Raw genomic sequence first — 169,400 nt, 5'->3', positions numbered from 1 at the left:
TGCCGGGGCATAGCCCGAGCCAACTGGCGAAGTGCCCGGCGGTTTTGAAGCGCGTCATGTCGGTCCCGGTCTCGCTGATGACGGCCAGGGCCGTGCTCATGTCGACGCCGTCGATCCGGGTCAGGTCCACGCCGCAGACTTGGAACAGTTGTTTGCGAAGGTCGAACTTCGGTGCGTTGCGAGCCCGGCCGCGCTTCTTGCCTTTGGTCGGTTCGCCCGTGCAGGTCTGCAGGATTTGCAATTGCGCTTCGATCTCAATGTCGCATTCGGCGAGCTGGGTACCGACGAAGTCGAAGGCGCCCATGGCCTGCTTGAGCGCGAACAGGTGTTCGGCCCGCCAGTTGCCTTGCAGGCTGGCGGCGATCTCGTCGGCGCTGGCGTGGATGCGCGAGTTCTTCAGGGCTGCCAGCACCTGGCCATCGCGCTCGCCGGCCACGATGGCACGCAGGATCTTCTGGCCGGCCTCGCCGACCACGTCAGCGATGACGTTGGCGAGCTGGACGTTCATCTGCGTGAGCGCCTTTTGCATGTGCTGGACGTGGCGGCCTTGGCTGCGCAGCAGCATGGCGCGTTGACGGCTGAGCGAGTGCAGCACGCAGACCCAAGGCTTTGGGGTCACGGCTTTGGGGTCAGGTCTCGAATCTATAGGCAAGACCTGACCCCGATCCGGGCTCGAACTACCGAACTTCGCAGTGGGTGGATATAGATTTAAGACCCGACCCCGGCTCACGCGCGACCCCGGCTCACGTACATGGGCGAGCGCGGCAACGCCAGAAACAGGACAGGGGCTATGGCTGCGCATCCCAACCTGGGTGGGCAGGGGCGGGCCTGAGGCTTGTTCATACCGTGCCAGCAGCCGCCCTGGCCTGCAATTGGCCCATAACCCCTATCGAGTCGCCGGCTCGGCTCGCTAACATCACAAAATAATCAAACACAAAGCCGGATGAAGACAATCAAACAAATCCTCGCCCTCGCCGCTGCCAGCGCAATTTCTATGAGCGCGTTCAGCGCCGAAGCCAATTCAAGCGAGGCCCAGTTGTTCACGCGGCTGTCAGCGCTGGCGGCATCCGGCGGCAATGCCGAGGTCAAATACAACCTGGGCATGTTCTTGAACAATGGCATTGGCACGGCCCGTGACAACGCGGCCGCGTTCAGGATGTTCAAGGAAGCGGCCGAGGCCGGCCACAAGTTGGCGGCCTACAAGCTGGGCTGCTATCTGGCCGGGCAATTCCCGGGCACTGTGCCCGTCGATCAAGAAGAGGCCTTGAAGTACAAGCTGCGCGCTGCAGAGGCGGGTTATGAGCTGGCTCAGTTTGATGTGGGCATGCTTTACGCACAGAAGCGGGACATCGAAACAGCCCTGCTGTGGTGGGAGCGTGCCTCACGCCAGGGTCACTTTCCGGCCACCGCCTATCTGGCGAGTTACTTGTCTCGCGAGGATTCGACCGAGCTCGTCAAAGCCCTGGCGGTATTGCGGGTGGCCCGGGACCTGGCGCCCAAGACCTCGGCCGAGTTGCTGGGGCGCCTGGCCAAGCTAGAGGAAAAGCTGGGCGCTGCAGACAAGGCGGCGGCGCAGGCCCTGTACGCAGGCTGGCTTGGCGACAAGACCGCCCTGACCCAGCAAGCCAAGCTGGGCATCAGCGCCCTGCCCGCCTTGCTCGATGCGCTGGAGCGGTGAAGGCTTAGCGCACATCGACGCAGGGCCGTGCGGCGCCCGCATCGGCCGCAGGCATGGCCTTGAGCACCGAGCCCCGCTCTACCCCTAGCTGTTCAAACGCAATCTGCTGCAAGGCCCGGGCCTGGTCGGGGCTGAGGCCCAGATCATGGGCCGCGCATTCATGTGCACCCAGGCTGCGCGGGTCGCGGCCGGTGACGGCGCCAAACACCACCAGGCCCTCCAGATAGGCGCCGAACACGCTGGCGTGATGCTGGTCATCGGCCCAGAGATCGAACTGGCCTGCGGCCAGGGGGCGATAGGGGTCGCGCGTGGCCAGGCCTTGCTGGATGGCACGCTGCCAGGCCTCGCCCACGGGCACGAGGGCTTGCACAAACTCGGCGCCCGGCTGCTTCTTCAACTCTGCATGGGCTTGCTCATAGCCCTTGCGCAGGTCCTGCGTCATGGCCTCCACGCTGCGCCCCCACCAGGCACTGCCGGGCCGATGGAGCTGGTCGGCGCGCGCCCAGGTGGCCATCAGGTGGATGGCGATCTCGGGGTTGCGGCGGCGCAGCAGCGCGGCCATCTCCTGGCTGCTGCGCAGCAGTGCATCGGGCCGGCCCGGGTGGCTGCGGTCGAGCAGGCTATGGGTTTGCATCAGCACCCGGTCCCAGCGCCCGGCGGACAGCAGCTCGCGGCGCTGGGCCAGATGCCAGTCCAGATCGGCGCCGCCCCGAGCTTCGATCGAGACCTCGTAAGCCAGGCCCGCCTGGGCGCTGAAGGCCTTGAACAGGGCGGGTACGCCGCTCATGCCGGTCTGGTTGAGGTCGGTGACCGTGTCGGCTCGGTAGCTCTCCAACGGCGAGCCCCGGCCGTAGGTGAAGCTATTGCCGATGAAGAGAACGCGCTCGGCCTGGGCCGCAGCGGCTGCGCCCCACAGCGCCAGGAGCAGGAGGGCAGCGAGGGCTTTGTGCAAGGCCAGCCTCATGTCTGGGGCGGCCAGTTATGGGTCTCTGCCTGGCAGGACTTGCACCAGGCGTACAGCGCGTCATACACCACCATGCCGTGTTGCAGCATCTCGTGGTCATCGCTGAACCGTGCGGACAGGCCCAGCGAGATGGCATAGAGCCCGGCCGATTGCGGCGTCAGGTCCAGCCGCGAGGTGTCGGCACCACGCACGATCAAGGCCAGTTGCTGCAGCGCCGGATCAGCCAGCTTGTACTTGGCCAGGAAGGCGTCGAAGCTGCACAACTCGCCCCTGTGCGTCATCTCGACACCGGGGATGTCATAGGGCACGGCCCCCAGCTTCTCGGCCATCTCCAGCACCTGGCCGGCCGCCACGTAGAGGAACTCGGGCGCCTTGTCGATGAAACGCGCAATCAGCCAGGGGCAGGCGATGCGGTCGATCTTGGGGCGTTCACGGGTGATCCATTTCATGACGGACTCCTGTTGATGTGCGCTGCACCGGCAGCGGCGCGGCCAAGGCCACGGGAGAGCTTGGCTGCATGGGCTTGCTCCGCTGAAGACTTCAAGCGGCCTGCATCATGGGATGCACAAGCCAGCCGATCAGCGCGGCGATCAGCACGATGAGAGGTTCTGGAAACTGCTTGAATCGCCACAGCACGGCGACCGTGGCCAGGGCCAGCGCCGCCGTGACCCAGTCGCTGATCGAGCGCTCACCGATGACGATGACGGCCCCCGTGATGGCACCGATGGCCGCCGCCGTTACGCCATCGACGAAGGCCTTGATGCCGGGCCGCTTGCCATGCTTCTTGAAGTAAGGCGCCGGCAGGATGGTGAACAGATAGCAGGGTACAAAAGTGGCCAGCGCCGCCACGACCGCACCCCAGAAACCAGCGATCAGATAACCGATAAAGCCCGTGGTGATGACCACCGGGCCCGGCGTGATCATGGCCACCGCCACGGCGTCGACGAACTGCCGGTCATTGAGCCAGTGGTGCTCCTGCACCACCCCGCTGTAGAGAAAGGGCACGATGGCCAGACCGCTGCCGAAAACAAAGCTGCCGGCATAGGCGAAGAAGGCGCCGATCTCGACCAGCTGCGGCCAGTCCACGCTGCCCAGCAGGGCGGCGCCGACCACGGGGGCGGAAACCGCCATGCCGTGCAGCCGGCCGGTGAATTTCGGCGGCGCACGCAGCAGCCAGACCAGCAGACCGGCACCGAGGAATAGCCAGACCACCTCCGACTTGGTGATCACCGTGACGGCCGCGCTGGCCAGGAAGATCGCCCACAGCAGCTTGTCACGGCCGATGTTTTTGCTGCTCAGCTTGTAGGCGCTCATCGCGATGATGCCGATGACGGCCGCGCCGACGCCGTAGAACACGGCCTGCATCCAGCCGATGCCGCCGAAAGCCACATACACGGCACCCAGCGCCACCACCATGAAGAAGGAAGGCAGCACAAAGGCCAGGCCGGCCAGCGTGGCTCCGAGTATGCGGAAGTGCACATAGCCGAGATAGATGGCCAGTTGCGCCGCCAGCGGCCCCGGCATCAGCTGGGCCAGGGCCATGCCCTCTTTGTAGTCGGCCTCGGAAATCCATTGCCGGCGCTCGACCAGGTCGCGGTACATAAAGCCCACCTGGGCCACCGGCCCGCCGAAGCCCCAAGTGCCCAGGCCCAACATATAGGCGAACAATTGCCACAGCGTGTAGCGGGGCGCCAGCTCCGCGCCGGCCTGCTGCGGCTCGCTCATGCTGGCCCCGCCTTGGCTTGCAAGGGCTTGCCCGCAGCGGCCCAGGCGTCGATGCCACCGGGCAGATAGCTGGCCTTGATGCCTGTTGCGCGCAGCTTCATGGCGGTCGAGCGGCCGACCTCGTGGCCGTAGATGCAATAGACCAGCACCTCGCGGTCTCGGGGCAATTCATCGGCCCAGTCGCTCACCGTGGCCGGATCGCGCCAGCATGCACCGGGCAGCATGGTCTGCGCCTGCTCGAACATGGCCTCACGCCGCACATCGACGACCACCTGCTGACTCAGGTCCAGCTGTGCCAGATCGGCGGCCCAGGCCTCGCTGCTGGCGTGGACGGCCTGCTGGTAGCGCGCGTAGACCTTGCCCCAGTCGATATGGGCCATGAAGGCATCGACATAGGCGCCGGCGGCGGCGCCGTGGTCCAGGTGATAGGCATGCTCGTACATGTCCAGCGCCAGGAGGGCCGTGCCACCGGCCAGCGCATGCGTGTGATCGGCGGCCCATTGGTTGACCAGCGTGCCCTCGCGCGGCTGGAAGCTCAGCAGCACCCAGCCCGATCCGCCACCCAGGGCCTTGCCCATGGCGACGAACTCCTCGCGCCAGCGTTCGACGCTGCCAAAGCTGCCGGCCAGCGCCAGGGCCATGGCCGGCGCCATGGCCTGGGGGGAAGCGGCCAGGCTGTCGAAGTACAGCTCATGCAGCAGCATCGAGTTGGTGGCGATCAGCTCTTCGCGCTTCAGTCCGTTCAGCTCGAAGCCGGGCATGGCGCCGGGCTGGCGCTGCCGCAACTCGGCGCGAATCGCGTGGAGGCGCTTGAGCGCGCCGCCGTAGTTGTTCTGGTGGTGGCTGCGCAGCAACTTCTCGGACAGGCCTTGAAGCCCGCTGGGATCAAAGGGCAGATCTTTGGGCACGATGTTCATGGCTTGTCCTGTGAATGTTGAAAGGCGGTCAGCAGGCCTTCGAAGACAGCCGCCGCCACGAGTAGCAGCTGGTCGTCGTCGCTGATGGCTTCGCGCATGCCGGCGAGCACGCTCTCCACACCGGCGGCTTCGAGCGGCTGGACGCCGCCGACGTCCAGGCTGTGCACCAGCAAGCCCAGGCGCAGCAGCGCCGGGGTTTCCAGCCCGAAGCTGGCCAGCAGGGTCTCGAAGGTCACGCGTAGGCCCACATGGCTGAAGGTGGCGCCGTCGAAATCAAAGCCCAGCGCCTGCCCGGGGCAATCGGCCGGCGCCTTGAGCCAGAGAAAGCGGGCGTCGGGGTCGATGAAGCGGCGGATCAGCCAGGCGCTGGCGAGTCGGTCCACCCAGGGCCGGCTGCGGGTCGCCCAGATGCGGCCGCGATAGTCCTCGATATTGAGGCGCGCAATGCCCCGCTCCGTGGCCTGGGGCTCGTTCGGTGAGAGCAGGCGGTTGGCGTCCAGCTCCAGCGCTTGCAAAGCGCCTGCCGCCTGCCGCTGGGCCTCGCCCGGGAAGAAATCGATGGCCATCAACTGCTCCAGGCTTTTGCGCAGCTTGCGGCATTGCTTGAGCACGTCGAGCACGCTGTCCTCCCGCAGCTCGGCCCGGCAGGCGGCAATCAGCCCGAAGAGTTCGCCGAACTCGGCCGTGCGGTCAAACAGCGTCTTGAACTCTGGCGCATCGCTTTGCGTCGGCAATAGATAGGCCGTGCCGGCGTTGCTGCGCAGGTCTTCGGCGATGGCCGCCAAGGTGCTCGCGTTGCCGCCCTGATCGGGCAGCAGATAGACCCCGTCGCGCAGCACGGCCGCGCCGCAAGCCTTCAGCGCGCGCCAGCAGCGCATGCGAGCGCTGGCGTTCTCTGTGGGCAGCGAGAGAATAAGTAGCAAGCATTTCATTTTGTAGATATTACTACTTCACACAAAAGTCTCAACTTAAATATTGACAAGCCAGGACCGGGTCTTGAACTGTCAGGACTCACCCATATAATTCGTTTGCTAGCACTCAAGCACCACGAGTGCTAACGATCCAAAAATCCTTGCCGGACAAGCATTTGGCGGGGTTGGCGGGTCAGCAAATCTTTCCCCCGGCGGAGTTGGCTGGGTCTGTCACGACAGGCCGAACCGCTCTTTGCCTTGCTCAAAAGTCCCGACCTACACCTAGGAGATGTGATGAAACTGCGTCCTCTGCACGATCGCGTGATCGTTAAGCGCCTCGAACAAGAAACCAAGACCGCTTCGGGCATCGTCATCCCCGACGCCGCCGCTGAAAAGCCGGATCAAGGCGAAGTGCTGGCCGTCGGCGCCGGCAAGCGCAATGACAAGGGCGACCTGATCGCCCTGAACGTCAAGGTCGGCGACCGCGTGCTGTTCGGCAAGTACTCGGGCCAGACCGTCAAGGTCGATGGCGATGAGCTGCTGGTCATGCGCGAAGAGGATTTGTTTGCAGTCGTTGAGAAGTAATTCTTCTCTAGCCCCGCAACAAGTTCTGACCCTTTTTTAAGAATTCGGAGAAATACACATGGCAGCAAAAGACGTTGTGTTTGGCGGCGAAGCTCGCGCCCGCATGGTTGAAGGCGTGAACATCCTGGCCAATGCGGTCAAGGTGACCCTGGGCCCCAAGGGCCGTAACGTGGTGCTGGAGCGTTCCTACGGCGCCCCCACCGTGACCAAGGACGGCGTGTCCGTGGCCAAGGAAGTCGAGCTGAAGGACAAGCTCCAGAATATGGGCGCCCAGATGGTCAAGGAAGTCGCTTCCAAGACCTCGGACAACGCCGGTGACGGCACCACCACCGCCACCGTGCTGGCCCAGGCCATCGTGCGCGAAGGCATGAAGTATGTGGCCGCCGGCATGAACCCGATGGATCTGAAGCGCGGCATCGACAAGGCGGTTGCCGCCCTGGTCGTCGAGCTGAAGAAGGCTTCCAAGGCCACCACCACCTCCAAGGAAATCGCCCAAGTTGGCTCCATCTCGGCCAATAGCGACGAGTCCATCGGCAAGATCATTGCCGACGCCATGGACAAGGTCGGCAAGGAAGGCGTCATCACCGTCGAAGACGGCAAGTCGCTGGACAACGAGCTGGACGTGGTCGAAGGCATGCAGTTCGACCGCGGCTACCTGTCGCCCTACTTCATCAACAACCCGGAAAAGCAAGCCGCGCTGTTGGACAACCCCTTCGTGCTGCTGTACGACAAGAAGATCAGCAATATCCGTGACCTGCTGCCCACGCTGGAGCAAGTCGCCAAGTCGGGCCGTCCCCTGCTGATCATTGCCGAAGACGTCGAAGGCGAAGCCCTGGCGACCCTGGTGGTCAACACCATCCGCGGCATCCTGAAGGTCGTGGCCGTCAAGGCTCCTGGCTTCGGCGACCGCCGCAAGGCCATGCTGGAAGACATCGCCATCCTGACCGGCGGCAAGGTCATCGCCGAAGAAGTCGGCCTGACGCTGGAGAAGGTCACCCTGGCCGATCTGGGCCAAGCCAAGCGCGCCGAAATCGGCAAGGAAAACACCACCATCATCGATGGCCTGGGTGCTGCCGCCGACATCGAAGCCCGCGTCAAGCAAGTGCGCATCCAGATCGAGGAAGCCACCAGCGACTACGACCGCGAGAAGCTGCAAGAGCGCGTGGCCAAGCTGGCCGGCGGTGTGGCCCTGATCAAGGTCGGCGCTGCCACCGAAGTCGAGATGAAGGAAAAGAAGGCCCGCGTTGAAGACGCCCTGCACGCCACCCGCGCTGCGGTGGAAGAAGGCATCGTGGCCGGTGGTGGCGTGGCCCTGCTGCGCGCCAAGCAAGCCGCTGGTGCCATCGTCGGCGCCAATGCCGACCAGGACGCCGGCATCAAGCTGGTGTTGAAGGCCATCGAAGCGCCCCTGCGCGAGATCGTTTACAACGCCGGCGGCGAGCCCAGCGTGGTGATCAACGCCGTGTTGGGCGGTTCGGGCAACTACGGCTTCAACGCCGCCAACGACAGCTACGGCGACATGATCGAGATGGGCATCCTGGACCCCACCAAGGTGACCCGCACGGCGCTGCAAAACGCGGCTTCCGTCGCCTCGCTGATGCTGACGACCGAGTGCATGATTGCCGAGTCGCCCAAGGAAGACGCACCTGCCGGCGGCATGCCCGGCGGCATGGGCGGCATGGGTGGTATGGGCGATATGGGCATGTAATTGCTGCCCGCCGGGAAGCCCTGTGCTTCCCAGCCACTGCCAAATCAAAAGGGCCGCTTCACAGCGGCCCTTTTTTCATGCGCAAGACTCAGGCAGAGCGACGCCTGTGTGCGGCCAGTCCTGCGCTCGCCAAGGCAGCCAGCACCAAGGCCAGGGAGGCCGGCTCCGGCACCTGCGAGCTGCTGTCCAGCGTGGCCTTGAGCTGGCCACGGGACAGATAGCCGGGCATATCGAAATTCCTGCTCCAGGCCTGATCGGCGCCCAGGCCGCGCACATGGAAGGACTGGCCCCACAGCGAGGGAGAACGCAGCGTGCTAGTATCCAGCACCAGCGCTTCCACCCCATCAACACCCAGCGTAGCGCTGAAATTCAGCAGATTGGCGAGCCCGAAGTTCAGCACGTCGGTGCGTCCGTCGTATTTGAAAGTCAGCACAAAGCTGAAGTCCGCCAGATCCTCGAGCGCGATCGCGCTGCCCTGAGTCCCCGATTTGCTCGTGAAGAAGCCCGTACCCGTGGCCGCGGAGGACTTGCCAAAAATATTGCCCGTGCCGGCATAAGCCAAGGACACCGGTGCGGCCTGGGCGGCCGCGAAGCCCAGCGCCAGCGCCGTTCCCAGCAAGGCCTGCTTAGAACTTATCCGCAAATAGCCGGGGTCGGCTGGCGGACGCTTTGAACGCATGGCTGCGTTACAAATCCTCGCGATACCGCCGGGTATCGCTGTGGTTTGCGCCTTGCCCTGCGCCCAAATCGCCTCGCCATCCTCAACCCTGCTATTTACGGACAAGTTCTTAAATTGCTGCTTGATCGTCATCTCTGTTCTCCCTGTCTATGGACCCTGGGCGCGCTCCAAACGCCAAAAATCAGCGGCGGCCGGATCACGAGGCGCGATTCTGCTGACCCTCTTGCGGGGCTACACCCCGCATTCGCGGGTTCACAGCGAGCGGAAATTGGCGCAGCCCTGGCCGGGCGGCCATGATGTCTGGGCAAGACCTGTCACCCGAGCAGGGCCGGGCACAGAAAAAGCCCGCAATTCCCACCCACCCCGTCCGAGGGAAACTTGGCCGAAGGGGCAAAATCCAGCCTAGCGTCCCGCCATAATGCGCGATCCTTGGATCCCTCCAATTCATGCCCGCTCCGACCCAGAATTCCCTGTTGGATGAAGCACGCAAGCAGCTGCCCATCCTCAGCCGCGCCCTGCTGAATGCCATCCAGGACGAACTCGAGGCCAAAGCCCAGCATTTCCCGCTGCAAGATGCCTGGCGCCGCCTGCGCGGCAGCTTCGCTTTCGACTTCGAATGCGCGGTCCTGCCCCTGATCGAAGCGGCGGCGCGCGGTGAAGATCCCATCCAGAAACGCCGAGGCAGCCTGGATACGCTCAGCCTGGTCGACGAGCGCCAGGCCTTGCAGGACGTGGCCATCGCGCATGTGATCCATGTGGTGGAAGAGCAATGCAGGCCCGAACTGCATCAGCTGGGCAACTTCTTTGCCGCGCTGCGCGGCACGGCGCGCGCGCGCAAGAATGAAAACCCGCTGCGGCCGGGCCTGTTCGCCCAGGCCTTGCTGACCGCCTTCTCCGGCATCCCGCTCGAGCCCGAGCGCCGCTACGGCCTGATGCAGGTGGCGGCCACGCCCATGTCGCAAGGCCTGTTGCGGCTTTACTCGGCTTTGTGCGCCGAGCTGCGTGCCGCTGAGCTGAGTGGTTTGGTCGCCAGCCACGCCGCCAGGCTGCAGGACAAGGGAGCCGATCTGCGCCAGTTTGAAGGGCAGCGCTTGAACGAACCCGCCACCCTGGACGGATTGAATCGCCGGGTCGAGAAGAGGAATTCGCGCCTGCAAGACCTGGCGAATTCGGGGTTGCCAGGCCAGGAGCCCGTCTTCATCAAGGCCACCGGCCCCGATATGCTCAACCGCCTGTACGAGCAAATCCTCTCGGACCCGCGCCTGCTGCCGCCCATCAAGGGCTTGCTGGGCCGCCTGCAGGTGGCCGTGCTGCGCCTGGCCCGCGACGACACCAGCTTGCTGCACCGCCAGGATCACCCGACCTGGCGCTTGCTCAATCGCGTGGCCGCTCACGGCATGGCGTTTGACAGCACCGAGGACGAGCAGCTGAAGGAGTTCCTGCGCTTTATGGAGGGCGAGCTGCCCCTGCTGATCGACAGCGCCACGCCCAGCGCCGTCTTGTTCCAGAAGGTGCTCGGCCGGGTGGAAGCACATCTGAGCGCCCAGGCCCAGCAGCGCAGCCAGGGCAGCGCCGAGGCCCTAGCGAGCCTGGAGCGCAAGGAGCTGCGCCCGCAATGGCTGGAACTGCTGCGCGAGCAGATCAAGGCCCAGACCGCCGGTGCGCCGCTGGCGCCCAAGATGAGCGAGTTCCTGCACAACACCTGGACGCAAATCATCGTGCAAGCCATGGTCTGGCATGGCCGCGACGCGCCCGAGGTCGCCCAGTTGGCCGACTGGGTGGACCTGCTGATCGACAGCTTGCACGAGCTGCCCGAAGAGGCGGACCGCCAGGGCTTGCGCCAGAAGCTGCCCCTGCTGCTCGCCCGCTTCAACGCCGGCTGCGACTCCATCAAGTTGCCCGAGGCCAAGCGCGAGCCGGTGCTGCGCGAGCTGATGGAGCAGCACGGTCGCCTGCTGCGCGGCCTCAGCGCCCTGCCGCAAAGCTTGCGGGCCCAGGCACTGGCCAGCGCCACGCCGGCCGAACCCCTGCCCTCGCCCGAGGCCCAGCTCAGCCGCCTGCTGGAGGAACGCGAGTCCCGCCAGCCCGACCACTGGAGCAATACCAAGATCGACCGCGGCCATCTGCCCACGGTGCCGGTACAGCTCTACGACCAGATGACTTCGCTGGAATCCCAGACCGCCATCAACCAATGGATGAACGGCCTGCAGGTGGGCAACTGGTACCACCTGTTTGTGCAGAGCGAATGGCTGACCGCCCAGGTGGCCTGGGTCAGCGAGAGCCGGCAGTTCTTCCTCTTCGTCGGCCAGGACCCGGATGAGCGCCACTCCATGACGCGCGGCGCGATCGAGAAGCTGCTGGCCAATGGCCTGATCACCGCCCTGGACGAAACCGATGTGCTGCAACGCGCGGTCAACACCTTGATGCAGAACCTGAGCCATGGCGTTTGAGCAGGCCGGCAGGCGCCCAAGCTGGTTGCAACTGTGCTGCTGTGCGCTGAGCCTGGCCGCCAGCACCGCCCTGGCCCAGGGCCAGCCCGATATGCGGCCGGCCCCGGCGGCCGAAACCGGCCGCGCCAAGATCGGCCTGGTGCTGTCGGGCGGGGGCGCGCGCGGCCTGGCCCATGTGGGCGTGCTGAAGGTGCTGGAGCGGGAGCGCATCCCGGCCGATGTGATCACCGGCACCTCCATGGGCGCCATCATCGGCGGCCTCTACGCCAGCGGCATGACGGCCCAAGACCTGGAGCGCGAGCTGCTCAGAGTGGTCTGGAGCAATGTCTTTGCCGGCCGGGTGGATCGCCAGCTGCTCTCGCAACGACGCAAGGAAGAAGACTTTGAATTCTCGGCGGCGGTCGAGCTGGGCATGCGCGACGGCGAGATCCGCCTGCCGCAAGGCACCCTGTCCAGCCGCGGCCTGGAGATTCTGCTGCGCCGCTTCACCATGCCGGTGCGGCATATCCAGTCATTCGACCAGTTGCCCACGCCCTTCCGTGCCATCGCCACCGATATGGAGACCGGCGCCCAGGTGGTGCTGGCCGATGGCGATCTGGCCCTGGCCATGCGCTCCAGCATGAGCGTGCCGGCCGTGTTCTCGCCGACCGAGGTGCATGAGCGCGTGCTGGGCGATGGCGGTCTGGTCAACAATCTGCCGGTGGATGTGGCCCGCAGACTGGGTGCGCAACGCCTGATCGCCGTCAATGTGGGCACACCCTTGTCCGGCCGCGCCTCGCTGAGCTCCCTGGTCGGCCTGACCGGGCAGATGATCAATATCCTGACCGAGCAGAATGTGCAGCGCAGCCTGGCCACGCTGTGGAACGACGATGTGCTGATCACCCCGCAGCTGCAAAACCTCAGCTCGGGCGATTTTGAGCGCACCCAGGAATTCATCGCCGCCGGCGAGGCCGCGGCCGAAGCCTTGATCCCCCAGCTGCGCGCCCTGGCCCTGAATGCCGAGGACTACGCGGCCTGGCATCTGGCGCGGGTGCAGTCCAAACTGCCCAGCCCCAAGATCCAGAGCATCGAATTCGCCGGCACCACGCTGACCCACCCGGCCCGCTTCCAGGCCCAGCTGGAGTCCGCCCCGGGCCAGCAGTTCGACACCGAAAGAGCCGAACGCGACGCGCGCTTCCTGGCCTCCTCGGGCGACTACGAGCGGGTGGATTACCACGTGGAAGAACGGCCCGGCGGCGCCGCCCTGCTGTTCACCATGGACGATAAGTACTGGGGCCCCAACTACTTCCGCGTCGGCCTGGACCTGAGCACCGACTTCGATGGCGAGAGCGCCTTCAATCTGCGCATCTCCCACAACCGCCACTGGCTCAGCGCCATCGGCACCGAGTGGCGCAACCAGGTCTCGATCGGCCAGACGCCGCGCCTGTTCAGCGAGATCTACCAGCCGCTGAGCTTCAAGATCGGGCGCTCCAACGACTGGTTCCTGTCCGCCTGGGGCGAGGCCGAGAGGCGCAACTTCACGCTCTACAACAACAACTCCGACATCGCGGCCGCCCGCTTGCAGCGCCAGGCTGGCACCCTGGGTTTTGACCTCGGCCAGCCCTGGAGCAGCCTGGGCGAGGTGCGCCTGGGCCTGGTACACCAGACCTGGCGCAATGTGGCCAAGCTGATGACGGTGGATCTGGTCGATCCGCGCCTGGACAGCACCTGGCACGAGACCGGCCTGCGCCTGCGGGCCGTGGTCGATCAGCTGGACTTTGCCAACTTCCCGCAGCGCGGCTACCGCGTGCTGTTCGAGGCCATCGGCGGCAAGCAGTCCGGCGGCCCGGTGCGCAGCGCCGACTTCCAGCGCGGCGAGCTGCAAGCCACGCTGGCCAAGAGCTGGGGCGCCCACACCCTCAATCTGCATCTGCGCGGCCTGCTGGCGCGCCAGCCCGAGGAATCGGCCCAAGGGCCGTACAGCCTGGGCGGCTTTCAGCAGCTCTCGGGCTACCAGGCCGGCCAACTGATCGGCGACACCCTGGTGTTCGGCCGCGCCAGCTACTATCTGCGCCTGCGCGACAACCCGGTGCTGACCCGCGGATTCTTCGTCGGCGGCTCGCTGGAGCTGGGCAATGCCTGGATGCGCAAGGACAAACTCTCGGCCACCGATCTGCGCAGCGCCGCCAGCGCCTTCATCGGCGCCGACACCGGCTTAGGGCCGCTCTATCTGGGCCTGGGCTACGCCCCCAAGGGCGGCACCCTGCTCTACCTCTTCATCGGCCGGCCCTGAGGGTCTTGACTCAGACCGCTGGCGCCACAGGGGCTGCCAGCTCGGCGACGGGCGGCCGCACATGCACCCACTCGTGCAGGATGGCGGCCACATCGGCCACGCCCTGCTTCTTCAGCGCCGAGAACAGCGTCACCCACACATCCGATTCGGCGGTGGCGATGGTGTTCAGATGAGCCAGGGTGGAATAGAGGGCCGCATCGGCTTCCTTGCGGTTGAGCTTGTCCGACTTGGTCAGCAGCACCAGCAGCTTGATCTCACCATTACGCACCCGCGGCGTGACGAACTCCAGCAATTGCTTGTCCAGATCGGTCAGACCCAGGCGCGAATCCACCATCAACACGACGCCGGAGAGGCTGCGGCGCACACCCAGATAGTCGGCCATCACCTTTTGCCAGCGCAGCTTGGCGGTGCGCGCCACCGCGGCATAGCCATAGCCGGGCAGGTCGGCGAACCAGGCGTTCGCCGCATCCTTGGGCCCCACCTCAAACAGATTGATGTGCTGGGTGCGGCCCGGCGTCTTGGAGGCAAAAGCCAGGCGCTTTTGCTGGGCCAGGGTGTTGATGGCGGTGGACTTGCCGGCGTTGGAGCGGCCGACGAAGGCAATCTCGGGCAATTCACTGGCGGGCAGATGGATCAGCTCGCTGGCGGTGGTCAGGAAACGGGCGGTGTGGGTCCAACCCAACACCATTTTGTCTTCCGCCGAATCCTCAAGGCCGCGGCTAACCGTGGTTTTCCCTGCACGGCGAGAGACAAGACGGGTGTACCCCCGCGTCGAAGCGGGCGTTTCAGCCGGTGTGTGTTGCGGCGCAGATGAGGTGTTGGTCATGATTTATTAAGCCTTGTAGATTGCCATTGTAAAATCCTCGGCTTACGCCTACCGAATCAATCCATTCATGAAGAAGACTGCTGCTTTTCTGTTGTCGGGCTTTTTGTTGACTTCTGCCGCGTTGAACGCAGTGGCGAATGACACCAAAGCCCCTGCAAAGCCTGACTTGCTCAAGGGCCAGGCCACCGCTACCCAAGTCTGCGCGGCCTGCCACACGGCAGACGGCTCGCGCGGCACGCCGGCCAACCCCATTCTTCAGGGCCAGCATGCCGAGTACCTGGCCAAGCAATTGACCGAATTCAAATCGGGTGTGCGCAACAACGCCATCATGAAGGGCATGGCCGCGACGCTGTCCGACGAGGACATCAAGAACGTCGCCGCCTTCTACGCCTCCAAGCAGGCCAAGCCCGGCTTCGCCAAGAACAAGGACACCGTCCATCTGGGCGAAAAGATCTACCGCGGCGGCATTGCCGACCGTTCCATCCCCGCCTGCGCCAGCTGCCACAGCCCCAACGGCGCCGGCCTGCCGGTGCAGTACCCACGCCTGGCGGGCCAGCATGCGGACTACACCGAAGCCCAGCTGAACGCCTTCCGCGCCGGTACTCGCACCAACAACGCCCAGATGACCGGCGTTGCGGCCAAAATGAATGATCGCGAGATCAAGGCCGTGTCCGACTACATTGCCGGTCTGCGCTAAGCGCTCACCCGCAATCTCCCGGCCTTGGCCGGGCCAGCAATGGCCGGCGGGGTCCGAGCGAAGCTTCGAAGGCCGGTGAGTTTCACCGGCCTTTTTTCTTGACCTATCTCGCCCTCGCCTGGCCTGCAGTCCCGCGACAATCCGTCCATGAGTGATTCTTTCGACACCCAGCCCATGGCTTTACCGCCCTCGCGCCGCCGCAGCCCCGGCCGCGAATTGCTGGACCTGCTGGCCTCCATGCGTTTTGCGGTGTCCCTGCTGACGGTGATCTGCATCGCCTCCATCATCGGCACCGTGGTCAAGCAGCGCGAGCCACTGAACAATTACGTCAACCAGTTCGGCCCCTTCTGGGCCGAGGTGTTCGGCAAGCTGGACCTCTACACCGTCTACGGCGCCTGGTGGTTTCTGCTGATCCTGGCCTTTTTGGTGCTGTCCACCAGCCTGTGTATCGCCCGCAACACGCCCAAGATCCTGCAAGACCTGCGCAACTACAAAGAGAATGTGCGCGAGCAATCGCTGCAGGCCTTCCACCACAAGGCCCTGGGCCATATGCAGGGCAGCCCCGAGGCGGTGCTGGCCCGCGTCTCCAGCTATCTGGGCCAGGCCGGCTGGAAGGCCAAGATCCAGGTGCGTGATCGCGGCGTGATGGTGGCGGCCCGCAAGGGTTCGGCCAATAAGATCGGCTATATCGCGGCCCACTCGGCCATCGTGCTGGTCTGCCTGGGCGGTTTGCTGGACGGCGACCTGCTGGTGCGCGGCCTGATGTGGGCCCAGGGCAAGACCGTGTACGAGGGCGGCGGCCTGATCAGCGCCGTCGCACCCGAACACCGCCTGCCGCCCGGCAACCCCAGCTTCCGCGGCAATCTGATGGTGCCCGAGGGCGCGCGCGCCGCCACCGCCGTGCTGTCCATGCCCAATGGCGTGGTGCTGCAGGACCTGCCCTTCGATGTGGAGCTGAAGAAGTTCGTCGTCGAGTACTACGAAACCGGCATGCCCAAGCTCTTCGCCAGCGACGTTGTGATCCGCGACCACGACACGGGCAAGACCAGCGAGGCCAAGATCAAGGTCAACGAACCCTTGATTCACCGCGGCATCGCCCTCTATCAAAGCAGTTTTGAAGACGGCGGCTCCGAGCTCAAGCTGACGGCCCAGGCCATGCAGGGCGGCAAGCCTTTTGCGCTGGAGGGCCGGGTCGGTGCCAGCACCACGCTCAAGGGCGACAAGGAGGCGCTGACGCTGGAGTTCACCGGTCTGCGCGTCATCAATGTCGAGAATATGAGCAATGCGCCCGCCGCCGGCACGGATGTGCGGCGTGTCGACCTGGTGGGCTCGCTGAACAAGCATCTGGGCAGCGGCGCACGCACCAAGACCGAAAAAGACCTGCGCAATATCGGCCCCTCCTTCAGCTACAAGCTGGTGGACGCGGCCGGTCAGCGGCGCGAGTTCAACAACTATATGGTGCCGGTGGAGCTGGACGGCCAGCGCGTCTTCCTGGCCGGTGTGCGCGAGAACCTGAACGAGAGCTTCCGCTATCTGCGCATCCCCGCGGACCCGCAGGGCAGCATGCAGGCATGGCTGGGCCTGCGCGCCGCCCTGCTCAACCCGCAGCTGCGCGACAAGGCCACGCGCCGTTATGCCGAGGCCGCCACCCCCAGCGACAAGCCCCAGATGCTGCCGCAGCTGCAGGCCACGGCCAGGCGGGCCCTGAGCCTGTTCGCCGGTGCCGAGCCGGACAAGAGCGAGGGCAAAGCGGCCCTGCCGCTGGGCGGCCTGCCCGCCCTGTCCAACTTCATCGAGACCGAGGTGCCCGTGGGCGAGCGCCAGAAGGTCAGCGAGGTGCTGCTGCGCATTCTCAACGGCAGCTTGTTCGAGCTCTACAAGCTGAGCCGCGAGCAGGCCGGCCTGGACGCACCGGCGACCGACGCCCAGACCCAAGGCTTTATGACGCAGGCGGTGCTGGCCTTGTCGGACAGCATGTTCTACCCCGCCCCCGTGCTGCTGCAGCTGGATGACTTCAAGCAGGTGCAGGCCAGCGTGTTCCAGGTCACCCGCGCGCCGGGCCAGAAACTGGTCTACTTGGGCGCCGTGCTGCTCATCATCGGCGTGTTCGCCATGCTCTATATCAAGGAGCGCAGGCTGTGGGTCTGGCTGGAGTCCGCCCCCGGCCAGCCGGAGCTGACCCGTGTGCGCATGGCCCTGTCCTGCACCCGCGAGTCCCCCGACACCGCACATGAATTCGATCGGCTCAAGCTGGATCTGTTGAAGGAAGGCGTATGAATACTCCCAACACCACCCTGGAATCGGGCATGACGGTCGGCCTGACCCAGAGCGCGCTGATAGGCAAACGCGCTTACTTCTCCGGCCGCACATGGCTGGACTGGGGTTTTGCCGCCCTGGTGCTGCTGGGCGGCCTGTTTGCCTTCTCGCGCTACGGCGCTTCGATGGACGGCTACGAAGAAGGCATCCTGCTCTTCACCCTGCCCAGCGTGATCGCCCTGGGCTGGTTCTGGCGGCCGCTGCGCTTGCTGATCCTGGCCGTCGGCGCCACCAGCTTGCTGACCATCCATTTGTACGGCCAGCACAGCGACGGCTTTGGCGCCGACCTGGCCGCCGCCGAGCAGGTGTTCTGGCTCAAATACATGCTGTCCAGCCAGAGTGCCATTCTGTGGATGAGCGTGCTCTTCTTTATGAGCACCTTGTTCTACTGGGCCGGCTTCTTCACCAGAAAAGGCAGCGACAGCGCGGCCGAGGCGATTGGCTCGCGCCTAAGCTGGGCGGCCGTCTTCATGGCCTTGCTGGGCACCATGGTGCGCTGGTTCGAAAGCCATCAGATCGCGCCCGATATCGGCCACATCCCGGTCAGCAATCTCTACGAAGTCTTCGTGCTGTTCTGCTGGATGACGGCCCTGTTCTACCTCTACTACGAAGCCCGCTTCAAGACCCGCGCCCTGGGCGCCTACGTCTTGCTGGTGATCAGCGCGGCCGTGTCTTTTTTGCTCTGGTACACGGTGGCGCGTGATGCGCACGAGATCCAGCCCCTGGTGCCGGCCCTGCAAAGCTGGTGGATGAAGATCCATGTGCCCGCCAATTTCGTCGGTTACGGCACCTTCGCCCTGGCCGCCATGGTGGGCCTGGCCTATCTGCTCAAGACCGCCAGCCAGCGCTCCTTGCTGATCGGCCTGGTGGGACTGCCGGCCGCCATCATCCTGGCGATCCTGGCGGCCCGCTTTGGCGCCGGCCTCGCACCCGATGTGATCGAAGGCCTGGACAGCTGGATGAGAAAGCTGGGCGGCCTGCTGCTCTTCTTCGGCCTGTGCATCGCCCTGCGCCGGCCCCTGACGGCCCGCCTGCCCGAGCTGGTGACGCTGGACGACCTGATGTACAAGGCCATCGCCCTGGGCTTTGCCTTCTTCACCATCGCCACCATCCTGGGCGCCTTCTGGGCCGCCGAGGCCTGGGGCGGCTACTGGAGCTGGGACCCCAAGGAGACCTGGGCCCTGATCGTCTGGCTTAACTACGCGGCCTGGCTGCATATGCGCTTGATGAAGGGTCTGCGCGGCACCGTGTCCGCCTGGTGGGCCCTGGGCGGCCTCTTGGTCACCACCTTCGCCTTCCTGGGCGTCAATATGTTCCTGTCGGGCCTGCATTCCTACGGCACGCTTTGAGCCCATCGCCCGGGGGCATCACCGCCCCTGCGGCAGAAATTTCCTTCATGGCGTAAGCTTTTGCGGCCCGGCACGACAGATGCCCAACCCCATCCGCAAAGGCCGCCATGAAGCACCCCTCTCTCGATCTGATTCCCGCCTCGGACATCACCCCCAAGGCAGTGTTTGAAGCGCGCCGCGACTGGCTGCGCCTGATGGCCGGCGGGGCCGCCGGCGTGGCCATGGCGGGCTGGGCAGGGCGTGAGGCGCAGGCGCAGAGTCCGGGCAAATTGGCCAAGCTGCCCGGCGCGCGCGGCAGCGTGCCCGGCGCCATGACGCTGGACAAGCTAACGAGCTACCAGGACGCCAGCACTTACAACAACTTCTACGAATTCGGCACCGACAAGGCCGACCCGGCCCGCACGGCCGGCAGCTTGCGTCCCCGGCCCTGGACGGTGACGGTGGAAGGCGAGGTCGGCAAGCCCGGCGTCTTCGATCTGGACAGCCTGCTCAAGCTCAGCCCCATGGAGGAGCGCATCTACCGCCTGCGCTGCGTGGAGGGCTGGTCCATGGTGATCCCCTGGGTGGGTTACTCCTTGGCCGAGCTGATCAAACGAGTCGAGCCTACGTCCAAGGCCAAGTTCGTCGAGTTCACCAGCCTGGCCGACAAGGCCCAGATGCCGGGCCTGCGCTCCGGCGTGCTGGACTGGCCTTATGTCGAGGGCTTGCGCATCGACGAAGCCATGCACCCGCTGACCCTGCTGAGCTTTGGCATGTATGGCGAGGTCTTGCCGAATCAGAACGGTGCGCCGCTGCGCCTGGTCCTGCCCTGGAAGTACGGCTTCAAATCGGCCAAGTCCATCGTCAAGATCCGTTTCGTCGAGAAGCAGCCGGTGAGCAGTTGGACCCGCGCGGCCGCACAGGAATACGGTTTCTATTCCAACGTCAATCCGCAGGTCGATCACCCGCGCTGGAGCCAGGCCAGCGAGCGTCGCATCGGCGAGGGCGGCCTGTTTGCCAAAAAGCGCCCAACGCTGATGTTCAACGGCTACGAGGCGCAGGTGGGCCAGCTCTACGCCGGCATGGATCTGAAGAAGAATTTCTGAGCCCGGCATGCAAAAGAACCGCTCGCCCTGGCTGCATCCCGCCGCCAAGCCCCTGCTGTTTGCGCTTTGCGCCCTGCCCCTGGCCTGGCTGGTCTGGGCCGCGGCAACGGACCGGCTGGGCGCCAATCCGGCCGAGGCCTTGATCCGTTCCCTGGGCGACTGGAGCTTGCGGGCCCTCTGCCTGACCCTGGCCATCACGCCGCTGCGCACGCTGGCGAACCTTCCCGCGCTGGCCCGCTTCCGGCGCATGCTGGGCTTGTTCGCCTTCTTTTACGTCAGCCTGCATCTGCTGGCCTATGGCTGGCTGGATATGGGGCTGGACTTGGGCGACATCGCCCACGACATCGCCAAACGCCCCTTCATCCTGATGGGCTTCACGGCCTGGGTCTTGCTGCTCCCCCTGGCAGCCACCTCCTTCAACCGCGCCATCAAGGCCCTAGGGGCCAGGCGCTGGCAGTGGCTGCACAAGCTGGTCTACCCCATCAGCCTGCTTGGCCTGGCCCACTTCATCTGGATGCGGGCCGGCAAAAACAATTTCGCCGAACCCGCCATCTATGGCGCGGTCTTGGCCGTCTTACTGGGCTGGCGCCTACTGCGGCGCTACAGCAGCCGCGGCGCCGCTCGTCTGGCCTGAGCTCAGGCTGGCCGGGCCAATGTGCTTGTCCAGGAACTTGAGCATGGTGGTGTAGAGCTCCACCCGGTTTTCCTGTTTGCCGTAGCCATGGCCTTCCTCGGGCTTGATCATCACGATCTCGGGCGGACGGCCGGCAGCCGTCAAGGCATTGACCATGGCCTTGGTCTGCTCCAAGGGGGTGCGCCTATCGTCCGCACCGGCGTAAATCATCAAGGGCACTTTGGAACGTCCGGCGTGCAAGGCAGGCGAGACCTCCTGGGCCACTTGCCAGTTGTCATCCTTCACCCCGATCAAGCGCTTCCAAAAGGCCACGCCCGACTTGCTGCCCGAAAAATCGGTGGCATTCGAAGTCAGCTGCAATTTCAGATCGCTGACCACCATGCCCGCCACCGCGCACTTGAACATATCGGCCGAGCGTATCGTGGCCCACAAGCTGGCATAGCCGCCATAACTGGCACCGCTGATGCACACCCGCTGCGGGTCGGTGAATCCCTGCGCGATGGCCCACAGCACGGCATCCTCATGGTCGTCCGACATCTTGCGGCCCAACTCGCCGAAACCGGCTTGGTAGACCTTGTGCCCCAGCTCCGGCGTGATGCGGAAATTGGGCAGGATGACGGCATAGCCACGTGAGGCCAGCAACTGCGCCTCCATGACACCAAAGCTGTTCAAAGCCCCCCAGCGATCGGCCCGCACATGGGGGCCGCCATGCACATGCAGCACGGTGGGCAGCCGCTGCCCAGCTTGATAGCCGGCAGGCAGGAAGTAGTAGGACGGAATCTCCAAGCCATCCCGCGTCTTCAGCAAAAAGGGCCGCATCTGGACCAGGTGTTTTTCCTCCACCTCGTCGCTGGATCGCAAAGCCTCCTCCAGCGTCTTCTTCTCGATGTCGTGGATGTAAAAGGTCGGCACCGAGCGGTCACTCGACACCATCACCAGATTGCGCGGGCCTTCGGTACTTTGAAAGCTCACCACCATGCCGGGAAACAAGGCCTCGAAGCCGGCCTGCAAGCGCGCATAAGACTCGTCGAAATAGGCGGTCTGCTGGCGTTCGTCGGCAAATACCAAGCCCACCACCTTGCGGGTCTTGGGGTCTATCTTGAGGCCGTCCTCGAGGTCGTAGCGCGGATGCGCGGCCACCGTCTCGCCAAACTTACCCTCATTCACCAGGTAACGATACAAACCGACGGTATCGCTACCGCGCCGCGCAGCCACGATCAGATCCTGATTGTTCTCCGCAAAGGCCTTGACGGACCAGCGCTCTCGGCTGCCGGGCTCAAAGCGAGCCACCTGCTTCCATGCGTCCGTCATTGAGGCACGGATCATCACCCGCGCGCCAGGGAACTCCTGCGGATCGTCCTCCTTGTCGGCCACCAGGGCCACACGCGGCACGCCTTGCTGATCGAGGATCCACTTCTGCACCAAGCCCGGTTGATCAAAGGTCAGCAGGTTTTTTTGCCCGGTGTCCAAGTTGACCCGGTAGATGTCGTTGGCCTTGGCTGAGCGGAAATTGCTCGCCACCAAGATCTCGTCAACGCTGTCGGGGGGCACCGCCAGAAACTCCATAAAACGGAGCTGAAAATTGCCTCGCCCGATCTGTTCGCGAATGGTGGGCTGCAATTTCCGAAAGCCCGTGCCATCTCGCTTGACGGTAAACAGGCCGCCGCCGTCGCCCGACTCCGGACCGGTGGGCGCATCCAGGCGCCCCAGGCTGAACACCAGGCGATCCGAGCCCACCCAGCGGAAGCTCACCACGTCAAAGTCGCTCATGCCGGTCAGCGCCGTGCCGGCCCGCGTCTTGAGGTCGATCACCATCAGATTGCGCTTGCCCTTCATGGGGGCCAACACAGCCAGGCGTTGACCGTCGGGGGAAAGGCTGGGCTGCGAAAAGCGGGGCGAAGCGACATAGGCCGACACGGGCAGCAAAGACTTGGCAGCCGCAGTCGTCGGCTGCTCCTGCTGCGCCCGCGCGGCTCCGGCCAAGGCCAGTCCGCTCAAGAACAAGGTTTGTGCCAAATTGCCGGCCAGCCGGCTCCATCGCTTCTTCGTCATTGCCTCTCCTCTGCGGTCATGTGTTTGCGTCTTCTCGGCCAGTCCCGGCGCGCAGCCAAGCGGCATATTCTGCCCCTGGCACCCTGCTGCGAAGCAAACGACTCTGCGGCAAGATACGGTGTCCGCACCCCACTAGTTGGAGTGGCTAACAAAAACTCAGTGCAGCGATCCTGGCAAGACGGTGTAACGACGTCAGCAGAGTTTTGTGAGCCGCCCTTAGCCCTGAACGAACCAGCCATGGAATCACCTCCCTCCCGCCTCGCCAAGCTGGCCGTTGCCGCCTTCTGTGCACTCTCCTGGCTGGGCGGCTGGCTGGTGGTGCATGGCGGCGGCTTCACGGCCTCGCTGGGCAAGCGTTCCAACTCGAATGTGTTTGTCGATGGCCCGGAGGCCGTTGTCATGGCCCTGCTGCAGCTGAGCGCCGCCGCCCTGGCCCTCACCTGGCTGCTGCGTTTGCGCCTGCCGCCGGTCCTGGCCATGGCCCTGGCCTTGAGCCTGGTGTTCCTGCCGCCGCTGCTATATATCTACGGCTGAGAGTTGGGGTCAGGCCGGCAACCGCGCTTCAACCGACCAGGGCCAGCCGGCATAGACCGCGGCGCTGATCAGGATGGAGCCTAGGCTTCATCCAGCAACTGGCCCGCCTGGACCTGGAGTGCGTGCGCTGCGTGAGACTGATCAGCGCCTGCTCCCACCACCTGCGTTTCTCGCCCTGGCCGGTGACCGTCAAGCACCACCTCAAGGCCATCTTCGCCAAGCTGACCGCGCACAGGCGGGCACGGAGGCCTTGAAGCAAGACAGCGGCCGAGCGGGGATAATCGCCACTTCCCCAGCCCCCGCCTCACCATGCCTCAGTCCGCCCCATCTTCAGCCTCCGTCGACCTCGCCATCATCGGCGGCGGCCCTGCCGGCTGCAGCGCGGCCTCCTGGCTGACGCAGCTGGGCCTCAGCGTCGCCCTGATCGAGCGCGAGCCCGAGCTTTGCGCCTCGCTGCAACGCCTGCAGTTCCCGCAAGACTGGCTGCTGGGCGCACCCGGCGAAACCCTGGCCACCCTGGGGCAGCGCTATGCGGATCAAACCCTGAACCTGCACGGCCTGCAACTCTTTTTGCAGCGCAGCCTCGACCATATGGACTGGCAACCCGGCCAGGGCTGGCGCCTGCGCCTGGACGATGGCCGCACACTGCAGGCCCGCGCCCTGCTGCTGGCCACCGGTTTGCGACCGCTGCGGCCCGAGCTCTTCTTCGCTGCGCACCAGGCACAAGCGCGTGTGATGGACGCCATTGCCCTGACCGCGCAACGCGAAACCCTCCCGCCGGGCCGCTGCCTGCTGCTGGGTGGCGGCGACAACGCGGTGGAAAACGCCCTCTACCTGCAGGCCCGCGGCCACCAGGTGACGCTCTGGTCGCGCAGCGACTGGCGCGCGCAGCAAGCCTTGCTGGATCGCCTGAACCCGCTGAGCCAGCACATCACCCTGCGCCCGCGCACCCCGCTGCCCTTCCGCCTCGATGCCGCCGAAGACCATGTGCAGCTGGAGTCGCGTGCCCATGGCCTGGAGAGCTTCGACCATGTGGCCGTGCTGCTGGGTTACGAGGCCGAGCCCGCAGCCTGGCTGCAGGTGGGCGACGCCCTGCAGCGCGCCGGCGTCACCGCGCCCTCCCACCCCTTCCGCGACGAGCCGCGCTTCGCGCCCCTGGGCCTCTTCGTGGCCGGCGACGCCAGCGGCCGCCAGCACCCCTGTGTGCAGACGGCGCTGGGCGATGGCGTGGTGGCGGCCAAGGCGATCGAAGCCTTTTTGCGCCCCTTGCAAGAAGGCCAACCCAGCCCGGCCCTGCGCCGCAACAACCGTCAGATCATCCATATCAGCGGCCTGCGCTTTGGCGCCAATCTGGGCGTGCTGGACTTCGAGCGCGAGGGCCCGCAACCCATTCTGGTCGATGCCGAGGTGAATCTGGGGGCGCAGACCATCGTCTCGCGCGACGCCGACATCGGCCATGTGCTGGACTACCGCCGCGTGCGCCAGATCATCATCGACGAATGCACGGCCGAACACACCGATCTGCTGGAAGCCTTGCTGGGCAAGCTCTGCACCCGCTTGATGAAGCTGGCCGGCGTGGTGGGCGTGCGCATCAAGGTGACCAAACTCGAAATTTTTCCCGACTGCCAGGTCGCAATCAGTGCCGAATGCGGCCAGTGGTGAAGCCCCTATGACTACCGAAACACTTCAGCAGACTCCCGATCAAGCCCAGGACAAGAAAATGTCCGTCGAGATCAACAAGCTCTCCAAGCGCCTGCACCGTCAGGTCGGCCAGGCCATCACCGACTACAACATGATCGAGGAGGGCGACAAGGTCATGGTCTGCCTATCCGGCGGCAAGGACAGTTATGCCATGCTGGACATCTTGCTGAATATGCAGCAGCGCGCGCCCATCAATTTCGAACTCGTGGCCGTCAATCTGGACCAGAAACAGCCCGGCTTCCCCGAGCATGTGCTGCCCGAATACCTGAAGTCGCGCGGCGTGCCCTTCCACATCGAGGAGCAGGACACCTACTCCATCGTCAAGCGCCTGGTGCCCGAGGGCAAGACCACCTGCAGCCTGTGCTCGCGCCTGCGCCGCGGCAATCTCTACCGCGTGGCCAGCGAGCTGGGTGCCACCAAGATCGCCCTGGGCCACCACCGCGACGACATCGTCGTCACCCTGTTGCTGAATATGTTCTTCGGCGCCCGCATGAAGGGCATGCCGCCCAAGCTGGTCAGCGACACCGGCTCCCATGTGGTGATACGCCCGCTGGCCTATGTGGCCGAACCCGATCTGGTGCGCTGGGCAGCGCACCGCGAGTTCCCCATCATTCCCTGCAATCTCTGCGGCAGCCAGGAGAACCTGCAGCGCGTGCAGGTCAAGGCCATGATCAACGAGTGGGAAAAGAAATACCCCGGCCGGGTGGAAAACATGTTCACCGCCATGAGCAAGGTCGTGCCCTCGCACATGATGGACCGCGAGCTCTTCCCCTTCCAAACCATCAAAGCCACCGGCGTACCCGACCCGCAAGGCGATATCGCTTTTGACGAGGACGAGGCCTGCGGCACACCGGCCAGCCAAACAGTTAGCGCCGTGATACCGCTGCAGCGCGAGCCCGGCTGAGCTTTGTTCGCTCGGCAACCAAACAGATACAAACGGCTTGCAAAATCGGCCGACAATCCCGGGGTCGAGAAGATCCTTTGAGGAGATCGCCATGAACCGTCGCCGTTTGTTTTCCCTGGGTCTGGGCCTGATTGCCGCCGCGACCCTGGCCGCTTGCAGCGGGCCGTATACGGTCAGCAGCGAGGTGGCCACCTACGGCAGCTGGGCCGAGGCCCGCAAGCCCGGCAGCTTTGCCTTTGACCGCCTACCCTCGCAGCAGGAAAACGGCCAGGTCTCGGCGCTGCAAGCGCGGATGGAGGACAGCGCCCGCGCCGCCCTGCAAAAGGCGGGCTTCACCGAAGCGCCCGAGCCCAAGTCGGCCGACTATCTGGTCTCGCTGGGCGCACGCATCCAAGCGCAGGACCGCGCCCCCTGGGACGACCCCTTGTGGTGGCGCTGGCATGGCAGCTACAGCTCCTGGCGTTTTGGCTATGGACCCGGCGCCTGGCCCTACCGGTCCGGCTTTGGCCTCGGCTTTGCCTACCCCGTCGATGTCATGGATCGCCGCTTCGACCGCTCGGTCGCCGTACTGATCCGTGACCGCCAGAGCGCCGAACCGCTGTTCGAGGCCCGCGCCAGCAACGAGGGCGCCACCCAGGGCGACGCCGGCCTGCTCGGCGCCATGTTCAGCGCCGCACTGAGCGAGTTCCCCAAGGTGGATCCCAAGCCCCGCCGCGTGTCGGTGCAGGCCATGCGCTGAGGCAAACTCGGCCGATTCCCCCTCTTGAGGGGCCGCAACAAGCCCGTCAAGCGAGCCAGCCATAATCGCGGCTTCATCCTAGAAGTCGCGATTTTTCTTATGGCGCTGAATATTGTCATCATGGCTGCGGGCAAAGGCACCCGCATGAAGTCCGCCCTGCCCAAGGTCTTGCACAAGCTGGCCGGACGTTCGCTGCTGCAACATGTGCTGAACATGACCTCAGGCCTGGCGGCCCAGCGCAGCGTGGTGATCACCGGCCATGGCGCGGATGAGGTCGAGGCCGCCGTTGCGGCGCCGCAGCTGAGCTTTGTGCGCCAAATGCCCCAGCTCGGCACCGGCCACGCCATCCAGCAGGCCGTGCCGGCGCTGGAAGGCGAAGGCACGACGCTGATCCTCAACGGCGATGTACCCCTGATCAAGCAAGCCACCGCCCAGCGCCTCATCGACGCCTGCGAGGGCCGCGCCCTGGTGCTGCTGACCATCCATCTGCAAGACCCGACGGGCTATGGCCGCATCCTGCGCGATGCCGAGGGCGCGGTGCTGGGCATCAAGGAACACAAGGACGCCACGCCCGCAGAGCGTGCCATCCGCGAAGGCTATACCGGCATGATGGCCGCCCCCACCGGCGCGCTCAAGCGCTGGGTTGGCCAGCTGAACAACAACAATGCTCAGGGCGAGTACTACCTGACCGATATCGTCGCCATGGCCGTGGCCGAGGGCGTGCCGGTGCTGGGCGTCGCCGCACCCAATGAGACCGAGGTGCTGGGCGTCAACAGCCCCGTGCAATTGGCGGACCTGGAGCGCCGCTTCCAGCGCGAACAAGCCCATGAGCTGATGGAGGCCGGTGTGCGCCTGGCCGACCCGGCGCGCTTTGATCTGCGCGGCCAGCTGCAATGTGGCCAGGACGTGGAGATCGACGTCAACTGCGTGTTCGAAGGCGAGGTCAGCCTGGGCGACAACGTTCGCATCGGCGCCCACTGCGTGATCCGCAATGCCAGCATCGCGGCCGGCGCGCGCATCCATGAGTTCACCCATATCGACGGCGAAAAGGCCGGTGTCAAAGTGGGCACGGGCGCCCTGATCGGCCCCTTCGCCCGCCTGCGCCCAGGCGCTGATTTGGGGGCCGAGGTGCATATCGGCAACTTCGTCGAGGTCAAGAACTCCAGCCTGGCCAAGGGCGCCAAGGCCAATCACCTGGCCTATCTGGGCGACGCCACGGTGGGCGAGCGCGTCAACTACGGTGCTGGCTCCATTACCGCCAATTACGACGGCGCCAACAAGCACCGCACCGAAATCGGCGCCGACGTGCATGTGGGCTCCAACTGCGTGCTGGTGGCCCCCATCACCATCGGTGCCGGTGCCACCATAGGCGGCGGCTCCACCATCACCAAGCCCGTGGGCGCGGGCGAGTTGAGTGTGGCGCGAGGCAAACAAGTCAGCATTGCCGGCTGGAGCCGCCCGCTCAAGAAGCGCTGACAAAGCCGGCTGCCGCGTGATAATTGCACGGCAGCCATGCCTGAACTCAGCGCCACCCCTCGCCCGGGGGGCGCGCCGCCCAGGCCCAGCTTGCTAGCATCCAGAATCAGGCCGTAGCTGGTAGTAGAGGCAAATCATGGCGCGCAAACCGACGACACCGACCTCCGGGTCACCGCTGGCAACAGAGCCCAGCTCTGGCAATGCCTTTGCCGACGTCGCGGCCCTGCCCCCCGCCTTTGCCGATCTGGACGCTCAAGTCGCCCAACAAGAGCAACGCGCCCGCAGCATTGCCCTGGAAGCCCAGGCCCTCTATCACGCCCAATGCGATAACGCCGCCCAGGCCTGCTGGTATCTCTGCCGCAGCCTGGGCCAGGCCCGGCAGCTGGAAACCGAGGGCGAGCCCACGCTGGAACTGCTGTTCCAACTGCTGGGAGCCCTGGCCGACCTGCCGGCCGAAGTGTGCAGCACCCCCATGCCCGAGCAAGTCGGTGCCGACAATCTGGGTGTGTTTGAACTCTGTGAACAACTCGCCGCCGCGCGCGCCTTGAGCGAAGAAGCCTGGGTAGACGCCGAACTGGCCGCCCCCAAGCAGGCGCTCACTCACTGAGCCGAAACAGCTCAGATTCCGTCCGAAAAGCAGGCTTCGGGCGATTGGCGGCGGCTGATTTAACGCGCTTTCCACACTGCACAAATTTGCGGCAATGCGTTGAAGCACTTGTCATATCAATGACTTATTGCCACTGTGTTCAGCTTACCCACGCACTTGTCCACAGCGGGCGGGGATAGGCGGAAACAAGCCCACAGGCGCAAAACTTGTCCACAGCTTATGCAAGCAAGCTGAGCTCACACCCCCTGCTTGCGCTCATAGCTTGCGACGATGCGGCTAACGCGGGAAACCGACAGATCCATGGCCCGCGCCATGGCGCTCATGGCCAGGCCGCCCTCGGTATGGGCACGGTAAAGAGCTTGCTCGCGTGAGTCGCTTTGCAGCAGCCAGTCCTGCAGGGACAGTGCCCGCCCCAGCTTGCCGGCGCGCGTGGGCCTGGCCAGGCCTTCGGCCCGGGTCGCCTGAGCCAGGCAGGCGCGGGCAAAAGCCTCGTCGCCCAGAAAAATCTGCTGCCTCAAACGGCCGGCCCACAGATCAAAACCCGGGTCGGAGGCCAGCAACCGAGCGTAAGCTTGCATGGCCCGGCGACGGTCGGCCAGGCCATGTAATTCACGTCCCAACACATAACGCCACAAACCATCTGATTCAAGCCAAACGGGCGTGGGCACCGAGCCGGTATGCGCGGCAAAGCTGGACCAGGGCCATTGCGCCGGAGATCGACACAAGCCCTGCCGCAGCGGCGCCAGCTCGACATAGCGGCAGGCGTCCAGCAGATGCCGCTCCCGATCCACCAGCACGGCCCTGAAGCGCCCGTGGAACAAGGCGCCCTGGCTGCCATGGCGGCGGTTGTGATGCTGGGTGTAGACCCCGCCCAGATGGCGCATCAGGCGCGAGAGATTCGCGCGGCGCGTGAAGACGAGGATTTCATACTGATCGCCCAAGAGGCTGTAGGCCAGCAGCTGCGCGTCGAAACGCTGCATGCTTTGGGCGATCAGCTCGACCAGGACGGCGCGGTCCTGATCATCGGCAAAGGCCAGAGTTCCTGGTTCGCACCGGGAGCTGACGTGATACGCGGCGCCAGGGAATTCAATGCGAGGAGGACGTGCCATGGGGCGAAAGGTAGTCCACCCCGCAGCAAAAGGCAAGATCTGACCCCGAAGCCAGCGCTTGCCTGCGATTTACCGTCTGTTTTGAGGGTCAGGGCTTGCCATGCAAGCCTTCCAGGACTTTGAGCACCGCCTCGTCGCCCATATTGCGGGCATCGGCCAGCTCGCCGCCATTGCTGGCGCGCAGCACCTCGCCATCGCTCTTCAGCACGGCCACGGCGGGAATGCCTTTCTTCAAAGACACACCCATCTGGGCGGCCAGATCGGTATTGCGGTTGAAACGGCCCACATCGACCTTGAGCACCAGCAAGCGCTTGGTCACATGGGCGGCCAACTGGCCTTCGCTCATCTTGCGGTCCAGGGCGCGGCAGTCACCGCACCAGTTGGCGCCAAACACCACCAGCACATTCTTGTGTTGGGCATTGGCGACGCTGAGGGCCTGATTGAGATCGGCGCGCGCATCGGCCTGCTCGTTGTAGACAGGTTTGAGCACGGGGGCCGAAGCGGCAGCGACGGGCGTTTGAGCCCGCGCAGCCGAGGGAGCAAGATGCAGGGCGAGCAGGGCCAAGACGGCCCAACTCGCAACAGGGTTCAGCGATTTTTTCATGCAGAGGCCTCCTCGGTGAGAATGCGCGGCAGTTTGCCACGCACGCCGACAGCCCGGCGCAGCACTTTTCATTGAAGCTTTGTTGAAAGAAAACATCCCATGGCGGCCTCCAGCCTCTTGCTCCTGATCGACGACATCGCCACCATCATGGACGACGTCGCCACCCTGTCCAAACTCGCCGCCAAGCAGACCTCGGGCGTGCTGGGCGACGACCTGGCCCTGAACGCCCAGCAAGTCAGCGGTGTGGCCGCCGAGCGCGAATTGCCGGTGGTCTGGGCCGTGGCCAAGGGCTCGTTCAAGAACAAGGCCATCCTGGTGCCGGCCGCCCTGGCCATCAGCGCCTGGGCGCCCTGGGCCGTCACGCCACTGCTGATGGTGGGCGGCGCCTTCCTCTGCTTCGAGGGCTTCGAGAAGATCGCCCACAAATACCTGCACAGCGCCGAGGAACTGAGCCAGCAGCACGCCGCCCTGAAGGCCGCGGCCCTCGACCCGCAGCAAGACCTGCTGGCCTTTGAGGCCGACAAGGTGCGCGGCGCCGTGCGCACCGACTTCATCCTCTCGGCCGAAATCATCGCCATCACCCTGGGCACCGTGGCCGCCTCCAGCTTCACGACCCAGGTGCTGGTGCTCAGCGGCATCGCCATCGTGATGACGGTGGGCGTTTACGGTCTGGTGGCCGGCATCGTCAAGCTGGACGATGCCGGGCTCTACCTGAGCCGCCGCCCGGGCCAGGCCTCGCAAGCCATCGGCCGCATGCTGCTGGCGGCCGCGCCCTGGTTGATGAAGGCCTTGGCCATTGCCGGCACGGCCGCCATGTTCCTGGTGGGCGGCGGCATCCTGGCCCATGGCCTGCCCTTTTTGCACGGGCTGCCCGCCCTGCTGGGCGCCGCCCTCGGGCCTCTGCAGTGGCTGGGCGAGTTGCTCAGCAACGGCCTGATCGGCGTCGTCGCCGGCGCCCTGACCCTGGCCGGCGTCAGCGGGGTGCAGCGATTGCGGCGTGGCTTTGGCGGCGGCAAAGCGGCATAGTTGCCCTATCCCGGCGTCGGCATCGAGGCCCTGGCTAGCGACAAAAGGTAGGATTGCGCCATGAAAGTTCACACTATCGAAATCCAGAAGTTCAAGGCCGCCAGCAACAATGTGCACGGTCAGATGATCTTCAAGGTCGACGCCATCGTCACGCCCAAGGCCCCGATCGAAGGCATAGAACCTAGCACCCTGATCACGCTGACCGAGGCCAATGCCCGTGTGTTGATGGCCTTGCTGAAGACCCAGCTGGCCGAGTTTGACAGCAAAAAAGCCCGCAGCCGATTCTGAATCACGACGATCCCAAGATGGAATACCCGCAATACGATCCCCAGTCCGAGCACCTGCCGCTCAGCGACGAAGAGCTGTCCACCCTGGACGATATGCTGGGCCGCCTGCCCAATGAAGACGCGATGAATATCGAGGCGCTGGACGGCTACCTCGCCGGCCTGCTGCTGAGCCCCCAGCCGCTGCAAACCCTGGCCGGCGCGACCTGGCTGCCCCCGGTCTGGGGCGGCGACGGCGCGGGCGAGGGCGAGCACCACCCCTTTGTCAGCGGCAAGCAGAAGAAGCGCGTGCAACTGCTGGTGCTGCGCCATCTGCGTGCCATCGCCTGGCAGTGGCAGGCCAAGCCCGAACTGTGGGAACCCATCTTCAGCATCGCCGAGCAGGACGAAGGCGAAGAAGACCTGGTGGACGCCGAGGTCTGGGCCCTGGGCTTTATGGCCGCCGTCGAGCTGGCGCCCGCCGCCTGGGCAGCCCTGTTTGCCGACGCCCAGACCGGCCCCCTGCTGGCCCCCATCGCCCAGTTGGGCAGCGAGGGCGACAAGCTCAGCGACGGCGAGCGCGACGAACTCAGCCGCGCCGTGCTCGACAAGGTCCTGCAACTCTGGGCCCTGCGCTCGAGCACATGAAGGCACAGCTAAGCGCCCTGGCCCTGGCCGCCCTGCTAGCGGCCTGCGGCAGCACCATGGTCAACCCGGTGACGGGCCAGGCCGAACGCACGGTGATGGACGAGGCCAGCGAAATCGCCGAGGGCGCCAAGGCCCACCAGCAGGTGCTGCAGGAATACACAGCCCTGGCCGACCCCAAGCTGCAAGCCTATGTCAACGAGCTGGGCCAGCGCCTGGCCAAGCAGTCGCACCGCGCCCACCTGACTTGGCATTTCACCGTGCTGGACAGCCCCGAGGTGAACGCCTTCGCCCTGCCCGGCGGCTATGTCTACGTAACGCGCGGCATCATGGCCTATCTGGACAGCGAGGCCGATTTGGCCGGCGTCATCGGCCATGAGATCGGCCACGTCACCGCCCGCCACGGCGCGCAACGCGCCACCCGCCAGCAGACCGCCGGCATCGGCGTGCTGGCCGCCAGCGTGCTGGGCGTGGTGCTGGAATCGCAAGGTGTGGGCGGCGCCACCGAGTTGCTGGGCCAGGCCTCGCAAACGGCGGCCGCCGGTTACATCGCCAGTTATGGCCGCGACCAGGAGTTGCAGGCCGATCAACTGGGAGCCGAATACCTGTCGCGCAGCCATTACCGCCCGCAGAATATGGTGGATGTGATCGGCGTGCTCAAGCAGCAAGAGCGCTTTGCCGCCGACCAGGCCAAGGCCGAGGGCCGCCAGGCCGCCAGCCAGAACAGCTGGCTGGCCTCCCACCCCAGCAACGACCAGCGCCTGGCGCAGATCCGCGAGATCGCCAGCCAGTACAAGGCCGTCGATGCCAACTACCAGGACGACGGCGCGGAACGCTATCTCAAGGCCATCGAAGGCATGCCCTTCGGTGAAAGCGCCGAACAAGGCCTGAGCCGGGGCAGCAACTTCTATCACACCGGTTTGGGGCTGGCCATCAGCGCGCCCATGGGCTGGAAAATCAATAACAGCGCCGAGGCCCTGAGCCTGCTCAGCCCGCAAGGCGATGCCGCCCTGGTGTTGCGGCCCATCCCGCCCAAGGCCGGTGGCTCGCATGAAGACATCCTGCGCCGCCTGCTCAAGCCCGAGCAAGGCCAGATCGACAAGCTCAGCCTCAACGGCCTGCCCGCCAGCCATTTCAGCGGCGTGGTGCGTAACGCCCAAGGTCAGCGGCAAACGGTGGAACTGACCCTGGTCGACGGCCCCAAGCAGCAGCAATACGCCTTGCAATACCTGGGCCGCGACGCCGGCGCGCTCTACCGCGCCAAGCCGCAGATGCGCGAGGCCGAAGCCAGCTTCCGCGCCCTGACCCCCGCCGACCGCAAGGCCGCCCAGCCCTGGATGCTGCGCACCCAAGCCTTCCCCGCCGGCGGCTTTGCGCAACTGGCCAAGGCCTCACCGCTGGGCGAGCGGGCCGAGGCGCAGCTGCGTTTGCTGAATGGGGCGCTGGATAGCGAGCCCAAGCTGGGGACCAAGGTGAAGGTGGTGACGACAAGGCCGTGAGTTGCTGAGACCTGCTAGGCAAGAACGATTCTCATGAAAGCTTTAAGCCTGTCTGTACGGAAGCGTCTGCAACTTGTGCTGCTCGGCCTCATGGCGGCATCCACAGCCACCGCCGATTGGCGGCCGCCAGGACCACCCATTCACGAGCAAATGATCCTCGCACTGCTGCGAGGTGAGGTTCCCGCCGTCGCCACTCAGTTCCCCGTCAAACCCACGGGTAGCTACGGAGACGCCAGGACTGTCATTGCCAGCCTCAATGCGATGCTTGCCGAGCTGGGCTCGCTGTCCCAGGTACAAAGCGTGGAGGCCCTACCCACGGTGAATTTCGCAACGCTGCGCATTCAGGCCCTCGGCAAAAGGGTCGAGCGGTTACGGAGAGTCAGTCTGGTAGGCGTGCACTCTCAACGATTCGGTAAGGTGTACTTCCGACTTGCAGAACCCATGGACTACGGTGCGGTAAAACTTGAGTGGATGGAGCTCCTGATCCCAGCACAAAGTCCCGGCTCTGCCGAGCAAGCCCGCTTGCTCATTGCTGCCGCAAGTCAAGCGCAAGCGGCTGCAATGGCCCACCCATCATTTGAGCTTGCTGACATCAAAAGCAAGCGTCCATAGAGCCAATCAGCGACTTGAAACAAGCGCGCCTAGCCCGGTAACTCAAGGAGAGATCACCACGCCGCATTCACGCCGACGGATACAAAAAGGCGAGTCTCCCGACTCGCCTTTTTCACATCTGCACCTCACAAACCAGGCGCAATCAATCTCCAGCCCTTACTTGGCAGCCTTGCCCTGCACCGTGCCCAGATGCTGCAACCAGAACTGCTCATACTTGCGGTGCCAACCCACGGCCTTGACGGCGCCGCCCATGCCGTGCTCGCCGTCCGGGTCCAGATACAGATCGACCAGGCCGTCCTTGCCCGATTCCAGCAAGGCGCGGTAGACGTTCACCGTGTCCTGGTACAGGACGTTAGGGTCCATCATGCCGTGCACCAGCAGCAAAGGCTTGCGCAAGCCCTTGGCCATGGGCAGCAAGGAGTATTTACGCAGATTGGGCTTGCTTCGGTCCACCTTGCCGATGGTGCGGCCGCTGTACCAGCTGTTGTAGTTCTCCCATTCGGTCGGGCCGGCGCCGGCGATGCCGGCGGCGAACAGATCGGGTTTGCTGAACATGGTGTACTGGGTCTGGAAGCCGCCAAAGCTCCAGCCGTTCAGGCCCACACGCGCCGGGTCCACGCCGAAGTTGGCCACGGCATGCTTGTAAGCGTCTTCCAGGTCCTCGGTCTGCGGCAGGCCGGCCTGCTCCCAGTTGGCGTCGGAGAAGCGGCGGCCGTAGTTGGAGTGGCCGCGGGTGTCCACCGCCACCGTCACATAGCCATGCTTGGCGGCCATATACATGCCGAAGACATAGGCCGTGGGCTGGAAGCTGTCGGCCTCCACCGTGTGGCGGTCGTTCAAGGGGCCGCCGTAGACATACATCACGGCCGGGCGGCGGTCGCTCGCCTGCCAGCCCTTGGGCTTGAAGACAAAGGCCGAGATCTCATCGCCATGGCGGTTCTTGAAACTGAAGCGCTCGGGGCGCAGCACATCGACCTTGGCCCAGGCCTTGTCGTGGCTGTCGGTCAGCACCTTGGCGGCTTCGGGCTGGGCCTTGTCAGCCTTCAGCAGCTTGAGCTCGGGCCGGGCCGACCACTGGCCGGCATTGGCCGCCGCCCATTGGCCGTCGCGCGAGACCACGGCGCCGCGGTGGTAATCGCCCGCCTGGCCCAGGGCCTGCATGCCGCCATCCGCCAGATTGACGCGGTAGACATTCATGGCCGCGAAATCGCCCTTGTTGGCGGTGACGAAGAGGCTCTTGCTGTCGGGCGTGAAGCCGAGCACGTTGTGAGCCTCGAAATTGCCCTTCAGCAGGGGGCGCAGCGAGCGGGCCGCGATGTCCCAGGCATAGGGTTGACGGTAGCCGGCATCGTCCAGCGCCAGCACGATCTGCTTGCCGTCGGGGGTGAACTCGGGGTCCATCACATTGACGACCTCGTGGCCCAGATCGCCACGGCGCTCCAGCACGATTTCGGGCTTGGCGGACTCGTCGGCACGGCCCACATAGAGGCGGAACAGCTCCTTCTCGCGCTCCCAGGTGGCAAAGGCGTAGCGGCTGCCATCGCGCGCCCAGGCCACGGGGCTGATCTCAAACCAGCCGTCGCCACCGGCCTGGGTGAACACGGGCTCCGCCTGTTTGCGCGGCGCGGCATCGCCGGCGGGCACCTGGCGGATATAGATTGCCAGCGGCTTTTGCTTGCGCTTGTCGTCGGAGACCTCGCGGTCCACCTTCTTGGCCTTGGCCCAGCGCTCGGCGTAATCCATGATTTCGACCTTGCGGCCCTCGGCCTCGGGCAGGGGCTTGCCCTCGGGATCAAGCAGAGGGGCGCGCGCCACCAAGGCCATCCAGCGGCCGTCTTCGCTCAGCGTCGTGGCGTCGATGCGGTACTTCTTCTCGGCGTCGTCGGCGTGGATCAGTTCGCGGTTCAGCACCTGCACACCGGCTTGCGCCAGCTTGGCACGCAGCACGCGCTTGTCGTCCATGAAGACATAGCCCTGGTCATCGGGTGTGTAGGCGACGATGCGCAGATCACGCTGGGTGGCCAGCAGGGGCTGCAGCTTGGCATTGGCGTCTGCAGCGTTGTAGCGGAACAGGCTGCCGCGGTATTGCAGGATCAGCTCGTCCTTCTGGTTTGCCCAGACGATTTGCGTCACGCCGGGGTAGAGGTCACCGGGCTTGAGCTTGTTCTTGGCCAGGCTCTTCTTCAGCTCGTCACGCAGCTCCCACAGCTCCTTGTCCTTCTCGGGCTTGGTCTCGGCCTTGGCGGCGGCAGAGGCCGCGGCGGCCGCAGGCACAGGCTTGCCGGCACGCCGGGCTTCCAGCGCGGCCATGGCGGCCTTCTCGGCTTCCGCCTCGGCCTTGTCCTTGGCCTTCTGGGCTTCGTCCTTGGCCTTTTTCTCGGCCAATTCCTTCTTCACCCGCTCCAGGGCGGCGGCTTCCCACTGGCCCAGGTCCACATTCTTGCCCTGCAGATAGGCGGCTTGCGCCTCTTCCTTGGCCTGGCGCTCGGCCAGCTCCGCGCGCTTTTGCGCCAGCTTTTTGTCAAAGCGCTCCAGATCCTCGGGGGCGTCGAAGGCGCCCATCAGGGCGCGCGAGGTCACGCGCTGGGTCTTGCCCGTCTTGGTGTCATGCACATAGAGGTCGGTACCGGGCTCGCCGAAGGGGTTCCACAGATATGCCAGGTAGCGGCCGCTGCGGCTGAACTTGGGCTCCTTGGCGTTCTCGCCCCGGTAAGACTCGGCGCGGAACAACTGCTCCAGGCTCAGGTCCTGGCCTGCCACCGCGCTCGTTGTGGCTTGCGTGGGCGTGCCCTGCTGGGCCACCGAGGCCATGGCAAAGGCGCCGAGCAGCGCTGCCGTCAGGCAGCTGAGCGCCAGCTTGCTGGTCTTGTTGATTCCGTTCTTTGCTTGGTAAGCCAATTCACTCGCTCCTATTGCTTCACCCCGATCAGGGAAGCGCGCATTTTAAGAATAGACGGCCGCCTGGCCGTTAGTCATGAATGACGGCCCAGCGGGCTTGTCCTAAACTCCAGCTTCTATGCCAGCCACCTATACCTTTGGCCATCTGCTCGCCGCCCTGACCCTGCTGGTGTGCCTGGGGATGGCCCTGCACATGCTGCTGAGCCCCGCCAAGCAAAGACGCGTCAACACGGCCTTGCGCCAGTTGCTGCAGCGCCTGCGCCATGGCGCACAGGATGCCCGGCAATGGCGCCGCCGCAAGCAGGTGGAGAAGTCGGCCGCCGAAGAGGCCGCCGCCGCCATCCGCCGGGCCAAGAGCAAGCCCGAGGGCAGCTGGGACGGCAATGTCTACCGGCCCAAAAACTTCCAGCAGCCGCCGGACGGCAAGAAAGACAAAGGCCGCCTTCATTGATTGAGGCTCCAGGTCTGCGGGCAGATCTTGCTGCCCGCGCGATTGCGTGAGCAAAGGTAAGTGCGGTCGGCCAAGAGCTTCGCTGCGGCGTTAGGCTGTCAGACCAAAGTTCTTGCCCCCCTCCCTGGAGACCTCTGATGAAGCATTCAAACACCAAACAATGGCTGGCCGGCCTGGCCCTGGGCCTGTTAGGCGCCCAGGCCATGGCGGCCGATGTGGGCGTGTCCGTGACCGTGGGCCAGCCCGGCTTTTACGGCCGCATCGATATCGGCGCCCCGCCACCCCCCGCGGCCTTTATCTACGCCCAGCCCGTCATCGTCCAGCAGGTGCGCGGCCCCGCCTACGCCCCGCTCTATCTGCGCGTGCCGCCCGGCCACGAGAAGCACTGGGACAAGCATTGCCGCCGCTACGATGCCTGCGGCCGCCCGGTCTATTTTGTGCGCGACGACTGGTACCAGCGCAACTACGGTGAGCGCCGCGAGGGCCGCCGCGATGATTGGGACGATGACCGAGGCCACGGCCATGGCAAGGGTCATGGCCATGGTCGGGGACACGACCGGGACTAAACCCGGTTCAGCACCGGCCGCAAGGCCAGGCCGGTGTGCGAGCCGGCGGCCACCACGGCCTCGGGCGTGCCCTGCACCACCACGGCGCCACCCGCCGTGCCGCCCTCGGGCCCCAGGTCTATGACCCAGTCGGCCTCGGCGATGACGTCGAGGTCGTGCTCGATCACCACCACCGAATGCCCGCCCGCCACCAGGCGGTGCAGCACGCGGATCAGGCGCTCCACATCGGCCATATGCAGGCCCACCGTGGGCTCGTCCAGCACGTAGAGCGTGTGCGGCGCCTTCTGGCCACGGCGGCCGACCTCGTCACGCACCTTGACCAGCTCGGACACCAGCTTGATGCGCTGGGCCTCGCCGCCCGACAGCGTGGGCGAGGGCTGGCCCAGGGTCAGATAGCCCAGGCCCACATCCTGCAAGAGCTTGATGGGGTGGTGGATGGCCGGCATGGCGGCGAAGAACTCGACCGCCTCGTCCACCTCCATGGCCAGCACATCGCCTATGCTTTTGCCGCGCCAGCTGACGCCCAGGGTCTCGGGGTTGAAACGCTGGCCATGGCATTGCTCGCACAAGACCTTCACATCGGGCAGAAAACTCATCGCGATGGTGCGCATGCCCTGGCCCTCGCAGCCCGGGCAGCGGCCCTCGCCGGTGTTGAAGCTGAAGCGCGCCGGCGCATAGCCGCGCGCCTTGGACTCCAGGGTCTCGGCAAACAGCTTGCGGATGGCATCCCAAAAGCCGATATAGGTGGCGGGGCAGGAGCGCGGCGTCTTGCCGATGGGGGTCTGGTCCACCTCCAGCACGCGGTCCACCAATTCATGACCCTCGATGCCGGCACAGCCCTTCCAGGGATTGGGCGCTTTGCGCAGCGGCACGGCCTGGGCCATATTGCCCAACAGCACATCGCGGGCCAGCGTGCTCTTGCCGCTGCCCGACACGCCGGTGATGGCCACCAGGCGGTGCAGGGGCACGTCCACCGTGACCTGGCGCAGATTGTGCAGCGTCGCCTCCAGCACCCGCAGACGGGGCGCATCGGCCAGCATCTCGCGGCGCGCCTGCAGGGGGTGGATCAGGGGCTGAGCCAGGAAGCGGCCGGTGACCGAATCCGCCACCAAGGCCAGCTCGGCCGCCGAGCCCTGGGCCACCACCTGGCCACCGCGCTTGCCGGCGCCGGGGCCGATGTCGATGATGTGGTCGGCGCGGCGTATCGTGTCCTCGTCATGCTCCACCACGACCAGGGTATTGCCCTTGTCGCTGAGGGTGGACAAGGCCTTCAACAGAATCTGGTTGTCGCGCGGATGCAGGCCGATGGTGGGCTCGTCCAGGATGTAGCAGACCCCTTGCAGATTGCTGCCCAACTGCGCGGCCAGGCGTATGCGCTGGGCCTCGCCACCCGACAAGGTGGGTGCGGCGCGGTCCAGGGTCAGATAGCCCAGGCCGACTTCTTCCAGAAACTCCAGCCGGCCGCGGATCTCGCTGAGCACATCGCGGGCGATGTCGGCATCGCGCCCCTGCAGCTGCAGGCTCTGCACCCAGGCCCGCGCCTCGGCCACGCTCCAGCCGGCCACCGTGCTGATGGCTTGCGCTTCAAAAGTAACGGCACGGGCGGCCGGATTCAGGCGCGCGCCCTGGCAGTCCGGGCAGGCCTGGTCCAGCAGGCCTTCGACCTCGGCCTCCTCGCCCGCAAAGCTCTGCTCCCTGCCCTTGTTGTCCTTGTCGGGGGCGGAGTCATCCAAGGCCTTGCGCTGCTCGCGCGTCAGGGCCAAGCCCGTGCCCACGCAGCTGGTGCACCAGCCATGCTTGGAGTTGTAGCTGAACATGCGCGGGTCCAGCTCGCCATAGCTGGTGCCGCAAGTCGGACAGGCCCGCTTGGTGGAGAAGACCTTGACCGTGCCCAACCCTGCCGTGCTCTGGCCCGCCGCCTGCGCGGCCTTCAGGCCGTCCAGCGGCGCCAGCAGGTGCAGCACGCCCTTGCCCAGGTCCAGGGCACGGGCCAGCAGCTCGCGCAGCTCGGCCTCCTTGTCCAGCGAAATCAGCAGATCACCCACCGGCAGCTCCAGCGTGTGCTCCTTGAAGCGGTCCAGGCGCGGCCAGGGGGCGGTGGGCAGGAATTCGCCATCCACCCGCAGATGGGTGTAGCCGCGCGCCTTGGCCCATTTGGCCAGGTCGGTGTAGAGGCCCTTGCGGTTGACGACGAGCGGCGCCAGCAGGCCCACATGCTGGCCCTTGTGATCCCGCATCAGCTGGGCGGCGATGGACTCCACGCTTTGCGGCCGCACCGGCGTGCCGTCGTGCATGCAGTGCTGCACGCCTAACTTCACATACAGCAGGCGCAGAAAGTGCCAGACCTCGGTGGTCGTGGCCACCGTGCTCTTGCGCCCGCCACGGCTGAGCCGCTGCTCGATCGCCACCGTGGGCGGTATGCCCCAGACGGCGTCCACCTCGGGCCGGCCCGCCGGCTGCACGATGGAGCGGGCATAGGCGTTGAGCGACTCCAGATAACGGCGCTGACCCTCGTTGAACAAGATGTCAAAGGCCAGCGTGGACTTGCCCGAGCCCGAAACCCCGGTGATCACATTGAACTTGCCGCGCGGGATGCTGACATCCACGGACTTCAGGTTATGTTCGCGCGCATTGACGATGCGGATGTTCTCCTCGGCCTGGCGGCGCGCCCGCAGCAGGCTCTGCAGCGGCCGACCTTCCTCCACCTTCAACGCCGGCCTGTCCATCTGCTCGGAATACTCGCGCAAGGCCAGGGCCGTGTGCGAGCGGGCATGCTCCTTCACCTGCTCGGGCGTGCCCTGGCAGACGATCTCGCCACCCTGCTCGCCGCCCTCGGGGCCGAGGTCGATCAACCAGTCCGCCGCCCGTATCACATCGAGGTTATGTTCGATGACGATCAGTGAGTGGCCGGCGCCCAGCAGCTTGCGCAGGGCGCGCATCAGCTTGGCGATGTCGTCGAAGTGCAGGCCGGTGGTGGGCTCGTCGAAGAGGAAGAGCGTGCCCTTTTTGGCCAGGGCCTGGCGTGGCTTGCTGGCGGCCTCGGCCAAAAAGCCGGCCAGCTTGAGGCGCTGCGCCTCGCCGCCGGACAGCGTGGGCACCGGCTGGCCCAACTTCAGATACTCCAGGCCCACATCGACGATGGGTTGCAGCTTGGACACGACCTCGCGCTGCTCCTTGAACAAGGCCACGGCCTCGCTGACCGTCAACTCCAGGATGTCGGCCACGCTCAGCTCGCGGCCGCCCAGGTTCAGCTTGACGTCCAGCATCTCGGCGCGGAAGCGCCGGCCATCGCAGTCCGGGCAGCGCAGATAGACGTCGGAGAGGAATTGCATCTCCACATGCTCGAAGCCCGAGCCGCCGCAGGTCGGGCAGCGGCCGTCGCCGGCATTGAAGGAGAAATGCCCGGCGGTGTAGCTGCGCTCGGCCGCCAGCGGCGCGGCGGCCAGCAGCTTGCGGATCTCGTCGAAGGCGCCCACATAGCTGGCCGGGTTGGAGCGCGCTGTTTTACCGATCGGCGATTGATCGACAAACACCGCGTCGGCCAACCAGTCGGCGCCCAGCAGGCCCTCATGCTGGCCGGGCGCCTCGCTGGCCGCGCCGAAATGGCGGGCCAGGGCCGGGTACAGAACGTCCTGCATCAGCGTGCTCTTGCCCGAGCCCGAGACGCCCGTCACCACCACCATGCGCTGCAGCGGGAACTCCACCGTGACATTGCGCAGATTGTGTTCGCGCACGCCCGCCAGGATGAGCTTGGGCGTGCTGCCGTCGACCGGCCGCTTCAAGCCCATGCCCACATGCTTGCGCGCGCCCAGATAGGCACCGGTCAAGGTGTCGGCCGCGCGGATCGCCTCGGGCCTGCCGTCGAAGACGATCTGGCCGCCACGCTCGCCCGGGCCGGGGCCCATATCGATCAGGCGGTCGGCCGCCAGCATCACGGCCGGGTCGTGCTCCACCACCACCAGGGTGTTGCCGGCATCGCGCAGGCGCTGCATGGCCTCGACGATGCGCTGCATATCGCGCGGGTGCAGGCCTATGCTGGGCTCATCCAGCACGAACAAGGTGTTGACCAGGGAGGTGCCCAGGGCCGTGGTCAGGTTGATGCGCTGCACCTCGCCGCCGCTCAGCGTGCGGCTCTGGCGGTCCAGGGTCAGGTAGGCGATGCCCACATCGCAGAGGTATTTGAGGCGCTTGCGGATCTCGTCCAGCAAGAGCTTGAGCGCCTCGTCCAGCAGGCCGCTGGGCAGTTGCAGCTCGTCGACAAAGCGGCGCAGGCGGTGCAGGGGCAGTTGCATCAAATCGTGCAGGGCCAGGCCGGGCAAGGCCTGCAGCTGGGCCGGCGTCCAGTCCACGCCCATGGGCATGCAGCGCTGCTCGGGCGGCAGCACGGCATCGGCCAGGGCCTTGGAGCCCACCCGCCACAGCAAGGCCTCGGTCTTCAACCGCGCACCGCCACAGGCGCTGCAGGGGGTGTAGCTGCGGTATTTGGACAAGAGCACGCGGATGTGCATCTTGTAGGCCTTGCTCTCCAAGTATTCGAAGAAGCGTTTGATGCCGTACCACTGCTTGTTCCAGTTGCCGGTCCAGTTGGGCGAGCCATTGATGACCCAGTCGCGCTGGGCCTGGGAGAGCTGGTTCCAGGCGGTGTCGCGCGGGATGCCGGCATCGCCCGCATAACGCAGCAAGTCCTCGAAGCTGTCCTTCCAGGCCGGGGTGCTGAGGGTCTTGACGGCGCCGTTGCGCAAGGTCTTGCGCTCGTCCGGGATCACCAGGCCCAGGTCCACCCCGATGACGCGGCCAAAACCCCGGCAGGTTTCGCAAGCGCCCAGGCTGGAGTTGAAGGAGAACAGCGGCGGCTGCGGGTCCTGGTAGCGCAGATCGCTTTCCGGGCAATGCAGGCCGGTGGAGTAGCGCCACATGGCCGGCTCACCCCCCTCTTCATGGTCCAAGACGTAAACATTGAAGCGCCCGCCGCCGCGCTTGAGGCATAACTCGATGGCCTCCATCACCCGCTGCTTGTCGGCGCCCTGCAGGCGCAATCGATCAGCGACGACATCCAGAAGCTTGTGCGGCCCGCTGGGCGTGGCCACTTCGCGCTGGGCTTGAATCCGGGTAAACCCGGAAGCCGACAGCCACTGCTCCACCTGCTCGGCCGAGGTGTTGCCGGGCAGCTCGACCGGGAAGGTCAGGGCCAGGCGAGGGTTGGCGGCGGCCGTGCGGGCCAGCAGCTCGGCGTAAATGCTTTGCGCCGTGTCGTGGCGCACCGGGGCGGCGGTCTTGCGGTCGAACAGCTCGGCGGCGCGGGCGTAGAGCAGCTTGAGGTGGTCGTTCAGCTCCGTCATCGTGCCCACGGTGGAGCGCGAGGTGCGCACCGGATTGGTCTGGTCGATGGCGATGGCGGGCGGGACGCCCTCCACCTTGTCCACGGCCGGCCTGTCCATGCGGTCCAGGAACTGGCGGGCATAGGCGGAGAAGGTCTCCACATAGCGGCGCTGGCCCTCGGCGTACAAGGTGTCGAACACCAGACTGGACTTGCCCGAGCCGCTGGGGCCGGTGACCACGGTCAACTCGCCCGTGTGCAGATCCAGATCAAGGTTCTTGAGATTGTGTTGGCGGGCACCGCGGATGCGGATCAGACCTTCGGACATGGGAGCTACCTGCTGACGCTGGGAGCAGGCATTCTAGAGAGGGAAGTGACCCAAAGATGTCAGGAGCCCAGCCGGGCGGCGCCGCGCCGGACGGCAAGCCGCCAGGCCCCGGCCCGGGGGCGGCGACGATCTTTTTGTTACCTCTTGCCGAGGGGTGCGCATTGCGAATCTCCGGGCGCACAGCAACAATGGCCGGGTCCGGCAGCTATTTCGTATCAGCCCAGCGCAAGAGAGCCCACGGTTTTTTTACCCGGAGGCAGTGTTCAGCGGCAAGATAGACTGACCGTGACAGGGAGGGCTATGGTTTGCGCTGCACGATGCGACCCGACGGCCCAACAAAAGGTGCGTTCGTCGAGTTTCAGTGGGTGGAGCAGTCCAGATGACTCAAATCGTTTTCAATCGCGCGGCCATCGCAGCCGCGCAGCTAGGGGCCATGGCCGCGGTGCAAAGGCAGGCAACGCCAAACGCACTGGCCTACAGCCCGCCCGGTCATCATCCGTCGAGAGCCAGCGCCACAGGGCTGGAGGCCAAAGGAAGTATGACTATGCTGCCCACTAAGGCGTCCACCCCCGAGGTGCTGCTGGTGGAAGACAACCCCATCAACCAGGTGGTGGCGCTGGAATTCCTCGCCTTGATGGGTCTGCAGACCCGCCTGGCCAATAACGGCCTGGAAGCCTTGAGTGCCTGCGGCCTGGCCGCCCCCGACCTGGTCTTGATGGACATCCAGATGCCCGGCATGGACGGCCTGGAATGCACCCGCCGCCTGCGCGAGCTGCAGGCCGCCGGCACGCTGGCCCCCTTCCCCATCCTGGCCCTGACCGCCCATGCCCTGGACAGCGATGTGCAGGCCAGCATGGAGGCCGGCATGGACGAGCACCTGACCAAGCCGCTGGACTTCAAGTCCCTGCGCACGCATCTGAGCCGCTGGGTCAAGCTGCCCGAATAGTCAGGCCCCTCCGTTCAAGAACCTCTCCACCAAGCCCAGCTGTTCCGGCACATTGAGGGCCGGCGCGTGGCCGCAGCCGGCGATCGTGACCACCGCCGCACAAGGCCCGCGCTGGCGCATGGCCTCGGCGGTCTCGGGCAGCAGCAGGTCGGAGGACTCGCCGCGCAAGCACAGCACGGGCAGGCTGAGGCTGTCCCAGGCCGCCCATAAATCGTAGTCCTGCGGGTAGTTGACGAACTGCTGCACCATGGCCGGGTCGTAATGCGGCGTCACCCGCCCGTCGGGCAGGCGGCGCAGCGAGCTCTCGGTCAGGCGCCGCCACTGCGCATCCGACAGCCAGCCATAGGGCAGGTAGACCTGGCGGAAATACTGTTCCAGCTCGCCGACGGTGGCAAAAGCCGCCGGGCTGCCCGCATAGCTGCGTATACGGTCTATGGCGGCCGGGGCCAGCTGGGGGCCGTTGTCGTTCAGGACCAGGCGGCGTATGCGCCCGCGCAGCGGCCCGGCCGCCGCCAGTGTGCCTATGGCCCCGCCCATCGAGGTGCCGACCCAGTGGAACTGGTCCAGGCCCAGCTGATCGACCAGGGCCTGGGCCTGGCGGACGTAGAAGTCCAGGCAGTACTCGCTCGCGGGCGCCGGGCTCCATTGCGAGAGCCCGCGGCCCAGGGTGTCCGGGCAGATCACGCGGTAGCGGCCGGCGAGATGCCGGGCCAGCTCGTCCATATCGCGCCCGGTGCGGGCCAGGCCATGCCAGGCAATCACGAGCTCCGAGTGGGCGCTGCCCCACTCGGTGTAGTGCAGCTCACGGCCCAGGCAGTGGATGTAGTGGGAGCTGTGGTCCATTTCGGTTCAGTCCGGGATGCGCAGTGTCGATCCACTCATGGTGATCAGGTCGCCGCTGGCCGGCGTGGCCGCAATCGGCGGCACATGGGCCGCCGTGATGGCGGGGGCCGCACCGGCCACACCGCCGCGCGGCTGGGTGCGCACGACCTGGCTGGGCGGCAAGGCCTTGCCGCTGCGCAGCTTGTCGTAAACGGCGTCCAGCGCCCGGTTCAGATAGACATGCAGAGGGATGAAGCGCGTGTCATAGCCGGGCAGATAGGGGTTGTCGATGAAGGTGTCGAAATGCTGGGCATTGGTCACCTCGATATAGCTGAGCTGGCTGGCCGTCCCCTCCACCTGCTTGTTGAGCGCGGTATAGGGCCGCGAGGTGTGGTTGACCGGCAGCAAGGCGTCGTTGCGGCCATGCACGATGAGGGCCGGGCGGCCGCGCAGATTGCCGTTGCGGCGGGTCTCGTCGATGCCGGCCTGCACGGCCCGGGCGCTGGCGTCGCTGCCGGTCAGCAGCTTGCGCAGGCAGTCAGCGCCATCGGCATTGATGTCGGTGGCCCCGCTGCTGGGCGAGACCGAGAACACATTGCGCACAGGCGTGCCCACGCTCAGCTCATTGATCAGGTTGACGCCGGCCGAGGGCGGCACGCCATTGCCCTTGGCAAACATATCGGCCAGGGCCGCGGGTGAAACGACGGTGGGCACGCCGAGAGCCGTCGTGGCCGCGAAGCCATAGCCGCAGAGCTTGTCCTTCACGCTGGCGCGCGCATAGGCATTGGCATAGGTAACGGCCACGGCCGCCGGCACCTCGTAATCGCCATGCGAGGCGTGCAGCAGATCGGACTCGGCCTCCCAGCCGCTGTCGCGCAGTTTTTGCAAGGCATCATTGGCCTGCTCCAGCGTGGTGGCGCCGCTGATCAGGCCCTTGTCGGCCAGGCTCTGGCAGCGCTTGGCCTTGTAGCTGGCGTAAAAGGCCACGGCGCCGGGCGAGTCCGCCGCGGCCGTGGCCAGGGAGGCGCAGTTCTGCAGCAGATTGGCCTGGGTGATGTAGTCGTACAGCGGCTTGCCAAAAGACTTGGGCGTGCTGCTGCCGCGCTGCAGCGACACGCTCAGATTGGCCGGCAGGGCCACGGCCGGCTCGGACACGGCCAGGCCGTCGATCAAGCCCTTGCTGTCCTGCTCCAGCGCCGCCACCGCGGCGCCGCCGCCATTGGACAGGCTGGAGGCGATCACCAAGGTGTTCTCGGGCTTGAGGGTGATCCATTTGCGGCCGTCGCCCACGTCCTGGCCATAGCGCTCGTTCAGCACATAAAACGCCAGCTGCACCGCCTGCAAGGTGTAGAGGCCCCAGTCCTTCTCGGGGTTGCGCTGCGAGTGTGCATGCTTGAAGGCGAGGCGGTTGGGCGTGCTGGCGTTGAAGCTGGACAGCTCGGCCGCCGTCAGCGGCGCCTTGAAACCAGCGCCGGTGCCCGCTGCCGCGGCCGTGCTGCGCGTGCCGTCCAGCAGGGGCACGGTGTCGCTGGCCAGATCATGGCCGGCGGCATGCGTGCCCTTGTCGGTATAGGCCACGGCACAGCCTTTTTTCAGGCCCCATTCACCGGTGGAAATGGCGCCGTAAATGCTGCGCGAGCCCGAGGAGGTGGCGGTGATGATGCAGGGCTCGGAAGGGTTGAAGTTGGCGGGCACCTGCACCATCAGGCTGACATTGCGCGTGCCCGTGCCGTCGTCGCTGAAGGCCAGGTATTCGGTGCCGGCGATCTTGCCCTCGCCCGTGCCCACCGTGCCGTCGGCCGCCACATTGGGGCCGTAAAGCGTGCCGTAACCGCCGTTGGCCGCCACGTCGACGATGGCACGATAGTTGTTGTAGATGGCGGCGCGGCGCAGCTCGGCCGCCGTGGGCTTGAGCGCATCGGCGTAAGCGGGGAAGCTGGCGCTGGCCAGGCCGCTCTTGCCCAGGCCGGCGCTCAGCAAGTCGTCGCTCAGGCCGTCGTAGCTGGTGGTCTTGAGACCGACGACGAAATCGGGCTTGGTGTTGATCGCCAAGGGCTCTTTGACGTCCTCGCCGCCGCAGGCGCCGAGCCCAAGTGCGGTCGCCAGCAAACTCAGTTTCAAAGTCAGGGTCTTCATTCTTCAGAACTCCTATTCGTGCTTTGAGGGAGATGTGGCCAAGCCGGCGCGCAAGCGCCCGACAATGCCACTGGGGAAGTGATAGACGGCCAGCACAAAGAGCAGGCCCAGCCATAGCAGCCAGCGCTCCGGGGCGATCAATTGCGAGAGCAGGGGCACGCCGTCCAGCGCGGCCGCGCCCAGCTTCATCAGGTCCTGCAGATAGCTCTGCGCCAGCACGAACAGCACGCTGCCGACCACGGCGCCGTAAATCGTGCCCATGCCGCCAATCACCAGGATCAGCAGCAGGTCCAGCATGATCTCCAGGGACAGTGAGGTGTCCGGCCCGTTGTAGCGCAGCCAGAGTGCCAGCAGGGCGCCGGCCAGGGTGGCGAACAGGGCGGCCAGCACATTCGAGAGGCTGCGGTAGACCACGCAGCGATAGCCTATGGCCTCGGCGCGGAAGTCGTTCTCGCGTATGGCCTGCAGCACACGGCCGAAGGGCGAGTTGACGATGCGCAGCAGCAGCAGCACCAGGACCACGGTGGCGGCGAACAGCAGGTAGTAGCTGAGCAAGCGGCCGTCGAACATGACGCCGAGAAAAGGCTGCTCCAGATACTCGGTGCTGGGCTGCAAGGCCGCGGGCAGCTTGAAGCTCAGGCCGTCCTCGCCGCCGGTGAATTCAGACAGCTGGGAGGCCAGGGTCAGAAAGGCCGAGGCCACGGCCAGCGTGATCATGGCGTAGAAGATGGCCTTGACCCGCAGGCTGAACAAGCCGATGGCCAGGGACAGCAGCAAGGAAACGACGAGGGCCGCGCCCAGGCCCACACCGACCGCCGCCCAGCCCGGCTCCATGCGCGTACTGGCAATCGCGATGCCATAAGCCCCGATGCCGAAGAACATGGTGTGGGCAAAACTGACGATGCCGGTATAGCCCAGCAGCAAGTCATAGCTGGCCACCAGCACGATGAAGATCAGCATCTTGGCCGCCACATTGAGGGCGCGGGTGCTGGGGAAGATGAAGGGCGTCAGCGCCAGGCCGATCACGATGAGGATGAGCAGGGCCGCCAGCAGGCGGCTGCGCGGCAGGTCATGGGACAGCAGGGACTTGATGAGCATGGCGGCAGGCCTCCATCAACGATTCGTGACCGGATACAGGCCTTGCGGCCGCCACAGCAGCACGGCCACCATCAGGGCGATATTGCTGAACAGCGCCAGCTTCGGCGCCAGAAAGCCGCAGTAATTGGCCAGCAGGCCCACGGCCAGGGCGCCGACAAAACAGCCCAGCGTGGAGCCCAGGCCGCCGATGATGATGACGATGAAGATCAGCGTGTTGACCTGTGCGCCGATCTGCGGCGTCACGCTTTGCTGGTACATGCCCCACATCACCCCGCCCAGACCGGCCAGGGCCGAACCGCCGACGAAGACGCCGACGAAGAGCCGGCGGATGCGGTAGCCCAGGCTTTCCACCATCTCGCGGTCCTGCACGCCGGCGCGTATCAGCAGGCCCAGCTTGGTCCGGTTCAGGAGCCAAAGCAGCAGGGCGAACACCGCCAGCCCCGCCAGGCAGGCCAGGATGCGGAAGCGCTCCACCGCCACGTCCCCGAACAACAGGGCGCCGCGCAAGGCCTCGGGCAGGGGCAACGGGATCATCTGCGCGCCCCAGACCAGCTTGATCAACTCCTCGCCGATGATCATGCCGCCCATGGTGATCAGGATCTGCTTCAGATGCATGCCGTAGACCGGCCGTACCAGCACCCGCTCGAACAACAGGCCCACGGCCGCCGCCACGCCCATGCCGACCAGGCAGGCCACGGCCACCGCGAGCAGATTGCTGAGCAGGCTCGCGCTGGCCGTGTAGCCACTCATCGCGCCCAGCACCGTCGTGGCCATGAAGGCGCCCAGGGCGATGAAGACGCCGTGGCCGAAGTTCAAGACATCCATCAGGCCGAAGACCAGGGTCAGGCCGGAGGCGATGATGAAGATGATCAGGCCCATGGCCAGGCCCGCCACCGTCAGCGTGGCCCAGGTGCTGGGGCTGCCGATCAGGGGCAAGGCCAGCAAGGCCAGGCCGGCGATCAAGAGCAGGGGAATGAGGTCGAAGCGGGCCTGGGGGATGGCGTCGGCCTTGCTGGTTATGGTTTTGCTGATCACTGATGCGCTCCCAGGCTTGAACCTAGATTCGGCAGTTGGACGCGCCCGAAGGGCTCGCCAGGCGGTGTGCTGGCAAGGCGCGCCGACGCGGTGGGCTGATGCCCACAAGGAGAAGCAACGCAGCCAGCGCACCGTTTGGCGAGCCAGGCGGGCGTGTAGCGCTGTCACCCAGAGGGTGATCGCTGTTAACAGGCGAGAACACAGTAAACATCGATGTTTCCAGGTCAGAGCGAGCGGTCAACTGCCGAATCTAGGTTTAAACCCAGCAGGCGCTGCTGCAAGCGCTCATCGGCCACCAGTTCGGCCATGGCGCCGGCGTGGACGACGCGGCCGTCGTCCATCACCGCCACCCGGTCGCCCAAGGCCTTGGCCACCGCAAAGTTCTGCTCCACCAGCAAGATGGTGGTCTGGGTGGACTTCAGCTCCTGCAGCGCCGCCACCAGATTGCGCACCATGGCAGGCGCCAGGCCCTTGCTGGGCTCGTCGATCAGCAGCAGGCGGCGCGGCTCCAGCATGGCGCGGGCAATCGCCAGCATCTGCTTTTGCCCGCCGCTGAGCTTGCCGGCCGGGTAGAGCCAGAACTTCTTCAGCGCCGGAAAGAGGCCGAACAACCACTCCAGGCGCGGCGTGTCCAGCTCCTTCAAGCTGCGCGCGCGGCGGGCCGCCAGCAAAAGGTTCTCGGCCACACTGAGCTCGCTGAAGATGCCCATGCTTTCGGGCACATAGGCCACCTCCTGCTGGGCGATCTCGGGCGTGCTCAGTGCCGCGCAGCCGGGCCCGGCGATCTGCCGGCCGTCCAGCAAGACCTGACCCCGGCTGGCCTGCCAAAGCCCCATGATGGTCCGCAAGGTCGTGGTCTTGCCCGCGCCATTGCGGCCCAGCAACATGGTCAGTTGGCCGGCCGGTACCTCCATGTCCACGCCGTGCAGGATGTGATAAGCCCCGATATGGGTGTGGACGCCGCGCAGGCTCAGCATGGCTGCAAAGCCTCCTCTTCATCCAGCCCCAGGCCCAGATAGGCTTGCTGCACCACGGGCGAGGCGATCACCGCAGCGGGCTCGCCGTCGGCCACCAACTGCCCCATGTGCAGGACGATGATGCGGTCGGCCAGCTCGCGCACGATGTCCATCTTGTGCTCGACCAGCAGGATCAGATGCTGGCGGCTGGCCTTGAGCTCGCGTATCAGGTCCAGGATCACCGGCACCTCGTCCACGCTCATGCCGGCCGTGGGTTCGTCAAACATATAGACCCGGGGTTGCAGCGCCATCAGCATGGCCACCTCCAGCTTGCGCTGATCGCCATGCGGCAGGCTGGCGGCGGGGCTGTGTGCACGCGCCTGCAGATGGACGCGCTCGACGATGTTCATGGCCTCGTCCGTCAACTCGCGATGCTGCAGCCAGACCGAGAGCATGCGCAAGCCCTTGCCGGCCCGCGCCTGCACGGCCAGGCGGACGTTCTCCAGCACCGACAGATTGGCAAAGAGCTGGGTCAGCTGAAAGGCCCGACCCAGGCCTTGACGGGTACGCAGCGGCGCGGACAAGGCGCTCAGGTCCTGGCCATTCAGCAAGACCTGGCCGGCCGTGGCGCGCAGCTGGCCGGAGATCAGATTGAAGTAAGTCGTCTTGCCCGCGCCGTTGGGGCCGACGATGGCGGTCAGCGTGCCGGGCTCGAAGGTGCAAGACACCGCGTCCACCGCCGTATGGCCGCCGAATTTGATGCTTAGGTTTCTGGTTTCCAGCACGGCCTGGCTCAGCGCTTGTTGCGGATGGGCACGGCCATTTCCTCGGGCTTGATCTCCCGCACCAGCTCCGGCACCCCCCAGGCAAACGCCGGGTCCACCTTGATCCTGAAGTGATACATGCTCTGCATGGCCTGATGGTCTTCGGGGCGGAAAGTCATCTTGCCCTTGGGCGTCTCGAAGCTCATGCCCTCCATCGCCTTGATCAGCTTGTTCGTGCCGGTGTCGCCGGCCGTCTTCTTCAAGGCCTCGACCACCGCGATGGCCGCGCTCATGCCGCCGGCCGTGAAGAAATCGGGCGGCGTCTTGTGCTGCTTGTAGTGGTTGGCCACCAGCCATTCATTGACCGGGTTCTTGGGCATGCCGAAGTAGTAGTAACTGGCTCCCTCCATGCCCGGGAACTGCTTGTAGGCCGTCATGGCCGGCAGGATATTGCCGCCGGTGGCGATCTCGATGCCGTAGCGTTTCAGGTCCAGGTCGGCGATCTTGAAGGGGTTGCCCGCGCCGGCCCAGATCACAAAGATGATCTTGCGGCCGGGCTGATCCTTGAGCTTGTCGATCAGGCGCTGGGCACCGGCGGTGAAGTCGGTGGTGGTCGTGGGCAGATACTCCTCGTGCACGAGCTTGGCCTTTTTGATCGCGTCCTTGAAGGCTTTGACGCCGTCGCGGCCGAAGGCGTAGTCCTGCGCCAGCGTGGCGATGCTGGTGCCGGCCTTGTCCAGGGCCACGGCATTGGCGATGGCGTCCTGGCTGGAGTTGCGGCCGCTGCGGAAGATGTATTTATTCCATTTATCGCCGGTGATGGAGTCGGCCACGGCGGGCTCCACCAGCAAGATCTTTTTGTACTCCTCGGCCACCGGCAGCAGGGCCAGGGCGACGCCGGAGGAAGACGGCCCGACGGCCAGGTCGGCCTTGTCATCGCCGTAGGCGGTGGCCAGCAGGCTCTTGCCCACATCGGGCTTGCCCTGGTCGTCTTTTTCGATCACGACGATTTTCTTGCCTGCCACCGTGAAGGTGCCGCCGGTGGCGTAGTCCAGGCCCATCATGAAGCCGGTCTGGGTCTGCTTGCCGTAGGCCTCCAGCGGGCCGGTCTTGGAGTAGACATGGGCGATGCGGATCTCGGCCTTGCTGCCCTGGGCCAGCGCGGGCAGCGCCATCAGGCCCAGGCTGCACAGCAGGATCACACGGCGGCGGGTATTGCCTTGGCTCATACAAAGTCTCCAGCGTTTTTTTCGTCTCTGACCGGAGAACTTTTGCAAACCCTGTGCCCGAAACGCCGGCCCCGGTGTAAACACCGAGGGCGGCCCCATGGTGGGAGGAAGTTAGCGCCCAGGCAAGGTCTTGCTCGCCCGGGGCTTGCATGAAAAGTGGACGGTTAGCGGCAGGGGGTCGTCCAGATTCAAGACGGCGTCCGAAATTTGGACGGTTCTTGGTACAGAGCAATGGTGGCTTTACCTGCTGCATCACCCTTTGCCAAGGCCCAGCCGGAAGTTCGCCCAAGCGCCTGCAGCGATAGCTGCGGCGCAATCGAGGCGACGCGCAGCGAGCCGTGTGGTTTTCGCATGTCCCGTGTTGCCTGGGCTGCGGTGCTTGGCTTTGGCGGGCGTCGCGAAGCGACTTCGTGAACTGACTCGCGCCCCTTGTTTGAACGGAGCGTAGCGCAGTGAGTTGGGCGCGGCCCGCCAAAGCCAAGTGCCGCAGCGGACCCCGCAGGGGCCAGGCATTCGGGTCGCCTTTTTTGCCTACTTTTTTGGCGAAGCAAAAAAGTAGGGCGCCTGCGGGGGCGAATTCCCCGCTGGGCCTTCCAACAAGAAACCAGTCACCGGCGCTACGCGCCGCTTAGCAGCCCTACAGCAATAACCCCAAAGCTCAACGCCTGGTCTTGAACACCGCCACCGTATCGTTCAGCCCCTGCGCCTGCTGCTTCAGCGACTCCGCCGCAGCGGCCGTCTGTTCGACCAAGGCGGCGTTCTGCTGGGTCATGCCGTCCAGCTGGGTCAGGGCATGGTTGATCTGGTGGATGCCGTCGGACTGGCCGCTGCTGGCTTGGCTGATCTCGCCCACCGTGCTGCTGACCCGCTGCACCGCACCCAGGATCTCGCCCATGGAACTGCCCGCACGGTTGACCTGGGCCGTGCCGGCGTTGACACGCTCGACCGAATCCATGATCAGACTCTTGATCTCCCGGGCCGCCTGGGCCGAGCGCTGGGCCAGGCTGCGCACCTCGGCCGCCACCACGGCAAAACCACGGCCCTGCTCACCCGCCCGGGCCGCCTCCACGGCCGCGTTCAGGGCCAGGATATTGGTCTGGAAGGCCACACCGTCGATGACGGCGATGATGTCGGAGATCTTGCGGCTGGCACTGGAGATGCCCTCCATGGTGCTGACCACCTCGTCCATCACCACCGCGCCATCGCGGGCTCGGTCGGCGGCGCTGCCGGCCAGCTGATGGGTTTGCACGGCCGCCTCGGCGCTCAGCTTGACCTGCTGGGTCAGGTCTTGCAGCGAGGCCGCCGTCTGCTGCAGATTGGCCGCCGCCTGCTCGGTGCGCATGGACAGGTCCTGGCTGCCCACGGCCACCTCGCTGGAGGCATGGCCGATGGACTCGGTGGCGCTGCGTATGGCCAGCACCAGCTCGGTCAGCCGCTCCTGCATGGCGGCCACCTGGGTCATCACCTGGCCCACCTCGTCTTGCTGGCCGATCTCGACCTTGGCGCGCAGATCGCCTTCGGCCACGGCCTGCATCAAGGTCTTCATGCTGGCCAGACGCTGGCGCAGGCTGCGCAGCACCAGCTCGACGGCCAACATCGCCAGGCCACCGCCCAGCAGCACCAGGATCAGGGCCAGGCGGGCGTCCTTGTGAGCGATGCTCTCGACATCATCGGTATAGATTCCCGAGCCCAGCACCCAGGACCAAGCGGCAAAACCCTTGACATAGGAACGCTTGGGCACGGGCTCGGTGGCACCGGGGCGGGGCCAGAGGTAGTCGACATAGCCCTCGCCGGCAGCCTTGACCACGTTCACGAATTCCACGAACAGGAATTTGCCGGCCTGGTCCTTGTTGCCGCCCAGGTCCTTGCCGTTCAGCTCGGGCTTGATGGGGTGCATGACCATGCGAGGCTGCATATCGTTGATCCAGATGTACTCGTTGCCGGAGTAGCGCAGCTTGCCGATCTCGGCCGCGGCGGCGGCCTTGGCCTCGGCCTCCGGCATGGCGCCGGACTTGGCCTTGGCCAGGTACTCGTCCGCGATCTTCTCGGCCCGCTTGACCTGCTCCACCGTGGTCAGCATCTTGACCTCCATCAAACTGGCGGCCGAGCGCTGCGCCAGCCCCATGACCAGGGCTACGAACAGCAACACACAGACCAGCACCGTCAGCCGCAAACGCGTGGCCAGCATCATTTTTTTCATCCGAGTCTCCGCCCTGGCGCAGGCCGCCGGGATCGGATGGCTCTGCTGCTTGGGTCTCCCGACTATGACAAGCCGCCGACTAAGCAGTTACTTGATGAGTTGGCGAAATTCAGCCCAGATCCGGCCAACGCGCCAGGCGCTCGTACAGGCTGGCGCGCGAAATCTGCAGCAGGCGGGCGGCCGCCATGCGGTTGCCGGCGGTCAGACTCAGGGCCTGGGCGATGGCATCGCGCTCGACCCGCTCTATCACCTCGGGCAGGGGGCGCAGGCCGGCGGGAGCTGGCGCCTGCGGGGCCGGAACGGGCGCCGGCCGGGGCGGCGCGGCGAGTGCGCGGGCGCGGGCCGCAAAGCTGCTGCAGGCCTCGAAGCAGGCCGGCGTCAGCACCGCCTCCTCACTCATCAGGCTGGCCTGCTCCAGCACATTGCGCAGCTCGCGGATATTGCCGGGCCAGCCCTGGGCGGCCAGCCATTCCAGCGCCTCGGTGCTCAAGGGTTTGTGCGGCATGCCGGAGCGGCGCGCGATGTCCTCCAGCAAGGTCTCGACCAGGGCCTCCAGATCGGCCATGCGCTCGCGCAGCGGCGGCACACGCAGGGGCAGGACGTTGAGGCGGTAGTAAAGGTCGGCACGGAACTCGCCGCGCGCCACCATGGCCGCCAGATCACGGCTGGTGGCCGCCACCACCCGCAGGTCCACGGCCAGCACCTGGTTGCTCCCCAGGGGCTCGAACTCCTGCTCCTGCAGCACGCGCAGCAGCTTGGACTGCAGGGCCAGCGGCATATCGCCGATTTCGTCGAGGAAGAGCGTGCCGCCGTCGGCGATGCTGAACTTGCCCGCGCGGCCCTTGCGCTCCGCCCCGGTGTAGGCACCCGGCGCCACGCCGAAGAATTCGGCCTCCAGCAAGGTGTCGGGTACGGCGGCGATATTGACGCTGACCAGGGGCTTGGCGGCGCGCGCTGAAGCCGCATGGATGGCATGGGCCAGCAACTCCTTGCCGGTGCCGGTCTCGCCCAGCAGCAGCACGGTGGAATCGCTCAGCGCCGCGCGGCGCGCCTGGCGCTTGAGCTCCAGCGCCGCCGGGCTGGAGCCGATGAAGCTGGCAATCGTGTGCTTGGGCCGGCGGCTGCGGGCCTGCTCGGCGGCGAGCTGGCGGCGGGTCTCGATCAGCTCCTGCTGCAACTCGGCAAATTTCTGCATCAGCGGCCGCAAGGTCGTCTCGGGATGGTCCAGCAAGACCATGCCCAAAGCGCCTATCACCTCGCCCGCCTCGTTGCGCAGCGGCAGGCGGCTGACCAGAAAGCTGCCGGCCTTATTGGTCAGCAGATCGACCAAAATCGGCTGGCCCGTCTCTATCACCTGGGCCATCAAGGTATTGGGCACGACCTCCTCGACCCGGCGGCCGACGAACTCGCGCTCGTCGCCAAAACCCAGGGCCGGCAAAAAGCGCTTATAGCCCTCGCTGATCCAGACGATGCGGTGCTCGCGGTCCAGCACCATCATGCCCTGCACCGAGGTCTCCAGCACCTGGAACAAGGACTGCGCGGCCATGCTCAAAGCGGCATCGAGTCCAAGCGGCAATTGGTTGGCGGGCACGGGTCGGCTCCTGGGAATGGAAGCTGCAATGTAGCAGCCACAGCCCCCCGAAACAGGGAGCGAACAGGCCCTGCGCATTGGCGACAATGCGGGCATGAGCAATGCCAATCTCTTCAGCGCCCTGCGCGCCGCTTTCCCTGCCGACCTGGATGCCGTGGCGATTGAATGCGCCGACCAACTCGGCCCCGACGGCCAGGCCCTGCGCTATAGCTGGCGCGATCTGGAACGCGGCACGGCCATGCTGGCCAATCTGCTGCTGTCCCTGGACCTGCCCGCCGGCAGCCGCATCGCCGCCTACACCGAAAAAAGCGTCGAAGCCCTGATGCTTTACCTGGCCGTGCTGCGCGCGGGTTATGTCTATCTGCCGCTCAACAACGCCTACCAGGCGGCCGAGCTGGGCTATTTTCTCCAGAACGCCGAGCCGGCCGTGCTGGTCTGTGCGGGCAAGAATTTTGGCTGGGCCTCCAAGCTGGCCTTTATGGCCGGCACCGCGTATGTGTTCAGCCTCAACGAGGACCGCACGGGCACGCTGCTGGACCGCGCCGCTTCGCAGAGCGATCAGCACGAGATCGCGCCCAAGGAGGCGGACGAGCTGGCCGCCATCCTCTACACCAGCGGCACCACCGGCCGCAGCAAGGGCGCCATGCTCAGCCACGGCAATCTGCTCAGCAATGCCCTGACACTGAAGGATTTGTGGGACTGGCGGCCCGGCGATGTGCTGATCCACGCCCTGCCCATCTTCCATGTGCACGGCCTCTTCATCGCCTCGCATGGCGCGCTGCTGAACGGCAGCAAGATGATCTGGTTCGCCAAATTCGAACCCCGCGCCGTGATCCAGAAATTCGCCGAGGCCACGGTCTTCATGGGCGTGCCCACACTCTATGTGCGCATGCTGGCCGAGGGGGCGCTGACGCCGCAGGCCTGCGCCGGCATGCGGCTCTTCATCAGCGGCTCGGCCCCCTTGCTGGTCGACACCTTTGAGGAATGGCAGGCCCGCAGCGGCCACCGCATCCTGGAACGCTATGGCATGAGCGAGACCTTGATGCTGACGTCCAACCCCTGCCGCGGCCTGGACGGCGAACGCATCAAAGGCACGGTGGGCCCGGCCTTGCCCGGCGTGGGCCTGCGCGTCAGCCGCGAGGGCGGCCAGCCCTGTGGCGTGGACGAGATCGGCGGCATCGAGGTGCGCGGCCCCAATATCTTCAGCGGCTACTGGCGCATGCCGGAGAAGACGGCCGAGGAGTTCAGCGCCGATGGCTGGTTCAAGACCGGCGATGTGGGCCGGGTCGACGGCAATGGCTATCTCACGATCGTGGGCCGCGCCAAAGACCTGATCATCAGCGGCGGCTACAACGTCTACCCCGCCGAGATTGAAAGTTACCTCAACGAGATGGAGGGCGTGCTGGAGTCGGCCGTGGTGGGCGTGCCCCACCCCGATTTTGGTGAGGCGGTGATCGCCGCCGTCGTGCCCCGGCCGGCCGCGAGCCTGGACGGCGAGGCCATGGTCGCCACGCTGAAGCGCCAGATCGCCAACTTCAAGGTGCCCAAGCAGGTCTTTGTTGTGGCGGAACTGCCCCGCAACACCATGGGCAAGGTGCAGAAAAACCTCTTGCGCCAGCAGCACCAGGACTTGTTCGCATGAGCCCGGCACCGGCGCCCCGCCTTGACGAGCGCTGCCCGCGCTGCGGCGGCGGTTTTCATTGCGGCGCCCAGGACCAGCGCTGCGACTGCTTTGACATGAAACTCAGCGAGGACTTGCGCCAACGCCTGGGCCAGCAGTACAGCGGCTGCCTGTGCCTGGCCTGCTTGCGGACCCTGAGCGCCGAAGACCAGCCCGCCGTCAAACCAGATCTTTGAAGGGCCCGCTGCTGAGCCAGCGCTCGATCTGCGCCTGGCGGTCATTGCCCCAGAAGGACTCGCCGTCGATGATGAAGAAGGGCGCGCCAAACACGCCGGCGGCGATGGCGGCCTCGTTGGCGGCCCTGAGCCGCTCCTTCCATTGCGGCTCATGCCAGGCGGCCTGCGCCGCATCCGGGTCCAGGCCGCACTCCTGCGCCAAGGTCTTGAGCTGACTCTCATCATTCAGCGCCACGTCGCGGGTGAAGTAGGCCCGCAAGCCGGCCTTGGCCCAGGCCACGGCGCGCGCCGGATCCTGGGCATGCAGCCACCAGAACACCCGCGCGGCATTCTGGGTCGCGATGGGGAAGGCGCTGGGCTGCCGATAAGGCAGGCCGGCGAAGTAGGCCGAGCGGGCAAAGTCGCGCAGCACATAGTCGCGCTTGAGCGGATAGGCCACCGGGGCCTTCAGCTCGGCCGCCTGGAAGGTCACCCCCAGCAAAATGGCATGCCACTGCACCGGCCGGCCATGGCGGGCGGCCACGGCCGCGACCCACTCCGAGGCGATGTAGGAGTAAGGCGAGGAGAAATCGAAATAAAACTGCAGCGGGCTGCGCGGCATGGCCTGCAGGGCGCGTTCGGGAAAGGCGGGCTCGATCATGCAGCCACCTTAGTCCAAATCAGCGCGGCAGCACCCCCAGGGTTTTACCCAGGCACCCTGTGTTTCAGGGGCAATTTCCGCCCATCGGGCGCGGCTCGCACAAGCCTGAGCGGCCCAGCCCCCAGGGCATGAAGCGTTAGAGTAGAGCCGGGACGGCGCGTCGCATCGCACGGCGGCTGTGAATTGCATGGAGACCCCGGTATGGCGAGTGACAAGCTCTCGTTCAAGGCACAGCTCTTCGGCCTGCTGGCCTTGCTGCTCTTGCTGATGGCCAGCTCGGTCGGCGTGGCCCTGCGCTACCTCGATGTGCAGAACGAAAAGAACGACTACATCACCGATGTGGTGGCCGAGCGCGTCATCGTGGCCGAGCAATGGATCACCAGCTTGCTGGAGTCGGCCCGCCACATCCGCAACACCTTGATCCTGGACGAGCCGGCCCTGATCGGCAAGGAGCTGGTCGGGCTGCGTGAAGAGATCCAGGAGCGCAAAGACCATCTGGCGGAGCTGAAGAGGCTCAGCAACGATGTGGCTTCACGGCGCTTGTTCGAGCAGATCATTAGCGCACGCGAGATCTACCTGCCGCTGGAACAGGATTTCGCCCGGCTGATCGATACCGGCCAGTTCAAGGCGGCCAAAACGCAGTTGCTGACGACGGCGCGCCCGGCCCAGCTGGCCTATCTCGACCGGCTCTACAAATACATAGAACCGGCCCGTGAGCAAATGCGCAAGGCCGCCGCGGCCTCCACCGCCGAGATGGAGAGCGTGCGCCGCCAGGTCCTGGGCCTGGGCGTCTTGACGGTCTTGTTCGCCGGCCTGATCGGCTGGCGGGTAACGCGCAATATGCTGAGACAACTCGGCGGTGAACCGCAAGCCGCCGTGGCCTTTGCCAACCGCATCGCGCAGGGCGAACACCATCTGGAGGCACCGCTCGCGCGGGCCGACCAGCACAGCCTGATGCACGCGCTGAACGCGATGGCACGGGCCTTGACGCACAACCATCTGGCCAAGGAACGCAGCGACTGGATCAAGACCGGCCTGGCCGAGCTGAACCTGATCACCCGCCGCGAGCTGCCGCCGCAGGAGCTGGGGCAGGCAGTCTTGCGCTACGCGATGCACAGGCTGCAAGCCGTGGTGGGCGCCCTGTACTTCTACCAGGCCGGCAGTCAGGACTTGCAGCGGGTGGCGGCCGAGGGCTTGCTGGACGAGCCGGGCCAGAGCCGGCGCTTCCCGCTCGGCCAGGGCCTGGTGGGCGGGGCGGCCCAGAATGCCGAGCTGCAGCACATCAGCCCCCTGCCCGCGGGCTATCTGCGCGCCAGCTCGGGCACCGGCGAGGCCGCGCCCGCCGCCTTGCTGCTGCTGCCCCTGTTCGATGCCGGTGGCCTGATCGGCCTGCTGGAGCTGGGCGCCTTCCAAGGCTTTGACGAGATGGCGCTGGAGTTCAGCGAACTGGCCCGCGAGGGCATAGGCCTGGGCCTGGGCTCGGCCCTGTCCCGCCAGCGCACCCACGAGCTGCTGGCCACCACACAGGCGCAGAGCGAGGAGCTGCAAAGCCAGCAAGAGGAGCTGGAGCAGAACAACCAGGAGCTGCAAGCCCATGCTCAGGCCCTGGAGTCGCAGCGGCGCGAACTCGATCTGCGCAATGCCGAGCTGGGCGACAGCAGCCGTGAGCTGGAACGGCGAGCGCAGGAGCTGGAACAGGTCAGCCGCTACAAGTCCGAATTCCTGGCCAATATGTCGCACGAGCTGCGCACGCCGCTGAACAGCATGCTGATGCTGTCGGCCCTGCTGCAGGACGACCGCGAGCAATGTCTGAGCGAGAAGCAGAGCAAGTTCGCCGGCGCCATCCATGCCGCCGGCCAGGACTTGCTGAGCCTGATCAACGACATCCTCGACCTCTCCAAGATCGAGGCCGGCCAGGTCGAATACCTGTTCGAGCCCCACACGCTGGACGAGCTGATCGAACCGCTGCGCCAGATGTTCACACCCCTGGCCCAGCAAAAAGGCCTGCGCCTGGACTTCAGCCTGGCACCGGCCCTGCCCAGCCCGCTGCGGCTCGACCTGCGCCGCACCCAGCAGGTGCTGAAGAACCTGCTCTCCAATGCCATCAAGTTCACCCAGCAAGGCCAGGTCGAACTCAAGCTCCAGGCCCTGACGGCCGCCGACAGCCCGCTGGGCCAGGCCACGCTGGCCCTGGCCGTTAGCGACAGCGGCATCGGCATCGCGGCCGACAAGCAAGCCCTGGTGTTCGAGGCCTTCAAGCAGGCGGACGGCAGCATCAGCCGCAGCTATGGCGGCACCGGCCTGGGCCTGTCGATCTCGCGCCAGCTTGCGCAGGGCTTGCAAGGGCAGCTGAACCTGCTCAGCCAAATCGGCCAGGGCAGCACCTTCACCCTGCTGCTGCCGCTGGAACCCAGGGCCGGCGCCGCGGTAGATCCGCCGCCCCCGGCCAGCTCCAGCCCGGCGGCCGGCGCGCGCCTGCTGATCGTGGAAGACCACCCGACCGAGGCCTATGCCTTGAGCGAGCTGCTGAGCGGGCCCGGCATGCAGATCGACATCGCCAGCTCGGGCCGGCAGGCGCTGGACCGCTTGCAGCAAGCCCGCTACGACGCCCTGGTGCTGGACCTGGGCCTGGGCGATATGCGCGGCGAAGACCTGCTGCAGCAGATCCGCCAGCAACACAGCAGCGCCAGCCTGCCGGTGCTGGTGCACTCGGGCCGCCAGCCCACGCCCAGCCAGGAGCGCAGCCTGCGCCATCTGGCCCAGGCCCTGATCGTCAAGGGTGACCACAGCCCGGCCCGCGTCCGCCAGGACCTGCAAGCCCTGCTGGCCCAGCGCCCTCCGCCGGCCGACCAGGCCGCCGGCAGCAGCGCCCCAGCCGCCCCCGCAGCGACGGCATTGGCCGCAGAAATCAGCAGCCTGCGAGGCCGCACCGTGCTGCTGGCGGACGACGATATGCGCAATGTGTTCGCCATCGGCAGCTTGCTGAGCTACCACGGCGTGCGCCTGATCGAGGCCGAGAACGGGCACGAGGCCCTGAGCCTGCTGAGCGCCAACCCGCAGATCGAGCTGATCCTGATGGACATCATGATGCCGGAGATGGACGGCTACGCCGCCATGCGCGCCATCCGGGCCCTGGGCCCGGGCAGTGCCCACCCCGAGCAAGCCCGCCTGCCCATCATCGCCATGACGGCCAAGACCATGCCGGGCGACCGTGAGGCCTGCCTGGCCGCAGGCGCCAGCGACTACATCGCCAAGCCGCTGGACAAGGAGCAGCTGCTGTCCATGATGCAGGTCTGGCTAGGCCCCAGCCCGGCGCGCGCGAACGATGATTGAGCCCCGCCAAACCGGCGAACAGCAGGCCCTCAACGAGCTGGAGCTGATCGAGCTGGACCTGCTGGTTCAGGGCCTGTACCGGGCGCACCGGGTGGATCTGCGCTCCTACGCGACGGCCTCGCTGCAACGGCGCCTGCGGCGCTGGCTGGCCCTGCAAGGCCTGCCCAGCTTCTCCGCCGCGCTGCATCCCTTGCTGCGCGACGCTGCCCTGGTCCAGAGCCTGCTGCAACAGGTCACCGTGGGTGTGACCGAGATGTTCCGCGACCCCGCCGTGTTTCTGCGTCTGCGCGGCGAGGTCTTGCCGCATCTGGCCACCTCGCTGGCCATCAAGGTCTGGCATGCCGGCTGCGCCAGCGGCGAGGAGGCGTTCTCGATGGCCATCCTGCTGCGCGAGGCCGGCTTGGAGGCGCGCAGCCGCATCTACGGCACCGACATCAACGAGGCCGCGCTGGCGCGGGCCCGCCAGGGCGCGTACGCGGTCGAGAGCCTGCGTCTGGCCACCCGCAACTACCAGGCCAGCGGCGGCAAGCTGTCCTTCGGCGACTATTACCGCGTCGACCAAGGCCTGGCCTGGATGGACCCCAGCCTGAAGCAAGGCATGGTGTTCGCCAACCACAACGCCGTCGGCGATGCGGACTTCGGCGAGATGGACCTGATCCTCTGCCGCAATCTGCTGATCTACTACGACCGCGAGGCCAAGTCCCATTGCTTCAAGCTGCTGGACCGCAGCCTGCGCGTCGGCGGCTTCCTGGTCTTGGGCGCGCAGGAGACGCTGGAGCTGCAAAGCATCGCCGACCGCTACCAGGAATTGAGCCTGGGCTCACGCATCTACTGCAAGACGGCGGCCGCAGGCTAGACTGCAAAATGCCGCAAATCGCAGGCCTTGCCCACTCTTGCAAATGACTCAAGCCGAGGAATTGGTGCCCATCCTGGTCGTCGACGACCAAGCCAGCAATCTGCTGACGATGAAAAGCCTGCTCGAGAGCATGGGCCTGCCCCTGCAGGTGGTGAGCGCCGAAGACGGCAACCGCGCCCTGCGCCTGTGCCTGCAACAGCCATTCGCGCTGATTCTGCTCGATGTGCAGATGCCCGGCATGAATGGCTACGAGGTGGCCGAGCTGCTGCGCAGCCACCCCAAGACCGGCACGCTGCCGATTATTTTTGTCACCGCCGGCCTGACCAACACGCCCCATGTGATCCGGGGTTATGAATCGGGTGCGGTGGACTATCTGCCCAAACCCCTGGACCGCCATCTGCTGACCAGCAAGGTCAGGGTGTTTACCGAGCTATTCCAGCAGCGCCGCCAGCTGGAACGCCACGAAGAACATCTGGAGGCCGAGGTGAGGCGCCGCAGCGCCGAGCTGCTGGCCCTCAACACCGAGCTGGAGCAGCGGGTGGAAGAACGCAGCCAGCAGCTCCAGCAGGCCTTGCTGCGAGTGGTTGAGGCCGAGCAGCATGCGGCGCTTGGCCGCCTGGTGGCCGGCATCGCGCACGAGATGAACACGCCGATCGGCAATATCCTGCTGGGCGCCACCACCCTCAGTGCCGAGCTGGCACGGCTGGGCAGCCTGCTCAAGGCCGACAAGGTGTCGCGCCAGGAGCTGCTGGCCCTGGGCGAGCAAGGCCACAGCGCGGCGCTGATGATAGAAGCCAACGCCTCCCGGGCGGCGGCCCTGGTGAGCAATTTCAAGGAGCTGGGCTCGCTGTCCAGGCCCGAGGCCCCGGCTCAGTTCGATCTGGCTGGCACGCTCGAAAGCTGCTTGCTGGACATGAGTTCCCAGCTGCAAGCCGCCCGGGTGCAGCTGCAGCTCGACATCAAGGCCGGCAGTGGCATCGGCTTCCCCGAGGCGCTGCGCCGCATCGTCACCATCCTGGTCAACAACTCGCTGGTGCATGCCTTCAAGCACCAGGCCCAGCCCTGCATACGCCTGCAGGCCCAGCTCACGAGCGACCAGCTGCTGCTCGGCTACAGCGACAACGGCTGCGGCGTCAACCCGGCCAATCTGCCCCGGCTCTTCGACCCCTTCTTCACCACCCGGCTGGGCCAGGGCGGCTCGGGCCTGGGCCTGAGCATCGTGCGCAAGCTGGCGGTGGAGCAGATGAAGGGCGAGGTCCGCGCCAGCGCCCCGGCGGGCGAGGGCCTGCGGCTGGACTTCCGCTGGCCGCTGGGCCAGGCGGAGATGCCGGTCTGATCAAGCCAGCGCGCGGCCGATCAAAATCTTCTGCACCTCGGACGTGCCCTCGTAGATCTGGCAGACCCGCACATCGCGGTAGATGCGCTCCACCGGGAAGTCGCTCAGATAGCCATAGCCACCGTGAATCTGGATCGCCTCGGAGCAGACGCGCTCGGCCATCTCGGTGGCGAAGAGCTTGGCCATGGCGGCCTCTTTCAGGCAGGGCAGGCCGGCATCCTTGAGCGCGGCGGCATGCCAGATCAGCTGGCGGGCGGCCTCGATCTGGGTGGCCATCTCGGCCAGCTTGAACTGCATGGCCTGGTGATTGAAGATGGGCTGGCCGAAGGTGACACGGTCCTTGCTGTAGCGCAATGCCGCTTCAAAGGCGGCGCGCGCCATGCCCACGGCCTGCGAGGCGATGCCGATGCGGCCGCCCTCCAGTCCGGAGAGCGCGATCTTCAGGCCCTGGCCTTCTTCGCCCAGGCGGTTGGCGGCCGGCACACGGCAGTTCTCGAACACGATCTGGGCCGTGTCGCTGGCATGCTGGCCCATTTTTTCTTCGACGCGGGCCACCACATAACCCGGCGTGTTGGTGGGCACGACGAAAGCGCTGATACCTTTCTTGCCGGCGGCCTTGTCGGTCACCGCCATGACGATGGCCACATCGCCATGCTTGCCGCTGGTGATGAATTGCTTGACGCCGTTCAGCACATAGTCCTCGCCCTCGCGCACCGCCGTGGTCTTCAGGCCGCCCGCCTCCGAGCCCACATGGGGCTCGGTCAGACAGAAGGCGCCCAGCATCTCGCCGCGTGCCAGCGGGCGCAGAAACTGCTGCTTCTGCGCCTCGTTGGCAAAGGCCATCAGGATGGAGCAGACCGGGCAGTTGTTGACGCTGACCACGGTGGAGGTGGCGCCGTCGCCGGCGCCGATTTCCTCCAGGATGATGCTGAGCGCCAGATAGTCCAGGCCCGCGCCGTCGTACTCGGTGGGCACGGCCACGCCGTAGCAGCCCAGCTCGGCCAAACCCTTCAGTTCAGCGGCCGGGAAATGATGGGTCTTGTCCCACTCGGCCGCCTTGGGGGCGATCTGGTCTTGCACATAGGCGCGCACGGCGTCTTGGACGGCGCGGTGGTCTTCGGAGAGGATCATGGAGAGTCCTTGTTCTGGGTCGAATGATGAAATCAAAAAGTAAGTAGCCTCTCACCCCACCAAGGGGCACCGTTGAGCGGCTGCGGGCGCGCCGTCCTTGGCCGCGCGGCCCCAGGAGTGCAAGGTGAAACCAAGGCCGTCGACATTGAGCCGCAGGCGCTCACGCTGGCCTGGCGTCAGCCCCTGTTGCTGGCTCAGCCAACTCGCTCTCTGGGCGGGCGGCACGCCTTGCTGGGCCAGGGCCAGCGCTAGTTGCGCCGCCCGGTGCTCCAGCAAAAGATCGGCCTGCCGAGCCGGGTAGCTGGCATAGCCCATCTGGCCCACATCCAGCAGGATCTGCCCGATCGGATTGCGCCAGGGCAGATTGAAAAGCGAGAACTCGGCCTGGCTCTGCGCCTGCAGTTCCAGCGCTTGCAGCAAGGCTTCCGGCCCGGCCTTGGCCGCTTGCTGGCGCGCCAACCAGCGCGCATCGCTGGCCTGGATGAGGGCCTGCGGCATCAGGCCGAACTGGCAGCGCGTGCGCTGGATGAGCCCCGCCTCGGCTTGCAAGCTCGGCGCCTCGACGCGACCACACAAAGCCCCCAGTTCTTGAAACAACTGGGCGGCGAAGAATGACTCAGCCGCCATCCAGGCCCCGGCGTCCTTCGCTCGTGCAGGCAAGGGGCCTAACTCTGCCGCCAACTGCGGGGCGAGCGCCGCCTGGGCCGCCAACAGCGCCGTCAAAAAGCGCAAACGCTGGCTCTCGATCCGCCAGGCCACCGCCGTGGACTGCAGACTTTGACTGCCCTGCAGCTGGGCATGGCTCAGGGCGCGGTAGCGGCCCAGGGCTTGGCTCAGCGCGGCGGCTTGGCCCGCCTGCTGCGACCGGGAGGCCAGCACAGCTTGCAGCTCCAAACCGCGTACGCAGGCTTGCAGGCCCTGCAAATGCAGCGCCACCGGCAGCGCGGCATATTGATCAGACAAGGTTTGGATCAGCGCTCGCGCTGGTTGCACCGGCTCCTGCAGGGTCTTGCGCCCCTCGGCCAGCGCATCCGCCAGCTCGGCACAACGCTGCAGCAAGGGCGCCTGCCGCTGCAGGCTCTGGCGCAGGGCGGGCACCTCACCCTGCCACAAGGCCAGGCAATCTTGCCGGTCCCAACGACAGGCCCACAACGCGTCGCCAACCTCGGGCTTCAACTCGGGCACGCTGGCCTTGGGCTCGGCCTGACCCGCCCACAAGGCCTGGCCCTGGACCGAGGGCGATTGCTGCGAGCCCACGAACAGGCCCGTCAGATCAAAAAACACATTCGCCTCGGCAACCCCGATCGACGTCGAGGGCTGCAGGCTGGGCGGGCGCGGCTGGGGCCGCGCATCCACCCAGCGGTTATTGCTGGCCAGCCATGCCAAGACCAGCAGGGCCAGCAACAAGCTCAGACCCGCCAAGAACAAGAACATCCTTCGAACCGCTTGCTTCAAACGCCTGCCCTTCTCTCTTATTGCTGGATCGACTGCGGCCTCACCAAGCCAAGGCCTGCCCCTCGTAATCGAGGAAAGCGCCATTGTCTGCCGGGCTCAAGCCGGCCAGCGTCGCCCGCATGCCGGCCACGCTGGTCTGCACATCGATATCGGCGTCCTCGCCGCCCATCTCGGTGCGCACCCAGCCGGGGTGCAGGCTGAGGCAGATGGCGCGGCCTTGCAGTTCCAGGGCCACGTCTTTCAGATAGGAGTTGAGCGCCGCCTTGGAGGCGCGGTAAAGGCTGCTGCCCTTGCCGCTGCGCAAGCCCATGGAGCCCATGCGCGAAGACAGCAGGGCCAGCCTGGCCTGGGGCGCCAGCGCGTCCAGCAGCTGCGGCACGACCCGCATGGGGCCCAGCACATTGGTCTGCATCACCTGGGCGAACTCGGCCTCGGTGGGCAGTTGGCGGATATGGGCCGTGCGCGGGCCGAAGACGCCGGCCACCACGGCCACCTCGTCGAATTGATAGCCATCAATCTGCCAGGCCAGGCCGGACACGCTGGCCGCATCGCTGACATCCAGCTGCAAAGCCACGGCGCCCAACTCGCGCAGGCGCTGCAAGCCGGCCTCGTCGCGGGCGGTGGCAACCACCCGGGCGCCGGCCGCACGGGCCTGCCTGACCCACTCCAAACCGATGCCCCGCGAGGCGCCCACCACCAAAACACCAGCCATCGTCCGTCCTTTTGCCGCCCCATGCCGCGGGGCCAATTCTGCCCCAGGCCCGTGCATCCATTTCGTTAGAATGAGAACCATTCTTATTTGAACCAGATGCCCGCCGTGTCGCCTGTTCTCGCCCCTACCCCGCCCGCTGCCGCCCTGGGGCCGCAGCTCGGCCAGCTGTATGCCCAGCACCATGGCTGGCTGCTGGCCTGGCTGCGCGGCCGGCTGCGGGGCGACGGCCAGCAGGCGGCCGATCTGGCGCAAGACACTTTCATGCGCCTGCTGCTGGCGCGCGATGCCCTGGACACGCTGGCCGGCCTGCAAACGCCGCGCGCCTGGCTGTGCACCACCGCCCGCCACCTGCTGGTGGACCGGGCGCGGCGCCAGGCCATCGAGCTGGCCTATCTGCAGGCGCTGAGCCAGGCCAACACCCAGCACTATCAGCCCTCGCCCGAGCAAGAGCTGATCGCCGTGCAGACCCTGGCGCAGATAGGCGCCGCCCTGGAAGGCGCCGCGCCCAAGGCCGGCCAGGCCTTTGTGCTGCACTATCTGGAGGGGCTCACCCAGCAGCAGGTGGCGGCGCGCCTGGGCGTGTCCGGCCGCATGGTGCAGAAATACCTGGTGCAGGTGCTGAGCCGCTGCGCCCTGGCGGCATGAAGCAGCAGCAACAGCCCCTGTCAGACGCCGCCATCGCCGAGCAAGCCGCCCAATGGGTGGCCAGGCTGACGGCCGACGACCCCGCCGAACAGGCCCGCGCCCGGGCCGGCTTTGCCAGCTGGCAGGCCGCCGACGCCCGCCATGCCCGCGCCGGCGCCGCCCTGCAAGCCCTGCTGGGGCAGTTGGCCCAGACCCCGCCGGCCGCCGCCGGCCGCTGCCTGCAAGCCGGTGCGCTGGCGGCCCGGGCCGCCGGGCGCAGCAGGCGCCAGCATGCCGGCGCCACCGCCCTGGCGCTGGCCCTGCTGCTGGCCCTGCCGAGCTGGCTGGCGCTGCAAGCCTGGCCTGCGGCCTGGTTGCTGGCCGACCTGCGCACCGGCCACGGCCAATGGAGCGAGCAGCGCCTGGCCGACGGCAGCCTGCTGCGCCTGAACGGCGGCAGCGCCGTCAGCCTGCACTTCGACGACCAGCGCCGCGTGATCGAGCTGGCACAGGGCGAGCTGCTGATCGACGTGGCGTCCGACCCCCAGCGGCCCCTGCTGGTGCGCACGCCGCAGGGCGAGATCCGCGCCCTGGGCACGCGCTTCGTGGTCAGCCGGCAAGGCGCGGAGGCGACCGAGCTGAGCATGCTGGAGTCCCGCACGGCCGTGCGCGCCAGCGGCACCACATCGGAACAAGTCGTTATGGCCGGCCAGGCCTTGCGCATCGAAGCCGGCCGCAGCTGCACGCTCACGCCCATTGACGCCGCCGCCGTCGAGGCTGCCTGGCAGGGCCGCCAGCTGGTGGTCAACGAACGGCCGTTGGCCGAGGTGCTGGACACCCTGGCCCGCCACCGCCCCGGCCTGCTGCGCTACGACCGCGCCGCCATCGAAGGCCTACGCGTCAGCGCCGTGCTGCCGCTGGACCAGCCCGAACAAGCCCTGCGCCTGCTGGTCACCAGCTTCCCGCAGCTGCGCATGCGCAGCACGCTGGCGGGCTGGGTGATGTGGGTGGATGTGGGGGAGCTGCCGTGACGGGTAGGTCGGGTTAGCGCAGCGTAACCCGACATTCCCTCAGCGCCGCACCAGCCGACAGTCTCTATCACCCTGCCCCCAATCCGCCGGATACACCCCCGCAGCCACATAGCGGCCAAAGCTGGACCACGGCCAGTCGCCCGCAGCACTGGCCAAGCCGTGTTTCACGGGGTTGTAGTGGATGTAGTCGATATGGCGGGCTAGGTCTGCCTCGTCGCGCAGCACATGCTCCCAAAAACGTTGCTGCCAAATGGCTTGCTGGCCCTTTGCAAGACGGGCCGGACTGGGTGCTTCCAACAATGCAGGTGGGCAATGTTTGGTGAACCACGTTTTGATGAGTCGCCAGCGGGTTGAAAAGTCGGCGTCCTGCGCAGGCAGGGTCCAAATGCAGTGCAGATGATCGGGCAGAACCGCAATGGCATCCAGGGCGTAGGGGCGGCTTTGGCGCACCGTTTTAAACGCCTGCCGCAACACCGCGACCGCCTCGGCCGAAGCCAGAACAGGCCGCCGTCCCTCGATCACCACGGTAAAGAACAGCGTGCCGCCGGGAGCAAAGGCGCGTCGGTATTGCATGGGTGATTTACCAGGGAGTTGTCGGGTTACGCTGCGCTAACCCGACCTACGGCGGCTGTCCATCTGTTCAATATACGCCCAGCCCCTGAATAAATTTTCACCCCCCGGTTCCACAAATCCTTTCTCGCCCGTCATGCACAGGAGATCAACACCACCGGGCGCCCGAGCGCCTCCATTTCCCATGCCTGTGACTTTGAGAAATACCCGCCTCCGCCTGCATCCCGTCGCTCTGGCCCTGGCCTTGGCCAGCTGGGCCGGCAGCGGCCATGCCCAAACTGGCGCCGCGCCCCAGGCGGCCGTGCGCGTCTACAACATCCCGGCCGGCCCGCTGGCCGAGGCACTGAACCGCTTCGCCCAGGCGGCGGGCCTGTCCATCGCGGTGGATGCCGGCCGCCTCGCCGGCCTGCGCTCACCCGGCCTGAGCGGCAGCCACAGCCCGGCCAGCGGCTTTGCCGAACTACTGCGGGGCAGCGGCTACGAGGCGGCGCGCACCGAGGTGGGCTATGTGCTGCGCCCGGCCGGCCCCGCGCCCACGCCGGCCGCCACCGCAGCACCCGCAGCCGCGCCGGCCGCCCCGGCCATTGAGCCGGCGCTGCCGGTGGTACGCGCCCGGGTCCAGGCCTTGCGGGCCAGCAGCGAGGGCTCGGCCTCCTACACCGTGCCCATCACCAGCGCGGCCACCGGCCTGAGCCTGGGCCTGCGTGACACGCCGCAGTCCGTCACCGTGCTGACCCGCCAGCGCCTCGACGACCAGGGCGTGCTGGACCTGGGCCAGGCCCTGGCGCAAACACCCGGCGTGTCCACCAACCAGGGTGATACCGAGAGGGCCGACTACAGCGCGCGCGGCTTCGAGATCAACAACTTCCTGATCGACGGCGTGCCGGTGCGCTTCAGCGAGAGCTGGGGCTATGGCATCGCTGGCCTGGACATGGCCTTGTTCGACCGCGTCGAGGTGGTGCGCGGGGCGGCCGGCCTGCTGACCGGCTCGGGCGCGCCGGCCGCCGCCGTCAATCTGCTGCGCAAGCATGCCGACAGCAAGACGCTGGCCGGCGAACTGAGCCTGGGCCTGGGCAGCTGGGGCCTGCGCCGCGCCGAGGCCGATGTGAGCACGCCGCTGAGCGCCGACGGGCGCTGGCGCGCCCGCCTGGTGGCCACCCACCAGGAGCAGGAGTCCTACACCCGCATGTACTCGCGTAAGAAGACTGCCCTGTATGGCGTGGTCGATGTCGATCTGAGCCCCGGCACACGCCTCAGCCTGGGTCTGGACTGGCGCCAGACCGCACCGCGCGGCGTGGTCTGGGGCGGCACGCCGATGTGGTTCTCCGATGGCACGCCCATCCCGGTCGATCGCGGCGAAACCACGACGGCGGACTGGACCTTCTGGGACAACGGCATGCAAAGCGCCTTCGCCCAGCTTGAACAGCGCCTGGCCGGGGGCTGGAAGCTCAAGGCCAGCGCCACCCGCATCAAGGGCAACGTAGACGCCGTCCTGTTCTACGTCAGCGGCGCACCCGACAGGCTGACCGGCCTGGGCCTGGAGCCCGGCCCCAATCGCTACAAGGGCACAAGCAGCAGCGACACCCTGGACCTGCAGGCCAGCGGCCCCTTCTCGGCCTGGGGCCGGCGCCACGAGCTGATGCTGGGCGCCAATCTGGCGCGTGAGCAAAGCCGCAACAGCGGCCACGATTCCCTGACCAAACCCGCCGTGCCGACCGGGCCTTATCCGCAGTGGGACGGCCGCTATCCGCGCCCTGATTTTTCTGCCAGCCCCAGTTGGACCATGCTGCGCGAAGATCGGCTGGCCGCCGCCTATGCCGCCACGCGGCTGAGCCTGAGCGACTCGCTCAAGGCCGTGCTGGGCACCCGCCTGAGCAGCCAGAAGGTGCGGCGCGAGGAGTCGGGCGTCGTCTATCAGGATCATCACAAAGCCATCCTGACGCCTTATGCCGGCCTGGTGCAGGACCTGGGCGAGCAGGTTTCGGCCTACCTCAGCCACACCGCCATCTTCCAGCCGCAGACCGAGCGCGACTGGCAGGCGCGCACGCTCACACCCATACGCGGCAACAGCCAGGAGCTGGGCCTCAAGGGCGAGTTCCTGGACGGTGAGCTGAATGCCTCGCTGGCCCTGTTCCGCATCCAGCAAGACAACTTGGCCCAGCCCGACCCGCGCGGCAACATCCCCGGTGCGCAACCGGCCGAGCAGGCCTTTGTCGAGGCCCTGGGTGCGCGCACCCAGGGCGTGGAGGCCGAGATCAGCGGCCAGCTCGCGCCGCAGTGGCAGGCCTCGCTGGGCCTGGCGCATTTCAAGGCCAGCGATGCCAGCGGCCAGGCCATCAACACCCAGATGCCGCGCACCCAGCTCAAGCTCTTCACCAGCTACCGCCTGGGCGGCGCCCTGCAAGGCCTGACCCTGGGCGGCGGGCTGAACTGGCAGAGCCGCTTCTACGCGGGGGCGACTCATCCCTTGGGCCAGCAGGTGGAGGTCGAGCAACAAGCCTATGCCCTGCTCAATCTGATGGCCCGCTACGAGATCAACCGGCATTGGCAGGCCAGCCTGCACATCGACAATGCGCTGGACAAGACCTACCAGACGGGCTTGTTCAGCAGTGCCATACGCAAATGGGGCGAACCGCGTTCGCTGAATTTCTCGGCGTCTTACCGGTTCTGAGCCCGCGCACAAGGCCCGGAAGGGGCTTGTGGCTGGCGAAGGCCCAGACACGATACAAGTGGCTGGGCTGAGCCCGCGCACAAGGCCCGGAAGGGGCTTGTGGCTGGCGAAGGCCCAGACACGATACAAGTGGCTGGGCTGAGGCCGCACACAAGGCCCGGAAGGGGCTTGTGGCTGACGAAGGCCCAGCCACGATACAAGTGGCTGGGCTGAGGGAGCGCACAAGCAAGGTAGGTCGGGTTAGCGCCAGCGTAACCCGACGTTTCCGCGGCTTGTCGGGTTACGCTGCGCTAACCCGACCTACGGCAGAGCCCGCGCACAAAGGCCCGGAAGGGGCTTGTGGCTGGCTCAGCCGATCAAGCACAAAGCCTGCGCTCCCCCAGTCACGGCATCCACCACCAGGCGGCGATCAAACGAGGCGAGTTGGCCGCCGTGGGACTGGGCCAGGGCCAGCAGATAGCTGTCGGTGATCTGGGAGGAGTGCAGCAGGCGGCTGGCGGTTATGCGCGGCGCATCCAGCAGGCTCAGCTCGTCGGCCCAGAAGCGATGGCCAGGCAGGGCGCGCAGCCCGGCCAGCAGCGGCAGCACGGCCGCCGGCGTGCCCGGCGAGCCCGGGTAGCGCGGGTGGCCGACGATGCGCAGCAAGCCGTTCTCGGTCAGCGGGCAGGTGGCGAAGGCAGGGCTGCCCTGCTGCTCAAACCAGGCATGGGCCGCGTCGTGCTGCACATGGGCGGGGTCCACCAGGGCGATCAGCACATTCACATCCAGCAGATAGGCCTTGGCCGGCTTGCCTGCCTTCACAGCAGTTCCTCGCGCAACTGGTTCACCAGCTCCGGGGTCACCGGCAGGGCCTGCGCCTTGCGCGCCAGCAAGGGAATGCCGTTGCGCGCCGCCGAGGCTGCAGCGCCCGCGCCGGGCTCAGGCTGCAAGGCCTTGCGAGCCAGGGCCGAGATCACCTCGCCCAAGGTTTTGCGTTCACGCTCGGCCATGCTTTTGGCCACCAGCAGCACATCGTCATCCAGGCTCAAGGTGGTTCGCATCACGGTCTCCCTGCACAACGCATCAAACATCAGATGCCAGAAATTCTAACGCGGAGCCGGCGAAAGTTCATGTGGCTCATTCAGATAGAATGCGACCCATTCTCATTTAACAAAGGTGCAGCGCACCGCTTTCCGGGGTGTCTGCCGTGCCAACCGTCCTCGCCCAAGCTGTTGCCACCCCGGCCCCTGGGTCTCAACAGCTCGGCCAGCTGTATGCCCAGCACCATGGATGGTTGCTGGCCTGGTTGCGGCGCAAGTTGGGCGATGCGCATCAGGCGGCCGATCTGGCACAGGACACTTTTGTGCGCCTGCTGCTCAGCCCCGCCGCCCTGCCTGCCCTGCCCGAGCTGCGCGAGCCGCGCGCCTACCTGAGCACCGTGGCCTCCCGGCTGCTGCTCAACCATTACCGGCGCCTGTCGCTGGAGCAGGCCTGGCTGGCCGCGCTGGCCCACAGCCCCGAGCCCCTGGCCGCCTCGCCCGAGCAGCGCCTGGCCCTGCTGCAAAGCCTGCAAGCCATCGATGCCCTGCTGGACGCCCTGCCGGCCAAGGTGCGCAGCGCCTTTTTGCTATCGCAGCTGGAGGGCCTGAGCTATGCCGAGATCGCCCTGCAGCTGGGCGTGACGGTGCGCAGCGTCAAGCGCTATATGGCCCAGGCTTTCGAGGAATGCCTGATGCTGGATTTATGAGCGCCGAGCCCGACGCACGCCCGCTGGACCGGGCCGTGGCCCGGGCGGCGGCGCAGTGGCTGATGCGCTTGCATGGCGGTGAGCTGAGCGGGGCCGAGCTGCAGGCCTGCGAACGCTGGCGCGCCGCTGACCCCGAGCATGAGCGGGCCTGGCAGCGCGCCCAGGCCCTAGCCCAGCGCCTGGGCCAGCTGCCGCGCGGCCCGGCGCTGGCGGCGCTGAACCGGCCACGCGGGGCCGGGCGCCCGGGGCGCCGCCAGGCGCTGGGCGGCCTGGTGGCCCTGCTGGCCGGCGCACCGGCGGCCTGGCTGCTGTGGCCCGAGACCAGCGGCGAATACAGCAGCGCCATCGGCCAGCGCCGCGAGCTGCGGCTGCCGGACGGCAGCCAGCTGCACCTCAATACCGACACGGCCATCACGCTGCACTTCGGCGCCAGCGAGCGCCGCATCGCGCTGCGCCGGGGCGAGATCCGGGTCGATACCGCCGCCGACCCCGGCCTGCAGCGCCCCTTCCTGGTGGACACGGCCCAGGGCCGGCTGCGGGCGCTGGGCACGCGCTTTCTGGTGCGCGAGTTGAGCGGGGCGCAAACCCTGCTGCTGGTGGAGCAGGGAGCGGTGGAAATCAGCCCCAGCCAGGGCGCTGTGCGCGTGCTGCAAGCCGGCCAGCAAAGTGTTTTCAGCAACGATGGCGCGCAGGCGCCGCAACCGGCCGCAGCCCAGGCGGCGGCCTGGACGCGCGGCCTGCTGTTCGCCCACGAGATGCGGCTGGACGAGTTCGCAGCCGAGCTGTCCCGCCACCGCCCCGGCCTCTTGCGCTGCGAGCCGGCTGTGGCCGGGCTGCGCATCAGCGGCGCCTTCCAGCTCGACCGCATCGACGCCGTGCTGGACGCCCTGCCCCTGACCCTGCCGCTGCGGGTCGTGCGGCGCACGCGCTGGTGGGTCACGCTGGCGGCACGCTAACTTTTTTCGCCGACGGCTGTCCCCTTTCTCTGTGCCCCCGTGTCATGGCTTGGAGTACCCACCATTTCACGAAAGCTCAGATCCCTTCATGTTTGCTTCCCTCCCTCATTCCCCGCGCACCCTGCGCCGCGGCTTGGCCCTGCTGAGCCTGAGCACCATCGCCCTGGCCGGCCAGCAAGCCCTGGCCCAGCAGCCCGCCGCCAATCAAAACATAGCTGTCAAAACACACAGCATCCCGGCCGGCCCGCTGGGCGAGGCGCTGGCCTTGTTCGCCGCCAGCGCGGGGGTGTCGGTGCAGCTGGACCCGACCCTGGTGGCGGGCCGGCGCGCGGCCGGCCTGAACGGCAGCTTCGCCCCGGCGGCCGGCTTTGCCCGCCTGCTGGAAGGCACGGGCCTGCAGGCGCTGGAGGCCGCACCCGCCGTCTACGTGCTGCGCGCCGCGCCGGCAGCGGTGTCGGCTACCGGCCCGGCCGCCGATGCGCCGGCCCTGCCGGTGGTGAGGGCTCGCGCCAACGCCCTGCAGGAAAGCGCCAACGGCCCGGTGCTGGGCTATGCCGCGAAGCGCAGCGCCACGGGCGGCAAGATGGATCAGGCGATCAGCGAGATTGCGCAGTCCGTTTCGGTGATCGCTGCGCATGAGTTGCAGGCCCGCGATGTGCAAAGCGTGCAGGAGGCGCTGCGCTACACGGCCGGGGTGTCCACCGAGCAGTACGGCTTCGAGAACCGGGGCTTCGACTGGTTTCTGATTCGCGGCTTCGGCACCCAGGCTGGCGGCAATTTCCGCGACGGGCTCAAGCTGGGCGATGTCTACGACCTGGTCATCGCCAATGAGACCTATGGCCTGGAGCGGGTCGAGATCCTGAAGGGCCCGTCCTCGGTGCTGTTCGGCCAGGGCGATGCCGGCGGCATCGTCAACCGCGTCAGCAAGCAGCCCGGCGCCGAGGCCTTGCGCGAGGTGGGCGTGCAACTGGGCACGTTCGGGCGCAAGCAATTGATGGCCGATGTGGGTGGCGCGCTGGACGAGGCCGGCCGGCTCAGCTACCGCCTGGTGGCCACCGGCCTGGACAGCGAATCGCAGACCCGCTACCCCAACGGTGCGGCCGTGGCCAACAAGCGCCTGTATGTGGCGCCCTCGCTGCTGTGGCAGGCCTCGGCCGACACCTCGCTGACCCTGCTGGCCGAGGCCATGGACAACCGCGCGGGCGACGATATCTGGTATCTCACCGGCGCCGATGGCGAGCCGAGCCATGTGCTCGAAGGCGAGCCGGCCTATAGCTGGCTGAAGAACAAGCACCAGTTGCTGGGCTATCAGCTGCGCCACCGCTTCAATCCCGAGTGGGAGCTGCGCCAGAACTTCCGCCAGGTCCATGCCAAGGGCAGCAAGCATCACTTCTGGACCCGTCGGGCGGAAGACGGCTACACCCAGAACCGCACGGCCGTGCTGCACCGAAACAACTTCGATCAAACCCAGCTGGACACCCAGCTCGAAGGCCGGCTGGCCCATGGCGCGTTGACGCACCGGCTGTTGCTGGGCCTGGACTGGAACGGTTTTCGCGGGCGCAGCCTCGGCTGGACGGCCGAGGCCCCGCCGCTGGACCTGCGCCAGCCCATCTATGGCCAGGCCATCCCCGAGCCCACGACACTTGATGGCGACGAGAGCCAACGCCGCCAGGACCTGGGCTTTTATGTGCAGGACCAGATCCAGCTCGGGCCGCAGTGGCTGCTCAACCTGGGCGGGCGCTGGGACCGCAGCAAGTCTCATGTCAAGGACCCCGTCTACCAGACCGATGTGCGCGTCGACGCGCGCGCCTTCTCCGGCCGTGTGGGCCTGAGCTACCGGCTGGCCGGCGGCGTCACGCCCTATGCCAGCTATGCCGAGTCCTTCCAGCCCGAGAGCGGCACGGCCTCCAACGGCAAGCCCTTTGTGCCCACTCTGGGCCGCCAGTTCGAGTTGGGGCTGAAGGTGGCGCCCGAGCACGGCCGCACGCTGTGGACGGTGGCGCTGTTCGAGCTGAGCAAGTCCAATGTCCTGACGCCGGACCGGGCCGACCCCAAGGAGCGCATGAAGCAGACCGGTGAAATCCGCTCGCGCGGCCTGGAGCTGGAAGCGCGCGGCGAGATCGCCCGGGGCCTGAGCCTGGTCGGCAACTATGCCTACAACAATGTGATCGTGACGCGCAGCGACGGCCCCGACCTGGGCAAGACGCCGATTCAGGTTCCCAAACACATGGCCTCGGCCTGGCTGGACTACAGCGGCTTCGGCGGCCAGCTGAATGGCCTGGGTCTGGCTGTGGGCTGGCGCCATGTGGGCGAGCGCCAGAACGATGCCAGCAACACCGCCGCGCCGCAGCCGGCCTACGATCTGGCCGACCTGTCCGTCTATTACGACCGCGGCGCCCTGCGCCTGGCCCTGAATGTGTCGAATGCGCTGAACAAGAAATATGTGCAGTCGCGCGCCTGGGGCTCGACCTATATGGGCATGGAACGCAACGCCACGCTCAGCGCCAAATACCGCTTCTGAACGGCGGCAAGCCAACTCGACCCAGGGAAGTGCAGCGAAAGGCAGGCAGCGGGCGCCTGCACGTGCCCAGGCATACTCGCGCCTCGACGCCGCCCTAACCCTGCACACCCATGCCCGCCCAGTCCCCCACAGCCGCAGCCCCGGACACGCCGCACGCGCGCCCGCGGCTGCGGCTGCTGGGCGGCTTCGAGCTTTGCAACGCGCAAGGCGAACCGCAGGCCCTGCCCTACGACAAGGCGCGCGCCCTGCTGGCCATGCTGGCCCTGCAAACCGGGCCCTTGCAGCGCGAGGGCCTGGCCGAAACCCTGTGGCCCGACTCGGCCCTGCCCCAGGCCCGCGCCAATCTGCGCCGCGCCCTGTTCGATCTGCGCCGCTGCCTGGACGGCCTGGGCCTGCAACCCAGCCTGCCGGCCGACAAAAAACAAGTGCAGCTGCTGCACGAGGGCCTGAGCCTGGACTGCCAGGACTTTGCCCAGGCCCAGCTGGACGCCACCAGCCCCCAGCGCGAGGCCCGCCGCCAGGCCTTGCAGCAATGCCAGAGCCTCTACCGCGGCCCCTTGCTGGCCGGCCTGGCCCTGAGCGAGGCCCCCGGCTTCGAGCAATGGCTGGCGCCGCGCCGCGAGGCCTTGCAGCGCCAGGCCTTGCGCAGCCTGCAAGCCCTGGCCCAGTTGCAGGAGGAAGACGGCGACAGCGCCGCCGCCCTCGCCAGCGCCCACCAATGCCTGGCCCTGGACCCCTGGTGCGAGGCCGCGCTGCGCCGCTGCATGCACCTGGCCGGGCCGGCGCAGACGGGCGAGGCGCTGGCCTTGTTCGAACGCTTCCGCGCCCGGCTGCACGGCGAACTGAAGGCCCAGCCGCAAGAAGAAACCCAGGCCCTGGCCCGGCAGCTGCGCCAGGCCCAGGCCGGGCCGGCCGAGCCGCCCCTGCCGGCCCGGCCCGAGCGCCGCCGCGTCGTCGCCCTGGCCTGCGAATGGGGCCTGATTGAGGCCCTGCAAGCCCAGGCCGAGGAGTCCCTGGCCTCCGAGCAAATAGCCCGTCAGATGCAGCGGCAGCTGAGCCAGGCGCGCGAGCTTTTGCTGGCCCAGGGCGCCCATGTGCAAAGAGCCGAGGGCGGCGAGTTGCTGGCCTTTTTCGGCCACCCGCAGGCGCTGGAGCAGGCGCCGCGCCTGGCCCTGTCGGCCGCGTGGCAGCTGCTGCGCCTGCCGCGCGAGCCATGCCTGGATCTGCGCCTGGGCCTGCATGCGGGCTGGGTGCATGCGGCACCCGAGCAGGCCTCGCCGGACGGCGTCGGCGCCATCTCCCGCCAGGCCCGCAGACTGGCCTTGCTGGCCGACGCAGGCCGGGCCCAGGTCAGCGCCGAGCTGTGCCAGCAAAGCGAGCGCCACCACCGCTTCGAGCCCGCCGCGCCCGACGGCAGCGCCGCCCTGCTGAGCAGCGGCCCCGGCGGCCGGGCCGAGCTGCTGCGCCAGCTGCTGCCCATGGTCGGCCGCGAGGCCGAGCTGGCGGCCTTGCTGCAGCAATGGGCCGAGGCCGAAGGCCAGGCCCGCGCCGTCTGGCTGCAAGGCGAGCCCGGCCTGGGCAAGACCCGTTTGCTGCAGGCCCTGCGCCAGGCCGCCCATGCGGCAGCACCCGCCCTGCAAGGGCCGCGCGTGCTGCAGCTGCAATGCCGGCCCGAGACCTTGCACAGCCCCTTGCAACCCATCGTCGCCCTGCTGCGCCGCAGCCTGCCCGCGGACTGCAGCGAAGCCCAGGCCGAGCAAGGCCTGCAAGCCCTGCTGCAACAAGCCGGGCTGGACAGCCCCCACCACCGCGCCCTGCTGAGCCAGCTGCTGCAGCCACAAAGCACGCAGAGCCCCCCGCTCATCGAACCCCTGCACAAACGCCAGCTGCTGGGCCTGCTGAGCACGCTGTTCGAGCGCATGGCCCAGGGCCAGCGCCAGCTGCTGATCCTGGAAGACCTGCACTGGGCCGACCCCTCCACGCTGGAACTGCTGGCCCTGCATCTGGCCCGCGCCAGCGCCCAGGCCCTGCCCGGCCTGCTGCTGCTCAGCTCGCGCTTGGCCCCGCCCGCGGAGCTGCGGCCCCAGCTGTCCCTGCAGCTGCAGCTGCACAGCCTGCCGGCCGCGCAGATGGCGCAGCTGATCGCCCAGCTGGCCCACGCGCCCAGCGGCGCCGAGCCACGCCGCGAGATCCTGCAGCGCGCCGACGGCGTGCCCTTGTTTGCCGAGGAACTGGCCCGCTCCTGGCACCTGGCCCAGGGCCGGGCCGGCGGCGAGCAGATTCCCGCCACCTTGTGGGACCTGCTCGCCGCGCGCCTGGACCAACTGCCCCCGCTGGCCAAACACCTGGCCCAGGGCGCGGCCCTGCTGGGCAGCGGCTGGGAGCCCGAGCTGCTGCAAGCCCTGCTCGGCCTGAGCGCGGCCCAGCTGGATCAAGGCCTGAGCCAGCTACAGCACGCGGGTCTGCTGCAATTGAGCGTCAGCGGGGTCTGGCAGTTCCGCCACGCCCTGCTGCGCGAGGCCGCCCTGGAGACCCTGGCCCCGGCCGAACGCCGCGCCCTGCACCGCCGCGCGGCCGACGCGCTGATGGACCGCTACGCCGCCCGTGCCGCCGAGGCCCCCGAGGCCCTGGCCCGCCATCTGCACGCCGCCCAGGACCCGGCCGCCGCCCACTACTGGCTGCAGGCGGCCGAACGCGCCGCCGCGCAATCGGCCCAGGTCGAGGCCCGCCATCTGTTCGAACAAGGCCTGGTCGCCCTGCAATGGCCGGCCGCTGCCAATGCCAATGCCAATGCCGACCCCGCCCTGGCCGAACGCCTGCGCGCCCCCCTGCTGCTGGGCCTGGGCCACTGCCTGCTGACCCTGCAAGGCTATGGCTCGGCGGCGGCACGCAGCTGCTACGCCCAAGCGCTGGACGCTTGCCTGCAAGCCCCCGAACGCGGCCGGGGCCTGCGCTTTCAGGCCATGTGGGGCCTGTGGCTGGGCAGCCGCAGCGGGCCGGGCGAAGCATCGGCGCTGGATTTGGCGGCCGAGCTGGGCCGGGTGGCCGCGCAGGACCACGATGCCGCTGCCGCCGTACAAGCCAGTTATGCCCTGGGCAACAACCTGTTCTTCGCCGGCCAGCTGGCGGCCGCCAGCCAGGCCCTGCGCGAGGCCGCCGAAGCCGGCCAGCGCCTCGCGCCCACCCTGCTGACCGGCCGTTACGGCGAGCATGGCGGCATCACCGCCCGCACCCTGCTGAGCTGGCCGCTGGCCCTAACAGGCCAGGCCGAGGCCGCCCAGGCCCAGGCCCGCGAAGGCCTGGCCCAGGCCCGCGCCCTGGGCCATGTGCAGACGCTGGGATTCAGCCTGGCCATCGTCGCCGTGCTGCAGCGCCATCTGCGCGAACTGGGCGCCGCCGAAACCTATGCCCGCGAACTGGCAGAGCTGAGCGAGCGCCACGGCATGGCGCTGTGGCGGGTGGTGGCCGATCTGGTGCTGGGCTGGACGCAATGCCAGCGCGGCGAGCCCGCGGGCCTGGGGCTCATCGAAGCGGCCTGTGCCGCCTCGGCCGTGGCCATGCCCAGCACCGAGGCCACCTTTCTGTCCTTCTTGATCGAAGCTCAATTGCAGCTGGGCCTGGCCGAGCCGGCCCTGCAAAACATCGTGCGGGCTTTGGCCATGGCGCAGCAGCGCCAGGAGTTCTACCTGCTGCCCGAGCTCTGGCGCATGCGCGCGCTGGGCCTGCAGCTGAGCCGGGTTGAGGACGCTGCGGTACGCGCAAGCCTGGCCCAGGCCCTGGCGCATGCCGAGGCTTTTGGGGCGGAGCTGCTGCGGCAACGTTGCTTGAGCCAGCAAGCCGCCTTTGAAGACTCAATGCGAATTCAACGTTAGCTACAGAAAGTTGTAGGTCGGGTTCGCGCAGCGAAACCCGACGCCTCAGCAGCACGATGAGTAGCCATCTGCTTACGCTTTCGCCAACCCGACCTGCGAACTTTCGTGGTGAGCGGAAGGGACTTGAAATTTAAGACCTGACCCTGTCTACCCGTGAAATTTAAGACCTGACCCTGTCTACCCGTACTGTCTACCCGAACTCACGTCTTGAGGGAAGCAGCAAAGGCGACTATCGACTACTGCCCACGTCAATCCGCTTGATTAACCGGGAAGTCCCTGTAAAAGGGTTAGGCGGCTGGCTGCAAGAGCTCATACAGGAAGTTTCCAAGGTACATCAGACCGCCCAGCGCCACAAACAGAAAAACGATCGTCACGACGGCGAACGCAATGCGTTTGATCGAGAGCTCTCCGGGATGCGCGGACTCAGGGGTCTTCCCGAGTACCGCTCGATATGCACCAACGATCACGAAGGCATACGAAAGCACTGCCGGCAGCATCGCCAGGGCAGGAATACTGGGCGCAACAAAGATTAGCGACCCGCCAATGACAAAACACAGAAGACCAATGCCAAGGCAGAGAAGCCCGTTCTTTCGGATCTCTGCCGAAGACGCACCACACCTTGGCGAGAAGGACTCCGAAACAGCGTCCAACACCTTCTCGCCGCTACGGAAAATTGAAGATGGTTGCATTCGATCTAGATACATAACATACAAACTCAGCAGCACCGCAAGTCGTCGGCTACAACATAAGGTTAGACATCTTGGCCACTTGGAATCTCTTGTGCGCGAGGCTCAGCCCGCTCGGAAGCCAGCCTAGATTGCCGCTGCCACAGGGCAAGCCAAGAAATTGCAGGCGCAATGGGAATGAACAAGATCGGCAGCAAACCGAAGTAGATCCAGCTTGCACCTAGCAACGTGGCACACCGCCCCAAGATAAACAGAGGAGAAAAAACGCTAGAGAGAATGACCAGCCAGCCCACAACCATGTAAGCCCGCACGTCAGTCTTGTAGTACGGCAACGTGATGAACCACCCGATGCAACTGCCGCCAAGAAAGATGAGGGGCATCAAGAGGAGCAACTTTCTTGCTCTGGAAATTTCGGTTTGTGTTGGCATGGACGAGGATCAATCGGTTGAAATGAAGGGGGCTACCAGTCAGCGTTTATCTGCCGCCACATTTCGCTGGCGAAGCGGCCAAGCGGAGCCGGCGACAGATCAACCGTGTTGAACTGAATCGCGCCGCCCGAGGTGGCGTTCAGTGGAGATTTGGTCAAGGCTTGCGCGGACATGCAGCCAATTATGGGCGGATTGCAGCACTCAGAAGTGCGGAGATGCCCGCAAGGAACTGCCGTCAAGCTCCGCTTGGCGTATCGACGCGGCCGGGCTGCATTACTTGATTGCCGGCCGCGCATGCCTGGCAAGACCCGCCCCTGTCTACCGCTCAGCTGTTTGTTTGCTGACACGAATGTAGTCCAGAGCAGCACCTCAGCCCCGCAGCAGAAAGCGGGCCAGCGAGTCGATATCGCTGGCGCAGTGGCCGCCGTAAATTGGGTGCCACTCGGTCAGCCAACCCTGGACACGGGCGCGTTCGACCAGGCGCTGACTGCCCTCGAAGTTGCCGTAACGATCGTACAAACCGTTAGAGACATACAGCTGCGGGCCCTGGCTCGCGGCAGGCAGGGGCCGCTCGATCAAGGCCAGCGGTGATACCTGCTGCCACTCCGCATCGTCCGCCACGTATCGGCGCGCCAGGCTGAGGACGCCGAAGCCGATCTTGGGATCGGCCCCGGTTCGTTCCAGGGCGGCCTTCAGCTGGCTCAGCGAGGCAAACGGCGAATCTATATAGACACCGGGACAGAGCGCCGCCACCTTGGCAAAGCGTTCGGGCCGGCTCAGCCCGAGGATCAGGGCATTGAGCCCGCCCATCGATTCGCCGAGAAGCAGGCGGTTTGCGGGCCGGCCATGCCGAGCTTCGATCGCGTCCATGTCCACGCTGATCTGTTCCAGCAGGCCGCTGGCTTCGGTCTTGCCCCTGGGCGTGAGCAGCCAGACCGGGCCGTAGGACAGCGTGACCACGGTGGGCGGACGCTGGCCCCTCTGCTGCCAGGCAGCCTGGATCATGGCCGTCATATAGCTGGGGTCGTTCCAGGCCGTTTCGTCGAGCTTGCGGCCATGCAGGTGGTAAACCCAATCACCGTTCACGCCAGCGGCGTCTCGGTTGATGCAGTAACGCAGCCGCCCCTGCTGCCCGCACTCCTGCTGTGCCGGTGTGAAACGCACGGCCTGGGTCCCCCAAGGCTGGCTCCAGTGCTGCCAGGCCAGATAGAAGGAGCCCAGCAACATCAGCACGGCGATGGCAAGGAAGGAGCGACGGCGGAGGGTCATGGCGGTTTGTCCTGTGAATGGAGATATGTGATTAGCGTGCTGAAGCAAAAGCGCCCATGCAGCGGCCTCAAGCTGGCCTTTTCAAGGCCAGCTTGAACTTCAGGGCTGGGGGAAACGTGGGCTCAGTAAAGCCTGAGCAAGCCGCTGGGTTCGCGCCTGTTCGGCGGAGTTGCTGCGCCGGATCGGCCGACCAGCCTCTGCCCAGGTCCAGGTACCGCGGCCAGACTGAGGACATAGCCCAGGATGGCGCTGCCGCCCATGCCCAGTAGCGGGCTCGGCAGCCATCCCGGCAGACTCAGCAAAAAGATGCCGGACCAGAGCAGGCCATGCTCAAGCGCATGCCGGTGTCGCCAAACGGGCAGCACAGACGGCAACAGGGCCGCGGGCAGGAGCCAAGCAAGTGCAAGCCCCGAACCCTGCGACCAGCTCTGCATCAGCACCTGATCAACAAAGGCCTGGGTACTCGGTGCCTGCCAGGTTTGGCTCGTCATGCCTGCGCCCAACAAGGCCAGACAGGCAAGCAAAGACTCGCCCCGGTGGCCTGGCCGACGCCCGCCGCGCAGCAACAAAATGAGGCCCATGAGCAGCAGCCAGCAAAGTTCCGCTTGCGCTATCAGCGCCACGATGGCGAGTGCCAGGCCCAGGCCTGTGCTGCCAGCGAATCTTTCGGCTCCCGTGTTCGGCGCTCGTCCCGATAAAAGCAAGAGGCTGGGCAGCAGCAGCCAGACGGGCTGAACGGTGACAGGCCCCAGTCGCAGCCAGCGGCCGGCCAAGCCTGCAATGGGTTCCAGAGCGGTGCAAGCCAGCAGGACTGCACCCAAGAGAAAGCACAGCGTCGCGCGCAGCCGCACATCCGTCTGCAAACGCTGCCGTGGCAGCAGAGCCAAGCTGAGCAGTGCAAAACTTAGCGACACACCATTCATCCAGGGCCAGGCCGGCGGCGCCCCTGCCAAGGCCATGAAGACGCCGCCCGCCAGCACGGCCAAGCAGGCGCAAGCGCCGCCAAGGCCGGCGAGCGAGGAAAACAGGAGGGTCGTGCCTTGCGTCAAGGGATCAACAGCCACCCAGAACATGGCGAACAGGCGCAGCTTCAACGCCAGCCCCAGGCAACCCAGCGCGAAGCTGCACGCCGCCCCGGGTGAGCTGACCGCGTCCAACTCCGCAGCCATGGCTCGCCCCCATTGGGCATATTCCGATGGCATCAGGGCCAGACATGCACGCATCATCCCCTGCGCGCATGCCAAGACCCAGCCGCTTTGCCTTGGACTCGGATTGCTCATATCGAGGAGGCCGATGTTTTGGCTGCAGCGCTCAAGCCAGGCTGGGGCGCCATGGCGTCTCGACGCGCCCGCGCCTGATCGAGCGCTTCGCCCATGCCAGCCAGCCAAGCTCGGCCTGCTTGTGTCAGCCGGTAGGCGTGGCGTGGCGGGCGGCCCGGTGTGGGCGACTCCTGCCACACCGCTTCAAGCTGGCCCTGCGCTTCCAGCCGCATGAGCAAGGGATACAAGGTCCCGGACTTGATGTCGGCCTGCGTCGCAATGTCATAGCCATGACGCCATTCATCACCGGCGTCGGCCAAAGCCAGCAGCACGGCCAAGGCCTGCTGCGAGGGAGCGCGTGTTCGTTTCATGCAATAACTCTACATATGTAGAGTTACCGAGTCAAGCGAGTTTCACGAGACTCCTAAGCCGTGATTAAAAAAGAAATCCGGTAAAAAAACCGCGCTGCATGGGCGGCAGTGTCGGATTGGGGATGGGAAACTGCGGACGCTCTCAGACTCCATCACGCAATACTCGCAATGACCTTGGCACTGGCAAGACCCGGCACTTTCGACCCCAAGCTTGCGGTCTTGCTAGACGCTCCTTCGCGCCGCTCAAGACTGCTGGCCGCCTTGCTGAGTCTGCTGATCCTGGGCTGCTTCTTGCAGCTCTTGATGAGGCCATCCACCGCCCGATTCGAGGGCCCAGGGCTGAGGCAAGCCATCACTGTTTTCCTCAGCCCAAGCAAAGAAGTCAGTCAACGGGAGGAAGATCCGCCACCCCAGTTTGGGAAGCTTTCATCCCTCGTCATCTCGGAACCATCGTTTGACTTCGAAACGGCAACCGCGTCAGCCGCCATTGCCCAAGCCCCCAGTCCGACGCCGCCCCCGCAAGGCGACAGCCTCGACATACCAGCAAGCCCCGCCCCCTTGCAGCTAGGCACCGACACCTTGCGCGCGGCCATGTCGAACAGCAAAAGCCAAGTCCAACAACTGGCCGAAGCCAGCGGCCAGGACTTGGGCACGCCCAAACGCAGCAAGTCGGATCACTTCGCGGCAAGTGCCGAGTTTGCTGGCAAGCCCGGCTGCCTGCGGCCCGACGCGCTCAAGTTCAACCCGCCCAAAATCGGGCCGGTAGAAGTGTCTGGCATTCTCGTCCTGCCCTTTATGCTGCAAGGCCCGCTCATGGGCAAATGCGTGTAAGGCCGCGAGCCGGCAAGCCCAGTTGTAGGTCGGGTTTGCGCAGCGTAACCCGACGCCTCAGCAGTACTATGAGGAGCCATCTGCTTACGCTTTCGCCTAGCCGATCTACGAACTTTCGTGGTGAGCGGATGGGACTTGAAACTTAAGAACTGACCCTGTCTACCGCTGTCTACCGATTGATTTGTCGGGAAGTCCCTGTAGTAGGGTTAGGCGTATCGGACGCCAAAGCACTTACGGCTCAACAAGTTCAACGCCGATTACGCCGACGTCGCCCCAAGGCGCGAACAAAGGAGTGCTCGTACCAAATGCACGGATGCGCTTGCCCGTCCACTCGGGAGGAACCATCGCTATTGAGAAATAGCAAAAGGAAGCGCCAGTAAGGACCGCTCGATCATAGAGAAGCGCATATGTACCCTTCGTGACCGAAGGCTCGACGAGTTCGACGCGCCCGCGATCCCAGACGCGGCCTTTTCCGTCAGCGCCCCACGGGACGAGAGTGTTCTGGACGCTGACCACGGTTCCCTCAACAATCCAGTCGGCATGGGAAGAGCACGATTCGCCTCTTGCCTTTGACATTGTGCAGGGACTCGGCCGACATGGGTGATCGGCCCAAGCTGGCAGAGAGATGAGGGCGGTCATGAGCGAAGCGAGAAAGAAGCGCATGGTGACTCGAGGTCCTGGAAGACGCATAACGAGGCTGTCCAGCAACTCCCCCCCAATCCCGGAGGGCGACTCAAGGTTTGCAAAGACGAGTTTCTGGAGCCATCGGTGAATTTGCTTCTGTACGCCGCAAATTCGGCACTTGAGTAATTATGCCCACTGTTGCCTGCCTTACTGCCCCCCGGTTTGCCCAAAGCCCGTTCTCTGCAGCTTTGCGCTGGGCTAATTGCCGCCCTTGCAAACGACCCGGCTGTTGGATCAGCTCCGACAAGTTTTTGAGCTTTCGGGCCGTCGCCAAAATCCTCCACAAGACTCGTTCTTTCGCGGCCCTTTTGGGCCAAGGCCCCTGCCCCGCTGACCCTTTGCGAGGTCTCGGTTCGAAGCGGCCTGGCGCAGCGCTTTCCTGCCTGTCTACCTGCCCGCGTTGAACTCTTCAACGCAAATTCAACGCTCGCTCTGCACAGTCCTGCTCAATCAAGCAGCGCCCATCCCGCCACCAGGCCGGCCGGAGCGCTGCAAAGGCAAGCAAGGACTTTCATGGACAAACAAGCAGCAACCCGGCCCCGCCTGCACAGGCTGGCCGCCGCTTTCGCGCTGGCCTGGCTGAGCCTGGCGGGGCGGCCCGCTGCCGCAGCAGCCGACGAGAGCGAAGCGCCTGCGAGCGAGGCGGCACCGGCCAACAGCAATGCAAACAACAGCAACAGCAGCCTGCGCCTCTCCGGCTTCGCCACGCTGGGCCTGAGCCATAACGACAACGCCACCGCCGGCGCCATCAGCTCCTTCTCGCAGACCCGGCCGGTGCGGCAGGGCTGGTCGGCCAATCTGGATTCGGTGCTGGGCCTGCAGCTGGAATGGCAGCCGCTGGCGCAGACCTCGCTGCTGCTGCAGGGCGTGGCCCGGGCGGGCGAGGACATGCGGCCGCAGCTGCGCATCGCCGCCCTGCGCCAGCAGCTAACAAACGGACTCAGCGCACGCCTGGGCCGGCTGCGCAGCCCGCTCTACTTCGACTCCGACATCGCCGAGATCGGCTACGCCAACCTCAGCATGCGCCCGGCCCTGCCGCTCTACGGCATGGTGAACAGCGTGGCCAGCCTGGACGGCGGCGACCTGCAGTACCGCCACAACCTCGGCGACGCCAGCCTGCTGCTACAAGCCTATGCCGGCGGCTACGACTACCCGCACCGCTTTCATAACCTCAAGCCGGTGCAGAGCGCCGACGCCAGCCTGCGCGGCCTGCGCGGTTTCAGCATCAGCGCCCACCTGCCCCAGGCCATGCTGCGCTTCTCGCGCACCGAGATTGACCGCTACACCTTGCGCTCCGAACAGGTCACGCAGCTGGGCACCGGCCTGGCCCAGCTGGGCGGCGCCCTGCAGCAAATGGCCCGCAACCCGCAGCTGCCCGCGCCCTTGGCGGCGGCGCTGGCGGCCAGGGTGCAGGCCTTGCCAGGCTTGAGCAAGCCTTTTGACAACCGCCCCATCTACACCAGCCTGGGCGCCGACGCTAACTGGCAGCAATGGCGGCTGCTGGCCGAGCTGACCCATATGGACTCGCGCAGCGATCTGGTCGGCCGCTACCGCGGCTACAGCCTGACGCTGGCGCGCAGCTGGGGCGACTTCACGCCCTACCTCAGCGTCGCGCGCCAGCAGCGCTCTGGCCCCAAGCTGGACAGCAGCGCGCTTGCTCCGCTGGGCCTGGACCCGGCGCTGGACGCCGGCATGAGCCAGCTGCGCGCCGGCCTGGAGCAGGCCCAGCAGTTTGCCGACCTGTCCACCCGCTCGCTGAGCCTGGGCCTGCGCTGGGACTGGCGCGAAAACATGGCGCTGAAGGCCCAGTTCGACCGCGTCCAAACCCCCGATTCCCACACACCGGGCGCGCTGGCCGTGCCCGCCCTGCCCTTCGCGCCCAAGCTGCAACTGTTCAGCCTCACGCTGGACCTGGTGTTCTGAGCCATGAAACTCATCCCGCACCTCTTCTGCGCCGCCAGCTGCTGGCTGGCCGCCGCTGCCCTGGCCGCCCCCAAGGAGCCCACGCTGCTGCTGATCGCCCACAAAGACGTCACCCTGGACAAGCTCAGCCCCGAGCGCGCCACCCAGATCTTTCTGCGCCAGCAGCAAAGCTGGCCCGACGGGCAGGCCATCCAGCCCATCGACCTGCGCGAGGGCCATGCCCTGCGCCGCGCCTTCTACGAGCAGCTCAGCGGCCGCAGCCCCGGCCAGCTGCGCGCCTACTGGGCGCGCCAGAGCTTCACCGGCATGGGCCTGCCGCCGCGCCAGGTCGAGAGCGATGAAGAAGTCGCCCGCCTGGTGCAGAGCACGCCCGGCGCCATCGGCTACGTCACCCGCAAGCCGGCCGGCAGCACGGTCAAGGTGCTGCTCAGCGCCAATCTGGAATGAGCATGCTGATCCACGCCGGCGCGGCCCTGCCGCGGCTGCTGGCGCCGGCCAGTTGGTTGTCGGGGCGGCTTTCCTTTTCGCGCAAATTCCTGCTGGTGGGCGCGGTGATGCTGCTGGCCCTGGCCTTGCTGAGCTGGCCACTGCTGCGCAAGAGCACGCTGGAGGCCCAGCAAGCCGAGCTGGAACGCCGCGGCCTGGCCACCCTGGCCCAGCAAGGCCAGTTGCTGGCCGGCCTGATCAATCTGCGCGGCCAGCCCGCCGCCAACGCCCCCGGCCTGGCCGAGCTGAACCAGCTGGCCACCGAGATGCAGCGCCTGCAGCACTGGGCCAAACAGGCCGGCCCGGGGCCTAACGCCCTGCCCGAGCTGGCCACCCGCCTGCAGCAGCACTGGCTGCAGCAACTGGCCCTGAGCCCGCGGGACGAGGCGCAGCGCCGCTTCGCCGCCCACACCGGCAGCATCAATGCCTTGCTGGCCCTGATGCGCGAAAGCGCGCGCGTGCACCGCCTCAGCGTGGACCCGACGCTGGACGCCGCCTTCGACATGCTGGCCCACCGCCTGCCCCTGCTGCAGGAAACCCTGGCCAAGCAACGCGACGCCCTCAACCTGGCCAGCGATGACATGGCCAGTTATGCCGTGGCCGCCCAGGTGGTGCTGAGCGAGGCCATGCCGCCGCTGCGCGCGGGCATGAGCCAGCTGCTGGCGGGCGAGCAGGACGCGCGCCTGCAGGCCCAGCTGCACACCTTGCTCGGCGGCGTCGAGGCCCAGCAGGACGCGGTGGACAAGGTGCTGGACCGGCCCGCCGCCATCGAGGAGCTGCGCCCCCTGGCCCAGACCAATCTGACCCAGGTGCGCGCCCTGGCGGCCGCCAGCATCGCCCAGGCCGATGCCCGCCTGGAGGCGCGGCTGGCCGCCTTGCAGCGCAGCCAGTGGCAGGTGGGCGCCCTGCTGGTGGGGGCGATGGCGGCCATCGCCTATCTGTTCGCCGGCATTTACGTCTCGACCCTGCGCTCGCTGCGCCAGCTCTCGCAAGGCACGCAGGACTTCTGCGCCGGCCGGCTGGACACCCGCATCCGCGTCGACACGCAGGACGAGCTGGTGCTGGTGGCGGGCAACTTCAACAGCGTGGCGGCCGAGGTGGGCCGGCTGCTGGACGTGATCCGCGAGCAGAACGAATCGCGCCAGCGCGAGCTGGAACGCCTGGTGCAGCTGCGCACCCTGGAGCTGGCCGACAAGAACGAGCAGCTGCACCTGGCCGCCCTGCGGGTGCAGGAAGAGCTGGCCTCGGCGCGCGATATGCAGCAAGCCATCCTGCCCCAGCACTTCCCGGACACGGCCGAGTTCTCCATGCGCGCCTGCATGCACCCCGCGCGCGAGCTGGGCGGCGACTTCTACGACTGCTTTGCCCTGGCCGACGGGCGCTGGGGCTTCCTCGTCGCCGATGTGGCGGGCAAGGGCGTGGGCGCGGCCTTTTTCATGGCCGTCTCGCGCACCGTCTTGCAAGACCTGGCGCAGTCCGGCCTGGCCCCGGCCGAGGTGCTGGCGCGCACCAACGAGGCGCTGAGCGCCCGCAATCCGATGGAACTCTTCGTTACGGCTTGCTACGGCATCTACAGCCCCGCGAGCGGCGAGCTGGTCTACGCCTGCGCCGGCCACCCCGCGCCCCTGCTGCGCCAGCCCGGCGGCCGGCTGCAGGCACTGGCCTGCGCCTGCGAGATGGCCCTGGGCGTGCTGCCCGGCATGAGCTATAGCGACCAGCAAGCCCAGCTGCAGCCCGGCGACACCCTGCTGCTCTACACCGACGGCATCACCGAGGCCTTCAACAGCCAAGGCCATGCCTACGGCGAGGCCAGGCTGCAAGCCTGGCTGGCCGGCAGCCAGGGCGAGGCCGCGGCCGACAAGCTGGGCAGCCTGGTGGCCGATGTGGCGGCCTTTGTCGGCGAGGCCGAGGCCTCGGACGACCTGACCGCCCTGCTGCTGTGCCGCAAATCCCCGCATCCCGGTTTTTTGATGGCCAAGGAGAGCTCAACGTGAGCCGTGCACCTCTGCAACTCAAGCACACCACCCGCTTGCTGGACTACCGCCTGGCCAGCCGGGTGGAAGAAATCGCCCCGCTTGCGCAAGCCGTTAGCCGGGCGCTGGTGCAGCGCCCCGACCTGGCCTTTGCCGTCAATCTGTGCCTGGAGGAGCTGATCACCAACATCATCCAGCACGGCCTGCAGGGCGCGCCGGACCGCTACATCCACATCCGCATCTCGCGCTCCGACGAGTGGCTGGAGATCAAGCTCAAAGACGACGCCCCGCCCTTCGACCCTTTCGAGCAAGCCCCCGAACCCAGCCTGGATGCCGAGGTGGAGGAGCGCCCCATGGGCGGCCTGGGCGTGCATCTGGTCAAAAACATGATGGACGACGTGCGCGCCTTCTACGACGGCAGCGGCAATCTGATCGTGCTGTTCAAAACCCTCAAGCGACAAGGATGAATCTATGAGCTTCGAACACCAACGCCAGGACGAGCAAGGCAGCCAGCTGGTGAGCCTGCGCGGCCGCATCGACAGCGCCAGCGCCGCCACCTTCGAGCAGGCCGTGCTGGAGCTGTTCAGCGCCCCCGGCCGCCGCGCCGTGCTGGACTTCGCCGGCGTGGACTACATCTCCAGCGCCGGCCTGCGCGTGGTGCTGATGGTGGCCAAGCGCGCCAAGCAGGGCCAGGGCCAGCTGCTGCTCTGCGGCCTGGCCCCGCATGTGCGCGAGGTCTTCGAGATCAGCGGCTTTCTGAAGATCATCGACACGGTCGACGAACGCGCCACCGCCCTGCGCCAGCTGGCCGCCTGCCCGCTATGAGTTTGCAGCAGCTGCTGTCGCAAGGGCTGCAGCGCTGGCTGCCGCCCTCCAAGCCCGGCCGCCGGCCCTTCGAGCTGATCTACGCCGCCGACGAGTGCCCGCCACCCGCCGCCCTGGGCCTGCTCTCGCTGCAGCATGCGGCCACGGTGCTGGCCCTGATCACCCATGTGCTGGCGGCCGCCAAGATCGCCGGCCTGAGCCTGCCGCAAACCCATTCCATCGTGGCCGTCACCCTGCTGGGCATGGCCATGGGCACGGCCTTGCAGGCCTGGGGCGGGCGCTGGGGCAGCGGCACGCTGCTGGTGTTCCAGCCCGACCCGATGATGATCACCGTGGCCGGCGCCGCCATCGCCTCGCAAGGCGTGGGCGCCCTGGTACAGGTGACGGTGGTCACAGCCCTGGTCACCGTCGGCCTGGGGCCTGTGATGCGCTTTCTGCGCCCGCTCTTTCCGCCGCCCGTGGTGGGCACGGTGATCTGCATGGGCGGCCTGGCCCTGGTGGAGCCGGCGGTGCGCAACGCCCTGGGCGTGAACGCGCAGATGCAGTTGGACGGCGTCAGCGCGCTGATCTCGGGCACGGCCCTGGCCAGCATCGTGGCGCTATCGGTCTGGGGCGGGCGGCGCTTCAAGCTGCTGGGCTTGATGATGGGCATTCTGGCTGGCTTGCTGATCGCAGCAGTAAGCGGCCGCCTGGTCGGCATGGAATGGGTCAGCAGCGCGCCCCTGCTGGCCCTGCCCCAGCCCATCACGCCCAGCTTCACGCTGGGGCCCGAGATCCTGCTGGCCATCGTGCTGATCGCGGCGCTGAACCAGCTGGACAATATCGGCTGCCTGATCGTGATGGACAAAACCAACAACGCCGACTGGCGCCGCGCCGATATGCAGATGGTGGGCCGCGGCATCCGCGCCAACGGTGTCAGCGACCTGCTCAGCGGCCTGTTCGGCAGCTTCCCGACGGCACCCAGCTCGGCCAATATCGCCCTGGTGCATGCCACCGGCTCCAGCTCGCGGGTCATCGGCCTGGTGGCCGCCGGCCTGCTGCTGCTGACCGCGCTGAGCCCCAAGCTGACCCTGGCCCTAACCCTGATCCCGCACGCCGTGCTGGGCGCGGTGGAGCTGTATGCCGCGGCCTATCTGATCGTCTCGGGCATCGAGCTGATCGCCACCCGCGCGCTGGACAGCCGCGGCATCTTCATGGTCGGCCTCTCGCTCTGCGCCGGCCTGGCCACGATGCTGATGCCCGGGCTTTCGCAAACCCTGCCGGAGAGCCTGCGCTTTCTGGCCGGTGACGGCTTTGTGGTGGCGGGCTTGACGGTGCTGCTGCTGAACTTGCTGTTCCGCCTGGGCACGCGGCGCAGCGCCCACAGCGCGCTGGACCCCGCCCTGGACCCGCTGACGCACCAGATCACCGCCTTCGTCGAACGCCAGGGCGGCGCCTGGGGCGCCCGCATGGACATCGTGCGCCGCGCCGCTCTCGCCGCGCTGGAGGCCAGCGAAGCCATCCAGGCCGCCGGCGGCGGCCGGGTGCTGGCCCTGAACGGCAGCTTCGACGAATTCAACTTCGACCTGGAGCTGCTGCACGAAGGCCCACCCCTGCCGCTAGGCCTAACGGCCATGCCGTACAGCACCGTCGATCTGCACGCCCTGCTGGACGGCGATAACGACGAAGACGGCAGCCGGCTCGACTCCGCCATGCAAGGTGTCTCCGGCGTGCTGATGCGCAACTTGGCGGACAAGCTCAGCAGCACGGCCATCAGCGACGATATGGCGCTGCTGCGGCTGCACTTCGACCACTGAAGCGGCGGGCGAGATGCGCCCAAAACAAGCGTTAAATGCGGGGCCCGGCCCAAGACTGCCGTCTTGTCTGATAAAAGCTCGCTCACCTCAACCAGGGACGGAGCAAGAACGATGCACAAGATTTCCACCGCCATCTGCCTGATCACGGCGCTGAGCAGCATGGGCGGCTGCGCCTACGCCCACACCCCCGTGGCCGCCGAGGCCGCCGAGGCCGAGGCCGATAACAAGGCGGCCGCCGTCGAGCGCCTAGTCCGGAACGAGATGAGCGCGCGCGGCATCCCCGGCGCCCAGCTGACGGTGGTGCAGGGCCGCAAGATTGTGTTCACCGGCGCCTACGGCCAGACCAATCTCGAGACCGGGGCGCCGGTGACGAAGCAAACCATCTTCGGCATCAACTCCATCAGCAAGGCCGTGACCGGCGTGGCGGTGATGCAGTTGGTGGAAGCGGGCAAGCTCGATCTCGACGCGCCCCTGGCCAGCTATCTCAAGACCCTGCCGCCGGCCTGGGCCGAAGTCAGCATCCGACAAGCGCTGACCCACACCTCCGGCCTGCCCGAAGTCATCGACGACAACGCCCGCCCGCTGGGCGGCGCCGAGCCCGAGCAGGCCTGGGCCAAGGTGCAGGAGCTGCCGCTGAACTTTGCGCCCGGCACGCGTTTTGAGTATTCGCAAACCAATTACGTCGTCGTCGGCAAGCTGATCGAAAAAATCAGCGGCCAGTCTTACGCCGAGTTCGTGCGCAGCCGGCAATTCAAGCCCGCGGGCATGCAGCTCAGCGGCTTCACCGACACCGCCGTGATCAAGCCGCCGGTGGCCACGCTCTACACCATCGTAACGCCGCAAATCAAGGGCATGAAAACGGTCGGCGTCGAACGCAGCGCGACGCCCTTGCTGCGCCACGAGCCGCTGGCAGACATGTTCTTCCCCATCGGCGGCATCCGTACCACCTCCACCGATCTGGCCGAATGGGTGATTGCGCTGCAAGACCTGAAGCTGGTGAACAAGAGCAGCCTGGAACAGCTCTTGAAACCGCAGCTGCTCAAAGACGGCACGCAGCGCGGCTTCAACGCCGTCATCAACGGCTACGGCCTGGGCTTTCCAAGCATTCAACGCCCCCTGCATCCCGCGTTCGCCCTCACCGGCGGCGCGCGTGCGGCCGTTTTCATCTACCCTAACGACGATCTCACGGTGATTTTTCTGAGCAATTTGATGGGGGCTTCGCCGCAGGCGTTTATTGACAAGATTGCGGGGGTGTATTTGCCGGGGTTGAACGCTGTGGCCAAGTAGTCGGCCTGGGTCAGCCAACTCGACTCCGCCATACGAAGCGCCTCCGGCGTGCTGATGCGCAAGCTAGCGAACAAACTCAACAGCATGGCCATTGAAAACGATGCGACGATGCTGGGGTCGCATTTTGATCATTGAGGGGTGGAGGTCAGGTCTTGCCTTTAGATTCGAGACCTGACCCCGAAGCGGTGCGAAGCGTGGACCCCGAAGCGAATACTTAGTGGGAGTGAAGATGGACCAAAGTTTCTCTACGAAGTCTTTCTGGAGACTTTTAAGAAGAGGTGACCCCGAAAAATACTCATTGGGCGTCGGCAATTCAGCCATACGACTTTCACTAAGCGACATTGAGACGCAAGTGCAGGATGAACACTTCGCCTTCTCGTCTTTCAAGACCCAAATTCGAAATGGTTGCCTCGTCCTAACCTCCAGTACTGCTGCCGATGAATTCGTTTTGCGGAAAATAGCAGACAACTTGCGGCGAGCACTTAATATCAGTTCCGCCGACAGGAATTCAATTGTTCCGCAAGTAATTCAATTAGCGAAAGAGGCAAAGGATGAAACAATTCACAAATTCGACATCAAAGGATTTTTTGAAAGCATTGATCGCTCAAGACTATTGATAGATCTAAAACTAGAGCCCACCGTTAGCCCAAAGACGATTCAATTGATCGCAAATCTATTCAATTCAGATCAAATAAAACATAGCGCAGGACTCCCTCGTGGGCTTTCAGTGAGCTCCATCTTATCCGAATATTACCTACGCAAGTTCGAAGATGGGTGCCGTAGACTTCCATACTGCTATTTCTATACTCGATATGTCGATGACGCACTATTCTTTTGCCATGGAGATGCATCAACTATCGAGAGCGACATAAATAAACTACTCCCAACTGGCCTTACTTTAAATGCCAGAAAAACCACATGCATTAAAATAGACAAAGATGGAATCACTGGGTCAAAGACATCCGCCAGCAGAGAAATATCTTACCTAGGCTACTCCATCAAGTTCCCCAGCACAAAGAAAGACAAATTCACTGTCTCCATACCAGAGAAGAAAGTTTCAAAAATTAAATCTCGCATTGCAATTTCAATAATGCAATACATTCGCGACGAAAAATATGAAGACCTAATTCTTAGAATAAGATTCCTCACAAGCAACTTTAAGGTTGGGGGCTCAAAACAAAACGGAACCCTATATTCCGGAATTTACTACAATCATCAGTACATTAACAAAGAATCGGCCACAACGATATTCAAAGAGCTAGATTGCTTTTTACAAAAGCTCGTGTACTCAAAGACCGGGAGTATTGGTACAAAATTAAGTAGCCGACTTAACAACGCGCAGCGTAGACATATATGCAGCCACTCTTTTCTCAAGGGCCACTCAGCGCCCGTTTTTCGACACTTCAAGAATAAACAACTTGGCGAAGCACGGGGAGTCTGGGCACATGCATAAAAAAATTATAAAAGTAAGGAAGTCTGACCATTTCCGCGCAATTTTGACCGACACGCTTCCATACGAAGTTCCACTACTATTTTCAAATGAAGGATTTTACCATTTCCTAAAAAAGCACGGACCAAAAGCGCTAGACACAGCATGCAAGTTTTCGCTGTTTGCCGATCAGAAGTACACCATTCCATACAATTACAAAATCAAAAAGAATCCGACGGAATTTCGGTCACTTTCTGTCATGCATCCGTGCCAACAAATAGCTGTCGCCGATTTCTATAGAAAATATTCTGGGGCAATATTAGCCCAATGCAAAAAGAGCAAATGGTCCTTGCGCGCGCCATCCTCTGTTGCATCTTATTATGTTGAAAAATCTCGAGTAAGACGCCCTCTATCTGGTAGAAGCAAAGGCATAGAAGCAAAGTCGGACGGTTTCTCATCTGTATCTCGAACCGCTTCTTCCTTCTACTCTTACGAAAAATACACGCTGCTACACAAGTTCTTTGAATCCAGCGAATTTCACGACCTTGAAAAAAGGTTTAGCCTGCTTCTTAAGCTAGACATTACCCAATGCTTTGGAAGAATTTACACCCATACCATAGGATGGGCTGTAAAGAGTAAAGACTATGCAAAAAGAAATTCTCGGGGATCCAGCACCGATAATTTTGAGTCAAATTTTGATAGGCTAATGCAATGCAGCAACTATAACGAGACCGCCGGAATTATTGTTGGACCCGAGGTCTCCAGAGTATTCGCTGAATCAATCCTTCAGCAAATTGATCTGGACATCGAAAAGTCTTTACTCGAGCACAACCCACCACTATCTTGCGGCCTCGAGTATGAAATCAGGAGGTATGTCGATGACTACTTTGTTTTCTCCAACTCCAAGGAAAATCTATCGAAAATTCAACTCTGCATTTCTGAATGCTTGCACCCTTACAGATTGAGCCTCAACGACTCCAAGACGGTTACCATGGAACGGCCGTTTTCGACTGCAGAAACCTCAGCAAGAATGGAGATCGCTTCAACCATATCCGAGACATTCGATAGGGCGATAAAGACCGAAGACGTTGTTCGACCACCATTGATCAATCCGGAAACAGTAAGGCGGGCTGCCAGGATTCGGTCTAGTAGCGACTTGGCAAACTCTACAATTCGCGACATTAAAAAACACTTAAAGACCCACAACGCGACATTCGATACATCTTCAAATTACTTTCTCGCTGCCCTAAAGAGACTAGTTTGGAGGTATACGGGAAAGATGAAGGAGTCGCTATCTGACTCCACGCAGATCGACTCAATCGCCAACTTTTTATTGGCCATCCTAGATATTCTATTCTTTCTGTATGCCAGTAGCCCAAGAGTTCGACAAACCTATCTAACCTCCGAAATCGTTCTTGCGATTATTGATTTCGCCCGTCTGGGACCAGGCACATTCTCCGAGAGAATTTTCACAAAAATCTCTCAAGAGATTAAGTTTACAACCACAAGAGGATTCAGTTCAAATGCAAACGACAATATTGAGGCCCTAAACCTTCTTACTGTACTTCAAACACTAGGAGGGAACTATGGCATCAATTCTCAACAACTATGCACTGCCTTTGGACTCGATAACATAAAAAAAGGAAAGCGAACCGTTTCCCACTTAGGCTATTTTCAGCTTGTTTCGGCGCTTTACATCTGCAACAACGAGATTGAATATCAGCCTATCAAAGACCTAATAATCGAAAGATTAAAGGATATTTTTGCAGACGAATTCGAGTGGTTTCATCGAGCAGATTTAACTATGTTACTTCTCGACATATCCTCCTGTCCTTTCTTGAATATCGATGACAAGACTGCAATTGTAAAGGCTGCACTAGTTCACAAAGGCAATGCTGACCTCAATGCGAGAGCTAAGAACTTCCTTGAAATCGCAGCTAGAGAAGTCTGGTTTTTCAACTGGTCGAAGGAAGTTCGCTTGGATGATGTACTCAAGCGGAAGCAACTCAGGACACCGTATTAATGTGCAACAATAGGTGCGACCCCTCAAACATGGCCGCCTTAGGTCAAATCCAGACTTAGGCAAAGGACTGCTACGTAAGAGTCTGCTGCCTTAGAACACTTACACGCTCACGCGTGTTTGAACCGACGCGAGAACTATCCTGCTTGCCCACGCGTCGCCAAGCGAACAGGTTGGTGCGAAGGACACACGATCGGAATGTTTGGGGGGTCACCAATCGATTGAGATATCGTTTGGCAAATACTTTTTGGTAGGGCCCTTCAAGACTCAAGTCGAGAGATTCACCTGTAACTGGGTTGGCCGAAAGAGCCTGCACTGGTGCATATGAAACTTGAGGGTAATGAAAGCTTGAGGGTAAGGTCTCGAATCTAAAGCCTCTCAACTGCGTGCATCTCGGCTAACCTGCCGCCCTGCCCTGTTGCTATCTGCCTGCGATTCCACTCGTCACCCGCCAGAGCAAAAAAACAGCGCCCCATGGCCGCTGGCTTTTCTTCTTCCCGTCCAAGTCCGAGCCTATGGCTTGAGGGTCAGGCTTGAGGGTCAGGTCTCGGCAAGGCTTGAGGGTCAGGTCTCGAATCTATAGGCAAGACCTGACCCCGCTTCCGTCGATCCACAACACGCCCGGCAGACAGAAAGGTCTGCTCAGGTCATCAATTAGCGTTTCCCGAGCAGGGCCGAGCGGCCAATCTTCTCGGGCTTCGTGAAACTCTTAGGTTTAGGGCCAGAGAACTTGGCCGCCGCGAGAGTCTCGTCCAGCGAAGGCAGGCTCCAGGTCTTCTGAAGACGCAGGCTGTTCATCCCCTCGTTCCAGGCATGGAGCATGCGCTTGCCCGTCTCGTAAAACGCGGGGTACTGCTTTGTGGCCACAAGCAGCTGCGGCGTGACCTGCACGATGGCTTCGCAGATGCGCTCGACGCGTTCTCGTGTTTGCGCCGGCATCAGGTTGCACCTCGTCTGCAGAAAGCGCTCCAGGGCCTTGCCAGGCACCCAGGTGCTGCGCCCATCGACGGGCATGCCTGGTGGATTCTTTGAGCAGCCTGGGGTCAAGTCTCGAATCTATAGGCAAGACCTGCCCCATTTCCACCGACCCACGACGCGCCTGAAAGACGGACTGGCCCGTAAGGCGCAGCGATTTCAGCCGAAAGATCTGCGGACTCGTGTTGAATGGCGCTCCCCTCCCACGCCGGCCGCCACGCGGTGACGGAGGCTTGAACCCTGGGACGAGGCCTTAGCTAGCAAACCCTTGTGCGCATAGCCACCTCGATTCGGCCCCGTCGAGTCCACCGCGGACTCATCATTGATAATGATTCTCATTACAATAGCTGGCTGTCTGCCCGAAGCCCTCGCTTCGACTGCAGCAGCAGTAGATCTTCATCGCCAGCCGCCAAGCCAGCCGCTCCGTCCTGCCAGCCCCTCGGGCTTTGTTGCGACGCCTCTCGGCGGCATTGGGTCTGAGCCTGGTGGGCCTCGACGTCGCAGGGCTGCTCACTCTCGCCATCGAAACTCACTATGCCCCAATTCGCCATCTTCAAACGCCCGCGCCGCGCCGCGCGCTCCAGCCGCCCCCTGCCTTGCGCCACGCTGGGCCTGCTCACTCTGCTGTCGGCCGGCCTGGCAGACGCACAAGACGAGCCCAAGTCATCCGCAGCCACCGAAGCCGCCGACACCCAGTCGATGGAATCGCTAGGCCGCGTGGTGGTGACAGCCACGCGCGGCACCAAGGCGGTGGAGAAGATTCCGGGCGCGGTCAGCATCATTGCGCGCGAGGAGGTGGATCGCCAAACCCTGATCAGCGAGGACCCCAGCCAGTTGCTGGCCGTGACCGTCCCGGGCTACTCGCCCTCGCGTCAAAAGCTGAGCAGCTTTGGAGAAAGCCTGCGCGGACGCAGCGCCTTGCTGCTGCTGGATGGCATCCCGCAGACCAATCCCCTGCGCGCCGGCGGCCGTGACGGCTATTTCGCCGACGCAATGATTGTGGAGCGCGTCGAGGTGATCAGCGGCGCCTCGGCCGTGCAAGGCATGGGCGCCACCGGCGGCATCATCAACACCATCACCCGCCGCCCCAAACAAGTGGGCACGCGTCACGGCGTGGAGCTGAAGTTCGGCACCCAGCTGCATGGCGACACGGCCAGCTGGAAGGCCGGCTATACGCTGGCCCACAAGAGCGAGGGCGTGGATGGCTTCGATGCCCTGGCCTATCTGGGCACACGCCAGCAAGGCGTTGGCGTTGACGGCGACGGCCGGCCCCTGGCCGCCGAGTCCCTGCACAAGGCGGCCGATGTCTTTGTCAAGCTGGGCAAGGACTTCGGCGATCAACGCGTGCAGCTGATGTTCAACCGGTACGAGGCGGACGGCTTCGATGACCGCGCCGACCTGTCTGGCGATCGCAAGAGCGGCCGGCCCACCAGCTCGCGGCCTGCCGTGCTGAAATGGGACAGCCCGCGCACCCATGTGCGCTCGGTCAGCCTGGACTGGAGCCATGCCGATCTGGCAGGCGGCCAGGCCAGCCTGCAGCTGTTCAAGCAAGACTTCAAGGCCAGCTTCACCGGCAGCATCTTCTCCATCTTCCAGGACCCGGCCATCGCCCCGGCCGGCACCTTGGTCGATCGCAGCGAGCTCGTGGCCGACAAATGGGGCCTGCGCAGCAGCTGGGTACGCCCCGACCTGGGCCTGAAGGGTCTGGAGCTGAGCCTGGGGGTGGACGTGCTGAACGACATCTCGTCCCAGCGCCTGACCATGACCGAGCGTGTCTGGATGCCGCCGCTGCAGTACCGCAGCGTCGCCCCCTTTACCCAGCTGGAGTATGAATGGGGCCCGCTGACCCTGCGTGGCGGCCTGCGCGATGAGCGCAGCCGCTTGGCGGTCAGCACCTACCGGACCCTGGCGGCCTACGGCAGCCGGGAAGTCATGGGTGGCGAGCGCCAGGCGCAGAAGCTGGTCAAGAGCCTGGGCGGGGTGTGGCGCTTCGGCAAGAGCGGATGGTCCAGCTTCGCCTCTTACAACGAGGGCTTCGGCCCCACCGATGTGGGCGTGGTGCTGCGGGCGGTCAGGACGCCCGGCCAGTCGGTCGACAAGCTGGTCGATCTCCAGGCCGTGGTGACCGACAACCGCGAGCTGGGCCTGGCCTGGCGCGGCCGTACCGCGAGCTTCTCCACCTCCGTCTATCGCTCGCATTCCGATCTGGGCACCCAGACCATCGTCAGCAATGGTCTGGGTGTGGTGCAGCGCGTGCCCATCACGGTGAACGGCTTCGAGTTCACGGGCGAGTGGCAGGCCTCGCGCGATCTGCGCCTCAACGCCATTTACTCGCAGACCCGCGGCCGTACCGCAGCGGGCCCCAACCTGCCGATGGACCTAGACCTGGGCGCACGCGCACAGGGCCCAGACAAGCTGGTGCTAGCCGGCCAGTGGCAGTTCGCCCCGGCCCTCAGCGCCCAGCTAACGGCCCAGCATTTCCGGCCGCGCCATGCCAATGTCGGCAAGCTCGCGGGCTCCGTTCGGCTCGACGAGCACTTCAGCGGCTACACCCTGCTGGACCTCTCGACACGCTGGCTCTCGCCCTGGGGCAGCCTGAGCGTCGGGGTGGAAAATCTGCTGGATCGCCAGTACCTCACCTACTACAGTGAGGCCAACTACGCGGGCACCAATGATGACTACTACGCCGGGCGCGGGCGCAATCTCAGCATGAGCTGGCGCCGTGAGTTCTGAACCTGGCGCACGACTCCGTCTCGCTGGGTCTCAGCTGATCTGCCGCCCCAGAATCGCCAGCTCCTCCCGCAAGCTGTAGCCCTGGGCGGGGCGCCCGCCGGAGTGGCGCAGCAGCTCGGCCTCCACCAGCACGGCTTCGTCCAGAACTTTGCGGCGGAAGTTGTCCTTGTTGGTCGGCACGCCGGTGACGATCTCGTAGGCCGCTTGCAGGTCGGACATGCGAAACACCTTGGGCAGCAGGTGGGCGACGATGGTGGAGTAGCTGGCCTTGGCTTTCAGACGCGCCAGCGCTGTGTCAACAAGTTGCAGATGGTCAAAAGCCAGGTCACGCGCCTTCAGGGTCAAGGTCGGGATCAGCTCGTGCATTTCGAGCTTGCCAGCGTCCACCAGAGGTTGCACCACCTCCTGCTGATGCAGCGCAAGATGTACCACGCTGGCGGACCAGCCGCGCGGGTCGCGCTTGGGACCGGAGGCGGTGCAGACCTGCTCCAGATGGCTGGGCCTGAAGCCCAGCTTGCTCCGCAAGATCCGCAGCATGGCATCGCCCGTGGAAGCATCGACCTTGCCGGCCTCGGGGTCCGCGTGGACATAGCCGCCCGGCAAGGCCAGCTGGCCGGCGCAAGGCGCGTCACTGCGCCGCATCAAACCGACCATGAGCTTGTCACCGACCAAGGTGAGGATGACGGCGTCGACGGTGAGGATGGGGGTCTTGAACATGGCTCTCGGGCTTTCCTCTGCAAGGGACGGCAGGTCTCTGGCTCGCCCAAGCTGCGGCTCAGGCATCGGCTCTCACCCGCGCACGGATGTCGGCAAAGCTCTGCTCGCGCAGCAGCTTGCCGTTCTCGAACACCAGCTCCAACAGGCCTTGAGCCTCTTGCTCGGGCGTCTGGCGATCGAGGAGCACATAGTCCCCGCCCACCTTCTCCACACGCAGCAAGCCCACGGCCGACTTCTTGACGCCGCTGTCGGTCTTGGGGTCCTTGGACAGCTCGCGCAGCTCGCCGCCGACGATGCCCGCCGTGGCCTTCATGGCCATGCCGAAACTGTCGCGCGTCAGGTACTGATAGCTATAGCTTCCAACACCCAGCACCACATTGCCCGAGGCAAAACCCTTGGCTTGCAGGCGCGACAAGATTTGCTGCGCCCTCTCCAGGGTGATGGAGTCGCCGTAGATCAAGCCCACGCGCTCATGCAGAACCTTGTAGCCCTTGGCGGTCTCGGTGCCGCCGAAGATGTCCCACAGGCATTGCACGGAGCCGCGGCGTTCGGCATCCGAAATCAAGTGGCCGTTGTGGCCCACGGTGTAGCGGCCCAGCTCGTCACGCAGGAACTCACCCGCCGCATCGCGGGCCAGTTCTGCGTCGAGATAGCCGGTCAGGATGAGCACCGGGTCGCCGGAGTCGGGGCGGAACACGACCTTGGCCTGGCCCAGGGCATTGGGCTGACGGGCCAGGATCTCGGCCTTGAGCGTCACGGCGTGGTGGGTGATCACCTGCCAGAAGTCCCAGGTGTCGGAGACGATGCTGACGATGCCGCTCGGGTACACCTCGGTGATCAGGCGGCGGAAGGTAGAAACCTCGTCGAGCTGGCCGCCCATGCTCATCACGCTGTGTTCGGTGGCGGGCACCGAGCCGCCCAGCAGCTCCTTGTCGCTGTCGGCGCCGTAAAAGTCTTCCACATAATCGATGGCCGAGACGGTATCGGTGCCGCAGAAGCTGACCAGATGGCCGGCCCCGCAACGGCTGGCGTCTTCGGGGTTGGCCATGCCGCGGGCCGAGAAGTCATGGGCCTGCCAGTCGATGAAGCTGGGGTCAGCGCCGGTTTGCTCGCAAAAGACCTCCAGCAGGCGGCGGTACTGACGCGCGATGGTGGCCACGGTCATCGGCTTCCAGACGCCGTTGGAGAGCATGGTTTCCAGATAGTTCACCAGCCAGAAGAAGGCGGGCAGGGTCTCGGTGATGGTGAAGACCGGCACCTTGAGATTGACCAGCGAGCCCTCGAGCAGGGCCTTGATGCGCACGGGCAGATAGCCCAGCTCGTGCAGCGCCTCGATGTGATGCACGGGCACGGCACCGGGGCCTAAGGCGTTATCCATGCGGCGCTGGTAGCGGCGCACGGCCTGCTCCTTGGGCAGTTGGAAGAACTGCTGGTCGAACAGCTCGATCAAAAACTCCTTGATGAAACCCTGCAGGCCGAAGAAGAGCACCCGCCCATCAAAAGCACCGGGGCCTTCGCGCAGCACCGGCGCCAGCCGGTCCGAGCGCGGCGTGAAGTTCGAGTACACCTTCTGCGTGCCCTCGGGGTACTGGAAGACATGGCCCGATTTGTAAAAGTCGATCAGGTTCAGCGGGTTGATTTTCATGGGTTCCTCCTCGGTGTTTCTTGAATGACGGGGCCAGGCTGTCAGGCGGGCTTGGCGCGGTGGATGCAGGTCTGCTCGGCCAGGGCGGGGTCGGCGCAGAAGGGGGTGAAGATGGCGTCGAAATGCGGCGTCAGCGGCGCCAGCCCCTTGGTGAAGAGCCCGTGGGTCACGTAGAGGTAGAGCGACTGGCGGCTGCGCTCGCGCAGCGCCGCGGCCAGGGCGATGAAGGTGCCACCACCGTCGCAGATGTCGTCCACCACCAGCAGAGGAAGCTCGGGCAACTCGGACTCGACGGCGGCATCGCTGAGCTTTCCGCTCAGGGGGTTGCGACGCTTGCTTGCATAGACCACCGGGGCTCCGATCGCCTTGGCAACGGTCTCGACGCGCTTGCGCGCGCCGGCGTCGGGCGCGACGACGGCGAGCGCCGGGACATGAGCCAGGGCGCCCTCGCGCAGCTGTTGAACATAATGAGCCGCTGGAATGATGCGGACGTTTTTCAGCAGAGCGGAGACAACATCGCTATGCGGGTCGCTCACCGTGACGGAGGCGAACTCGGCGCTGTTGATCAACTGGCAGAAAACCGCGGCCGACAGCGGCTCGCCTTCAACGGCGACACGGTCCTGGCGGGCATAAGGCACATAGGGCAATTGCAGATGAATTGATGCCTCCACCGGGATCGCGCGCTTGAGCGCATCGCTCAACAACAACAGCTCCATCACTCCCTCGGCCGAGTAGAGGCCGGCCGTGATCATCCAGCAGCGATCCGTGGAGCCGAGCACGCTCTCGGGCAAGCGCACATGGCGCTCGCCGCCCGGAAAGCCAAGGCACTGGATGCCCGGGTGCTCCCGGCCGGCCTCGCGGCTATCGGGGGTGAGGGATGAATGAAGAGTCAGCTTGGATTGCATGATTTACCTATTCGTTTGATGCATCGTACATCTATTAATCGAGCGAAGCAAGTAATCAAAAAAAGAAAGAGCCAGCGACCCGAAGGTCCGCTGGCTCTTTTTTTACCGGAGGGTCTCAAGCCGAATTCAGCTCGGCCCGGCGCTTCGGCTCAAGCAACCATGCGAAGCGTCACAGCAACTCCACACCCATCGCCGTCGCCTCGCCACCGCCGATGCACAACGACGCCACGCCGCGCTTCAGGCCGCGATGCTTCAAAGCGCCGATCAGCGTGACCAGGATGCGGGCACCCGAGGCGCCGATGGGGTGGCCCAGGGCGACGGCGCCGCCGTTGACGTTGACGATTTCATGCGGCAGCTTGAACTCGGCCATGGCGGCCATGGTGACGGCGGCGAAGGCTTCGTTGACTTCCCACAAGTCGACGCTCTTGGCGTCCCAGCCGTTCTTGGCCAGCAGCTTCTGGATGGCGCCGACCGGGGCGGTGGTGAACCACTCGGGCGCGTTGGCGTGCACGGCGGTGCCGACGATGCGCGCCACCGGTTGGACGCCCAGCTTGGCAGCGGTGCTCTCGCGCATCAGCACCAGGGCGGCGGCGCCGTCGGAGATGGAGCTGGAGGTGGCGGCGGTGATGGTGCCGTCTTTGACGAAGGCGGGCTTCAAGCCGGCGATCTTGTCCAGCTTGGCCTTGAAGGGCTGTTCGTCGCGGCTGAAGACGGTGTCGCCGGCGCGGCCGGCCACGGTCACGGGGGCGATTTCCCAGGCGAAGCTGCCGTCTTCATTGGCGCGCTTGGCGCGCTCGGTGGAGGCGACGGCGAAGGCGTCTTGCGCCTCGCGGGTGAAGGCGTACTTGGCCACGCATTGTTCGGCGAACACGCCCATGGCCTTGCCGCGTTGGTAGGCGTCTTCCAGGCCGTCCAGGGCCATGTGGTCGTACATGGGCGTGCCGCCGTACTTGACGCCTTTGCGGGCGAACATCAGGTGGGGGGCATTGGTCATGCTCTCCATGCCGCCGGCGATCAGCACGTCGGCGCTTTCGGCCTTCAGCGTGTCGTGGGCGAACATGGTGGCGCGCATGCCGGCGCCGCACATCTTGCTCAGCGTGACGGCACCGACCGACTGCGGCAGGCCGGCCTTGAGCACGGCCTGGCGGGCCGGGGCCTGGCCCTGGCCGGCCATCAGGCAGTTGCCGATGAAGGCTTCTTGGATGGCGTCGCCGGGGATGCCGGCGCGCTCGACGGCGGCCTTGATGGCCACGGCCGCCAGCTCCCAGGCTTGCAGGCCGGCGAAGTCGCCCAGCAGGCCGCCGATGGGCGTGCGTGCAGCGGAAACAATGACGATGGAATCGGTAGACATGGGGGCTCTCCTTGAGGACGTTAGAGGGTTATTGAACGGGCAGATCGTGATGGCTGGCGGCGATCAGGGCCGCGCCATCGACATGCGGGGTGATGCGCGGTTTGAGCGCGGCATAGAAGCGCTTGTGCGCCTCGTAGGGAAAGACATCGTGCACATAGCCGGCCTGGATGCGGGCCTTGTGCTGCTGCCAGAAGGCGGCGTCGAGCAGCTCGGCGTGGTGGCGCATGAACAGGGCGCGCACGCCGGGGTGGCCGAGCAGAAAGGGGGCAAAGGTCTCGGGGAAGACGTCGCGCGGGCCGACCTTGTACCAGACCTCGCCGGACATCTCTTCCTCCTCGTTGCGCGGCTCGGGCACATAGCGGAAGTTGCAGTCGCTGAGGTATTCGATCTCGTCGTAGTCGTAGAACACGACCTTGCCGTGGCGGGTGACGCCGAAGTTCTTCCACAACATATCGCCGGGAAAAATATTGGCGGCCACCAGGTCCTTGATGGCGTTGCCGTACTCGATGACGGCATGCTCCATCTGCTCGGGCGTAGCCTCTTGCAGATAGATATTGAGCGGCACCATGCGGCGTTCGATATAGACGTGGCGCAGCACGAGGTTGTCGCCACCCTCGATCAGCAGGCTGCCGCAGAAGTGGCGCAGCTCGGCCAATAACTCCTCGTCAAAGCGGTAGCGGGGGAAGGCGACATTGCTGTATTCCAGCGTGTCGGCCATGCGGCCGACGCGGTCGTGCTGCTTGACCAGCAGGTATTTGCTCTTGATCAGCTCGCGGCTGGTTTCCTTCTGCGCCGGGTAGAAGTCCTTGATGACCTTGAAGACGAAGGGGAAGGAGGGCAGGTCGAACACCAGCATCACCATGCCCTTGATGCCGGGGGCGATGCGGAACTTGTCGCTGGAGTGGCGCAGGTGGTGAAGAAAATCTCGGTAGAACAGGTTCTTGCCCTGCTTCTGCAGGCCGAGGGCGGCATAGATTTCCGAGCGCGGCTTGCGCGGCATCAGCGAGCGCAGGAACTGCACATAGGCGCTGGGCACTTCCATATCGACCATGAAGTAGGCCCGCGCAAAGCTGAACAGCATCAGCAAATCGTCTTCGCCGAAGAGCGCGGCGTCGATGTAGAGCATGCCGGTCTCGCCGTGCAGGATGGGCAGGGCGAAGGCGGTCTCGTGGAAGCCATTGATGATCTTGCCGACCAGGTAGGCGCCCTTGTTGCGGAAGAACAGGCTGGACAGCACCTGGATCTGGAAATTGGTGCGCCGGCGGTAGTCGCCCATCTCCTTTTGCAGCGCCGCCATCACATGCTCGATGTCGCGGCCCAGGTCTTCAAACTCCAGGTCGAGCTGGAAGTTGGTGACGATGCGGCGCAGGGTCTCGCGCAAGGCATTCGGCGCATGGGGCGCGGGGTAGTAGGCGCGGAAGGTGGGCTTGGCGGCGGGCTCGTCGTTCTCGATGTATTCGGTGGAGACGGCCGGGCGCACGAAGATGAAGTCGTTGTTGAAGTAGCTGTGGTGCAGGATGCGGGTGCAGACCGAGTTGAAAAAGGTCTCGGCCAGCTCGGGCTGGTGGTGGTCGACCAGCAGGCCGATGTAGTGCAGCTTGACCTGCTGCCAGACCTCCATCGCCAGCTGACTGGTCTGGAAGCGTTCTTCCAGGCTGGCCACCGCCTCGTCCACCCGCCGGTCGTAGAACTCGATACGCTCGCGCTGCGCGCTTTGCTGGCCCTGCCAGTCGGCCTGCTCGAAGCGCTTCTTGGCCTCGGCGCTGGTGCCGCGGAACAAGCGATAGTGCCGGTTGAAGCCGCCCAGCATGGCTTTGGCGATTTCGAAAGCACGCGGATCGTTCAGCTTCTGCGGGAACATCGGCACTCCGAGCAGGCAAGCGGCGCTTGCCGCTAAGTCTTCGAGCTGAGTTGAGAAAAGCGCGCCTGCTCGTAGCGTTGCTTGACGGCGCGCAAGGCATGCTGGAATGCGGGCGCCACTTCGTCGGCCGCGGCGGCGGTGATGGCCAGGTCTTCCAGCAAGCCGTTGTGCAGGCCGTAGACCCAGCCGTGCACCACCACCTCCTGGCCGCGCGCCCAGGCGTCCTGCACCACCGTGGTCTGGCAGGCGTTGCGGGCCTGCTCCAGCACATTGAGCTCGCACAGGGCGTTGACGCGCTGCTCGGGCTGCAGCTGATCCAGCCACTCCTGATGATGGTTGCGCACGTCCTGCACATGGCGCAGCCAGTTGTCCACCAGGCCCACACGCGAGTCCAGCAAGGCCGACTTGACGCCGCCGCAGTTGCTGTGGCCGACCACGATGATGTGCTTGACCTTCAAGGCGTCGACGGCGAACTGCATCACCGAGAGGCAGTTCAGGTCGGAATGCACCACCACATTGGCCACATTGCGGTGCACGAACAGCTCGCCCGGCAGCAGATTGACCAGCTCATTGGCGGGCACGCGGCTGTCGGCGCAGCCTATCCACAGGTATTGCGGCGTCTGCTGCTTGAGCAGACGGCTGAAGAAGCCCGGCTCACGCGCCTCGGTGTTGGCGGCCCATTGCTTGTTGCTGTCCAGCAGCTCTTGAAGATTGGTACTCATGCCTGCATTGTCAGCGGATCGGATGACGACATGCTTGCGGCGCCCCGCTCATGCCCATGCTTGCAGCAAGGCCAGCGAGACGCCGATGCCGCCGCAGACCTCGACCAGCGGCCGCTTGAATCCGGCCAGGGCCGGGGCATGGACGCTGAGCGCGGCCAGGGCCGCACCGCAGGCGGGCTCCACCATCACCCGCATGGCATCGGCAAAGCGCACGCAGGCCTGGGTGGCTTGCGCGTCCGTCACCGTCAGGCTGAGGGTCGGATGGCTTTGCGCCAGGCGCAAGGCCTCGTCGGCCACACGGCGCGCGCCCAGCGAGGTGGCGACCGAGGTGATGGCTGGCAGCGTGATGGCTTGGCCGGCACGCAGGCTTTGGCTCAGGCTGTCGGCACCCAGGGTTTCGACGGCAATCACCGGCACATGGTGCAGGCCGTGACGCTGCAGGCCTTGCACGATGCCGCAGAACAGGCCGCCGCCGCCGACGGCGGTGATGACGGCGTCGAAGTCCAGGCCCTCGGCCTGCACCTCGTCGATCAGCGTCGAGTGGCCGGCCCACAGCAAGGGGTGGTCGAAGGGGTGCACATAGCGGGCACCGCGCTCGGCCGCCAGGGCCTGGGCAAAGGCATTGGCTTCATCAAACATCGCGCCATGCCGCAGCACGGTGGCGCCGCGGGCGGCGATCTTCTCGGCCACGGCGGCACTGCTGCTCTCGGGCAGGACGATGGTGACGGCCAGGCCCAGGGCGAGCGCCGCATGGGCGGCGGCAAAGCCGGCGTTGCCGCCGGAGGCACAGACGATTTCGCGCGCGCCCTCAGCGGCCGCCTGCTGCACCAGACGCCCGACGCCGCGCAGCTTGAAGCTGCCGCTGGGCTGCAACGCGTCCATCTTGAGCCAGACCTCAGCTTGCGGAAACAGGCCCGGGGCGGCACGCAGCAAGGGCGTGTTGAGGTGCAGGGGAGCGGGCTGCTGCGTCAATTACATCGTCTCCGCAAACAGCTCACGGCCGATCAGCATGCGGCGGATCTCGCTGGTGCCCGCGCCGATCTCGTAGAGCTTGGCATCGCGCCACAGGCGGCCCAGCGGGTACTCGTTGATATAGCCATTGCCGCCGAAGATCTGCACGCCTTCGCCGGCCATCCAGGTGGCTTTCTCGGCCGTCCACAGAATCACCGAGGCGCAGTCCTTGCGCACCTGGCGCACATGCTCGGCGCCCAGCAGGTCGAGGTTCTTGGCCACGGTGTAGGCAAAGGAGCGGCCGGCTTGCAGCACGGTGTACATGTCCGCGACCTTGCCCTGGATCAGCTGGAATTCGCCGATGCTCTGGCCAAACTGCTTGCGGTCGTGGATGTAGGGGATCACGTTGTCCATCACGCTTTGCATGATGCCCAGCGGGCCGCCGGTCAGCACGGCGCGCTCGTAGTCCAGGCCCGACATCAGCACCTTGGCGCCACCGTTGACGGCACCCAGCACGTTCTCGGCCGGCACTTCCACATTGTTGAAAACCAACTCGCCCGTGTGGCTGCCGCGCATGCCCAGCTTGTCCAGCTTTTGCGCGATGCTGAAGCCGGCCATGCCCTTCTCGATCAGGAAGGCGGTGACGCCGCGCGCGCCCAGCTCGGGCTCGCTCTTGGCGTAGACCACCAGGGTGTCGGCATCGGGGCCATTGGTGATCCACATCTTGCTGCCGTTGAGCAGGTAGTAGCCGCCCTTGTCTTCGGCCTTGAGCTTCATGCTCAAGACATCGGAGCCGGCGCCGGGCTCGCTCATCGCCAGCGCACCGACATGCTCGCCGCTGATCAGCTTGGGCAGGTATTTGGCTTTTTGCGCGGCATTGCCGTTGCGCTTGATCTGGTTCACGCACAGATTGCTGTGCGCGCCGTAGCTCAGGCCCACCGAGGCGCTGGCGCGGCTGATTTCTTCCATCGCGATCATGTGCGCCAGATAGCCCATATTCGCGCCGCCGTACTCCTCGCCCACGGTGATGCCCAGCACGCCCAGATCGCCCATCTTGCGCCACAGATCCATGGGGAACTGGTCGCTGCGGTCGATCTCCGCCGCACGCGGCGCAATCTCTGCCTGCGCGAAATCACGCACCGCATCGCGCAGCGCGTCGATGTCTTCACCAAGTTGGAAATTCAAGCCGGGCAGATTCATGCGTGTCTCCAGAAATTATTGGGGTCAGAGTCAATTTTTTTGACTTGCTGGCGCGAGAGTGGCCGCCTCGCCCAACGCTCAACTAACGTTTACGTAAACGTCAACTAGCGCCGGATTCTAAGGCTTGCGCCCCCGGCGAGGTCAAGTCCTTCAAACCCGGTCCGGCAGCAGGCGGCGCACCAGCGGGTGGGAGATTTTCTTGTTCGTGCCGATGGCGAAGTAATGCTCCTCCACCCCTTCGCAGACGCCCACCTTGCGCAGCTCGTAGCGGGCGGTGAGCTTTTCCTGCATCAGCTCGGCCGCCGGGAAGACGCCGAAGCCGCCCGAGCCGAACGTGGCCAGCAAGGCGCTGTCCTCGAACTCGCCGGCAATGCGGGCGCGTATGCCTTGGCGCTCCAGCCATTGGTCCAGGCGCAGGCGCACGGCCGCCTGGGTGGTGGGCAGCAGCAGGGGCACATCGGCCAGGGAGCGCGGGAAGTCGCGCGCCGCCGTCTCGTACAAGGCCGCCGGCGCATACCAGGCCATGGCCGAGAAACCCAGGGAATGGCTGTAGACCTTGAGATTGGGATTGGTGGGCGCGGGCCGGTCGGACAAAACCACGTCCAGGCGGTGCAGGGCCAGCTCGGCCAGCAGGCCTTCGAACTGATCTTCGTGGCAGAGCAGGCGCAGATTGGGCTCGGCGTCGACGATGGGCTGCATCAGCTGGCGCACCGCCAGCTTGGGCAGGCCGTCCGAGATGCCCACGGCCAGACGCACCACCGGCGAACCCACGGCCTCGCGCAGCAGGGCCGGCAATTGCTCGCCCAGCTGAAAGATCTGGTCGGCCTGGCGCAGCGCCGCCACGCCCGCGTCGGTCAGGGCCACGCCGCGCCCGGCCGGCTTGAGCAGGGCAAAGCCCAGCGAGCGCTCCAGCTCCCGCACCTGGGTGCTGACCGTCTGCACCGCCATGCCTAAGCGCTCGGCGGCCTTGGACAAACCGCCCTCCTTGGCCACGACCCAGAAGTAGTACAGATGCCGATAGCTGAAATCAAGACTCATATCCGCTCCTCGCTGGCCTCCGTCGGCACTGGAATGTCCAATGTTTTTCGGAAGCGTCTGTCATCCATTCTCTGCTTTTTCTTGCAGGCTTGCTCGCCTATCCTGCCCCTCATTCACGAAACCTCTGTTCGTCCACCGCCAAAGGAAACGCGATGAGCCTGTACGACTCCTACCCCCGCCAAGACGCCAAGCCCGCCCAAGCCACGGCCATGCCTTTGCCGCATGAGGCCCAACCCTACAGCATGCCTGCCTCGCAGCACGGCAGCCAGGCCCTGGCGCCCTCGGCCAGCCGCGTGCTGCGCAATACCTACGCCCTGCTGTCCATGACCCTGCTGTTCAGCGCGGCCGTGGCCGCCGCTGGCGTGGCCTTCAAGCTGCCCGCACCCGGGCTGATCATCACCCTGGTCGCCTACTTCGGCCTGCTGTTCGCCATCCACAAAAAGCAGAACAGCGGCGTCGCCGTGCCCCTGGTGTTCGCCCTGACCGGCTTCATGGGCTACTCCCTGGGCCCCTTGCTGGCCAAGTCCCTGTCCCTGCCGGGCGGCGCGCAAACCGTGATGCTGGCCCTGGCCGCCACCGGCGCCACCTTCCTGGCCCTGTCGGCCTGGGTGCTGAGCAGCAAGCGTGACCTGAGCTTCATGGGCGGCTTCCTGTTCGCCGGCATGGTGATCGCGGTGCTGACCGGCCTGGCCGCCGCCTTCCTGCAGATCCCGGCGCTGAGCCTGGCCGTCTCCGCCATGGTGGCCCTGCTGTCGGCCGGCCTGATCATGTTCGAGACCAGCCGCATCGTGAACGGTGGCGAGACCAACTATGTGCTGGCCACGGTGAGCCTGTTCGTCTCCATCTTCAATCTGTTCACCAGCTTGCTGAGCCTGTTCGGCTTCGGCAGCTCTAACGACTGAAATACACTGTCAACAGACGCGCATGAACAGCCTTTTTCTGTGCATCGCCTTCATCGCAGCAGCCGTCCTCTGGGCGGCTTTTTGCGAATTCCGCAATGACAATCCGCGCGATGCCAAATTGCTGGCCGGTGTCGGCACCGGCAGCATGATCGCCGGTCTCGGCGCCTGGTTGACCTGAGGCCACGCAGCGCCACCCAAACCAAGAAGGGCTTTTAGCCGGACATGCAGAGCTTTCTCGACCCCGCCATCCTGTTCTTTGTTTTTGGTATTTTGGCGGGGGCGCTGAAATCGAATCTGGAGATTCCGGCCCCCATCTCGCGCTTTCTATCGCTCTATCTGCTGATGGCGCTCGGGCTGAAGGGCGGTTTCGCCCTGGCCCAGTCAGGCCTGACGCGTGAGGTGGCGCTGAGCCTGGGCGTGGCCTTGGCTCTGGCCGTGCTGGTGCCCGCCCTGGGATATGTCCTGCTCAAGCGCCGCATCGGCGGTTTTGACGCCGCCGCCATCGCCGCCACCTACGGCTCGGTCAGCGCCGTCAGCTTCATCACCGCCACCCAGTACCTCAATAACCACGACATCGCCTACGGCGGCCATATGGCGGCGGCCATGGCCTTGATGGAATCACCCGCCATCATCATGGCCGTGCTGCTGGCCAACTGGGTGCGCAAGCAGCAGCGCCAGGCCGGCGCCCCGGCCACTCAGGCGACCGACGCCCCGCTGGGCAAGATCCTGCACGAATCGCTGACCGACGGCGCCCAGCTGCTGCTGCTGGGTGCCATGGCCGTGGGCCTGCTCAGCGGCGATGCGGGCCAGGCGGCGCTCAAGCCCTTCTCCACCGATCTTTTCAAGGGCATGTTGTCCTTCTTCCTGCTGGACATGGGCCTGGCGGCGGCGCGCAATATGGGCGGGCTGAGGAATCAGTCGCCCTGGCTGATCGTCTACGCCCTGGTCTTCCCGCTGGTGCATGCAGGCTTGGCGCTAGGCATGGCGGCGGCCCTGAGCCTCTCGGTCGGCGACACCGCCCTGCTGATGGTGCTGGCGGCCAGCGCCTCCTATATCGCCGTGCCGGCGGTGATACGGCATGCCATCCCCGAGGCCAACCCCTCGCTCTACCTGGGCATGTCGCTGGGCCTGACCTTCCCCTTCAATATCTTGCTGGGCATCCCGCTCTACACCTGGGTGGCGCAGCAGGTGATGGCTTAAACCGCATCTCGTGGCGCGCCAGGCGCCACTCAAGCAGGACGCCCTGCCCCGCCCGCCGCCAGGCTGCGACACTGGGGCATGCCCCTGCCAAGTCTCAGCACCCTCCAACGCCTGCCGGGCTGGCGCCGCCTGCGCACGGCCTTGCTGGCCGCCCTGCCGGTCTATCTCTTTTTTCTGCCGTTGTGGCTGGACCGCTGGGCCGCCCTGCTGCTGCGCGTGGGCCTGCCCACCTTGGCCGGCCTGGCGGCGTTTTGCATCGCCGAGCGCTGGCCGCGCCGCCTGCCCGCAGGCATTGCACGCTGGGCCTGGCAGGTCGGCGCGGTAGCGCTGGCGATTCCGCTCACGGTGCTGCTGTTCTACCAACTGGCCTTTCCGGCCGAGGCCGGCCCCTTCTGGCAAGACCCCAAGCGGCTGGAGGCCGTATTCGCCTTTTGCTTTCTGGGCTGCCTGATCGGCCCCTGGACGGCCATGAGCGCCCTGCTGCGCCAGCGCGACGCCGCCGTGCGCCAGGCCGAGCAGCAGCGCGGCGAGCTGGAGCGCCAGGTGCTGGGCGCCCAACTGCAGCTGCTGCAAGCCCAGGTGCAACCGCATTTCCTGTTCAACACCCTGGCCAATGTGCAGGCCCTGGTGGAAGAGGGCTCGCCCCAGGCCGGCCCGGTGCTGAGCCAGCTGATCGCCTATCTGCGCGCCGCCGTGCCGCGTCTGCACGAGCCGCAGGCCCGCCTGGGCCAGGAGCTGGAGCGGGTGCGTGCCTATCTGGCCCTGATGCAATTGCGCATGCCGGACCGGCTGACGTTCTGCATCGAAATCGGACCCGGCTGCGAGGCCTTGCTCTGCCCACCGCTGACCCTGATGACCCTGGTGGAGAACGCCATCCGCCATGGGCTAGACCCCAGCCTCGACGGTGGCCATATCGAACTGACGGTGCAAGAACAGGCGGGCCGCTGCCGCGCCCGCGTCAGCGACAGCGGCGAGGGCCTGCAAGCCCACAGCAGCGGCCTGGGCACCGGCCTGATCCGCCTGCGCGAGCGCCTGGAGGCCTTGTTTGGCCCAGACATAAGCCTGAAGCTCAGCGCACCGGAACCTCACGGTTTCACCGTCGAACTGGAATGGCCGGCCCGCAAAGACTGAGGAGGACAAGGATGAACCCACCCCGCGCCCTGATCGCAGACGACGAGCCCCTGCTGCGCCAGCGCCTGCAACGCCAGCTCGCCGCTTGCTGGCCCGAGTTGCAGGTCTGCGCCCAGGCCCGCCACGGCCTGGAGGCGCTGGAGATGTTTGAGCAGCAGCGGCCCGATGTGTGCTTTCTGGATATCCACATGCCGGGCCTCAGCGGCATCGAGCTGGCCCGCAAACTGGCCGGCCGCTGCCACATCGTCTTCATCAGCGCCTACGACCAGTACGCCTTGCAGGCTTTCGAGCAGGGCGCGCTGGACTATCTGGTCAAGCCGGTCGAGGCCGAACGCCTGGCCCGCTGCGTGGCCCGCCTGCGTGAACGCCTGGCCCTGAGCCCGGCGGCCCCGACCCTGGACGACGCCTTGCTGGCGCGCCTGCTGCTGCAGCTGCAAGCCCAGGGGCCCAGCCCGGCCCCGGCCGCCAAGCCCGCAGCGCTGCGCTGGATCAAGGCCTCGGTGGGCGCGGTGCTGCGCCTGATCCCGGTGCAGGAGATCGCCTATCTGCGCTCCGACGAGCGCTACACCGTGATCGCCTGGCGCGGCGAGGGCGCGGGGCCGGCCGAAGCCGTGGTGCGGACCCCGCTGAAGGACTTGCTCGCCCAGCTGGACCCGGCGCAGTTCCAGCAGATCCACCGCTCGGTCGCCGTCAATCTGGCGGCCGTGCGCCAGGTCGTGCGCGGCGCCAACGAGACGGCCGAGCTGCATCTGAAGGACAGGCCCGAAGTGCTGCCGGTCAGCCGCAGCTTTGTGCACCACTTCCGCGCCGATTGAAAAGAAATTGGGGCCGCGCCCAGCGCCACTCATGTGGCTGTAGCGGCGGCTCATGCGCAGCGCGCTTGAGGGCCAGGGCGGCGATGCGCACAGTGAGGCTCATCTCAACCCTGAGCATGCGCCATGAATTCCAAGCCAAACCAGCCCCTCGCCCCGGACCGCCTGATCGGCGCCCTGATGCTTTTGAGCTTCGCGCTGGGGCTGCTCTCCAACTTCGCCCTGCAGCCCCTGGTCTGGGGCAAGGCCGGCTTTCTGCCCGAGGCGGCCGGCCAGGGCCCGGCCATTGGCGCGGCGGTGCTGATGGATTTGAGCCTGGCCCTGCTAGGCCTGTGGATCAGCGTGCTGCTGCGCCAGCGCTACGGCGATCGCCAGCCCTTGCTGAGCATCTTCTGCCTGGCTTTGTCGGTGGCCGAGCTGGCGCTATGCCTGGTGGAGGGCAGCGCCTTGGCGGCCATGCGCAGCCTCAGCGCCAGCTTTCTGGCCCAGCCCCAGCTGGCCGAGGCCTACGGCCCGGTGGCCGAGCTGCTGAAGGGCTTGCGCAATGGTTTCCACTACGCGGGCAAGGCTTTTGGCGGACTGGGCCTCTTGCTGTTCTTTGTCTTGCTGGCGCGGGCGGCCGCCCTGCCGCGAGCCCTGCTGGGCTTGGGCGTGGCCGCCACGCTGCTGCAGATCGTCACCGTGGCCCAGGGCTTTATCGGCCAACAGGCGAATCTGCTGATGCTGGCGCCGCTGGGCCTGCTCTACCCGGTGGTGGCGGCCTGGCTGCTGTGGCGCGGCCTGGCCCGCTGAGATTTACAAGAAGCGCTCCAGCAACTTCTTGGAGCCCTTGTCCAGCGCGAAGCGGTCGGGCACCAGCATCTGCAGGCCGTGGCTGCTGGCGATCAGCAGGCGGCCCTCGCCCAGGCGGCGGATGTCTTCCTCGGTACGCAGGATGAATTGCGTCTCGCCGCGGTCGGTCTCCACCGTCCACTGGCTGGGGGTGGAGAAGGTCGAGACCTTGCGGATGCGCTGGATGCTGGGCATGAAGTCGCGGCTGGCCAACTCGGCCTGCAACAGCTCGCGCTCGGCCGCGGGCAGGGCCGAGAGGCGGTCCACCCACAGCAGCTCGTGGCCGTCCTGGCCGACCAGGGAGACGCCCTCGTCCGGCGCCGAGATCGGGTGGGCACGCACGGGCACGACGCCCTCGTGCACCTGGCCCTCGGTGTCGGTCAGCACCAGGCGGCCGAAGGCATTGCGTTGCAGTTTTTGATAAGCGGTGATGGTCATGATGGGCACCTCAGGCGCTGATCGTGTGGGCGGACAGATTGGGCGGCAGCAGGGGCACTTCGTCCTCGGCATCGATGCGGCGAGCCTGCGCTTCGTAGAGGCGCCAGTAATGGCCGCGCTTTTCCATCAACTCGTCGTGCGGGCCCACTTCCACCACCTGGCCGCGATCCATCACCACCAGGCGGTCGGCCTTGCGCAGCGTTGACAGGCGGTGGGCGATGGCAATCGTCGTGCGGCCCTGCACCAGATTGTCCAGCGCCTTCTGGATTTCCTTCTCGGTCTCGGTGTCCACCGAGGAGGTGGCTTCGTCGAGGATCAGGATGCGCGGGTCGATCAAGAGGGCGCGGGCGATGGAGATGCGCTGACGCTCGCCGCCCGAAAGACCCTGGCCGCGCTCGCCCACCAGGGAGTCATAGCCCTGGGGCAGGCGCAGGATGAACTCATGCGCATGGGCGGCGCGGGCGGCGGCGACGATTTCCTCGCGCGTGGCGTCCGGCTTGCCGTAGGCGATGTTCTCGGCAATGGTGCCGAAGAAGAGGAAGGGCTCTTGCAGCACCAGGCCGATGTGGCGGCGGTAGTCGGCCACACGGATGCGGCGCAGGTCCACGCCATCGACGCGGATGCCGCCCTCGGTGACGTCGTAGAAGCGGCAGATCAAATTCACCAGCGTGCTCTTGCCCGAGCCGCTATGGCCGACCAAACCAATCATCTCACCGGGCTTGATCTCCAGGCTGAGGCCGCGGATGACGGCACGGTTGCCGTAGCGGAAGCCGATGTCCTCGATCTGCAGACCGCCCTGCACCTTGTCTAGCGCCACCGGGTTGGCGGGCTCGGGCACATTGGATTGGTGGTCCAGGATGTCGAAGATGCGCTTGGCGCCGGCCGCCGCCTTCTGCGTCACCGAGACGATGCGGCTCATCGAATCCATGCGGCCGTAGAAGCGGCCGATATAGGCCAGGAAGGAGGTCAGCACGCCCACCGTGATGTCCTGATGCGAGATCAGGTAGATGCCGTAGGCCCAGACCACCAGCAAGCCCATCTCGGTCAGCAGGGAGACGGTGGGGGTGAACAAGCTCCAGGTCTTGTTCAGCTTGTCATTGACCTTGAGGTTGTTGTCGTTGGCGTCCTTGAAGCGCTTGGCCTCGCGCTTTTCCTGGGCGAAGGCCTTGACCACGCGGATGCCGGGGATGGTGTCGGCCAGCACCGAGGTCACCTCGCCCCAGACCCGGTCTATCTTCTCGAAGCCGGTGCGCAGGCGGTCGCGCACCAGATGGATCATCCAGGCGATGAAGGGCAGGGGCACCAGGGTGGCCAAGGCCAGCCAGTGATTGATATTGAACAGAATCACCGCCGTCATGGTCAGCATCAGCACGTCGGAGATGAAGTCCAACGCATGCAGGGACAGGAAGACGCTGATGCGGTCGGTCTCGGAGCCGATGCGGGACATCAGATCCCCGGTGCGCTTATTGCCGAAATACTCCAGCGACAGCGACAGCAGGTGTTCGAAGGTGTGGGTGCGCAGATCGGCGGCGATGCGCTCCGACACCAGGGCCAACACATAGGTCTTGGCCCAGCCCAGCAGCCAGGACACCAGGCCGGCGCCCAAGAGTCCGCTCAAGTAAAAAGCCACCAGGCCGGGGTCTATCTTCTGGCCGGCCTGGAAGGGGATCAGCACCTCGTCCATCAGCGGCCGGTACAGATAGGGGCCGACCAGGGTGGCGCCGGTGGCGCCCAACATCAGCATGAAGCCCAGCAGCAGCTGGCCCTGGTAGGGCCGGGCAAAACGCCACAGGCGCAAGAGCACCCAGGTCGAGGGCGGGGTGTGCAGCTCGCGGGCGCAGGTGGGGCATTCCTCGCTCTCGGCCGGCAGGGGCGCCTTGCAGCTGGGGCAGAACTCCAGGTCCTCGCCCTCGCCGCCGCCCACTTCGGCGCGGCGCTCAAAAGCCTCCTGGAAGCGCTGGGCCTGCAGATTGATCTGCAGCGTGAAGCGCCAGAGGGCCAGGCGCCCTTGCTCGTTCTGCAACTCCAGGCTGCCGATGCCGGCGTGATCGCTGATGCGCAGCTCGGTCGCCGGTGTCAGCGCCCACTCACGCCATTCGCCCGTGGCCGGATCCCAGGCCAGCAAGCGCTGATTCGTCAGCGCCAGCAGGCCGCTGGCAAAGCGCATCTGTGAATCGAGGTCAACCTCCAGATGGGCTTGAACGTTCTCCTCGCCAGAAAGGCGAGCTTGCAAGGTGCTCCATTGCGGATGCTGCGGCGACGCTTCAACAGGATGATGATGGTGCATTGTGTTTTTGAGCCAAGGCGAAAAGAAGAAGCGTTTTGGCGATGTTTGGACCCGGATTTTCACTCATGCGCTTGTGCGCTCAGCGAATACAGCTGGATCTAACGACCGGCCGACACAAAGCGTGCACAAAACCAACGCAAACACCAGCGCCAGCGGGCTTACGCTAGCGCAACGCCCGCACCCGGCCTAGCTCGCTCCCGACGGAGCGTCCAAGTGGGCGCACAATTGCGCCCTGCAGCGTCCCCTCAACGCCGATTTCGCAAAATTCCCTCCAGGCCACGCCATCCATGAGCAGACAAGAAGACATCAAGCTGTTGCGCATCAATTACCTGCGCGGTCCCAATATGTGGACTTACCGCCCGGTACTGGAGGTCTGGTTGGACCTGGGCAAGCTGGAGGACTACCCCAGCAATCTGCTGCCCGGCTTCACCGAACGCCTGACCGCCGCCCTGCCCGCCCTGATCGAACACCACTGCGGCGTCGGCGAACGTGGCGGCTTCCTGCAGCGCTTGCAGGAAGGCACTTGGTGCGGCCATGTGCTGGAGCACATCGTCATCGAGTTGCTGAACCTGGCCGGCATGCCCACCGGCTTTGGCCAGACCCGCAGCACCAGCCAGCGCGGCGTCTACCGCATGGTGTTCCGTGCCCGTGACGAACAGGTCGCCCGCTGCGCCCTGGCCGAGGGCCACACGCTGCTGATGGCCGCCATCAATGACGAGGCTTTCGATGTGGACGCCGCCGTGGCCCGCGTGCGCGACAAGCTGGACGACTGCTACCTCGGCCCCTCGACGGCCGCCATCGTGGCCGCCGCCACCGACCGCCGCATCCCGCATATCCGCCTGAATGACGGCAATCTGGTGCAGCTGGGCCATGGCGCCCGCCAGCGCCGCATCTGGACGGCCGAGACCGATATGACCAGCGCCATCGCCGAAGGCATTGCCGGCGACAAGGATCTGACCAAGACCTTGCTGAAGTCCTGCGGCGTGCCGGTGCCCGAAGGCGCCGCCGTCAAGTCGGCCGAAGCCGCCTGGGACGCCGCCCAGGAGCTGGGCCTGCCGGTGGTCGTCAAACCCTCGGACGGCAACCACGGCCGCGGCGTGACCCTGGACCTGCGCCTGCGCGAGGATGTGATGGCCGCCTTCAAGCTGGCCGAGGAACATGGCAGCGAGGTGCTGGTGGAAAGCTATATCCCCGGCAACGAACACCGCCTGCTGGTGGTGGGGGGCAAGGTGGTGGCGGCCGCGCGCGGCGATATCGCCACCGTCACCGGCGACGGCGTGCAGACCGTGGCCCAGCTGATCGACTCGCAGATCAACACCGACCCGCGCCGCGGCCTGACCGAGGAATTCCCGCTCAACCGCATCAACCCGCTGGAAGATGCCGTCATCCTGCTGGACCTGGAACGCCAGGGGCTCAAGCTGGACGACGTGCCCACCGCCGGCCGCCAGGTGCTGATCCAGCGCAATGGCAATGTGGCGATCGACTGTACCGACCAGGTCCACCCCGAGGTGGCCCACACCGTCTCGCTGGCGGCCCGGGTCATCGGCCTGGACATCGCCGGCGTCGACGTGGTGGCCCGCGACATCGGCCGCCCCCTGCAAGAGCAGGGCGGCGCCATCGTGGAAGTGAATGCCGGCCCCGGCTTGCTGATGCATCTGAAGCCGGCCGAGGGCATGCCCCAGCCGGTTGGCCAGGCCATCATCGACCATCTGTTTGCCGAGGACGAGAACGGCCGCATCCCCATCGTCGGCATTGCCGGCTCGCGCGGCACCCATACCGTCGCCCGCATCGTCGCCTGGCTGCTACACCTCAACGGCCGCCATGTGGGCCTGGCCTGCCGCGACGGCCTGTTCCTGGGCCCGCGCCGGGTCGAGCGCAAGAACAGCGCGCGCTGGGAGGCTTCGCACCGCCTGCTGATGAACCGTGGCGTGGACGCCGTGGTGATCGAGAACAGCGCCGAATCGGTGCTGCGCGATGGCCTGGCCTACGACCGCTGCCAGGTCGGCGTCATCACCGATATGGGCGGCATCGCGTCCTTGAGCGAATTCGATGTGCTGAGCGAAGACCAGCTCTACAAGGTCTTGCGCACCCAGGTCGATGTGGTGCTGAGCGAGGGCGCGGCCGTGCTCAACGCCGATGTGGCCCGTCTGCTGGACATGGCCGAGCTGAGCGACGGCGAGGTGATCCTCTACGGCGCCGACGGCGACGCGCCGGCCCTGGCCGAGCACCGCGCCAAGGGCGGCCGCGCCGTCTTCCTGCGTGGGGGCGCCGCCGTGCTGGCGCAGGGCTCGTCCGAAACCTCGGGCGCCAATGTGGAAGCCTTGCTGCGCCGCTTTGCCGCCAGCTCGGCCGCCACCAGCGCCGAGATCGACGCCTCGGTGGCCCTGGCCGCCGTGGCCACGGCCTGGGCCATGAATATCCCGCCCGAGCTGATCTCCGCCGGCCTGGATACCTTTGTGCCCGAACTGCAAGCCTGAGCGGCCCCAAGCAATCTGCATCCCCCAAAAAGAATCGAAAGACAGCAAACCATGGAAGTCTCTCGCACCCGCGCACTGCGTGGCCCGAATATGTGGAGCCGCCATACGGCCATCGAGGCCGTCGTGCATTGCCCGCCGCAAGAGCAATCAATGGCCGAGATGCCGGACTTCGAAGCCCGGCTGCGCGCCCTCTTCCCCAGCATCGGCGCGCTGCGAACCGCCAGCGCCAGCGGCAAGCCCATCTCCCTGGCCCATGTGCTGGAGCAGGCCACGCTGGCCCTGCAAGCCCAGGCCGGTTGCCCGGTGACCTTCAGCCACACCCATGTGACCTCGGAGTTAGGTAGCTACCAGGTGGTGGTGGAGTACAGCGAGGAAGACGTGGGCCGCCTGGCCTTCGAGCGCGCCTGCCAGCTGATTGAGGCCGCCGTGAACGGCGGCACATTTGATGTCGACGCTACCCTGGCCCAGCTGCGCGAGCTGGACGAAGACGTGCGCATGGGCCCCTCGACCGGCTCCATCGTCAACGCGGCCGTGGCCCGCGGCGTGCCCTATCGCCGCCTGACGCAAGGCAGCCTGGTGCAGTTCGGCTGGGGCGCCAAGCAGCGCCGCATCTGGGCCGCCGAGGTGGACGCCACCAGCGCCGTGTCCGAATCGATCGCGCAGGACAAAGACCTCAGCAAGCGCCTGCTGCAATCGGCCGGCGTGCCCGTGCCCATAGGCAGCCCGGTGAGCTCGGTGGACGAGGCTTGGGCCGTGGCCCTGGAAGTGGGCCTGCCGGTGGTCGTCAAGCCGCAGGACGGCAACCAGGGCAAGGGCGTGACGGTCAACGTCGTCACCCGCGAGCAGATGGAAAGCGCCTACAAGGCCGCCGAGGACATCGGCACGGTGATGGTGGAGAAGTTCCTGCCCGGCAGCGACTACCGCCTGCTGGTCATCGGCGACAAGCTGGTGGCCGCCGCCCGCCGCGACCCGCCCCATGTGATCGGTGACGGCGCGCTGACCGTCAAGCAACTGGTGGACAAGGTCAATGCCGACCCCAAGCGTGGCGACGGCCATGCCACCTCCTTGACCAAGATCCGTTTTGACGACATCGCCGTCGAGCGCCTGACCCAGCAAGGCCTGACGCCCGAGTCCGTGCCCGAGAAAGGCCGCCGCGTCATTCTGCGCAATAACGCCAACCTGTCCACCGGCGGCACCGCCACCGATGTGACCGACGACGTCCACCCCGATGTGGCCGCCCGCGCCATCGCCGCGGCCCAGGTCGTGGGCCTGCATGTCTGCGGCGTCGACGTCGTGGCCGAGGGCGTGCTGCGCCCGCTGGAGGAGCAGAGCGGCGGCATCGTCGAGGTCAACGCCGCGCCCGGCCTGCGCATGCACCTGAACCCCAGCTTCGGCAAGGGCCGCAATGTGGGCGAGGCCATCATTGCCCACCTCTACGGCCATGGCCACAAGGGCGAGGACGGCCGCATCCCCGTCGTGGCCGTCACCGGCACCAATGGCAAGACCACCACCTCGCGCCTGATCGCCCACCTTTTCGCCACCTGCGGGTTGAAGGTCGGCATGACCAATACCGATGGCGTCTACGTCGACGGCCGCCAGATCGACAGCGGCGATTGCTCGGGCCCGAAAAGCGCCCGCAATGTGCTGATGCACCCGGACGTGGAAGCCGCCGTGTTCGAGACCGCCCGTGGCGGCGTGCTGCGCGAAGGCCTGGGCTTCGACCGCTGCCAGGTGGCCGTGGTGACCAACCTTGGCGCCGGCGACCATCTGGGCATGAACTTCCTCAACACCGTGGAAGAGCTGGCCCTGGTCAAGCGCGTCATCGTGCAAAACGTGGCACCCAACGGTTATGCCGTGCTGAACGCGGCCGACCCCCATGTGGCCGCCATGGCCGCCACCTGCCCCGGCCAGATCATCTTCTTCGCCGCCGACCGCCACCACCCGCTGATGGCCACCCATCGCGCCCAGGGCAAGCGCTGCGTCTATATCGACGGCGACATGCTGGTGGCGGCCCAGGGCAGCTGGCGCGAATCCATCCCGCTGCGCGAAATCCCCATCACCCGCAACGGCGCCATCGGCTTCCAGGTCGAGAACGCCATGGCCTCGGTGGCCGCCGCCTGGGGCGTGGGCCTGGACTGGGACACGGTGCGCCGCGGCGTCGCCAGCTTCGCCAACGACGCCGACAATGCGCCCGGCCGCTTCAATGTGATGGACTACCGCGGCGCCACCGTCATCGCCGACTACGGCCACAACGGCGATGCCATGACGGCCCTGGTCGCTGCGGTGGAGGCCTTGCCGGCCAAGCGCCGCTCGGTCGTGATCTCGGGCGCCGGCGACCGCCGCGACGAAGACATCCGTGTGCAGACCCAGATCCTGGGCCAGGCCTTTGACGAAGTCATCCTGTTCCAGGATGCCTGCCAGCGTGGCCGTGAAGACGGCGAAGTACTGGCCCTGCTTCGCCAGGGGCTGGAGGGCGCCACCCGCGTCAGCCATATTGAGGAGGTCCGCGGCGAGTTCATCGCCATCGATCGAGCCCTCGAAAAGCTGCAGCCGGGCGAGCTCTGCCTGGTCCTGGTCGACCAGGTTGAAGAAGCGCTCGCTCACCTGGCCCAGCGCATCGCCCAAGGCTGAACGCCCGGCACAAGCGGCCAGCAGCACCTGGGCTGGCCGCCCACATCGCCCTGTTCATCGTGGTTGAGATCTGAAAACAAGGGTTTACTCCATCCCCTATTTATTGGGGAACTAGGGGGTGAATTTTTTGGCCAGCGGTCCATAATCAGTCCAGACAAGTGGGCGCGAGCCCTCTTGCCGACTCATTTCGTGTTCACGCCGCCAATCACTCGTCGAGTGACATGACTCTTGAGTTGTGAATTGCCCTTGCCGTTTGACGCAAAACCTGCGCCCTCTAGACGGCTGACGATTTAGGTCACGTTTTCAGTGGAGATGAAACCATGATTAGATGCAATAAATTGGTTCGGGGTTTGTTGGCGGCAGGACTTGCCACGACATGGGCGGCAGGGGCATTCGCCTCCATCACGGTCAAGGACGGTGTGGGAGGTACTTTGGCCTCGAATGTCGTGTCCTTTGACGAAAACGAGACGGGCAGCGGCGTCATCATCGGCGGAGCTTCCGGCATTCCTACACTGGGCTCGATACAAGACTATCTTTATCAATCCAATGTGGTTGGCTTTACTGGCGGTTCCTCGTCCACCTTGAATGGCAGCTTTGCCTCAGGCGGCTATGAGTTGACCCTGGTGGCGCATTTGCAACTCAAGGTAACCAATGTGACCTTGCTGGGCGGTGGAGCTTTCTTCGCAACCTTTGCGGCCGTGGGCGGCAATGCTGGCCTGTACTTCGACAACACGGCTCAGGGTGGCGTCAAGTCGAATACGGCGACAGGCAATGGCTTTGATGATGGCCGCCTGATCGGCATGTTCAATGTGCTGCCTGGTGGCGTCTCATCCTTTTATGGCACCGGTCCCAATACCGGTATCGGCTCGGCGGCCTTCAACTTCCAGACCCTGGGTATGGTGGACACCAACTACCTGAGCAGCACCACAGGTGCCATCACAGGTATCAATTTCACCTCCAACCAAAGCCTGCCGGCCGGCACCTCGTCGACCACCTCTTTCCACAACAACACACCGAACAACTGGTCGGACATCTATCCGACCTATGCCGTGGGCCAGAACGACGTTTTGCTGAAAGTTGATGGCTCCAACACCTTCACCACGGCTGTGCCCGAGCCCTCGACCTACAGCCTCTTGCTGGCCGGTATCGGCGCCCTGGGCTTCCTGGCTCGTCGCCGTCGCGCCAACTGATCGCCCAGGCCTTCAGCCCAAGCAAAAAGCAGCTGCAAGGCTGCTTTTTTTGTGCCCCGATCGACCTCCGCCGGACGCGGAGCTGTTTGCCAAAGCAGGCGGCCCTCGCCAAGGGAGAGGGCCGCTGCGCTTACTTGCTGCCCGGCAGCTTGCCTTCCACACCCTTGAGGTAGAAGTTGATACCGGAGAGGAATTTGTCGTCGGCCACCTCGTCCTTCTTCAGCACTTCCTTGCCGTCCTGGGCCAGCAGCGGGCCCTTCCAGATGGTGTAGCTCCCCTCCTTCAAACCGGCCTTGATCTTCTCGACCTCGGCCTTGACCTCGGCCGGCACGGCATCGGCAATCGAGACCAGATCGATGGCGCCTTCCTTGACGCCCCACCAGGAATGCTTGCCAGGGCCGGCCGTCCACTTGCCGTCCAAGGCTTCCCGCACCGTGGCGATGTAGTAAGGCGCCCAGTTGATGACCGCCGAACCCAGATGGGCCTTGGGGCCATAAGCCGTCATATCGGAGTCCCAGCCGAAGGCGTACTTGCCGTTCTTCTCGGCCGTCTGCAGCACGGCGCTGGAGTCGGTGTTCTGCATCAGCACATCGGCACCGCCGTTGATCAGGGTCTGGGCGGCCTCGGTTTCCTGCGGCGGGTCGAACCACTTATTGACCCAGACCACCTTGACCTTGATCTTCGGATTGCCCGTCTGCGCGCCCAGCGTGAAGCTGTTGATATTGCGGATCACCTCGGGGATGGGGATGGAGCCCACCACGCCCAGAGTGCCGGTCTTGCTCATCTTGCCGGCGATCACGCCCGCCAGATAGGCGCCCTCATAGGTACGCGAGTCATAGCTGCGCAGGTTCTCGGCCTGCTTGTAGCCGGTGGCATGCTCGAATTTCACATCCTTGGCATCCGGCGTCACCTTGAGCATGGGTTCCATATAACCGAAGGTGGTTCCGAAGATCAGCTTATTGCCTTGACCCACCATATCGCGGAACACCCGCTCGGCATCGGCCGCCTCGGGCACTTTCTCGACGAAGCTGGTGGAGATCTTGTCGCCGAACTCCTTTTCCAGCGCCTTGCGGGCATTGTCGTGGGCAAAGGTCCAGCCACCGTCACCCACCGGGCCGACATAGGCAAAAGCGATCTTCAAGGGCTCGGCCTTGGCCGCCGCGGCCGGGGCCGAAGGAGCCTGGACCGTAGCCGGCTCCTCCTTCTTGCCGCAAGCCACCAGGGCCGCAGCGACGCTCAGTGCCAGGACGAGTTGGCCTTGTGATTTGAATGGATTCATGGTTTCTCCTGAAGAAAATGGGTCAAGACCCCGGAAAAAACGGTTTGCCCAGCGAGGCCGGCATATTGGCGCGTATGAAGCTGGCCTTGCTGGAGATCAGCACCAGCACGGTGATGGTGGCCAGATAGGGCAGCATGCTGAGAAACTGGCTGGCGATGGCCACACCCTGGCCCTGCAGATGGAATTGCAACATGGTGACAAAGCCGAAGAGATAGGCGCCGGCCAGGATGCGCCCCGGCCGCCAGGTGGCGAATGTCGTCAGCGCCAGGGCGATCCAGCCCTTGCCGGCAATCATGCCCTCCACCCACAGCGGGGTGTAGATCACCGAGACATAGGCGCCGGCCAGGCCGCACAGCGCCCCGCCCGCCATCACCGCGGCCAGCCGGATGCGCCGCACCGGGTAGCCCAGGGCGTGGGCCGATTCGGGCGACTCGCCCACGGCGCGCAAGACCAGGCCCGCGCGCGAGCGATACAGAAACCAGGCGACGGCCGCCGTCAAAAACATGGCGCCATAAACCAGCGGATGCTGCTTGAACAAGGCCTGGCCCAGCAGGGGAACGTCCGCCAGGCCGGGAATTTCAAACAAAGCCCGCGGCCCCAACTTTTCCTGGGTGTAGCGGATGCCGGCAAAGGCCGAAAAGCCGGCGCCAAACAGGCTCAGGGCCAGGCCGGCCGCGTACTGATTGGTGTTCAGCCAGATCACCAGCAGGCCGAACAACGCCGCCATCAGCGCGCCCGCCCCCATGCCGGCGACCAGGGCCAGCGCATCGCTGCCGGTATGAAACGCGGTGGCAAAACCCACCATGGCCGCCACCAGCATCATGCCTTCGGCGCCCAGATTGACGATGCCGGCCCGCTCGTTGATGAGCAGGCCCAAGGCCGCCAGCGCCAGCAAGGTGCCGGCGCTCAAGGAGGCGGCGATCAAGAGTGCAAAAGACTCCACGCGAACTCCTTATTTGGCTTGGGGCCCAGAGGCCCGGCGCAAGCGGTAATGGATCAAGGTGTCGCTGGCCAGCAGGCTGAACAGCAGCAGGCCCTGGAACACCCCGGTGATGGATTTGGGCAGGCCCAGGCGCGACTGCGCCAGCTCGCCGCCGATATAGAACATGCTCATCAACAGGCCCGAGAACACAATGCCCAGCGGATGCAGACGCCCGACAAAGGCCACGATGATGGCGGCAAAGCCGTAGCCCGCCGGCACATAGGGCGTCAACTGGCCCAGCGGCCCCGCCACCTCCAGCGCCCCGGCCAGGCCGGCCAGGCCGCCCGAGACCAGCAAGGTCGTCCACAACGCCCCTTGTGAAGAAAAGCCCGCATAGCGCGCCGCCGCCGGCGCCAGGCCGCCCACCTGCAGGGCAAAGCCCGCATAGCTGCGGAACATGAAGACCCACATGGCCAGCACCGCGCCGGCCGCGATCAGCACGCCGATATGCAGGCGCGTGCCCTCGATCAGCTTGGGGATCTTGCTGACCGCCAAAAAGCTGATGGACTGCGGGAAGTTGTAGCCGGCCGGGTCCTTCCAGGGCCCGTAGACCAGATAGCTCAAGAGCAGATCGGCCACATAGACCAGCATCAGGCTGACCAGAATCTCGTTGGCGTTGAAGCGCGAGCGCAGGCCCGCCGTGATGGCGGCCCAAGCCATGCCGCCCAGGCTGCCGGCCAGCAGAATCGCCGTCACCAGCAGGACGCGGCTGGAGCCCGCATCGGCCTGCATGGCCACCCAGCCCCCGGCCAGGGCGCCGATGATGAACTGGCCCTCGGCCCCGATATTCCAGACATTGGAGCGAAAGCACAGGGCCAGGCCCAGGGCGATCAGGATCAGCGGCGTGGCCTTCAGGCCCAGCTCACTCCAGGCGTAGGCGCTGCGTATGGGCTCCCAAAAGAACATCTGCAGGCCGCGCAACGGATCCTTGCCCAGCAGCAGGAACAAGGCCAGGCCCAGCGCCACCGTGAGGGCCAGCGCCATCAGCGGCGAGGCCAGGGCCATCAGCTTGGAAGGCTGGGGGCGCGCTTCCAGCTTAAACATATCGAGCCCCTCCCTGCTGGCCCGCCTGCCACAGCCCGCTCATCCACTCGCCCACCAACTCGCGATTGGCCTGCGCGATGGGCAGCACCGGCGACAGACGGCCCTGGGCCATCACCACCAGGCGATCACTGATCTCAAACAACTCGTCCAACTCCTCGCTCAGCACCAAGACGGCGCAGCCGCTATCGCGCAATTTCAGCAACTCGGCGCGGATCTGCGCCGCCGCGCCCACATCCACGCCCCAGGTCGGCTGCGCGATGATCAAGACCTTGGGCGCGGCCGAGATCTCGCGGCCGACGATGAATTTCTGCAGATTGCCGCCCGACAGGCTGCGCGCCGCCGCACCCGCGCCACCGGCGCGGACATTGAAGCGGGCGATCAAGCTCTCGGCCAGATGCTGGACCTGGCCTAGCCGGATCCAGCCCCAGCGGCCGACGCTCTCGGTCCGCGTCAGCAAGGTGTTCTGCGCCAGCGACAAATCGGGCACCGCGCCCCGCCCCAACCGTTCCTCCGGCACAAAGTGCAGGCCCAGATGGCGGCGTTTGCGCGCGCTGCTGCGGGCGATGTCCTGGCCGAAGAGCTGCACCGAACCCGCTTCGCCGCGCGGGTCCTCGCCCGACAGCGCCGCCATCAACTCCTGCTGGCCATTGCCCGACACCCCGGCCACGCCGAGGATCTCGCCGCTGCGCAGCTCCAGTTCCAGATCGACCAGGGTGGTGCCGAAGGCCTGCGACTTGGCCAGGCTCAGGCGGCGCAGGGCCAGGGCCGGCAGCTCGCTCTTGCGCGCCGCGGCGGCCGGTGCGGCGCGCAGCGGCGGCGGCTCGCTGCCTATCATCAGGCGCGAGAGCTCGGCATTGCTGCTGGCGCGCGGGTCCAACTCGCCTGTGACCTTGCCGGCCCGCATCACCGTGCAGTGATCGCAGAGGGCACGGATCTCGTCCAGCTTGTGGCTGATGTAGAGGATGGAGCAGCCCTCACCCGCCAGCAGGCGCAGGGTGGCAAACAGCTTTTCCACCGCCTGCGGGGTCAGCACCGAGGTGGGCTCGTCCAGGATCAGCAGCTGGGGCCGGCCCAGCAAGGCCCGCACGATCTCGACCCGCTGGCGCTCGCCCACCGACAAGGTGTGCACCGGCCGCATGGGGTCCACCTCCAGGCCGTAGCTCTGCGCCAGCTTGCGGATGCGCGCAATCACCTCGGCCAGGCTCAGCGTTTTGTCCAGACCCAGCCAGACGTTCTCGGCCGCGGTCAGCGTGTCGAACAGCGAGAAATGCTGGTAGACCATGCTGATGCCCAGTGCCCTGGCCTCGGCCGGGCTCTTCAGCGCCAAGGCCTGGCCGTTCCAGCGGATCTCGCCGGCGTCGGGCTGGACCGCGCCGTAGATGATCTTCATCAAGGTGGATTTGCCGGCGCCGTTCTCGCCCAGCACGGCGTGGATCTGCCCCGGGCTCACGCTGAGGCTGACCCCGTCATTGGCCTTGACGGCCGGGTACTGCTTGCTGATGCCGCTGAGTTCCAGGCGTGGTTTCATCGAAAAGAAAGGGCTGAGGGCGAAGAGACGGCAGCGAAGAAACAGGGCTCAGCCCTTCATGCCTTCGTCACGTGAATAGCGTATTTTCCCAGACACATAGCTGCGCAGCAGATTGCGCTCGTCAGACAAGCACATCCAGGCGAACACGCGTTCGTGCAGACCCCGCACGACCTCGTCCCGCGCCCGGGCCACCGGGCCCTGTGCCCAATCCCACACGCACACATCGGCCAGTGTACCGACGCCGAAATGCCCCATCTCCTGCGCCAAACCCAGGGCCTCGGCCGCGCCGCGGGTGGCGGCGTAGAGGCCGGACCAGGCCGTCATGCGCCGCCCCGCCAGCGCCTGCACCTTGTAGGCATCCAGCAGATTGCGCTGCATGGACAGGCTGCTGCCGCCGCCCACATCGCTGGCCAGGCTGATATTCACCCCGGCCTGATGCGCCGCCGGCCAGTCGAACAAACCGCTGCCCAGGAATAGATTGGACGAGGGGCAGAACACCAGCTGCGCCCCGCTGCGCGCCAACGCCCGGCGGTCCGCCTCGTCCAGCCAGATGCCGTGGGCCAGCAAGGCACGGGGGTGCAGCAAGCCGGCCCGCTCGTACACATCGAGATAGCTGCGTGCGGTGGGGAATAACTCCGCCACCCAGCGCACCTCATCCCGGTTCTCGGCCACATGGGTTTGCATGAATAACGAGGCATCGGCACGGCACAGGGCACCGGCCATGGCCAGCTGCGCGGGCGTGCTGGTGGGGGCGAAGCGGGGCGTCACCGCATAGGCCAGGCGGCCCCGGCCATGCCAGCGAGAGATCAGGTCCAGGCAATCGCGCTCGGCGCTCTGCACATCGTCCAGCAGGGCCGGCGGGGCGTTGCGGTCCATCAAGACCTTGCCGGTGATCAGGCGCATGCCGCGCTGCTCGGCGGCCGCGAACAAGGCCTCGACTGACACCTTGTGCACGGTGGGGAAGACCACCGCCGCCGTCGTGCCATGGGCCAGCAAAGCATCGAGAAAACGCTGGGCACCCTGCTGCGCCACGGCCGGATCGGCGTAGCGGCATTCGGCCGGGAAGGTATAGGTATTGAGCCAGTCCAGCAGCTCCGCGCCGTAGGAGGCGATCACATCCAGCTGCGGGCAATGCACATGGCTGTCGATAAAGCCCGGCAGGATCAGTCGGCCACTGAAGTCCTGCAAGTCCCAACCCTCGGCCGCATCGGGCGCCTGAGCTTGCGTGCCCTGCACACGGCCGTTTTCAATCAAGAGCCAGTGATCGGGCTGAAAGCGCAGGGCGGAAGTTTCCAGCTCACCCCATTCAGCTTGAGCCACGAAGTCCAGCAAATCGCCACGCAGGGCCAATCTGCTAGTTGGGGAAACAGAGGGGGTGGAGGCGGCGGCAAATGACATACCGTGGCATCCTATATCTTTGCGCCCGCAGCCCTGGCCTTTCCCCATGAGCACAAGCCCCCCAACAACGATCGCGCCGCGTCCCATCCGCTTCTTCCAAGGCGGCGAGATCCGCTCGGTGCAAGACCTGGCCCCCAGCACCACGGTCTTGCAATGGCTGCGCGAGCACGCGCACTGCACGGGCACGAAGGAAGGCTGCGCCGAGGGCGATTGCGGCGCCTGCACCGTCTTGCTGGGCGAGCTGGTGGACGGCCAGTTGCAGCTGCGCAATGTCAATGCCTGCACCCAGTTCCTGCCCACGCTGGACGGCCTGGCCTTGTTGACGGTGGAGGATCTGGGCAGCAGCCAGGCGCTCAACCCGGTCCAGCAAGCCATGCTGGACTGCCACGCCAGCCAGTGCGGCTTCTGCACCCCCGGCTTTGTGATGAGCTTGCAAGCCTGCTACGAGCGCCACTGCGAGGCCGGCAGCCGGCCCACGCGCCAGCAGCTGGCCGACGATCTGGCCGGCAATCTCTGCCGCTGCACCGGCTACCGGCCCATCCTGGATGCCGGCCAGGCCATGTTCGAGCGGCCCCAGCAGCGCATCAACAGCGCCCCCATCACGGCCGCGCTGCAGCAGCTGCAGCAAGACCCACCCCTGCATTACGCCGCGGCCAACCCGGCATTCCAACAGCGCATCGACCACTTCCACGCCCCCCGCTCGCTGGCGGCACTGGCCGAACTCCGCCTGGCCCTGCCCCAGGCCCGGCTGCTGGCCGGCAGCACCGATATAGCCCTCTGGCACAACAAGCAATTCCGCGATCTGGGCGAGCTCATTTATCTGGGTGCCGTCGCCGCGCTGCGCGAGATCCGCAGCGAGCCCTGGGCGGATAGCCGCCCCGGCCTGTGGATAGGCGCGGGCGCCCGGCTGGAACAGGCCTGGGCCGCGCTCAGCGAGGCCGCGCCCGAGCTGCGCGAGCTGTGGCTGCGCTTTGCCTCGCCGCCGGTGCGCCAGGCCGGCACCCTGGGCGGCAATATCGCCAATGGCTCGCCCATCGGCGACGGCGCGCCGGCCCTGATCGCCCTGGGCGCCGACATCGTGCTGCGCCAAAGCGCCGCGCAGCGCCGCCTGCCCTTGCAGGACTTTTATCTGGACTATATGAAGAACGCGCTGCGGCCCGGCGAGTTTGTCGAAGCCCTGCACCTGCCCCTGCCCGCAGCGAATCAGCCGCTGCGCGCCTACAAGATCAGCAAGCGCTTTGATAGCGATATCTCCGCCCTCTGCGCCGTCTTCGCCCTGCAGCTGGATGCCGATCAAACCGTGCGTCAGGCCCGCCTGGTGTTTGGCGGCATGGCTGCCACCGTCAAGCGCGCGGCCGCCGCCGAAGCGGCCTTGCTGGGCCAAGCCTGGTCGGCCGAGGCGGCGGCGCTTGCCGCTCAAGCCTTGAGTCAGGACTTCCAGCCCCTGAGCGATATGCGGGCCAGCAGCGACTACCGCCTCAGGGTGGCGCAAAACCTGATGCACAAGTTGTGGCTGGAGACGCGACCGGAGCAGCCCTTGCTGGCGCAACAAAGCCGGATCTGGCAGCTCAGGAGCCAAGCATGAGCGCTGTCGGAAAAAACCGCACGCACGAATCCGCCGCCCTGCATGTCTCGGGCGAGGCCCGCTACTGCGATGACTTGCCGGAGCTGCAGGGCACGCTGCATGCGGCCTTGGGCCTGTCGCCGATAGCCCATGGCCACCTACTGTCCATCGATCTGGAACTGCTGCGCCGCCAGCCCGGCGTCGTGGCGGTGCTGACGGCGGCCGATATTCCGGGCGAGAACAACTGCGGCCCGCTGCTGCATGACGACCCCATTCTTGCCGCCGAAAAATTGAGTTATCTGGGCCAGCCGGTGTTCGCCATCATCGCCAGCAGCCGCGAGCTGGCGCGGCGTGCGGCCGCGCTGGCCAGGCAAGCGATCCGGTGCGAGGCCCTGCCACCGGTCTTGACGGCGCTGGAGGCCCATGCCGCCGGCCAGTACGTGATCCCGCCCATGCATCTGAGCCGTGGCGATGCCGCCGCCGCCCTGCAGGCCGCGCCGCATCGCCTGATTGGGGAATGGCGCGTGGGCGGCCAAGAACAGTTTTATCTGGAAGGCCAGATCAGCTACGCCCTGCCGCAGGAGCAGGACAGCCTGCTGATCCATTGCTCCACCCAGCACCCCAGCGAGATGCAGCAACTGGTCGCCCACGCCCTGGGTTGGCAGGCGCATGCCGTGCAGCTGCAGTGCCGGCGCATGGGGGGCGGCTTTGGCGGCAAGGAGTCGCAGTCGGCCCTGTTCGCCTGCGTGGCCGCCATCGCCGCGCACCGGCTGGGCCGGCCGGTCAAGCTGCGCCTGGACCGCGATGACGACTTCCTCATCACCGGCCGCCGCCACGGCTTTGACTACCGCTGGCAGCTCGGCTTTGACGGGCAGGGCCAGATCCTGGCGGCCGAGGTCGAGCTGATCGCCAACTGCGGCCACTCGGCCGATCTGTCCGCCCCGGTGATGGCGCGCGCGCTCTGCCATTTCGACAATGCCTACTGGCTGCCCCATGTGGCCATGCACGGCTTTTGCGCCCGCACCAATACCCAGAGCAATACCGCCTTCCGCGGTTTTGGCGGGCCGCAAGGCGCCCTGGCCATCGAGATGATTCTGGACTCGGTGGCACGCCGCCTGCAGCTGGACCCGCTGCTGGTTCGGCAGCGCAATTTCTACCGTGACGAAGCTGGGCACAACACCACGCCCTATGGCCAGACGGTGGAAGATAACCAGTTACACGCGCTGACCGAGCAATTGATCGCCAGCAGCGATTACCACGCCCGCCGCGCCGAAATTGCCGCCTTCAATGCCAGCAGCCCCCTGCTGAAAAAAGGCCTGGCGCTGACGCCGGTGAAGTTCGGCATCTCCTTCAATGTGGTCCACCTCAACCAGGCCGGCGCCCTGGTCCATGTCTACACCGACGGCTCGGTGCTGGTGAACCATGGCGGCACCGAGATGGGCCAGGGCCTGAACACCAAGGTGGCCCAGGTGGTGGCGCAGGAGCTGGGCCTGGACATGGCCCAGGTACGCTGCAGCGCCACCGACACGCAGAAGATCGCCAACACCTCGGCCACCGCCGCCTCCACCGGCAGCGATCTGAACGGCAAGGCGGCCCAGGATGCGGCTCGGCGCATCAAGCAGCGCCTGCTGCCCGTGGCGGCCAAGCTGCTGGGCTGCAGCGAAGCCGATGTGTGCTTTGCCCAGGGCCAGATTGGCGCGGGCGAGCGGCGATTGAGTTTTCGCGAGCTGGTCGCCCAGGCCTATCTGCAAAGAGTGCAGCTGTGGAGCGAGGGCTTTTACGCCACGCCCGGCCTGTGCTGGGACCGCGAGAAGCTGCAGGGCAAGCCCTTCTACTACTTCGCCTACGGCGCCGCCGTGGCCGAGGTCCTCATCGACACGCTGACCGGCGAGAACCGCATGCTGCGCGCCGACCTGCTGCACGATGCCGGCCAGTCCATCAACCCGGCGCTGGACATCGGCCAGGTCGAGGGCGCTTTTGTGCAGGGCGCCGGCTGGCTGACGACCGAGGAGCTGGTCTGGCATCCCGACTCCGGCCTGCTGAGGACCCACGCCCCCAGCACCTACAAAATCCCGACGGCCAACGATATGCCGCCCGACTTTAGAGTTAGTCTCTACGCCCAGCCCAATGCGGCCGACAGCATCCACTGCTCCAAGGCCGTCGGCGAGCCACCCCTGCTGCTGGGCTTTGCCGTGCTGCTGGCCCTGAAGGATGCTGTGGCGGCCTGCGGGCCGGCGGGCTGCGACCCGCTGCTGCACGCACCCGCCACGGCCGAGCGGGTGCTGCAGGCGCTGAGCCAGACCTAGGCCAGAGCCTCAGCGGGCCGACTTGGTCGGGAGCGGATTGACCGCGTTGACGGCGCTCAGCGCGTCGATCAAGCCGAAGCCATCCAGGGGCGAGAAGCCCTTGGCGAACTGCCTTGGCTTGAGCGTGGTGCTGAAGGGAATCGTGCCGCCGCCCGGCACCGCCACCACGCCGCTGACGGTGGCACCGGCCAGCAGATCGGCGGCATTGCCGCCGCCGCCGGTGGCGCGCTCGTCCCGGTCGACGCCAAAGCCCATGCTGCTCTTGTTGCCGAAAGCGCCGGCCGTGAAATTGACCGTCAGCTTGTCGAACTGGGTGTTGGCCAGCACGCCGGCGCGGCTGAAGCTGATCTGGCCGGCGCTGATATTCTTCAGCGCGCCCAGGGTCAGCGGGTAGCCGGTGGTGGCCGCGCGCGGATCGAACAACATGCCCGGCGCGGGCACGCCCAGGCGCACCCGGGCGGCATTGGCGGTGCTGAGGTCCAGCACCACGTTCTGCAAGGTGTAACCAGCCGGCGCCACCATGGACAGCTTGAAGGCATTCGGGTTGAAGGAGCTGGGCGTGTCGCCATTGCCCTCGGCCGACACCGTCACCTTGGCCGCCCCGGCAATGGCCACGGCCTCCACCAGATTGGGCTGCAGGCTGTGCGGCAGGGCCGTGCTCTGCAGCACGCTGCGCACCTGGGCGGGCGTCAGCGAGCCCGGGCCACCGGCCTTCTGCAGCAGCAGGGCCGCCACGGCCGCGGCATGGGGAGCCGCCGCGCTGGTGCCGAAGAAGTTGGGGAAGGTGTCGGCGTCCTCGGCAGAGTCCGAGCTGAAGAAGGTGGTGTTGACGCCATCGATGGCGGCCACATCGGGCTTCATGCGCACCTCGGGTTCGGCCAGGCGGTTGCCGGCCCGGTCGAAATACATGCGCACCATGCCGGGCGAGGTGAAGGACTCGGGCTGGTAGGTCTGGAACCAGGGAATGGCGGCCGTGCCGATGGCGCCGGCGGCCGAGTTGTGGCCATAGGTGACGGGGGTGTTGTAGTCGACATACTCGGCATTCACCACCGAGCCGAACAGCACATAGCGCAGCTTGCTCGCCACCGGCGTGGCCGGGGCCGCGCCCTTGCGCACCACCACCAACTGGTAGGTGGCGGCCGGGGCGGAGATGTATTCCAGCGGCTGGTCGGTGGCCAGGTTGTCGTCCTTGGAGGAATAGACGATGGCCGTGCCCGCGGCATTGAAGAGGTAGATGTCGTAGTCGGTCGTGACCCTGCCCGCATCGAAGGGGTCGTTCCACTGGAACACCACCCGGCCGTTGGCGCCGAACTGGATGGTCTGCGACACATCGGGCGCACCCGCGCCGCTATTGAAGTTGTGGAAGCCGCCGCTGCTGTCGGCGTCGGCGATCAGGGCCAGGTTGACGCTCTGGCCGGCGGTGGTGGCCGCCGCCTTGCTGACCGAACGGAAGTCCGACAGATAGCCCTGGCTGGCGCTGCGATTGCCGGCCGAGGAGAAGTAAGGCACGCCGGCCGCCGCCACCTCGTCGGCCGCCTGGGCAACGATGCCGTCGGAGAAGAAGGGCTCGGCCAGATAGATGATGTCATCCACGATGACATCGGCCTTGCAGGCGCCGGACTTGTCGGCCAGGGCGCGGATATTGTTGGCGAAGTCGACCTCGGTGTTATAGGCCGTGGCGAAGCAGAGCTTGGCGCCCGGCGCCAGGTCATGGACGATCTGGGCCATGGCCCGGCCCTCGTCGCTGCCGCCGGCCTGGTCCTTCACCACCACCACCTCGGCCGTGTTGCCCAGGGGGTTGCCGGCGCCAGGCAGGTCGCCGCTGGCCACATCGTTGGCGGCCTTGACGGCATTGGTGCTGGTGTTATAGCTGTCGGACATCACGCCCACGGTGATGCCCGCGCCGGTGATGCCCTGGGCATTGACCTGATCGGTGCGCATGGCCGGTGCGCCCTGCGAGGTGGTGGCACCCACATTGGTTTCCAGGCCCAGGGCCAGCACCACCGAGCGCACGCCCGCGGTCTCGGCCAGGCTGTTCAGCGCGCCGACGGGCACATAGGCCGTCAGCACGCCCTTGCGGTATTTGTCGCTGGAGGCCAGCACGCGCGAGCCCAGGCCTTCGGTGGCGGCCAGCACCGCCGGCAGGGGCTGTTGGCCGTCCAGCGTGACCTTGACGCGCACCCGCTCCTGGGCGTCGAACAGCAGGGCATCGCCCGCACGCAAGGCCTGCTTGCCGGCCAGCGCCGTCGTGCGGCTGTTGGCGGCGCTCAGGCCTTGCTGCTGGGCGGCCAGCTCACGCAGGCCCAGGCCCAGCTTGGGACTGGTCTGGGCCGCGGCGGACAGCGCCAGGGTGGACAGCGCCAGCGCCACGCTGGTGGCCAGCAGGGCGCGCTTGTTCTTGATTGCCTTGTGTTGCATCGCTCATTCCTTGCAGAAAACATCGGGCGCATCAAGGCCGGGAAGCCTGGATGCAGCGAGATTCATCGGGGTACAGCAGAGGACAGCGGGCCGTCCGGCCCGGGCCCTCAGGCCTTGCGCTTGCGCTGGCTCAGGGCCAGGCCGGCCGCGCCCATCAGCATCAGGGCCCAGGTGCCGGGCTCGGGCACGGCCGTCACATTGAGGCCATTGCCATCGGCGCTGATATGGGCCGTGTAGCCCGGCAGACCTTGCAGGGCGCCGGGTGTGGCGCCGTCCAGGGCGAAGCCATCGGCATAGGAGGCGGAATTGGCGAAATTGGGACTGGCCACGATGGTCAGCAGATAGTTGCCGGCCGTCAGGCTGGCCAGGCGCAGCGTGGCGTCGGCGCTGCTTTGGCCGGCCATGGCGGGGCCGCTGAAGTCGTCGTTCTCACCCAGCAGCACGCCGCTCGTGGGGCTGCTCATGGACCAGAGCTGGATCACCGGGTCGAAATTCGTGCCGCTATTGAAGGAGTCGGTCCAGAACTTGAAGTCGGCAACGGCGCTGCTGACGCTGAACTGGATCCTGGCCACGCTATTGTCAAAGGACAGGCCGCCCGCAAAGTCGTACTGCGCCGCCTGCGACAGGCCGGCGGCCGCGCTCAGCAGCAGGGCCGCGATGGTTTTCAAACGCTTGTTCACGCAAAACACTCCTCGGTCAAGGTCAAGGGAAAAGCGCCGATGAGCGCCCGGTTCGCGTGAAGTATTGCCGCGATCGTCAAAACAGACACCCCGGTTTCCCCTGATGGGCAGGCGGAAGTGGCGGATGCCCCCTGCAAATTAGGGGGTGGCGCCGCGCCTCAACTCCCACTGCGCCAGCGTGAACTCGCGGTAAGGCAGGGCCTGGGTGTCCAGGGTGCGCTCAAACCAGGGTTTAGCCTCGGCGCGCCGGCCCTGGGCCGCCAGCTGCTGGCCGATGTAGAAATAGGCCTCGGCCAGGCGCAGGCGCTCCTGGTCCGGCCGTTCACGCGCCAGGCGCAGCAAGGCGTCCCGGTCCAGGCTGCCGCTCAGGTAATGCAGCATGGCACCGGGCCATTTGCCCGCGTCCACCGAGGCCAGCTCGGGCGCGATGGCGGCGCGGCCCTTGCCACCGCCCTGCTGCTCGGCGGCAAAGTAAAGCCACAGCAGGCTGAACTCGCGCTCGGCACCATTGCTATTGCCCAGGCTCTGGCGCAGGGCCTGCTCGGCCAGGGCATAGTCGCCCAGCAGATAGTGGGTGCTGGCCAGCCAATTGCCCGCGCTGCCGGCATCGGGCAGGCCGGCGCGGGTCTGGAAGGCTTGCAAGGCCTGCTCCGGCCGCCCCAGACCGACCAGGGCCACGCCGCGCGCCTCCCAGGCGCCGCCCAGCTCGTTCGGGCCGACGGCGGGGGAGTCGATGGCGGCCTGGGCATCGTTCAAGGCATGCTCGAAATAGCCCAGATGGTTATTGGCCTGCGCCCGCTCCACCCGCAGCTGGGCGGCCCAGCGGCTCTTGGGGTCGAGCTTAGGCAGCACCGAGCCGGCCGCGACGCGGCTGATCTCGTTTTGCTGCAGGATCTGGAACAGCGCATCGGGCTGGCCTTTGCGGAACTTGGCCAGCCAGCGCTCGCTGTCGGCGAACTGGCCTTGCAAGGCCTTGCTGTCGAGCAGGTTCAGGCGCAGGCGATTGCCGACGATCTGCCTGGCCTTGGCCACCCGTTCGCGAAAGGCCTCCAGATCGGCCGGCAACACCTCGTCGCTGCGGCGTTCGAACTTGGCGCTGATGCTGATCTTGTGCTCTTGCAGCTCCACACGGCTGCTGAGCCTGAAATGCTTGTCGCCCACCTGCTGCAGCGGCGGCGGCTGGCCGACAAAGGCGCGCGGTGCCTTCAAGACCAGCTGCCGCTCCACCGTCTGGGTCTGCGCCAGCATGAAAGGCATGCGGCGCTGGGCCTCGGGCGGCAGCAGCAACAGATCGGCCAGCTCGGCGGCGGGCAGGTCCAGCTCCAGGCCACCGCGGGAATAACTGCCCAGGCCAGGGTTCTGGAAGTTCATGCGCAGCTCCAGCTGATTGCTCTGGCGATCGTCCAGCAGCTCGGGCTGGCCCAGCGCCTGCAAGCCGGGCAGCTGGCGCAGATAGGCGCCGGCCAGGGCCTGGGCGATGCGATCCACGCCGGCATTGGCGAAGCCGGCTCGCCAGCGCTCGGCGGCCAGGCCGCGGGCGATCAGCGCCGTCTTGAGCTGCGGCGCCTGCTGCAAATCGTGCAGATCCCAGTCCTGGCGATAGCTCAGGCTGTCTTCGGCAAAGCTGGGCGGCATCACGCTTTGCAGGGCGACCTCGCCGCCCGGCCTGGCCCCGCCCACCACCAGACCCAGGCCGTAGGGATAGTAGCCGCGTGATTGCAGGGTTAGCCCCTGGTTGGCGATGGTGGGGTCGAGGAAATAGACCTGCTCGCCCACCTGCACCCGGCTGATCACATGGTCGAACTGGTCATGCGCCGGCAGGTAATTGGCCAGGCCGCGGTTGCGCGCCATCGAGACCAGGGTGGGCCGCGCCTCGAAACCCAGGCCGCCGAGCAAGGCATTGAGCAGCATGACCTTGTCCTTGCAGTCGCCCAGGCGTTCGGCCAGGGTGCGCGAGGCGGGCTTGGGGCGGTGCGAGCTCTCGCCCAGGCTGGCCGAGAAGTAACGCACCTCGTCCTGCACAAAGCGCAGCGCGGCCGCCACCGTCGGCTCGGGCGGCAGGCCCAGGGCGCGCAGGGCCGCCACCTGCTCGACAATCTGGGCCGTGGCCGGCGTGCCGCCGGGCTCGGGCGTGAACAGGGCCTGCGCCCATTGGTCCAGCTCGGCCCAGCTGGCGTATTCGCTGATCTGCAGGGCCGGGTAGACCTTGAACCAGGGCGGCGTGCCGACCTCGGCCAGCACCGGCGCCACCTGCTCGCGCAGCACGCGCAAGACCTGTTGGCCGCCCTCCTCCAGGCGCTCGGGCTGCAGCTCCGCGCCGATGCCGCGGCTGTAGAGCTTGCGGCCCGGCGGGGCGGTCACGCGCAGATGCAGCCGATCGATGGGCGTGTCGGCCGCCAATTGCAAAAGCGTTGCGAAGCGATGACCGTAGATCGGGTTCTCGCCCTCCACCGTGTAGGCCAGCTCCACCACATCGCCCACGCGCACATCGCTCAACACGACCAGGGCGGTGCGCACGCCGTCGATCAGCTGCTGCTCCAACTGCTGCTCGCGCCGCAGGATCTCGATGCGAGCGCTCTTCAGCCGGTCCAGGCGCTGGCCCTCGCGCAGCAGGCTGGCGCTGTGGATGACCAGGGTCTGGTAGGCCGGGTTGAAGCTGATCTGCGGCTCCGAGACCTCGCGCAAGGTGGAGTTGTCCAGCGCCTGGGTGTGCAGGCGGAAAAAGCTGTGGCTGTCCTTGGCCTGCAGCTGGATCTGCACATCGACCAGGCGGTCGCGCCGGGCCCGGGCGCCGCCGGTGGCCGCGGGCGCGTTCGCCGGGCCGGGAATATTCCCCGCCGCCGGCACCGGCTTGACCCAGGCCGGCAACGGGGCGAAGCGATAGCCGGCGCCGGCCGCCACGGCGGGATAGGGAGCGTCCTTGGGCTTGCTGAGTTTGCCGACCGGCTTGGCCGGGTCCTGCGCCCAGGCCGGGCCGCCAGCCAGCAGCAGCAATAACAGTGGCAGCCCCGCCACCCGCAGCGACTTGCGCCAATCAAAGCTTCGCAGCATCAGCACACCCTCCCGCTTGGGTTGATGGCGCGATTGTGCGGTACGCAGGCGGCCGCGCTGTGGCCGGAAAACCTCAGCCCAGACTGAGCCCTTCCGGGCCTTGTGTCCACGCTCAGCCCATGCGCTTGTATCGCGCCTGGGCCTTCGCCAGGCTGAGCCCGGACAGTCACAGTCCTGTGGACTGTGACTGCCTGGCGAAGGCCGAGGCCTCTGGCCGAGGCACAAGCCCCTTCCGGGCCTTGTGTCCGGGCTCAGTGCAGCAATTGCTCTACATCGCTGGCCACATCACCGGCGGCCTGCAGCTTGGCTTCCAGAAAGTCCAGGTCCAGATGCAGATGCTCCACCAGCTCGGGCACGGCGGCGTTCAAGGCCGCCACCGGCTGGTCATGCTGCTGCGCCGCGTCGGCCAGCACCTCGGCCATATGCAGCACGGCGGCCATCAGGGAGAAGGGGCGGCTGTCCATCGGCGCATTGGCGTCCGTGAAGGCCTGCACCATCTGCGCCGGGAAATGCCAGTGCGAGGCCAGCGAGGCCGTCACATCGGCATGGCTGCAGGCAAAGCGATGCTGCTCCAGCGAGTAGCGACTGCCCGGCTCCACCGCCAGGGTCTCCACCTCGCCGACCAGGGCGGGTTCGGCCAGGGCCATCAGGATCTGGCCGGTGCGCAGCATCAGGCCGGAGAGGTAGGCGGTGTCGGCATCCAGACGCACCATCTTGCCCAGGATGCGGGCATAGGCCGCGGTGGCGATGCTGTGGCGCCAGAAAGCCGCGCGGTCCAGGCCTTTGACATTGGGAAAAGCCCCCGACAAGCAGGCCGCCAGCGAGAGATTGCGCAAGGTCTCCAGGCCCAGGGCGGCGGCGGCGTCCTGCAGGCTGGCGATCTGGTGCGAGGGGCTGTAGCGGGCCGAATTGGCCAGGCGCAAGACCTTGGCCGAGAGGCCCGAGTCCTTGCCGATCAGATCGGCAATTGCGCCCAGGCTGACGTTCTCATCGTCGAAGCTGCGAATCAGGCGATTCGCCACCTCGGGCATGGTGGGGATGGCGGCACTGTTCTGGAAAAACTTCTCGGCGGCAAGACTCACGGCATGGCTCCTCAAGCATGGGGGTCACCGGCAAGCGGTGCGGCCCGGGCCGGAATGGCCACAAGCTCGAAAGCAGTCTACGGTTGGCAAGCCGCCAACGCCACGCACAAATAACGGGGAATCCCCCCCCACTCCGAGCTTCAAGCCTGCATCAGGGCACGCAGCGCCACCGGGTTCAGCAGCTTGATGGAATAGCCGCGCACCTCGATCAGGCCGGCGCTCATCAGCTGGCGCAGGAGGCGGGACAGGGTCTCGGGCGTGATGGCCAGCTGGGCCGCCAGCTCGCGCTTGCGTTCGCGCAGGGCCACATCGCCGTCGGGGGCGGCGGCGCGCGACAGCAGCCAGGTGATCAGGCGTTTTTGCGCGTCCTTGGCCATCAAATCATGGGTGGCGCCGGTGAGCTTTTGCACCGTCTGGGCCAGGGCCATCAGCAGGCGCTCGTTCAGCGCGGGAAAGCGCTGCAGCAAGGGGCGCAGGCCGCTGAGCGGGAGCTCCAGCAAAGCGGCCGGGCTCATGGCCTGCGCGTCCTGCCCGTGGCCCGCCCCCATCCAGGCGCTGCTGAGGTCCAGCCAGGCCGGGCCGTGCACGCTGCGCTCCAGATGGAATTGCCGCTCGGCCGCCATGCTGCCCAGGCCCACCACGCCGTCCAGCACGGCCACCAGATGCTCGGCCGCCTGGGTTTTCTGGAACACCGGCTCGCCCGGCGCCACCCGGCGGCAGCGGCCCAAGGCCTCCAGGGCCTGCAGCTCATCCGGGCTCAACCCGGGCTCGCCCATCAGCGCGGCCCATTGCTCGGCGCTGACCCGCAAGTCGGCGATGGGCAGGGAGCGCCTGCTGGCCAGGCTCTCAGCGGAACGAAGCAAAGCCCGGCTGGCGAGCTTGGGCTCGGGCGGGTTGGGGCTGGCCTTGAGGGTGGTAGTTTCCACGGCGGGGTGGTCCGGAAGTCGCTGCATGGAGGCGACTTTCAGGCTTTTGCCCGGCACCGTCTTTGAGCGAAGTCAAACGGCGGCGCGGCCTCGCCACCCGCGTCCGCTCTTTTCACGCCGGTTTGCGGCATGCCAAGCTTGGGCGCGCCCAAGAAGGGCGCTCAGCGTTCCGTGCTCGAAGCGTCCCGGGACTCGTACCAGCGCCCCAGCAGCGCCCGCTCCTGCTCGGTGATCTGGGTGGCATTGTTGAGCGGCATCAGCTTCAGCAGCACCGCCTGCTGGTACAGCGCCTGGGCGTTCTGCTCGATCAGGGCCGGCGTGTGCAGCTGGATATTCTTCTGCGCCAAGCTGGCGTTATGGCAGATCTGGCAGCGCTGGGCGACGATGCCTTGCACCTGGGCCAGGGTCGGGGCGGCCGGGGCCTGCACCGCCAGGCTCGCCCGGCTGGCGGGCGCCAGGGCCACGATCAAGCCGGCCAGCAAGGCCAGCGCCGCCAGCAACAGGCCCCAGGCATTGAGGCCTTTGTGGCGCTTGACGAAGTAGCTGCGAATCAAGACGCCGGCCAGCATCAGGGCGATCAAGACGGCCCAGTTCCAGCGCGCGCTGTACAACATGCCGTAATGGTTGCTCAGCATGGCCACCAGCACCGGCAGGCCGAAATAGGTGTTGTGCACGCTGCGCTGCTTGCCGCGCTGGCCGTGCAGGGGGCTGGGCTTGCGGCCGGCCCGCATATCGGCGATCACCTCCCGCTGGCCCGGGATGATCCAGAAGAAGACATTGGCGCTCATCATCGTGGCCAGCATGGCGCCAATGATCAGAAAGGCCGCGCGCCCGGCAAACAGCTGGCAGGCGGCCCAGCTCGCCAGGGCCACGAAGACGGCGATCAGGCCCAGCACCAGGCCGTCATTACCGATGGCGCCGCTCTTGCGGTCATGGCCGAAGCGGCGGCAGATCTGGTCATAGACCAGCCAGCCGGCGGCCAGAAAAGCCAGCGCCGTGGCGATCGCCGCGGCCGGCGGCCAGTCCAGCACCCGTTTGTCGATCAGAAAGCTGCTGGCATTGAAGAGATAGAGCACGACGAAGAGCGCGAAGCCGCTCATCCAGGTCCAGTAGCTCTCCCAGTAAAACCAGTGCAGCTGCTGGGGCAGATGGCCGGGCGCCACCAAGTACTTCTGCGGGTTGTAGAAGCCGCCGCCGTGCACGGCCCATAACTCGCCATCCACGCCCTTGGCCTGCAGGGCCGGGTCGCTGGGCCTGTGCAAATGATTGTCCAGCCAGACGAAGTAGAAGGAAGCGCCTATCCAGGCAATGCCCACGATCACATGCAGCCAGCGCAAGAGCAGATTGGCCCAGTCGAGCAGATAGCTTTCCATTCAAACAAGATCCCGTGAAGGGCGGCTCACCACAAAGCGGGCGCTGTGAGCCACGGTTCCGGTCGCGTCCACCTGCAACGCCGCTGCGACCCGGTCTGTCTGGCGGCCAGTGTAGCGACGAAGCCCTGACAAATTCCCAGGCCACTCGTCTACCTCAGAGCAAACGAGCAAGCCCGGAGGAAACAGCAGCATGAAGGCAAACCCAAGCACGGAGCCGTCCAAGCCAAAAGTTCGTTTTGAATTGCAGGTCTACGGTCCCGCCCAGTTGTTCGAGTGGACGGCCGGGTCCGCGCATGCCTACCCGGCCAAGGCTGAGCTCAGGCCCATGGATGCGGCCTTGCTGGCGCTGCTCTTGATCGACGGCCCCCAAGATCGCACCCAAATCGCCCACTTGTTTTGGCCGGAGCAAAGCGCCAGCATGGCCTTGAGCAATCTGCGTCAACGCATCACCAGACTGAATCGGCGAGTGCCAGCCCAACGCCTGCTCCAGGGGCAGACACGACTGTCCGCCAGCCCCGAGTTGCAACTGACCTCGCCCTGCTGGGAGCGGCTCCCTGCCCAGGAAACAGAATTCCTGCAGGGCCTGCGCTTCGAGCAACAGCCCAGGCTGAATGACTGGATTCAAATCCAGCGCAGCAAGGCGATGGCCGAACAAACCCAACAGCTGCAAGGGGCGATCTCGCTCTGCGAAGCCAAGGGCGAACTCGGGCAGGCGCTGGCGCTGCTCCAGCGTTTGCACACCCTGCATCCCAGCGATGAGGCGGTGTTGCGCCGCCTGATGCGCGCCCTCACGGGGGCCGGCCGCCAGCAGGAACTGCGCCAGGCCTTTGAGCACAGCCTGGGCCATTTGCGCGCCGAACAAGGCCGCCTCCTCAGCAACGAGAGCGCGGCCCTGTACCTGCAACTCAAGGCCAAGCTGGCAGGCGACACCTCTCTGGCCACCCCCTGAATGCGGGGGCTTGTCACGCGCAGCGCCAGCGCCGCATCCCCCGTCTCAAAGATCGCAAAAACTTCAAGCCCATTGAACCTCGGCAGCCCGCCGCCCCAAGCAAGCCATTCGTCCTCAGCCCACCCTCTCAGGAAATCGCAATGAACGCACACACCGCAGCCCGCCCCTCGCCCCTGCAACGGGCCATTCAAATCGCCCTGGTCGGCTCGGCCGCCCTGCTCGCCCAGCCCTCGGCCCAGGCCCTGGAAGCCGTCTGGCTGGGCGGCACGGGCAATTGGGAAAATGACCTGGCTTGGAGCACGCTGGCCGCGCCCAATGACAGCCTGATCGACGTGTTGGTGGGCAATAGCGGCCCCAACACCCCCTCGCTGCTCACACTCGCCAGCACACGCAGCATTGGGCGGCTGACCATCAACAGCGGCGACAAGCTGAGCATCGCCAGCGGTGCCGCCCTCTACCTTTACGGCGGCGTCATCAACAACAGCGGCCGTTTGGACCTGGCAGGTGGCAGCAGCGGCTACGCCACGCTTTACCTGGGGGCTGACACCACCTTCAGCGGCAGCGGCCAAACCATCTTGAGTTCATCCAATAGCGGCTACTCCGGCTACCTCCGCAACAACGGCCACACGCTGACCATCGCCGCCGATCACACGGTACGCGGCAATGGCTATTTGGGCGACGGCTCGGGTGGCATCGTCAACAAGGGTTTGGTGATGGCCGAGGGCAGCAGCCCGCTCTACATCCAGATGGGCAGCAGCAGCGGCCAGACCTTTGACAACAGCCATGGTGTTGTCCAGATTGCCGACGGCGCTGCGCTCAACCTCAGCGGCACGCTCAGCGGCGGCAGCATCCGGAGCCAGGGCTTGGCCAAGCTGGGCGGCGGCAGCTTTGAAGCGACCGTGCTAACCGGTAATTTCAGCTCCAGTGGCTCCACCAACATCAAGAATCTGACCATTGCCAACAGCTTCACCGTCGCCGGCGGCACCTCGCTCTACACCTCCGGCACCATCACCAACCAGGGCAGCTTGAATCTGACCGGTGGCAACAGCGGCTATTCCTATGTCTACCTGGGGGCCGACACGACTTTGAGTGGCAGCGGCCAAACCATCTTGAGTTCGTCCAATAGCGGCTACTCCGGCTACCTCAGCAACAACGGCCACACGCTGACCATCGCCTCCGATCACACGGTACGCGGCAATGGCTATTTGGGCGATGGCTCGGGTGGCATCGTCAACAAGGGTTTGGTGATGGCCGAGGGCAGCAGCCCGCTCTACATCCAGATGGGCAGCAGCAGCGGCCAGACCTTTGACAACAGCCATGGTGTTGTCCAGATTGCCGACGGCGCTGCGCTCAACCTCAGCGGCACGCTCAGCGGCGGCAGCATCCGGAGCCAGGGCTTGGCCAAGCTGGGCGGCGGCAGCTTTGAAGCGGCCGTGCTAACCGGTAATTTCAGCTCCAGTGGCTACACCAACATCAAAAATCTGACCATTGCCAACAGCTTCACCGTGGCCGGCGGCACCTCGCTCTACACCTCCGGCACCATCACCAACCAGGGCAGCTTGAATCTGACCGGTGGCAACAGCGGCTATTCCTATGTCTACCTGGGGGCCGACACGACTTTGAGCGGCAGCGGCCAAACCATCTTGAGTTCGTCCAATAGCGGCTACTCCGGCTACCTCAGCAACAACGGCCACACGCTGACCATCGCCGCCGATCACACGGTACGCGGCAATAGCTATCTGGGCGACGGCTCGGGTGGCATCGTCAACAAGGGTTTGGTGATGGCCGAAGGCAGCAGCCCGCTCTACATCCAGATGGGCAGCGGCAGCGGCCAGACCTTTGACAACAGCCATGGTGTTGTCCAGATTGCCGACGGCGCTGCGCTCAACCTCAGCGGAATCCTGAGCGGTGGGCGGCTTGAAGGGACAGGTTCGGCCAATCTCCATGGCGGTAGCTATCAAGACCTGAGCCTGGCCGGGTCGCTTCAAGTCAAAAGTGGCAATTCGGCCACTGTTTCAGGTGCCATCAACAACGTGGGCACGCTCAACCTTTCAGGCGGCAACAGCGGCTATTCCTATGTCTATCTGGGGGCCGACACGACTTTGAGCGGCAGCGGCCAAACCATCTTGAGTTCGTCCAATAGCGGCTACTCCGGCTACCTCAGCAACAACGGCCACACGCTGACCATTGCCGCCGATCACACGGTACGCGGTGCTGGCTATTTGGGCGACGGCTCGGGTGGCATCGTCAACAAGGGTTTGGTGATGGCCGAGGGCAGCAGCCCGCTCTACATCCAGGTGGGAAGCAGCAGCGGCCGGACCTTTGACAACAGCCATGGTGTTGTCCAGATTGCCGACGGCGCTGCGCTCAACCTCAGCGGCACGCTCAGCGACGGCAGCATCCAGGGCCTGGGCTTGGCCAAGCTGGGCGGCGGCAGCCTTGAAGCGGCCGTGCTAACCGGTAATTTCAGCTCCAGTGGCTCCATCAACATCAAAAATCTGACCATTGCCAATAGCTTCACCGTAGCCAGCGGCACCTCGCTCTACACCTCCGGCACCATCACCAACCAAGGCAGCTTGAATCTGACGGGCGGCAACAGCGGCTATTCCTATGTCTATCTGGGGGCCGACACGACTTTGAGCGGCAGCGGCCAAACCATCTTGAGTTCGTCCAGCAGCGGTTACTCCGGCTACATCCGCAACAACGGCCACATGCTGACCATTGCCGCCGACCATGCTGTGCGCGGCGTCGGCTATTTGGGCGATGGCTCGGGAACTATCGTCAACCAAGGCCTGATCTCGGCGGACGCGGGCACACTGTACGTTCAAGGCACGCAGTTCGACAACAGCCAAGGCCGGCTGCATATCGGCAGCGATGCCCAGATGACGGTCTACTCGCCCTTGACATTGGCCGACCCCTCGCTATTGGCCTTTGACATCGCCGCACTCAGCAAGCCGGCAAGCCCGTTGCAAGGCCTGCAAGCGGGCAGCGTGCATGGGCGACTCAATCTCTCAGGCAATGCCGTCTACGACGGGCAAGTCAAGCTGGACTTCAGCGACTATCAGGCACAGCTCGGCGACCACTTCACGCTGATCAACACCAGCGGCAGCTTCAGCGGTGGCTTTGACAGCGCTTGGGGCGTGGGCAACGGGCTGAACTACGGGCTGACGATTCAGTATGGCGCGCACGATGTGAGTTTTACCGTCAGCAGCATCAGCGCCGTGCCGGAACCCAGCAGCTGGGCTCTGCTGCTCGCCGGGCTTGGGCTGCTCGCTTACGTTGGCCGCAGACGTTTGCCAACTCGGGCTTGATCGTTGCACGAAAAGTAATCTCAGGGTTTGGCGGTATTTGCTTGTCGCCAGAACAAAACACAATTCAGTTACAAGCAAGCCTCCGACCCGGTGCTTACCCACATGGAACTCGACGCCCGCAGCTTCATGAATGCCTGCCGCCAAGGCGGCCCGCTGATCGAGCAATGGCTGCGCGTGTTCGACCGCGAGCATGGGGCGGCCCTGTACCGCGAGGCCGCCATCGCCCTGCGCTGCTGGCAGCAGGCCGAGGATGTGGTGCAGGAGTCGCTGATCAAGGTCTGGCTGCGCTGCGCCACCTTCCGCGGCCCGGCCGATCCCATCGCCTGGGTGCGGCAGATCGTGCGCAATGGTCTGATCGACAGCCTGCGCGCCAAACGGCCTGAGCAGCCGCTGGAACAGGACGAGGATGGGCAGTTCACCGCCGAGGTGCAGCGTGCCGTCCAGGCCCTGGCACAGGAGCGGCCCGAGGGGCCGGAGCATGCCTTGAAGAACAAGCAGATCGAGGCCGTCTTCCGCAACTGTTTTGCGCGCTTCCAGGCCGCACACCCGGCGCACGCCGCCGCGCTGCGCTGGATCGTCGATGAGGGCCTGGACTACGCGCAGCTGGCTCAGCTACTGGATCGCAGCCCCGGCGCCACCCGGGAGTTCGTGTCGCAATGCCGCAAAAAGGCCCGACCCTTCTTTGCCCCCTGGTACGCCCTGGTCAGCCCGGCGGCCGCGCCCAGGCTGGACGATGAGGTGGCCGCATGAACGAGCATCCGTCCCAGGCCGATGACGCTGAAGCGGCTGATGACCAGGCCTGGCTGGACTTGATGGCGGGCCGCAGCCGGCCCGAGGCTCGGCACCGCATGCGGGAAGAAAGCGTCTGGCTGCGCGCCGCCCTGCTGAGCTACCGGCCGGCGCAACCCCAGGGCCAGATGCCCGATCCCGAGGCCCGGGCCGAGCGCCTGCTGCAGCGCGCCCGCGCAGCCGGCATCCTGGCCGCCACCCAACAGCAGGCAAGACCTGAGCCTCGGCCATCGCCCGCGTGGGAGGTCCGGGCTTGGCTGCACAAGCTGCTACGCCCGCAGCTGTGGGCTCCTGGCCTGGGCCTGCTGTTTTGCGGGGTGCTGGGCTATTGGAACTGGCCCGGCACGCTTGCCCCCCCAGTGGCGGAAGAGCGCATCGAACGCGGCTCGGCCGGCGCCACCGTGCTGATCCGCAGCCCCGATCCGGCCGGTCGCCGGCAGCAGATGCTTGAAGCCTTGCGCGCGGTTCAACTGGATGCCCAGCCCTATGAGCGGCTCGGGCGCCTGGGACTGGATCTGGAGCTGCCCGAGCGCCTGACGCCGGAGCAGGTCCAAGCGCTCAAAGCGCTGCAGCTCGACCAAGCTCAAGGACCTAGCTTGTTGATTGAATTTGAGCCCTGAGTGGCCGGGAGCGCCGACCTGTGCTGCTGCAGCCGAAAATCAAAGTTCACGCGCTGCTGCTCGCTTTGCTGAGTCCGGGCATTGCTGATGCGGCCCCCGCCAACCTCGAGGCCGTTTGTTCCAAGGCCTTGAGCGAACACCCCGTGAGCGAGCACTCGCCGGCCTTGCTGCGACAGCAAGCCCGTACCCTGCTTGCGGAAGAAGCGCCGGCAAGCCTGCCCATCGCTTGCAAGCTCGCCGAGCTGAGCCAGGCAACACAGGAAGCACAGGGGGCACAGGCACCCGCCCTCTTGAACGCACAGGCTTTTGTGATCGAGGCCATGGTGGTGGCCCAGCAGCTAGACCTCGCCATGGCCTGGGGGCCCGGCCTTTTTAAGCAGATCGGCCAAGCCGGACCCGAAGGTCTGGAAGGCACTGGCAGGGTGGCCCTGGCACTTGCGGCGGCCCACCATGCACGCGACGAGGTCGAAAAAGCACTCGCCTGGTCAACCCAAGCCCTGCAAGCCATGGCGGCTCGCGCCGCGGATTTCGATGCCAGGGAATACTGGACGGCACAGATCAACCATGCCGTCTATCTGACCGCCGCGAACCAGCGCCCGGAGGCCGAAGCCTTGCTGCAGTCCATCTATGCCGCCTTGCAGGACCAGGCCGCGCTCAGGCCTCAGCTGGCCCAGGCTCTGCGCGCGCTGACCTTCAATGCCGCTCGCTCCGAACGCTTGGCCGATGCCACCCGCTACGCGCAGCAGGAAGTCGAGCTGCGACAGCGGCATCTTGCTCATCTGAAGGCCGATCTGGCCGGCTCCTTGCAGAACCTTGCAACCCTGCTCAGCCGCAAGGGCAGTTTCCAAGAGGCCGAGGCCGCTTTCCGGTCGCTGCTGAGCCAGTTCCAACCCGAGGACCCCGACCCTGCCCATATCAGGCCAGGGATACTGGAAAACTTCGCCGGGCTGCTGAACAGCCGCGGCAAGTTTCAGGAAGCGCTCGAGATGAGCCGGGCCGCCGAGGCCCTGCTCCAGGCCGGCCCCCTGGCCCAAAGCCCGCGTGCCGCCCGTGCCCTGCGCCGCATGGCCTCTGCGCAAATGAATCTGGGGCAATGGGGTGATGCGCTCAAGACCCTGCAGCGCTGCATTGGGCTGCTGGAGGCCAGCGGGCAGCGGGCCGATCAACCTACAGCGCTGGCGGCCCATCTGGCGCTGAGCCGGGTTTTCTTGAACCTGGGGGACGTGGGCGAGGCGGCACTGGCACTGAAGACGGCGGAACAGCATTTGCAGACCGAGGGCGCCCTGCCCAGCCAGCTCGGCCACTTCCAGTTGCTCAAGGCCGACGTCATGGTGGGCCTGGACCAGCCCGCTGCGGCCTACCAGGCCTTGCTGGATGCCGAAACCGCTTTCGCCAGAATCTATCCAGACAAGCACGATATGCGGCTCTTTCTGCTTGGCCATCGCTGCCGCCTGGAGCCCGGCGACTGCCCGGCCTTGCAAGCCTTTCTGAAGCAATGGGACGAGTCCGCCGACGACGTGCTCAGCCCCTCAACCGAGGCCTTGATGAGCCTGGCCCTGTCCGTCCAGGAACGCCGCCAGCAACACTCGGACAAGGCCTATGCCTGGGCCGCCCGCGCTCTGGCGGCCGGCCGTGCAGGCAGCATGCCCAACCTGGAGTGGCGAGCCTTCGAGGCACTGGCCTTGAGCGCCCGGGCGCAGGGCCAGGCGGGCGAGGCGATTGCCTTTGCCAAGCAGGCCGTCAACATCCTGCAGGCCATGCGCAGCAATCTGCTGAGCCTGAACACCAACAAGGACAGCGGCTTTGTCAGGAACAAGCTGACCATCTACCGCCAACTGGCCGACTGGCTGGCGCAAGCGGGCCGCATCGCCGAGGCGCTGGAAGTCATGCAACTCGTCAGGCTCAGGGAGCAGGATGACTTCGCACAAAGAGCCCTTGCAACGGAGATGCCCGCCCTCTCGCTGACCCCCGGTGAGCAAGCCTTGCAGGCCGCGCTTGAACAGCATTTCGGGACCGAGGCCGAACCCGGCGAGACCCGGCAGCGCATGCTGCGCCTGCTGGTCAGCGAGCGACTGAGCCCGGCGGAAAAAGAGGAACTCAAGACCTGGATGCAAGGCAGCAACGCCAGACGCGCCGCCGAGCTGCAAACGCTGGCTCAACTCCTGCAGCAAGCCCGCGTCGGCAAGAGTGAGCCCACAGCAGCACCCAGCCTGACGAGCACCGACGCCAAGACCCTCCATGCCCATTTCCTGCTAGGCGACGACTTCCTCAGCATCCTCAGCTCCCAGGCCGGGACCTACCAATTGCAGCGCCAGGCGCTGGACGGCAGGCAGCTCAAGCAGGACATCGCCCGCTTCCTCCAACTGCTCCAGGAGCGCGGCGACACCCTGCCCCTGGCCCAACGGCTGTACCAGCAACTGGGCCTGCAGATCGACCTGCAGGCGCAGGCCCAGGGCAAGCACCAGATCCGCCTGTGGCTGGATGGCAGCCTGCGCTATCTACCCCTGGGCGCACTGCACGACGGCAAGCAATACCTGGCGCAGAAATACCGACTGGTGCTGGCCGGCGCCGCGCCGGCAGAGACCGGCACGGAGGGCTGGCCGGCGCAGGCGCTGGACCACCCAGGCCGGCCAAGACTGCAGGGCTTTGGCCTGACCCAGGCCTGGCCCGGCTATGCCGCCCTGCCCGGGGTTGCCGAAGAGGCCAGCCACTGGAAGGTGGATGACCGCCAAACCGCCGCGCTGATGCGCCGCTTCTATGCCGAGCTGGCCAAGCGCCCGGCCGATTACGCTGGCGCCTTGCAGCGGGCTCAGACCGCCGCGCTGCAAGACAGGCGCTTGGCCTACACCCACCCCTACTACTGGGCCGCCTTCACCCTGGTCGAGGCCGGGGCTGCGTCAGCCCACGGTAAACGGTGATTGTTTCAAGAACGCTGCCGCCGGCCCCAGCACAAACAGATTGGGCGATTGGGTGGGTGGCAGGCCGGCGCGGATACGCTGGTGAAATAACTTGTAATCGCCCTTGAACTTGCCCTGGTTCCAGACCTTCAGCAAGCTCTCGGTGAAAGCACCGTTATGTTGCCCATCCATCGAGGTCTGGTTGTCCTGGCAGCCCGAGATCAGCACGACGGCGGGCTTGAACGAGCCCACCAGCGCGGCGGCATGGCCGGCTGCACCCACCTGGGCCAGCATGGCGTCGGGGTCAACGACGCGGGCCTTGGCGGCCTGCTCGGCCACGTCTTCTTGGATCTTGTCGTAAAAAGCCTGGTGCTCGGTGTAGACGCGGCGGGCCACGGCGGCGGGCATGAGGCGGGGGCGCTCATGCGGCTGGGGTGGGGGCGGTGCAACGTCGCGGGTGACGCTGCCGCTGTGGCAGCTGTCCGACAGCACCAGCACGCGTACGCCGGCCGCAAAGCGGCTCAGCTCGAAGTAGAGCTCGTCGTCGATCAGTTGGCCATCAAACAGGCACCAGGTTTCGTCTTTGCCATCGGGCTCATCGCTGTTGATGTCGGTCACCTGACCGCCATGGCCGGAGTAGCTCATGAAGAAAAGATCGCCCGCCTTCAAGGCCTTGGCCGCCGCGCGCAATTGGGCCAGCACCGCCGCGCGGGTGGCTTTCTTGGTCAGCAGCAGGGTGGATTTCATGCCCTTGGCTTTGGCGATGGCGGCCATATCGCCCGCGTCGAATTCGCAGGCGGCGAGCGGGCCTTCCCAGCCGTTATAGGCCGCGGCGCTGACGGCGTTCAAGCCGATATGCAAGGACAGTGCCCTGGGTTTCTTGACGGGGGCCGTAGCGGCCGAGGCGCTCGCCGGTTTGGTTCTGCTTGCCATTTGCATCTCTCCTGTTGGGACCGCGCGAGGGGCTGGGCCGGGTCTGCCCAAGCGGCCCTAGGCAAAGGCGCGGCGCCTTGCCGAGGGCAGCGGGAATCTTGCGTTAGTCCCCCAAGCCCCGACACCCCTAGCTTAAGGAGGCATTGTGGCCCGGCAGGGGCTAGCCCGACGCCGCCCGCTTCTCTCGCAAGACAGTCTTGAGGCTGCGGCTGGCGCGGTCAAAGTCGAAGCGGTCCAGCGCCTCGGCGATTTCGGCATGCACCTCGCCCAGGCGCGGCCGCAGGGCGGCGCTGTGCTGCTTGAAATGGTCCAGCGCCTCGGGGTCGTCGTGCTGCAGCAGGGACTGCAAGGCCTGCAGCTGGGCCTCGACCTCGGCCTCATCCAGCGGGCGGAACTCGGTCGGCGAGCTCTCCTCCGGCAAGGCCGCCTGCAAGCTCTCGATCAGGGCGGCCAGCAAGACCCGCAAGGGGGTGATGCGGGCGACGATATTGACCAGGGACTGCTCCTCCCGGAAGCCCTCCTCCACCTGGGCCGCGGCGGCCTGCACGGCGCTGGCGCCGATATTGCCGGCCAGGCCCTTGAGGGTGTGGGCCGCGCGCTCAGCGGCCTTGCGGTCCTTCAGCAGCAAGGCTTCGATCTCGCTGCAGGCCTGCGCCCGGCTGAGCTGGAACTCGCGCAACATGGCCAGATAAAGCAGCGGATTGCCTGCCGCCCGGCGCAGGCCCAGGCGCAGCTCCAGGCCGGGCACGGCCTGGCGCAGGCCCAGCATCTCCTGCACCTGCGGCTCGTCCAGCAGCGCGGCAAAGCCGGCGCCAAACACCTGGGTGTCCTCACCGCCGCCGCTATTGCCCTCGCCCAGCCCGGGCCGCATGCGTATGCAGCGGCGCAGGGCCTGCCATAAATCATCCGGCTCGATCGGCTTGGCGACGAAGTCGTTCATGCCGGCCGCCGCGCAGCGGTCCCGGTCCACCTGCATGGCATTGGCCGTCATGGCGACGATGGGCAGCTCGGCAAAGCGGCCGTCGGCACGCAGGGCGCTGGCGGCGGCCACGCCGTCCATCACCGGCATCTGCATGTCCATCAGGACCAGATCGTAGGCGGCAAGGCCCTCCGCATCCGGCGCCGTGGCCGTGGCCGTGACCTTCTGCACGGCGATCAGGCCGTTATCGGCCAGCTCCACCACCATGCCCACCATGTGCAGCATTTCGCTGGCCACCTGCTGGTTGATGGGGTTGTCTTCCACCAGCAGGATGCGCGCGCCGCGCAAGGCCCGCAGCCCTTCCAGCTGGACGGCGCTGCCGCCCTGGGTGGGCGAGCGGCCTTGCTTGACCTCCAGCAGGCGCAAGAGGCTGTCCAGCACCGCCTGCGGGTAGACGGGCTTGGCCAGCACCTCCTGGATGCCGAGTTGATAGGCGGCGTCCACCACATCGTCGCGTCCAAACGCCGTCAGCAAGGCCAGGCGCGGGCGCGGGGCCAGGGGCATGGCGCCCAGGCGCTCGGCCAGCACCAGGCCGTCCATGCCGGGCAGCTGCCAGTCGATCAGCACGATCTCAAAGGGTTCGCTGCCCAAGGCCGCGTCTTCCACCGCACTCAGGCCCGCCTCACCGGTCGGCACGGCGCTGACCGCCATGCCCAGACCGCTGAGTATGGACACCAGCACCGTGCGGGCCGCCTCGTTGTCTTCCACCACCAGCACCCGCCGCCCGTCCAGGCTGATGCCCAGGCCGGGGTCCAGCAAGGCCTGGCCCTGCTCGCCCGGCGCCAGGCCCAGCCGGGTGGTGAACCAGAAGGTCGAGCCCTCGCCCAGCTTGCTCAGCACGCCCACATCGCCACCCATCAGCTCCACCAGGCGCTTGGCGATCGCCAGGCCCAGGCCGGTGCCGCCGTACTGCCGGGTGGTGGAGCCATCGGCCTGGCTGAAGCTCTGGAACAGGCGGCCGGTTTGATCGGGGCTCAGGCCGATGCCGGTGTCGCGCACCTCGAAGCGCAGCAGCACCTCGCCCTCGACGCGCTCGGCCACCCGCACGGTGATGACGATCTCACCCGCCTGGGTGAACTTGACGGCGTTATTGGCCAGATTGATCAGCACCTGGCTCAGGCGCAGGGCGTCGCCCGTGAGCCAGCAGGGGATCTCGGTGGGCAGGTCGCAGACCAGCTCCAGGCCCTTGGCCCTGGCCTTCTCGGACACCAGGTCCAGCACATTGGCCATCACCTTGTTGAGGTCGAAGGGCTGCAGCTCCAGGCTCAGGCGGCCGGCCTCGACCTTGGAGAAGTCGAGGATGTCGTTCAAGATGCCCAGCAGGTGCTGGCCGGACTGCTGGATCTTGCTGAGGTAGTCGTACTGGCGCGGCGTCAGCTGGGTGGACAGGGCCAGAAAGGACAGGCCGATGATGGCATTCATCGGCGTGCGGATTTCATGGCTCATATTCGCCAGGAAATTGCTCTTGGCCTGGTTGGCCGCATCGGCCTCCTCCTTGGCCGACTGCAGCTCCTGGGCGATGCGGCGCGATTCGGTCACATCCTCAAAAGCCCAGACGCTGCCCACCAGCTGCCCGCCCTCGTCCATCACGCCGCGGCCATACATACGGCCCCAGAACAGGGAGCCGTCCTTGCGTTTGAGCTGCCAGACGCCCTCAAACTGGCCGCCGCGCTGGATGGGTGCATACAGCTCGATGCCGGCCTGCTCGAACTGCCGGTCGCTCAGGAACAGGCAGCGGGTGCTGCAGCCCAGCAACTCGCCCGGCTGGTAGCCGAACAAGCGCTCGAACATGGGGTTGCAGCGCTTGATCTGGCGGTCCACCGCATACATCAGCCCCAGGCTGACCGCCTCGAAGATCACCTGCTGATCCTGCAGCGCCTGGGCGCTGGCCTGCTCGGCCCGCACCTGCTCCGAGACATCGACAAAGCAGCCCACCATCCCGGCCGGCCGGCCCTGCGCATCACGGAAGCCGGCCGAACGGAACAAGGTCTCGTGGCAGCTGCCGTCGGCATAACTGGGCAGGAATACGCGCTGCGCCGTGCCCGTCTCGCGAATCACCCGCAGGTCCTCGCCCAGATACTCTTCGCGGCACTCATCCTGCACATCGGGTGAGTCCATCACCGTCTTGCCCAGCACGGTCTGGGCTTGCGGCCCGAAAGCCTGGGCATAGGCGCGATTGATGCCGGCGTAGCGGCCCTGTTCGTCCAGGCAGAAGGCCGGCAGGGGCAGGCTGTCCATCGCCGCCTGCCAGAAATGCTGTTGCTGCAGGGTGGCCGCCAACTGGGCCTGCTGTGCCCAGCAGGCCTGCATACGCTGCCAGCAAGGCTGCAGCGCCCCGGGCGAGGCGGCCAACAAGGCTTGCAGGCGCGCGCTGGGCGGGCCTTGCAGGAGCAGGCTCAGGCCCGCGTCGGCCTGCGTGCCGCCGGGCAGCAGGCATTGCAAAAAGACCTGGCCGGCGTCCGGGCCCGGCAAGAGCTCAAGGCCGCCGCGCCCCTCGGGCGGCGCGGCCTGCGTGGGCCAGCCAGGCCAGGCCGGAGACAGTTCAGGCGCCTGCGCCTGGCTGTGCACACAGACCCAGGCAGCCGGCTCGCGCTTGTGCAGGGCCGCGGCCAGCACGCCGCTCAGGCCAAGGCAGGCTCCAAGCCAGGCCTGCGCCAGCGCTTGCTCGCTTGGCGCCTGCAGGCCCGAGTTCAACCAGGATGCCAGGGTCCGGGCGACCCATTCACCATCCTCCAAGGCTGCCAATCGACGGTGCATTTCGTCCACGCGCTCGTCTCGTCTTGCCACTGATGTGGGCGATTATGGACTGGGCCCGGGTTTTGCGGGCCCAGCAAATACGCCGGGATGCCTGCCTATTTTTTAGGCAAAACTGGCAGAATTCACAGACTCAGCAACTGGGCGACAACGGCGATCGCGATCACCTCGGCTTGCTTGCCGCGGATGCCGGGCAGGCCAATCGGGCAACGGACCTGGGCCAGCTCGGCCTCCTCAAAGCCCCGCGCCAACAAGCGCTGGCGAAAGCTAGCCCATTTGCTCTTGCTGCCTATCAAGCCGATAAAGCCCAGGTCGGCCCGCTCGCGCTGGCGGCGCAGGCAGGCGGCGACGATGTCCAGATCCTCCGCATGGCTGAAGCTCATGATCAGCACCCGGGCCCCCGGCGCCAGCCCGGCCACCGCGCCCTGCACCGGCTCGGAACATTCGCTCTGCACATGGGCGGGCAGATCGAGCGGGAACACCGCCTCCCGGCTGTCCACCCAGCACACCCGGCAGGGCAGGCGCGCCAGCAGCTCGACGATGGCGCGGCCCACATGGCCGCCGCCAAACAAGGCCACCGGCAGCAAGGCCTCGGGCGGCGGGGCGAGGCGCTGGCGCAAGGCCTGGGCCTGCGCGGCGCCTGCGGGCAGGCGCTCGAAGCCCAGCGTCACCACCCCGCCGCAGCACTGGCCCAGGCTGGGGCCGAGCGGAAAGCGGCGACTGAACCCCGCTCCGTCCGCCACGGCCAGCAGCGCTCGCGCCAGGGCCATGGCCTCGAATTCCAGCTGACCGCCGCCGATGGAGCCCAGGGCCAGGCCCTCGCCCAGCGCCATCCAGGCCCCCACTTCACGCGGGCCGCTGCCTTCGACGCCCAACACCTCGATCAGCACCAAGGGCTGTTCGAGCAGCGCGGCCAGGACTTGCTCGAGCGGGCTTGGCCCCACCTCAGCTGCCCCGGTAGGTGGAATAGCTCCAGGGGCTGGCCAGCAGGGGCACGTGGTAGTGCAGCGAGGCATCGGCAATGCCGAAGTCCAGCGGCACCTGGTCGAGAAAGGCCGGCTCGGGCAAGCGCACGCCGCGGGCCTTGAAGTAATCGGCCACGGCAAATACCAGGCGGTAGCGGCCCGGGCTGAACTCGGCCCCGGCCAGCAGGGGCGCGTCGGCGCGGCCATCGTCGTTCAGGCGCAGGGACTTCAGCAGCAAGGCCGGCGCGGCCTCTTCATCCGGCAGGCGATAAAGCCGGACCTGCATGCCGGCGGCCGGGCTGCCGTGCATGGTGTCCAGCACATGGGTGGTCAGTTTGCTCATGGCGGAAGGGCTTCGGGTTTCTGTCGATAAACTGTTCCGCAGTGTAGGCATCCCATCGAGCCCATGACTGCGTCCGCCCCCATATCGCTGCCGCCCTATCCCCGCGACCTGATCGGCTACGGAGAAAAACCACCCCATGCCAACTGGCCGGGCCAGGCCCGCATCGCCCTGCAGTTCGTGCTGAACTACGAGGAAGGCGGCGAGAACTCGGTGCTGCATGGCGACGCGGGCTCGGAGCAATTCCTGTCCGAGATGGCCAACCCGCCCGCCTACCCGGCCCGCCATCTGAGCATGGAGAGCATTTACGAATACGGCTCGCGCGCCGGGGTGTGGCGCCTGCTGCGCGAGTTCGAATCGCGCGGCCTGCCGCTGACCGTGTTCGCCGTCGGCATGGCCTTGCAGCGCCACCCCGAGCTGGCCCAGGCCTTGCAGCAGATGAACCACGAGATCGCCTGCCACGGCTGGCGCTGGGTCAACCACCAGACCATGGCCGAGGCCGAGGAGCGCGCCCAGCTGGAGCAGGGCATGGACGTCTTGCAGCGCCTGCTGGGCGAGCGCCCCTCGGGCTGGTACACCGGCCGCGACAGCCCCAACACCCGCCGCCTGGTGGCCGACTACGGCGGCTTCGAGTACGACGCCGACCACTACGGCGACGACCTGCCCTTCTGGCTGCAGGTGCGCAAGAGCGATGGCCAGCTAACGCCACATCTGGTCGTGCCCTACACCCTGGACTGCAACGATATGCGCTTCGCCCTGCCCCAGGGCTTCTCGCATGGCGATGAGTTCTTCAGTTATCTGCGCGACGCCTTCGACCTGCTCTATGCCGAGGGCCAGCAGGCGCCCAAGATGATGAGCGTGGGCATGCACTGCCGCCTGCTCGGCCGCCCGGGCCGTATGCGCGCCCTGCAGCGCTTCCTTGACCATGTGGAGAAACACGATCGCGTCTGGATCTGCCGCCGGGTGGACATCGCCCGGCATTGGCGGGCCACCCATCCCTTTGATGCGAGGACGGCGTTTGTGTGGGAATAGGCCTGCCCATGTTTTCGCTCGGGCGATCCCTGTTCCGAACCATTCAACGGCAGCGCGGCCAATAGCGCCGAGGCGCATCTCCTGCTCGGAGAAGAAAAGATTCACAACAAGCATTTGTACGAGCGCTGGAACCAGCAACCATGCCTGCGTTTCCCACCCGTGCATTGAAGGCCGGAAACCATATTGACCACCCCTCAACAGCAGCAATTTCTTTGAAGACCCTCTACCTCCTGCTCTGCCTGCTCGGCACCGCCCTGCCCTATGCGTTCTTCGGCCCCTGGCTGGCCCAGCATGGCCTGGCTATTCATCTGCTGACCCAGCAGGCCATGGCCACGCCGGTGGCGGCCTTTGCCTGGGCGGACGTGCTGGTCTCAGGCCTGACCTTGCTGGTCTTCATCGCGCATCAGCAGCGGCAAAAGCCGATCAAGCGTTGGTGGCTGCCCGTCGCCGGTCTGCTCTGCGTCGGCGTTTCGCTGGCCTTGCCGCTCTACCTCTATCTGCGCGAGCGAGTTGCCGAGCAGCGCTGAGGCCGGGATGCTAGATTCTGGCCATCCGCATGGGGCCAGCAGCAAAGGCCGCTTGTTTCTATCTCAGCAGCGAGACGTCAATCCCCGATGAACGGCCCCGACCCCAAGAACCCACATCCCATGCAAGGCTTCCCACAGCTCTGCTTCATCAAGAACACGGTCAAGAACCCGAACATCGTCGTCGGCGACTACAGCTATTACGACGACCCCGAAGACTCGGAGAACTTCGAGCGCAATGTGCTCTACCACTTCCCCTTCATCGGGGACAAGCTCATCATCGGCAAGTTCTGCGCGATTGCGCGCGGGGTCAAATTCATCATGAACGGCGCCAACCATCCAAGCGCCGGCTTCTCCACCTATCCCTTTTTCATCTTCGGCGGCGGCTGGGAAAGCTCCGCCCCCAAGCCTGGCGAGCTGCCCTATAAAGGCGACACCGTCATCGGCAACGACGTCTGGATCGGCTTTGACGCGCTGATCATGCCGGGCGTCAAGATCGGGGATGGAGCCATCATCTCCAGCCGCGCCGTGGTCACCGCCGATGTTCCCGCCTATGCCGTGGTCGGTGGCAACCCTGCCAGGCTGATCCGGCGCCGCTATGGCGACGAGGTGGTGCAGGAGCTTGAACGCCTGGCTTGGTGGCATTGGCCCGCGGCCAAGATCAGTCGACATCTCCCAAGCATCCTCGCCTCGGACCTGGACGCGCTCAAAGCCGCGGCGCAAGACCTATGAAAACTCATGCAAGGCTGGACCCACCCCACCTCAGGCGCCGCGCAGCCTCGCCGCGGGCGCTCGGGACGATGACTATCGATACGCACGGCCGCTTGCCGGGCGATGCGAAAAAACAGGATTGCGCCTGGGCATCGGCGATGAGCTTGCTGTGGGGGCAGCAGCCTTGAAGGCCTGGTACATCCCCGGCTACGGCGGCCCCGAGCGGATGGCGCTGGGGGACTTTCCCGAGCCCAGCCCGGGCCCCTCCGATGTGCTGATCGAGATCCACGCCGCCAGCGTCAACCCGATTGACGCGAAGGTGCGCAAGGGCGCGCTCAGGCCCTTGGTCAAATACAAATTCCCCTTGCTGATGGGCACCGATCTGGCCGGCCGGGTCATCGCCGTCGGCGCCAAGGTCAGGCGCTTTGCCGTCGGCGACGCGGTCTTCGCCCGCCCCAACAGAATGCGCATCGGCACATTCGCCGAGCGCATCGCCGTGCACGAGGACGAGGTCGCCCTGAAGCCCCGGCGCCTGAGCTTCGAGGAGGCGGCCTCCATCCCCCTGGTGGCGCTGACGACGCGGCAGGCCATGCGGGATGTCGCCCGCCTCGGCCCCGGCGCCAAGGTCTTGATCCATGCGGGCGCGGGCGGGGTCGGCAGCTTTGCCGTGCAATACGCCAAGCATCTGGGCGCCCATGTGGCGGCCACGGCCAGCCAGGCCAAGCACGAGTTGCTGCGCTCCCTGGGTGCCGATCAGATGATCGATTACCGGACCCAGGACTTCAGCGCCCTGCTGCGTGATTTCGATATGGTGTTCGACACCCAGGGCGGGGCGACACTGCGCCGCTCCTTCAAGGTGCTGCGGCCCGGCGGCATCGTCGTCTCGGTGGTGGGGCCGCCGGATCTCGAGCTGGCCCGCGACTGGCCCATGCCTTTTTACCTGCGCGCCGCGATCGCCCTGCTGAGCTGGCGAGTCCGGCGCCTGGCCAGTCGCTGCGGCTGCCGCTACCGCTTCCTGCTGATGCAGCCCAGCGGCGCGCAGCTGGCGGAGATTGCCCAGCTGATAGACCAAGGCCATATCCGCCCGGTGATTGACCGCGTCTACCCCTTCGAGCAAGCCCGCGAAGCCATGGCCTATGCGGAGGCCGGCCATGCCAGCGGCAAGGTCGTGATCAGCCATGGCAGAGCAAGCACCGGATGATTCAAGCCAACAAGGCCAGCGCACCATGGATCTGCACACCCTCAACACCGCCAGCAGCCAAGACTTCGTCCACCTGCTGGCCGGCATTTACGAGCACTCGCCCTGGGTGGCCGAGCGGGCCGCCGCTCGCCGGCCCTTCCCAAGCCTGGCCGGGCTCAAGCAGGCCCTGGCCGAGGTGGTGCGCGGCGCCAGCCGGGCCGAGCAGTTGGGCCTGATACGCGCCCACCCGGAGCTGGCCGGCAAGGCCATGCAGAGCCAGACGCTGACGGCCGAATCGAGCGAGGAACAAAGCCGCGCCGGCCTGACCCAGTGCACGGCCGAGGAGCTGGCCCGCATCCAGGCGCTGAACAAGGCTTATGCCGAGCGCTTCGGCTGGCCTTTCATCCTGGCGGTGCGCGGCCCGCGCGGTTTGGGCCTGACAAAAGCCGAGATCATGGCCACCTTCGCGCGCCGCCTGGACTCCCCCCCGGAGCAGGAGCTGGCCGAGTGCCTGCGCCAGATTCACCGCATCGCCGAGATCCGCTTGAACGACAAGTTTGGCCACAGCCCGGCGCTGGGCAATCTGCTGCTGGACTGGGCGGAGGAGCTGGCCGCCCATTCGGAACCCGAGTTCCGCGCCCAGGGCCAGCTGAGCGCCACCTATCTCAGCGAGGCCCACCAGACGGTGGCGCGCCGCCTGCAGTGGTGGATGCAGCAGGACTGCGGCTTTGACGAGGTCAAGATCGACGCCGTGGGCAATGTGGTCGGCCTCTACCGCGGCGACGGCAGGGAGCCGCGCCGCCTGCTGAGCGGCTCGCATTACGACACCGTGCGCAATGCCGGCAAATACGACGGCCGCCTGGGCGTGCTCACCGCCATGGCCTGCGTGCGCGCGCTGCACGGTGCCAGCCGCCGCCTGCCCTTCGGCATCGAAGTCGTCGCCTTCGCCGAGGAAGAGAACCTGCGCTTCCCGACCAGTTTTTTGGCCGCCAGCGCCCTCACCGGCCATTTCGACCCGGCCTGGCTGGATGCGCAGGATGCGGACGGCATCCCCATGCGCAGCGCCATGCAAGCCGCCGGCCTGCCGGCCAACATCGAGGCCATCCAGGCCCTGCGGCGCCGGGCCGAGGACTATCTGGGTTTTGTCGAAGTGCATATCGAGCAAGGCCCGGTGCTCAACGAGCTGGACCTGCCGCTGGGCGTGGTCACATCCATCAACGGCAGCCGGCGCTATCTGGGCGAGATCCGCGGCCAGGCCTCGCATGCCGGCACCACGCCCATGAATCGGCGGCACGACGCCGCCGCCGCCGCGGCCGAGTTGATCTTGTGGGTCGAGCAGGCGGCCGCCCAGATCCCCGATGCCGTCGGCACGGTCGGCATGCTCAAGGTGCCGGCCGGCTCCATCAATGTGGTGCCGGGCCGCTGCGAATTCAGTCTGGACCTGCGCGCCACCAGCAACACCGCTCGCGACGCCCTCGACGCCCGGGTGCGCGCCGGCCTGGCCGAGATCTGCCAGCGGCGCGGCCTGCAGCACAGCCTGAGCCCCACCCTGGTGGCCGATGCCGCCCCCAGCGACCCGGCCTGGCAGGCCCGCTGGGCCCGCGCCGTGGCGGCCCTGGGCCTGCCCCTGCACCAACTGCCCAGCGGCGCCGGCCACGACGCCATGCAGCTGCACCGCCTGCTGCCGCAAGCCATGCTGTTTGTGCGCGGCGGCAATGGCGGCATCAGCCACAACCCGCTGGAGGCCGTCAGCAATGACGACGCCCAATTGGCCGCCGAGGCCATGCAAGCCCTGCTCGACCAGCTAGCCCAGGAGTTCTGAGCCATGAGCCACCGCGATGAATTGAACACCCAGCTCGACGCCTGGATTGATGCCCACTTCGCCGAGCAGGTTGCCTTTCTACAGGCCCTGGTGCAAGTGCCCACCGACACCCCGCCGGGCCATAACGCGCCCCATGCACGGCGCACGGCCGAGCTGCTGCAAGGCTTTGGCCTGAGCGCCGAACAGCATGCCGTGCCGGCCGAGCGGGTCCAGGCCCAGGGCATGGAGAGCATCATCAATCTGATCGTGCGCCGCCGCTACGGCGACAGCCATGGGGCTGGCGGCCCGGTGATCGCCCTCAATGCCCACGGCGACGTCGTGCCCCCCGGCGAGGGCTGGACCCATGGGCCCTACAGCGGCGAGATCGTCGGCGATCTGCAAAGCGGTCGGCTTTACGGCCGCGCCGCCGCCGTCAGCAAGAGCGACTTCGCCACCTACACCTTTGCGCTGCGTGCGTTGGAGTCGCTCAGCGGCGCGAAGCTGCGTGGCGGGGTGGAGCTGCACTTCACCTACGACGAAGAATTCGGCGGCGAGCTGGGCCCGGCCTGGCTGCTGAAAGAAGGCCTGAGCAAACCCGACCTGCTGATCGCCGCCGGCTTCAGCTACCAGGTGGTGACGGCGCACAACGGCTGCCTGCAGATGGAGGTGACGGTGCTGGGCCAGAGCGCCCATGCCGCCATCCCCGACAGCGGCGTGGACGCCTTGCAGGCGGCGGTCGGCATCTTGAATGTGCTGTACAGGCAGAACGATCTGTACCGTCAGGTCTGCTCCCAGGTCGAGGGCATCAAGCACCCCTACTTGAACGTGGGCCGCATCGAGGGCGGCAGCAATACCAATGTGGTGCCTGGCCGCGTCGGCTTCAAGCTGGACCGCCGCATGATTCCCGAGGAAGACCCGGTCCTGGTGGAAGCCAGCCTGCGCCAGCTGATCCGCGAGGCGGCCGCCCAATTCCCCGGCATCAAGGTGGAGATCAAGCGCCTCCTGCTGGCCCACGCCCTGCAGCCGCAGAGCGGCAACAAGGCCCTGGTGGCGGCCCTGCAAAAGCATGGCGAGGCGGTGTTTGGCGAGCCCATCCCCTGCGCCGGCACGCCGCTCTACACCGATGTGCGGCTCTACGGCGCGCATGGCATCCCGGCCGCCATCTACGGCGCCGGGCCGCGCACGGTGCTGGAAAGCCATGCCAAGCGCGCGGACGAGCACCTGGAACTGGCCGATCTGCGCCGTGCCACCCAGGTGGTGGCGCGCACCTTGCTGGAGCTGCTGAGCGGGCCTGAACCCGCCCAAGTTTGACCCCGGTCATGGAAGCCGCATCGAGCGGCCCCGCGCACAAGACAGGCGCATGGGGTGGGCGTAGGCTGAGGGCTTCAAGTGATCCACAGGAGGATTTCATGAGCGCGATGCCCAATGCCGGTGCCGATCAAAGCCAGGCCCTGGAAGCGCTGGCGGCCCAGGCCCAGCGGAACTTGGACGATGTGCGGCAACTCTACGAATGCGAACGCCAGGCCCTGGCGGCCGAGGCGCGGGTGAGCAGCTTTCTGTCCATCTTCGCCCTGCGCAATGTGCGCGCCCGCCTGCTGGAAAACAAGGACGAGCCGGCCCTGCACTGAGCCCGGGCCCGCCGAGACTTTGCTAAGCTGCGGCGTCCCTACCGACCTCTACCGACCTCCACCCACGCCACCATGAAATCCATGCACAAACTTTCGCTCCCCCTGCTCGCCTCCTTGTTGCTCTGCGCCGCCGCGGCCCAGGCCCAGGTGGAAGTGAGCCAGCCCTGGGTGCGCGCCACCGTGGCCCAGCAAAAAGCCACCGGCGCCTTCTTCCAGCTCAAGGCCAAGACGGACAGCCGCCTGGTCGAGGTGCGCTCGCCCGTGGCCGAGGTGGTCGAGGTGCATGAGATGGCGATGGAAGGCACGACCATGAAGATGCGTGCCGTGCCCGCCCTGGACCTGCCCGCCGGCAAGACGGTGGAACTCAAGCCCGGCAGCTATCACGTCATGCTGATCGGCCTCAAGGCCCCGGTGAACGCCGGCGATAGCGTGCCCCTGAGCCTGGTGTTCGAGGGCGCCGACAAAAAGCGCGAGACGGTCGAGATCAAGGCCGAGGCCCGCCAACTCGGCGGCATGGCCAAACCGGCGGCCAAGGCCGAAGGCGCCGACGAGCACAAGCACCACCACTGATACGCGTCGCTTGGACTCACAAAAGTCCTCGCTAGTACCTCGCCCCGGAAGTAGAGGAACAAAATGAAAGCGATGGATTCGGCTTCAGGGCAAGGCGCAAACCGCAGACATAGCTTGAGCTATGGCGAGGATTTGCAACGCAGCCATGGGGGCGAAGACGCGCGTTCATGTTCCGATACTTCCGGGGCGAGGTACTAGGGTGTGTTGACATTCAAGTCATGCAGACGATGGAGCCGACGAGACTGATGAACGAGGTAAACCGTTCGGCCAGCTTTTCGTAGCGAGTGGCGATTCGACGGTAGTGCTTGATGCGGCAGAAGAAGCGCT

Annotated in this window: 134 protein-coding genes and 1 pseudogene; 73 read left to right on the top strand and 62 right to left on the bottom strand. The window is 66.0% G+C overall.

Translation table 11 applies throughout. The features are described 5' to 3' along the window. Nucleotides 1-565: transposase (locus HNP55_RS22515; protein WP_184304416.1), on the bottom strand; the 565-nt coding region annotated here is incomplete at its 3' end. A gap of 429 nt (nt 566-994) precedes the next feature. Between HNP55_RS22515 and HNP55_RS22510 the strand changes: the two genes are divergently transcribed. Then, the gene (locus HNP55_RS22510; protein WP_184304414.1) at nt 995-1,678 is read left to right on the top strand and encodes a tetratricopeptide repeat protein; all 684 of its coding nucleotides are present in this window, start codon (nt 995-997) and stop codon (nt 1,676-1,678) included. Nucleotides 1,679-1,682: 4 nt separating this feature from the next. Here the strand turns inward: HNP55_RS22510 and HNP55_RS22505 are convergent, their stop codons facing one another. From HNP55_RS22505 to HNP55_RS22485, 5 genes are all read right to left on the bottom strand, one after another. Next, a complete protein-coding gene (locus tag HNP55_RS22505) occupies nt 1,683-2,630 on the bottom strand; it encodes an SGNH/GDSL hydrolase family protein (RefSeq protein ID WP_184304412.1) in 948 nt (315 codons plus the stop codon). Nucleotides 2,631-2,638: 8 nt separating this feature from the next. Further along, on the bottom strand, nt 2,639-3,091 hold the full coding sequence (locus HNP55_RS22500) for a chromate resistance protein ChrB domain-containing protein (RefSeq protein ID WP_184304410.1): 453 nt from the start codon (nt 3,089-3,091) through the stop codon (nt 2,639-2,641). A gap of 91 nt (nt 3,092-3,182) precedes the next feature. Then, nucleotides 3,183-4,367: a chromate transporter gene (locus HNP55_RS22495; protein WP_184304408.1), complete on the bottom strand. Its 1,185-nt coding sequence runs from the start codon at nt 4,365-4,367 to the stop codon at nt 3,183-3,185. Beyond that, nucleotides 4,364-5,284 (bottom strand): Fe-Mn family superoxide dismutase, encoded by a 921-nt coding sequence (locus tag HNP55_RS22490; RefSeq protein WP_184304406.1) that lies wholly within the window; start codon nt 5,282-5,284, stop codon nt 4,364-4,366. Before HNP55_RS22490 ends, HNP55_RS22495 begins: the two co-directional genes overlap by 4 nt. Next, nucleotides 5,281-6,216 carry a chromate resistance protein ChrB domain-containing protein gene (locus HNP55_RS22485; RefSeq protein ID WP_184304404.1) on the bottom strand — a complete coding sequence of 312 codons (936 nt, stop codon included), beginning with the start codon at nt 6,214-6,216 and terminating at the stop codon, nt 5,281-5,283. The genes HNP55_RS22490 and HNP55_RS22485 overlap by 4 nt, the downstream gene beginning before the upstream one ends. A gap of 273 nt (nt 6,217-6,489) precedes the next feature. On the opposite strand from HNP55_RS22485, the gene groES reads away from it, so the two are divergent. Both groES and groL read left to right on the top strand, forming a co-directional pair. Further along, nucleotides 6,490-6,780: a co-chaperone GroES gene (groES, locus tag HNP55_RS22480; RefSeq protein WP_102768033.1), complete on the top strand. Its 291-nt coding sequence runs from the start codon at nt 6,490-6,492 to the stop codon at nt 6,778-6,780. 58 nt (nt 6,781-6,838) lie between these two features. After that, nucleotides 6,839-8,488: a chaperonin GroEL gene (gene groL, locus HNP55_RS22475; RefSeq protein WP_184304402.1), complete on the top strand. Its 1,650-nt coding sequence runs from the start codon at nt 6,839-6,841 to the stop codon at nt 8,486-8,488. Between the two features lie 88 nt (nt 8,489-8,576). On the opposite strand, the gene HNP55_RS22470 is transcribed toward groL, so the two are convergent. Next, nucleotides 8,577-9,299, bottom strand: coding sequence for a PEP-CTERM sorting domain-containing protein (locus tag HNP55_RS22470; RefSeq protein ID WP_184304400.1), 723 nt, complete (start codon nt 9,297-9,299; stop codon nt 8,577-8,579). A gap of 314 nt (nt 9,300-9,613) precedes the next feature. Here HNP55_RS22470 and HNP55_RS22465 point away from each other — a divergent pair, with 314 nt between their 5' ends. After that, entirely contained in the window at nt 9,614-11,617 is a 2,004-nt protein-coding gene (locus HNP55_RS22465; RefSeq protein ID WP_184304398.1) for a DUF1631 family protein, read from the top strand. Beyond that, nucleotides 11,607-13,889, top strand: coding sequence for a patatin-like phospholipase family protein (locus HNP55_RS22460; RefSeq protein ID WP_184304396.1), 2,283 nt, complete (start codon nt 11,607-11,609; stop codon nt 13,887-13,889). Before HNP55_RS22465 ends, HNP55_RS22460 begins: the two co-directional genes overlap by 11 nt. Before the next feature lie 10 nt (nt 13,890-13,899). Here the strand turns inward: HNP55_RS22460 and yihA are convergent, their stop codons facing one another. Beyond that, complete coding sequence (gene yihA / locus HNP55_RS22455; RefSeq protein ID WP_184304394.1) at nt 13,900-14,577, bottom strand: ribosome biogenesis GTP-binding protein YihA/YsxC; 678 nt, start codon at nt 14,575-14,577, stop codon at nt 13,900-13,902. Nucleotides 14,578-14,782: 205 nt separating this feature from the next. Between yihA and HNP55_RS22450 the strand changes: the two genes are divergently transcribed. The 5 genes from HNP55_RS22450 to HNP55_RS22430 all read left to right on the top strand — a co-directional run bounded on the left by HNP55_RS22450 (nt 14,783) and on the right by HNP55_RS22430 (nt 20,796). Continuing rightward, nucleotides 14,783-15,412 (top strand): c-type cytochrome, encoded by a 630-nt coding sequence (locus tag HNP55_RS22450; protein WP_184304392.1) that lies wholly within the window; start codon nt 14,783-14,785, stop codon nt 15,410-15,412. A 147-nt stretch (nt 15,413-15,559) separates the two neighbouring features. Beyond that, nucleotides 15,560-17,689, top strand: a complete 2,130-nt coding sequence (locus tag HNP55_RS22445; RefSeq protein WP_409993768.1) for a cytochrome c biogenesis protein ResB — start codon at nt 15,560-15,562, stop codon at nt 17,687-17,689. A gap of 29 nt (nt 17,690-17,718) precedes the next feature. Beyond that, nucleotides 17,719-19,077, top strand: a complete 1,359-nt coding sequence (ccsB, locus tag HNP55_RS22440; protein ID WP_184304433.1) for a c-type cytochrome biogenesis protein CcsB — start codon at nt 17,719-17,721, stop codon at nt 19,075-19,077. 107 nt (nt 19,078-19,184) lie between these two features. Beyond that, entirely contained in the window at nt 19,185-20,162 is a 978-nt protein-coding gene (gene msrP / locus HNP55_RS22435) for a protein-methionine-sulfoxide reductase catalytic subunit MsrP (RefSeq protein WP_184304390.1), read from the top strand. A 7-nt stretch (nt 20,163-20,169) separates the two neighbouring features. After that, nucleotides 20,170-20,796, top strand: a complete 627-nt coding sequence (locus HNP55_RS22430; RefSeq protein WP_184304388.1) for a sulfite oxidase heme-binding subunit YedZ — start codon at nt 20,170-20,172, stop codon at nt 20,794-20,796. Here the strand turns inward: HNP55_RS22430 and HNP55_RS22425 are convergent. Next, nucleotides 20,752-22,848, bottom strand: coding sequence for a prolyl oligopeptidase family serine peptidase (locus HNP55_RS22425; protein WP_184304387.1), 2,097 nt, complete (start codon nt 22,846-22,848; stop codon nt 20,752-20,754). The genes HNP55_RS22430 and HNP55_RS22425 overlap by 45 nt on opposite strands. Before the next feature lie 237 nt (nt 22,849-23,085). On the opposite strand from HNP55_RS22425, the gene HNP55_RS22420 reads away from it, so the two are divergent. From HNP55_RS22420 to HNP55_RS22395, 8 genes and pseudogenes are all read left to right on the top strand, one after another. Next, nucleotides 23,086-23,382, top strand: a complete 297-nt coding sequence (locus HNP55_RS22420) for a hypothetical protein (RefSeq protein ID WP_184304385.1) — start codon at nt 23,086-23,088, stop codon at nt 23,380-23,382. Nucleotides 23,383-23,513: 131 nt separating this feature from the next. Next, nucleotides 23,514-23,636 carry a hypothetical protein gene (locus tag HNP55_RS24760; RefSeq protein ID WP_281385281.1) on the top strand — a complete coding sequence of 41 codons (123 nt, stop codon included), beginning with the start codon at nt 23,514-23,516 and terminating at the stop codon, nt 23,634-23,636. 55 nt (nt 23,637-23,691) lie between these two features. Next, a pseudogene (locus HNP55_RS24490) lies at nt 23,692-24,258 on the top strand (FAD-dependent oxidoreductase); the annotation flags it as partial. Nucleotides 24,259-24,675: 417 nt separating this feature from the next. Then, nucleotides 24,676-25,044: a dihydroneopterin aldolase gene (locus HNP55_RS24485; protein ID WP_246448610.1), complete on the top strand. Its 369-nt coding sequence runs from the start codon at nt 24,676-24,678 to the stop codon at nt 25,042-25,044. A gap of 7 nt (nt 25,045-25,051) precedes the next feature. After that, nucleotides 25,052-25,987 carry a tRNA 2-thiocytidine(32) synthetase TtcA gene (gene ttcA, locus HNP55_RS22410; protein WP_184304381.1) on the top strand — a complete coding sequence of 312 codons (936 nt, stop codon included), beginning with the start codon at nt 25,052-25,054 and terminating at the stop codon, nt 25,985-25,987. Between the two features lie 91 nt (nt 25,988-26,078). Continuing rightward, nucleotides 26,079-26,726, top strand: coding sequence for a DUF4136 domain-containing protein (locus HNP55_RS22405; RefSeq protein WP_184304379.1), 648 nt, complete (start codon nt 26,079-26,081; stop codon nt 26,724-26,726). Nucleotides 26,727-26,825: 99 nt separating this feature from the next. Beyond that, a complete protein-coding gene (gene glmU / locus HNP55_RS22400; protein WP_184304377.1) occupies nt 26,826-28,202 on the top strand; it encodes a bifunctional UDP-N-acetylglucosamine diphosphorylase/glucosamine-1-phosphate N-acetyltransferase GlmU in 1,377 nt (458 codons plus the stop codon). A gap of 136 nt (nt 28,203-28,338) precedes the next feature. After that, nucleotides 28,339-28,809, top strand: a complete 471-nt coding sequence (locus HNP55_RS22395; protein WP_184304376.1) for a hypothetical protein — start codon at nt 28,339-28,341, stop codon at nt 28,807-28,809. 236 nt (nt 28,810-29,045) lie between these two features. Here HNP55_RS22395 and HNP55_RS22390 read toward each other — a convergent pair whose 3' ends face one another. Together HNP55_RS22390 and HNP55_RS22385 are read right to left on the bottom strand one after the other, a co-directional pair. After that, nucleotides 29,046-29,918 carry a transposase gene (locus tag HNP55_RS22390; protein ID WP_184304374.1) on the bottom strand — a complete coding sequence of 291 codons (873 nt, stop codon included), beginning with the start codon at nt 29,916-29,918 and terminating at the stop codon, nt 29,046-29,048. Nucleotides 29,919-30,006: 88 nt separating this feature from the next. Beyond that, entirely contained in the window at nt 30,007-30,522 is a 516-nt protein-coding gene (locus HNP55_RS22385) for a thioredoxin family protein (protein WP_184304372.1), read from the bottom strand. Nucleotides 30,523-30,621: 99 nt separating this feature from the next. On the opposite strand from HNP55_RS22385, the gene HNP55_RS22380 reads away from it, so the two are divergent. From HNP55_RS22380 to HNP55_RS22360, 5 genes are read left to right on the top strand one after another with little or no spacing between them, the layout of a single operon-like run. Next, nucleotides 30,622-31,548, top strand: coding sequence for a DUF808 domain-containing protein (locus tag HNP55_RS22380; protein ID WP_184304370.1), 927 nt, complete (start codon nt 30,622-30,624; stop codon nt 31,546-31,548). A gap of 60 nt (nt 31,549-31,608) precedes the next feature. Further along, complete coding sequence (locus tag HNP55_RS22375; RefSeq protein ID WP_184304368.1) at nt 31,609-31,836, top strand: hypothetical protein; 228 nt, start codon at nt 31,609-31,611, stop codon at nt 31,834-31,836. Nucleotides 31,837-31,853: 17 nt separating this feature from the next. After that, nucleotides 31,854-32,459 carry a UPF0149 family protein gene (locus HNP55_RS22370; RefSeq protein ID WP_184304366.1) on the top strand — a complete coding sequence of 202 codons (606 nt, stop codon included), beginning with the start codon at nt 31,854-31,856 and terminating at the stop codon, nt 32,457-32,459. Further along, on the top strand, nt 32,456-33,955 hold the full coding sequence (locus HNP55_RS22365) for a M48 family metalloprotease (protein WP_184304364.1): 1,500 nt from the start codon (nt 32,456-32,458) through the stop codon (nt 33,953-33,955). The genes HNP55_RS22370 and HNP55_RS22365 overlap by 4 nt, the downstream gene beginning before the upstream one ends. 33 nt (nt 33,956-33,988) lie before the next feature. Continuing rightward, the gene (locus HNP55_RS22360) at nt 33,989-34,567 is read left to right on the top strand and encodes a hypothetical protein (protein ID WP_184304362.1); all 579 of its coding nucleotides are present in this window, start codon (nt 33,989-33,991) and stop codon (nt 34,565-34,567) included. A gap of 156 nt (nt 34,568-34,723) precedes the next feature. Here the strand turns inward: HNP55_RS22360 and HNP55_RS22355 are convergent, their stop codons facing one another. Continuing rightward, nucleotides 34,724-37,465: a S9 family peptidase gene (locus HNP55_RS22355; RefSeq protein WP_184304361.1), complete on the bottom strand. Its 2,742-nt coding sequence runs from the start codon at nt 37,463-37,465 to the stop codon at nt 34,724-34,726. Nucleotides 37,466-37,583: 118 nt separating this feature from the next. Between HNP55_RS22355 and HNP55_RS22350 the strand changes: the two genes are divergently transcribed. Continuing rightward, nucleotides 37,584-37,916, top strand: coding sequence for a hypothetical protein (locus HNP55_RS22350; RefSeq protein ID WP_184304359.1), 333 nt, complete (start codon nt 37,584-37,586; stop codon nt 37,914-37,916). A 137-nt stretch (nt 37,917-38,053) separates the two neighbouring features. Beyond that, on the top strand, nt 38,054-38,482 hold the full coding sequence (locus HNP55_RS22345; protein ID WP_221439740.1) for a hypothetical protein: 429 nt from the start codon (nt 38,054-38,056) through the stop codon (nt 38,480-38,482). Here HNP55_RS22345 and uvrA read toward each other — a convergent pair. After that, on the bottom strand, nt 38,479-44,127 hold the full coding sequence (gene uvrA, locus HNP55_RS22340) for an excinuclease ABC subunit UvrA (RefSeq protein ID WP_184304357.1): 5,649 nt from the start codon (nt 44,125-44,127) through the stop codon (nt 38,479-38,481). The genes HNP55_RS22345 and uvrA overlap by 4 nt on opposite strands. Before the next feature lie 544 nt (nt 44,128-44,671). On the opposite strand from uvrA, the gene HNP55_RS22335 reads away from it, so the two are divergent. Next, nucleotides 44,672-45,073, top strand: coding sequence for a response regulator (locus tag HNP55_RS22335; RefSeq protein WP_184304355.1), 402 nt, complete (start codon nt 44,672-44,674; stop codon nt 45,071-45,073). Here HNP55_RS22335 and HNP55_RS22330 read toward each other — a convergent pair whose 3' ends face one another. The 9 genes from HNP55_RS22330 to HNP55_RS22290 all read right to left on the bottom strand — a co-directional run bounded on the left by HNP55_RS22330 (nt 45,074) and on the right by HNP55_RS22290 (nt 56,859). Then, a complete protein-coding gene (locus HNP55_RS22330; RefSeq protein ID WP_184304353.1) occupies nt 45,074-45,916 on the bottom strand; it encodes an alpha/beta fold hydrolase in 843 nt (280 codons plus the stop codon). A 6-nt stretch (nt 45,917-45,922) separates the two neighbouring features. Beyond that, on the bottom strand, nt 45,923-48,031 hold the full coding sequence (locus HNP55_RS22325; protein ID WP_184304351.1) for a D-(-)-3-hydroxybutyrate oligomer hydrolase: 2,109 nt from the start codon (nt 48,029-48,031) through the stop codon (nt 45,923-45,925). Between the two features lie 12 nt (nt 48,032-48,043). Next, nucleotides 48,044-49,129: a branched-chain amino acid ABC transporter permease gene (locus HNP55_RS22320; RefSeq protein ID WP_184304349.1), complete on the bottom strand. Its 1,086-nt coding sequence runs from the start codon at nt 49,127-49,129 to the stop codon at nt 48,044-48,046. A 15-nt stretch (nt 49,130-49,144) separates the two neighbouring features. Beyond that, nucleotides 49,145-50,164 (bottom strand): branched-chain amino acid ABC transporter permease, encoded by a 1,020-nt coding sequence (locus tag HNP55_RS22315; protein WP_409993767.1) that lies wholly within the window; start codon nt 50,162-50,164, stop codon nt 49,145-49,147. 224 nt (nt 50,165-50,388) lie between these two features. Continuing rightward, on the bottom strand, nt 50,389-51,141 hold the full coding sequence (locus tag HNP55_RS22310; RefSeq protein WP_184304348.1) for an ABC transporter ATP-binding protein: 753 nt from the start codon (nt 51,139-51,141) through the stop codon (nt 50,389-50,391). Next, nucleotides 51,135-51,905, bottom strand: coding sequence for an ATP-binding cassette domain-containing protein (locus tag HNP55_RS22305; RefSeq protein WP_184304346.1), 771 nt, complete (start codon nt 51,903-51,905; stop codon nt 51,135-51,137). Before HNP55_RS22305 ends, HNP55_RS22310 begins: the two co-directional genes overlap by 7 nt. An 8-nt stretch (nt 51,906-51,913) precedes the next feature. Further along, nucleotides 51,914-53,113 carry a substrate-binding domain-containing protein gene (locus HNP55_RS22300; protein ID WP_184304344.1) on the bottom strand — a complete coding sequence of 400 codons (1,200 nt, stop codon included), beginning with the start codon at nt 53,111-53,113 and terminating at the stop codon, nt 51,914-51,916. A 658-nt stretch (nt 53,114-53,771) separates the two neighbouring features. Continuing rightward, nucleotides 53,772-55,313: a methyl-accepting chemotaxis protein gene (locus HNP55_RS22295; protein WP_184304342.1), complete on the bottom strand. Its 1,542-nt coding sequence runs from the start codon at nt 55,311-55,313 to the stop codon at nt 53,772-53,774. 109 nt (nt 55,314-55,422) lie between these two features. Beyond that, on the bottom strand, nt 55,423-56,859 hold the full coding sequence (locus tag HNP55_RS22290) for a sigma-54 interaction domain-containing protein (RefSeq protein ID WP_221439744.1): 1,437 nt from the start codon (nt 56,857-56,859) through the stop codon (nt 55,423-55,425). A gap of 139 nt (nt 56,860-56,998) precedes the next feature. On the opposite strand from HNP55_RS22290, the gene HNP55_RS22285 reads away from it, so the two are divergent. Both HNP55_RS22285 and HNP55_RS22280 read left to right on the top strand, forming a co-directional pair. Continuing rightward, entirely contained in the window at nt 56,999-58,546 is a 1,548-nt protein-coding gene (locus HNP55_RS22285; protein WP_184304338.1) for a malonate--CoA ligase, read from the top strand. Further along, nucleotides 58,543-58,761, top strand: coding sequence for a cysteine-rich CWC family protein (locus HNP55_RS22280; protein ID WP_184304337.1), 219 nt, complete (start codon nt 58,543-58,545; stop codon nt 58,759-58,761). Before HNP55_RS22285 ends, HNP55_RS22280 begins: the two co-directional genes overlap by 4 nt. On the opposite strand, the gene HNP55_RS22275 is transcribed toward HNP55_RS22280, so the two are convergent. Further along, nucleotides 58,745-59,401 carry a 2-hydroxychromene-2-carboxylate isomerase gene (locus HNP55_RS22275; RefSeq protein WP_246448595.1) on the bottom strand — a complete coding sequence of 219 codons (657 nt, stop codon included), beginning with the start codon at nt 59,399-59,401 and terminating at the stop codon, nt 58,745-58,747. The two genes, HNP55_RS22280 and HNP55_RS22275, sit on opposite strands and share 17 nt — an antisense overlap. Before the next feature lie 201 nt (nt 59,402-59,602). Here HNP55_RS22275 and HNP55_RS22270 point away from each other — a divergent pair, with 201 nt between their 5' ends. From HNP55_RS22270 to HNP55_RS22260, 3 genes are read left to right on the top strand one after another with little or no spacing between them, the layout of a single operon-like run. Then, nucleotides 59,603-62,734 (top strand): response regulator, encoded by a 3,132-nt coding sequence (locus tag HNP55_RS22270; RefSeq protein WP_184304335.1) that lies wholly within the window; start codon nt 59,603-59,605, stop codon nt 62,732-62,734. Then, nucleotides 62,727-63,590 carry a CheR family methyltransferase gene (locus HNP55_RS22265; RefSeq protein ID WP_184304333.1) on the top strand — a complete coding sequence of 288 codons (864 nt, stop codon included), beginning with the start codon at nt 62,727-62,729 and terminating at the stop codon, nt 63,588-63,590. Before HNP55_RS22270 ends, HNP55_RS22265 begins: the two co-directional genes overlap by 8 nt. A gap of 43 nt (nt 63,591-63,633) precedes the next feature. Next, nucleotides 63,634-64,926, top strand: coding sequence for a response regulator (locus tag HNP55_RS22260; protein WP_184304331.1), 1,293 nt, complete (start codon nt 63,634-63,636; stop codon nt 64,924-64,926). Here HNP55_RS22260 and HNP55_RS22255 read toward each other — a convergent pair whose 3' ends face one another. The 3 genes from HNP55_RS22255 to HNP55_RS22245 form a co-directional block, all read right to left on the bottom strand. Then, entirely contained in the window at nt 64,927-66,057 is a 1,131-nt protein-coding gene (locus HNP55_RS22255) for an acyl-CoA dehydrogenase family protein (RefSeq protein ID WP_184304329.1), read from the bottom strand. Nucleotides 66,058-66,108: 51 nt separating this feature from the next. Next, the gene (locus tag HNP55_RS22250) at nt 66,109-67,491 is read right to left on the bottom strand and encodes a hypothetical protein (RefSeq protein WP_184304327.1); all 1,383 of its coding nucleotides are present in this window, start codon (nt 67,489-67,491) and stop codon (nt 66,109-66,111) included. Nucleotides 67,492-67,552: 61 nt separating this feature from the next. Then, complete coding sequence (locus HNP55_RS22245) at nt 67,553-68,224, bottom strand: SDR family oxidoreductase (RefSeq protein ID WP_184304325.1); 672 nt, start codon at nt 68,222-68,224, stop codon at nt 67,553-67,555. Nucleotides 68,225-68,329: 105 nt separating this feature from the next. On the opposite strand from HNP55_RS22245, the gene HNP55_RS22240 reads away from it, so the two are divergent. Together HNP55_RS22240 and HNP55_RS22235 are read left to right on the top strand one after the other, a co-directional pair. Beyond that, a complete protein-coding gene (locus HNP55_RS22240) occupies nt 68,330-68,869 on the top strand; it encodes a sigma-70 family RNA polymerase sigma factor (protein WP_348648746.1) in 540 nt (179 codons plus the stop codon). Further along, nucleotides 68,866-69,879 (top strand): FecR family protein, encoded by a 1,014-nt coding sequence (locus HNP55_RS22235; protein ID WP_184304323.1) that lies wholly within the window; start codon nt 68,866-68,868, stop codon nt 69,877-69,879. The genes HNP55_RS22240 and HNP55_RS22235 overlap by 4 nt, the downstream gene beginning before the upstream one ends. Nucleotides 69,880-69,918: 39 nt before the next feature. Here HNP55_RS22235 and HNP55_RS22230 read toward each other — a convergent pair whose 3' ends face one another. Then, the gene (locus HNP55_RS22230; protein ID WP_184304321.1) at nt 69,919-70,452 is read right to left on the bottom strand and encodes an REP-associated tyrosine transposase; all 534 of its coding nucleotides are present in this window, start codon (nt 70,450-70,452) and stop codon (nt 69,919-69,921) included. Nucleotides 70,453-70,633: 181 nt separating this feature from the next. Between HNP55_RS22230 and HNP55_RS22225 the strand changes: the two genes are divergently transcribed. Then, a complete protein-coding gene (locus tag HNP55_RS22225; protein WP_221439739.1) occupies nt 70,634-73,120 on the top strand; it encodes a TonB-dependent siderophore receptor in 2,487 nt (828 codons plus the stop codon). 348 nt (nt 73,121-73,468) lie between these two features. On the opposite strand, the gene HNP55_RS22220 is transcribed toward HNP55_RS22225, so the two are convergent. Together HNP55_RS22220 and HNP55_RS22215 are read right to left on the bottom strand one after the other, a co-directional pair. Continuing rightward, a complete protein-coding gene (locus HNP55_RS22220; protein WP_184304317.1) occupies nt 73,469-73,921 on the bottom strand; it encodes a TA system VapC family ribonuclease toxin in 453 nt (150 codons plus the stop codon). Continuing rightward, nucleotides 73,918-74,160: a CopG family transcriptional regulator gene (locus HNP55_RS22215; RefSeq protein WP_184304315.1), complete on the bottom strand. Its 243-nt coding sequence runs from the start codon at nt 74,158-74,160 to the stop codon at nt 73,918-73,920. Before HNP55_RS22215 ends, HNP55_RS22220 begins: the two co-directional genes overlap by 4 nt. A 146-nt stretch (nt 74,161-74,306) precedes the next feature. Here HNP55_RS22215 and HNP55_RS22210 point away from each other — a divergent pair, with 146 nt between their 5' ends. The 4 genes from HNP55_RS22210 to HNP55_RS22195 all read left to right on the top strand — a co-directional run bounded on the left by HNP55_RS22210 (nt 74,307) and on the right by HNP55_RS22195 (nt 82,195). Next, nucleotides 74,307-74,846: a sigma-70 family RNA polymerase sigma factor gene (locus HNP55_RS22210; RefSeq protein WP_184304313.1), complete on the top strand. Its 540-nt coding sequence runs from the start codon at nt 74,307-74,309 to the stop codon at nt 74,844-74,846. After that, a complete protein-coding gene (locus HNP55_RS22205; protein WP_246448594.1) occupies nt 74,843-75,802 on the top strand; it encodes a FecR domain-containing protein in 960 nt (319 codons plus the stop codon). Before HNP55_RS22210 ends, HNP55_RS22205 begins: the two co-directional genes overlap by 4 nt. A gap of 88 nt (nt 75,803-75,890) precedes the next feature. Continuing rightward, nucleotides 75,891-78,323 (top strand): TonB-dependent siderophore receptor, encoded by a 2,433-nt coding sequence (locus HNP55_RS22200; RefSeq protein ID WP_184304308.1) that lies wholly within the window; start codon nt 75,891-75,893, stop codon nt 78,321-78,323. A 110-nt stretch (nt 78,324-78,433) separates the two neighbouring features. Next, entirely contained in the window at nt 78,434-82,195 is a 3,762-nt protein-coding gene (locus HNP55_RS22195) for an AAA family ATPase (protein ID WP_184304306.1), read from the top strand. 287 nt (nt 82,196-82,482) lie between these two features. Here HNP55_RS22195 and HNP55_RS22190 read toward each other — a convergent pair whose 3' ends face one another. The 6 genes from HNP55_RS22190 to HNP55_RS22165 all read right to left on the bottom strand — a co-directional run bounded on the left by HNP55_RS22190 (nt 82,483) and on the right by HNP55_RS22165 (nt 86,169). Beyond that, entirely contained in the window at nt 82,483-82,884 is a 402-nt protein-coding gene (locus tag HNP55_RS22190) for a hypothetical protein (RefSeq protein ID WP_184304304.1), read from the bottom strand. A gap of 62 nt (nt 82,885-82,946) precedes the next feature. After that, on the bottom strand, nt 82,947-83,309 hold the full coding sequence (locus HNP55_RS22185; protein WP_184304302.1) for a hypothetical protein: 363 nt from the start codon (nt 83,307-83,309) through the stop codon (nt 82,947-82,949). A 32-nt stretch (nt 83,310-83,341) separates the two neighbouring features. Continuing rightward, nucleotides 83,342-83,482 (bottom strand): hypothetical protein, encoded by a 141-nt coding sequence (locus HNP55_RS22180; protein WP_184304299.1) that lies wholly within the window; start codon nt 83,480-83,482, stop codon nt 83,342-83,344. Between the two features lie 196 nt (nt 83,483-83,678). After that, nucleotides 83,679-84,578 carry an alpha/beta hydrolase-fold protein gene (locus tag HNP55_RS22175; RefSeq protein ID WP_221439738.1) on the bottom strand — a complete coding sequence of 300 codons (900 nt, stop codon included), beginning with the start codon at nt 84,576-84,578 and terminating at the stop codon, nt 83,679-83,681. 122 nt (nt 84,579-84,700) lie between these two features. Beyond that, on the bottom strand, nt 84,701-85,747 hold the full coding sequence (locus tag HNP55_RS22170; protein WP_184304297.1) for a hypothetical protein: 1,047 nt from the start codon (nt 85,745-85,747) through the stop codon (nt 84,701-84,703). A gap of 107 nt (nt 85,748-85,854) precedes the next feature. Next, a complete protein-coding gene (locus tag HNP55_RS22165; protein WP_348648747.1) occupies nt 85,855-86,169 on the bottom strand; it encodes a PadR family transcriptional regulator in 315 nt (104 codons plus the stop codon). Between the two features lie 300 nt (nt 86,170-86,469). On the opposite strand from HNP55_RS22165, the gene HNP55_RS22160 reads away from it, so the two are divergent. The 10 genes from HNP55_RS22160 to drt3b all read left to right on the top strand — a co-directional run bounded on the left by HNP55_RS22160 (nt 86,470) and on the right by drt3b (nt 99,465). Next, nucleotides 86,470-87,039, top strand: coding sequence for a hypothetical protein (locus HNP55_RS22160; protein WP_184304293.1), 570 nt, complete (start codon nt 86,470-86,472; stop codon nt 87,037-87,039). A 1,197-nt stretch (nt 87,040-88,236) separates the two neighbouring features. Further along, complete coding sequence (locus HNP55_RS22155) at nt 88,237-89,646, top strand: hypothetical protein (protein WP_184304291.1); 1,410 nt, start codon at nt 88,237-88,239, stop codon at nt 89,644-89,646. Nucleotides 89,647-89,649: 3 nt separating this feature from the next. Continuing rightward, nucleotides 89,650-90,093, top strand: coding sequence for a phosphate ABC transporter substrate-binding protein (locus HNP55_RS22150; RefSeq protein WP_184304290.1), 444 nt, complete (start codon nt 89,650-89,652; stop codon nt 90,091-90,093). A gap of 2 nt (nt 90,094-90,095) precedes the next feature. After that, entirely contained in the window at nt 90,096-92,126 is a 2,031-nt protein-coding gene (locus tag HNP55_RS22145; protein ID WP_184304288.1) for a PP2C family protein-serine/threonine phosphatase, read from the top strand. Next, entirely contained in the window at nt 92,123-92,572 is a 450-nt protein-coding gene (locus HNP55_RS22140; protein WP_221439736.1) for an ATP-binding protein, read from the top strand. Before HNP55_RS22145 ends, HNP55_RS22140 begins: the two co-directional genes overlap by 4 nt. A gap of 4 nt (nt 92,573-92,576) precedes the next feature. Further along, complete coding sequence (locus HNP55_RS22135) at nt 92,577-92,930, top strand: STAS domain-containing protein (RefSeq protein WP_184304286.1); 354 nt, start codon at nt 92,577-92,579, stop codon at nt 92,928-92,930. Further along, on the top strand, nt 92,927-94,726 hold the full coding sequence (locus HNP55_RS22130; protein WP_184304284.1) for a uracil-xanthine permease family protein: 1,800 nt from the start codon (nt 92,927-92,929) through the stop codon (nt 94,724-94,726). The genes HNP55_RS22135 and HNP55_RS22130 overlap by 4 nt, the downstream gene beginning before the upstream one ends. Before the next feature lie 111 nt (nt 94,727-94,837). After that, entirely contained in the window at nt 94,838-96,013 is a 1,176-nt protein-coding gene (locus tag HNP55_RS22125; RefSeq protein ID WP_184304282.1) for a serine hydrolase domain-containing protein, read from the top strand. A 229-nt stretch (nt 96,014-96,242) separates the two neighbouring features. Next, entirely contained in the window at nt 96,243-97,466 is a 1,224-nt protein-coding gene (gene drt3a / locus HNP55_RS22120) for an antiviral reverse transcriptase Drt3a (protein ID WP_184304280.1), read from the top strand. Next, entirely contained in the window at nt 97,459-99,465 is a 2,007-nt protein-coding gene (gene drt3b / locus HNP55_RS22115) for an antiviral reverse transcriptase Drt3b (protein WP_184304279.1), read from the top strand. Before drt3a ends, drt3b begins: the two co-directional genes overlap by 8 nt. A gap of 651 nt (nt 99,466-100,116) precedes the next feature. On the opposite strand, the gene HNP55_RS22110 is transcribed toward drt3b, so the two are convergent. Then, nucleotides 100,117-100,476, bottom strand: a complete 360-nt coding sequence (locus HNP55_RS22110; RefSeq protein WP_184304278.1) for a hypothetical protein — start codon at nt 100,474-100,476, stop codon at nt 100,117-100,119. Between the two features lie 495 nt (nt 100,477-100,971). Between HNP55_RS22110 and HNP55_RS22105 the strand changes: the two genes are divergently transcribed. Next, the gene (locus HNP55_RS22105; RefSeq protein WP_184304277.1) at nt 100,972-103,170 is read left to right on the top strand and encodes a TonB-dependent receptor; all 2,199 of its coding nucleotides are present in this window, start codon (nt 100,972-100,974) and stop codon (nt 103,168-103,170) included. A gap of 30 nt (nt 103,171-103,200) precedes the next feature. Here HNP55_RS22105 and HNP55_RS22100 read toward each other — a convergent pair whose 3' ends face one another. From HNP55_RS22100 to HNP55_RS22060, 9 genes are all read right to left on the bottom strand, one after another. Continuing rightward, on the bottom strand, nt 103,201-103,887 hold the full coding sequence (locus HNP55_RS22100) for an NUDIX hydrolase (RefSeq protein ID WP_184304276.1): 687 nt from the start codon (nt 103,885-103,887) through the stop codon (nt 103,201-103,203). Nucleotides 103,888-103,945: 58 nt separating this feature from the next. Then, a complete protein-coding gene (locus HNP55_RS22095) occupies nt 103,946-105,532 on the bottom strand; it encodes a nicotinate phosphoribosyltransferase (protein ID WP_184304275.1) in 1,587 nt (528 codons plus the stop codon). Between the two features lie 41 nt (nt 105,533-105,573). Further along, nucleotides 105,574-106,437: a ribose-phosphate diphosphokinase gene (gene prs / locus HNP55_RS22090; RefSeq protein ID WP_184304274.1), complete on the bottom strand. Its 864-nt coding sequence runs from the start codon at nt 106,435-106,437 to the stop codon at nt 105,574-105,576. 169 nt (nt 106,438-106,606) lie between these two features. Next, complete coding sequence (locus HNP55_RS22085) at nt 106,607-107,788, bottom strand: acetyl-CoA C-acyltransferase (RefSeq protein WP_184304273.1); 1,182 nt, start codon at nt 107,786-107,788, stop codon at nt 106,607-106,609. 28 nt (nt 107,789-107,816) lie between these two features. Then, nucleotides 107,817-109,649, bottom strand: a complete 1,833-nt coding sequence (gene aceK, locus HNP55_RS22080; protein ID WP_184304272.1) for a bifunctional isocitrate dehydrogenase kinase/phosphatase — start codon at nt 109,647-109,649, stop codon at nt 107,817-107,819. Between the two features lie 32 nt (nt 109,650-109,681). Next, entirely contained in the window at nt 109,682-110,371 is a 690-nt protein-coding gene (can, locus tag HNP55_RS22075; protein WP_184304270.1) for a carbonate dehydratase, read from the bottom strand. A 48-nt stretch (nt 110,372-110,419) separates the two neighbouring features. After that, complete coding sequence (locus tag HNP55_RS22070) at nt 110,420-111,343, bottom strand: pyridoxal-phosphate dependent enzyme (RefSeq protein ID WP_184304268.1); 924 nt, start codon at nt 111,341-111,343, stop codon at nt 110,420-110,422. Then, a complete protein-coding gene (locus HNP55_RS22065; protein WP_184304266.1) occupies nt 111,344-112,522 on the bottom strand; it encodes an isovaleryl-CoA dehydrogenase in 1,179 nt (392 codons plus the stop codon). Between the two features lie 150 nt (nt 112,523-112,672). Next, nucleotides 112,673-113,560 (bottom strand): LysR family transcriptional regulator, encoded by an 888-nt coding sequence (locus tag HNP55_RS22060; protein ID WP_184304264.1) that lies wholly within the window; start codon nt 113,558-113,560, stop codon nt 112,673-112,675. Nucleotides 113,561-113,802: 242 nt separating this feature from the next. Here HNP55_RS22060 and HNP55_RS22055 point away from each other — a divergent pair, with 242 nt between their 5' ends. The 6 genes from HNP55_RS22055 to HNP55_RS22030 all read left to right on the top strand — a co-directional run bounded on the left by HNP55_RS22055 (nt 113,803) and on the right by HNP55_RS22030 (nt 118,397). After that, complete coding sequence (locus HNP55_RS22055) at nt 113,803-114,462, top strand: Bax inhibitor-1/YccA family protein (RefSeq protein WP_184304420.1); 660 nt, start codon at nt 113,803-113,805, stop codon at nt 114,460-114,462. Nucleotides 114,463-114,484: 22 nt separating this feature from the next. Next, nucleotides 114,485-114,640, top strand: coding sequence for a hypothetical protein (locus HNP55_RS22050; RefSeq protein WP_184304262.1), 156 nt, complete (start codon nt 114,485-114,487; stop codon nt 114,638-114,640). 44 nt (nt 114,641-114,684) lie between these two features. Beyond that, the gene (locus tag HNP55_RS22045) at nt 114,685-115,662 is read left to right on the top strand and encodes a sodium-dependent bicarbonate transport family permease (protein ID WP_184304260.1); all 978 of its coding nucleotides are present in this window, start codon (nt 114,685-114,687) and stop codon (nt 115,660-115,662) included. Between the two features lie 78 nt (nt 115,663-115,740). After that, on the top strand, nt 115,741-116,793 hold the full coding sequence (locus HNP55_RS22040) for a sensor histidine kinase (RefSeq protein WP_184304258.1): 1,053 nt from the start codon (nt 115,741-115,743) through the stop codon (nt 116,791-116,793). 11 nt (nt 116,794-116,804) lie between these two features. Next, a complete protein-coding gene (locus HNP55_RS22035) occupies nt 116,805-117,608 on the top strand; it encodes a LytR/AlgR family response regulator transcription factor (protein WP_184304256.1) in 804 nt (267 codons plus the stop codon). 123 nt (nt 117,609-117,731) lie between these two features. Continuing rightward, nucleotides 117,732-118,397: a DUF4386 family protein gene (locus HNP55_RS22030; RefSeq protein ID WP_184304254.1), complete on the top strand. Its 666-nt coding sequence runs from the start codon at nt 117,732-117,734 to the stop codon at nt 118,395-118,397. Nucleotides 118,398-118,400: 3 nt separating this feature from the next. On the opposite strand, the gene HNP55_RS22025 is transcribed toward HNP55_RS22030, so the two are convergent. Beyond that, on the bottom strand, nt 118,401-118,874 hold the full coding sequence (locus tag HNP55_RS22025; RefSeq protein WP_184304252.1) for a DUF1854 domain-containing protein: 474 nt from the start codon (nt 118,872-118,874) through the stop codon (nt 118,401-118,403). A gap of 10 nt (nt 118,875-118,884) precedes the next feature. Then, a complete protein-coding gene (locus tag HNP55_RS22020; RefSeq protein ID WP_184304250.1) occupies nt 118,885-121,161 on the bottom strand; it encodes an ABC transporter ATP-binding protein in 2,277 nt (758 codons plus the stop codon). A gap of 287 nt (nt 121,162-121,448) precedes the next feature. Between HNP55_RS22020 and cphA (HNP55_RS22015) the strand changes: the two genes are divergently transcribed. The 3 genes from cphA (HNP55_RS22015) (at nt 121,449) to HNP55_RS22005 (ending at nt 127,459) form a co-directional block, all read left to right on the top strand. Continuing rightward, nucleotides 121,449-123,638, top strand: coding sequence for a cyanophycin synthetase (gene cphA / locus HNP55_RS22015; RefSeq protein WP_184304248.1), 2,190 nt, complete (start codon nt 121,449-121,451; stop codon nt 123,636-123,638). A gap of 51 nt (nt 123,639-123,689) precedes the next feature. Continuing rightward, nucleotides 123,690-126,269 (top strand): cyanophycin synthetase, encoded by a 2,580-nt coding sequence (gene cphA / locus HNP55_RS22010; protein WP_184304246.1) that lies wholly within the window; start codon nt 123,690-123,692, stop codon nt 126,267-126,269. 320 nt (nt 126,270-126,589) lie between these two features. Beyond that, on the top strand, nt 126,590-127,459 hold the full coding sequence (locus HNP55_RS22005; RefSeq protein ID WP_184304244.1) for a PEP-CTERM sorting domain-containing protein: 870 nt from the start codon (nt 126,590-126,592) through the stop codon (nt 127,457-127,459). 130 nt (nt 127,460-127,589) lie between these two features. On the opposite strand, the gene HNP55_RS22000 is transcribed toward HNP55_RS22005, so the two are convergent. From HNP55_RS22000 to guaD, 5 genes are read right to left on the bottom strand one after another with little or no spacing between them, the layout of a single operon-like run. Next, nucleotides 127,590-128,738 (bottom strand): BMP family ABC transporter substrate-binding protein, encoded by a 1,149-nt coding sequence (locus tag HNP55_RS22000; protein ID WP_184304242.1) that lies wholly within the window; start codon nt 128,736-128,738, stop codon nt 127,590-127,592. 22 nt (nt 128,739-128,760) lie between these two features. Then, nucleotides 128,761-129,681 (bottom strand): ABC transporter permease subunit, encoded by a 921-nt coding sequence (locus HNP55_RS21995; RefSeq protein ID WP_184304240.1) that lies wholly within the window; start codon nt 129,679-129,681, stop codon nt 128,761-128,763. 9 nt (nt 129,682-129,690) lie between these two features. Beyond that, entirely contained in the window at nt 129,691-130,764 is a 1,074-nt protein-coding gene (locus HNP55_RS21990) for an ABC transporter permease (protein WP_184304238.1), read from the bottom strand. Continuing rightward, nucleotides 130,757-132,292, bottom strand: coding sequence for an ABC transporter ATP-binding protein (locus tag HNP55_RS21985; protein ID WP_184304236.1), 1,536 nt, complete (start codon nt 132,290-132,292; stop codon nt 130,757-130,759). Before HNP55_RS21985 ends, HNP55_RS21990 begins: the two co-directional genes overlap by 8 nt. 48 nt (nt 132,293-132,340) lie before the next feature. After that, a complete protein-coding gene (guaD, locus tag HNP55_RS21980) occupies nt 132,341-133,690 on the bottom strand; it encodes a guanine deaminase (RefSeq protein WP_184304234.1) in 1,350 nt (449 codons plus the stop codon). A gap of 46 nt (nt 133,691-133,736) precedes the next feature. Between guaD and xdhA the strand changes: the two genes are divergently transcribed. Both xdhA and xdhB read left to right on the top strand, forming a co-directional pair. Then, complete coding sequence (gene xdhA, locus HNP55_RS21975; protein ID WP_184304232.1) at nt 133,737-135,275, top strand: xanthine dehydrogenase small subunit; 1,539 nt, start codon at nt 133,737-133,739, stop codon at nt 135,273-135,275. Beyond that, a complete protein-coding gene (xdhB, locus tag HNP55_RS21970) occupies nt 135,272-137,560 on the top strand; it encodes a xanthine dehydrogenase molybdopterin binding subunit (protein ID WP_184304230.1) in 2,289 nt (762 codons plus the stop codon). Before xdhA ends, xdhB begins: the two co-directional genes overlap by 4 nt. Before the next feature lie 9 nt (nt 137,561-137,569). Here the strand turns inward: xdhB and HNP55_RS21965 are convergent, their stop codons facing one another. The 6 genes from HNP55_RS21965 to HNP55_RS21940 all read right to left on the bottom strand — a co-directional run bounded on the left by HNP55_RS21965 (nt 137,570) and on the right by HNP55_RS21940 (nt 147,090). After that, nucleotides 137,570-139,978: a S8 family serine peptidase gene (locus tag HNP55_RS21965; protein ID WP_184304228.1), complete on the bottom strand. Its 2,409-nt coding sequence runs from the start codon at nt 139,976-139,978 to the stop codon at nt 137,570-137,572. Nucleotides 139,979-140,085: 107 nt separating this feature from the next. After that, nucleotides 140,086-140,658: a DVUA0089 family protein gene (locus tag HNP55_RS21960; RefSeq protein WP_184304226.1), complete on the bottom strand. Its 573-nt coding sequence runs from the start codon at nt 140,656-140,658 to the stop codon at nt 140,086-140,088. Nucleotides 140,659-140,796: 138 nt separating this feature from the next. Continuing rightward, on the bottom strand, nt 140,797-143,709 hold the full coding sequence (locus tag HNP55_RS21955; RefSeq protein WP_184304224.1) for a DUF3857 domain-containing protein: 2,913 nt from the start codon (nt 143,707-143,709) through the stop codon (nt 140,797-140,799). Between the two features lie 251 nt (nt 143,710-143,960). Next, nucleotides 143,961-144,791 carry an HDOD domain-containing protein gene (locus tag HNP55_RS21950; RefSeq protein ID WP_184304222.1) on the bottom strand — a complete coding sequence of 277 codons (831 nt, stop codon included), beginning with the start codon at nt 144,789-144,791 and terminating at the stop codon, nt 143,961-143,963. Between the two features lie 140 nt (nt 144,792-144,931). Continuing rightward, nucleotides 144,932-145,744, bottom strand: a complete 813-nt coding sequence (locus tag HNP55_RS21945) for a Crp/Fnr family transcriptional regulator (protein ID WP_184304220.1) — start codon at nt 145,742-145,744, stop codon at nt 144,932-144,934. 134 nt (nt 145,745-145,878) lie between these two features. Next, nucleotides 145,879-147,090 carry a urate hydroxylase PuuD gene (locus tag HNP55_RS21940; protein ID WP_184304218.1) on the bottom strand — a complete coding sequence of 404 codons (1,212 nt, stop codon included), beginning with the start codon at nt 147,088-147,090 and terminating at the stop codon, nt 145,879-145,881. A 190-nt stretch (nt 147,091-147,280) separates the two neighbouring features. Between HNP55_RS21940 and HNP55_RS21935 the strand changes: the two genes are divergently transcribed. From HNP55_RS21935 to HNP55_RS24815, 5 genes are all read left to right on the top strand, one after another. Next, nucleotides 147,281-148,039 carry a BTAD domain-containing putative transcriptional regulator gene (locus HNP55_RS21935; protein WP_184304216.1) on the top strand — a complete coding sequence of 253 codons (759 nt, stop codon included), beginning with the start codon at nt 147,281-147,283 and terminating at the stop codon, nt 148,037-148,039. A 140-nt stretch (nt 148,040-148,179) separates the two neighbouring features. After that, nucleotides 148,180-151,350 (top strand): beta strand repeat-containing protein, encoded by a 3,171-nt coding sequence (locus tag HNP55_RS21930; RefSeq protein ID WP_184304213.1) that lies wholly within the window; start codon nt 148,180-148,182, stop codon nt 151,348-151,350. 102 nt (nt 151,351-151,452) lie between these two features. Then, nucleotides 151,453-152,100 (top strand): RNA polymerase sigma factor, encoded by a 648-nt coding sequence (locus HNP55_RS21925; protein WP_184304212.1) that lies wholly within the window; start codon nt 151,453-151,455, stop codon nt 152,098-152,100. Then, the gene (locus HNP55_RS21920; RefSeq protein ID WP_184304210.1) at nt 152,097-152,759 is read left to right on the top strand and encodes a hypothetical protein; all 663 of its coding nucleotides are present in this window, start codon (nt 152,097-152,099) and stop codon (nt 152,757-152,759) included. Before HNP55_RS21925 ends, HNP55_RS21920 begins: the two co-directional genes overlap by 4 nt. Nucleotides 152,760-152,902: 143 nt before the next feature. Next, on the top strand, nt 152,903-155,677 hold the full coding sequence (locus HNP55_RS24815; RefSeq protein ID WP_184304208.1) for a CHAT domain-containing protein: 2,775 nt from the start codon (nt 152,903-152,905) through the stop codon (nt 155,675-155,677). On the opposite strand, the gene HNP55_RS21910 is transcribed toward HNP55_RS24815, so the two are convergent. From HNP55_RS21910 to uraH, 4 genes are all read right to left on the bottom strand, one after another. Continuing rightward, complete coding sequence (locus HNP55_RS21910) at nt 155,657-156,589, bottom strand: caspase family protein (protein WP_184304206.1); 933 nt, start codon at nt 156,587-156,589, stop codon at nt 155,657-155,659. The genes HNP55_RS24815 and HNP55_RS21910 overlap by 21 nt on opposite strands. Nucleotides 156,590-156,749: 160 nt before the next feature. After that, nucleotides 156,750-160,325 carry a response regulator gene (locus HNP55_RS21905; RefSeq protein ID WP_246448599.1) on the bottom strand — a complete coding sequence of 1,192 codons (3,576 nt, stop codon included), beginning with the start codon at nt 160,323-160,325 and terminating at the stop codon, nt 156,750-156,752. 122 nt (nt 160,326-160,447) lie between these two features. Further along, on the bottom strand, nt 160,448-161,266 hold the full coding sequence (gene xdhC, locus HNP55_RS21900) for a xanthine dehydrogenase accessory protein XdhC (RefSeq protein WP_348648745.1): 819 nt from the start codon (nt 161,264-161,266) through the stop codon (nt 160,448-160,450). A 1-nt stretch (nt 161,267) separates the two neighbouring features. Beyond that, nucleotides 161,268-161,630, bottom strand: a complete 363-nt coding sequence (gene uraH, locus HNP55_RS21895) for a hydroxyisourate hydrolase (RefSeq protein ID WP_184304200.1) — start codon at nt 161,628-161,630, stop codon at nt 161,268-161,270. A gap of 63 nt (nt 161,631-161,693) precedes the next feature. Here uraH and puuE point away from each other — a divergent pair, with 63 nt between their 5' ends. The 8 genes from puuE to HNP55_RS21855 all read left to right on the top strand — a co-directional run bounded on the left by puuE (nt 161,694) and on the right by HNP55_RS21855 (nt 169,073). Beyond that, nucleotides 161,694-162,659 (top strand): allantoinase PuuE, encoded by a 966-nt coding sequence (gene puuE / locus HNP55_RS21890; protein WP_184304198.1) that lies wholly within the window; start codon nt 161,694-161,696, stop codon nt 162,657-162,659. 212 nt (nt 162,660-162,871) lie between these two features. Beyond that, nucleotides 162,872-163,186, top strand: coding sequence for a DUF2834 domain-containing protein (locus HNP55_RS21885; protein ID WP_184304196.1), 315 nt, complete (start codon nt 162,872-162,874; stop codon nt 163,184-163,186). A gap of 87 nt (nt 163,187-163,273) precedes the next feature. Then, nucleotides 163,274-163,915: a Vat family streptogramin A O-acetyltransferase gene (locus HNP55_RS21880; protein WP_184304194.1), complete on the top strand. Its 642-nt coding sequence runs from the start codon at nt 163,274-163,276 to the stop codon at nt 163,913-163,915. Nucleotides 163,916-164,063: 148 nt separating this feature from the next. Next, nucleotides 164,064-165,095 (top strand): NADP-dependent oxidoreductase, encoded by a 1,032-nt coding sequence (locus tag HNP55_RS21875; RefSeq protein WP_348648744.1) that lies wholly within the window; start codon nt 164,064-164,066, stop codon nt 165,093-165,095. A gap of 25 nt (nt 165,096-165,120) precedes the next feature. Continuing rightward, nucleotides 165,121-166,896, top strand: coding sequence for a 2-oxo-4-hydroxy-4-carboxy-5-ureidoimidazoline decarboxylase (uraD, locus tag HNP55_RS21870; RefSeq protein WP_184304192.1), 1,776 nt, complete (start codon nt 165,121-165,123; stop codon nt 166,894-166,896). A 3-nt stretch (nt 166,897-166,899) separates the two neighbouring features. Then, nucleotides 166,900-168,186, top strand: a complete 1,287-nt coding sequence (locus tag HNP55_RS21865) for a M20/M25/M40 family metallo-hydrolase (protein WP_184304190.1) — start codon at nt 166,900-166,902, stop codon at nt 168,184-168,186. A gap of 98 nt (nt 168,187-168,284) precedes the next feature. Further along, on the top strand, nt 168,285-168,503 hold the full coding sequence (locus tag HNP55_RS21860; protein WP_184304188.1) for a DUF3562 domain-containing protein: 219 nt from the start codon (nt 168,285-168,287) through the stop codon (nt 168,501-168,503). Nucleotides 168,504-168,575: 72 nt separating this feature from the next. Next, nucleotides 168,576-169,073 (top strand): copper chaperone PCu(A)C, encoded by a 498-nt coding sequence (locus HNP55_RS21855; RefSeq protein ID WP_409993766.1) that lies wholly within the window; start codon nt 168,576-168,578, stop codon nt 169,071-169,073. Nucleotides 169,074-169,400 lie beyond the last annotated feature (327 nt).

Source organism: Roseateles oligotrophus, assembly GCF_014204525.1.
Lineage (GTDB): Bacteria > Pseudomonadota > Gammaproteobacteria > Burkholderiales > Burkholderiaceae_C > Paucibacter_A > Paucibacter_A oligotrophus_A.
Note: the sequence above shows the minus strand (reverse complement) of the source record. Positions and strands in the feature narration are given on the sequence as shown.

What these genes read in the sequence shown, in the direction of transcription:
- HNP55_RS22510 (WP_184304414.1), top strand. Translation starts at nt 995, where the DNA reads ATGAGCGCGTTCAGCGCCGAAGCCAATTCAAGCGAGGCCCAGTTGTTC.
- HNP55_RS22500 (WP_184304410.1), bottom strand. Translation starts at nt 3,091, where the DNA reads ATGAAATGGATCACCCGTGAACGCCCCAAGATCGACCGCATCGCCTGC.
- HNP55_RS22495 (WP_184304408.1), bottom strand. Translation starts at nt 4,367, where the DNA reads ATGAGCGAGCCGCAGCAGGCCGGCGCGGAGCTGGCGCCCCGCTACACG.
- HNP55_RS22490 (WP_184304406.1), bottom strand. Translation starts at nt 5,284, where the DNA reads ATGAACATCGTGCCCAAAGATCTGCCCTTTGATCCCAGCGGGCTTCAA.
- HNP55_RS22485 (WP_184304404.1), bottom strand. Translation starts at nt 6,216, where the DNA reads ATGAAATGCTTGCTACTTATTCTCTCGCTGCCCACAGAGAACGCCAGC.
- groES (WP_102768033.1), top strand. Translation starts at nt 6,490, where the DNA reads ATGAAACTGCGTCCTCTGCACGATCGCGTGATCGTTAAGCGCCTCGAA.
- groL (WP_184304402.1), top strand. Translation starts at nt 6,839, where the DNA reads ATGGCAGCAAAAGACGTTGTGTTTGGCGGCGAAGCTCGCGCCCGCATG.
- HNP55_RS22470 (WP_184304400.1), bottom strand. Translation starts at nt 9,299, where the DNA reads ATGACGATCAAGCAGCAATTTAAGAACTTGTCCGTAAATAGCAGGGTT.
- HNP55_RS22465 (WP_184304398.1), top strand. Translation starts at nt 9,614, where the DNA reads ATGCCCGCTCCGACCCAGAATTCCCTGTTGGATGAAGCACGCAAGCAG.
- HNP55_RS22460 (WP_184304396.1), top strand. Translation starts at nt 11,607, where the DNA reads ATGGCGTTTGAGCAGGCCGGCAGGCGCCCAAGCTGGTTGCAACTGTGC.
- yihA (WP_184304394.1), bottom strand. Translation starts at nt 14,577, where the DNA reads ATGGTGTTGGGTTGGACCCACACCGCCCGTTTCCTGACCACCGCCAGC.
- HNP55_RS22450 (WP_184304392.1), top strand. Translation starts at nt 14,783, where the DNA reads ATGAAGAAGACTGCTGCTTTTCTGTTGTCGGGCTTTTTGTTGACTTCT.
- HNP55_RS22445 (WP_409993768.1), top strand. Translation starts at nt 15,560, where the DNA reads ATGAGTGATTCTTTCGACACCCAGCCCATGGCTTTACCGCCCTCGCGC.
- ccsB (WP_184304433.1), top strand. Translation starts at nt 17,719, where the DNA reads ATGACGGTCGGCCTGACCCAGAGCGCGCTGATAGGCAAACGCGCTTAC.
- msrP (WP_184304390.1), top strand. Translation starts at nt 19,185, where the DNA reads ATGAAGCACCCCTCTCTCGATCTGATTCCCGCCTCGGACATCACCCCC.
- HNP55_RS22430 (WP_184304388.1), top strand. Translation starts at nt 20,170, where the DNA reads ATGCAAAAGAACCGCTCGCCCTGGCTGCATCCCGCCGCCAAGCCCCTG.
- HNP55_RS22425 (WP_184304387.1), bottom strand. Translation starts at nt 22,848, where the DNA reads ATGACGAAGAAGCGATGGAGCCGGCTGGCCGGCAATTTGGCACAAACC.
- HNP55_RS22420 (WP_184304385.1), top strand. Translation starts at nt 23,086, where the DNA reads ATGGAATCACCTCCCTCCCGCCTCGCCAAGCTGGCCGTTGCCGCCTTC.
- ttcA (WP_184304381.1), top strand. Translation starts at nt 25,052, where the DNA reads ATGACTACCGAAACACTTCAGCAGACTCCCGATCAAGCCCAGGACAAG.
- HNP55_RS22405 (WP_184304379.1), top strand. Translation starts at nt 26,079, where the DNA reads ATGAACCGTCGCCGTTTGTTTTCCCTGGGTCTGGGCCTGATTGCCGCC.
- glmU (WP_184304377.1), top strand. Translation starts at nt 26,826, where the DNA reads ATGGCGCTGAATATTGTCATCATGGCTGCGGGCAAAGGCACCCGCATG.
- HNP55_RS22395 (WP_184304376.1), top strand. Translation starts at nt 28,339, where the DNA reads ATGGCGCGCAAACCGACGACACCGACCTCCGGGTCACCGCTGGCAACA.
- HNP55_RS22390 (WP_184304374.1), bottom strand. Translation starts at nt 29,918, where the DNA reads ATGGCACGTCCTCCTCGCATTGAATTCCCTGGCGCCGCGTATCACGTC.
- HNP55_RS22385 (WP_184304372.1), bottom strand. Translation starts at nt 30,522, where the DNA reads ATGAAAAAATCGCTGAACCCTGTTGCGAGTTGGGCCGTCTTGGCCCTG.
- HNP55_RS22380 (WP_184304370.1), top strand. Translation starts at nt 30,622, where the DNA reads ATGGCGGCCTCCAGCCTCTTGCTCCTGATCGACGACATCGCCACCATC.
- HNP55_RS22375 (WP_184304368.1), top strand. Translation starts at nt 31,609, where the DNA reads ATGAAAGTTCACACTATCGAAATCCAGAAGTTCAAGGCCGCCAGCAAC.
- HNP55_RS22370 (WP_184304366.1), top strand. Translation starts at nt 31,854, where the DNA reads ATGGAATACCCGCAATACGATCCCCAGTCCGAGCACCTGCCGCTCAGC.
- HNP55_RS22365 (WP_184304364.1), top strand. Translation starts at nt 32,456, where the DNA reads ATGAAGGCACAGCTAAGCGCCCTGGCCCTGGCCGCCCTGCTAGCGGCC.
- HNP55_RS22360 (WP_184304362.1), top strand. Translation starts at nt 33,989, where the DNA reads ATGAAAGCTTTAAGCCTGTCTGTACGGAAGCGTCTGCAACTTGTGCTG.
- HNP55_RS22350 (WP_184304359.1), top strand. Translation starts at nt 37,584, where the DNA reads ATGCCAGCCACCTATACCTTTGGCCATCTGCTCGCCGCCCTGACCCTG.
- HNP55_RS22345 (WP_221439740.1), top strand. Translation starts at nt 38,054, where the DNA reads ATGAAGCATTCAAACACCAAACAATGGCTGGCCGGCCTGGCCCTGGGC.
- uvrA (WP_184304357.1), bottom strand. Translation starts at nt 44,127, where the DNA reads ATGTCCGAAGGTCTGATCCGCATCCGCGGTGCCCGCCAACACAATCTC.
- HNP55_RS22335 (WP_184304355.1), top strand. Translation starts at nt 44,672, where the DNA reads ATGCTGCCCACTAAGGCGTCCACCCCCGAGGTGCTGCTGGTGGAAGAC.
- HNP55_RS22330 (WP_184304353.1), bottom strand. Translation starts at nt 45,916, where the DNA reads ATGGACCACAGCTCCCACTACATCCACTGCCTGGGCCGTGAGCTGCAC.
- HNP55_RS22325 (WP_184304351.1), bottom strand. Translation starts at nt 48,031, where the DNA reads ATGAAGACCCTGACTTTGAAACTGAGTTTGCTGGCGACCGCACTTGGG.
- HNP55_RS22320 (WP_184304349.1), bottom strand. Translation starts at nt 49,129, where the DNA reads ATGCTCATCAAGTCCCTGCTGTCCCATGACCTGCCGCGCAGCCGCCTG.
- HNP55_RS22310 (WP_184304348.1), bottom strand. Translation starts at nt 51,141, where the DNA reads ATGCTGAGCCTGCGCGGCGTCCACACCCATATCGGGGCTTATCACATC.
- HNP55_RS22300 (WP_184304344.1), bottom strand. Translation starts at nt 53,113, where the DNA reads ATGAGCCAAGGCAATACCCGCCGCCGTGTGATCCTGCTGTGCAGCCTG.
- HNP55_RS22295 (WP_184304342.1), bottom strand. Translation starts at nt 55,313, where the DNA reads ATGAAAAAAATGATGCTGGCCACGCGTTTGCGGCTGACGGTGCTGGTC.
- HNP55_RS22290 (WP_221439744.1), bottom strand. Translation starts at nt 56,859, where the DNA reads ATGGCCGCGCAGTCCTTGTTCCAGGTGCTGGAGACCTCGGTGCAGGGC.
- HNP55_RS22285 (WP_184304338.1), top strand. Translation starts at nt 56,999, where the DNA reads ATGAGCAATGCCAATCTCTTCAGCGCCCTGCGCGCCGCTTTCCCTGCC.
- HNP55_RS22280 (WP_184304337.1), top strand. Translation starts at nt 58,543, where the DNA reads ATGAGCCCGGCACCGGCGCCCCGCCTTGACGAGCGCTGCCCGCGCTGC.
- HNP55_RS22275 (WP_246448595.1), bottom strand. Translation starts at nt 59,401, where the DNA reads ATGATCGAGCCCGCCTTTCCCGAACGCGCCCTGCAGGCCATGCCGCGC.
- HNP55_RS22270 (WP_184304335.1), top strand. Translation starts at nt 59,603, where the DNA reads ATGGCGAGTGACAAGCTCTCGTTCAAGGCACAGCTCTTCGGCCTGCTG.
- HNP55_RS22265 (WP_184304333.1), top strand. Translation starts at nt 62,727, where the DNA reads ATGATTGAGCCCCGCCAAACCGGCGAACAGCAGGCCCTCAACGAGCTG.
- HNP55_RS22260 (WP_184304331.1), top strand. Translation starts at nt 63,634, where the DNA reads ATGACTCAAGCCGAGGAATTGGTGCCCATCCTGGTCGTCGACGACCAA.
- HNP55_RS22255 (WP_184304329.1), bottom strand. Translation starts at nt 66,057, where the DNA reads ATGATCCTCTCCGAAGACCACCGCGCCGTCCAAGACGCCGTGCGCGCC.
- HNP55_RS22250 (WP_184304327.1), bottom strand. Translation starts at nt 67,491, where the DNA reads ATGTTCTTGTTCTTGGCGGGTCTGAGCTTGTTGCTGGCCCTGCTGGTC.
- HNP55_RS22245 (WP_184304325.1), bottom strand. Translation starts at nt 68,224, where the DNA reads ATGGCTGGTGTTTTGGTGGTGGGCGCCTCGCGGGGCATCGGTTTGGAG.
- HNP55_RS22235 (WP_184304323.1), top strand. Translation starts at nt 68,866, where the DNA reads ATGAAGCAGCAGCAACAGCCCCTGTCAGACGCCGCCATCGCCGAGCAA.
- HNP55_RS22230 (WP_184304321.1), bottom strand. Translation starts at nt 70,452, where the DNA reads ATGCAATACCGACGCGCCTTTGCTCCCGGCGGCACGCTGTTCTTTACC.
- HNP55_RS22225 (WP_221439739.1), top strand. Translation starts at nt 70,634, where the DNA reads ATGCCTGTGACTTTGAGAAATACCCGCCTCCGCCTGCATCCCGTCGCT.
- HNP55_RS22215 (WP_184304315.1), bottom strand. Translation starts at nt 74,160, where the DNA reads ATGCGAACCACCTTGAGCCTGGATGACGATGTGCTGCTGGTGGCCAAA.
- HNP55_RS22205 (WP_246448594.1), top strand. Translation starts at nt 74,843, where the DNA reads ATGAGCGCCGAGCCCGACGCACGCCCGCTGGACCGGGCCGTGGCCCGG.
- HNP55_RS22200 (WP_184304308.1), top strand. Translation starts at nt 75,891, where the DNA reads ATGTTTGCTTCCCTCCCTCATTCCCCGCGCACCCTGCGCCGCGGCTTG.
- HNP55_RS22195 (WP_184304306.1), top strand. Translation starts at nt 78,434, where the DNA reads ATGCCCGCCCAGTCCCCCACAGCCGCAGCCCCGGACACGCCGCACGCG.
- HNP55_RS22190 (WP_184304304.1), bottom strand. Translation starts at nt 82,884, where the DNA reads ATGCAACCATCTTCAATTTTCCGTAGCGGCGAGAAGGTGTTGGACGCT.
- HNP55_RS22185 (WP_184304302.1), bottom strand. Translation starts at nt 83,309, where the DNA reads ATGCCAACACAAACCGAAATTTCCAGAGCAAGAAAGTTGCTCCTCTTG.
- HNP55_RS22180 (WP_184304299.1), bottom strand. Translation starts at nt 83,482, where the DNA reads ATGTCCGCGCAAGCCTTGACCAAATCTCCACTGAACGCCACCTCGGGC.
- HNP55_RS22175 (WP_221439738.1), bottom strand. Translation starts at nt 84,578, where the DNA reads ATGACCCTCCGCCGTCGCTCCTTCCTTGCCATCGCCGTGCTGATGTTG.
- HNP55_RS22170 (WP_184304297.1), bottom strand. Translation starts at nt 85,747, where the DNA reads ATGGCTGCGGAGTTGGACGCGGTCAGCTCACCCGGGGCGGCGTGCAGC.
- HNP55_RS22155 (WP_184304291.1), top strand. Translation starts at nt 88,237, where the DNA reads ATGGACAAACAAGCAGCAACCCGGCCCCGCCTGCACAGGCTGGCCGCC.
- HNP55_RS22150 (WP_184304290.1), top strand. Translation starts at nt 89,650, where the DNA reads ATGAAACTCATCCCGCACCTCTTCTGCGCCGCCAGCTGCTGGCTGGCC.
- HNP55_RS22145 (WP_184304288.1), top strand. Translation starts at nt 90,096, where the DNA reads ATGCTGATCCACGCCGGCGCGGCCCTGCCGCGGCTGCTGGCGCCGGCC.
- HNP55_RS22135 (WP_184304286.1), top strand. Translation starts at nt 92,577, where the DNA reads ATGAGCTTCGAACACCAACGCCAGGACGAGCAAGGCAGCCAGCTGGTG.
- HNP55_RS22130 (WP_184304284.1), top strand. Translation starts at nt 92,927, where the DNA reads ATGAGTTTGCAGCAGCTGCTGTCGCAAGGGCTGCAGCGCTGGCTGCCG.
- HNP55_RS22125 (WP_184304282.1), top strand. Translation starts at nt 94,838, where the DNA reads ATGCACAAGATTTCCACCGCCATCTGCCTGATCACGGCGCTGAGCAGC.
- drt3a (WP_184304280.1), top strand. Translation starts at nt 96,243, where the DNA reads ATGGACCAAAGTTTCTCTACGAAGTCTTTCTGGAGACTTTTAAGAAGA.
- drt3b (WP_184304279.1), top strand. Translation starts at nt 97,459, where the DNA reads ATGCATAAAAAAATTATAAAAGTAAGGAAGTCTGACCATTTCCGCGCA.
- HNP55_RS22110 (WP_184304278.1), bottom strand. Translation starts at nt 100,476, where the DNA reads ATGCCCGTCGATGGGCGCAGCACCTGGGTGCCTGGCAAGGCCCTGGAG.
- HNP55_RS22105 (WP_184304277.1), top strand. Translation starts at nt 100,972, where the DNA reads ATGCCCCAATTCGCCATCTTCAAACGCCCGCGCCGCGCCGCGCGCTCC.
- HNP55_RS22100 (WP_184304276.1), bottom strand. Translation starts at nt 103,887, where the DNA reads ATGTTCAAGACCCCCATCCTCACCGTCGACGCCGTCATCCTCACCTTG.
- HNP55_RS22095 (WP_184304275.1), bottom strand. Translation starts at nt 105,532, where the DNA reads ATGAAAATCAACCCGCTGAACCTGATCGACTTTTACAAATCGGGCCAT.
- prs (WP_184304274.1), bottom strand. Translation starts at nt 106,437, where the DNA reads ATGCAATCCAAGCTGACTCTTCATTCATCCCTCACCCCCGATAGCCGC.
- HNP55_RS22085 (WP_184304273.1), bottom strand. Translation starts at nt 107,788, where the DNA reads ATGTCTACCGATTCCATCGTCATTGTTTCCGCTGCACGCACGCCCATC.
- aceK (WP_184304272.1), bottom strand. Translation starts at nt 109,649, where the DNA reads ATGTTCCCGCAGAAGCTGAACGATCCGCGTGCTTTCGAAATCGCCAAA.
- can (WP_184304270.1), bottom strand. Translation starts at nt 110,371, where the DNA reads ATGAGTACCAATCTTCAAGAGCTGCTGGACAGCAACAAGCAATGGGCC.
- HNP55_RS22065 (WP_184304266.1), bottom strand. Translation starts at nt 112,522, where the DNA reads ATGAATCTGCCCGGCTTGAATTTCCAACTTGGTGAAGACATCGACGCG.
- HNP55_RS22060 (WP_184304264.1), bottom strand. Translation starts at nt 113,560, where the DNA reads ATGAGTCTTGATTTCAGCTATCGGCATCTGTACTACTTCTGGGTCGTG.
- HNP55_RS22055 (WP_184304420.1), top strand. Translation starts at nt 113,803, where the DNA reads ATGCCTGCCTCGCAGCACGGCAGCCAGGCCCTGGCGCCCTCGGCCAGC.
- HNP55_RS22050 (WP_184304262.1), top strand. Translation starts at nt 114,485, where the DNA reads ATGAACAGCCTTTTTCTGTGCATCGCCTTCATCGCAGCAGCCGTCCTC.
- HNP55_RS22045 (WP_184304260.1), top strand. Translation starts at nt 114,685, where the DNA reads ATGCAGAGCTTTCTCGACCCCGCCATCCTGTTCTTTGTTTTTGGTATT.
- HNP55_RS22040 (WP_184304258.1), top strand. Translation starts at nt 115,741, where the DNA reads ATGCCCCTGCCAAGTCTCAGCACCCTCCAACGCCTGCCGGGCTGGCGC.
- HNP55_RS22035 (WP_184304256.1), top strand. Translation starts at nt 116,805, where the DNA reads ATGAACCCACCCCGCGCCCTGATCGCAGACGACGAGCCCCTGCTGCGC.
- HNP55_RS22030 (WP_184304254.1), top strand. Translation starts at nt 117,732, where the DNA reads ATGAATTCCAAGCCAAACCAGCCCCTCGCCCCGGACCGCCTGATCGGC.
- HNP55_RS22025 (WP_184304252.1), bottom strand. Translation starts at nt 118,874, where the DNA reads ATGACCATCACCGCTTATCAAAAACTGCAACGCAATGCCTTCGGCCGC.
- HNP55_RS22020 (WP_184304250.1), bottom strand. Translation starts at nt 121,161, where the DNA reads ATGCACCATCATCATCCTGTTGAAGCGTCGCCGCAGCATCCGCAATGG.
- cphA (WP_184304248.1), top strand. Translation starts at nt 121,449, where the DNA reads ATGAGCAGACAAGAAGACATCAAGCTGTTGCGCATCAATTACCTGCGC.
- cphA (WP_184304246.1), top strand. Translation starts at nt 123,690, where the DNA reads ATGGAAGTCTCTCGCACCCGCGCACTGCGTGGCCCGAATATGTGGAGC.
- HNP55_RS22005 (WP_184304244.1), top strand. Translation starts at nt 126,590, where the DNA reads ATGATTAGATGCAATAAATTGGTTCGGGGTTTGTTGGCGGCAGGACTT.
- HNP55_RS22000 (WP_184304242.1), bottom strand. Translation starts at nt 128,738, where the DNA reads ATGAATCCATTCAAATCACAAGGCCAACTCGTCCTGGCACTGAGCGTC.
- HNP55_RS21990 (WP_184304238.1), bottom strand. Translation starts at nt 130,764, where the DNA reads ATGTTTAAGCTGGAAGCGCGCCCCCAGCCTTCCAAGCTGATGGCCCTG.
- HNP55_RS21985 (WP_184304236.1), bottom strand. Translation starts at nt 132,292, where the DNA reads ATGAAACCACGCCTGGAACTCAGCGGCATCAGCAAGCAGTACCCGGCC.
- guaD (WP_184304234.1), bottom strand. Translation starts at nt 133,690, where the DNA reads ATGTCATTTGCCGCCGCCTCCACCCCCTCTGTTTCCCCAACTAGCAGA.
- xdhA (WP_184304232.1), top strand. Translation starts at nt 133,737, where the DNA reads ATGAGCACAAGCCCCCCAACAACGATCGCGCCGCGTCCCATCCGCTTC.
- xdhB (WP_184304230.1), top strand. Translation starts at nt 135,272, where the DNA reads ATGAGCGCTGTCGGAAAAAACCGCACGCACGAATCCGCCGCCCTGCAT.
- HNP55_RS21965 (WP_184304228.1), bottom strand. Translation starts at nt 139,978, where the DNA reads ATGCAACACAAGGCAATCAAGAACAAGCGCGCCCTGCTGGCCACCAGC.
- HNP55_RS21955 (WP_184304224.1), bottom strand. Translation starts at nt 143,709, where the DNA reads ATGCTGCGAAGCTTTGATTGGCGCAAGTCGCTGCGGGTGGCGGGGCTG.
- HNP55_RS21945 (WP_184304220.1), bottom strand. Translation starts at nt 145,744, where the DNA reads ATGCAGCGACTTCCGGACCACCCCGCCGTGGAAACTACCACCCTCAAG.
- HNP55_RS21940 (WP_184304218.1), bottom strand. Translation starts at nt 147,090, where the DNA reads ATGGAAAGCTATCTGCTCGACTGGGCCAATCTGCTCTTGCGCTGGCTG.
- HNP55_RS21935 (WP_184304216.1), top strand. Translation starts at nt 147,281, where the DNA reads ATGAAGGCAAACCCAAGCACGGAGCCGTCCAAGCCAAAAGTTCGTTTT.
- HNP55_RS21930 (WP_184304213.1), top strand. Translation starts at nt 148,180, where the DNA reads ATGAACGCACACACCGCAGCCCGCCCCTCGCCCCTGCAACGGGCCATT.
- HNP55_RS21925 (WP_184304212.1), top strand. Translation starts at nt 151,453, where the DNA reads ATGGAACTCGACGCCCGCAGCTTCATGAATGCCTGCCGCCAAGGCGGC.
- HNP55_RS21920 (WP_184304210.1), top strand. Translation starts at nt 152,097, where the DNA reads ATGAACGAGCATCCGTCCCAGGCCGATGACGCTGAAGCGGCTGATGAC.
- HNP55_RS21910 (WP_184304206.1), bottom strand. Translation starts at nt 156,589, where the DNA reads ATGGCAAGCAGAACCAAACCGGCGAGCGCCTCGGCCGCTACGGCCCCC.
- HNP55_RS21905 (WP_246448599.1), bottom strand. Translation starts at nt 160,325, where the DNA reads ATGCACCGTCGATTGGCAGCCTTGGAGGATGGTGAATGGGTCGCCCGG.
- uraH (WP_184304200.1), bottom strand. Translation starts at nt 161,630, where the DNA reads ATGAGCAAACTGACCACCCATGTGCTGGACACCATGCACGGCAGCCCG.
- puuE (WP_184304198.1), top strand. Translation starts at nt 161,694, where the DNA reads ATGACTGCGTCCGCCCCCATATCGCTGCCGCCCTATCCCCGCGACCTG.
- HNP55_RS21880 (WP_184304194.1), top strand. Translation starts at nt 163,274, where the DNA reads ATGAACGGCCCCGACCCCAAGAACCCACATCCCATGCAAGGCTTCCCA.
- uraD (WP_184304192.1), top strand. Translation starts at nt 165,121, where the DNA reads ATGGATCTGCACACCCTCAACACCGCCAGCAGCCAAGACTTCGTCCAC.
- HNP55_RS21865 (WP_184304190.1), top strand. Translation starts at nt 166,900, where the DNA reads ATGAGCCACCGCGATGAATTGAACACCCAGCTCGACGCCTGGATTGAT.
- HNP55_RS21860 (WP_184304188.1), top strand. Translation starts at nt 168,285, where the DNA reads ATGAGCGCGATGCCCAATGCCGGTGCCGATCAAAGCCAGGCCCTGGAA.
- HNP55_RS21855 (WP_409993766.1), top strand. Translation starts at nt 168,576, where the DNA reads ATGAAATCCATGCACAAACTTTCGCTCCCCCTGCTCGCCTCCTTGTTG.